The sequence below is a fragment of the Pseudomonas helleri genome (genome assembly GCF_045830615.1).
Lineage (GTDB): Bacteria > Pseudomonadota > Gammaproteobacteria > Pseudomonadales > Pseudomonadaceae > Aquipseudomonas > Aquipseudomonas helleri.
Window position 1 is genome coordinate 4,462,120 of the sequence record NZ_CP174501.1, and the last position, 230,686, is coordinate 4,692,805.

The following is a 230,686-nucleotide window of genomic DNA, read 5'->3' on the forward strand; positions in this document are numbered from 1 at the left end:
GTTCTGGCACTCGTCAATCAAGATCAGGCTTTGCTGGAAACTACGCCCCCGGATGTAGTTCAGCGATTTGAACTGCAAAGGCACTTTGCTGAGGATGTAATCCACGCTGCCGTGGGTGTTTTCGTCATCCATATGCAGGGCTTCGAGGTTGTCGGTGATGGCCCCCAGCCACGGCTCCATCTTCTCGGCCTCGGTGCCCGGCAGGAAGCCGATTTCCTGATCCAGCCCTTGCACGCTGCGGGTACAGATAATCCGCCGGTAGCGCTTGCTGACCATGGTTTGTTCAATCGCCGCCGCCAGCGCCAGAATGGTCTTGCCCGAACCCGCCGCACCCGACAGGTTAACCAGATGAATATCCGGATCGAGCAAGGCAAACAGCGCCAGCCCCTGGTAAATATCCCGCGGCTTCAGGCCCCAGGCTTCCTGATGCAGCAACGGTTCCTGGTGCATGTCGAGAATCAGCAGGTGGTCCTTGCGCACCTCTTTGATCCAGCCCACAAACCCTTGCTCATCAATGATGAATTCGTTGATGTGCACCGCCGGCAGGTTTTCGTTCATTTGCACCTGATGCCAGGTGCGGCCGTGCCCTTGACGGGTTTCGACCTTGCTCACGCGATCCCAGAACGAACCGGTCATGGTGTGATAGCCGCGTGACAGCATCGACACGTCGTCAACCAGTTGGTCAGTGCTGTAGTCCTCGGACTCGACCCCACAAGCGCGCGCCTTGAGCCGCATGTTGATGTCTTTAGTTACCAGCACCACGTGCAGGCCCGGGTCACGAGCGTGCAGGTCAATCAGTTGATTGATGATGATGTTGTCGTTGAGGTTTTCAGGGAGCAGCGCATTAGGCTCTCTGCGCTTGTTCATCAGGATTGACAGAAAGCCCTTGGGGCCACTTTTGCCGCGCTGGATCGGTACGCCCCTTTCAACATCCTCTGGCGAGGCCACGCCCAGGGTCTGATCGATCAAACGAATCGCCTGGCGACACTCCGCTGCCACCAGTAGCTTGCCGGTTTTGAGTTTGTCGAGCTCTTCAAGCACCGTCATCGGGATAGCGACGTGGTGTTCCTCGAAGTTGAGCAAAGCATTTGGATCGTGAATCAGAACATTGGTATCGAGTACATAAAGGATTGGCTGGTTGGAAGAAGGAGTGCGTCCGTGATCATCCATACTCGGTCACCTTTGTGGGAGCCATTCGACGCAATACCGCAACAGTGCTGCGCCTCGAGTGACTGCCGAATTCATCTGTTTTCTGTCAGATGAATGCCCTGCCCGATGGGTCTTGGAAGACGCCACCTGTGTTGCAGGTTTCGGCGGTCTGTCTTGGTAATACTCCAAATCGTGTGACAAAAAAAAGTATTTTTACAGTTTGGCGGATTTATTTTTTTGACTGACGAATAGCCTTGGCGACCTGCAAAATTGCTACTAGGCTCAGTAGTTACCTGACACAACGCTGCGGCATTTAATCCAGTATTGGCCTGCATCAGCGCGCCGAAAACACCACCTCGAAATCTCCCCCCACAAGGCCGGACGGTTCTCACAAAACGCCGGGATGTGCCCTACCCATCTTTCTTTTTGGCAGCACTAAGCTTCGTGACGCACCGGCTCATTACGACCTGCGCTCACTACTGTTTATGCCAAAGGAATCCGTATGACCCCTATTTCCAAAACTCTGGAACAAATGCTGCTCGAGATATACCAGGACGGCAGCGTATCTGTGACTGAATACCGCCAGCTTCGCGACAACGCTGACGAGCGCATGGCGGCGGTCATCAATGAGTTTGGCCAGCACAACAACATCACCGCCTTCCAAAAAGCCATGGACGTCGCCATGCAACTACTACAGCTGTCAGTCATTGATGCAAAAAAAGCTCAACTGACCGATACCGGCGAAGCCATCGTCAAAGATGCCGTGGTCTCGCAAGTGGAATACCTTCGCGCAGGCTCAGAACTGGCCTTGCGCCTTTTGTAAGGGTTACAACAAAGCGCTCGCCCAATCGGGCGGGCGCATTGGTCACTGAGCCCCCAATGCCTCGCATTCCTCCCAGCCCAGCCCGCTCTGCACCGTCGCCTTGAGCAGCCAGGGCAATGCGCTGCGGACTTTGTCCTGAGTGTCGTGGAAGGCAATCAGCCCATGGCGCCACAACAACATCAAGGTCAATACGCGGTGTGCCGACTGCTCGGCCGTGAGGCTGCCGGCCAGGTCTTGCGAGTCAATGTTCCACAGCGCCACCTGCAAGCCCTGGGACTCAAAGAACGCCCCGCTGTCAGCCCGGCGCTGACCGTAAGGCGGCCGGAACAACGGCACGTAGTTTTGCGGCAACACCTGTTTCACCAGCGCGGTGCTACGTAGCACCGAGTCCTGCCAATTTTGCCAATGACTGTGTGCCCGATATTCCCACCCTTGCACGCCTACACATTGACCTTTGTACAGCGCCCTCAGGGCCTGCTCGGAGCTTTTGTCGAGACGAGCTTTCAAGCTGTTGCCCAAGACAAAAAACGTCGCGCTCATGGACTGTTTGCGCAGATAGTCAGTGAGCCAGTCGGTGGTGCCGCCAATGACCGTCGGGCCGCTGTCGAAGGTCAGCATGAACAGCCGGTCGTGCATGTTCTCGCCATTGAACTCCTGATCGCCCAGCAGCGCGATTTCGCTGCTGATTTGTGGCGACAGCGCGGCCAGGCGCAACTGTTCATCCAGGTAGCGGCGGTGAAACCCGGCACTCGGTTCGGCCCACTTCACGTAGAAAGAATCATCGGCCACTTCGAACTTGCCAGCCTGTTCACGCAGGCTGGCCATGTCTTCGACGTAATAACAGAACGAAGCATCCTGATCACAGCTTTGCTGAGCAAAGTTGTAATTGGCCAACAAGCGTTGCCACAGGCGCTGACGGACTTTATCAATCGCGTCCATATTGATGACCTTGAGGCCCAGGCGCTCTTTAAGGCCGTTCTCATCCAGCCCTTCGCTGACCAGCAGGGCGTGGGCGAACGTCAGGATCTCGGCACGCGAGGCGACATCGAACAGGGCCGGGCTGCTCAATGGCTCTGGCCAGGTCGTACGGTCCAGCGTCGCCGGATCATTGGGCGCCGCCACTGCCCCCAGACACAGCAGCCAGGCCGACAAAAAAAGAGCAATGCGCACAGAGCCATCTCCGTATAAAAACTGCCAGCACTATAACCGCTAAGGTGATGTTGGACATTGGACGTAGCCTCGCAAAGCTCGTCAACTGCTACGGCGCAAAACCTGTAGGAGGGGCCGCCCCGTCTTCGACGCCGCGCTGTCGCGCAGCAAACAGGCCGCCGAGTATCTTCAGCATCCCCCAATCGGTTCCCTCTCCTTCGGGAGAGGGCTAGGGTGAGGGGGCTCTTAGATCAAGATCAAAAGATCGCGAGCAAGCTCGCTCCTACAAAGCCTTTAGAATCAATCACTTATTTTATGTTTGATAAGAGCGAGCTTGCCTCGCGATCTTTTGATCTGCCCCCTATCGCAGCCTTCGTGCCTCGTCAGCGACGACAAGCGCCTTGTTTTTCATGGCCTATCACCACCATAGGTGGAGTCAAACCGCTCAACCCCCTAGAATCGTCCGGACGCTAACAGGAGACGACCTCATGCTGATGGTGATTTCACCCGCTAAAACCCTCGACTACGAGACGCCGCCAGCCACTGCGCGTTTCACCTTGCCGCAATACCTGGATCACTCCCAGGAGTTGATCGAACAACTGCGCACACTAAGCCCGCAACAGATTGGCGAGCTGATGCATTTGTCCGACAAACTCTCGGGCCTTAACGCCGCCCGTTTCGGCAGCTGGACCCCGGAGTTCACCCCTGACAACGCTAAACAGGCACTGCTGGCGTTTAAAGGCGATGTGTATACCGGCCTGAATGCGGTGGACTTCAGCGAGGCCGATTTCGACTACGCTCAAACGCATCTGCGCATGCTATCCGGGCTTTACGGCTTGCTGCGCCCGCTGGACTTGATGCAACCGTACCGCCTGGAAATGGGCACCAAACTGGCCAATGCCCGGGGCAAGGATTTGTACGCGTTCTGGGGCACCCGTATCAGCGAATGGCTGAATGAGGCGCTGGCCGAGCAAGGCGATGACGTGTTGCTGAATCTGGCCTCCAACGAGTACTTCTCGGCGGTAAAAAAGTCAGCCCTGAACGCCCGCATCATCAATACTGAATTCAAGGACCTGAAAAACGGTCAGCACAAAATCATCAGCTTCTACGCTAAAAAAGCGCGCGGCATGATGAGCCGTTTTGTGATCAAGGAACGCATTAACAACCCGGCCGATCTCAAGCAGTTTGACGCTCAGGGCTATCGTTACAGCGCTGAACAGTCAAAGCCCGATCTGCTGGTTTTCTTGCGCGACGAAGCTCCCGAGTAGAGGCGTAGCCATGTTTGTCGGCGTTTTACTCATCATTGCCTGGCTCGTACTGTTGCTGCGCTACCCACGCAAGGCGTTTCCGGTGTCGCTGGCAGCGCTGGTCGGGTTGGCAATAGTGGCCGCCTGCGTGGCCTGGCAAGACAGCCGGGAGGCTGATCAATTGGCCCGGCTGGATCTGCGCATTGTCTACGACCCGGCACAATGCCCCGCAGACCGTCCGCTGCAGTTAACCCTGACCAACAGCAATGACGTGCCGTTGAGCGAGTTGTCCTGGCGGATTGCGGCGTACGCGCCGGGTGACACGGTCAACCTCGCTGACAACCAGTACACAGCCCCGCATTATCGTGGCCCCGGTGAGTTGCAAGCGGGCGCCTCGTGGCAAGACTGTTTGCCAATGCCGCCGCTGCGCACCGGGTATCGCGCGCCAAGCCTGGAATTTCGCGCTGAGCGCCTGCAAGGCAGCTTCTCCAATTAAGGATATTTCGATGCGCCGTGTTTTGATTACCGGGTGCTCCAGCGGCATCGGCCGCGCCATGGCCGATGCGTTCAAGGTATCCGGCCATGAAGTGTGGGCCAGCGCCCGCAAACCGCACGATGTCGAGCACTTGGCAGCCGCCGGATTTATCGCTCTGCAACTGGACGTCAATGATCAGACAGCGCTGGCGCAACTGGCTGAGCGTCTGAGCCAGGAGACCGATGGCCTGGACGTGTTGATCAATAACGCCGGCTACGGCGCCATGGGTCCGGTGCTCGACGGTGGTGTTGAAGGCCTGCAGCAGCAATTTGAAACCAATGTGTTTTCAGTGGTTGGCGTCACCCGCGCATTGTTTGCCCAACTGCGTCGCAAGCAAGGGCTGGTGGTGAACATCGGCAGCGTGTCCGGCGTACTCGTCACCCCGTTCGCCGGTGCTTACTGCGCCTCGAAAGCAGCGGTCCATGCACTGAGCGACGCCTTGCGCATGGAGTTGGCGCCGCTCGGTATCCGCGTGCTGGAAGTCCAGCCGGGCGCCATCAACACCCAGTTTGCGAAAAATGCCAGCGATCAGGCTGAACACTTGATCAGCGAGAGCTCCCCATGGTGGCCGATGCGTGAAGGCATTCGTGCACGGGCCAAAGCTTCGCAAGACAACCCCACCCCCGCCACCGCGTTCGCCACAGCCGTACTTAACGCCGTAGACCGCCGAAAACCACCCCACCTGCTGAGGTACGGTAATGGCAGCCGCGCTCTGCCGCTGCTCGCCGCGCTGGTGCCGAGCGGGCTGCTGCAAAAAATACTGATGAAGCGATTTGGCTTGAATCGCTAACAGTCGGCCAACACATCAAAGCACCGGAATTAAAAGGGCTTATATCGAAAGAGCATGAAGCCCTATGACGGCTGGCCCGCGTTTTAAACCCACGTTAAACACCCAATTAAACAGCGCCCTCGCCCCATCACGAGCAGCTGAAAAGTTCTTTATTGACGGCTTATTCAATAAAACAAAATTGTTTGAATCGATACTTCAGAGGTGATATTAAATCGCCAATAGACTATGTTCAGTCTCGATCAGTATTCATATTGCTGCACGCGGCAGTCGATACCGCGTACGACACAAGGAGTCAGAAAATGCCTGATAAAACAACGCGCCTAACCATTCTTATTGACTCTTCGACCAAGCAAAAGCTAGAGATCCTGTCTGAAGAAACAGACCTGACCATCTCGCAAGTCATCAGAAAGCTAATAAGAGACCACCTTCATCAGTATGAGAACAAAACGATTAACACCTCTAACAACCGGGAGAAACTAGATTCGTCAACCCATGCTTAATATATAAATAGGACTAATACTTTAGCATTAACTCATTAATACTCTTTACACGGATTAATAGTATTACTTAGTTAAAAGACTATTTTACCGGTTGAACCAGGAATGCCCCATATCATTGGGGCACCCGTGGTCACAGTACGATTCCCTACCGCTCACGCAGCGCCTCGCGCGCGCGATTCATTGGCTTGATCAAGTAGTCGAGCACGGTTTTGCGCCCGGTCTTGATGTCGACCGAGGCGATCATCCCCGGCACGATCGAGAACGTTTTCCCGGCCTTGTTCTTCAGCACATCGGCATCGGTGCGGATAAACACGCGGTAGTAGAAGACCTCGGGTTTGGCTTCGTCCTGAATCGTGTCCGGGGAGATGGTCACGACTTTGCCGTCCATCCCGCCGTAGATCGAGTAGTCGTAGGCGGTGATTTTGACCTTGGCCACCTGGTCGGGGTGGATAAAGGCGATGTCCCGTGGCGAAATGCGCGCTTCGATGAGTAGCTGTTCATCCATCGGCACAATTTGCATCAGGCGGCCGTTGGGCGGGATGACGCCGCCGATGGTCGTAACCTCGATGTCTTTGACGATGCCGCGGACCGGCGAACGCAAGGTCAGGCGGGTCACGGAGTCGGAGCGCCCGCGCATTACCGAAGACAGGGTCTCGACGTCGGCGTTGGCTTTGGCCATCTCCTCTCCGGCGTGCACCATGTAGTCGGAGCGCGCCTGGGTCAGTTTTAACTCCAGCTCCGCCTTCTGGCGCTTCAGGCGCAACACTTCAACGTTGCTGGCCGCGCCGACCTTGGCCAGGTTCTCGGTAATTTCAAGCTCGCTGCGCACCAGCGCCAACGAAGAGCGCACCCCCGCCAGCGATTCATCCAGGCCTTTGCGCCGCGTGGTGTACAAGTCGGTTTCGGCGCGGATCAGTGCCGGGTAGCCCTGCAATTCATCGGGGAACACAAGCGGCTTGTTGTTCACCTCGGCCTGCAAGCGCACCACGCTGGCCAGGGCTGCCCGGTACTTGGCCGCACTTTCATCGAAGTTGGATTCACTTTTGGTCGGGTCGAGCTTGGCCAGGGTTTGCCCGCTCGCCACAATATCGCCCTCGCTGACGTTCAATTCGGTGACGATCCCGCCTTCGAGTGACTGAATAATTTGCTCGCGGGAGGTCGGAATGACTTTGCCGGTGCCGTTCGACACTTCATCGACTTCAAAAAAGTAAGCCCAGACGCCAAATGCGATCAGCATCAGGCACACGTAGCCGACCACCCGTGTCGCCCGCACCACGGTGCTGTCATCGACGCCATCATGATACGGCCGGGTGCTGTCGTCTTCGCTGGCCAGCAGCGGGATTTTCTTCGGCCCTTGTGGCCCGTGGGACGTTTTATTGTTCATGTGAAGGTCCTTGAGCGCGACGCTGTCCGTGGCTGCGGGTTCATTGCGCGGCTTTCTGTGGTTTGGACAGGCGTGCTATGGCGTTGTCTTTGCTGTCATCAACGACGATGCGCCCGTTGTCCACGACAATGATCCGATTGACCAGGCTCAAGACGCTCATGCGGTGGGTGGCAATGATCAAGGTGCGATGACCGGCCCATTTGTCCAGGTTCTGGATCAGGTTGCGCTCGCTCGCTTCATCCAAAGACGCCGTGGGTTCATCCAGCAGGACGATATGCGGCTGGCGAATAAACAGACGCGACAGCAACAAGGCCTGACGCTGCCCGCCCGAAAGCCCCAAGCCGCCCTCAAGGATCAAGTGGTCCATGCCATCGGCAAACTTGCTGACGAACTCTGCGGCGCCGGTGAGCGCCAGCGCGTTAAGGATTTCGCTGTCGGTGGCGTGGGGCGCGCCGAGGATGAGGTTGTCGCGCAAGGTGCCGTGAAACAGCCGGGAGTTTTGCGTGAGCAGCCCGACGTCGCGACGCACGTCCGCCGGGTCTATGTGCCCGAGGGCAACGCCGTCTAGGCTGATGCTGCCCTCCTTCAGATCGAGCATCCCGGCCAGCGCCTGAAGCAATGTCGATTTGCCCGCACCATTACGCCCCAGGACGGCGATACGCTCACCCGGCTGGATCTTCATATCCGCCACAGTCAACGCGGGCGCAGGAGAATCGCTGGAGTACTGGAACGCCGCCTCATTGAGCACATAATCGCCGCGTACCACGGGCAAATGCACCCGCTTGCTGCCATCGGCATGATCCACCGGCAACTGCATGATCTGGTTGAGGCTTTGCAGGGCGACTTTGGCCTGCTGCCAGCGCGTGAGCACGTGGGTGAGTTGCGCCATCGGCGCCATCATGCGGGACGACAGAATCGACGCGGCCACCAGGCTACCGGTGGTCATGTCGCTGGCCATGACCATCGGCGCGCCGAACACCACGACCACGGCAAACACCGAGCCCTGCACCGTGTTGCTCCAGGACACTAACGAATTGGTCAGCATGCGCAACCGCAGGTTGGCGTCGGCACAACTGGCGTTGTAGTGGTTCCACTGCTGCTGGAAACGCTGTTCGGCTTGCAGCGACTTGATATCGTCCAGTCCCTGAATCGTCTCTACCAGCATGGCGCTGCGCAACGAGCTTTCGCGCATCGACTCGTTGGCCATGCGCGCCAGTTTCTTTTGTGACATCAGGCCCGGCACCACCATCAACACCACCGCGAGGATGGGGATCGCCACCAAAGGCCCGGCGATAAACCAGAAGATCACCAGAAACAGCAAAAAGAACGGTAAATCTGCCAACGCCGTGGCGGTGCTGGAGGTGATCAGGTCGCGCACCTGTTCCAGCTCTTTGATCTGCGAAATAAACGAGCCAGTGGATTTGGGCCGCACGCTGTTGCGAAGGCGGATGGCGTGGCCGAACACCAGATCAGACACGCGCAAGTCGGCGCGTTTGCCGAGCATGTCAGTGATCCGTACGCGGGTCAGGCGCATCATCAAATCGAACACCAGCGCCAGCACCACGCCGCCAAACAGCACGTACAAAGTGGGCATCGACTCGGCCGGAATCACCCGGTCATATACCTGCATCGAGAACAGCACCCCGGCCAGCCCGAGCACGCTGGTGACCAGCGACGCCAGCATTACGTAGCTGTACGGGCGCAAGTCCCTCAGCACGATGTTTCGGAACCAGTCCTTCTCGTAGGTTTTTATATAGTCATCGATCCGCGCATCGCGCACCGCGCGCATGGGCCGCAGCACTACGATTTTGCTGGCATGCTCGATCAGTTCCTGACGCGAGATACGGCTCTGCAGGCCCGCGTCACCGCTGTAGGTGATGCCCAAATCGTCATCGTCGCCCAGGGTTTGCAAGACACCGACCTGACCATCATCAAATTGCAGCACCAACGGCATTTGCCGCTGCATAAGGGTGGTCGCGGTGAAGTCGACAATCACACAATTAAGCCCCGCCTGGCGCGCCATCAGCCGCACCACCTCCTCGACGGTCTTGCCTTCGGTCCATTGCACGGCGAGGCGCACGCTTTGTGCGGAACACTCCAGCCGGTAGTGCCGGGCAACGAGCAGGACCGCGTCCAGCCACACTTCATAATCCAGCGGGGCAGAGTGATCAGGCGCCGTTTCAGCGGGTTGTTCGGCAGCTTGCGTGTCGGCCTCAAGCATCACGGTATCGTTCATGGTCGGATCTCCACGCCTTGGATCGAGCTGTTATCCAGATGGAAGGCTGTGCGCAATCCGCCGGTGTTGTAGAGGCAATCAATCTTCAGGCGGCGCAGGTCGGACGCGGTGTTTTCACGGTCCATGCGCGCCTGGTGGATTTCCTGCTCGGCATTGAGTAAATCAAGCAGCGGCCGGGTCCCCAGCTCCAGGTATTGCTGGCGATACAGGTCGCGGGTTTCAGAGATGCTGCGCTCACGAAAATCCAGGGTCGACAGGCGCTGGGTGAGGCTGGAGATTTGATCCCGCGCTTCCAGCAGCCCTTGGCGCACTGAAAGCCGTGCGGCGTCGTTTGCGTACTGCGCCGTGCGCAGGGCTTGTTCGGCAGAGGCTTTGCGGGCGTTGATCGCACCGCCCTGATAGATCGGCATTTTCACGTTCAGAAACACCCCGTAGCGTGTTCTGTCGCGGCCGTTTTGAACGTTGTTGTCGTTGCTGTCCAGGTACTGGGTCAGCTCCGGGTCCAGAGACAACGTGGGCAGCGCTTCGGCCCGCGCATTGGCGATTTGCGCCACGGCATCGACCTGCTGCGCCTGGGCGATCAACAACGAGGGGGTCACGGCTTCATCGGGCACCACGCCTTGGCAAGAGTGCTCCAGGCTGTCAGGAAAGCCCGGCGTGACGCTGACCGGCGCCTGCGAGCCAAGCAAGCTGCTCAATGCCCCGCGCCAACGGTTCAATTGCGCCGTGAATTGCAATTGCGTTGCCATTGCCGCTTCGACCCGTGAGCGCGCCTGAATCAAGTCAGAACGCGTACTGGCGCCCATGTCGCTGCGTTTTTGCGCCAGATCGGCAATCGCCGCCAGGCCATCCACTTGTTCGCGGGCCAGCCTCTGCAAGGTTTGCGCGCGCTGCAATTCAATCACCGAGAACGAGGTTTCCCGGGTCACCTGATCGACCGCCAACAACACCGCCGCCTGGCTGCCGTTGACGCGGGCAAGGGCGCTGTCGACGGTGCTCGACACCTTGCCGAAGTCATAGAGCATTTGTGACATCGACAAGGTGAACGCCTGGCTTTCGCCGTTGCCGTTCAAGCCACTGTCGTAGCCCGAGCGCAACCCGCCGCTGATTTGCGGGTAGTAACCGGAACGGGCAATGGTCACGTTCTGTTGTTGCTGATACAGCTTGCCGATCGACTCGGCGATAGCCGGGTGCCACGCCACGACCATTTGTACCGCGCGGGTCAGGTCGAGGGTGCCCGGAACTACTCGTTGCGGGGGGATCGGCGCACTGACGCCCATTGGCCCTCCCGGTAAATTCGTGCCCAATTGACTCGGGCTGATGGTGCTGACGCTTTCGGCGTCGTCATACATCGATTTGGCCATGACCCGTTCAAGTAACAGCGGGGTTAACGCAACGGCACAAACCACAACCGACAACTGTTTAACCAGCGTTCTATGCCTCAAATCCAGCCCCCAGATGAGTGTTGGCCTGCAATAAAGGCGCACTCAGCGAAACAGCATTGGGGTATCACATGCACGCCTTGGCTCAGGTGTGCACGCAACAATGGATCGTTACTCGCAGCCCGCAACGATCCATCATTGCAATACCGTTAGTACACAAAACCGGGCCTTTGAAGGCCCGGCGAAAACGTTGTGGGTTAAACCACGCTGATTCCGTTCTGCACCCACAGTTGGTGGGTTTTATCTTCCTCGCTAGTGTAGATCACGTATTCAAGACCGTTCTCAACCTGAGCCACTCCCGATGACCAATTGCCGGTCAAATGCACACTGTCGTTGTCATCGCCCTGAATCACCAACCGGTCCCCTTCAGGCCCGGTGATGGACACCAGGTCTTCGAGGCTAAGCGTCAGATCAACAGCGCTGACGTGGTTGAGGTCGATGGCATCGATGCCGCTGACCTTGCCAATCAGGCTCGCCAGATTGATCGCAGCATCGCCCCCTTCCCACAGCAACCCATCGGTCCCGGCAACGTTGTCGACGTGAGTGAAATCGGTGTCGGCAACCACCGCATGATCCCCGTGTTCACCCGTGGCATGCCCCTCGGTTGCAGCCACGTGGTCGACGGCGGCGACATGCTCCTCCACGGCCAGTGCGGCGAACGACGTGGCGGTCTTGGCCGGTGCACCCGGGTTGGCATCGTCCCAGACCAGCCCGCGGTCTGGAGAGTCGAGACGGATGTACAGCTCAGCCGTGTCGGAATTGCCTGTTGGCGAGGTGAGTTTGTAGGTGAAGTGATCCACCTGCCCCACGTTGCTCGCCGTCAGGCCGGCATTCGGCGTGTAGGTGTATTTACCATCGGCGAACAGGGTCAACGTTCCGTATGCCCCCGCAACCACCTTGCCCTCGCCCCCGGCATTCACGAACACACCCTTGTCCAGCACACTTATTACCGTGAGCACAGAACCCAGCTTGTCGGGACCGGTCAAGGTACTGGACAGCACATTGCCGGTGGCCGGGGTGACCGTACCCACAACAAACTTGTCCAGGTAAGTGGGCGTAAATTTCTGCTCGATGGACACTTTACTGCCCAGTGAAAGCAAGATGCTGGTCGACGCTGTTACCCGATAAGTGCCCTCACCCAGGTCTTTAAAGGTATGGGATGTAGCTGAGAAGCTCTGTTGTGGTACTGCAGCCCACGCCCCGTTGATGAATTTTTCCAGGGTCAAGGTTGTGCCACCCAACCCCTGCGATCCCGACGAGAATTTCGCAGTAACCGCAATATCGCCCTTGGTATTGGCCTCGATGACGATGGCTCCACCGGCACCGGTTCCTGATCCAGTCAAAGAGATGCCTACTGCCTTCAAATCATAGCCAAAGCCCTGCAACGAAACCTGTGGCCCGACTTCAGGCGACAACTGTATCGCTACAGAACCCACGTCATCATTAGCAACCGGAACAATAACGCCGGGGGCCGAAGGATCGGTTGTGCTCCACGTGAAATTGGAGTCTGCACTATCAATGCGCACATACAAGTTGGCTGTTGAGGAGCCCGCCGCATTGACCAGGTGATACTCAAACGAATCCACCTTGCCAAGATTGGCCGCATTGCCATTCGCCACGTACGAGTAATTGCCGTTGGCAAAGATCGTCAGTTGACCATATTGGCCCTGCAACACGGTCCCGACAGTGGTAGTGCTGGCATCGACAAACTTGCCATCGACCTGAACTTGTACCGTTGCTGGCCCAGCCGTACCCGTAACGTCCGCTTTGCCATTAAAGCCCAGGTCCGTGATCACGTTACCCTGGATCACTGGCCCGGCGTCAGCCGTGAAATCGGTCAGGCTTTGCTCGGTGACACTCAGTTTGGTCGTTGAGCTGGCTCCCACGGAGACCAGTGCCGGGTTCAGATCAAACGTGACGCGATAGTTCCCCGCAGCCAGACCTTCGACTTTCCCGCTGCCGCTAGATCCAAACAGCCCCAGCAAATCGAGCAAGCCGCCACTCAGGGAACCTTGCTGCACAGGCGTCCATCCGCCCTTGCCGTCACTCACTTCCAGCTTAACCTTAACCCCGCCGCCCAATAGCGTGAGCAAATCTCCCTGGCTAGCAGACAGATTCAAGGTGCCTGTTGTACCCGCTTTGACCGTGAACGTCTGCACATCCTGAAGTTTGGCGATAATCGAAATCGGGCCAATCGTCACAGCCGAATTGACCTTCATATCAGCCAACGGATTGTTGGTCGTCACCGGTTTGATCACTATCTCAGCAGTTGCCAGGTCGTTGGAGGCTTTAGGGGTCAGTGTTCCCGGCAGGCCAGGGTCAATCGCCAGATAGGTTGCCGGCTGAGAGACGTTCTGCGCGGCATCCTTGAGGGTGACGTTGAGGGTTTCACCGGTGCTGCGTGGCTGATTCAGGATCACCGTGAAGTTACCTTGCCCGTTGACGGTGCCCGTACCGATGGTCTGCCCCAAGTAGTCTTTAACCGTCACCTGGCTACCCGCTTCACCCTTGCCGCTGAACGTCACGCCATCTGCGTTCAACGCAAGGTCGGTCGCAATGGCCGGTGGCGTGGTGTCGCCTGCAAGCACTGGCGCAGGCACCGAAACGTTGCCTGCTTTGTCGGTCAGGGTGACGGTGAGGCTTTCACCGTTTTTATGCGGCCCAACCAACAGCGCTGTAAACGAACCATTAGCCCCGACAAGGCCGGTACCGATTTGCACACCGGCCGCGTTTTTCACGGTAACGATGCTGCCCACTTCGCCTTTACCGGTGAGCGTCAAACCATCGAGGCTGACTTTAAGCTCAGTCGGCGCCTGCGGTGCCGTGGTATCACCCGCCAGCACAGGCGTCGGCAACGAGACGTTGCCAGCCTTGTCGGTCAGGGTGACGTTGAGGCTTTCACCATTCTTTTGTGCAGGGCTGAGGGTCGCGGTAAACGAACCGTCAGCGCCAACAGTGCCGCTGCCCACGGCCACGCCCGCCGCGTTTTTCACGGTGACGGTACTGCCCGCCTCGCCTTTACCCGTCAGGGTCAGGCCATTGACGCTGACGACCAGGTTGGTTGGCGCCACTGGTGCAGTGGTGTCCCCGGCAACCACTGGCGCGGCCACAGAGACGTTGCCTGCCTTGTCCGTCAGGGTGACGTTGAGCGTCTCGCCATTTTTTTGCGGTGTTAACAGGACGGCGGCAAAGTTGCCGTCGATGCCAACCACTACGGTGCTGATTTGCTGGCCTGCGGCGTTTTTCACGATGACCGTGCTGCCCGCCTCGCCTTTACCCGTCAGCAACAAGCCATCGAGGCTGACTTTAAGGTCCGTCGCAGCAGCCGGTGCGGTGGTATCACCCGCCACAACCGGAGTCGGCAGCGAGACGTTGCCTGCCTTGTCCGTCAGGGTGACGTTCAGGCTCTCGCCATTCTTTTGTGCAGGGCTGAGGGTCGCGGTAAACGAGCCATCCGCCCCGACGACGCCGGTACCGACTTGCGTGCCTGCGGCGTTTTTCACGACAACCGTGCTGCCCGCTTCACCTTTACCCGTGAGCGACAGACCATCCGCGCTCACAGCCAGGGTGTTCGGAGCCGCCGGCGCCGTGGTGTCGCCCGCCGTCACAGTACCCGGCAAGGACACGTTGCCCGCCTTGTCAGTCAGGGTAACGTTGAGGCTCTCGCCATTTTTTTGCGGTGTTAACAGGACGGCGGCAAAGTTGCCGTCGATGCCAACCACAACAGTGCCGATTTGCTGGCCCGCCGCGTTTTTCACGATAACCGTACTGCCCGCCTCGCCTTTACCCGTCAGCAACAAGCCATCGAGGCTGACTTTAAGGTCTGTCGGGGCTGCCGGAGCCGTGGTGTCACCCGCCGTCACGGTGCCCGGCAAGGACACGTTGCCCGCCTTGTCGGTCAGGGTAACGTTCAGGCTTTCGCCATTTTTTTGTGCAGGGCTGAGGGTCGCGGTAAACGAGCCATCCGCCCCGACGACGCCGGTGCCGATTTGCGTACCGGCGGCGTTTTTCACGACGACCGTGCTGCCCGCTTCACCTTTGCCTGTGAGCGACAGACCATCGGCGCTCACAGCCAGGGTGTTCGGAGCCGCCGGCGCCGTGGTGTCGCCCGCCGTCACAGTACCCGGCAAGGACACGTTGCCCGCCTTATCGGTGAGGGTGACGTTAAGGGTCTCGCCATTTTTTTGCGGTGTTAACAGGACGGCGGCAAAGTTGCCGTCGATCCCGACCACCACGGTACTGATTTGCTGGCCTGCGGCGTTTTTCACGATGACCGTGCTACCCGCCTCGCCTTTACCCGTCAGCAACAAGCCATCGAGGCTGACTTTAAGCTCAGTCGGAGCCGCCGGTGCCGTGGTATCACCCGCCGTCACATCACCCGCCACCGACACGTTGCCCGCCTTGTCGGTCAGGGTCACGTTGAGGGTTTCGCCATTTTTCTGTGGAGGGTTCAGGACCGCGCTAAACGAGCCATCAACCCCGACAACACCGGTGCCCACTTGCGCACCTGCGGCGTTTTTCACGGTGACAATGCTGCCTGCTTCACCTTTACCCGTCAGCGCCAGGCCATCGAGGCTGACTTTAAGTTCAGTCGGCGCCGCCGGTGCCGTGGTGTCGCCTGCAATCACTGGCGTGGCCACAGACACGTTGCCTGCCTTGTCGGTCAGGGTAACGTTGAGGGTTTCGCCATTTTTTTGTGGCGAGGTGAGCACGGCGCTAAACGAGCCATCCAGCCCGACGATGCCAGTGCCAATCTGCACGCCTGCGGCGTTTTTCACCGTGACGATGCTGCCCGCTTCGCCTTTACCGGTGAGTGCCAGACCATTGAGGCTCACTGCCAGATCGGTCGGCGCGGCCGGTGCGGTGGTATCGCCCGCCACCACCGGTGCCGCCACCGACACGTTGCCCGCCACATCGGTCTGGGTGACGCTGAGGGTTTCGCCATTTTTTTGTGGCAGCGTGAGGACCGCGGCAAACGAGCCATCCAGCCCGACAAGACCGCCACCGATCACCACACCCGCCGCATTTTTGACCGTTACCGTTGAGCCCGGCTCGCCTTTACCGTTAAGCACCAGACCATCGACGCTCACGGACAGGTTGGTTGGCGCCGCCGGCGCCGTGGTATCACCCGCCAGCACAGGGGCTGGCAGCGAGACGTTACCGGCCTTGTCGGTCAGTGTGACGTTAAGCAACTCGCCATTTTTCTGCGGCGTGTTGAGCGTCGCACTGAACGAACCATCCGCCCCGACAACGCCAGTACCAATGGCCACGCCCGCCGCGTTTTTCACGGTGACGGTGCTGCCCGCTTCGCCCTTACCGGTCAGCGCCAGACCATCAGCGCTGACTTTAAGCTCAGTCGGGGCTGCCGGTGCCGTGGTGTCGCCCGCCACAACCGGGGTGACCACCGACACGTTGCCCGCCTTGTCGGTGAGAGTGACGTTGAGGGTCTCGCCATTTTTTTGCGCTGGCGTGAGGACGGCGGCAAACGAGCCATCTATCCCTACCACAACGGTGCTGATTTGCTGGCCTGCGGCATTTTTTACGATGACCGTACTGCCCGCCTCGCCTTTACCCGTCAGCAACAAGCCATCCAGGCTAACTTTAAGCTCGGTCGGTGCCGCCGGTGCCGTGGTGTCGCCCGCCACAACCGGGGTCGGCAGCGAGACGTTGCCCGCCTTGTCGGTGAGGGTGACGTTGAGGCTTTCGCCATTTTTTTGTGCCGGGCTAAGGGTCGCGGTCAGCGAGCCATCAGTTCCCACGGTGCCGGTACCGACTTGCACACCCGCCGCGTTTTTAACCGTGACGGTGCTGCCTGCTTCGCCTTTGCCGGTCAGGGTCAAGCCATCAGCGCTGACGTTAAGCTCCGTTGGCGCCGCCGGAGCCGTGGTGTCGCCCGCAACAACCGGGGTGGCCACCGAGACGTTACCCGCCTTGTCGGTGAGGGTGACGTTGAGGGTTTCGCCATTTTTTTGCGGGGTATCGAGGATGGCGCTAAACGAGCCATCAACGCCCACCACGCCCGTACCAATGGTCACACCGGCCGCGTTTTTCACGGTGACGATGCTGCCCGCTTCACCTTTACCGGTCAGCAACAAGCCATCAAGGCTGACCGCCAGGCCGGTTGGCGCTGCCGGTGCAGTGGTGTCGCCCGCCACCACGCTGATGGACGGAGACGAAAGGTCCAGGCTATTGGTCAAGGTGACGCCAAGGGTTTCACCGTTCTTTTGCGCAGTGTCGAGGGTGACGGCAAAGTTGCCGTCCACGCCCACAGTGCCCGTACCGATCACCGCGCCCGCAGCGTTTTTGATCGTCACTGACAACCCTGCTTCACCCTTGCCACTCAGGGTCAGGCCATCCAGGCTCACCACCAGGTCGGTTGGGGCTTCCGGTGCCAGGGCGCCCCCCACAATCACAGTGCCGACCGGGGATTCGTTACCCGCCGCATCTTTGAGTTGGACTTCCAGGGTTTGGCCATTGCCTTGAGCCGGGACCAGCACAATCGCAAAGCCGCCATCCGCCCCGACAAACCCTGTACCGACGGTTACCCCACCAAGACCTTTAACGGTCACGGCGGCGCCAGGCTCGCCTTTACCCGTCAACACCAGACCTCCAAGGCTGACTGCCAGGTTGGTCGGAGCATCCGGATTGGTGGTGTCACCGGCAGTGACCGGAGCGGCCAGCGACACGTTGCCGGCCTTGTCGGTCAGGGTGACGTTAAGCAGCTCGCCATTTTTTTGCGGCGAGGTCAGCACCGCGTTAAACGAGCCATCTTCACCCACGGTGCCAGCACCCACTTGCACACCCGCAGCGTTTTTAACGATAACCGTGCTGCCCGCCTCACCTTTACCCGTCAGCGACAAGCCATCAACACTGACTTTAAGCTCGGTAGGCGCCGCCGGTGCGGTGGTATCACCCGCTACTACTGCAGTGCTCACGGACACGTTGCCCGCCTTGTCGGTGAGGGTAACGTTGAGGCTCTCGCCATTTTTTTGTGCCGGGGCCAGGACCGCGATAAACGAGCCATCCAGCCCAACGATGCCGGTGCCGACTTGCACACCTGCGGCGTTTTTCACGATGACGGTGCTGCCCGCCTCGCCTTTACCGGTCAGCGCCAGACCATCGAGGCTGACTTTAAGCTCGGTCGGCGCCGCTGGAGCCGTGGTATCACCCGCTGCCACAACGCCCGGCAAGGACACGTTGCCCGCCTTGTCGGTCAAAGTGACGTTGAGGATTTCGCCATTTTTCTGCGGTGTATCGAGCGTTGCGGTTAACACGCCGTTAGCGTCAACGGTGCCGCTACCCACTTGCACGCCCAGTGCGTTTTTCACAATGACCGTGCTGCCAGCCTCACCCTTACCGGTCAGCGCCAAGCCATCAGCGCTCACTTTAAGCTCGGTAGGCGCCGCCGGTGCGGTGGTATCACCCGCCGTCACGACACCCGCCAAGGACACGTTGCCCGCCTTGTCGGTGAGGGTGACGTTAAGGCTTTCGCCATTGTTTTGTGCCGGGGCCAGGATCACGGTAAACGAGCCATCAAGGCCCACGATGCCGGTGCCAACCTGCACACCTGCTGCGTTTTTCACGATAACGGTGCTGCCCACTTCGCCTTTGCCCGTCAGTGCCAGACCATCGACACGCACGTCAAGGTCAGTCGGCGCCGCTGGTGCCGTGGTGTCGCCCGCCACAACCGGGGTCGGCAGCGAGACGTTCCCCGCCTTATCCGTCAGGGTAACGCTAAGCAGCTCACCATTTTTCTGCGGCGTATCGAGCACCGCGCTAAACGAGCCGTCAGCGTCAACGGTGCCGGTGCCGACTTGCACACCCAGGGCGTTTTTCACAATGACAGTGCTGCCCGCTTCACCTTTACCGGTCAGCGCCAGGCCATCAACACTCACTTTAAGCTCAGTCGGCGCCGCTGGTGCGGTGGTGTCGCTCGCAATCACCGGGGTGACTGCCGACACGTTGCCCGACTTATCGGTCAAGGTGACGTCGAGGGTTTCGCCATTTTTCTGCGGGGTATCAAGGACGGCAGTAAACGAGCCGTCCGCGCCAACAATACCGGTGCCGATTTGCACACCGGCGGCGTTTTTCACGATGACGATGCTGCCCGCTTCGCCTTTACCCGTCAGCGCCAAGCCATCGACACTCACTTTGAGCTCGGTCGGCGCCGCTGGTGCGGTGGTGTCACCGGCAATCACTGGCGTAACTGCCGACACGTTGCCCGACTTGTCCGTCAGGGTGACGTTAAGCAGTTCGCCATTTTTCTGCGGCGTATCGAGCACCGCCGTAAACGAGCCATCAGCGCCAACGGTGCCGGTGCCGACCTGCACACCCAGGGCATTTTTCACGATGACGGTGCTACCCGCTTCGCCTTTACCCGTCAGTGCCAGGCCATCGACACTCACTTTAAGGTCCGTCGGCGCCGCCGGTGCGGTGGTGTCACCCGCAATCACTGGCGTGACCGCCGACACGTTGCCCGCCTTGTCGGTCAAGGTGACGTTGAGGGTTTCGCCATTTTTCTGCGGGGTATCGAGGATCGCGGTAAACGAACCGTCAGGCCCAACGATAGCCGTGCCGATTTGCACGCCCGCGGCGTTTTTCACGGTGACGACACTGCCCGCTTCGCCTTTGCCCGTCAGTTCCAGACCATCAACGCTGACCTTAATCTCAGTCGGCGCTGCCGGTGCGGTGGTGTCGCCTGCAATCACTGGCGTGACTGCCGATACGTTGCCGGCCTTGTCAGTCAGGGTGACGTTCAGGGTTTCGCCATTGGTCTGCGCAGCATCGAGGGTAATTTCGAAACTGCCATCAGCGCCCACAGGCCCGCTGCCTATCACTGCGCCCGCAGCGTCTTTGACCGTCACTGTGCTGCCGACTTCGCCTTTACCGCTCAAGGTCAGGCCATCAACGCTCACTTTAAGCTCAGTCGGCGCACCCGGAGCCGTCGTGTCACCGGCTACCACAGGGGCGACCGCCGACACGTTGCCTGCCTTGTCGGTCAGGGTAACGTTGAGGGTCTCGCCATTTTTCTGCGGGGTATCGAGGATCGCGGTGAACGAGCCGTCAGGGCCCACAATGCCGGTGCCGATTTGCACGCCCGCCGCGTTTTTCACGGTGACCACACTGCCCGCCTCACCTTTACCGGTCAGTTCCAGGCCATCGAGACTCACTTTCAGCTCAGTCGGCGCGTCGGGTGCCGTGGTATCACCCGCTATTACCGGGGTCGCCGCCGACACGTTGCCTGCCTTGTCAGTCAGGGTAACGTTGAGGGTCTCGCCATTTTTCTGCGCCGTGTTGAGGGTGACGGCAAAAGTACCGTCAGCGCCTACAACACCCGTGCCGATTTGCACACCCAAGGCGTTTTTAACGATCACCGTGCTGCCCACCTCACCTTTACCGTCCAGGGTCAGGCCATCCGCGCTGACTTTAAGCTCGGTTGGGGCTGCAGGTGCCGTGGTGTCGCTCGCTGTCACCGGGGTAGACGCCGACACGTTACCGGCCTTGTCAGTCAGGGTGACGTTGAGGGTCTCGCCATTTTTCTGCGGGGTATCGAGGATCGCGGTAAACGCGCCGTCAGCGTCAACGATGCCAGTACCGATTTGCGCACCGGCCGCATTTTTCACGATGACAGTGCTGCCTGCTTCACCTTTACCGCTCAGGGTCAGGCCATCCGCGCTGACCGCCAGCTCAGTCGGTGCCACTGGCGCGGTGGTATCGCCGGCGATAACAGGCGTCACCACCGACACGTTGCCGGTTTTGTCTGTCAGCGTGACGTTAAGGGTTTCGCCATTGGTTTGTGCGGTGTTGAGGGTGATGGCAAAGGAGCCATCCAGCGCCACAGATCCGCTGCCGATCACAGCGCCTGCGGCATTTTTAACGGTGACGGTTGATCCCGGCTCACCTTTACCATTCAAGGTCAGGCCATCAACGCTGACGGCCAGTTCTGTCGGGGCATCAGGCGCCGTTGTATCGCCCGCCACCACGCTGACGGAAGGTGAGGTCAACCCACCGACGCTGCTCAGGGTGACGCCCAGGGTTTCGCCGTTGGTTTGAGCGGTGTCCAGCGCCACGCTGAAGTTACCGTCAAGGCCCACGACCCCGCTGCCGATCACCACACCCGCTGCCGTTTTGACGGTGACGATGGCGCCAGGCTCGCCCTTGCCATCCAGTACCAGGCCATCAACGCTCACGCTCAGGTCAGTTGGCGCATCCGGTGCGACGGCATCACCGACAACCACAGGGCTGGCGGTCGAAATGTTGCCGGCCTTGTCGGTCAGGGTGACTTGAAGCGTAGAGCCATTGCTTTGGCCCGGGTCAAGAGCCACCTCAAAATTGCCGCCCGCGCCGACGACGCCCGTACCGACTTGCACGCCCGCAGCGTCTTTGACGATCACGGTGCTGCCGACTTCGCCCTTACCGGTAAGGATCAGACCATTGCCGCTCACTGCCAGGTTGGTCGGGGCATCAGGCGCTGTGGTATCGACCGCAATCACTGGCGTGACCACCGACACATTGCCCGCCTTGTCGGTCAGGGTGACGTTGAGGGCCTCGCCATTCTTTTGCGCACTGTCGAGGACGATTTCAAAGCTACCATCAGCCCCGACAGGTCCGGAACCTATCACGGTGCCATCGGCTGCTTTGACCGTGACGGTGCTGCCCGCTTCGCCTTTACCGGTGAGGGTCAGGCCATCAATGCTCACTTTAAGCTCTGTCGGGGCATCAGGTGCTGTGGTGTCGCCCGCAACCACTGGCGTGATCGCTGAAACGTTGCCCGCCTTGTCGGTCAGGGTAACGTTGAGGGTTTCGCCATTGGCTTGCGCAGTATCTAGGGTGATTTCAAAGCTGCCATCAGCGCCTACTGGCCCGCTGCCAATCACTGCGCCCGCGGCGTCTTTAACCGTCACCGTGCTGCCGACTTCGCCTTTACCGCTCAGGGTCAGGCCATCAACGCTCACTGCAAGTTCTGTCGGGGCATCAGGTGCCGTGGTATCGCCTGCAATCACTGGCGTGACCGCCGAGATGTTGCCCGCCTTGTCGGTCAGGGTGACATTGAGAGTTTCGCCATTAATTTGCGCGGCATCGAGGGCTATTTCGAAACTGCCATCAGCGCCCACAGGTCCGCTGCCAATGACCACGCCCGCGGCGTCTTTGACCGTCACTGTGCTGCCAACTTCGCCTTTACCGGTCAGTGTCAGGCCATCAACGCTCACTGCAAGCTCTGTTGGGGCATCAGGTGCGGTGGTATCGCCCGCTATGACTGGCGTGACTGCCGAGACGTTGCCCGCCTTGTCGGTCAGGGTGACGTTGAGGGTTTCGCCATTGGTTTGTGCAGTGTCGAGGGTAATTTCAAAGCTGCCGTCAGCGCCCACAGGCCCGCTGCCAATGACCGCGCCCGCTGCGTCTTTAACCGTCACCGTGCTGCCGACTTCGCCTTTACCGCTCAGCGTCAGGCCATCAACGCTGACCGCCAAATCAGTTGGCGTCGAAGGTGCTGTGGTGTCCCCCGCAACCACAGGCGTTACCGCAGAAATGTTGCCTGCCTTGTCAGTCAGGGTGACGTTGAGGGTTTCGCCATTTTTTTGCGCACTGTCGAGGGTGATTTCGAAACTGCCATCAGCGCCCACAGCCCCGGAGCCAATCACCGCGCCCGCGGCGTCTTTGACCGTCACTGTGCTGCCAACTTCGCCTTTACCGCTCAGCGTCAGGCCATCAACGCTCACTGCAAGCTCTGTCGGGGCATCAGGTGCCGTGGTATCGCCCGCTATTACTGGCGTGACTGCCGAGACGTTGCCCGCCTTATCGGTCAGGGTGACGTTCAGGGTTTCGCCATTGGTTTGTGCCGTGTCGAGCGCGATGGTGAAGGTGCCGTCAGCCTCTACCGGCCCGGAACCAATCACTGCGCCCGTTGCGTCTTTAACAGTGACCGTGCTGCCGACTTCACCTTTACCGCTCAGCGTCAGGCCATCAACGCTCACCGCAAGCTCTGTCGGGGCATCAGGTGCCGTGGTGTCGTCCGCAATCACTGGCGTGACTGCCGACACGTTGCCCGACTTGTCGGTCAGCGTGACGTTGAGGGTCTCGCCATTTTTTTGCGCCGTGTCGAGTGTGATGGTGAAGCTGCCATCAGCCGCTACCGGCCCGGTGCCGATCACCGCGCCCGTTGCGTCTTTCACAGTCACCGTGCTGCCCGCCTCGCCTTTACCGGTCAGCGCCAGACCATCGGCGCTCACCACCAGGTCAGCCGGGGCATCAGGCGCCGTGGTATCGCCCGCCACCACGCTGATCGATGGCGAAGTCAGGCCACCAGCATTGGCCAAGGTGACGCCCAGGGTTTCGCCGTTGGTTTGCGCTTTGTCGAGAGTTACTTCGAAGCTGCCATCAGCACCGACAACCCCGGTGCCGATTGGCAAGCCAGCCGCATCTTTGACAGTAACGGTGCTGCCAATCTCGCCTTTCCCGGTCACTGTCAGACCATCGACACTCACTGCCAGATCGGTTGGCGCATCAGGCGCTACCGCGATACCGACCACCACTGGGGTAATCGGCGAGATGTTGCCTGCCTTGTCGGTCAAGGTGACATCAAGGATGGCGCCATTGCCCTGCGCGTCTTTAAGGATGACTTCAAAACTGCCATCAGCCCCCACCACACCCGTGCCTACCGACAGACCGGCCGAGTCTTTGACAGTGACTGTGCTGCCGACCTCACCTTTACCGGTGAGCGTCAGACCATCCGCGCTCACGGCAATGTTGGTTGGGGCATCAGGTGCGGTGGTATCGCCCGCAACAACCGGAGCGGAAACCGACACATTGCCAGCTTTGTCGGTCAGGGTAACGTTAAGGGTCTCGCCATTTTTTTGCGCACTGTCTAGGACGATTTCGAAACTGCCATCAGCGCCCACAGGTCCAGAGCCAATCACTGTGCCATCGGCTGCTTTGACCGTGACGGTGCTGCCCGCTTCGCCTTTACCCGTCAGCGTCAGGCCATCAGCGCTCACCGCAAGTTCAGTCGGCGTGTCAGGTGCGGTCGTGTCGCCTGCAATCACAGGCGTGATTTGCGAAACGTTGCCCGCCTTGTCGGTCAGCGTAACGTTGAGGGTCTCGCCATTGGTTTGTGCCGAATCGAGGGTGATTTCGAAACTGCCATCAGCGCCCACAGGCCCGGAGCCAATCACCGCGCCCGCTGCATCTTTGACCGTCACTGTGCTGCCGACTTCACCTTTACCGCTCAGGGTCAGGCCATCAACGCTCACCGCAAGCTCTGTCGGGGCATCAGGTGCCGTGGTGTCGCCCGCAATCACTGGCGTGACCGCCGAGATGTTGCCCGCCTTGTCGGTCAGGGTGACGTTGAGGGTTTCGCCGTTGGTTTGCGCAGCATCGAGGGTGATTTCGAAACTGCCATCAGCCCCAACCGGTCCGGAACCAATCACTGCGCCCGCTGCATCTTTGACCGTAACGGTGCTGCCCGTTTCGCCTTTACCGGTCAGGGTCAGGCCATCAATGCTGACCGCCAAATCAGTTGGCGCCGCAGGTGCTGTGGTGTCGCCAGCAACCACTGGCGTGATCGCTGAGACGTTGCCTGCCTTGTCAGTCAGCGTGACGTTAAGGGTTTCGCCATTGGTTTGCGCAGCATCGAGAGTGATTTCGAAACTGCCATCAGCGCCCACAGGCCCGGAGCCAATCACCGCGCCCGCTGCGTCTTTAACCGTCACCGTGCTGCCGATTTCGCCTTTGCCGCTCAGCGTCAGGCCATCAACGCTCACCGCAAGCTCAGTCGGTGCATCAGGTGCCGTGGTATCGCCTGCAATCACTGGCGTGACCGCCGAGATGTTGCCCGCCTTGTCGGTCAGGGTGACGTTGAGGGTTTCGCCATTGGTTTGTGCGCTGTCGAGAGTAATTGAGAAGTTGCCATCAGCCCCGACAGGCCCGGTACCAATCACTATGCCCGCCGCGTCTTTGATGGTGACCGTGCTACCCGCTTCACCTTTACCAGTCAGCGCCAGACCATCCGCGCTCACCACCAGGTCAGTCGGGGCATCTGGCGCCGTGGTGTCGCCTGCCACCACGCTGATCGATGGCGAGGTCAGGCCACCGGCATTGGTCAACGTCACACCCAGGGATTCGCCGTTGGTTTGCGCGGTGTCCAGAGTGACCGAGAAATTACCGTCAGCATCGACAACCCCGGTACCAATCACGTTACCAGCCGGGCCTTTCACCGTCACGGTGCTGCCAATCTCGCCTTTACCGGTCACTGTCAGACCGTCTGCGCTCACCACCAGACCGGTTGGCGCCTCAGGTGCTACAGCCTCACCGACCAGCACAGGCGTCGGGTCAGAGATGTTGCCAGCCTTGTCAGTCAAGGTGACGTCAAGGACGGTGCCATTACCTTGCGCGGCGTCGAGGGTGACTTCAAAACTGCCGTCAGCCCCCACTACCGCCGTACCCACTGGGTCACCGGCAGCGTTTTTGACGATGACCGTGCTGCCCGCCTCACCTTTACCGGTGAGGGTCAGGCCGTCCGCGCTCACCGCGATATTGGTCGGCGCATCAGGAGCCGTGGTGTCGCCCGCGACCACGCTGCCGACTTGCGAAACGTTGCCCGCCGCGTCGGTCAGAGTAACGTTGAGGGTTTCACCGTTGGTTTGCGCGCTGTCGAGGGTGATAGAGAAATTGCCATCAGCGTCCACAACCCCGACGCCGATTTGCCCACCGGCTGCGTTTTTGACGATGACCGTGCTGTTGATTTCACCTTTACCGGTGAGGGTCAGGCCATCAGCGCTGACCGCCAAACCAGTTGGCGCGGCAGGGGCCGTTGTATCGCCCGCAATCACAGGCGTGGCTGCCGAGACGTTGCCTGCCTTATCGGTCAGGGTGACGTCCAGAGTTTGGCCATTGGTCTGCGCCGCATCCAGAGTGATTTCGAAGCTGCCATCAGCCCCGACAGGCCCGGAACCAATCACCGCGCCCTCCGCGTTTTTGACGGTAACGGTGCTGCCCACTTCACCTTTACCGGTGAGGGTCAGGCCATCGGCGCTGAGAACCAAGCCGGTTGGTGCTTCAGGTGCAGTGGTGTCGCCGGCAACCACGCTGCCAACTTGCGAGATGTTGCCCGCTTTGTCGGTCAAGGTGACGTTAAGGGTTTCGCCGTTGGTTTGAGCAGCATCCAGGATGATTTCGAAGCTGCCATCAGCCCCGACAACCCCAGCACCGATTTGCAAGCCTTCCGCATCTTTGACGATAACGGTGCTGCCGATTTCGCCTTTACCGGTCAAGGTCAGACCATCAGGGCTTACCGCCAGCTCAGTTGGAGCCGCTGGCGCTGTGGTGTCACCTGCAATCACACTGCCACCCGCAGAGACATTGCCAGCCGCATCGGTCTGGGTGACCGCCAGTGTTTCGCCGTTGGTTTGTGCGGGGTCGAGAGTGATTTCGAAGCTGCCGTCAGCGGCGACTGGGCCGGAGCCGATCAAATTGCCTGCCGCATCCTTCACGGTGACGGTGCTGCCAACTTCGCCTTTACCGCTCAGGGTCAGGCCATCTGCGCTAACACCCAAGCCGGTCGGGGCTTCAGGTGCAGTGGTGTCGCCTGCTACCACGCTGCCAACTTGCGAGATGTTGCCCGCTTTGTCGGTCAGGGTGACGTTAAGGGTTTCGCCGTTGGTTTGCGCGCTGTCAAGGGTGATCGAGAAATTACCCTCAGCGTCCACAACGCCTGCGCCGATTTGTAAGCCCGCCGCGTCTTTGACGATAACTGTGCTGCCCGGCTCGCCTTTGCCCGTCAGCGCCAGACCATCGTCGCTAACGGCCAAATTAGTTGGTGCTTCAGGAGCAGTCGTATCGCCTGCAATCACGCTGATCGATGGCGAAGTCAGGCCACCGGCATTGGTCAAAGTGACGCCCAGGGTTTCGCCGTTGGTTTGGGCTTTGTCGAGCTTTATTTCGAAGCTGCCATCAGCACCGACAACCCCGGTGCCGATTGGCAAGCCAGCCGCATCTTTGACGATTACGGTGCTGCCAACCTCGCCTTTGCCGGTCACTGTCAGGCCATCTGCGCTGACAACCAGACCGGTTGGCGCCTCAGGTGCTACAGCTTCACCGACCACCACCGGGGTGGCTGTCGAAATATTTCCGGCTTTGTCAGTCAGCGTCACTTCAAGGGTAGTGCCATTGCCTTGAGCTGCATCCAGAGTGACTTCGAAGCTGCCATCAGCACCCACAACCGCCGTACCGACCTGCTCACCCGCTGCGTTTTTAATAATAACTGTGCTGCCCGCTTCACCTTTACCGGTGAGCGTCAGGCCATCGGCACTCACAGCGATATTGGTTGGCGCATCAGGAGCCGTGGTGTCGCCTGCTACCACGTTGCCAGCTTGAGAAACGTTACCCGCCTTGTCGGTCAGGGTGACGCCCAGGGTTTCGCCGTTGGTTTGTGCTTTGTCGAGAATGATGGAGAAATTGCCATCCGCATCCACAACGCCGTTGCCGATCTCCAAACCTGCCGCGTCTTTAATGATAACCGTGCTGCCGACTTCGCCCTTACCGGTGAGGGTCAAGCCATCAGCGCTTACCGCCAAACCGGTTGGTGCTTCAGGTGCGGTGGTATCGCCTGCAATCACGCTGATCGATGGCGAAGTCAGGCCACCGGCATTGGTCAAAGTGACGCCCAGTGTTTCGCCGTTGGTTTGTGCGGTGCCTAGGGTCACGTCAAAGTTGCCGTCATCACCGACGGTGCCGGTGCCGATCACATTGCCCGCAGAGTCTTTGATCGTCACGGTGGAGCCCGGCTCGCCTTTACCGGTAACCGACAGGCCGTCAGCGCTGACAACCAGACCGGTTGGCGCCTCAGGCGCTACAGCTTCACCCACAACTACTGGCGTGGCTGTCGATACGTTGCCGGCCTTGTCAGTCAAGGTAACTTCAAGGGTGGTGCCATTACCTTGGGCTGCATCGAGGGTGACTTCGAAACTGCCATCAGCCCCCACGACCGCCGTACCGACTTGCTCACCGGCTGCGTTTTTAACGATAACCGTGCTGCCCGCTTCACCTTTACCGGTGAGGGTCAGGCCGTCGGCGCTCACCGCGATATTGGTTGGCGCATCTGGCGCGGTGGTGTCGCCTGCTACCACGCTACCGACTTGCGAGATGTTGCCCGCTTTGTCGGTCAGGGTGACGCCCAGGGTTTCGCCGTTGGTTTGTGCTTTGTCGAGAATGATGGAGAAATTGCCATCCGCATCCACAACGCCGTTGCCGATCTCCAAACCTGCCGCGTCTTTGACGATAACGGTGCTGCCAACTTCGCCCTTACCAGTCAAAGTCAGGCCATCAGCGCTTACCGCCAAACCGGTTGGTGCTTCAGGTGCGGTGGTATCACCCGACACCACACTGCCACCCACCGAGACATTGCCAGCCGCATCGGTCTGGGTAACCGCCAGTGTTTCGCCATTGGTTTGCGCGGGATCGAGAGTGATTTCGAAGCTGCCATCGGCGCCCACAGGGCCAGAGCCAATAACATTACCCGCTGCGTCTTTTACGGTGACGGTGCTGCCAACTTCGCCTTTACCGCTCAAGGTCAGGCCATCTGCGCTAACACCCAAGCCGGTCGGGGCTTCAGGGGCAGTGGTGTCGCCCGCTACCACACTGCCAACTTGCGAGATATTGCCCGCTTTGTCGGTCAGGGTGACGTTAAGGGTTTGGCCGTTGGTTTGCGCGCTATCGAGGATGATCGAGAAATTACCCTCAGCGTCCACAACGCCTGCGCCGATTTGTAAGCCCGCCGCGTCTTTGACGATAACTGTGCTGCCCGCCTCGCCTTTACCCGTCAGCGCCAGACCATCGTCGCTCACAGCCAAATTAGTTGGCGCTTCAGGTGCGGTGGTGTCGCCCGCGATCACGCTGATCGATGGCGAAGTCAGGCCACCAGGATTAGTCAGGGTCACGCCCAGGGTTTCACCGTTGGTTTGTGCGGTGCCCAGGGTCACGTCAAAGTTGCCGTCATCACCGACGGTGCCGGTGCCGATCACATTGCCCGCAGAGTCTTTGATCGTCACGGTGGAGCCCGGCTCGCCTTTACCGGTCACCGACAGGCCGTCAGCGCTGACAACCAGACCGGTTGGCGCCTCAGGCGCTACAGCTTCACCCACAACTACAGGCGTCGCCGTCGAGATGTTGCCGGCCTTGTCAGTCAAGGTCACTTCAAGGGTGGTGCCATTGCCTTGGGCTGCATCGAGGGTGACTTCGAAACTGCCATCAGCCCCCACGACCGCCGTACCGACCTGCTCGACGTCGGCGTTTTTAACGATAACCGTGCTGCCCGCTTCACCCTTACCGGTAAGGGTCAGGCCATCGGCGCTGACAGCAATATTGGTTGGCGCATCTGGCGCCGTGGTGTCGCCTGCTACCACGCTGCCAGCTTGAGAAACGTTACCCGCCTTGTCGGTCAGGGTGACGCCCAAAGTTTCGCCGTTGGTTTGAGCTGTTTCTAGGGTGATCGAGAAGGTGCCATCTGCACCGACTGTCCCAGTGCCAATCACGTTGCCCGTCGGACCTTTAATGGTGATGGTTGAACCCGGCTCACCTTTACCACTCAGCACCAGACCATCGTCGCTCACAGCCAGATTGGTCGGAGCATCTGGAGCAGTAGTGTCGCCCGCGATCACGCTGATCGATGGCGAAGTCAGCCCACCAGGGCTGGTCAGGGTCACGCCCAGGGTTTCACCGTTGTTTTGCGCAGTGCCCAGGGTGACGTCAAAGTTACCGTCATTTCCAACAGTGCCGGTGCCGATCACATTGCCCGCAGAGTCTTTGATCGTCACGGTGGAGCCCGGCTCACCTTTACCGGTCACCGACAGGCCGTCAGCGCTGACAACCAGACCAGTCGGCGCCTCAGGCGCAACCGCTTCACCGACGACCACAGGCGTAGCTGTCGAGATGTTGCCGGCCTTGTCAGTCAAGGTCACTTCAAGGGTGGTGCCATTGCCTTGGGCTGCGTCGAGGGTGACTTCGAAGCTGCCATCAGCCCCCACGACCGACGTACCGACTTGCTCCCCGGCCGCGTTTTTAACGATAACCGTGCTGCCCGCTTCACCTTTACCTGTAAGGGTCAGGCCATCGGCGCTGACAGCAATATTGGTTGGCGCATCTGGCGCGGTGGTGTCGGTGTACACAACGCTGCTGACTGGCGATACCTGGCCTTTGCTGTCAGTCAATGTGACATCCACGCTGGCGCCGCTGATCAGGGCCGTGTCGAAAGACAGGTTGAAATTGCCATCGGCATCCACCGTTCCGCTGCCGATAATATTGCCCGCCGCATCCTTGACCGTAATCTTGTTATTGGCCTGCCCCTTGCCGCTGATCGAAAGGCCGTTCTGGCTGACGACCAAGTCAGTGGCCGCGAGCGGTTGGCCTCCTGAGCCCAAATCGGTGTCAGTCACAATAAATTTGCCTGGCAACGATTCGTTCTGAGCCGCGTCAGTCAGCGTGGTGTTCAACTGCTGACCCACGCTTTGCGGTGAGGTCAGTGTGATCAAGAAATTGCCGTCGGCACCGACAGTGCCACTGCCCACCACATTGTTGGCGGAGTCCTTGACCGTAACGTGGGAACCCGGCTCACCTTTACCGCTGAATGTCACACCGTCTGTGGCCAAAAACAGACTGGTGGGTGCATCAGGAGCGGTGGTGTCAGGCGCCACCACGCTGCCGACCGGCGACTGGTTGCCCGCCGGGTCGGTCAAGGTGACATCAAGGGTTTGACCGTTATTTTGCGGGGTGCCCAGGTTAATGTCGAAATTACCGTCAGCCCCTACGGTGCCCGAACCGATCACATTGCCCGCAGAATCTTTAACCGTCACCGTCGAGCCAGGCTCGCCCTTGCCGCTGATGGTTTGGCCATCCGGGCTGACCGTCAGGCCGGTCGGGGCCTCTGGAGCGGTGGTGTCAGGCGCCACCACGCTACCGACCGGGGACTGGTTACCCGACGGATCGGTCAAGGTTACGTCGAGTTTTTCGCCGTTGGTCTTGGACGAGTCCAGGGGCACCTTGAAATTGCCATCAGCCCCGACCGTGCCGGTGCCGACCACGTTACCGGCCGCATCCTTGATCGTCACTTTGGAACCGGCCTCGCCCTTGCCGATAACGCTCAGGCCATCGCTGCTCACCGAAATACCGGTTGGAGCACCGGGCGCTGCGGTATCGCCATCACCGCCATGATGGCCGCCGCCACCGCCACCACCGCTCAACGCAGCCGCCGCGCCACCTACCGCCAGAAGGCCAAGCCCCCACAAGACCCAGTTAGGAATGTCGGCACTGCCGCCAGCCGCGGCCAGTGTCAGGTCGTCAAGGCTGGAAATCTGGGTGAAGGTAAAGCCGGAGTAAGGTGAAGAATACTGACCCAAGAGCAGCGTTCCATTACTGCCTTCAAGCACCAGTTGGTTAGTGGCTCCGTCGCTGCCCGTCACAAAGAAGTTCTGGATCGTAACGGTCTCACCGGACTTGAGTGTAATAACCAGATTATTGCCGGACTGTTGATAAGACTGAACACTCTCCTGGCCGAAGGGCAGTTTTACAATGCTCGTGCCTTTAAGGCTGAGCGAACCCAACGCCTGTTCCGACTTAGCCCCTGATGCCTTGTCAACAATCACAATATTCTTCATCTCACACCTACTTTATTCATTCGATAAATAAAGGGACTCGCCACTGCACTAAATGCAGGGCGCAAGTATCCCCGGCGGCGCAATTAACAACCGTTATTCGATAATGGGGTCGTGCTATTGAACGACTGTTTGGCGTAAGGTTTCAGCCCACGCCTGTTTCGTCACGTCCGTTCAGACGCCTTGCTCTGCCACTGCCAAACACCGCCAGCGGGCGATGAAGCGCTGAGTCCAAGACTGAAAAGGTCTGTGAAATACGAAGGGAAACTACAGGGCAAACGCGGGCGACCGGGCTTTGTGCCGGGCCGGGCTGGCCACGAGAAGGCAGGTTCTCGATTGACAGCAGCTGGACATACGCTCTACGAATCCATTCGTTAACCATGGTGAACACACCCAGACAACGCGTAATAATTAAAACCGTCAGGTGGACGACTTCCAAGTTCTATGCCAATACAGCTCTGGCAATGCAGGGACAATACTAGCCATACAGCCGACAATTTCAAAACAGGCTAATTCCCTCTTTTGCACCCGATGAGTGCACGCACATTCAACGCGTATTCAATCACCCGCCACTGACAATCCATGTCACATCAACGCACACGGCATGATAATAAAACGCACAGCGCGTGATAACGGAATACGCACTCAATGCGTTATTCAGAACTTTTTATTTTTTTATAAAAAAAAATAAAACAATGGCGTTATAACTTTAGTATTAATTGGGTTAGTTATCCGCGGGTCTTCATAAAATCAATAAACACGCGAACTTTCAGGGGCAAATGACGGGTGTCGGGGTACAGCGCATAGATGCCCTGGCGCGTGAGTTGCCAGCCGGGCAGCAGATGCACCAGCCTGCCGGCCTGCAAATCGTCCTCGATCAGCCAGTCCGGCAAAATCGCCACGCCTTGCCCGGTCAAGGCAAACGCTTGCAGCACCGATGAATTGTCGGCTTTAATCCGCGCATTCGCCGGGTTGGGTTGATAAGGTCGAACGCTGCCGCTGCTCAACTCGGTAATGCTCAACTCACCGACCCGCCCATGTTCCAACCACGGCGCTTGTTCAAGGGCTTGCACACTGTTGATCGGCGCCAGGCTGGCAACAAAGCCCGGCGAGGCCACCGGCAGAATCTCAAAGGTGCGCAACTGCACGGCGCGATGGCTGGAGTCGAGCACGCGGCCCAGCCGCAGGGCCACGTCAAAACGCTCTGAGATCAGGTCTGCATGGGTCGAAGAGGTCGATAGATGCACGTTCAGTTCCGGGTGCCGGGCGCGAAACAGCTCCAGCGCAGGCACCACTTTGGCCAACGCGTACTCCACCGTGGTGGTGATGCGCAGCGTGCCCTTGAGTTCGGTGTGTTCACTGCGCGCCTCGTCAATCGCCAGCCGCGCTTCTTCGAGCATGCTCAGGCAGCGCACATAGAAACGTTCGCCCGCCTCGGTCAACGCCAGCCGCCGGGTGTTGCGGATGAGCAGCGTCACCCCGAGCTCAGCCTCCAGGCGTTTGATGTTGAAGCTGACCACGGCCCGGGTCTGGCCCAGCAAATCAGCGGCTGCGGTCAATGAGCCGGCTTCGACCACGGCTTTGAAGGTGTCGAATCGATCGAGGCTGACCATGTTTAAACCCGCTGACTGTCAAAATATTTTTGACAATCTAGCAGGGCGCAGACCGTTTCTCTAAAGGAAAAAGCGACTTACTGTGCAGGCTCTTTCAAGGAGCCCCACATGGCTTACCGCAACAAACTCGCGCTGATCTATGTGCTCGGCTTTGCACTGGACCTGGTCAACATGTTCGCCGCATCGATTGCCTACCCGCAGATCGGCCAGATGCTGCACGCCTCGGTCAATCAACTGGCCTGGATCGGCAACGCCTACATGCTCGGCCTCACGCTGATCATTTTGCCCAGCGTGTGGCTGGCCTCGGTGTTTGGCGAGAAGCGCCTGATTCTTGCCTCGCTGCTGGTGTTCAGTGTCGCGTCGTGGTGTGTCGCACAAGCCGGTTCAATCGAGGCGCTGATCGGCTGGCGCTTGCTCCAGGGCCTGGGTGGCGGGTTGTTGATCCCGGTCGGCCAGGCCATGGTCTACCGGCACTTTCCGGTGCGTGAGCGGGCGCGCCTGACATCGGTGATTCTATTGGTCGCGCTGCTGGTACCGGCGCTGTCACCGGCATTGGGCGGTTGGATCGTAGAGTACGGGTCATGGCGCGGAGTGTTCTACGCTAACCTGCCGCTGGCATTACTGGCCCTGGTGCTGGCGGGTGTGTGGATCAAAGCCGAACCACGCCCCACCGAGCGCCCGGCACTCAACCTTAACAACCTGGCAACCGGCGCCCGCAGCATGGGCGGCTTGCTGAAAAGCCCGCTGTTGCGCGTCGCCATGCTGATGTACCTGTGTGTGGCGGGAATTTTTATCGGTACCCAACTGGTGAGTATTTTGTATTTGCATCAGTTGGGCTTGAGCCCTGCGCAGACCGGCGCCTTGATGCTGCCGTGGGCGCTGGCGTCGGCGCTGGGCATTATGGTGAGCCGTTATCAATTCAACCAACTGGGGCCCAAACCCTTGATGCTGCTGGGCATGGGTGCACAAGCCTTGGGCATTGGTTTGCTGATTCAAGTGGACAGTTCACACCTGTGGCTGGCGATCCCCCTGTACGCACTGATGGGATTTGGCGGCAGCCTGTGCAGCAGTACCGCGCAAAACACCGCGTTTATCGACGTCAGGCCCGAACGCATGGGGCACGCCAGCGCGCTGTGGAATATCAACCGCCAGTTGAGTTTTTTGCTCGGTCCGGCGCTGATGATGGCGTTGTTCGCCGCCTTGAGCACAATCACCTCGACGCCCCACGCCTTTGCCCTATGCTTTGCCATCGGTTGCGTATTAACCCTGGCGCCGCTTATCCCCGTGTTACGCCTCAATACTCCACACGTGCTGGCCTTGCTGGCGCCCTGATCTGGAAACTGTGATGACTGATTATTCGAGCTACTTCGACCTTGTAACCGAAACCCACGTTGAGATTGAAGGCTGGTTTTCCGGCCTGGAACCGGGCGTGTTGCCGGTGCTGCTTGCCCGTTTCTCTGCACAGTTTTCGATGATCACCCCGACCGGCAAAGTGCTGGATGCCAACGGTGTCGAAACCCTGTTTGAGCAACTGCGCGGGGCCCGCCCGGGGTTAAAAATCACCCTCAGCGAATTCCAGGGCATCGCCTTGCACGCAGAAGGCGCGGTGGTCAGCTACCGGGAGTTGCAAGAAGAACACAACGGCACCCGCACGGACCGCCGGGCCACCGTAGTGTTTGAGCGCGACGCCAGTGGCAAGGTGCTGTGGCGTCATTTGCATGAGACGTTTAGCGCGGATTAAGCGGGTATTTACCCTATTGCCAAAACCTGTAGGAGCGAGCTTGTCTCGCGATCTTTTGATCTATTACTCGCAGATAGTCATTGCGGCGTTTAAAGCCTTTTGGATAAAAATCAAAAGATCGCGAGGCAAGCTCGCTCCTACACAGTTGTGCAGCTTATTTATCGGTTTGATCAACAATCACGGTGCAGGTGGTGCCCGCCGCCAGCAGGAAGCCGTCCGGGATTTCGTCGATGTGGATGCGCACCGGCACACGCTGGGCCAGACGCACCCAGTTGAAGGTCGGGTTGACGTCCGCCACCAGTTCGCGGCTCTCGGGGTTGTCGCGGTCGTAGATACCGCGCGAGATGCTTTCTACGTGGCCTTTCAACACTTCGCCGCTCATCATTTGCAGCTCTGCGGTGTCGCCAACGTGAATGTGCGGCAGTTTGGTTTCTTCGAAGAAGCCGTAGACCCAGAACGAATCTTTGTCGATTACCGCCATTTTCGGATCGCCGACCCGTGCGTAGTCACCCGGGTGCACGTTGAGGTTGGTCACGTAGCCATCAACGGTGGCCACGACTTTGGTGCGTTTAAGGTTGAGCTTGGCCGCGTCCAGTTGCGCCTGTGCGTGCTGGTAATCAGCCAGGGCTGAATCGGCAATGTTACCGGCGTCGTCACGGTTTTCGCGGGAGATCACCAGGTTGTCCATGTCGGCCCGGCGACGGGCGTTCTGTTTTCGCATCTCCCAGGTGGCTTTGCGTGAAGCCACCAGCGACTCGGCCTGTTTGACGGCAATTTCGTAGTGCTCCGGGTCGATTTCCAGCAGTACATCGCCCTTTTTCACCAACTGGTTGTCTTTGACCGGCACGTTGACCACGTAGCCGTTGACGTCTGCGGCCACGTTGATGATATCGGCGCGGACCCGCCCGTCGCGGGTCCACGGGGTGTTCATGTAATGCTCCCAAAGGGTGCGGCCGATCCATATCGCAAGGGCCAGAACCAGCAAGGTGGCAAGCAGGCTGAAGAACTTTTTCATCGGATCAGTCTCAACGGTAAACAGTGAGCGCCATGGCGCCAAAAAGACAAATGAACAGGCTCAGGCGCAGCAGCGCCGGGTGCCAGAAGAAGCGGTACAGGTCGTAGCCGGAAAACAGTCGGTCAAAGCCCCATGCCAACCCCGCCGCGATAAAAAACATCAGGGTCATGGTGGGCATGTAGACGCCGTGGAAGGCGATTTCACGAGGCATGTTCAAGTCCTTGCGGCTGTGCAAAATGAGCCAGCGGCGATTGCGGGTCGAGCAGTGAGGTACGAATAAAGTGCAGGTAGCTTTGCACCCGGACCAACGCCGAGGTGTCGAAATTGCGCGCGAAGGGTTCGTCGGCGGCCTGCACCCGGCTGATGGCGTGATCGACCGCAATCAGCGCGCGCTCAAGGTTGTTTTCGCTGGGGGCGATAAACAAACGCACCAGCGAACGGCCCATCACGCGGATGGCTTGGCGCCAAGGCTGCGATTCGGCATACGCCGGGTGAATCGGCAAAATCGCCTGTTCTTTACGCAGCTCGATGATCGCGTGGCCCACTTCCAGTACCACAAACATCCAGCGCAGCAGTTCGCGTTGCACTTTGGGCTGACCGGCAGCCAGGCCATACGCCTGGTGCATCAGGTCGCGGGTACGGCTTTCGAGGCTGGAGCTCAAGCCGCGCAACTTGGCGCTGATGGCGTACACCACTTGTTCACGCAGGTCTTGCTCCAGACGGCTCCATAACCAGTGGCTGTTGGGCGGCAGAATGATTGCCCCGGCCGCTGCGCACACCAGCATGCCCATGACCATGGCGATGTAGTCGTTGATGAACTGGTACGGGTTGTAGATGGTCAGGTTGTCAGGCACCGAGCCGGTGCTGAAAAAGATCAGCAAGCCAAGCCCGACGCCCACGTAGTTGGCCCGCGAGGTGAGGAACGAGCCGAACACGATCACCGGGGTCAAGACCAGGCACAGCAGCGGGAAACCGTCGATGTGCGGCAGCACAAAGAACATCTCGACAAAACCCACTATCGCGCCGATAAAAGTCCCGCAGGCCATTTGAAAGGCCATGCGCTTGGGGTTGGGCGTGGCCGCTGACAAGCCGACGGTGGCGGCGGCAATCAGGGTCATCATCGCCCCGCTCGGCCAGGCCGTCAGCACCCAGTAAGTGCCCAGCACCACCAGGATAAAGGCCGCGCGGATCCCTGAAGCGGCCGCCGACCACCAGTTGGTTTGGGAGATAAAGGGTTGGTCCCAACGCTCGCGTTCGTGGGTGTGATCGGCCAGCGACGCATGGGTCAGCGCGTAGTTGTGCAAATCGTCGACAAAGCGGAACAGCAGTTCGAAAGCGGTGTTGAAGTCGAGAAACTCGGTGTCGCTGGGCTGGTTTTCGAGAAAGCTCACCCGCAGTGCGCGGACCTGGGCCGGCAGGCGGGTCTTGAACTCGGCCAATTGTTCGGCCAGCACCACGGCGTCTTTGTCGGTCAGGGAGCGGCCCGAATAGGCCTCCAACAACTGCGCGAGCAATTCCATCTCCGGCTCGACCACCGAAATCACCGAGCCCACGCCCCGCGAGCGCAACCGCGCCAGCAGTTGATGCAAGGCGTTGAAGCGCGTGGTCACGGCCATGAATTCACTGTTGAGGCGGCTCAAACGGCCGCTGCGCCGACGCATGTGCGGGTCTTCGAAAACCGTCACGCTGCGCATGCCTTCCAGGCCCACGCTCTCGCCGATAAAGCGCACATTGCTGGCTTCATAGGCTTCTTGGGTCGACTGGCCGCGCAGGCCTTCAGCGACAAATCCGGCAAACACACCAAAGCGCTTGTACAGCGCGTCATGCATCGCTGCCCCGGCGGTTTTCGGCAGGATCGCGGCGCTGACCACGGTTGAGCACAAAATGCCCAGCGAGATTTCCAGCACCCGCCACACGGCGGCCATAAACGCACCGTCCGGATGTGCCAAAGCGGGTAGCCCCACCATCGCGGCGGTGTAACCGGCCAACACGAAGCCATAGGCGCGGAAGTTACGGCAACGTGCCGCACCGGCCGAGCAGATGCCCACCCAAATCGCCAGCGAACCGAGAAACAGCACGGTGTTTTGCGCAAACAAGGCGATCAACGCCACCATCACTGCCGAACCGGTCAGGGTGCCTAGAAACCGGTAAAAGCTTTTGGCGAACACTTGGCCGCTTTGCGGCTGCATCACGATAAACACGGTGATCATCGCGGTGCGCGGTTGTGGCAATTCCAGACGCATGGCCAACCATAGGGTCAGAAATGCGGCAATCAACACTTTGAAAATATGCACCCAGGTCACGCCATCGCTGCGTGCCCAGTCAAAAAAGCCTCGGCGCCATTCCAGCGAATACAGCCAGCGTACCGGGGCGGGCAAGTGGTTCATCTACAGGCTCTCAAAAGTGTGAAACCGGAACTCGTCGTAGGAGCTGCCGAAGGCTGCGATCTTTAAAAGATCGCGAGGCAAGCTCGCTCCTACAGGGTGGGGGCGCTGCGTCATTTATTGAACAAGGCCATGACCGCCCCAGGTTTGTTCGGCGCATAACGGTCGTCTTTGGGGACGTCGCTGCCTGCTTCCAGGCCCCCGCCCAATGCCGTCACCAATTCTGCGTGAGCACTCAAGCGCGCCGCCTCGACTTGCTGCTGGACTTCTTGCTGATGGAACAGCAGGGTCTGCGCGTTGAGCACATTGAGGTAGTCGGTGAGGCCGCGCTGGTAGGCGATCATGGCGATGTCATAGGTTTTCTGCGCCGCAGCCACCGACTCGGCCGCGAACACTTGCTGCTTGTCCATGGACTCGCGTTTGATCAACTGGTCAGAGATGCCTTTGAGCGCGTTGACCAAGGTCTGGTTGTACCGGGCCACCGCCAGGTCATAACCGCCCGATGCCGCGCCCAACTCTGAGCGCAAGCGGCCGCCATCAAAGATCGGCAAGGAGATTGCCGGGCCGACGTTGTAGCTCATTTTTTGTGCCGTCAAAAAACCCAGTGCGGTGCCGCCTGTGGCCATAAAACCAAGGCTGCCGACCAAGTCCACGTTCGGGTAGAAATTGGCATGGGCAACGTCGATGCCACGGGCTTGCGCGGCCACTTCCCAACGGCTGGCAACCACGTCCGGGCGCTGGCCCAACAACTGCGCAGGTAACGTCGATGGCAGTTTGAGCACCGTGTTCAACGCCAGGGTCGGGCGTTTGAGGCGTGCGCCCTCGCCTGGGCCTTTACCGGCCAGCGCGGCCAGTTGGTTACGCGTCAGGGCGATTTCTTCTTCCAGTGCGTCGATCTGGCGATGGGTTTCGGGCAGCGGCGCTTCAGCTTGACTGACTTCAAAATGGGTGCCGATGCCGCCGTCCAGGCGTCGCTGCGCCAGGTCGCGGATCTGTTCTTGCTGGTGCAAGGTCGATTCAACAATGTCGAGTTGCGCGTAGTGCAGCGACAACTGGATGTAGGTGCGGATCACATTGTTCTGCAACTCCAGTTGCGCCTGACGCGCCTCGGCCACGCTCATGTGGGCCATGTCCACCGCTTGCTCGGTGGTATTGCTCTCGCGGCCCCACAAATCCAGCGCATAACTGAAGCCTAACTGGGCGTTGTTGTCCCACGTATTGGCACTGTCCAGACCACCGGGACCATAGAACTGGTCCGACGGCCAGCCATGCCGTTTGAGCGCCGCAGTGCCATTGACTTGCAGGGACTCGGCAGACTCGGCCACACCGGCCATGGCTTTGGCCTGCCGCACACGGGCGGCGGCGATTGCCATGGTCGGGCTACCCTGTACAGCCAGGCTGATCCAACTGTCCAATTGCGGGTCGCCATAAGCGCGCCACCATTGGGCTGTGGGCCAGTTTGCGTCTTGCGCGGCGCTTTTAATCGCCTCGTCAGTGGCCAGGGTATTGGCATTGAGCATTTCGCCCTTGGGGGCAATGCCGCCGAAACCGATACAGCCATTTAATGCCAACGATAAAGCCAGAACACTGAGGGCTTTAAGCTCTCTGCTGATGCGACGCTGCACTGCTGCAAATTCCTGACATGAGGGGAGGTATTTCGAGATAGATAAGTCTATGGCTTGGCAGGGGCAACGATAAGCTGGCATAACTGTGATTCTTTATTACCGTTCACAGAATAATCCGTAAGTCGCATGAGATCCGCTCAGTAAATCCTGAAACTTCATGTCACAATTTGTCGCTGTCTCCTTTGTTGCTGTCCCCTATACCGCCCTGAGAGCACTTCATGGACACTTTGCAAAACATGCGCGCCTTCAGTTGTGTGGCCGAAGCCGGTAGCTTTACCGCCGCGGCCGCCATGCTGGACACCACCACCGCTAACGTCTCGCGCGCGGTCTCCAACCTTGAGGCTCACCTGCAAACCCGCTTGCTCAACCGCACCACCCGGCGCATTGCCCTGACCGAAGCCGGCAAGCGCTATCTGCTGCGTTGCGAGCAAATCCTGGCGTATGTTGAAGAAGCTGAAGCCGAGGCCAGCGATGCGCACTCGCGCCCGGCCGGGCAACTGAAAGTGCACACCATGACCGGCATTGGCCATCACTTCGTGATCGACGCCATTGCCCGCTACCGCAAGACGCACCCGGACGTGACCTTCGACCTGACCTTGGCCAACCGTGTGCCGGATTTGCTCAACGAGGGCTACGACATTTCGATCGTGCTGGCCACCGAACTGCCGGACTCGGGGTTTGTGTCCCAGCGTTTGGGCATCACCTACAGCATCGTCTGCGCCTCTCCCGACTACGTGAAAGCCAACGGCAAAGCGCTCAAACCCAGCGACTTGCTCAACCACGCCTGCCTGCGCCTGGTCAGCCCGGTGATTGCCCTGGACAAGTGGGTGTTTGAAGGCCCCGAAGGCCAGGAAATGGTGTTGATCAATTCTTCGCCGTTTTTGGTCAACTCGGCCGATGCCATGCGCAACGCGATTATCAGCGGCATGGGCGTTGGCGTATTACCGCTGTACTCCGCCATCGAAGGCCTGCGCAATGGCACCCTGGTGCGGATATTGCCGCAGTACCGTTCGCAAGAGCTCAACCTGTACGCCATCTACCCATCGCGCCAATACCTGGATGCGAAGATCAAAACCTGGGTCGAGTTCCTGCGCGGCACGCTGCCCGAAATACTGACCGCGCATCAGGTAGAACTGGCTACGTACAGCTAAGGCGAACGGTGGGAGCGGGCTTGCTCGCGATCTTTTGATCTTGCACATCAAAAGATCGCAGCCTGCGGCACGCCCCACAGGTATCAGGCGCTAAAACCACCATCCGCCGTCAGGCTGGCCCCGGTGATGTAGCCACTTTCCGGACCTGCCAGGTAAGCGACAAAGCTGGCGATTTCATCTGCTTTGCCATATCGCCCAATGGCCATCAGCGGGATCAGGCTGTCAGCAAATTCGCCCGACGCCGGGTTCATGTCAGTGTCCACCGGGCCCGGCTGAACGTTGTTAATAGTGATGCCCCGCGGCCCCAAGTCGCGAGCCAGACCTTTGGTCAAACCCACCAGCGCTGATTTACTCATGGCATAAGGCCCGCCACCGGCGAATGGCATGCGCTCGGCGTTGGTGCTACCGATATTGATGATACGTCCGCCTTCAGTCATGTATTTAGCCGCCGCCTGAGTGGCCACAAATACGCTGCGCACGTTGATGGCCAAGGTGCGATCAAAATCTTCCAGACTGAAATCTTCCAGCGGCCCGACGGCCAGTATGCCCGCGTTGTTTACCAGAATATCCAGACGTCCGAACGCTTTGACAGTGGCATCAACGGCGTCACGAATCGCTTGGGCATCGGCGCTGTCAGCATGAATGGCCAAAGCTTTACTGCCGCTGGCAATCAGGCTGTTTTGCAGTTCTTGGGCCTTGTTGGCCGAACTGACGAAGGTAAACGCAACGCTCGCACCTTGTTCAGCCAGACGTTTGACAATGGCGGCACCGATGCCGCGTGAACCGCCCTGGATCAAAGCGACTTTGCCGTGAAGGTTTGCTGTGCTCATGAGTAGCTCCCAACGTGCAAGGCGAGATTGCCTTGTCGATGGAGCCAGTATCGACCTCGTCTACCCGGCTGAGTAGACCGTGATTGCTATAGTCTGTGTAAACCAAAAGTTGTGAGTTTTGCCCATGGAAAGCTTTAGCAGTATCGAATGTTTCGTTCGTAGCGCCGAAGTCGGAAGTTTTGCTGAAGCTGCCCGGCGACTGGGCCTGACCCCGGCCGCAGTGGGTAAAAGTGTTGCCAAGCTGGAGGCTCGGGCAGGTGTTCGCTTGTTCCAGCGAAGTACCCGCCGTCTGACCCTGACAGAAGCCGGCAAGGTGTTTTTGGCCGAAGTGGGGCCAAGCCTGACGACGATCCAGAACGCGGTAGCCAACTTGGCCAGCGCTGAGGGGCGCCCCGTCGGCACACTCAAGGTCAGCATGGGGGTACTCACTGGGGTGATGTATGTGGTGCCGTTGCTTGGCGAGTTTTTGCGCCGTTACCCGGCGATCACGCCCGACTGGCACTTCGATAACCGCCAGGTTGATCTGATCGGCCAAGGGTTTGATGCCGCCATAGGGGGCGGCTTTGAGCTGCCGCAGGGCGTCGTCGCACGCAGGCTCACGCCCGCCCATCGCGTGTTAGTAGCATCTAGCAATTACCTTTCACAACACCCGAGTATCCTGACGCCCGCTGACTTGGAGCACGGTGATGGCATCTTGATCCGCTCCCCGCAAACCGGTCGTATCCGCACGTGGCAATTAACCAGCCGCATGCATGAGCATGCGCCCCTGAGCCTCAGGGCGCGGATGACCATGAGCGACTCGCAAGCCGCCTGCGTCGCAGCATCCCAGGGCCTTGGTATCGCCCTGGTGAGCATGCCGTTCGCCGTGCCCTACCTGCACAGTGGCGAACTGGTGCGCGTACTGCCTGACTGGTATGTCGATGATGGAATCATTTCGATCTACTACGCCGAGCACAAATTACTGCCCGGCAAGACCCGGGCATTTGTCGATTTCATCATCGAGCAATTTGCCGAATTGGGCTTGGCGCAGCGCTTCAGCGCAATCTGAAAACGCCAAGGCGCTGCAAAAAATGGCAATGAATGTTAGCGTGCTTACATTCCCGACAGCCGACGAGCCTTGTACCGATGAGTCTTTCTAATACCAAGAAAACCGTACTTGCCTTCAGCCGCGTCACGCCAGCAATGGTCGAGCGCCTGCGAGAGGATTTCAACGTCATCGTGCCTGACCCCAAGCTGGGCGATATCAATGCTCAGTTTGAGGAAGCCCTGCCCCACGCCCATGGCTTGATCGGCGTTGGCCGCAAGCTGGGTCGCAAGCAGTTGGAAAACGCCAAGAACCTTGAGGTGGTGTCTAGCGTCTCGGTGGGTTACGACAATTACGACGTCGATTACTTCAACGAACGCGGGCTGATGCTTACCAACACCCCGGACGTGCTGACCGAAAGCACCGCCGACCTGGGTTTTACCTTGATCATGAGCGCCGCTCGCCGCGTGGCAGAGCTGGACGCCTGGACCAAGGCTGGTGAATGGAAAGCCAGCGTAGGGCCAGCCTTGTTCGGCACCGATGTGCACGGCAAAACGCTGGGTATCGTCGGCATGGGCAATATCGGTGCCGCCGTTGCCCGTCGTGGCCGCCTGGGTTTCGGCATGCCGATTCTGTACAGCGGCAACAGCCGCAAGACGGAACTTGAGCAAGAATTGGGCGCACAGTTCCGCACGCTGGATCAGTTGCTGGCCGAGGCTGACTTCGTCTGCCTGGTGGTGCCGCTGAGCGAGAAAACCAAGCACTTGATCAGCGAGCGCGAACTGAACCTTATGAAGAAAAGCGCGATTCTGGTGAACATCTCCCGTGGCCCGGTGGTAGACGAAGCGGCGCTGGTTCACGCCCTGCAAAACAACACCATCCGCGGTGCAGGTTTGGACGTGTACGAGAAAGAGCCTTTGGCCGAGTCACCGTTGTTTTCCCTGAAAAACGCCGTGACCTTGCCTCACATCGGCTCGGCCACAGAAGAAACCCGCGAAGCCATGGCCAACCGTGCGTTGGCGAACCTGCGCAGCGCCTTGCTCGGCGAACGCCCGCAAGATCTGGTCAACCCGCAGGTATTCAAAGGCTAACCTGTATCCACCAATCAGTCCCCTCTCCCTCCGGGAGAGGGCCAGGGTGAGGGGCTTTTGATCTTCAAAGGCAAAAGCCCGCGCCTGAAATTTAACGTTATCAGGCCAGTTTGGCTGTCATCGGCACGAGCTTGGGTTTGCGAAACACCAGCACATTGCCCAGCATCACCAGAACCAGCCCGGCCAGCGCGGGGGCTGTCCACTGGTAGCCTTCGACAAACGCCGACACGTTCAGCGCCACCAGCGGGAACAGCACCGTGCAATACGCCGCGCGCTCCGGGCCCATGCGCCCGACCAGGGTCAGGTACGCGGTAAAGCCAATCACCGAGCCCGGGATCACCAGGTACAACAGCGAGCCGATGTAGCGCGTGTTCCATTCCATGTCGAACGGGATGCCGTTAAACGCGCAGTACACCGCCAGCATGCCCGCGCCATACAACATGCCCCAGGCATTGGTGGTCAGCGGCTTGAGCCCGGCTTTTTGTTGCAGGCTGGAGAGCATATTGCCCGCCGAAAAACACATCGTGCCGATCAGGGCCAGGCCCAGCCCCAGCAAGGTTTGTGGTGTCGCGGTGTGCCCGCTTAGTTCCGGCCAGAACAGCAGCGCCAGACCGAGCAAACCCAATGCTCCGCCGGCAATCACGTTACGGGCGATTTTCTGTTTGAAGAAGACCCGCGCATTCAAGGCGTTCCACAAGGTAGCCGTGGAGAACACCACAGCAATCAACCCCGTCGGCACCCACTGGCTGGCGGTCAAAAAACACATGAAGTTCACGCAAAACAGGCACAAGCCCTGAGCCAGGCAGATCAAGTGCCCGCGCTTGTTCATCACTTGCAGCTTGCGACTGAGCAACAACACGGCAAACAACACCAGCGCCGCCAGCCCAAAGCGATAAACAATCGATACCGGAATGGCGACAACGCCCAATTGCAGTTTGAGGGCGATCCACGTGGTGCCCCAGATCAAAACCGTTAACACATACAAAAACAGATTCATGGCGCACTCCCGTCAATGGCTTGCAGTGTGTGGCCCTGCGTTGTGCGGCACTTGCAGATTCTTGCGCTTTTATTTGCCCGGGGCTGGCAGGCGGCCTGTGACGGAGTAGGATGCAAGGCGTTGGAGAATTGACCATGCACACACTGCACACCCTGCACGTTTTTCAAGCCATGGGCAGCTCGCCCAATGCCCGACTGGAGCACAGCGCCGAACTGGGTGACGGCATGGCTGCGGCGCTGTGGAGCAACCATCACGACGCGCGCAGCTACGAGGCGCCGACGCATCACACCTTGTCGTGCTACATCTCGGGCGGCACGGGCACCTTTCGTCGCGAAAAACCGGGCAGCAAAGGCTCGCCGGGCAAGCTCTGCGTGCTGCCCGCCGAACATCAATCGTCGTGGATCATCAATGGCGAAATTCGCCTGGCGCACGTGTATGTCAGCCAGGAGCAATTCGCCCTGGGTTGCATCACCCTGCTCGACCGCGAACCGCGCAGCCTGCAACTGCGCGAAATCACCTTTCAAGAAGACGAGCAGCAAAGCCTGCGCTTTCATCAGTTGATCAACCTGAACTGGAGCGAGCCGGGCGAACGCCTGCTGACCAGCAGCCTGGCCAGCACTCTGCTCGACCATGCGTTGCTCAATCAGGTGGGCATGCGCGACGGGCTGCAACTTAAAGGCGGATTGGCCGCCCATCAGCGTCGCCACCTGGTTGAGAGCATTGAGCACTCATTGGCCGAGCCGCTCAGCATCGGGCAACTGGCGGCGCAATGCGCGCTGTCGCCCTACCACTTTGCGCGCATGTTCCGTGAAAGCTTCGGTGTGCCGCCGCATCAATACGTGCTGGCCCGACGCATGGCCCGCGCGCGCGAGCTATTGCGCAACAGCTCGCTGGCGCTGGGCGACATCGCCCTGGCCTGCGGCTTTGCCAGTGCCAGCCATTTCACCAACCGGTTCAAGCAAAGCATGGGCGCCACGCCGGGGGAGTACCGGGCGGCTTTTGTAAAGTTGTAGGTGCGAGCTTTTAAAGATCAAAAGATCGAGAGGCAAGCTCGCTCCTACAGCAGGGCGCCCATCCCCGTAGTCGTTGACGAGCACCGCGAGGCTACGTCCGGCCAAAAATCGCAGGGCTTAAAACTCCAGGGTGCTGGACAGCGTGAACTGGCGCGAATCTCCGATCGAGACGAAGGTACGGCTGGCCGCCGAGGTGTAGTAAGTGCGGTCAAAGAGGTTTTTGACGTTGAACTGGAATTTGACCTTTTGCCCTTCAATGCGGGTGTCGTAGGTGGCAAAGGCATCGGCCACGGTGTACGACGGCAGGTCGAAGTCGTTCAGCGCATCGCCCGCCCGTTCGCCCACATAACGGGCACCCGCACCGACCCGCAACCTGTCACCGCCAATGATGTTGCCGAAGTCATACACTGCCGACACCGAGCCGCTGTTTTTGGCCACGTTCTGCAAGCGCATGCCTTGGTAGGTGTTGTCTTTGGTCACTTCAGCATCGGTGTAGGCGTAGCTGCCAATCAGGCTCCAGTTGTCACTCAACTGACCGCTGACGTCCAGTTCCAGGCCACGTGAGCGAACCTGGCCCGCAGTCGAGTAAACGGTGTCTGCGCCCACGGTTGTCGACACCAGTACGTTACGTTTTTTAATGTCGTACAACGCCACCGTGCCGGTAATGCGTCCCGGAATGTCCAGCTTGGCGCCCAGTTCCCACGATTTTGACTGCTCAGGAGCAATGGCCGAGTCGAGTACCACGCCGCCATCCAGCGGGGCGATGCTGGAGTTGGGCTTGAACGATTCGGTGTAGCTGCCGTAGAACGACAACTCATCGGTGTAGCGGTACACCAGCCCTGCACGCGGAATCCATTTAACCCCGTTGGTATCCGTACTGGCCTTGAACGGGATGGCTTTACCCGCCAATTGGTCGTACTTCTGGAAACGCGCACCCGCCACCAGAATCCATTGATCGGTGAGGTGAATGGAGTCTTGTGCAAATAACGAATCGCTGCGCAGCAGGTCAGTCTGGTTGCTGTCCTTGGCGCTGACCGTGGTGCCCGCCACTTCATTGCCGTACACCGGATTGAGGTAGCTGAAGGTGGACTTGCTGTTTTGGCGGATCAATTCAGCCCGGTAGATTTTGCGGTATTCGTCATCCAGGCCAAACACCAGGTCATGCTGCATACCGGCCGCCTGAACTTTGCCTTGCAGGCTGACCGTAGAAAAGCGGTCGGTGGTGAGGGCGCCCTTGGTGCCGTCCATGCTGCGGGTCAAGGTACCGTCCGAGTTGACCTTGGTCACACGCACTTGGCTGGCGTCGTAGGTTTCGCGGTTCCAGCTGTAGCCGAAGTGGGCTTTCCAGTCGTCGTTGAGGTCATGATCGACTTCAAAGCGGTACAGGTCCGAACGTCCTTCCATGTTGTTGAAAGGCTCATCAAGACGGCGCGTGGCCGGGATGTCCAGCGGATGGTTGGTCGCAGGGTTGATCGCCGTGCCACGGTCAAATGGCGAGAGGAATTCGCGGTGTTCGTAGGCCATTAACACTTGAGTGTTGTCGCCGTACCAAGCCAGCGACGGCGCCACGAGGGTTTCGCGGTGCACGCCAAAGTTGCGCCAGTAATCTTCGTCTTCGTGGTCGACGATCATCCGGTAAGCCAGCCCCGAATCACCCAAAGGGCCAGTACTGTCCAGGCTGCCACCGCTGCCGTTTTTACCCGAGCCATAGCTCGAACCGCGCACGGTCACGGCGTTGTACTGCTCCAGCAACGGTTTTTTGCTGACCACGTTGACCACGCCACCCGGGTCTTGAATGCCGTAGAGCAACGAAGCCGGGCCTTTAAGCACCTCGACCCGCTCAGCGGTGGCATTCAGCGCCCGCCCCTGCACGATGGGCATGCCGTCACGCATGATCGAGCCGTCGCGGTTGTCACCAAAACCGCGCTTCATCACCGAGTCCTGGGTGCTGCCCAGCGTATTGCCCTGAGTAATACCGCTGATGTTGTTCAGGGCGTCATCGAGGTTGCGTGGCGCCTGATCGCGAATCACCTGCGCGGGCACCACGTTGATGGTTTGCGGGGTTTCCATGGACGAACCCGTGCCGCGCATCACCGATGACGTGGCGGGAGGCTGATAGGTGGTGTCGTTTTGCATCTGCGAGGTAATGCTGGTCGCCCCCAGATTCAGCGCATCTCCGGTCGGCTGCGGCTCAAGGGCGAAGGTGGTGGCGTCAATGCGGCGGACGTTGAAGCCCGAATGCGCCAGCAGCTGTTGCAAGGCCTGATCTGCACTCAGGCGACCTTTAATGGCCGGTGCTTGCAGACCAAAGGGCGCCTCGTCGGTGTAGACCACACTGAGGCCGGTCAAGCGGCTGAAATCGTTTAATGCTTGGGGCAATGCCTTGGCCGGCAGATTGAAATCAAACAGCGCCACGGGTTGCTGCTGCGCAACCTCTTGCGCCAACGCCACGCTCAACGGGCTGAGTGCCAGACCTGCCATCACCAACGCAGACGCGCCCATCCACTGCTTTACCGAACCGCCTGCCGCCGACCTTGCCCTGGACTTCATGCTCATGACCTGTGTATGACTTGTTACGGAATACGAATTTTTCGCATTTTCAAGCACTACACGGATGGGCTCAGGGTTTACCTCACCTGTTGTTGAAAAATAATTTTAACTACCACGATTAAAAGCCCACATCGGCAGATAATCAGCGCAGAACAATCACCTTCCCGAACAGGTTGTGCTGTTCAAACCCGAGCACGCCTTGCAGGGAGTTAATCACTGTTTGCGGGTCCTGGCTGGGGAAGCTGCCGCTGATACGCCGTTCACCCAACTGCGCATTCAGCAGCACAATTTGCCCGGGGTAATAACGCTTGAGGTCGGCCACGACATCGGCCAGCGGGGTTTTGTAGTACGTCAGCCAGCCCGTGCGCCAGCCCAGTTGTGCAAGGCTGTCGACGCGGTGCACGGTGTCTGCCGTGCCTGCGGCGTAGGCCACTTGTTGATCGGCAGTCAGAATCTGCTGCGGTGCCTGTTTGTCCGCCTTGACCCCGACCCGCCCGGACAACACCGTGACCTGCGCGCCGCCGGGTTGTAAACGAACCTCAAACTCGGTGCCCAGCACCCGCGCTTCGCCGCCGTCGGCATCCACCACAAATGGCTGGCCGGTGTGAGTGACGTGAAAAAACGCCACACCCCGGCGCAATTCGACATGCCGCTCGTTCCCACTGAAGTTCACGGCAATGGCGCTGTCGGCCCCCAGCGTCACTTCGGATCGATCGGCCAGGGTCAGGGTTCGCACTTGCCCCGGCGCACTGACGTAATCGGCACCCAGATCATTTAGCCAGCGCATGGGCTGCCAACCGGCGAACACCCCGACCATCAGCAATAGGCAGGCAGCCACGGCCAGGCCGCTGGACCAGCGTGCCAGGCGATGACGACGGCTAACGTTCATCTGCGACAGGTAGCGTTGCATCACCAGCGCTTCTTCATTGGCCAAGGTGTTGCCCGCCACTTCGCTCAACTCCCACACCACTTGCGCCTGCGCGTAGGCCTCAGCATGGGCCGGGTCTGCTTGCAGCCAGCGGCTGAAGGTGGCCTGGTCGCCGCTGTCGGGCTGATCATGCAGCACGCTCAGCCATTGCAGCGCGGTGCGCTCCTGCTCGGGTGTCACCTGGATCTTCGAATGTTGAGTCACGATGCTGTCCCTGGCGGCTCTCGCAAGCTGGCCTTGCAGGCCTCTAGGGCGCGCATCATATGTTTTTCGACGGCACTTTGGGACACGCCCGTGACCTTGGCGATCTCGGCATAAGTGCGGCCATGAATGCGATTGAGCAAAAAGATGTGCCGGGTGCGCTCTGGCAGGTTGCGCAACGCCGCCTCGACCTGGCGCAAATCATTGCCCGCCTCCAGCGCCGCCTGCGGCTCACAGCCTTGGGCGTCAGGCTCGGCCTGCCAATGCTGGTTGAGCCGGTCGCGGCTGCCTTCGCTGCGCAGATGATCGATGGCAATGTTGCCCGCGCAACGCAGTAAATAAGTGCCCAGTTCCTCGACCTGAACCAATGGCCGTCGCCAGAACCGCAAAAACAAATCCTGAACCAGATCGGCGGCCGTGGCCCGACAGCCCACGCGGCGGCTGACCAGCGCTTCCATTTGTGGGCGCTGGGATAAAAACACCTGCAGAAAATGCGCACGTCCATGGCGCGATTCACTGCCAGGTCCATCCTTGAGTTCGGGAGGGTTCATGGGCGTCGAGGCGGGAAGTCAAAAAGAAGGCGGATATTAATGATAAATATTCTCATAGGCAAAAGCAGATGACGGGCTGTGCTGAATCCTTTGATCAAGGGTGATTGCTCAATCCAATCCCTCGCCACTACAATGCGAACAATTCTTGTTCTCTAAAGCGCCTTCTGCGCAGCTGGAGTGGTCGTTGCCCCCGTCAAACACCGTCGAGGTTCTCTATCAGGACCACCACAGCTGGCTCACCGCCTGGCTGCGGCGCAAGCTGGGTTGCCCGCAAGGCGCTGCCGATCTGGCGCAAGACACCTTTATGCGGCTGCTGACCGCCCGCGAAACACCGACCATTGCCGAACCCCGGGCTTTTTTGACCGTGGTCGCCAAGCGCGTGCTGTTTAACCACTATCGTCGCCAGGAGCTGGAGCGCGCCTATTTGCAGGCGCTGGCAGAGCTGCCCGAGACGCTGGTGCCGTCTGAAGAAGACAAAGCCATCATCCTGCAAACCCTCGCCGAGCTGGATCAATTGCTCGACGGCCTGCCCTCGCCGGTCAAGCGTGCCTTTTTGCTGGCACAGGTCGATGGCCTGAGCTATGCCGAGATCGGCGCGCAACTGGGCATTTCGATTGCCACGGTTAAACGCCACCTGAACAAAGCCGCCCTGCGCTGCTACTTCGCCCTGTGAACGGCGCCTTTAATCATCCGCCAGACATCACCCCGGGGGTCGCCGAGCAAGCGGTGAGCTGGCTGGTGGAAATGCAGGGCGGCGCGCTCAGCCCCCGGCGCCAGCAAGCCTGGGAGCATTGGCTCCAGGCCCACAGCGAACACCAACGCGCCTGGGAGCATATTCAGCGGGTCAACCAACGCTTGCGCGGGTTGTCCTCGCCCCTGGCCCACGCCGCGTTGAACGCGCCGAAAAGCAGCAGCCGTCGTCATGCCCTCAAGCTGTTGCTGTTGTTAGGCGCGGGCTCGGCACTGACCTACGGCCTACGCGACCAATTGACGATCACCCCGCTGCTGGCGGATTACAGCAGCCCGGTCGGCCAGCGTCGCAAAGTGCAGTTACAAGATGGCAGCCTGATCCAGCTCAACACCGCCAGCTCGGTGGATGTGAACTTCAACGCCCAGCAGCGCGTGATTCGTCTGCTGGAGGGCGAGATGCAGCTGATTACCGCTAAAGATCCCCGGCCTTTGCAGGTACTCACCGCAGACGGCCTGTTACAGCCGCAGGCCGCGCGCCTGAACCTGCGTCAATTCAATAACCGCACCGAACTGGCCGTGTTTGACGGCCGGGTTGCGCTGTCACCGGCCGATCACACCGGCGGCCCGTTGTGGGTAAACGCCCATCAGCAAGTGAGCTTTAACCGCTTGGCCTGGAGCACTCCGCAGGCGCTGGACGCTGGCAGCGGCGCCTGGACTGACGGCATGCTGGTGGCCGCACATATGCGCCTGCAAGACTTTCTGGCCGAACTGGGCCGCTACCGCCGCGGCCAACTCAATTGCGACCCCAAAGTCGCTGAGTTGCTGATCTCCGGCACTTACCCGATAGACGACAGCGAGCGGATCCTTAGCCTGCTGGAAATCAGCCTGCCGGTGCGGGTCAGACGCTTTACCCGGTATTGGGTGACAGTCGAGGCGCGTGCGTAACCCCCTGTAGGAGCGAGCTTGCCTCGCGATCTTTTGATCTTTTAAAAGATCGCGAGGCAAGCGATGTGTGCTTATTTCAAAGAACGTGAGCTGTTTTTAAATCTGGCGTGACAGAGAAGGTAAGCCACTTCGATTTATCCCTTCTTCTCAGGACTTTTTCATGCCCGCTCAGCCGTTCCGTCTTACGTCCCTGGCCAGTGTGTTACTGGGTGCCAGCCTCAGCTTCAACGCCGTTGCCGAGCCTGACGCCAAGCACTATCACATCGCGCCCTCCTCTCTGGAAAACGCGCTGAATCAGTTTGGACGTGAAGCCGGGGTGCTGATTTCGTTCAGTTCGGCCGCCGCCAGCGGCCTACAAAGCCACGGCCTGGAAGGTAACTTCAACCCGGAGCAAGGCTTGCAAACGTTACTCGAAGGCACCGGCCTGCAAGCCCGTTCAGAAGGTGAAGGGGCCTTTAGCCTGCAACCGGCACCCGCTGCTGACGCCCCGCACAGTATCGAATTGGGCGCTTCCAGCGTGGTCGGTGACTGGCTGGGCGATGCCGAGCAAATCAACGTGTTCGAGCATCCGGGCGCCCGTGACGTGATCCGCCGCGAAGAGTTCGAACGCCAGGGCGCCACATCTGCCCGCGAGGTACTCAACCGCATCCCCGGCGTCAACGCCCCGGAAAACAACGGCACCGGCAGCCATGACATGGCCCTCAACTTCGGCATACGCGGCCTCAACCCGCGTCTGGCCACGCGCTCGACGGTGTTGATGGACGGCATCCCGGTGCCGTTTGCGCCGTACGGTCAGCCTCAGTTGTCTTTTGCCCCGGTAAGCATGGGCAACATGGACGCGGTGGATGTGGTGCGCGGCGGCGGTGCCGTGCGTTATGGCCCACAAAACGTGGGCGGTATCGTCAACTTTGTGACCCGCGCAATTCCCGTGGAGCCGACGGTCAAAGTGGGCGTTCAGACCGAAACCAGCCCGTCGTCCACCCAGGACGGCTTCAAGAAAACCGCCAACCTGCTGGCAGGCGGCACGGCCGACAATGGCCTGGGCGGCGCCGTGCTCTACTCCGGAACCCGTGGCAGCGACTGGCGCGAACACAGCGACACGCGCATCGATGACCTGATTCTCAAGGGCAACTACCAGCTCGACGAAGCCAACAGTTTCAACGCCATGGCCCAGTACTACGACGGCGAAGCCCAAATGCCGGGCGGCCTGAGCACCGCGGCTTACAAGGCTGATCCGTATCAATCGACCCGCCCGAACGACAAGTTCTGGGGCCGCCGTACGCTGGTCAACTTTGGTTATCGCTACCAGGAAGACCGCCGCGAGTTCACGGTGAACAGCTTCTTCACCAAAACCCTGCGCAGCGGGTATCTGGATCAAGGCACCTTCCTCTCGCTGTCACCCCGCGAGTACTGGGTGCGCGGGGTTGAAACGCGCCTGGCCCAAGGCTTTGACCTGGGCAGCAGCGTGCACGAAGTGGGCGTGGGCTATCGCTATATCAACGAAGCCGGGCACGAGTTGCGCTACCGCACGCCTATCGCTGACAACCAACTACCGACCACCAGCAGCCGCAACGACCGCGACACCCGCGGCGCCACCGAAGCGCACGCCTTTTTCATCGACGACAAAATCGATATCGGCAAGTGGACATTCACGCCCGGCATTCGCTACGAAATGATCGAACAGCAGCAAACCAATCTGCTGACCCACGTGAAATATAAAGGCGATTACAACACGCCGTTGCCTGCACTCAACGTGATGTACCACGTCACCGACAGCTGGAATATTTACGCCAACACCGAAGGCTCATTCGGCAGCGTGCAGTACAGCCAGATGCCGAATCGGGTCACTGGCGGCGAAGTAAAACCTGAAAAAGCCCGTACCTGGGAACTGGGCACACGCTACGACAATGGCAACCTGCGCGCGGAGATCGGCGCATTTCTGATCAACTTCAACAATCAATACGACAGCAACCAGACCACCGACACCGTGATCGCCCGGGGGAAAACCCGCCATCAAGGCATCGAAGCCAGCGTCAACTATGCGCTCGAAGGCTTGAGCCCTGAACTGGCCGGTTTCGACGTGTATGCCACCTACGCCTATGTTGACGCGACCATCCGCGAAGATGGGCCGAACAAAGGCAATCGTGTGCCGTTCTCCTCGAAAAACAAAGGCAGCCTTGGCGTTGCTTACACCCAAGGCCCGTGGAAGGCCAATCTGGACAGCACCTTCCAGAGCAACCAGTTCGCTGACAACGCCAACACCCGCACTGAAAGCGCTGACGGCAGCACCGGCCTGATCCCCGGCTACATGCTCTTCAGCACCCGCGTTGGCTACGATTTCGGCCATCAACTGTCTGACCTGAACGTCGCCGTCGGGGTTAAAAACATCTTCAACCACGAGTACTACACACGCTCATTTGACGACAACAACAAGGGCAAATACGTGGGCGAACCTCGTACCGTGTACGTCCAGACCTCTGTTGCATTTTGATATAAATCGGCCATGGCCCGCACACGCGGGCCTTTGTCCCTGTCAAAGACTGACGCGGATCAGGGCCAATGATTGTTCCTGAAAATAGTGCTTGAAATATTTGCTCATCGGCTCAAACACTGTAGGTGAGCGCTGACGATGAACCTTTGAGTCGCGAGGCCGTCACAACTCACACGAGCACGCTAGATAAGGGAAGCATTATGCAAACTGAAGTCTTTTCCGATAAAAACATCGCTGTTGACGCACGCACCCAGAATTGGGTGACAGCTACAGTTGAAGTTACGCTCGAGCGTTACTTGTTAGACCTGACTCGAGTCATCGTGCATGTCACCGATGAGAATGGCGGCAAGTCCGGTCCAAAAGACAAACGCTGCAAAATGGAGGCTCGTCCAAAAGGTCACCAACCGATTCTGGTATCCCACGACGCTGATGAACTGACACTCGCCGTTGAAGGGGCTGCGACAAAACTGAAGCACGCTCTGGAGCATTTGTTCGGCAAGCAGCGTGGTAAACACGCAGCCAAACTGCCCGTTGAAGGGTTCGGAGAGAAAGAGCACAAAACCAGTGCTGACGCTTTGCTCGAAGAAGAATTCCTGGAAAAAGAACAGGCCGCACTCAACAGCTGATTCAGCGCCAAGGGCGCACTAAAAAAGGGCGGACTTACTTCGGTAAGCCCGCCCTTTTTTGTGGTGCTTGTCGCCAGATTACAACTCGCCCTTCTCCACCTCCGGGTGCTCGCCAGAACCGGCGCCGGTCTTACGATGGGGGTTTTCGATCTTCACTGAGGGGAACTGCGAGGACGCATAGCGCACCACCAGAATCGCAAACGCCAGCAGCAGAATCGCCCCGGTCAGGTACACCACGCCCATGTCCGGCGGGTTGTGGTGCGAAACGTTGGAAATCAGCAAGCGGGTCAGCGCCGTGATCGCCACGTAAATCAGGAAACGCACGGGCATGTGATTGGTCTTGAAATAAATCCCGACCATCGCCCCCAGTTCCAGGTAGATAAACAGCAGCAGAATGTCGTCGATGGTGATATTGCCCTTCTCCACCATCTGCAGAAATTCCATCACCGCCGCCCAAGCAGTGACAGCACCAATGGCGAACAAGGCCAGGTAGTGGAAGGTTTCAACGAACAAATTGCCCATCGATTCGGCCAGCTCATGGACCCGGCGACGTAGCTTCTCAGCTTTGTTTACTCTCACGATGCAGCTCCTTGAGTCGATTAAAACGGATCATCCGCGATGAACGTGACGCTTTCTGCATGCAGAAAAAAGGCCAGTCACCGCCAGTGAGATGATGGCCAGCCGCGATTAGACACGTCCCCTGCCATTTGCAGCTAGAGTCAAAAAGTCGCTAGTCAAAGGGCGGTGATTGGCTTATGCTTTTTGCTGTATAAAAACACAGTATTCGTAAGACAACTTATCGTGAAGGCATATGAGGTGGTAAATGGCCGTCGAAGTGGTATACCGCAGCAGCCGAGATCTGGAGCGTTTGTTCATGGATAAAGCCGAAGCTGACCGTCATGACAAAATGCTCGAGCTGGCCGAGCTGCTGGCTGAAGTGTTGCAAAAAGCTGTGCCGTCGCTGAACGAGCAGCAAGTTGAAGAAGCCGGCATCTACATGGCGAAGAACCGCGACGTGTTCGCCAAGGCCTTCAAGAGCCAGCCCGACGCGCTGTCCGAGCTGCTGGTCGAGAGCGAGTAATCTGTCGCGCCCTCGCTTGGCTCTGGTCTGCGCCATGACCTTGAAAGGCCTTCTTTCAAAGCGGTGCGCCCTGAGCAAGCGAGCGCTGGTGGCGGGTTTAATGGGTGCACAACAGCTCTGTGAGCCGCGATGCGATCCATTTTTCTGCCGGACTCAACTGCCGCCCCTGGCACCAGACCATGCGCACCGACAGCAGCGGCAATGCCAGTGAAGGGCATTCCACAGCCTGCAGTGGCTTGGTGTAGCAGCCGGCTTGAGCGACATGGACCGGCAGAATGGCCCACCCCAGATCGTCGGTGACCATTTCTGCTATTCGGTAAAAACTGTCTGCACGCCAGACCATCGGGCTGTAGGTGAGCATTTCAACATCATCGGCCTGCATCAGAAGCTGGCGATGGCGCGCTAGGTCGCGGCGCTTGATTTCACCCTGTTCAAGCAACGGATGGCCAGCCGCAACGAAGATGCCCTGCTTGACCGAGCCGATATGGCGCTCTTCAAAACAGTTGCGCAAAGGCCCACGGTCAAAGTGGAACGCCAGATCTGCGCGCTCACAATCAACATGCTCCATCACTTCCGTTGCCGTGCCGTTGAGCAGGGTGAGTTCGATTTTGGGAAAACGCGTGCACAGTTCGCGCAACAAAATACTGATAGCTGTGCACGGCAAGGCCTCATCCAGCGCGAGGGACAGTTTGGCGTCATTCCCGCCTGCCAGAAACTGCGCCCGCTGATTCAGCTCTTCAGCCTGGCGTAGCACCTCTCGGGCTTCGAGCAGCAGCAAGTGCCCCGCATCGGTGAGCTGCGCATTGCGGTGCGTGCGATCGAATAAATCAACGCCCAGGTCCACTTCCAGCATCGAAATAGCCGTACTGACGGCTGATTGTGCCTTGGCAAGTTTGCGCGCAGCCGCGCTGAACGAGCCGGTTTCGGCCGTTGCTACAAACTGTCTTAATTGTTCTAAAGACCATTCCATGCGGCCTTTCTATCTGCTTTGCAGATGGATGTCATCTTTTTCTATCTGAAAAGCCATGATCAACTGCCCTTCACCGCCAATTACCGGGTCAATAAAAGGGCAATCATGAAAAACGTACAACTTATCTGGGCTCATCCACGCACTGATTCAGTGACCGCCCGCGTCGTCGATGGCGTGCGCGAAGAACTGATCGCAGCGGGCATGAACGTGTCGGAACTCGATCTCTATCGTTCGGGTTTTGACGCGGCGATGGGCGAAGCTGACGAGCCGGATTGGGGCAATATCGACAAGGCCTATTCCAGCGACGTGCAGAAGCTGGGGCGTGAGCTAAGAGCGCAAGACGCAGTGGTGTTCGTGTTTCCGGTCTGGTGGTTTTCGGTGCCGGCGATTCTCAAGGGCTATATCGACCGCGTGTGGAATTTCGGGATTGCCTATGGCGGTGGCCTGCGCCTGCCGTTCAAAACGGTGCGCTGGATCGCGGTGACGGGCGAGTCCGAAAAAACCTTCACCAAACGCGGCTTGGACAAAAGCATGACGCATCAATTGAACGTAGGTATCGCGGGCCTGTGTGGCGCTGAAGACTCGAAGGTGGAGTACCTCTTTGACGTATTGGGCGAAGAAGTGACCGATCTACCGACACACCACGCGGCACTGATTGAGCAGGCGCGCCAAACCGTGCGCGATATGGTTCAAGAGCACTGATTAAATGCGAGAGTGTGGCTTGCTCAGCGGGCAAGCCACACTCCCACAATCAGTCGTCGGCGTATAACAGCTTCTGCGCCAGCTCGTCCGAAACCCGGGCCGGTGAACGTTTTTCGGCCTGGGCGTGGGCGTAGATGCCGGTCAGACGTTTGCTGATTTGCAGCAAATGCTGATTGATGGTTTCTGGCTGCGCTCCTTGGTGAGTCAACGCCATGTAGATCAGCCCGCCCGAATTAATGACGTAATCGGGTGCATACAAAATGCCGCGGCGCTCCAACTGGTCGGCCACTTGCAAGTTGGTCAGCTGATTGTTGGCGCATCCGGCCACGGCAGAGCAGCGCAATTGGGCGACGCTGTGCCAGTTCAACACGCCGCCCAAGCCGCACGGCGCCAGAATGTCACACGGCGTGCTGAGCAAGGCTTCGCAGGCCACCGGGTGAGCGCCCAACTGCTCCATGGCCAAGCGCACTTTGCCGGGGTCGGTGTCGCACACCAGCAACTCGGCGCCAGCGGCATGCAGTTGCTCGGCCAAGGCGTAGCCAACTTTGCCCAAGCCTTGAATAGCCACTCGCAGGCCTTCGAGGTTGTCACTGCCCAGCCGCGATGAGGCGGTGCTGCGGATGCCGGCAAACACGCCCATGGCCGTGTGCGCCGAAGGATCACCGGCAGCGGTGGTGCTGGTGACGTGGCGGGTGTATTGGGCGATGCAGTCCATATCGGCGGTGGAGGTGCCGCTGTCGATGGCCGTGATGTAACGACCGTCGAGTTGCTCCACGCAGCGACCAAATGCTTCAAACAGCGCTGAACGGCTTTCAACATGAGGCGCGCGCATGATGACCGCTTTTGCCCCACCCACTGCCAGCCCGGCCAGCGCTGCTTTATAGCTCATGTCCTGGGCCAGACGGACCGCATCGCTGACGGCACTTTCGTCGTTGGGGTACGCCAGATAACGGCACCCACCCAACGCTGGCCCCAAGCGACTGCTGTGAATGGCAATCACGGCTTTAAGCCCTGTAACGGGATCAATACTGAGGTGCAGCGACTCCACATGAGCGCTTTGCATGAGAGCAAACATTAACCAGCCCTCGATCGGTGACAGGTAAACGCCAGTATAGGCCGTCGCAAAAAAGGCGTTGAAGTGAGCAGGAATAAGGCTCAGGGATTTGCGCTGGTTGCAGGTATATGGAGAACGTCCGTAGGGGCCGCCTCGTCTTCGACGTCGCGCTGTAGCGCAGCAAGCAGGACGCCGATAATCGACAGCATCCCCCAATTGGTTCCCTCTCCTTCGGGAGAGGGCTAGGGTGAGGGGGTGCTCTTGATTTGAGTACATATCCATTGCTGCGGCAACGGCCTCTTAGATCAAAAGCCGATCAAGATCAAAAGATCGCGAGGCAAGCTCGCTCCTACCGAGATGTGGTTAACCGCCATCTGCGATCTTTTGATTGAGAAAGTTACCCGTTAAGCGGGCGTATCCGGTTGCCGTGCCGGATGCGCCTGGATAAAGGCCGGGTGCTGTTCGGCCAAGGCCGCCACCCTCGCAATGCGTGGACAGGTCGCCAGCGACACGTTGAACCGTTGTGCCGCGTACACCTGCGGGATCAGGTAGACGTCTGCCAGACCCGGCTCCGGGCCAAAGCAATAGCCGCTGTCACCGATCATGTGTTCGATGGCCGCCAAACCCTGGCTGATCCAATGCTCGATCCACTGGCTCACCTGCTCTTCGTTCTGCCCCTGTTGGCGCAGTTGGTTGAGCACGCTGACGTTGTGCAACGGGTGGATATCGCAGGCTACCAAGGCTGCAACGGCACGTTCGTGAGCGCGGGTGATCAGGTCTTCTGACAGTAATGGCCGCACCGGGTAGCGTTCTTCGAGGTATTCGATGATTGCCGGTGACTGGATCAATACGTTGCCGTCATCGGTGCGCAAGGTCGGTACACGGCCCTGCGGGTTGATCGCCTGGTAAATGGGCTGGCGCTGCTCGCCCTTGAGCAGATTGATCGGCACGGCCTGGTAATCCAGGCCTTTAAGCGCCAAAGCGATGCGCACTCGGTACGACGAAGTCGAACGGTAATAAGCAAAGAGTTCCATGGCTCGCTCCTCAGCGTGCAGCGATAACCTTGCCGCGGCATTCGCCAAAACCGATTGAGGCAAAACCTTCGCGCTTGCAACGGGCGCGGAAGATGATTTCGTCGCCATCCTCAAGGAATTTGCGCACTTCACCCGACGCCAGTTCAACCGGATGCTTACCGCCTTCGGTGATTTCCAGCAGGCTGCCCAGTTGCGAATGGTCAGGGCCTGACAAGGTGCCCGAACCGAACAAGTCACCCGGCTGCAACTGGCAACCGTTGACGCTGTGGTGAGCCACCAACTGCGCGGCGGTCCAGTACATGTTCAGGCTGTTGCTCAAACCCAAACGCTGCGCAGGCAGGTTTTGTTCGCGCATCGATGCGGTCAACAGCAGCACTTCCAGCTCGATGTCCAGCGCGCCATGGGCCTGGTCATTGGCATCCAGCAGATACGGCAGCGGCTGCGGATCACCTTGCGGGCGCGCAGGTTGCGCACGGCGGAACGGTTCCAGGGCTTCGGCGGTCACCACCCATGGCGAGATGCTGGTGATAAAGCTTTTGGACAGGAACGGCCCCAGCGGCTGGTATTCCCACGCCTGAATGTCACGTGCCGACCAGTCGTTGAGCAGGCAGAAACCGGCAATGTGTTCGCTCGCCTCGCCGATCGCGATGGCATCACCCATATCGTTGCCCTGGCCGATCCAGATGCCCAACTCCAGTTCATAGTCCAGACGGGCGCAGGGGCCAAATACCGGTTCGGTCTGCCCGGCGGGCAAGGTTTGGCCTTTAGGACGGCGCACGTCGACGCCAGACGGACGAATGGTCGAGGCACGGCCGTGGTAGCCGATCGGTACGTACTTATAGTTAGGCAGCAGCGGATTGTCGGGGCGGAACAGTTTGCCGACGTTTTTCGCGTGCTCGATACCGACGTAGAAGTCGGTGTAGTCACCGATTTTGGCGGGCAGGTGCAGTTCGCAATCAGCCGCCAGCGGCAGCAGTTTGGCGCCCTGGGCTTCGATCTTGCCGCGCAGGGTGCTGCCTTCGCTGAGCAGTTCCAGCAAGCGTTCACGCAAGGCCACGCGAGCGCTTTTGCCCAAGGCAAAGTAGGCGTTCAAGGCGCCGCCCAACGAGGCTTCTACGGCGACTTTGGCAGGCCCCTCGAACAAACCGGCAGCCAGTGCGGCTTCCAGGTCGAAGATGTGCTCGCCGATCGCAACGCCACTGCGCGGAGCTGAACCTTGAACGCTAAACACGCCCAGCGGCAGGTTTTGTAACGGGAAATCGCTGTGACCATTGGCGGAGGCGATCCAGCTACGGGTTAAGGTGGACTGGGTCATGGTTATCTCCGGTTCGGGGTAAAGGTCGAGGGCAATGAAGCCCAGCAGGCGTCGTAATGAGGTTGCAGTTGCGGGCAATCGAGGGCGAATTGGCTCGGACGCAGCACCTGGCTGGTCTCAAACATAAAGGCCATGGTGTTGTCGATTTTGCTCGGTTGCAGATCGGCCGCAATCGCTTTGCTACAGGTTTCGGCATCCGGGCCGTGGGCGCTCATACAACTGTGCAGTGAAGCACCGCCGGGCAAGAAGCCTTCGGCCTTGGCGTCATAACTGCCCTGGATCAGGCCCATGAATTCGTTCATCAAGTTGCGGTGGAACCACGGCGGCCGGAAGGTGTTTTCTGCCACCATCCAGCGCGGCGGGAAGATCACGAAGTCGAGGTTGGCCAGCCCCGGCACGCTGGTCGGCGAGGTCAGCACGGTAAAGATCGAAGGATCGGGATGATCGAAACTGACCGTGCCGATGGTGTTGAAACGGCGCAGGTCATATTTGTACGGCACATTGTTGCCATGCCACGCGACTACGTTCAGCGGCGAGTGATCCAGCTCGCAGGCCCACAGTTCGCCAAGAAACTTTTGCACCAGGGTGACCGGCTGCTGCGAGTCTTCGTAGTGTGCGGTCGGGCTCAGGAAATCACGCGGGTTGGCCAGGCCATTGCTGCCAATCGGCCCCAGATCGGGCAGGCGCAGCGGCGCGCCGTGGTTTTCTGCGATGTAGCCGCGGGCTTGTGCGTCGAGCAGTTCAACGCGGAACTTGAGCCCGCGCGGGATCACGGCAATTTCCAGAGGCTCAAGGTCCAGGCGCCCCAACTCGGTGGCAATGCGCAAACGGCCCTGCTCCGGCACCAGCAGCAACTCGCCATCAGCATTGAAAAACACACGCTGCATCGAGGTGTTGGCGCGGTAGCTGTAGATGCTGATCCCGGCAGGTTTGTCCGGGCCAGCGTTGGCGACCATGCCGACCAGACCGTCGATAAAATCGGTGGGCTGGGCAGGAATCGGCAGCGGGTTCCAGCGCAGGCGGTTAGGCGTCACCGGCCCCAACGGGCCACCGGCCAATTGGCGCTCAAGCCTGGTAAAGGCCGGGTGATTGGCGGACGGCTTGATCCGGTACATCCAGGTGCGCCGCGACTCGCTGCGAGCCATGGTGAATGCCGTGCCGGACAGCAATTCGGCGTACAGGCCATAGGGGACTTTTTGCGGAGAGTTCTGACCGACGGGCAACGCGCCCGGCAATGCTTCACTGCTGAATTCGTTGCCAAACCCGGATTGATACGCGAGGTCAGACAAAGACGAGTCGAGGTTCATGGAGCCTCCAGAGTGGAGAAAACAGTGGACTCACTCAACGCTGAACCGCGTGTGTGTCACTGCGTTATTTTTATCGTAATCGAATTACGCATAACGTAATTTGATTGGTAGTAAGCGTCAAGCTATAAAGACGCCCATTCATCCCGAGACCCGCGCCCCCATGCAAAAGCCTCCAAGCACCGCTGACAGCACCGGCAAACAGAAAGTGCGCTCTGCTGAAGTCGGCACCGACATCCTCAAGGCCTTGGCCGAGCTGTCGCCATCGACCTCGTTATCGCGTCTGGCCGAGCACGTGCAGATGCCGGCGAGCAAAGTCCATCGTTACTTGCAGGCGCTGATTGCCAGCGGGTTTGCCGAGCAAAATACCGCCACCAACCATTACGCCCTGGGCCGCGAAGCATTGCGCGTGGGGTTGGCCGCGCTCAACAGCATGGATGTGCTCAAAGTTGCCGCCCTGCCGATGGCTGAGCTGCGTGATGACTTGAACGAAACCTGCTTTCTGGCCGTGTGGGGCAATCAGGGCGCGACCGTGGTGCACATCGAAGCCGCCGTTCGTGCGGTCACGGTGGTGACCAAGCTGGGTTCGGTGCTGCCGCTGCTCAGTTCATCCACAGGGCTGGTGTTCAACGCCTTTTTGCCAGACCGCGAAACCGCCGAATTGCGCGCGCTGGAACTTGCCACCGACCATGTGCACCCGCTGCAACCTGCCCAGGCCTATACCGCGATCAGCGAACAGATCCGCACCCGTGGTCTGCATTTTGTGCACGGCCTGTTGATGCCTGGCGTCGATGCGCTGTCGGCGCCGGTCTTTGAAGCGACTGGCAAAGTGGCGGGCGTGCTGACCGTGGTCGGCCCCACCTCACTGTTCCATGCCGATGAACATGGCCCGGCCGCGCAGCGCTTGCTAGCGGCGGCCCACGCCGTCAGTTGGCGCATGGGCTACCAGCCCGGTTGATCACCGAACACTGAGGCCAATCAGATGCAGGCCTGCAAACTGTTGCCTAATTTGTAACAGAGCTTGTCGTAAACCGGCCTTACTCCCAGGCCGGCGAGCCCTTATTCTTGTCGCACTTACCGGGCACACCCCGCCCGCCAGAGCATTGAGTCACCGCGATTCTGCTCACTCTGTTTACCCTGACGTTGATTTGCTGCTCCTTGATGAACGTCTTCTTTGGCCGCTGTTTTACAGCGGCCTTTTTTATGCCCGGGATTTAAGCCCTGATGCGGGCTTTAAATCACCAGCATCAACAAGGGCGCGGCCAGCAGGTTGAGGATCCCGGTGAGGACCATGACCAAACCGGCCACCGAGCCTTCTTCGCTGCCCACTTCACGGGCACGGCTAACGCCCGCACCGTGAGCACCGACCGCAAACAGCGCGCCGCGCGCCAGGCTGCTGCGCAACGGCAGCCATTTGAGCAGAATGCCGCCCATCATTGCGCCAAACACGCCCGTGAACATCACGAACACGGCGGTGAGTTCCGGTACGCCGCCCAGGCTTTGCGCAACGGGCATGGCGAACGGCGTGGTAATGGAGCGCGGCACCAGCGACAACGTTAGTGATGTGTCGAGCGCCAGCACTTTGGCCAGCCAGTACGAGCTGCCAATCGAGGCGATACTGCCCGCCAACATGCCGAGCAACAACGCCAGCCAATGCCGCGCCAGCAGCTTGCGTTGCTGCCAAATGGGTACGGCGAACGCGACGGTCACCGGACCGAGCACCAGCATCAGCCAATGGGTATCACGGGAATATTCGGCGTAGGCGGTGTGTAGCGGCGCGGCCACTGCCAGCAACAAAGCAGGCACCAGTATCAGCGGCGACAGCAGATAGCGCCCGGTGCGCCGGTACAACCAGCGGCTCAGGCCGTAAGTCCCCAGCGTGAGCACCAGCCAGAACATCGGCATCAGTTCAGCCCTCATGGCGCAGCTTCCAGCGGCACACGGCTTCTACGGTAAAGGCCGTGACGATCATCACCAGCAGGGTGCTCACACCAATCACCAACAAAATGCGCCAGCCCTCGTCACGCACCAAAGCGCCGTGATCGAGCAGGCTCATCAAGGCGGGAATAAAGAACAACAGCATTTCGGCCATCAATACACCGGCGCCCAGCTGCAAGGTGGCGGGCTTGACCCAGCCCAGGGCGAAGGCCAGCAGTAACAGGATCATGCCCATCACGCCGCCGGGGATCGGCACCTGTAACCACACGGCGATCTGACAGCCGACAAAATAGATGGCCAGCAATACGGCGATTTCACTGATCAGCCGACCCATACGTTTTACATCGAAGCGTTTCATAGTGGTTCCAGTGCAGACAGGCGTTCAGTTTAAAGATGCACCTTCCATACCTAAAACGAATTGTTAGACTGGCCTGCATTCCAGTCTGGAATCACATTATGGAATTCAAACAACTGCGTACCTTCGTTGAGGTGGTACGCCACGGCGGCTTTACCCAGGCTGCCCAGCACCTGCACATCAGCCAATCGGCAGTGAGTAAACAAGTCGCGCAGCTGGAGCACAGCCTCAGCACGACGCTGTTTGACCGGTTCGGCTCGCACGTGCGCCTCACGGCAGCCGGACAGGTGGTGCTGCAACGCGCCGAAGGCATGCTGCGGTTGCACAAAGAGTTATTGAGTGAGCTTGATGACTTGAGCCATCTGGAACGCGGGGAGTTGAAACTGGGTTTGCCGCTGCTGGGCGGTAATGCGCTGTTTGCCAACCTGTTTGCCGAGTACCGGCGTCGCTACCCGAATATTCAGGTGCAACTGCTCGAAGGCGGCAGTTTGAATATTGAACAGGCGGTGTTGAGCGGCGAACTGGAGTTGGGCGGCAGCCTGACGCCCAAAAACAATCAGGCGTTTTCCTGGCAGCCCTTTTGCGACGAGCCGCTGGACGCCTTGCTGCCGGCCAATCATCCGCTGGCAGAAGGCGGCAGCGTGCGCCTGGAGCAATTGGCCGAGACACCGTTTTTGCTCTATCAACGCAGCTTTGTGCTTAACGACCGCGTGGTCCAGGCCTGCCAGCAAATGGGCTTTACCCCCAAGGAAGGCGGGCGCAGCGGCCAGTCGGACTTTTTGGTGGCGCTGGTCGCGGCCGGCCAAGGCGTGGTCTTGTTGCCCAGCGTGGTCGCACGCGAACTGGTGCGCCCCGACGTCATACGTTTAAAGCTGATTGCCCCCGACACCCTGCGCTGGGACATCGCCTTTATCTGGCGCGAAGGCGCGTACTTGTCACGCGCAGCTCAAGCCTGGCTGGAGCTGCTGCGTGAGCGGTCGATTACTGGGTCAGTGCTTTGATGAAGTCTTCTACCCACGGCTCGGAGTCGCCTTCAGGGTTAACGGTTTCGCTGGCATCCAGGCGCAGCATCGGCTGGACTTCACGCAGGCCCAGCTCGGCAAACAGCTCCGTCAGCAGTTGGCCACCGCCGCAGTAGGTATCGCCGTAGCTGGAGTCGCCCAACGCAATCACGGCACCCGGCAGACCGCGCCAGGCGGCGGGCAGCAGGTCACGGATCTCGCTGTACAACGGGGTCAGGTTATCAGGCAGCTCGCCCATGCCGGTGGTGGAGGTCACCGCCAAAAAAGCGTCCGGGGCAAAGGCCTGAATAACGGCCAGGTTGGCACGCGGGTCGTAAAACACCTCAAAACCGGCTTTTTCCAGCAGTGATTTGGCGTGGCGGGCGACTTCTTCTGCGGTGCCGTACACCGAGCCTGAAAGGATGGCGACTTTCATCAATCTGATCCTGTAACTGACTAAAAGGCAGGGATACTAACAGGTGATGCCATGCTTTCGGTGATAGCACGTAGACAGCTTGTCGCGATGTCCTAAAATGGCTCGAACTTAACTGACTTTTGGAGTGCTGCACCATGATCAACGCCCGTTTACTGCAGCGCATGGTAGACGCGTCCCAGGACGGAATTGTGGTGGCCGAGCAGGAAGGTGAAGACAACATCCTTATCTACGTCAATAAAGCGTTTGAGGCACTGACGGGCTACAGCAGCGACGACATCCTGTATCAGGACTGCCGCTTTTTACAGTCAGGCGACCGTGATCAAATTGGTTTGCACTTGATCCGCGAGGCCATCGCCAGCGGAGAGCCGACACGTCAGGTGCTGCGTAATTACCGCAAGGACGGTTCGTATTTCTGGAACGAATTGTCGATCACGCCGGTGTTCAACGACGCTGATCAACTGACCTATTTTATTGGGGTGCAAAAGGATGTCACCCAACAGGTAAAGGCTCAGCAAAAAGCCGCTCAACTGGAGATCGAGTTGGCGGCAGTAAAAGCTGAACTGGAGGCGCTCAAAGCGGCCAAGGGTGTTAGCGCGCCGCCGCCTGCTTAAGCTCAGCGTCCAGACGCTGGTTCATCAAAGCGGTCTCGCTGCCCAGGCAGGCAATCGATGAGCCAGCCAGCGCGTCTTGAGCCACATTGGCGGCCTCACCGGCCAGCGCCACTGAACAGTCCAGCGATTGCGCAAGGCGTACCAAGCGTCGCTGTTGAGCCGCGCCCACTACCTGCCGGGCGAACAGCACCACCGCACGAGGCTGAACCTGCTCACAAATCAGCGACAGCTCATCCAGCGGCTGACCAACGGCTAATACTCTGATCAGCCGGTCATTGCGGCTCAACAGCAAACCGGCCACCAGCAGTTCCAGCTCAGTGCACAACTCGGGCAGCCCCACCAGCAACACGCAATCGTGGGCGTCCATGGGTTGCAGGTGCAGGCGCTGCTGAACGCGGCCGCGCAAAAAGCGATCCAGCAGCAACCATTCGCTGGTGCGGCCAAACTCATCTTGCGCCTTGAGCAGTTGCTCCCAGAGCGGCATCAAGATGCTTTTGAACACGACTTCCAGCGGGTAACTGGAGAAAATCTGCCCGTACAGACGATCCAGTTCAGCTTCGTTAAAGGCGCTGAGCGCAGCTTGAACACGTGCTTGCCACTGTTCGTATTCGTCAGCCAAAGCCTCTTTCGGCACGCTGACAGAGGCGGTCGGTCGTGCCAGCAATTCGGCCACTTTGCTGACCGCAACGCCGCGCTCAAGCCAGCCCATGACCTGACGCACTGCCTCAATATCGCTCATTGTGTACAAGCGATGCCCTGTTTCGGTGCGTGTCGGCTGGATCAAACCATAGCGCCGCTCCCAGGCACGCAAGGTCACCGGGTTAATGCCGGTGAGCCGGGCGACTTCTCTGATCGGGTACAGGCCCGGCAGTTCTGGCTGACCTGCCGCGAGCGCAACGGGCTCAAGTTCAGTGATCACGGGCATGGTTAAGGCCTGTTACAAGAGTGAATTGAGGGATTCTACGCTTCATCTCCCTCGCTGTGGCGATCCCGTTCATCGCGTTCGGGAACAATCCTTGCTTGTTTTTCCAGACACAGCCCACCACCCCGGCGCTGTGTTTTGTGATTGCCCTACCCGGGCAGCATCAGCCTCATGGAGATACACAATGTCTACCTCCCCTGTCACCTTGATGGTCGCGCGCCGTGTCGCGAAAGGCCGTTACCAGGAACTGATCGCCTGGCTGCACGAAGGCGAACAGTTAGCCACCGACTTTCCCGGTTACTTGGGTTCAGGCGTGCTGGCACCGCCCCCGGGCGACGATGAATTCCAGATCATTTTCCGCTTTGCCGACGAAGCCACCCTGCACGCGTGGGAACACTCGGTGTCGCGCAAAGCCTGGTTGCAGCGCGGCAGCCACCTGTTTGCCAACCCTTCAGAACATCGCGTCAGCGGCATCGATGGCTGGTTTGGCGCCGCCGGGCAACGCCCACCGCGCTGGAAACAGGCCGTGGCCATCTGGCTGGCGTTCTTTCCGGTGTCGTTGTTGTTCAACTTTGCGCTGGGCCCATTGCTGGGCGAGTTGAGTGTGTTGCCACGGGTGTTTGTCAGCACCTTGGCCCTGACACCGCTGATGGTGTATCTGTTTATTCCGCTTTCGACCCATTTGCTCGCAGGCTGGCTGCACAGCACGCCCAACAAGCCCTTGCGCACAAACTCCCTCGCGCAACGCAGTTAACCGATCGCCCCGGGCTTGGCAGTCAGGTCGCGGACGCTGGTATAGTTTTGCCATTGCGCCGCGACTGTTTCCGGCTATTTCGCATCGAGCCCGTCATGCCCACGTCTTCTGCCCCGATCCTGATCACTGGTGCTGGCCAGCGCATTGGTTTGCACTGTGCCCGGCAACTGCTGGCTGACGGTTATCCCGTCATCATCAGCTATCGCAGCGAAAAGCCCGGCGTGCAGGCGTTACGCGAGCTGGGCGCGACTACGTTGTATGCCGACTTTTCCAGTGAAGGCGGCATTCTCGACTTTATCGAGCGGCTTAAAGCTCACACCGACACGTTGCGGGCTATCGTCCATAACGCCTCGGCGTGGCTGGCAGAGACGCCTGGCACTGAAACCAGCGCCTTTACCCAGATGTTCAGCGTGCACATGCTCGCCCCGTATCTGATTAACCTGCATTGCAGCGAATTGTTGTTGCGCTCAAGCCCGGCCGACATCGTGCATATCAGCGATGACGTGACCCGCAAAGGCAGTAGCAAGCACATTGCCTATTGCGCCACCAAAGCCGGGCTCGACAGCCTCACGCTGTCATTCGCGGCTAAACTGGCGCCCCATATCAAAGTAAACGGCATCGCCCCAGCCTTGCTGATGTTCAACCCAGACGACGACGCGGCGTACCGCACCAACGCCCTGGCCAAGTCAGCCCTGGGCATTGAGCCCGGCGCCGGGGTGATTTATCAAAGCCTGCGCTACCTGCTGGATAACCCGTACGTGACCGGCACCACCTTGACCGTCAACGGCGGACGACACGTTAAGTAAGACGTCCGCGAGGAAGCATTTTCATGAGCACATCATTGCCTGAGCACTACCGCGAGATCCTGGTCGGCCTCGGTGAAAACCCTGAGCGCGAAGGCCTGCTCGACACCCCGAAACGCGCCGCCAAGGCCATGCAGTATCTGTGTCACGGCTATGCCCAGAGCGTGGAAGACATCGTCAACGGCGCCCTGTTTGCCTCAGACAGCGATGAAATGGTGATCGTCGCTGACATCGAGCTTTACTCGTTGTGCGAGCACCACCTGCTGCCGTTTATTGGCAAGGCCCACGTGGCCTACATTCCGACCGGCAAAGTATTGGGGCTGTCGAAGGTCGCTCGCATCGTCGACATGTTTGCCCGTCGCCTGCAGATCCAGGAAAACCTCACCCGCGAAATCGCCGACGCCATTCAGAACATTACCCAGGCGGCGGGCGTTGCCGTGGTGATCGAAGCCAAGCACATGTGCATGATGATGCGCGGTGTAGAAAAACAGAATTCGACCATGAACACCTCGGTCATGCTTGGCGCGTTCCGCGAGTCGAGCAGCACCCGCATGGAGTTCCTGCAATTGATTGGACGGAGCAAGTCGTAATGCCACAACTTCAGCCAGGAACGGCCCGCATCCGTGTCAAAGACCTGCGTCTGCGCACCTTTATCGGGATTAATGAAGACGAGATCCTCAACAAGCAGGATGTGTTGATCAACCTCACTATCCTGTATGCCGCGCAAGAAGCGGTACGGGATAACGACATCGATCACGCCCTGAATTACCGGACCATCACCAAGGCGGTGATTCAGCACGTCGAAGAGAACCGCTTCGCCCTGCTTGAGCGCCTGACCCAGGAACTGCTCGACCTGGTGATGAGCAACACCGCCGTGCAGTACGCCGAAGTCGAGGTCGACAAGCCCCACGCCCTGCGCTTTGCTGAATCGGTGTCGATTACGCTGGCGGCTTGCCGCTAAGCTACAGCCCACTGAACCCAGGTAAATTTTATGACGCCCCAAGAACAACTTGAACTTGAAGCTGCCGCCTTTCGCCGCCTTGTCGCGCATCTGGACAGCCGCAAAGACGTACAAAATATTGACCTGATGAACCTCTCGGGTTTTTGCCGTAACTGCCTGTCCAAGTGGTACAAGGCCGCGGCAGATGAGCGCCAGATCGAGGTCAGCCTCGATGACGCCCGTGAAGTGGTCTACGGCATGCCGTACGCCGAATGGAAAAACCTTTACCAGAAAGAAGCCAGCGCCGAACAAGTAGCGGCGTTCGCCAAAGGAAAACACGAATGACTGATTTGAACACCCTGCGCGCCAGCCTCAACAGCGGCGAACACGTATTTGCCGACACGCTTGCGTTTGTCGCCGCGCAGTACTATTACCAGCCGCAGGCTTTCAACAACGGCGGCGTCGAGAACGCGGCCGGGCAAAACGAAGGCTCGTGCAAGACCTTGGGCCTGGCCCTGCTTGAAGGGTTCAGCGATCAAGAAACGCTGCTGGCGTTCGGCGAGCATTACCGCTCGGTACTGGCGACGCCAGAAGGCACCGACCACGGCAACATCCGCGCGCTGATCAGCCACGGCCTGGCCGGGGTTACATTCCAGACCCAGCCGCTGACGCGCAAGGCGTAAAAACACCTTGTAGGAGCGAGCTTGCCTCGCGATCTTTTAAAAGATCAAAAGATCGCGAGGCAAGCTCGCTCCTACAGGTTCTTTGCCCACAAAAAAACCGGCCGAAGCCGGTTTTTTAGGCGCTACGGATTACTTGAACTCAGCGTTCTGCAGGCCGTCCAGGTAACGCTCGGTATCCAGTGCTGCCATGCAGCCGGCACCGGCCGAGGTGATGGCTTGACGGTAAACGTGGTCAGCCACGTCGCCCGCCGCAAACACGCCTTCGATGCTGGTCGCAGTGGCGTTGCCTTCACGGCCGCCCTTGACCACCATGTAGCCGTCTTTGAGTTCCAGCTGACCTTCGAACAGCGAGGTGTTCGGGGTGTGGCCGATGGCGATGAACACACCGTCTACTTTGATTTCGTCAAAGCTGCCGTCGTTGTTTTTCAGGCGGGCACCGGTCACGCCCATGTTGTCACCCAGCACTTCGTCCAGGGTGGCGTTCAATTTGAACTCGATCTTGCCTTCAGCTACTCGGGCGTTCAGCTTGTCGATCAGGATTTTCTCGGCGCGGAAGGTTTCGCGGCGGTGAACCAGGGTCACTTTGCTCGCGATGTTGGCCAGGTACAGGGCTTCTTCAACTGCCGTGTTACCGCCACCCACGACTGCCACCGGCTTGTTGCGATAGAAGAAACCGTCGCAGGTTGCACAGGCCGACACGCCCTTGCCCATAAAGGCTTCTTCAGACGGCAGGCCCAGATAACGGGCGCTGGCGCCGGTAGCGATGATCAGCGCATCGCAGGTGTAAGTGCCGCTATCGCCGGTCAGGCTGAACGGTTTGTTTTTCAGATCAACGGCGTTGATGTGATCAAACACGATCTCGGTTTCAAAACGCTCGGCGTGCTCACGCATGCGCTCCATCAGGACCGGGCCGGTCAGGCCGTGTACATCGCCCGGCCAGTTGTCGACTTCAGTAGTGGTGGTCAGTTGACCGCCCGCCTGCATGCCCGTGATCAGCAGTGGTTTGAGGTTAGCCCGGGCAGCGTAAACAGCGGCGCTGTAACCGGCAGGGCCAGAACCCAGAATAATCACACGCGAATGACGTACTTCAGACATGACTCACTCCTATGGCCGCCCGTGTAGAAATAAGGGCGGAACGCCGCTTTACCGGCTGGAATAAAAAGAAACCGCTCACCTGCTCAGGCCAGGTCTGTCACCCGCAGGTCCTGAAAAATGTAGGTGCAGCGTATATAGGCCGCTGAGAGTAAGGAAATACGCATTAACAATCCAGCTCATAGCAGGTCTCTATGTGCTCAAATTCATCTTTGGACGTCTTTGTTACAGTTATTGTCGAATCCGCCTCCAGGCTTTCGCCCCGCGCGCAAAGCCGTTAAGGTCGGCCGATTTTCCATTGCCCGGAGCCCACTATGCCCGCCCCTGTTCTATCTGGCCCGCAGTACCTGCGTGAAGGCCTGAAGCTGGTCCTGAGCCCAGGCCTGCGTTTATTTGTGCTGTTGCCGCTGCTGATCAACCTGGTGCTGTTTGTCGGGCTGATTTACTTCGCCGGGCATCAGTTCAGCCTGTGGGTCGACACGCTGATGCCGACGCTGCCCAACTGGCTGAGTTTTCTCAACTACGTGTTATGGCCGCTGTTTGTGGTGTTGCTCATTCTGATGGTGTTTTTCACCTTCACCATGTTCGCCAACATCATCGCCGCGCCTTTTAACGGGTTTCTCTCGGAGAAAGTCGAAGCCGTGGTGCGCGGGGTCGACAACTCGCCGCCGTTCAGTTGGAGCGAACTGATCGCCATGGTGCCCCGCACACTGGCCCGTGAAATGCGCAAACTTGGCTACTTTCTGCCCCGTGCGATTGCCTTGCTGATTTTGTCGTTTGTGCCCGTGGTCAACCTGATTGCAGCACCGTTATGGCTGATTTTCGGGGTCTGGATGATGGCCATCCAGTACATCGACTACCCGGCCGACAACCACAAACTGGGCTGGAACGAGATGCTCGCCTGGCTGCGCCAGAAACGCTGGCAGAGCCTGAGTTTTGGCGGGGTGGTGTACTTGGTACTGCTGGTGCCCGTGGTCAACCTGCTGATGATGCCTGCCGCTGTGGCCGGGGCAACGCTGTTTTGGGTGCGTGAACGGGGCGAAGAAGCCCTGGCCGTGAAAAAGCCATGAAGGGATAAAAATCACGGCTCTCAGCGCTGCATTAAAAACGCTGAGAGCCGTACAGCACCTAAGCTGTCTCCACGCTGTCTACGGTTCAGTCGCCATAAATTCATCATTTGGCTGACACGTAGCCGACACAGATCACGTTGAGACTGGTGCCATGACAACTGCCCTGCATATTTCCCTGATCACCGAAACGTTTCCACCAGAAATAAATGGCGTGGCCAACACCCTTGGGCGTTTGTTTGATGGCCTGCGCTCTCGCGATCACCATGTGGAGCTGGTTCGCCCTCGCCAGACCTGCGATGGCAATCAACGCAGTAACGATCAGGTGATGCTGTGCCGGGGCTGGTCTATCCCCGGTTATCCGGGACTGCAGTGGGGCATGGCCTCCACTCGTCGCTTGATGAAGCGCTGGCAAGTACAACGCCCGGACGTGGTGTATATCGCCACCGAAGGCCCGTTGGGATTGTGTGCGCTGCGCGTGGCACGCCGACTCGGCATTGCAGTGGTCAGCGGTTTTCATACCAAGTTCCAGCACTACTCCAGCATTTACGGCCTGGGGGTATTTACCCGGCTGCTGACCCAATATTTGCGCTGGTTCCATAACCGCTCGGCGTTGACCCTGGTGCCCAGCGCCAGCCAGCGGCTTGAACTGCAGCGTCGGCACTTTGATCGCCTGGAGCTGCTGGAGCGCGGGGTCGACAGCCGACTGTTCAGCCCGGCGAAACGCCAAAGCGCCTTGCGCCAGAGTTGGGGATTGGGCGAAGACGATATTGCCCTGCTGCATGTCGGTCGCCTGGCTCCCGAGAAGAATCTGGGAGCACTCAAGCACTGCCTGGAAGCCTTGCAGGAGCGCTTCCCGCGGCGCCGCTTCAAGCTGATCATCGTCGGTGACGGGCCCAAACGGGCCGCACTGGAAGCCTCGCTGCCGGATGCGTTTTTTTGTGGCGCTCAATCCGGTGAAGACCTGGCCCGCCACTACGCCTGTGGCGACGTGTTTTTGTTCCCGAGCCTAACCGAAACGTTCGGCAATGTGGTGCTCGAAGCCTTGGCTTCGGGGCTGGGCGTTGTGGCTTATGACGCCGCCGCGGCGGGCCAGCATATTCGTCATGGCTACAACGGCGTGCTGGCCATGCCAGGGGATGAATATGCCTGGATCGACGCTGCCGCCTGGCTCCTTGAAGAGCCGGAAACCCTGCGCACCGTGCGTCTCAATGCACGCCACCATGCCTGTCGCCAGGGCTGGCCGCAAATTATCGAACAGTTCGAAAACCAGTTGCAGCGCGCCTGCCAAAGCCAGGCAGGTCCGTTGCCGCTATCTGAATAAACGCGCCCTGACCTGTGCCGCGCGATCGTGAATCAACAATCATGCAGAGAGCTGATGACATAACTTAAAGGCGCAAAAAAGGCGCCAACAGGCGCCTTTCTTTACTCGCTCACAGGTGAGCGAAGTAGCCGGTATCAGTGCTGATGACCGCCTTCACCGTGCACGTGGCCGTGAGCAACTTCTTCTTCGCTCGCGTCACGTACAGCAACAACCTTTACCTTGAAGTTCAGGCGCTGACCCGCCAACGGGTGGTTGCCATCAACAGTCACGTCGTCGCCGTCCAGATCACGGATGGTCACGATTTGCATTTGGCCGTCCGGCGCGGAAGCGTGGAACTGCATGCCGACTTCCAGTTGGTCAACGCCTTCGAACATGCTGCTGCTCAGGGTGCTGACCAGTTCAGCGGAGTATTCGCCGTAAGCGTCTTCAGGCTCAACGGAAACGTCCAGCTCGTCACCGACGTTTTTGCCTTCAAGGGCTTTTTCCAGACCTGGAATGATGTTGCCCGCGCCTTGCAGGTAAACCAGCGGAGCGCCGCCAGCAGAACTGTCAATGACATCACCAGCGTCGTTGGTCAGGGTATATTCGATGGAGACTGCCTTGTTGGCGGCGATCGTCATGGGGCGAGACCTTTTGCAAAATAATAATGAGTTCGCAAGTTTAACCAAGCATTCGCACGAAAGCGAACACAACCAAGACCAACGGATAACTTTGAAAACCTCAACAATCATTGGCTGGCGCCAAGATGAAGAGCAGCACTGGGTTGCTGTGCTCTCCTGTGGCCATACCCAGCATCAGCGCCATCAACCGCCCTGGCAGTCACGCCCCTGGGTGCTGGACCCTGAGCAGCGGGCAAAAAAAATAGGCCAGCCCTTTCGTTGTGGCTGGTGTGCTCAGGAGGCTGATAGCGTTAACCTTGGCAATTGATTCCAGCACATGGCTCGTTTATCGAGTGTTGCTCTTGCACTGCTACGTCAGGAAGCTCGCATGCAAACTTTCTTTATCGCCCCCACTGATTTTGGTGTGGGCCTGACCTCAATCAGCCTCGGCCTGGTTCGCACCCTGGAGCGTGCAGGCTTGAAAGTCGGCTTTTTCAAGCCCATTGCCCAGCCGCATCCCGGCGACACCGGGCCTGAACGCTCGACCGAGCTGGTGGCGCGTACCCACGGCCTCAAGCCGCCACAGCCCTTGGGCCTGGCCCACGTTGAGCGCATGCTCGGTGACGGCCAGCTTGATGAGTTGCTCGAAGAGATCATCAGCCTTTATCAGCAAGCCGCCGTTGGTAAAGACGTGTTGATCGTTGAAGGCATGGTGCCCACGCGCACCGCCAGTTACGCGGCGCGCGTCAATTTGCACCTGGCCAAGAGCCTGGATGCCGAAGTGATTCTGGTGTCGGCCCCGGAAAACGAAGTCCTGACCGAGCTCTCTGGCCGGGTCGAGCTGCAAGCGCAGCTGTTCGGCGGGCCGAAAGACCCGAAAGTGCTCGGCGTGATCCTTAATAAGGTGAAAACCGACGAAAGCATGGAAGTGTTTTCAGCGCGCCTCAAAGAGCACTCACCGTTACTGCGGACCGGCGACTTCAAGCTATTGGGCTGCATTCCGTACCAGCCCGAACTCAATGCCCCGCGCACCCGTGACGTGGCCGAGCTGCTCGGCGCGCAGGTGCTGAATGCGGGCGATTATGAAACCCGGCGCATGTCCAAGATCATCCTCTGCGCCCGCACCGTGCTGAACACGCTGCAACTGCTCAAACCCGGAGTGTTGGTGGTAACCCCCGGTGACCGCGATGACATCATCCTGGCCGTCAGCCTGGCTGCCATGAACGGCGTACCGCTGGCAGGTCTGCTGTTGACCAGCGACACCAAGCCTGACCCGCGCCTGATGGAGCTGTGCCGTGGGGCCTTGCAAGCCGGGCTGCCCGTGCTGTCGGTGAGCACCGGCTCGTACGACACCGCTAACCAGCTCAATCAGCTCAACAAAGAAATCCCGATCGATGACCGCGAACGCGCAGAAATCATCACTGATTTTGTCGCCAGCCACCTCGACGCGCACTGGCTGCATCAGCGCTGCGGCACGCCACGGGAGATGCGCCTCACGCCTGCAGTGTTCCGCTATCAATTGATCCAGCGCGCCCAGCACGCCAACAAGCGGATCGTCTTGCCCGAAGGCAGCGAGCCCTTGACCGTGCAGGCCGCCGCCATTTGTCAGGCCCGCGGTATCGCCCGTTGCGTGCTGTTGGCCAAGCCTGAAGAAGTTCACGCCGTGGCCAAGGCCCATGGGTTTGAACTGCCGCCGGGGCTGGAAATTCTCGACCCGGATGTGATTCGTGGCCGTTATGTCGAACCGATGGTGGCCCTGCGCAAAACCAAAAGCATCAATGCGCCGATGGCCGAGCAGCAACTGGAAGACCCGGTGGTGATCGGCACCATGATGCTCGCGCTGGACGAGGTCGACGGGCTGGTTTCCGGGGTCATCCACTCCACTGCCAACACCATCCGCCCTGCCCTGCAACTGATCAAAACGGCGCCGGGCTGCACCTTGGTGTCGTCGGTGTTCTTCATGTTGTTCCCGGAACAGGTGCTGGTGTATGGCGACTGCGTGATGAACCCGCACCCGTCAGCCACTGAGCTGGCAGAAATTGCCCTGCAGAGTGCTGACTCGGCCGCAGCGTTCGGCATCACTCCGCGCGTGGCCATGATCAGCTACTCCAGCGGCGACTCGGCCAGCGGCGAAGAAGTCGAAAAAGTCCGTGAAGCCACCCTCCTCGCCCATGAAGCCCAGCGCGCACTGCTCATCGACGGCCCGTTGCAATACGACGCTGCGGCCAACGAAACAGTAGCCCGCCAACTGGCGCCCAACAGCCAGGTGGCCGGCCGTGCGACGGTGTTTGTCTTCCCCGACCTGAACACCGGCAACACCACGCACAAGGCCGTGCAACGCAGCGCTGATTGCGTGAGTTTGGGCCCGATGCTGCAAGGCCTGCGCAAACCGGTGAACGACCTGCCCCGTGGTGCGCAAGTGGACGACATCGTGTACACCATCGCCCTGACGGCGATTCAAGCCGCCAACCGACCTATGGATGTGTAAATGCTGGATTTTCTGCCTGCGCCGATACGCGGCGTCATTGCTTCATTGTTCTTGGCGATCAACACCATCGTGTGTTGCACGCCGTTGTTTGTGGTTGCGATCTTTAAGCTGTGCCTGCCGTTCAAGCCCGCGCAACGGGTGACCGACGAGTTGATGCGGCACATTCACCAAGCCTGGGTTGGCAACAACAAACGCTGGATGGATCTGCTGGGCAAAACCCGCTGGCACATCAAGGGCCTCGACGGGCTGGACTATGAGCACTCGTACCTGGTGACCAGCAACCACCAGAGCTGGGTCGACATCATGGTGCTGCAATACGTGCTCAATAAACGTATCCGCCCGCTGAAGTTCTTCCTCAAGCAAGAGCTTATCTGGGTGCCGGTGATCGGCCTGGCGTGGTGGGCGTTGGGTTTCCCGTTCATGAAACGCTACTCCAAGGCGTACTTGGCAAAACACCCGGAAAAGAAAGGCGCCGACCTGGCGACCACGCGCAGAACCTGCGCCAAGTTCAAAAACCAGCCGGTGGGCATTTTCAACTTCGTCGAAGGCACACGCTTCACCGAAGGCAAACACGCTGAACAGCAATCGCCGTTCCGCTACCTGCTCAAACCTAAAGCCGGCGGCATTGCCTTCGTGCTGGATGCGATGGGCGAACAGTTAAAGTCCATCGTCAACGTAACGATTCATTACCCTGGCGGACGTCCGGGGTATTGGGACTTGCTGTGCGGCAACGTGCGGGACGTGGTGGTGGTATTTGAAGAGCTGGAAATTCCGGCGGAGTTCATCGGTAAAAACTACGACCAGGACCCGGCCTACAAATTGGCGTTTCAGAGCTGGATCAACCAGTTGTGGGAAGACAAGGACCAGTTGTTGGGCGAGTTGCATCGGCAACACCCGGCACAGTGAAGAAGATCAAAAGCCCCTCACCCTAACCCTCTCCCTGTATGGACCGGGGACATAGCGAACACAATGTTCGGAGACATCGCGAACACTTTTAATAGGACACATTGACCCCTTAGGAGGTGTGATGTGTCCTGGAAAGAGGTGTCCGCAGTGGATCTTCGTCTCGAATTCGTCGCCTTGGCTTTGGCTGAGGGCGCTAACATCAAAGCATTGTGCGAGCACTTCAATATCGGCCGCACCACTGCTTATAAATGGCTCAAGCGTTTCCAATGTGAGGGTAAAGACGGGCTGATAAATCGGTCCCGTCGACCCCACAGTTCGCCTAATCGAACTGCTCACGAGTCTGAGAAGCAGATACTGGCGCTTAATATCGAGCACACCGGCTGGGGGGCGCGCAAGATCAAGGGATGCCTTGAGCGGCGCGGCAACAACATGCCTGCAGCCAGTACGGTTCATGCCATTCTCAAGCGTAATGAGCGCATCGACCCTCATGCAGGTCTAGTCAAACCATTCATCAGATTTGAACACGAGCAGCCCAATGATCTGTGGCAAATGGACTTTAAAGGCCATGTGCCCATGCGTACGGGTCGCTGCCATCCATTGACACTTCTGGATGACCACTCGCGTTTCTTTTTAACTATCGCCGCCTGTGGCAACGAGCAGCGCAGTACCGTACAGGCCCATTTGATCAATGCGTTTCGCCATTACGGGCTACCTGAGCGCATGACGATGGACAACGGGGCGCCGTGGGGCGACGAGCCTGATGCGTATACAGGGCTGGAAATCTGGATCATGCGTCAGGGCGTAAGGGTGAGCCACTCACGCCCCTACCACCCTCAAACGCAGGGCAAGCTGGAAAGACAGCATCGCAGCATGATCAGGGAGGTTTTTAAGGGCTTGTGTCTGATTGACCTGCCCAGCGCGCAGTTCACGCTGGATGAATGGCGCAAGATCTACAACTACGAGCGCCCGCACGGTGGCATAGGCATGCAGGTACCAGCGTCTCGCTATACGCCCAGCGCACGGGAGTATCAGGAGGTGCTACCTGCCATCGAGTACGGTGCTGAGCTTCATGTGCGAAAGGTGCAGGCTAAAGGTGAGATCTACTGGCAGGGTCAGCCCTGGAGGCTCGGTAAAGGCTTTAAAGGCGAGCGTGTAGGTGTACAAGAGGGTATTGAAGATGGGCAATACGATGTCTTCTGGGGAAGCCATCGTATTGCGCAAATTGACAGAGTGACCGGGGTTGTAATATCAGGGAAAAAGCTTCGTTAACTGTTCGCTATGTCTCCGAACAAAGTGTTCGCTATGTCCCCGGTCCATACACTCCCAAAGGGAGAGGGGACTAAAAGCAGAAGCAGGCCTGTGCAACACCACAAATCAGCTCCCTCTCCCTCGGGAGAGGGCTGGGGTGAGGGGAAAATACAGCGCCCAATAAAAAGCCCGCCACCGATCTCGCGGTGACGGGCTTTTTAATCGCGGCTTAGATTGCGCCGCGTTGACGCAACAGGTCGAGCACCCGCTTGACGCCTTCTTCGACGGTCAGCGCTTGAGTGTCGACCACCAGGTCGGCATTCAAAGGCACGTCGTACGGGAAGGACTCGCCCGGGATGTTGTCGCCACCCGCTGCATACAGGCCCTGCGGGTCACGTTCGGCGCAGACCGAAGGCGATGCCTGTACATACACCGTGATCAAACGATCATCACCGATCAGGGCTTTGGCCTGTTCACGGCCTTCAGCATCCGGCGCGACGAAAGCCGCCAGGGTCAGCAAGCCCGCTTCGTTGAATTGACGCGCCACGTGGGCAGCACGACGCCAGTTCTCGGTACGGCCCGCACGGTCCTGTGGCAGACCTTTGTTCAGGTCATGGCGCAGGTTTTGACCGTCCAGCACAAACACCGCACGGCCCATGTCGAACAACTTGCGCTCAACTGCGTAAGCCAGGGTGCTTTTACCGGCACCTGACAAGCCGCTGAACAACACGGTCGCCGGTTGTTGGCCGAAGCGCTGGGCGCGCTCTTGGGTGGTGACGTGTGCCAGCTCGCCGTGATGCGTCGCGCTGCCGTGGCTAACCGGCGAGGCGATGATCATGCCCGCGCCCACGGTGCCGTTGGTCAAGCGGTCGATGATGATGAACGAACCGGTGGTGCGGTTGCTTTCATAACCATCCAGGGCAATTGGTGCGTCGAGGCTGATCTTGACCTTGCCGATCTCGTTCAACTGCAACGCGCTGGCCGGGCCTTCTTCGAGGGTGTTCACATCGACTTTGTTGACGATGCTGGCAATCGAACCCGGCACATAGCTGGTCGCACGCTTGATGTCGTACTTCTTGCCCGGCAGCATCGGCTCTTCGGCCATCCACACCAGCATGGCTTCGAAGTTATCGGTCACCTGTGGCACGTTGTCGGCATGCACCAACAAGTCGCCACGGGAGATGTCGATCTCGTCTTCCATGGTCAGCGTGATCGCCTGGCCAGGACCGGCGTGCTCCAGTTCACCTTCAAAGGTGACAATGGATTTCACGCGGCTGCTTTTACCCGACGGCAGCACCACGATCTCGTCGCCCTTGTGCACGACGCCACTGGCCAGCGTACCGGCGAAACCCCGGAAGTTCAGGTTCGGACGGTTCACGTATTGCACCGGGAAGCGCAGGTCGGTGAGGTTGCGGTCGGCCGCGATTTCCACTGTTTCGAGGATTTCCATCAGCGACTGGCCGGTGTACCACGGCGAGCGCTCGGACTTGTTCACCACGTTGTCGCCCTTAAGGGCAGACATCGGCACGAAGTGCAGGCTCGAAGGCTTCATTTTCAAGCCTTCAGCGAACTTCAGGTAATCGGCCTTGATCGACTCGAATACGCCTTCGTCAAAGTTCTTGAGGTCCATCTTGTTGATGGCCACGACGATGTGCTTGATGCCCAGCAACGAGGCAATAAAGCTGTGACGACGGGTTTGGGTCTGCACGCCGTAACGGGCATCCACCAGGATGATCGCCAAGTCACAGGTGGACGCACCGGTGGCCATGTTGCGGGTGTACTGCTCGTGGCCCGGGGTATCGGCAATGATGAACTTGCGCTTGGCCGTGGAGAAGTAGCGGTACGCCACGTCAATGGTGATGCCCTGCTCGCGCTCGGCTTGCAGGCCGTCGACCAGCAGTGCCAGGTCGATGTCATCGCCGGTGGTGCCGCTTTTTTTCGAATCGCGGGTAATGGCTTCCAGATGGTCTTCGTAGATCATCTTGGAGTCGTGCAGCAGGCGCCCGATCAGGGTGCTCTTACCGTCATCGACGTTGCCGCAGGTCAGAAAGCGCAACATCTCTTTGCGCTCGTGCTGGCCAAGGTAGGCGAGGATGTCCTCGCTGATCAAATCAGATACGTGCGACATGACAACCCCTTAGAAATAACCTTGACGTTTTTTATCTTCCATCGAGCCTGCGCCATCGTGATCGATGACTCGGCCCTGGCGCTCGGAAGTTCGCGTCAGGAGCATTTCCTGGATGATGTCGGTCAGGGTTTCTGCCTCGGACTCTACCGCGCCAGTCAGCGGGTAGCAGCCCAGAGTACGGAAGCGGACCTTTTTCTTGACGATGCGCGCCTTGTCTTCGTCAGACAGGTGCTCAAGGATGCGATCGTCGTCGATCATGATCAGTGTGCCGTTCTTCTCGATAACTTCACGCTCAGCCGCGAAGTACAGCGGCACGATCGGGATGCCTTCAAGGTAGATGTATTGCCAGATGTCGAGTTCGGTCCAGTTGGACAACGGGAACACGCGAATCGACTCGCCTTTGTTGACGTTGCCGTTGTAGACGTTCCACAACTCGGGGCGCTGGTTTTTTGGGTCCCAGCGGTGTTTGCTGTCACGGAACGAGTACACGCGCTCTTTGGCACGGGACTTTTCTTCGTCGCGACGGGCACCACCGAAGGCGGCATCAAAACCATGCTTGTCCAGCGCCTGTTTGAGGCCCTCGGTTTTCATGATGTCGGTGTGCTTGGCGCTGCCGTGGGTGAAGGGGTTGATCCCTTGCGCCACGCCGTCCGGGTTTACGTGAGTGATGAGGTCCAGGCCCAGCTCGGCAACCATCTTGTCGCGAAAGCTGTACATCTCCTGGAATTTCCACTGGGTATCAACATGCATTACCGGAAACGGCAGCTTGCCAGGGAAAAATGCCTTGCGGGCAAGGTGCAGCATTACGGCGGAATCTTTACCAATGGAGTACAGCATCACCGGGTTATCGAACTCGGCGGCCACCTCGCGAATGATATGGATGCTCTCCGCCTCCAACTGTTTCAGGTGCGTCAGTTTGTCGACCATGGCTACTCACGAAAGCTATCTTATTAACGGCCTGCGGGCCGTGTTCGAGGGTCGAATGCTAGCACAGCGCCTACTTCTATTGAGGGCGCCAAGTAGACCTAAACGATCTAAGAATAGATCGCCAGGTTTGGCCGCCCGCCTGTAGGAGCGAGCTTGAACTGGTCAAGTAATCCCGGACACCGATTACGGTGTTTATGCCGCTTTTTGCTCCATGGCTATTGGCGACAGGTAGTTGTTGTAGCTGTGGAGCCTGATTCGGTTGTATCGCATGAAGAAGCTAGTTATATCCTGCCTGGCTTCTTCAACTGTCGTGTAGCCCTTATTGGGCACCCACTCTGATTTGAGTGTCCCGAAGAAACGCTCTGTTGGCGCGTTGTCCCAGCACTGCCCTCTGCGGCTCATGCTTTGTGTTATCCCATGCTCCAGCAGCGCGGACTGAAAGAGCTGGCTGGTGTATTGGCAGCCTTGATCCGAATGAAACATCAAGCCTGCATGTTTACCTCGAACCTCCACCGCCATTCTCAGCGCTCTGCTAACCAGGTTGGCGTCATTGATCAGAGAGAACGCCCAGCCAACGATTCGGCGGGCGAACAGATCAATGACTGCTGCCAAGTGATACCAGCGTTTACCAACCATCAGGCTGGTAACGTCGCCGCACCAGACCTGATTGATTGCGGTTGGCTCGAAGTTACGCTTGAGCAGGTTCTTGGCCACAAATGCTTCGACGCCTCTAGAGCGATACTGATGGCGACGGCGCTGTCTGCTGGCCAAATTTGCCTCCGCCATGAGTTTTCCGGCCAGATGCCGCCCCACTTTGATCTGCTGGGCCTTCAAGTGCTGAGAGATCATCCGCGCGCCTGCACTTCCCCGGCTTTCGTCATGCAGTTGCACGACTTTTGCTCTGAGCGCGTCACGCTTGGTATTCGGCGCTGAACGACGCTTAAGCCAGTCATAAAACGCGCTGCGGGAAACGCTCAAAGCACTACAAAGGAGGCGGGTCGGATATGAGGTCGACTCTCTCAGCTCTTCGATCAGGAAAAACGATCGGGATCCGACATCAAGAGAGCCGTAGCTTTTTTTAAGATTTCAGCCTCGGTCTCCAGGCGCTTGACCTTGGCTCGCAGCTGTTGAAGCTCTCGTTGTTCGTCGCTGATTGCCTTGGTACCTGCCACTGGCTGCCCTTTCTGACGCTCTTTGCGAACCTGATCAATCCAGCGGCGCAGAGCGGTAGGCCCAACGTCCATCGATGCACAGACGTCAGGAACTGAGCAGCTATCATCAAGAACCATGCTTGCAGCACGTTGCTTGAACTCGCGGGTGTAGGTCTTTCGCTCTTGCATGGAACCTCCTGATTGGGCGAATCATATCGCCCTTAAGAGGTGTCCGGGAGCATTAGGCCAGTTCAGCTTGCCTCGCGAGCTTTTGCAAGATCAAAAGATCGCGAGACAAGCTCGCTCCTACACGTTGGGGATGTGGGTTAAATCGGGTTGGGGCAGTCGATGAACAGGTGTTCTAGAGCAAAGCGTCGCGCCAGGTAATCGCCCAGCGCCTGTACGCCGTAACGTTCGGTGGCATGGTGGCCGGCAGCGATGAAGCTGATGTCGTTTTCCCGCGCACTGTGGAAGGTTTGTTCGGACGCTTCGCCGCTCAAGTACAGGTCAACGCCCGCCAGCACGGCCTGGTCGATAAACCCTTGGCCGCCTCCGGTGCACCAGCCTACGCGGCGAATCATGTCGCTGCCTTCAATGAGTAACGGTTCACGCCCCAGCGCTTCCTGGACACGGCGGGCAAAGTCGCGGGCAGTCATCGGTTCGGCCAGTGACCCCACCAGGCCCACGACTTTGTTGTTGGCCGGGTCCAGCGGGCCTTCAACGGTGATGTCCAGTTGCCGCGCCAATTGCACGTTATTGCCCACCTCAGGGTGCAGGTCGAGTGGCAAGTGATAGGCCAGCAAGCTGATGTCATGCTTGAGCAAGGTTTTAAGACGGCGCTGCTTCATACCGGTGACGCACGGGTCTTCGCCCTTCCAGAAGTAACCGTGATGCACCAGAATCAGGTCGGCCTCAGCCTCGACAGCGGCATCCAGCAACGCCTGGCTGGCAGTGACCCCGCTCACAATTCGCAATACTTGCGGTCGGCCTTCGACTTGCAGGCCGTTGGGGCAGTAATCGCTGATTGCAGCGCTGTTCAGATAACGATTTGCTTCTTCTACCAGCGTGCTCAGGGCGACAGCCATAAAAGACTCCTAAATATAGCGTTCAGAGGCGCTCAGGCACTCGTATAATGGCCGCCATTATGGGCCGTCATGGTGGCTCTGCAACCTTCAGGATTAAGTTCAATGTTCAAGGCTTTGCGTTTTTTTGGCTGGCCATTGCTGGCCGGCGTGCTTATCGCTTTGCTGATTATTCAACGCTATCCAGAGTGGGTTGGCCTGCCGACGCTGGACGTTAATCTGCAACAAGCCCCGCGCACCAGTTATGTGCAGCAAGGCCCTGTGACCTATGCCGACGCCGTGACCCGCGCCGCCCCGGCAGTCGCCAACCTGTACACCACCAAAGTGGTGAACAAAAACGCCAGCCCGCTGTTTGAAGATCCGCAGTTCCGACGCTTTTTCGGCAACAACGCGCCCAAACAAAAGCGTATGGAATCGAGCCTCGGCTCGGGCGTGATCATGAGCCCGGAAGGCTATTTGCTGACCAACAACCACGTAGTGGCAGGTGCTGACCAGATTGTCGTGGCACTCAAGGACGGTCGCGAAACCCTGGCCCGCATGATCGGCAGCGACCCGGAAACTGACCTGGCCGTGCTCAAGATTGACCTGAAAAACCTGCCCTCGATCACCATTGGTCGCTCTGACGCCTTGCGCATCGGTGACATCGCGCTGGCCATTGGTAACCCGTTTGGCGTGGGGCAAACCACCACCATGGGCATCATCAGCGCCACCGGGCGTAACCAGTTGGGCCTGAACAACTACGAAGACTTTATCCAGACCGATGCCGCGATCAACCCTGGCAACTCGGGCGGCGCGCTGGTGGATGCCAACGGCAACCTGACCGGCATCAACACCGCGATCTTCTCCGAGTCGGGTGGCTCGCAAGGTATTGGCTTTGCGATCCCGATCAACCTGGCGATGGAAGTCATGAAGTCGATAATCGAGCACGGCCAGGTGATCCGTGGCTGGCTGGGGATTGAGGTTCAGTCACTGACGCCGGACTTGGCCGAGTCGTTTGGCATGAATGGACGCCCGGGGATTGTCGTCGCTGGGATCTTCCGTGATGGCCCGGCGCAAAAAGCCGGTATGCAACTGGGTGATGTGATCCTGAGCATTGACGGCGAACCGGCTAACGATGGTCGTCGTTCGATGAACCAGGTGGCCCGCATCAAGCCTTCAGACAAGGTGGCGATTCTGGTCTTGCGCAATGGCAAAGAGCTCAAGCTCACCGCCGAAGTGGGCCTGCGGCCGCAGCAAGAACAGCCGGCGCATACCGAGAAATAAACACCCCTCTGTAGGAGCGAGCTTGCCTCGCGATCTTTTGATCTTTAAATGATCGCGAGGCAAGCTCGCTCCTACAGGTCGTTAGTTAAATATCTGACAACCCTTCAATCAGCGCCGCGTTCTGCTCTGGCGTGCCAATGGTAATGCGCAGGAACTGGGCGATACGCAGTTGCTTGAAGTGGCGCACGATCACGCCCTGCTCGCGCAATTTGGCCGCCAGTGCTGCCGCATCGTGTTCCGGGTGGCGGGCGAAGATAAAGTTCGCCGCCGATGGCAACACTTCAAAACCCAACGCCTTCAACTGACCGACCACGTGCTCGCGGCTGTCGATGACCGCCTGGCAGGTCTGCGCGAAGTAGTCACGGTCGGCAAAAGCAGCTGCCGCGCCGACGATAGCGATGCGGTCCAGCGGGTAGGAGTTGAAGCTATTTTTAATCCGCTCCAGGGCCTCGATCAGATCAGGATGGCCCACCGCCAGGCCCACCCGCAAACCGGCCAGCGAGCGCGATTTGGACAGGGTTTGGGTCACCAGCAGGTTCGGATAGCGGTCCACCAGGCTGATGGCGGTTTCACCACCAAAGTCGATGTACGCTTCGTCCACCACAACCACTGAGTCCGGGCTGGCCTTGAGCATTTGCTCAATGGCGTCCAGCGCCAGCAAGCAGCCCGTCGGCGCGTTGGGGTTCGGGAAGATGATGCCGCCATTGGGCTTGGCATAGTCCGCAGGCTGGATCTGGAACTGCTCATCCAGCGGCACCGCGTCGAACTCGATGCCATACAGGCCGCAGTACACCGGGTAGAAGCTGTAGCTGATGTCCGGGAACAACAGCGGTTTGTCGTGCTGCAACAGGCCATTGAAGATGTGCGCCAGCACTTCGTCAGAACCGTTGCCGAGAAACACCTGGTTGGTTTGTACCCCGTAATACTCGGCCAACGCCTGCTTGAGCAGGTCGCTGTTGGGGTCCGGGTACAGACGCAGGTTGTCGTTAACTTCGGCCTGCATCGCAGCCAGCGCTTTGGGCGATGGCCCGTAAGGGTTCTCGTTGGTGTTGAGTTTGACCAGCTTGGTCAGTTTTGGCTGCTCACCCGGTACGTAGGGCACCAGCTCTTTAACGAACGAACTCCAGAATTTGCTCATGCTTATTGCCCCTGTTCGGTGTCGGCGATGATCCGGTATTCAGCACTGCGGGCGTGGCCGGTCAGCGACTCGCCACGGGCCAGAATCGACGCGGTTTTGCCCAGTTCAGAAGCGCCCTGCTCCGAGCAAAAAATGATCGATGAACGCTTTTGGAAGTCGTAAACACCCAGCGGCGACGAGAAACGTGCAGTGCCCGACGTCGGCAGTACGTGGTTCGGGCCTGCGCAGTAATCGCCCAGAGCTTCGGAGGTGTGGCGGCCCATGAAGATCGCCCCGGCGTGACGGATCTGCGGCAGCCAGGCTTGCGGGTCTGCCACCGACAGCTCCAGGTGTTCCGGGGCAATGCGGTTGGCAACGTCCATGGCTTGCTGCATGTCATTCACCAGAATCAACGCGCCACGGCCATTGATCGAGGTGTTGATGATGTCGGCACGCTCCATGGTCGGCAGCAATTTGGCGATGCTGGCGGCCACCTTATCGAGGAACTCGGCATCCGGGCTGACCAGAATCGCTTGCGCGTCTTCGTCGTGCTCGGCCTGGGAGAACAGGTCCATGGCGATCCAGTCCGGGTCGGTCAGGCCGTCGCAAACAACGAGGATTTCCGAAGGCCCGGCGATCATGTCGATCCCCACCTGGCCAAATACATGGCGCTTGGCGGTGGCCACGTAGATGTTGCCCGGCCCGACCACCTTGTCGACTTGCGGCACGCTTTCAGTGCCATAGGCCAACGCTGCAACGGCCTGGGCACCACCGATTGTGAACACCCGGTCAACCCCGGCAATACAGGCAGCAGCGAGTACCAGCTCGTTGATTTCGCCACGCGGCGTTGGCACGACCATGACCACTTCGCCCACGCCAGCCACTTTGGCCGGGATCGCATTCATCAACACAGAAGACGGATACGACGCTTTGCCGCCCGGCACGTACAGACCGGCGCGATCCAGTGGCGTGACCTTCTGCCCCAGCACGGTGCCGTCGGCTTCAGTGTAGCTCCAGGAGTCTTGCTTCTGTTTTTCGTGGTAGCTGCGCACACGCTGTGCGGCTTTTTCCAGTGCTTCACGCTGGGCGGCGGTGATGCGGGTCAAGGCCAGTTCCAGGCGCTCACGCGGCAGGATCAGGTCGGCCATGGAGTTAACGCTCAAGCCGTCAAAACGCTGGGTGAACTCAACCAGCGCCGCATCGCCACGCTCGCGCACGGCTTTGATGATGTCGAGCACACGCTGGTTAACCGAGTCGTCAGACACACTTTCCCAACTCAGCAGATGATCCAGATGCTGCGCGAAGTCCGGGTCAGCAGCGTTGAGTCGGCGAATTGCAGTGGGAGCGGTCATAGCGAGGGCCTCGGTAATGGGCGTTTGCTTGGAATTAAGTGGTGCAAGTATCAGGCACGGCAAGACTACCAAGCCATCCGCGTGGGTACCTGAAATTTCTGGCTATTACGCGGATGGATGGGCGCGACGTAGGGATGCTGGATCCAGGGTCGCGCAGGTGTGTCAGCCGCGGTGTCGAGACTCGACTGCTTTGCGCAGGGTATCGATCAGGGCTTGAATGCGGGCGTGCTGCATTTTCATCGACGCTTTGTTGACCACCAGACGGGAGCTGATGGCAGCGATGAAATCTTGTGGCTCAAGGCCGTTGGCGCGCAGGGTGTTGCCGGTATCGACGACGTCGATGATCTTGTCGGCCAGACCAATCAGCGGGGCCAGTTCCATCGAGCCATAGAGCTTGATGATGTCGACCTGACGGCCTTGCTCGGCGTAGTAACGCTTGGCGATATTGACGAACTTGGTGGCAACGCGCAGGCGGCCTTTAGGTTCGGTGGCCCCAACAGCACCGGCAGTCATCAGCTTGCATTGGGCAATCTGAAGGTCCAGCGGCTCATAAAGGCCCTGGCCGCCGTATTCCATCAGCACGTCTTTACCGGCGACACCGAGGTCGGCTGCACCATGCTCGACATACGTCGGCACATCGGTGGCACGGACGATCAGCAGACGGACGTCCGGCTGGGAGGTCGGGATGATCAGCTTGCGGCTTTTGTCCGGATTCTCTGTCGGCACAATGCCTGCTTCAGCCAGAAGCGGCAGGGTGTCGTCAAGGATACGGCCCTTGGACAGTGCAATGGTCAACATGGGAAACGTAAGTCCTTATCAGGGTACTTATGCCTGGCGCAATCGGCGCCGGACATGCATCGAGCCTGATATCAGGCTCGACTTGAACGATTCAAGGCCAGGTAAGGTAACGCGTGCGAGCGCTTACGTCACCTGGCGGCTGGACACGATCCCTGTGCCCATGATGCCAAATCCCAAAACTAGCCCGGAACGCGGCGGATTTTGGCACCCAGCATTTGCAGTTTTTCTTCGATGCACTCGTAGCCACGGTCTATGTGGTAGATGCGGTCGATCAGGGTGTCGCCCTCAGCAACCAGTGCCGAAATAACCAGGCTGGCCGAAGCACGCAGGTCGGTGGCCATGACGGGCGCGCCTTTGAGCGTTTCTGTGCCGGTGACGATGGCAGTGTTGCCTTCTACCTGGATCTTGGCGCCCATGCGGTGCAGTTCGTAAACGTGCATGAAGCGGTTTTCGAAGATGGTCTCGATCACTGCGCCGGTGCCTTCAGCAATGGCGTTGAGCGAGATGAACTGCGCTTGCATGTCCGTCGGGAACGCCGGGTATGGAGCCGTACGCACGTTGACCGCCTTCGGGCGCTTGCCGTGCATGTTCAGCTCGATCCAGTCTTCGCCGGTGGTGATCTCGGCGCCCGCTTCCTTGAGCTTCTCAAGGACGGCTTCGAGGATGGTCGGATCGGTGTCCTTGACCTTCACGCGACCGCCAGTCACGGCTGCAGCCACCAGGTAAGTACCGGTTTCGATACGGTCCGGCATCACGCGGTAAGTTGCCGGGTGCAGCTCTTTAACGCCATCAATGGTGATGGTGTCAGTGCCAGCACCGCTTACCTTCGCGCCCATGGCGTTCAGGAAGTTGGCCAGGTCAACCACTTCAGGCTCGCGCGCAGAGTTCTGCAATACGCTACGGCCATTGGCCAGAGCAGCGGCCATCATGATGTTTTCTGTACCGGTTACGCTGACGGTATCAAAGAAGAAGTTGGCACCACGCAAGCCGCCTTCTGGCGCCTTGGCCTTGATGTAGCCACCTTCGACGTCAATCACTGCGCCCATGGCTTCGAGGCCACGGATGTGCAGGTCAACTGGACGCGAGCCGATGGCGCAACCGCCAGGCAGCGCAACTTCTGCTTCACCGAAGCGTGCAACCATCGGGCCCAGCACCAGGATCGACGCACGCATGGTTTTCACCAACTCGTACGGTGCGACCAGGGTCTTGATGGTGTTCGGGTTGATTTCGACGCTGAGCTTCTCGTCGATCACCGGCTCAATGCCCATGCGACCGAACAGCTCGATCATGGTGGTGATGTCATGCAAATGCGGCAAGTTGCCGACCGTGACCGGGCCATTGCACAGCAAGGTCGCTGCCAGAATCGGCAAAGCAGAGTTCTTCGCACCGGAAATACGGATTTCGCCATCAAGACGGGCACCGCCGGTAATAATCAATTTATCCATAACAATCTCGACGCCAAGGGGGCTCAGGTGCGCTCGGCCCAGGCCGCGCGGCTGAAGAATTTCATAGTCACCGCATGGATGCTGCCATCAGCGATCCACGGGTTCAAATGGGTATAGATGCTTTGTTGACGTTTGACCGGGCTCAAGGCCGCCAGCTCGTCACTAATCACGTTCAGCTGAAAGTTGCAGCCTTCGCCCTCAACTTCTACCTGAATTTCAGGCAGCTTCTCTTCAAGAAAGCTCTTAACTTCTACGGCCTGCATGCTCAACCTCAATCGGCGCCTAACGCGCGCGGGTCGGCCATCATACAAAAAAGCCCCGCGCCTGCGAACCCCGTATAACAGGACTCTGACGGGGGGCTTTCTTATAAGTGGCTATTAATGATGTGCCAGCAACTCGGTCAGACCCGAAACTTTAGCGATTTCACGCATGTCTTCGGGCAAACCGGTAATGCTCATTGGCTTGTTCAGGGCTTGCGCGTCACGGATGTAGCACAGCAGCAGGGACAAGCCCACGCTGCTGGACTTGGTGACCGCCGAGCAATCCACCACAAGGGCTTTGGCCAAGGCCTTTTTGATCAGGGCCTGGCCTTCCTTGCGCAAGCGCGGGCCGGTCTGATAGTCGAGCACGCCACTCAGGCGCAGCTCGCTTTCGCCAGCCAGAGTAATGGCGGCGTCAGTCATTGCTCAGCGGCCTTGGGAGCAGCATTGTCGGTTGTTTCTTTGGCCTTGGCGACTTCGCCGGCCCAGTTATCAATGGTCTTGTCCAGATTATTGCCGTTGCGACTCATGGCATCGGCGAACTGATCACGGAACAACTTGCCGATGTTGATGCCGTTGATGACGACGTTACGTACTTTCCACTCGCCATTTATTTTAGTCAGTGTGTAGGAGACAGGGTAAACCGCGCCATTTTCACCTTTCACCTTCATATCGACGCTCGTGCGATCACCACTTTCATCCTTGGCGGGCGCAACTTCGATGCCTTTGTTGTTGAAATCAAGCAAGGCATTGCCGTAGAACTGGAACAGGCTGCGCTTGAAGTTGTCCTGGAAGCGTTGCATTTGCGCAGGCGTGGCATTGCGCGAATACTTGACAGTCATGATGCTTTTGGAAATACCGTCAACGTCAACCACCGGCCCAACGATGTTGTTCAGGGCGTCATAAAACTCGGCCGGACTGGCTTTGTATTTTTCTTTGTTGGCCGACAAGTCAGCCAGCAGTCGATTGGTTGTGTCAGTCACGATGTCATGGGCAGACTGACCCGGCGCAGCGCTGGCCATCATCGGCAAAGCCGCCGCCAACATTACCAGCAGGCCACGGCGCAAGAGAGAAATCATCTTAAGGCTCCTTATTTGGCTTCTTTGCTAACGGTATTCATCAGGAACTTGCCGATCAGGTCTTCGAGAACCAGCGACGATTGCGTGTCGTGAATGGTGCCACCATCTTTGAGCACAACGTCATCCCCGCCCACGCTGATACCGATGTACTTCTCGCCCAACAGCCCGGCTGTGAGGATAGACGCCGTCGAGTCCGTCGGCAGGTTATTCACATCCTTTTCCACTTGCAGGGTGACGCGTGCCGTGAAGTTGTCACGGTCCAGGTCAATTGCCGTGACCTTGCCGATGGTGACGCCGGCCATGGTGACTTTGGCGCGCACCGTCAGACCGGCGATGTTGTCAAAGTAGGCATAGAGTTTGTAGGTGTCCGTGCTGGCAGTCGGCGACAGCCCACTGACTCGCAGGGCAAGTAACAGTAAAGCCAGGATGCCAGCCAGCAGGAACAGGCCGACACCGATTTCCATGGTGCGGTTTTGCATCAGAAATCTCCAAACATCAAGGCAGTCAAAATGAAGTCCAACCCGAGGACTGCCAGAGAGGCATACACCACGGTTTTGGTAGTGGCACGGCTGATCCCCTCTGATGTGGGCTCGCAGTCATAACCTTGAAACACAGCAATCCAGGTCACTACAAAAGCAAACACGATGCTTTTGATGATCCCGTTAATCACGTCACCACTGAAGGTCACACTGTTCTGCATGTTGGCCCAGTAGGAACCGTCGTAGACACCCAGCCAGTCGACTGCCACCCACGAACCGCCCCAGATCCCGACCACGCTGAAAATCATCGCCAGCACCGGCAGGGAAATGAACCCGGCCCACAGGCGTGGCGCAATGATGTATTTGAGCGGGTCAACACCGATCATTTCCAGGCTGGACAACTGTTCGGTTGATTTCATGTTGCCGATTTCGGCGGTCAGTGCCGACCCGGCACGCCCGGCGAACAGCAAGGCAGTCACCACCGGCCCCAGCTCACGCAACAGGGTCAAGGCAACCATTTGCCCTACCGCCTGCTCGGAGCCGTAGCTGGACAAAATACTGAAGCCCTGCAGCGCCAGCACCATGCCGATAAAAATACCGGACACCACGATGATGACCAGCGACATGACGCCCACAGAATGCAGTTGTTTGAGCAACAGCCCAAACCCGCCGCCAATGCCGCCACGCCCCAGCAATGCGTGAAACAGGAAGATGGTCGAACGGCCCAGTACCGAGACCATGTCGATCCCGGCTCTGCCGAATAACCCGATTCGGTCAATCATTGATTTTTTGGGCATTAACGCTTCCCCAGAAGATCGGTTCGGTAGTCCGACGCCGGAAAATGGAACGGAACCGGGCCGTCCGGATCGCCGTTCATGAATTGACGAATGCGCGGGTTATCCGCATTCATCAGCTCTTCTGGCGTGCCCTGCCCTAGTACCTGGCCATCGCCAACGACATAGAGATAGTCAGAAATACTCGCCGTCTCTGCCAGGTCGTGGGACACCACGATACTGGTGATGCCCAACGCGTCGTTGAGCAGACGGATCAGCCGCACCAGAACCCCCATGGCAATCGGGTCCTGGCCAACAAAAGGTTCGTCATACATCAGGATCTGCGGATCCATGGCAATCGCCCGCGCCAGGGCTACCCGACGCTTCATGCCGCCCGACAGCTCATCGGGCATCAGATCGATTGCCCCGCGCAGCCCCACGGCCTGCAATTTAAGCAGCACGATGTCGCGGATCATGTCTTCTGGCAGTTGGGTGTGAACCCGCAGCGGGAATGCTACGTTTTCGAACACGTCCAGGTCGGTGAACAACGCGCCACTCTGGAACAACACGCCCATGTGCTTGCGCGCATCGAACAGGTCGCTGCGTGACAGGGTCGGCAGATTCTGGCCATTGACCCACACTTCGCCGCTGCTGGGACGCAATTGCATGCCCATCAAACGTAACAGGGTAGTCTTGCCGCAGCCGGACGGGCCCATGATTCCCGTGACCTTGCCACGCGGAATTCGAATATCGACATTATTGAAGATGCTGCGCGAACCGCGCTTGAAGGACACTCCCTTCAGCTCGACCGCGTAGGCGTTATCGGCGCTCATCTAAACTCCTTGCGATGCAGCTTCTGCCTCTCACCCGGACACCATGCTTCTTATTAAGAAGCTCGCGCTCCTGAGCGGGCCGAACTGGCGGCGAACTATAGCACTGCTGATACAGACCGCCCAAGACCGAAGGAGTGCCCTCACAGGTTCCAGACAGCTAATAAATGCCAAATTAGCCGCAGTCCTGACACCGACTTGTAACCTGGTGCAACAAAGCATCACGATCAAGCGTGAGGGAATTGCGCATAACCGCTATAATCGTCGCCTTTTCTCAGGCTACCCGACTTCAAACATGAGCCAATCCAGCGACCTGATTCAATCTGCCCACCGTACTATCCGTCTTGAACTGGAAGCCGTCGAAGGCTTGCTGGCTCATATCGACGCTGATTTTGTACGCGCTTGCGAGATGATTCTGGCAAGTAAAGGCCGGGTTGTCGTGGTCGGCATGGGCAAATCCGGGCATGTCGGCAATAAAATTGCCGCCACCCTGGCCAGCACCGGCACCACGGCTTTTTTTGTTCATCCCGCAGAAGCCAGCCATGGCGACATGGGCATGATCACCAGCGATGACATCATTCTGGCCTTGTCGAACTCCGGCACAACCGCCGAAATCGTGACCCTGCTGCCACTGATCAAGCGCCTGGGCATCAAACTGATCAGCGTGACCGGCAATCCGAACTCGACGCTGGCCAAAGCCGCCGAGGTGAACCTTAACGTTCATGTTGCCCACGAAGCCTGCCCACTGAACCTGGCGCCGACCTCCTCGACCACCGCAGCCCTGGTCATGGGCGACGCCCTGGCCGTGGCGTTGCTCGAAGCACGCGGCTTTACCGCAGAAGACTTTGCCTTCTCGCACCCGGGTGGCGCCCTGGGCCGCCGCCTGCTGCTGAAAGTCGACAACGTGATGCACTCCGGCGATGAACTGCCAAACGTGGTCCGCGGCACCTTGCTTAAAGACGCCTTGATGGAAATGACCCGCAAAGGCCTTGGCATGACCGTTATCGTTGAGGAAGACGGGCGACTGGCCGGGATCTTCACTGACGGCGACTTGCGCCGTACCCTGGACCGCGAAATCGATATTCGCAATGCAACCATCGACTCGGTCATGACGCCGCACGGCAAAACGGCCAAGGCCGACATGCTGGCCGCCGAAGCCCTGAAAATCATGGAAGACCACAAGATCAGCGCGCTGGTGGTGGTCGACAAGGATGACCGCCCGGTGGGCGCCTTGAACATGCACGACTTGCTGCGCGCAGGAGTAATGTAATGACCAGCGATCTGCTTGAGCGTGGCAAACACATCAAACTTGCTGTCTTTGACGTCGATGGCGTACTGACCGACGGTCGCCTGTACTTCCTCGAAGACGGCAGCGAATTCAAGACCTTCAATACCCTGGACGGCCAAGGCATCAAGATGTTGATGGCCGGCGGTGTGCAGACCGCAATCATCAGTGGTCGCAAGACCCCGGTCGTTGAACGGCGCGCACAAAACCTGGGCATCCCGCACCTCTATCAGGGGCGCGAAGATAAATTGGTGGTATTGGACGAGCTTCTCGGCCAACTCGGCCTAAGCTATGAACAGGTTGCCTATTTGGGCGACGACCTGCCCGACCTGCCCGTCATACGCCGGGTCGGCCTGGGCATGGCGGTGGCCAACGCTGCCGGTTTTGTTCGCGAGCACGCCCACGGCACTACCCAGGCACGCGGTGGCGAAGGTGCCGCCCGCGAATTTTGCGAGCTGATCCTGCGCGCTCAAGGGCGCCTTGATGCAGCCCTCGCCGCCTACTTATAGAGCGTTTTATGCAGAGTAAAAAGATTCGCAACATTCTGTTATTCGCAGTCATTGCCGCTCTGTTTGCGGCCGTTGGCTACTGGAATATCAGCCCGGAGCGTTTTCTCGACAAGCCTGTTGCGCCTGTCGATGACACCGCTATCGACTATTACGCAATCAATGCTCACAGCCTGCAGTTCTTGCCCGACGGCAAACTGCAATATGAGCTGACATCAGACAAGGTCGAACATTTGCAGGCTTCTGAAGTCACATTAATGACCAAGCCAGACATGCAAATTTTCCGCGGTACACCCTTCCCGTGGCACGTTCAGAGCGAGCGCGGCGAAGTTAACCCGGACGGTACCCAGGTCGAACTCATCGATTCTGTGCGCGTTGCACGCACCGACGATAAAAACCGCACTACGATTATTACCACGACCCGCATGACTGTATTCCCACAGAAGGAATATGCGCAGACCGACCGAGACGTTAGAATCGACGGCGCCGGTGGTGTGACGACTGGTAAGGGAATGAAAGCATATTTGAAAGACGGCAGGATGGACCTGCTGTCCAACGTAAGAGGACAGTATGAGTCTCGTTAAAACCCTCCCTTTATTGCTCAGCCTGAGCGCAGCACTGGGAAGCGCGAGCGCCTGGGCTCTGCCGGATGACAACAAGCAGCCTATCCGTATCCAGGCCGACGAAGCCCAACTGGATGACAAGCAAGGCGTTGCGACTTACAAGGGCGATGTGATCATCACCCAAGGGTCCATGAAAATTACCGGTAACACCGTCACCCTTACCCGCACCGCAGCGGGCGATATTGACGTGGTGACCTCGGTCGGCAATCTGGCGTATTTCGAACAACTGCAAAAAGTCGGTGATCCGAAACCGGTTCAGGCGTACGCCGTGACGATTCAATATCACGCGCCGCAAAACCGCATCGTGCTGATCGACAAGGCTAAAGTCATCAACGAAGGCAACACGACCGAAGGCGAGAAGATCGTCTACGACACCGTGAAGCAAGTCGCCAATGCCGGCCGGGCCAATGGCACGAACGTCACTGCGCCTCGTCCACGCATTGACATGGTGATCCAGCCAAAGAGTAAAACCGACCAGCAGAAGGCCCAGTAATGGCAACCCTGAAAGCCCAGCATCTGGCTAAAAGCTACAAGAGTCGCCAAGTGGTACGCGATGTCAGCCTGTCGATCGACAGCGGGCAGATCGTCGGATTGCTCGGGCCTAACGGCGCGGGTAAAACCACCTGCTTCTACATGATCGTCGGCCTGGTACAAGCCGATCAGGGCCGTGTACTGATTGACGATCTGGACGTCAGCCACCAGCCCATGCACGGTCGCGCACGCGCCGGTATCGGCTACCTGCCGCAAGAAGCGTCGATCTTCCGCAAGTTGTCGGTCGCCGATAACATCATGGCGATTCTTGAGACACGCAAGGAGCTCGACAAGGCTGGCCGCCGTAAAGAGCTGGAAAGCCTGCTGCAGGAGTTCCATATCAATCACATTCGCGACAACCTCGGCATGAGCCTGTCCGGCGGTGAGCGTCGCCGTGTTGAAATCGCCCGCGCCCTGGCGACCAACCCCAAGTTCATCCTGCTCGATGAACCTTTTGCAGGCGTTGACCCCATCTCGGTGGGCGATATCAAGCAAATCATTCACCACCTCAAGGCCAAAGGCATTGGCGTGCTGATCACCGACCACAACGTCCGTGAAACGCTCGACATTTGCGAAACAGCCTACATCGTCAACGACGGTCAATTGATCGCTGAAGGCGATGCTGAAACAATTCTCGCCAACAAGTTGGTGCGAGAAGTGTATCTGGGCCACGAGTTCCGCCTCTAAAGCTGTACCCTGAGCGCCATTTGAAGCATCAGGCAACCGCCCATGCTGCCAAATCCTTCAAGTGGCGCCCTCCCGCAAATACCCGCCCTAGCACAAACTTATTAAAAATGCCCCCTAGGCAAACGCCCCGCTTTCAGGCATATAATTTGCTTAAGTTTGGCGCTCACGCGCCCTGTAGTGGATGGCGCCATGCGCGCCGGCGAATAAGGTGTTAAGCCCCTGCCATGAAACCATCGCTAGTCTTGAGAATGGGCCAGCAGCTGACGATGACGCCTCAGTTGCAACAGGCCATCCGTTTGCTCCAACTGTCGACCCTGGACCTTCAGCAGGAAATCCAGGAGGCCCTGGAATCCAATCCGATGCTCGAACGCCAGGAAGAAGGCGACGACTTCGACAACTCGGACCCTCTGGCTGACAACATCGAGCAAAAACCCAATAGCGATATTCAGGAGCCTTCCTACCAGCAAGAGTCCGCCCCTACCGTGGACAACCTGGAAGACGGCGACTGGAGCGAGCGTATTCCCAACGAACTGCCGGTCGACACAGCCTGGGAAGACATCTACCAGACCAGCGCCAGCAGCCTGCCCAGCAGCGATGATGACGAGTGGGACTTCACCACCCGCACCTCGGCCGGTGAGAGCCTGCAAAGCCATCTGTTGTGGCAATTGAACCTGGCACCGATGTCGGACACCGATCGCCTGATCGCCGTGACACTTATCGACTGCATCAACAACCAGGGCTACCTCGACGAAACACTCGAAGAGATTCTGGAAGCCTTTGACCCGGAACTCGATATCGAACTCGACGAGATCGAAGCCGTCCTGCACCGCATTCAACAATTTGAGCCAGCCGGCATTGGCGCCCGCAACCTGGGCGAGTGCTTGCTGCTGCAACTGCGCCAGTTGCCCGCCAAGACGCCCTGGATCAACGAAGCCAAGCGTCTGGTCACCGACTACATCGACTTGCTGGGCGCGCGTGACTACAGCCAGCTGATGCGGCGCATGAAGCTCAAAGAAGACGAGCTGCGCCAGGTCATTGAACTGGTGCAAAGCCTCAACCCGCGTCCGGGTTCGCAGATCGAGTCCAGCGAAGCGGAATACGTGGTTCCTGACGTCATCGTTCGTAAGGATAACGACCGCTGGCTGGTCGAGCTGAACCAGGAGTCGGTGCCACGCCTGCGGGTCAACCCGCAATACGCAGGCTTCGTGCGCCGTGCCGACACCAGCGCCGACAACACCTTCATGCGCAACCAGTTGCAAGAAGCCCGCTGGTTTATCAAAAGCCTGCAGAGCCGCAATGAAACGCTGATGAAAGTGGCGACCCAAATCGTCGAGCATCAGCGTGGCTTTCTGGAATATGGCGATGAGGCCATGAAGCCGCTGGTACTGCATGACATCGCAGAAGCTGTCGGCATGCACGAATCAACGATTTCGCGCGTCACCACACAAAAATTCATGCATACCCCGCGCGGTATTTATGAATTGAAGTACTTTTTTTCCAGCCACGTCAGCACCTCGGAAGGCGGTGAATGCTCGTCCACCGCGATCCGCGCGATCATCAAAAAACTGGTCGCCGCTGAAAATCAGAAAAAGCCGTTGAGTGACAGCAAGATCGCTGGTTTACTGGAGGCACAAGGTATTCAGGTGGCCCGTCGGACCGTCGCCAAGTACCGCGAATCCCTTGGGATTGCGCCTTCGAGCGAACGCAAGCGTTTGATGTAAGTACGGGTCACAGCGTTTCAGTGGCAGGCGCTTCGGCCTGTCACTTTATGCAATGGCAACAGAAGGAGAAACTGTATGCAAGTCAACATCAGTGGACAACATCTGGAAGTCACCCAAGCGCTGCGCGACTCGATCAATGACAAACTCGCACGTCTGGAACGTCACTACGACAAAATCACCAACGTGCAGGTGATCCTCTCTGTTGAAAAGCTTCAACAGAAAATCGAAGCCACTCTCAATATTCCCGGCGGAGAAGTTGTCGGCAACGCGGTCAATGAAGACATGTACGCCGCCATCGACAGCCTCTACGAGAAGCTTGATCGCCAACTGAAAAAGCATAAGGAAAAGACTCAAAGCCTGCTCCAGGGCGCAACGGGTCGTTAATACTCCATCACCATGATTCGACTTGAAACTATCCTGACCCCCGGCCGTTCCGTTGTGAACGCGCCGGGCGGCAGTAAAAAGCGCGCACTCGAACAAGTTGCCAACCTGATCAGCCGGGAAGTACCTGATCTGGACGCGCAAAAAGTGTTTGAGGCGCTGATCGCCCGTGAAAAACTGGGTTCCACCGGTTTTGGTAACGGCATCGCAATACCTCATTGCCGTCTGGCTGGCTGCGAGTCGCCCATCAGCGCCTTGCTGCACCTGGACGCCCCCATAGATTTCGACGCCATCGATGGCGCACCGGTCGACCTTTTGTTCGTTTTGCTGGTGCCACAAGCGGCTACCGATGCGCACCTGGAACTGCTCCGGCAGATCGCCAGCATGCTCGACCGCAAAGACGTGCGTGATAGATTGCGCAGCGCACCCAGCAACGAAGCGTTGTATCAGGTTGTTCTGGACGTACAGAACGGTCATTAATCATGCGCTTAGTCATTGTCAGCGGACGCTCCGGCTCCGGAAAAAGTACAGCCCTCGCGGTCCTCGAAGACAACGGTTTTTATTGCATCGACAACCTGCCGGCCGGCTTGCTGCCTGAGCTGGCGGAACGCGCACTGATCCACACAGAATTACCGCAACCGCTGGTCGCCGTCTCGATTGATGCGCGTAACCTGCCGAGTCACCTGTCGCGCTTTCCGCAATTGCTTGAGGAAGTGCGCAACCGGCATATCCAGTGCGATGTCCTGTATCTGGATGCCGATGAAGAAACCCTGCTCAAGCGCTTCTCGGAAACCCGTCGTCGGCACCCGCTGAGCAGTGAAAGCCGCTCGCTGGCAGAGGCCATTCGCGATGAAACCCACTTGCTCGGGCCGATTGCCGACCTCGCCGACCTGACCGTCAATACCACCAATCTGAACCTGTATCAGTTGCGCGATACGATCAAGTTGCGCCTGCTGAACAAGCCCGAACCGGGCACAGCGTTCCTGATTGAATCATTTGGTTTCAAGCGCGGCATGCCGGTAGACGCTGACCTGGTGTTTGACGTGCGCTGCCTGCCCAACCCGTACTGGAAGCCGGAGCTGCGCGAGCAATCAGGCCTGGATCAACCTGTGGCGGATTACCTCGCCGCACAGCCGGATGTGGAAGAGATGTTTCAGGACATCTCCAGCTACCTGCTTAAATGGCTACCCCGCTTTGCCGCCAGCAATCGTGCTTATGTGACCATTGCTATCGGCTGCACAGGCGGCCATCACCGCTCGGTGTATCTGACCGAGCGGCTTGGCAAATGCCTGCAAGAAACTCTTAAGAACGTCCAGGTTCGCCACCGCGACCTGACTTGAAAGGACCCACCCCGCGATGCCTGCTCTGGAAATCGAAATCATCAACAAACTGGGCTTGCACGCTCGGGCATCAGCAAAATTCGTCGGCGTCGCCGGGAAGTTTCCGTGTCAGGTAAGAGCGGGTCGCACCCCTGAATCCATGGTCGACGGCAAGAGCATCATGGCCATGATGATGCTCGCTGCCGGCAAAGGCACCAAGATCCATTTGAAGACGGAAGGCGAGCAGGAACAGGAAGCGCTCGACGCACTGGTCAAGCTCATCAACAACTACTTCGATGAGGGTGAGTGAAGAACAGCCCGGCGTACCGTAGGGGCCGCCGCCCCGCGCGCTGTCGCGCAGCAAACAGGCCACCGAATATCTTCAGCATCCCCCAATCGGTTCCCTCTCCTTCGGGAGAGGGCTAGGGTGAGGGGGCTCTTGATTTTTTGTACATATCCATTGCTGCGGCAACGGCCACTTAGGGTTCCGGCCTTACGCCGTGGGCATGCCGCGATCGGCCATCCATGGCCGTGTTGCGGCTCTCAGATCAAAAGCCAAATCAAGATCAAAAGATCGCGAGGCAAGCTCGCTCCTACAGGGCCTTAGGAATCAATTACTTATTTTGTGTTTGATAAGAGGGGCCGCCCCGTTTTCGACGCCGCGCTGTCGCGCAGCAAACAGGCGACTGTAGTCGCTGACGAGGTACGAAGGCTGCGATCGGCTGCGTGCAGCCGTAAAACCATCCACCTCGATATTCTTGGGTACATATCAATTGCTGCGGCAACGGCCACTTAGGGTTCCGCCCTTACGGCGCGTCACTTTGAAAGCGCAAAGTAACCAAACGCTTTTTGCCCCAACCCCTCGGTGCCTCGCTGAGGCTCGGCATGCCCTCACCACAGGCCTTGCTACGTGGGCCCGCCGCGATCGGCCATCCCTGGCCGTGTCGCGGCTAACCCGGCGTCCTGCCGGGTTACCCACTGCGCAAAACCTGCGTTCGGCCAGCGTGGTTTAACGGGGCCTCTCAGATCAAAAGCCAGATCAAGATCAACAGATCGCGAGCAAGCTCGCTCCTACAGAGCTTTTAGAATCAATTACTTATTTTATGTTTGACAGGAGCGAGCTTGCCTCGCGATCTTTTAAGATCAAAAGATCGCGAGGCAAGCTCGCTCCTACGGGTTTTTGGGCATCAATGCGGGCGTTAGCCCAGTGCGGTGTCCATCACCATCATCAGGCAAAAGCCGATGCACAAGCCCAGGCTTGCGAGCTTTTCGTGACCGTTGCGCCGCGATTCGGGGATCACTTCTTGAGTGACCACCAACAACATCGCACCCGCCGCCAACGCCAGTCCAAACGGCAATAACACTTCGGCCAGGTTGACCAGCCAGGCACACAGCAGCGCAAAGACCGGCTCAACCAGGCCGGAGGCCGCACCGATCAAGAATGCCTTGACCCGCGACATGCCTGCACCCGCCAGTACCAGCGCGATCACCAGGCCCTCCGGGACGTCCTGCAAGGCAATGCCCATCGCAAGGCTGTCAGCATCTGGCATGCCGCCACCCGCTGACACCCCGACCGCCATCCCTTCCGGGATGTTGTGCGCAATGATGGCAATCACGAACAGCCAGATACGCGGCGCAATCACGGGCTCGCCGGGCTTGCTGATGATCATTTCAGGGGCAGCCCCGGAGACCTTGAGGTCGACCAGAAACAAAAAAAATGCCCCCAGCAAAATACCCGCACTGACCAGGCCGCTGGCGCCCCATGACGACAGCCCAAGATTTTGCGCCGCCGTAATGCCCGGCACAATCAACGAGAATGCCGTGGCCGCCAACATGACCCCCGCCCCAAAACCCAGCAAGGTGTCGCTCACCGCAACCGGCATTTTGCGGATAACCAATACCGGCACGGCACCCAAGGCGGTGCCCAGCGCACACAGCGCACCGCCTTGCAGAGCCCGCAACAACCTGGGTTCAAGATCCAGCCAGACCAACCCCTTGGCCACCAGCAAGGCCGTGCCCGCCAACAGCAAGAGCGTGCCCAGCGCATAGCGGAACATCCGCACGCCACCCACCGCTAATATTTGCGTGCCCATAATCTGCCTGAATCCTTCTTGGTCGGCTTAGGCAATCGCAGCTGCATAGCGCCGCTCGACTTCGGGCCAGTTAATCACGTTGTAAAACGCATTAATGTATTCCGGACGGCGGTTCTGATAACGCAGGTAGTAAGCGTGCTCCCAAACGTCCAGCCCCAGAATCGGGGTGTTGCCGTTCATCAACGGGCTGTCCTGGTTACCACTGCTTTCGATAACCAGTTTTTTCTCGGGCGTCACGCTGAGCCAGGCCCAGCCGCTGCCGAAACGGGTCAGCGCCGCTTTGGTGAAATTTTCCTTGAACGTCTCCAGCCCACCCAACTGTTCATCAATGGCCTTGGCCAAAGCGCCCTTCGGGGTGCCGCCGCCGGTTGGGCTCATGACTTCCCAGAACAGTGAGTGGTTGGCGTGCCCGCCGCCCTGGTTGATCACCGCTGCACGCAGGTTTTCAGGCAGTTCCTGGACGCTGGCGACCAGTTTTTCAACTGGCCATTTTGCCCACTCCGTGCCGTCAACCGCAGCATTGAGGTTATTGATGTAGGTCTGGTGGTGCTTGGTGTAGTGAATTTCCATGGTTTGCGCATCAATATGCGGCTCAAGCGCGTCGTAGGCGTAAGGCAAGGCAGGCAAGGTGTAAGTCATATCAATGTGCTCCTGAGTGATGGCCGCTGACGGTTGAGAACTCGTGACTTGACTGAGTCACAGGGCTTTTGAGCAACAGTTCGGAGCGCGGGTATTCGCCGTGATCGCTGATAAAGTTCAAAAGCTCAACGTAGGTTTTGCTGCTCTGGCGCAGCGCTGCTTCACGCAGCGCAGGCGCCAGGCGGGGGTTCTGCATGGTTTGCAGTAACCGCTGGTGAATCGCGCACAGGTACTCAACGCTCTCCTCCGGCTGGTTAAGGCGCAAATGCAGATCCGCCAGGTTGTGGTGGGAAATGACACAGGCCGCCACTGCTTCGTCGGCATCACTCCAGCGCTCAAACAGCACTTGTGCCAGTGCCAGCGCCTGCAAGTAATGTTCTCGGGCATCGACCAGCTCGCCCTCAGCGAAACAGCGGTTGGCTCTTTCGATCGTGCGTTTCCAGTGCTCCATATGAACCTCCAAAGCAGTGTGAGGGGCGTGGGGTTAAACGCCGCCGGCGGTCAATTTCTCGGGGTTGAGCAAGACTTCAAGCTGGCTGCGCGGCAGATCGGTGTACTCAAGGGCCACATCAATCACCGGGCGCCCCTGCTGGTAGGCGGCCTTGGCAATTTCGGCCGCCTTTTGATAGCCGATGATCGGGTTCAGCGCCGTGACCAGGATCGGGTTGCGCGACAGCGCTTCCTTGAGCTTGGCTTCGTTGACCTTGAAGGTGGCAATGGCTTTGTCGGCCAGCAAGCGGCTGGAGTTGGCCAACAGCTCGATGCTGCTCAACAGGTTGTGTGCAATCACCGGCAGCATCACGTTGAGCTCAAAGTTGCCTGACTGCCCGGCGATGGTGATCACCGTGTCATTGCCGATCACCTGGGCGGCGACCATGGCGGTGGCTTCCGGGATCACCGGATTGACCTTGCCCGGCATGATCGACGAGCCCGGCTGCAAGCCTTGCAGTTCAATTTCACCCAAGCCTGCCAGCGGGCCCGAGTTCATCCAGCGCAGGTCGTTGGCGATTTTCATCAGCGATACAGCGGTCGCTTTAAGCTGGCCCGAAACAGACACGGCGGTGTCCTGCGAGCCAATCAAGGCAAACAGGTCTTTACCCGGCGTGAATGGCACGTGGGTCAGCGCGCTGAGTTGCTGGCTGAACAGCGCGGCGAATTGCGGGTGCGCGTTGATCCCCGTGCCCACCGCCGTGCCGCCCTGGGCCAGCGACTGCAAGGCCGGTTGCAGAGTGTGCAGGTGCTCGATATTGGCTTTGAGCTGCTGCGCCCAGCCATTGAGCACCTGGCTCATGCGCACCGGCATGGCGTCCATCAGGTGGGTACGCCCGGTTTTTACGTAGACGTGAACCTGCTCGGCTTTATGCTCAATCACCTCGACCAGATGCTTGAGGGCTGGCAGCAGTTCTTCGTGCAAGCCCAGAGCAGCGCTGACGTGAATGGTGGTCGGGATGATGTCGTTGCTGCTTTGCCCGCAGTTGACGTGATCGTTGGGGTTGACCACTTCGCCCAGCACGCGGGTTGCCAGTGTGGCGATGACTTCGTTGGCGTTCATGTTGGAACTGGTGCCCGAACCGGTCTGGAAAATATCCACCGGGAAGTGCTCCATAAAATCGCCGGACAGCAGGATCTGCGTGGCTTCGACAATGGCATTGCCCTGCGCTTCGCTGATTTGCTTGAGTTCAACGTTGGCCTTGGCGGCAGCGGCCTTGGCCAGAATCAGTGCACGAATGAATTGCGCGGGCATGCGTTGATGGCTGATCGGGAAGTTGTCTACCGCACGCTGTGTTTGCGCGCCATACAGCGCGGCCTCTGGCACGTGCAATTCACCCATGCTGTCCCGTTCGATACGCGTATTACTCATCAGGAAATCCTTGCAGCAGTTCTGTTAAAGAAATTGAAGGTTCGAGTTCGCAGGTCGCCAATTGCCAGGCAAAGCTTTGCCAGCGCTTGAGGCGGCAGTTACACAGGGCTTGAGTTTCCATGTCGCGCAGCGGGCGCCATGCATGGTCCAGGCACAGGTTGCGCCAGTGCCACGGCAGGGCCGTATCAGCGGCGGTGTCCAGCAAGAGCCGGAACGCAGTAGCAGAAATCATCCAGGGAGAAGTCGCCGTGCAACCGGCCAGGTATCGGCCTTCGGCCAGATAGTGCTCAATCAGGCGCGGCTCGTCGGGCGCCAGGCCGCAACGGATCTGGCGGCTCATCCAGCGCCAGCTTTCCAGATAAGGGCCTTCATGCAAGGCAGAACTCATGACCTAGGCTCGCTCGATAATGAGATTCATTATTAAGCGATATTGATTATCAAAACAAGCCTGCGTTAGACACACCTTTGTCTCGCGATCTCTTGATCGTTTAAAAGATCGCGAGGCAAGCTCGCTCCTACAAAGGTTGGGTCGAAAAAAAAGGCGTATCACCCGTGAAGGTGATACGCCTTGATTACAACCGGGAAGGTTTAGCTGCCCGCGACGGTCATTCGCGCGATCAGCACCGAGCCGGTGCGGATGTTGCTGCGCAGTTCCAGGTCGTTACCCACGGCAACGATCTGTTTGAACATGTCGCGCATGTTGCCCGCGATGGTCACTTCTTGAACCGGGAACTGGATTTCACCGTTCTCAACCCAGAAACCCGCTGCGCCACGGGAGTAGTCACCCGTGACCATGTTCAGGCCGCTGCCCATCAGTTCAGTCACCAGCAACCCCCGGCCCATGTGACGGATCAGGGCTGCCTGGTCTTTGTCACCGTGGGTCACGAAAAGGTTGTGCACGCCGCCCGCGTTGGCGGTGCTGGGCAGGTTCAGTTTGCGGCCGGAATAGGTGCTGAGGATGTAGGACACCAACTCGCCATCCTTGATAAACGGTTTGGCGTAAGTCGCCAGGCCATCGTTATCGAAGGAGGAACTGCCCATGGCACGGACCAGATGCGGACGCTCGTCCAGGGTCAGCCATTCAGGGAAAATCTTCTGCCCCAATGCATCCAGCAAGAACGACGACTTACGGTACAGGTTGCCCCCCGAAATCGCGCCCAAGAAGCTGCCGAACAAACCACCGGCCAGTTCAGCCGAGAACAAGACCGGGACTTCGCAGGTCGGCACCGGGCGTGAACCCAGGCGGCGGGCGGCGCGCTCTGCAGCGCGCTGGCCGATGCTGACGGCGTCCATCAGCAACTCGCCCTGGCAGTTCACGTCATACCAGTAGTCACGCTGCATTTGCCCGTCGCCTTCGGCGATCATCACGCAGCTCAAGCTGTGGCGGGTAGACGCCGAACCACCGATAAAGCCATTGCTGTTGCCGTACACACGGCAGCCCTGATGAGTGCTGAGGGTGGTGCCGTCGGCGTTTTTGATGCGGCTGTCAGCGTCAAAAGCCGCAGCTTCGCAGGCCAAGGCCTTTTCGATGGCTTGTTCCGGGGTGATGTCCCAAGTGTGGAACACATCAAAATCTTTCAGGTCGCGGGCCATCAGGCTGGCGTCGGCCAGGCCCGAGCTTTCGTCTTCGGAGGTGTGCTTGGCAATTGCCAAGGCGGCCGCGACAGTTTCGCGGATGGCATCCGGGCCGCTGGCCGAGGTGCTGGCCGAGCCTTTGCGCTGTCCCACATAGAGCGTGATGCCAAAACCCTGGTCGCGATTGAACTCAACGGTTTCGACTTCGCGCTGGCGTACAGAGGTCGACAGGCCCTGCTCCAGCGACACCGCGACTTCGCAGGCGCTGGCGCCCTGGCGCTTGGCTTCGGCGATGATTTGCTCGACCTGCTGTTGCAGTGCCGGCAAGGCCTGCGGGCCGACGCTTTGTACTGCACTCATGGTTTTCTCCACTCAAATTCTGTTTTCGGTAGGGCCGCCGAGCGACCAGGCCGGACAAGCGGCCTCCGACTGGTTATCATGGCGGCGTTTCTTTGCGGACTGCCACCATGGTTGATTCTTACGACGACGCCTTCGACGGCGAAAAAAGCAAAACACAGGTCAAAAAAGAGCTGCATGCTCTGGTTGATCTGGGCGAGCGTCTTACAACGCTCAAGCCTGATTTGCTGAACAAAATGCCTTTGACTGACGCTATGCGTAAGGCTCTGGCAGATGCTCCAAAACACACGGCTCATATTGCGCGCAAGCGCCATCTGATGTTCATCGGCAAGCTGATGCGCGATCAACCGATCGACGAAATTCTTGCTTTGATCGATCAAGTCGATGCCTCTTCTCGCCAATACAACGAGCGTTTCCACAACCTTGAGCGCTGGCGTGATCGCCTGCTCGAAGGCGACGACGCTGTACTGGAAAAATTTGTTGTCGAGTTCCCTGAGGCTGACCGCCAGCAAATGCGCTCGGTCATCCGTCAGGCCAAACACGAACTGGCTCATAACAAGGCACCGGCCTCAAGCCGCAAATTGTTCAAGTACATTCGTGGGTTGGACGAGACGCAACGCGGTCTGCGTTAAATCTCGTACGTGGGTGGGTTGCCCTGCAACCCACCCGCTCCCCATCAACCGCCCGTACCGCCTACGGTAATCGCATCAATTTTCAGGGTTGGCTGCCCGACACCGACCGGTACCGACTGCCCATCCTTGCCACAGGTTCCGACGCCGCTGTCCAGCGACAGGTCGTTACCGACCATCGACACCTTGCTCATCGCTTCCGGCCCGTTGCCAATCAGGGTCGCGCCTTTGACTGGGCGAGTGATTTTGCCGTCTTCGATCAGGTAAGCCTCGCTGGTGGAAAACACAAACTTGCCGCTGGTGATGTCGACCTGACCACCGCCCAGATTGGCGCAGTAAATGCCCTTTTTCACCGACGCGATGATTTCGGCCGGATCACTTTCGCCACCCAACATGTAGGTGTTGGTCATGCGCGGCATGGGCAAGTGCGCATAGGATTCGCGACGGCCGTTACCGGTGCGTGCAACGCCCATCAGGCGCGCATTGAGCTTGTCTTGCATGTAGCCCTTGAGTACGCCGTTTTCAATCAGCGTTGTGCACTCGGTCGGGGTGCCTTCGTCATCGACGCTCAATGAGCCACGACGACCGGCCAGGGTGCCGTCATCGACGATGGTGCACAGTTTGGAAGCAACCATTTCGCCCATGCGGCCGCTGTAGGCCGAGCTGCCTTTGCGGTTGAAGTCGCCTTCAAGGCCGTGCCCTACCGCTTCGTGCAGCAGTACGCCCGACCAGCCGGAGCCCAGGACCACCGGCATGGTGCCCGCAGGGGCCGGTACGGCTTCGAGGTTGACCAGCGCCTGGCGCAACGCCTCACGGGCGTAGCCCATGGCGCGGTCGTCGGTCAGGAAGTAGCGGTAGTCGGTACGGCCACCGCCACCATGGCCACCGCGCTCGCGACGGCCATTTTGCTCGACGATGACACTGACATTGAAACGCACCAGCGGGCGCACATCCGCCGCCAGGCCGCCGTCGGTGGAAGCCACCAAAATACGTTCCCACACCCCGGCCATGCTCACGGTCACTTGCTGGATACGCGGGTCCAGAGCACGGGTGGCCGCATCGACGCGCTTGAGCAACTCGACTTTTTCGGCGCGGGTGATGACTTCCAGCGGGTTATCCGGGGCGTACAGTTGCGCCACGTCCTGGGTTGTAAAGGCTTGCACGGTGCCGTTTTGCCCGGCACGGGAGATGGAACGGGCAGCTCGCGCCGCCAGCCCCAGCGCTTCCAGGGTGATGGCATTGCTGTAGGCAAAACCGGTTTTCTCACCTGACTGGGCACGCACACCGACGCCCTGATCGAGGTTGAAGCTGCCTTCTTTGACGATGCCGTCTTCCAGTGCCCAGGATTCGGAAATCTGCCCCTGAAAATACAAATCTGCTGCATCAATGCCCGGCCCGGCCAAATCACCCAATACGCCTTGCAGGCTGTCGAGGGTGACACCGCCCGGTGCCAACAGGTGTTCGCTGACTGAGGTCAACAACTCGCTCATATTCACTCCGTCTTGGCCCCTGTTTCAGCATCATGGATGCACTGAACCCACGGGCCTGAAAATTAGTCCTGCTGTGCAGGTCGCTGTGCGCCCTGCGAAAAAAACCGCCGGTGGTTCACCACCGGCATGCGCGCCCTGATGGCGGCTTGTTCGTCAGCATCGCGCGCGGCCAGCAATACGCCCTCGCCTTGCGCCTGTTCCGCCAACACCCGGCCCCACGGGTCGATGATCGCCGCATGCCCGTAGGTTTCACGCGGGCCCGGGTGAACACCGCCCTGGGCGGCGGCCAGTACATAACATTGGGCTTCGATGGCCCGTGCCCGAATCAGAATGTCCCAATGTGCGGCGCCGGTCACCGCGGTAAAGGCCGAAGGCGCGGTGATCAGCTCAGCCCCGGCAGCCCGCAATTCGCTGTACAGCTCCGCAAAACGCAGGTCGTAGCACACGGTCAGGCCCAATTTGCCTACCGGCGTATCGGCCACCACCACACGTTCACCGGGCGCGTAGTCATCCGACTCGCGGTAACGACCCCGGCTGTCAGACACATCCACATCAAACAAATGCAGCTTGTCGTACCGCGCCGCTTGCTCACCGTCGGCGTTGATCAACAATGAACAGGCATTGACCTTGGCGTCTGGCTGACCCGCTGGCGGCAGCGGTAAAGTGCCCGCCACTATCCATAACTTGAGGTCGCGTGCGGTCTGTTTCAACCATGGCAGGATTGGACCTTCGCCCAATGCCTCGGCGCGCCCCACATCAGCGATATCGCGACGGCCCATGGCAGCGAAGTTTTCCGGCAACACCGCGAGCTGTGCACCGCGTTGCGCCGCGTCTTCTAGCAAGCGCCGGGCCTGAGCCAGGTTGGCCAACACATCGCTCTGGCTGACCATTTGAATCACTGCAAACGACATCACGCCCCCTTGATGGACTGTGTAGACAGAACCTCCACCGGCACTGCCGTTGTCATGCTACTCCTAGTTTTTCTCAAATGGCTTGTCGAAGGTGATTTTCGGGTCGTTCCATGGGCCTTGAATGCTGTATTGCACGCTGGCGAAACGCGACACCTGATCACCAATCAGCTTATTGAGCAGGAACATCGCACCGCCTGCTGCCGGGCCGCCGACCAACAAGGCCGCCAGGGGCAAGTTGTTGGTCACGGGCAAGGTCACCAGCAGTTTCGCATTCACTTGGTCAGAGACCATGTTCAAGGTGCCACTGAGCTCAAGGTTAGTCGACGGACCGGTCATGAGGATCGGCGAGGTGGTGCGGTATACGCCATTGTTGGCGGTCAGGAAGCCTTTGACCCGGTCGTAGCTCAGCCCTTTGCTGAACAGGTCCGAGAAGTCCAGACGCAGACGCCGGCCAATGGCGTTGAAGTTCAGCAGGCCAAAAATGCGCACCACCTGTGTGCTGCCGTCGACCTCAACAAAGCGGCCTTTATTCAAGGTGGCATCGAGGGTGCCAGAGAACCGGTTCAGGCCAATCCAGGCAGGCGAGCCCGGCCAGCGGCCATCGATATCGACTTTGAAATCCTCACTGGTCACGCTTGGGGCAAAACCCCAGCCCTGCAGGACGTTAGCCAGGTTGCCACCGCCAATCCGGCCCCGGTACCAACTGTTGCTGGCCCCGGCCACGCCTTCCCAGCCGCCCGAGCCTTCGAGCAGCAAGCCCTTGAGGCCCAGGCTCAGGTTATTGAGGTTGATCCCGCGTGTGGTCGGCCTGATGTTGAGCGACCAGGCACCGAGCAAATCAGCGCCCTGATAGAGCTGGCGAATGATGATGTCGAGTGCCGGGATCTTGCGCGGGTCAACCGACGCCAAAGGGTCCGGCGCATTGGGGTCGCTGACCGCTTTAGGGTCTGGCGCCGGGAGGCGGATGGTTTGCATCGTCACTTTGATCGGCGCGTTCTTCGCATCCGGCAGCGTGACAGCGCCTGTTGCCTGCTTGCTGTTGATGTTCAGGTCCCAGGCCGCCCCGCTGCGCTTCATTTGCAGCCGCACCTGATCAAGCTGAGTGCCGAAAGCGATGAGCTTGTTCACTTTAAAGTCGGCACTGCTGAGCAGTTGTTTGGCGCTGCCGCCCGGGTCTTTGCCCGCATAGCGCTCGGCCAGCGCCTGCCACGGGGCAACGTCCAGTTCTGACAGCACACCGCGAATGCGCAAGCCCTTGGTCACCGGCAACACCGGGTCGCCATACCCCAGGAACAACTCACCCCGGCCGTCCTCAAACTTGCCGTTGGGGGCGGCAAAGGTCAGGTTCGCCAAATCACCGTAGTCAAACCAGTAACGCCGCTCAGCCCCTTGCAAGGTCATGCGAAACACCGCGTCGCGGCTTTCATTGGCGGCCAGGCCAAACGGTGCCGGCAAGTCGATAGTCGCTCCTTTGAGAGACGAACTGACTCGCAATTGGCTGTCGGCATCGTCCAGGGTCAATTGCAACTGATAAGGCAGCATCCCGGACACCGGGATCGGCTGATTGAACTTGAGCCAGTCGGTCAGTTTTTTAACCCCGACCTGACCGCTTGCCACCACGCGGGTACTCAGCTTGCCCGACTTGCCCTCGGCAAAGATTTGCGCCTTGATCGGCTGGTCGAATGCGCGACCGCTGATAGCTTTGCCGCTCAGGCCCTTGGCGCTGTCGAAGCGGAAGTCGCCCTTGAGTTGGGTCAGTTCAAGTTCTGGATCACTGATTTTCAGGCGGGCCTTGTCGGTGTTGAAATCCACTACGACTTTCGGCTCTTCGCCATGCTCCAGCGGGATGTCGAGATCAACGCGGCCCTTGAGCGAGCCCTCGCCTTGCCAGCCGGCAAAGGTCGATTCAGTGCCAATCGGCGCTTCTTGCAAGATTTTCAGGCCATCGCCCAAACCGCCGTCGAAGTCACCGTCTAAAAACAAGTGAGAGACTTTGCCAGCGTGGACGTGAGGGATATTGACCGCAACGTTGCGCACTTTGGTGTCGAGCAACAGGCCTTTGCTGGCCATGATCCGCACACCGCTGTCTTCGATAAACACGTCACCGGAAACATCGCGTACATGTGGCCAGCCGGGCTGGAACGCCAGTTCAGCGCCATGGACCTTGAAGAACAGGCTGATGTTGCGCGCCGCGTCCACTGCATCGTGGTCCAGTGAGCCTTGGTACTGGAAAAAGCCCTCTTCCACCGAGCCTTTTAATATCGCCGTGCTCAACCACTCGGACAGCGCCGGGCTCAAGACGGCCGGCAGGTATTTGGGGGTGAATCGACCATCGCCATAGGTCAGCCCGACGCGCAGGTCCATGTAGTCTTCCTGAGAGTGATCCATGTGGATGCGGATCAGGAAGTCAGCGGCAATTTTGCCCTCTTCGCCCAGCACCTTGATGTAAGGCGCGATCAAGGTGAAGCTGTTTTTATCCAGCGTCCACTTGAGCAAGGCATTGGCTTGCAGGTACTGCCAGGGCTTGTCGAAAATCGGGTCCAGGTGCAGGACAAAATCTTTGCTGTCGAGGCGCAATTCGCCCTTGCCCAAGTCACCACTGATCAGCCCGCTGACGTTACGCGCCGCCGGTGCACCGTGGGTGGCATTGAAACCCACTTGCTGCAAGTTGGCGGCGAAGCTGATTTTTTGATCGTCGGTCGCATTCGGCCGGTAGTCGGCCAGGACGTTGCGCAAGGTGCCGGTGACGCTCAGTTGGTCAATCACCTTGGCAACGGCTTCTGGCACCGGCGCCAGCGAATCCATTAACGGGGTGATCGGCGTCAGGTCCAGATGATCGGCCTGTAAATGCCAACGTTCCTGCTCACCCTCAGTGGCGGCGAACTGTTGCAGCTGCAGGCGGGTTTCCCAGCGCTTGTCAGCGATGTTCATTGCCAGTGAATCAAGGGTAACCGTGAACCCCTGTTTGCCACGCTCTACCCAGGCATGCAGCGCCAGGTTGTCGAGGGTTTCGGCTTTGCGATCGGCATAGGCACCGCTCAGTTTGGGCGCATTGAGGCGTGCCACAGCGCTTTGCACGGTGCCATGGCCCCAGTTGAACCAGAACTCGCCACCGGCTTTTAATTCAGAGACTTTCCACGGCTGTATCACGCTGGCCGGCATCCATTTGGCCCAGTCACTCTGCGGCAAGCTCAAATAGGCCTGAGCGGCACCGTCGCGCCAGCGGCTGGCCTGGATCTGGGTCTTGAGGCTCAGCGCCAGCGGCTGGCCGTCGGGCAGGGTCAAACGCGCATCCAGACGCTGGTCAGAAGCCCCCACGTCCAGCGTCAGCCCGACATAAGTCAGGGTCATCGGCGCATGATTGAAGGGTTCGAGGGTCACCTGGCTGTCGAGGACCGATACCCGCGCCACCCGCTGCAATTGGTTCAGCAGTTGCTCGGGGTCCAGCGGCTGATCATCCTGCACAGGCAGCCCTTCCAGCGCCCAATGGCCGTCCTTGTCCTGACGGGCACTCAGTTGCAGGCCGCCCAGTTGCACGCTGGCAAGCCGCACATCGCGATTGAGCAGGCTGGCCCAGACATCGGGCACTACCTTCACGTTGTCCAGCCGCAGGGCGCTAGTGCCCTCGCCGACCATCACGTCGTGTGCCAGCAGTACCGGCGCCATGCCCTTCCAGCTGCCTTCAAGGCTGCCAATGGTCAACGGCATGCCCAAAGCATCACGGGCCTTGGTCTGGATTTCTGCGCGGTATTCGGCAATCAGTGGCGTCAGCTCACGACCCAAACTGACGTAGAGTGCCGTAAGTACCAGAACCAGCGCACATAGACCTAATCCCCAGCGGGTCAGCGCGGCAAAAAAGCGTGTCAGACGCTCCATGTCAGGTGGCCCCTTCAGTGATGGTCGAGGGGGCTGCGCCCAACCCCCTGTCATGCGGATACGCGTTCAGATACTTCAGAGCAGTACCACGTCGTATTGTTCCTGGGAGTACTGAGTTTCTACCTGAAAACGGATGGTACGCCCGATAAATCCTTCCAGCTCAGCGACGTTGCCCGACTCTTCGTCCAGCAAACGGTCAACAACACGCTGGTTGGCTAATACACGATAGCCAACGGCTTGGTACGCGCGGGCTTCACGGAGAATTTCGCGGAAGATTTCGTAGCAAATGGTTTCAGGGGTTTTCAGCTTGCCGCGCCCCTGGCAGCACACGCAGGGTTCGCAGAGCACTTGCTCAAGGCTTTCGCGGGTGCGCTTGCGGGTCATCTGCACCAGCCCCAACTCGGTGATACCGATGATGTTGGTCTTGGCGTGATCACGTTCCAGCTGTTTTTCGAGGGTGCGCAACACCTGGCGCTGGTGCTCTTCATCTTCCATGTCGATGAAGTCAATGATGATGATGCCGCCCAGGTTACGCAGGCGCAGTTGCCGGGCGATGGCCGTTGCCGCTTCAAGGTTGGTCTTGAAGATGGTTTCTTCAAGGTTGCGATGGCCCACGAACGCGCCGGTGTTGACGTCGATGGTGGTCATGGCTTCAGCCGGGTCGACTACCAGATAACCACCCGACTTGAGCGGCACCTTGCGGTCCAGCGCCTTCTGGATTTCATCTTCTACGCCATACAGGTCAAAAATCGGCCGCTCGCCAGGGTAATGCTCAAGGCGGTCGGCGATTTCCGGCATCAGTTCAGCCACAAACTGAGTGGTCTTCTGGAAGGTTTCTCGCGAGTCGATGCGAATTTTCTCGATCTTCGGGCTGACCAGGTCACGCAAGGTGCGCAACGCCAGGCCCAAGTCTTCATAGATAACGCTCGGTGCGCCCGCCGTTTTGATTTGCAGACCGATCTGGTCCCACAGACGGCGCAAGTAGCGAATGTCCATGAGGATCTCATCCGCCCCGGCGCCTTCAGCGGCCGTGCGCAAAATAAAACCACCTGCTTCCTTGATGCCTTCTTGCGCCACGCAATCACTGACCACCTGCTTGAGGCGCTCACGTTCGGCTTCGTCTTCGATCTTCAGCGAAATACCGACATGGGCCGTGCGCGGCATGTACACCAGGTAGCGCGACGGGATCGACAACTGAGTGGTCAGGCGTGCGCCTTTTGACGCAATCGGGTCTTTGGTGACTTGCACCACCAAGCTTTGACCTTCGTGCACCAGCGCGCTGATGCTCTCAACGGCCTGGCCTTCACGCAGTGAAATTTCAGATGCGTGAATAAAGGCGGCACGGTCCAGTCCGATGTCGACAAAGGCAGCCTGCATGCCGGGCAACACCCGCACCACCTTGCCCTTATAAATGTTGCCAACAATGCCGCGGCGCTGGGTACGCTCGACATGCACCTCTTGCAGAACACCGTTCTCTACCACGGCCACGCGCGATTCCATCGGCGTGATGTTGATCAGAATCTCTTCACTCATGGCTGGGTCTCGTTCAGGCGTCATAGCATTAGTGCCAAGTCATGTAAGGCGCGTTATTCAGCGCTCGATAAGGTTTGCCAACAGGGTATGCCGAATTGCCCGAGCAGTTCTGCGGTTTCGCACACAGGCAAACCCACAACCCCGGAATAACTGCCATTAAGGCCCGCCACAAAGACCGCGGCCAACCCTTGAATGGCGTAGCCACCGGCTTTGTCCTGAGGCTCTCCGCTGGCCCAATATTGGGCGGCTTCTTGCTGGCTGATGGTTCTGAAGCTGACCCGGCTGCGCACCACACGGGTTTCGCAACGCTCGGCCGCCAAAATGGCAATGGCTGTCAAGACATCATGCTCCCGGCCAGACAACGCCATGAGCATAGACAAGGCATCGGCCTCGTCGACCGGTTTGCCGAGAATCTGATCATCCAGTACTACGGCGGTGTCAGCACCCAATACACAGAATGGAGCGCTTACCGAGGCCCCGAGCAGGTGCTCGCGCCCCGCTCGGGCCTTTGCTCGCGCCAGGCGCTCGACATAGGCCGCAGGGCATTCGTCAGGGAGGGGAGTTTCGTCTATGGGGGCACTGACCACCTGGAACGGCACGCCGATTTGAGTCAGTAACTCGCGGCGGCGCGGTGAGCCAGAGGCCAGAAAAAGCGGAGTCATCAAGACATCTCCCTGTCTACGTGCACAAACCAGGAAATGGCTCGCGATCCAGTCAATTGATTTTGAAACGTCGGCGCAAACCGCGCAGCCCGTAGCTCACCCATGGCCACAACAGCGCACTGACCAGCGCTGGCAAGACCAACGCCAGCGTAGGCTGGCGATTGCCGGTCAAGGCACTAAGCCATAGTTGAGCCAGTTGAGCCAGGCCAAATATGACCAGGATCACCAGGCTTTGCTGCCACATCGGGAACGTGCGCAACCGTTGCGCCAGCGACAATACCAAAAAGGTGATGAGGGTCAGAATCAATGCATTCTGGCCCAGCAAGGTGCCGTACAGCACGTCTTCCATCAAGCCCAGGCACCAGGCGGTGACCATGCCCACCTTGTGCGGCAAGGCCAGAGCCCAGAATGCCAGCAACAGGGCCAGCCACAACGGGCGCAGGATTTCCATGAACTGCGGCAACGGCGAAACGCTGAGCAACAGGCCGATGGCAAACGTCAGCCAGACAATCCAGCCGTTTCGCGAATGAGTGCCCGCCATTATTCCCTCTCCCGAGTAGTGGCCGGCGCAGCGGCTGGCGGCTTGGCTGCGGCGGGTACAGGTTTTTTCACGGTCTTGGGATCAGTTGCAGCCGGAGCTGGCGTCACCGCTGGCGCGGCGGCAGGGGCAGCAGGTGCGGCGGCCGTTGGCGCAGGCTTGGGCACAGTGGCCGGCACAACCGGCGGTGCTTCACCCCGCTGCTCGGCCTCTTGGGCTTGAGCGGCGTCATTGGCGCGTTCTTCAGGGGTTCGGCTGTCGCTGAACACCAGCAGCAAATAGCGGCTGCGGTTCAAGGCGGCAGTCGGCACAGCCCGCACAATGGCAAATGGCTGGCCCGAGTCGTGAATGACTTCTTTGACCGTGGCCACCGGGTAACCGGCCGGGAAGCGTTGCCCCAGGCCCGAACTGACCAGCAGATCGCCTACTTTGATATCCGCCGTGTCGGCCACGTGACGCAGTTCGAGTCGCTCAGGGTTGCCCGTGCCGCTGGCAATGGCGCGCAGGCCATTGCGATTCACCTGTACCGGAATGCTGTGGGTGGTGTCGGTGAGCAACAGGACGCGCGAGGTGTTCGGCATCAACTCGACCACCTGCCCCATCAACCCGCGAGCATCAAGCACCGGCTGCCCCAGCACCACGCCATCGCGCTCACCCTTGTTGATGATAATGCGATGGGTGAACGGGTTCGGGTCCATGCCGATCAGCTCGGCCACTTCTACCTTTTCGTTCACCAGCGCCGAGGAGTTCAACAACTCGCGCAGGCGAACGTTCTGCTCGGTCAAGGCTGCCAGCTTTTGCATGCGGCCTTGCAACAGAAGGTTTTCAGTTTTGAGCTTCTCGTTTTCAGCCACCAGTTCTGTGCGACTGCCAAATTGGCTGGCAACCCCCTGAACCAGGCGTTGCGGCAAATCGGTCACCCAGTAGGTTTGCATCAGCACCAGCGACATCTGGCTGCGCACCGGCTTGAGCAAGGTGAAACGGGCATCTACCACCATCAGCGCGACCGATAGCACGACCAGCACCAATAAGCGCACGCCCAATGAGGGGCCTTTAGAAAAGAGCGGTTTAATAAGCCGCCCCTCCCGGGCAAGTGTTCAATGTATTCATACGGCGTTAAAGCGGCCTGGATGAAGATTGGCAAAAGATAAACGCCAAAAGGCAGCACTGCAAAGTGCTACCTTTTGGTGATAACCATTGGCCTGCACCGGCGATCTTATTCGCTGGAGAGCAGGTCCATTGTGTGTTTATCCATCATTTCCAGCGCACGGCCACCACCACGGGCAACACAGGTCAGCGGGTCTTCGGCAACGATCACCGGCAGACCTGTTTCCTGGGCCAGCAGCTTGTCGAGGTCACGCAGCAAGGCGCCACCACCGGTCAGTACCAGGCCACGCTCGGCGATGTCCGAAGCCAGCTCTGGCGGAGACTGTTCCAGTGCGCTTTTCACAGCCTGAACGATGGTTGCCAGCGACTCTTGCAGAGCCTCGAGCACTTCGTTGGAGTTCAGGGTGAATGCACGTGGAACGCCTTCTGCCAGGTTACGGCCGCGTACGTCGACTTCACGCACTTCACCGCCCGGGTAGGCCGTGCCGATTTCCTGCTTGATGCGCTCAGCCGTCGACTCGCCGATCAGGCTGCCGTAGTTACGACGCACATAAGTGATGATCGCTTCGTCGAAGCGGTCGCCGCCAACCCGTACGGATTCAGCGTAAACCACACCGTTCAGGGAGATCAGCGCGATTTCAGTGGTACCACCACCGATATCGACAACCATCGAACCGCGTGCTTCCTCAACCGGCAAGCCAGCACCGATGGCCGCGGCCATCGGTTCTTCGATCAGGAATACTTCACGGGCACCGGCACCCAGTGCCGATTCACGAATGGCGCGACGCTCTACCTGAGTCGATTTGCACGGTACGCAAATCAAAACCCGAGGGCTTGGCTGCAAAAAGCTGTTTTCATGCACTTTGTTGATGAAGTACTGCAGCATCTTCTCGCAGACGCTGAAGTCGGCAATCACGCCATCCTTCATCGGACGAATGGCAGCAATGTTGCCAGGTGTACGGCCGAGCATGCGCTTGGCCTCGGTGCCGACGGCAACGACACTTTTCTGGTTACCGTGTGTCCGAATAGCCACAACCGATGGCTCATTCAGGACAATACCGCGCTCACGCACGTAAATAAGGGTGTTGGCAGTGCCCAGGTCGATGGAAAGATCGCTGGAAAACATGCCACGCAGTTTCTTGAACATGGGAAAGGGACCCTAGGCAACGCGTGGGTAAAAAAGTGCGGCAAACTCTAACAACGACAGGGATTTTGGGCAAGGCGCCAATATGTTAAATTGACCGCTTTTCCGTGCACCAACCCCCACAATCGCGGCCATATGACCGTAGAAATGCGGTAGTGTTCCGACAATCTAACACACGGACACCATCCGTCCTGTTTTCCACTGGAGAATCCCATGGCGCTTGAACGCTCCGACGTGGAAAAAATCGCACATTTGGCCCGTCTGGGTCTCAATGATGCCGATCTCCCACGCACCACCGAAGCCCTTAATAGCATTCTGGGGCTGATTGATCAGATGCAGGCTGTCGACACCACCGGTATCGAGCCGCTGGCCCACCCACTGGAAGCCAGCCAGCGCCTGCGCGCTGACGTCGTGACTGAAAGCAATCATCGCGAGGCTTACCAGTCCATCGCACCAGCGGTCGAAAACGGCCTCTATCTGGTTCCGAAAGTCATCGAGTAAAGGGAAAGAGCCTGCATGCATCAATTGACTCTGGCCGAGATCGCCCGCGGACTCGCCGATAAAAAGTTTTCTTCTGAAGAGCTGACCAAGACCTTGCTGGCGCGTATCGCCCAGCTCGATCCGCAGCTCAACAGCTTCATCACCCTCACCGAAGACCTCGCCATCGAGCAGGCCAAGGCTGCTGACGCACGTCGCGCCAACGGTGAAAGCGGTGCCCTGCTGGGCGCGCCGATCGCGCACAAAGACCTGTTCTGCACCCTGGGCGTACGCACCAGCTGTGCCTCGAAGATGCTCGACAACTTCAAGGCACCGTACGACGCCACCGTGGTTGCCAAGCTCGCCGAGGCTGGCGCGGTCAGCCTGGGCAAGACCAACATGGACGAGTTCGCGATGGGCTCGGCCAACGAATCGAGCTACTACGGCGCGGTCAAAAACCCGTGGAACCTTGAGCACGTACCTGGCGGTTCATCGGGTGGTTCGGCTGCCGCCGTTGCCGCTCGTCTGTTGCCGGCAGCGACCGGCACCGACACCGGCGGCTCGATCCGCCAGCCCGCTGCGCTGACCAACCTTACCGGCCTCAAGCCGACGTACGGTCGGGTATCGCGCTGGGGCATGATCGCTTACGCCTCCAGCCTTGATCAGGGCGGCCCCTTGGCGCGCACCGCTGAAGACTGCGCGATTTTGTTACAAGGCATGGCTGGCTTCGATCCTAAAGACTCCACCAGCATCGACGAACCGGTGCCGAACTTCAGCGCCGACCTTAATACCTCGCTCAAAGGCCTGCGTATTGGCGTGCCTGCCGAGTTCTTCAGCGAAGGCCTCGACCCGCGCATTGCCGAACTGGTGCACAACAGCATCAAAGAGCTCGAAAAGCTCGGCGCAGTGATCAAGACCATCAGCCTGCCCAACATGCAGCACGCGATTCCTGCGTACTACGTGATCGCGCCCGCTGAGGCGTCTTCCAACCTGTCGCGTTTTGACGGCGTGCGTTTCGGCCACCGCTGTGAAGACCCCAAAGACCTGACCGACCTGTACAAGCGTTCGCGCGCCGAAGGCTTCGGCCCGGAAGTCCAGCGCCGGATTCTGGTCGGTGCCTACGCCCTGTCGGCCGGTTACTACGACGCTTACTACCTGCAAGCGCAAAAAATCCGTCGCCTGATCAAAAACGACTTTGTCGCAGCCTTCAACGAAGTCGACGTCATCCTCGGCCCAACCACGCCTAACCCGGCCTGGAAAATCGGCGCTAAAAACAGCGACCCGGTATCTGCCTATCTGGAAGACGTGTACACCATTACCGCCAACCTCGCGGGCCTGCCGGGTCTGTCGATGCCAGCCGGTTTTGTCGATGGCTTGCCCGTCGGCGTGCAGTTGCTTGCGCCGTACTTCCAGGAAGGCCGCTTGCTCAATGTCGCTCACCAGTATCAGTTGAACACTGACTGGCACACGCGCTCACCTGCCGGCTTCTGAGGAGAAACATATGCAATGGGAAGTTGTGATCGGGCTGGAAATTCACTCCCAGCTCGCCACCCAATCGAAGATTTTCTCCGGCAGCGCCACCACGTTTGGCGCTGAGCCAAACACCCAGGCCAGCCTGGTTGATCTGGGCATGCCGGGCGTTTTGCCGGTGCTGAACCAGGAAGCTGTGCGCATGGCCGTCATGTTCGGCATCGCGGTTGACGCCGAAATCGGCCAGCACAACGTGTTCGCACGTAAAAACTACTTCTACCCTGACCTGCCAAAGGGCTACCAGATCAGCCAGATGGAACTGCCAATTGTCGGCAAAGGCCATTTGGACATCACCCTGGAAGACGGCACCGTCAAGCGCGTTGGCATCACCCGTGCGCACCTGGAAGAAGACGCGGGCAAAAGCCTGCACGAAGACTTCAGCGGCTCGACCGGCATTGACCTCAACCGTGCAGGCACCCCGCTGCTGGAAATCGTTTCCGAGCCGGACATGCGCAGCGCCAAAGAGGCCGTTGCCTACGTCAAGGCCATGCACGCACTGGTGCGCTACCTAGGCATCTGCGACGGCAACATGGCTGAAGGTTCGCTGCGTTGCGACTGCAACGTGTCGGTACGCCCGGTCGGCCAGGCCGAGTTCGGCACCCGCTGCGAGATCAAGAACGTCAACTCGTTCCGCTTCATCGAGAAGGCGATCAACAGCGAAGTCCAGCGCCAGATTGAACTGATCGAAGACGGCGGCAAAGTCATCCAGCAAACGCGCCTGTATGACCCGAACAAAGACGAAACCCGCGCCATGCGCAGCAAAGAGGAAGCTAACGACTACCGTTACTTCCCCGACCCGGACCTGCTGCCGGTGGTGATCGAAGACTCGTTCATCGAAGACGTGCGCGCCACCCTGCCGGAACTGCCACCGCAAAAGCGCGAGCGCTTCCAGTCGCAGTTCGGCCTGTCGGCTTACGATGCCAGCGTTCTGGCCTCTAGCCGTGAACAGGCAGACTACTTCGAAAAAGTCGTGAGCATCAGCGGCGACGCCAAGCTGGCGGCCAACTGGGTGATGGTTGAGTTGGGCAGCCTGCTCAACAAGCAAGGCCTGGACATCGACCAGTCGCCGGTCAGCGCCGAGTTGCTGGGCGGCATGCTGCTGCGCATCAAGGACAACACCATCTCCGGCAAAATCGCCAAAGTGGTGTTTGAAGCGATGGCCAACGGCGAAGGCACGGCTGACGAAGTCATCGACAAGCAAGGCCTCAAGCAAGTCACCGACAGCGGCGCCATTGAAAAGGTGCTGGATGAAGTGTTGGCGGCCAACGCCGAGCAAGTCGAACAGTACCGTGCGGCTGACGAAGCCAAACGCGGCAAAATGTTTGGCTTCTTCGTCGGGCAGGCCATGAAAGCCTCCAAAGGCAAAGCCAACCCGCAACAAGTCAACGAACTGCTCAAGAGCAAGCTCGAAGGCTAAATCGCACACTCACTGCAGGAGCGAGCTTGCTCGCTCCTGCAGATATGAGTGGGCACACAAAGGACTCCCCCCATGAAGCGGCTACTCGGCGCCTGCGCCCTGCTCGGCTTGCTCACCGGCTGCGCCAGCCACGACATAGACCCACGCGGCTATGACGAAACCGGCGTTGCCTCTTATTACGGCGCTCGGCACCACGGTAAACGCACTGCCAGCGGCGAACCCTTCGACCAAAACGCCCTCACCGCCGCCCATCGCAGCCTGGCCTTCGGCTCACGGGTCGTGGTCACCAACCTCAGCAACAACAAAACGGTAGTGGTGCGCATCAATGACCGGGGCCCGCATACCCGCGGCCGTCTGATTGATCTTTCGCGCCAGGCCGCCCAACAGTTGGGTATGCTGAGCAGCGGCACGGCCAAGGTGCGGGTTCAGGGTTTAAGTGACTAAACAATGGAGTGAATCACCATTTTGGGGTTAAGCGCGTTATCACCGTGGAACCTGCTGCAACTGCTCTGCGGTCTCGCCATGCTGATTGCTGGCGCCGAACTGCTGGTGCACTGCGCGGTGCGCATGGCCGCCAACCTGAAGGTTCGCCCCCTGCTGATCGGCTTGACCGTGGTCGCCTTCGGCAGCAGCGCTCCGCAAATGACCGTCAGCCTGCAAGCCGCACTAAACGACACACCGGACATTGCCGTCGGCAGCGTCATTGGCAGCAACATCTTCAACGTCCTCGTCACCCTCGGCCTGTCGGCACTGATTATCCCCCTGCGCGTGTCACGCCAACTGGTGCGTCTCGATATCCCCTTGATGATCATCGCCAGCGCGCTAGTATTCGGCCTGGCCCTGAGCAAACAACTGGATCGCCTTGATGGCGCCATTCTGCTGGTCGGTCTGGTGATTTACCTCGGCTTGCTGCTCCGCCAGTCACGCCACAGCGGGCACCATCATGTCAGCCACGACCGACCGCCAACGTCGTGGCCGGTCAACGTTCTGATGATGCTCATGGCCTTGATCTTGCTGGGCGCAGCCGGGCATCTGTTGCTGGACGCCGCCGTCGGTGTGGCCACCGAATTGGGGCTGTCCGAGCGCATCATCGGCCTGACCATCATTGCCGTCAGCACTTCACTGCCGGAACTCGCCACCTCACTGATTGCAGCCTTTCGCGGGCAACGCGAAATTGCCGTCGGCAATGTGATTGGCAGCAACGTCCTCAACTTGCTTGGCGTGCTCGGCCTCACCGCGCTGATCAGCCCCGAACCGCTGTCGGTATCACCCAACGCCCTGGCTTTTGACCTGCCGGTGATGCTCGGCGTCGCCGTGTTGTGCCTGCCGGTGTTCTATACCGGCTACCGCGTCACCCGCGCCGAAGGCTTGCTGTTTTTGGGGCTGTACCTGGCGTATGCGCTGCACGTGGTGTCGTTCACCACGGGCATGCCGCTGGCGGGCAGGCTCGAACACCTGATGCTGTTTTACATCTTGCCGGCGCTGCTGGTGTTTCTGCTGTTCAGTACCCTGCGCGCCTGGCGACGACAACACTGAGGAGTTTTGCGATGGACAACAAAAAGACCGGACTTGAAATGCGCCGCCAGGTGATGGGCGATGAGTTTGTCGACCGTGCACTGGGCAATGCCACCGACTTCACCCAACCACTGCAAGACTTCGTCAACGAACACGCCTGGGGCGGCGTGTGGAATCGCGAGGGTCTGTCGCTAAAAACCCGCAGTCTGATCACCCTCGCCACCCTCACCGCGCTCAAGTGCCCGCAAGAACTCAAAGGCCACGTACGCGGTGCGCTGAATAATGGCTGCACCGTCGACGAGATCCGCGAAGCACTGCTGCACTGCGCGGTGTACGCTGGCGTACCGGCGGCCATTGATGCGTTTCGGGCAGCTCAGGAAGTGATCGACGCCTATAAAGGCTAAATCCAGCCGCCCCACTGCAATACAAAGATCCCGATATTGGTCGTGATGGCCGCCATCAAGGTGGTGATCACGATAATCGACGCGGCCAGTTCGTGGTTGCCGTTTGCTGCGCGCGCCATGACGTAGCTGGCGGCTGCCGTCGGGCTGGCGAAGTACAGGAACAACGTCCCCAGCTCCGGCCCGCGAAAGCCCAGGAGCCACGCCCCCAGTGTGGCCACCAGCGGCAGGCTGATCATTTTGACCAGGCTGGCACTCAACGCCAGATTGCCGCTTTTGCGCAAGGACGCCAGCGACAAGGTGCCGCCGATACAAATCAGCGCCAGCGGCAAGGTCATGGACGCCAGGTATTCACCGGAAGCCTGCAACCAGCCCGGCAGCGTGATCTTGAACACCGCAAACGGGATCGCCGCCAGCACGCTGATAATCAGCGGGTTTTTCACCACACTTTTGCAGACGCTCCACGGGTCGGACTTGATCACCGGGCTGTACACCGCCAGCACAATCGTCGACAGGGTGTTGTACAACAGGATCACCAACCCTGCGAGCACCGCCCCCAGCGAGATGCCGTAGTCGCCATACATGCTGGCCGCCAGGGCCAGGCCGATCACCGCGTTGTTGCCGCGAAATGCGCCTTGGGTATAGATGCCGCGATCTTCACGCGGGCAACGCCAGATCGCCCAGCCCCAGGCCAGGCCAAAACACACCAGGGTCGCCAAGGTGAAATAGCCCAGCACCTTGGGCTGCATGGCGGTTCTGAGGTCGGCGTGGACAATCCCCAGAAACAACAACGCCGGCATGGTGACGTTAAACACCAGTGCCGACGCCGTGTGGATAAAGTTGTCGTTAATCCAGCCCACCCGCTTGAGCACAATGCCCATAAAGAGCATGGCAAACACCGGGGCGGTGATCGAGAGGGTCAGAAAAAAGATAGCCAGCATGCAAACACGCTCGTGTGAGGTCGTTAAAAAACTAATGCATGTGCCAGAAACTGGCTGAAGCTTCCCTGCAAGGAAGCTTCATCACTCGGGCTTACAGACCTTTAACGGCGTAAATCCCGGCAGCGTTGCGCCAGTAGCCTTTGTAATCCATGCCATAACCGAAAATATAACGGTCAATGCACGGCAGGCCGGCGTAGTCGGCTTTCAGGTTCGGGCTGGCCTTGCGGTCGTGGTCTTTGTCGATCAGCACCGCGGTATGCACCTTAAGGGCACCTGCATGTTTGCAGAAATCAACGATCGCGCTCAGGGTGTGGCCCTCATCGAGGATGTCATCGATGATCAGCACGTGACGGTCCATAAAGGACACTTCTGGCTTGGCTTTCCAGAACAGGTCGCCGCCGCTGGTTTGGTTGCGGTAGCGGGTCGCGTGCAGGTAAGACGATTCAAGCGGGAATTTGAGGTGGGTAAGCAGCTTGCCGGCGAAAATCAGGCCGCCGTTCATCACACAAAAAACCACTGGATTTAATTCAGCCATTTCATCTGTGATCTGCGCGCCAACGCGGGCAATCGCTGCCTCAACCTCGGCTTCGGTGTACAGGCAGTCAGCCTCTCGCATGACTTGACGGATATGCTCGAGATCAGCAGACATGACGCTCTCCAGGGGGTGGTTTGCCAGAAAAGCGGGCAAAGGTACGCACACGCATGGCTCAGATCAAGCATTTATGGACTAACGTGCATTAATGTTTGTAGGACATCACCCCGGATTAGATTAATCTAGGCCGCTTTTTTTGCCTGCCCAACCGGAGCCTTTACTTATGCCCATCCGTGAGATCCGCCATCCGCTGATCCGTCACAAGCTCGGCCTGATGCGCCGTGCAGACATTAGCACGAAGAACTTCCGTGAGCTCGCCCAAGAAGTCGGCGCCTTGCTGACGTACGAAGCCACCAGCGACCTGACCCTCGAAACCTATGAGATTGAAGGCTGGAGCGGCCCTGTCCAAGTTGAAAAAATTGCCGGTAAGAAAATTACCGTCGTGCCTATCCTGCGCGCCGGTATCGGCATGCTGGAAGGCGTACTGACCCTGATTCCAGGTGCCAAAGTCAGCGCTGTCGGCGTTGCCCGTAACGAAGAAACCCTGCAGGCCCATACCTATCTGGAAAAACTGGTTCCAGAAATCGACGAGCGTCTGGCGATGATCATCGACCCGATGCTGGCCACGGGTTCGTCCATGGTTGCCACCATCGACCTGCTGAAAAAAGCCGGCTGCAAAGAGATCCGCGCCATGGTGCTGGTCGCTGCCCCAGAAGGGATTGCCGCCGTTGAAAAGGCTCACCCGGACGTGACCATCTACACCGCGTCCATCGATCACCGTCTGGACGAACACGGCTACATCATTCCGGGCTTGGGCGATGCTGGCGACAAGATCTTCGGCACCAAGCAAAAGGATTAATCACATGCAGGACGAGTTCAACGACCCACTCTGGCGCCAGATCATCTCTGGCGCGCAGATGTTGTTCGTGGCTTTCGGCGCCTTGGTATTGATGCCATTGATTACTGGCCTCGACCCTAACGTAGCGCTGTTCACGGCGGGTCTCGGAACTCTGCTGTTCCAGATTGTGACCCGCCGTCAGGTACCGGTCTTTCTGGCTTCGAGTTTCGCTTTCATTACCCCGATCATTCTCGCCAAGGACCAATTCGGTCTGGCCGCGACCATGGGCGGCGTGATGGCAGCCGGTTTCGTGTACACCTTTCTCGGTTTCGCGGTAAAGCTTAAAGGCACCGGTTTTATTGATCGCCTGCTGCCACCGGTGGTGATTGGCCCGGTGATTATTTCGATCGGTCTGGCGATGGCGCCCATTGCTGCACACATGGCCATGGGCCGTGCTGAAGACGGCACTGAGCTGATCCATTACCAAACAGCCATGATGATCTCGATGCCAGCGCTGCTGACCACCTTGATCGTGGCCGTGTTCGGCAAAGGCATCTTCCGCCTGGTGCCGATCATTGCCGGTGTGCTGGTGGGTTTTGCGATGGCGTTTTACTTTGGCGTGGTCGACACAGCCAAAATCGCCGCTGCGCCCTGGTTTGCCCTGCCGCACTTCACGGCCCCCGAGTTCAACTGGCAGGCGATTCTGTTTATCGTCCCCGTGGCCCTGGCCCCGGCCATTGAACACATTGGCGGCGTGATTGCCGTGGGCAGCGTGACCGGTCGCGACTACCTGAAAAAGCCGGGCCTGCACCGCACCCTGTTCGGTGACGGTCTTGCGACCACCGCCGCAGGTTTGCTGGGTGGCCCACCGAACACCACCTACGCCGAAGTAACGGGCGCGGTGATGCTGACCAAGAACTACAACCCGAAAATCATGACCTGGGCGGCGATCTTCGCCATCAGCCTGGCCTTTATCGGCAAGTTCGGCGCATTGCTGCAAAGCATTCCGATACCGGTGATGGGCGGGATTTTGTGCCTGTTGTTCGGTTCGATTGCTGCGGTCGGGATGAACACCCTGATTCGCCATCAGGTCGACCTGAGCGAAGCGCGCAATCTGGTGATTGTATCGGTGACCCTGGTCTTCGGGATTGGCGGCGTGCTGATCGGCACAGGGATGGGCCCTGAAGACTTCGGCCTTAAAGGCATCGCGTTGTGCGCTATCGTAGCGATTGCACTCAACCTGCTTTTGCCGGGCAATGACAGCTGGAAGAACAAGAAAGGTGATGAGCCGATTATTTAAATCGGCCTGATCTCTGTAGGAGCGAGCTTGCCTCGCGATCTTTTGATCGTTTAAAAGATCGCGAGGCAAGCTCGCTCCTACAGTCTTTGCAGCTTTTATAGCGCCAACGGCGCCCTTTCACAGATAGTATTCAACGCCGCCGCCCACTCCGGGTTGTCATTGAGACACGGCACCAGCACCAACTCCTCGCCCCCCGCCTCAATAAACTGCTCGCGTCCGCGATCACCAATCTCTTCCAGGGTCTCGATGCAATCGGCGACAAACGCCGGGCACATCACCAGAATTTTCTTCACGCCGTCTTTGGCTAACGCATCCAGACGCGCTTCGGTGTAGGGTTCGATCCACTTGGCCCGGCCTAACCGCGACTGAAAGGCCACCGACCACTTGCCCTCAGGCAAGCCCATGCGCTCGGCAAACGATTGTGCGGTGCGCAAGCATTGCGCCCGGTAGCAGGTCGCCAGCACTTGAGTCGATGCATTCTGGCAGCAATCGGCATTTTTGAAGCAGTGATTGCCGGTCGGGTCCAGCTTGTGCAAATGCCGCTCAGGCAAGCCGTGAAAGCTCAGCAACAAGTGATCGTAGTCTTGTTCCAGATGCGGCCGGGCGCTGGCCACCAAGGCGTCAAGGTATTCAGCCTGATCGTAAAACGGCTGCACGATCGAGAACTGCATCGACAGCTTTTTGGCCTTGACCACTCGCTTGGCTTCTTCAATCACCGTGGTCACGGTGCTGTCCGCGAACTGTGGATACAGAGGCGCCAGCGTCACCTGCTTGATGCCTTGCGCAGCCAGACGCGTGAGCACGGTTTCAATTGACGGCTCGCCATAGCGCATGGCCAGCTCGACCGGGCCTTTGCTCCATTCGCGGGTCATGGCTTGCTGCAAACGGCGGCTCAACACCACCAGCGGTGAGCCCTCGTCCCACCAGATCGAGGCATAGGCATGCGCCGACTGTTCGGGCCGCTTGATCAAAATCAAGGACACCAACAGTCGACGCACAGGCCACGGCAAGTCGATGACGTAAGGGTCCATCAAAAACTGGTTCAAGTAGCTGCGTACATCCGCTACCGAAGTAGACGCCGGCGAACCCAGGTTAACCAGCAACAGCGCGTGGTCGGTCATGCAACATCCTATTTCAGAGGCGGGCGGAAAGATCGTCTAGCGCCGCACGCAAATCGGTGAACTGAAAAGTGAAACCGGCAGCCAGCAAGCGGGCGGGCATTGCCCGCTGGCCACCCAACAATAACGTTGCCATCTCGCCCAATCCCACCTGCAAAACAAACGCCGGTGCTGGCATGAACGCCGGACGGTGCAACACGCTGCCCAAGGTTTTGGCGAACTCAGCGTTGCGTACCGGGTGCGGGCCGCAGGCATTATAAGGACCCGAGGCGGTATTCTCATGCACAAGAAAATCAATCAGGGCAATTTGGTCTTTGATGTGAATCCACGACATCCACTGCCGACCGTTGCCCACCGGGCCGCCCAAGCCCATCTTGAACGGCAGCAACAGGCGCGACAAAAAGCCGCCTTCAGCCGCCAACACCAACCCCGTGCGCACCAGCACCACACGAATGCCCAAGGCTTGGGCACGCTGAGCAGTTTCTTCCCAGGCAATGCACAAGTGGGACGCGAAATCGTCGTTGACCGGCGGCGACTCTTCGGTCAGTTCACGCTCACCGCCGTCGCCATACCAGCCAACGGCCGACCCGGAGATCAGCACCGAAGGTTTGTGTTCGAGGCTTTCGAGCCAGACTAAAAGCGTTTCGGTGAGCGTGACCCGGCTGCTCCACAACTGCGCCTTGCGCTTGCGTGTCCAGCGGCCGCCGGCAATCGGCGCCCCGGCCAGATTGACCACGACGTCTACTGGCTCGTGGCTTAACTCAACAAGGTGCTCGATGCCCCGAACGCCCGCCCCGCACAGTGCTTGCACGCGTTCAGGCTGGCGGCTCCACACACTCAGGCGATGACCTTGCGCCAGCCAGTGACGACACAGTTGGCGGCCTATCAAGCCTGTACCGCCGGTCAGCAATATGTGCATGGGGTGAACCTCCCGAGGAGTTTTATGCAGAGCACTGGTCTATTTTTAAAAGAAGGCTCATGAATGGGCCATTGGCCTTATAAAGAATAGGTCAGTCTGACTCGGCAGGCGCACTAAAACCTATACCAAAAAATAAATTTGTACAGGTATTATAGAAAACGAAGTCTGTGCAAACAGGGGAACGAGACCAATATGACTGTACCCATTGCGATCATCGGAGCCGGCATTGCCGGACTCTCAGCCGCCAACGCGCTGCACAAGGCCGGTTACGCGGTTCATCTTTTTGATAAAAGTCGAGGCAGCGGCGGGCGCATGTCGAGCAAGCGCAGCGATGCCGGCTCGCTGGATCTGGGTGCACAGTATTTCACTGCCCGTGACCGTCGATTTGTCGATGAAGTCCAGCAGTGGCAAGCCCATGGCTGGGCCGCAGAATGGTCGCCGCATTTGTACAACCACAAAAACGGCCAACTGACGCCCTCGCCCGACGAGCAAACCCGCTGGGTCGGCGCACCGCGCATGAGCGCCATTACTCGCGGGATGCTCGGGCGCCTGACGGTGAACTTTTCGTGCCGGATTACCGATTTGATCCACGGCGAAAAACACTGGCACTTGCTCGACTCGGACGAATGCACCCATGGCCCCTTTAGCCATGTGATTGTTGCCACCCCTGCCCCGCAGGCAATCGCCCTGCTGGCCGCAGCGCCTAAACTGGCTACCACTGTGGCCGGGGTCAAAATGGACCCTACCTGGGCCGTCGCCCTGGCTTTCGAGACACCGCTCGACACCCCGATGGAGGGCTGCTTTGTACAAGACAGCCCGCTCGACTGGCTGGCCCGTAACCGCAGCAAGCCCGGCCGCGAAGACACCCCGGACACCTGGGTTTTGCACGCGACCAGCGCCTGGAGCAAACAGAACCTCGACCTGCCCAAAGAGGCCGTGATCGAACACTTGCACGGCGCCTTTGCGGAGCTGATCCACTGCACCATTCCCGCGCCGATCTTCACCCTGGCCCACCGCTGGCTCTACGCCCGGCCGTCATCTGCCCATGAGTGGGGCGCGCTGGCCGATGCGGACCTGGGACTCTATGCCTGCGGCGACTGGTGCTTGTCTGGACGGGTCGAAGGGGCCTGGCTCAGTGGCCAGGAAGCCGCCCGCCGACTGATCGAGCACTTGTCGTGAATCGCATTAATCCACGCAAACTGCTGCTGTCCAAATGGACGGCAGCCCAGCCCAAACACCGCGAAAAACACTTTCTGGTCACCCAATTGTTCTGCGACGAAGAAGGCACCGTGCTGGAAGTCGAGCTTCAGGCCGTGCTCACCCAGCGCAACCAGCGCCTGCCATGGCAACATTTGCAAGCGGCGGATGAGTGGAAGCTGGGCTGGCTGTAACTGACCAGCCCAAACCTCAAATACTTGTACAAGATATTTGACTTGTACAAGCCTGCGCTTATGATGAAACCAAGTTGTACATCACTTAAAAGATGTACAAGTATTTCTTGGAGGTTCGTCACATGGGCAGCACTGCTTCTTGCCAGCACAAACCAAAAATTGCCATCAGTGCCTGCTTGCTGGGCGCCGAGGTTCGCTTCAATGGTGGGCACAAGGAATCGCGGCTGTGCAGTCAGACCCTGAGCGAGCATTTTGAATTTGTACCGCTATGCCCCGAGGTTGCCATTGGCCTGGGCACTCCCCGCCAGGCCATACGGCTGGTCGGCGACCCGGCGCAGCCACAGGCTGTCGGCAGTGTCGATAACCAACTGAACGTTACCCGGCCGTTACACGATTACGGCGTCGAAATGGCCGCGGCGCATACCGACATTTGTGGCTACATATTTATGCAAAAGTCGCCATCGTGCGGGCTTGAGCGGGTCAAGGTGTACCAGGACGGCGGTCGCCCTGCCGAATTGAGCGGCCGTGGCATTTATGCCCAGGCGTTTTGCGCGGCGCACCCGGATTTGCCCGTGGAAGAAGACGGTCGCCTGAATGACCCGGTGCTGCGTGAAAACTTCCTGACCCGGGTGTACGCCTACAGCGACTGGCAAGCCTTGCTCAAGCAAGGCATCACGCGCCGCTCGCTCACCGAATACCACGCCCGTTACAAATATCAGCTCATGGCCAACAGCCCGGTGCAATACAAGGCGCTGGGTAACCTGCTGGGCAATCTCGGCAAGCAAGACCCGCGAGACATCGCCCCGCTCTATTTCAGCGAATTGATGAAAGCGCTGAAAAAGTGCGCCACGCGGCGCACGCACACCAACGTGCTGCAACACCTGAGCGGCTACCTCAAGCGCTCCATCAGCCCTGAAGACAAACAGGAAATGCAGCAACTGATCAGCCAGTACCTCAAGGGCATTGTGCCGCTGGTGGTGCCGCTGACCCTGCTCAAGCATCACTTCCGTCAGCACCCGGACCTATACATCTCGCGGCAGGTCTACCTGCAACCGCACCCTGAAAACCTCAGCCTGCGTAATGCTATCTGACAATGAATGATGACCTGATCATGTCCAACACACCCGACTCGGACTACAGCAAAGCCCTGGCTGAAGGCTGGATACCGATCCGCGAAGTCGCCCGCATGACCGGTGTCAACGCCGTCACGCTGCGTGCCTGGGAGCGCCGGTACGGCCTGATCGTGCCCTTTCGTACCGCCAAAGGGCATCGCCTGTTCTCTACCGACCATGTGCTGCGTATTCGGCGCATTCTGACCTGGCTCAACCGCGGGGTTTCGGTCAGCCAGATCAAACCGCTGCTCGACTCGGCCCCCTCTTACCATGAGCCTGCCGACAATGATTGGCAGGCATGGCGCCAAGCGTTGACCCTGGCGATCCGCGAACTGGCGGAACGCCGCCTTGATGACAACTTCAACCAGGTCATGTCGTTGTACCCGGCCCAGCCATTGTGCGAACACCTGTTAATGCCGCTGATCAGCGAGCTGGAACAACACTGGCACGGCCAATTCGGCGCGCAACTGGAACGCGTATTTTTTGAGTCCTGGCTGCGCAGCAAATTGGGCGCGCGGATTTACCACAACAACCGCTCCCTCAGCGGCCCGCCAGTGCTGCTGATCAACCAGTCAGACAGGCCATTCGAGCCCCATCTGTGGCTTACCGCCCTGATGGTCAGCAGCAGCCATTGCCCGGTTGAAGTGTTCGACGCCCAGGTGCCCGGCAGTGAGCTGGCGGTGGCTGTCGAGCGGCTCAACGCGCGCGCGGTGGTGCTGTATTCGAGCAAACCGTTGAACCTGCAACAACTGCCAAAACTGTTAAGCGCGATCACTTGCCCGGTGTTGATTGCCGGGCCCTCGGTGTCCATCCACAACGACGAATTAGCGGTATCCAGCGCTGAAAGCGCGGGTTTGTCTTTGGCAAAGGACCCCATTGAAGCCCATCAACGCCTGAGCCAACTTCGCCTCTTTTAGTGTTTTCAAGGAACAGACATGCAACTTTTGTGGTTACGCAGCGATTTGCGCCAACATGACAACACCGCCCTGAGCGCCAGTGCCGAGCGCGGTCCGACCGTGGCTGTGTACCTGATCAGCCCTGAGCAATGGCTGGCGCACGACGATGCTCCCTGCAAAGTCGATTTCTGGCTGCGCAACCTGCGCACCTTGAGCGACAGCCTGCAACGGTTGAACATCCCGCTGCTTATCCGCACCGCCGACACCTGGAATCAGGCGCCTGCTGTGCTGCTTGAGTTGTGCCAGCAATTGGGCATTGATGACGTGCACGTCAACGAGGAATACGGCATCCACGAAACCCGTCGCGACCAGGCTGTTGCCGACGCACTTAAGGCCCAAGGCATCGGCTTTCACAGCTATCTGGACCAGCTACTGTTTGCGCCCGGCAGCCTACTGACGCAGTCCGGTTCGTATTTTAAGGTGTTCACCCAGTTCCGTCGGCTCTGCTACAACCGCCTGCACATGGCCCTGCCGAAAACCGTCGCGGCGCCCAAAGCGCAAGCGGCCCTGCTGATCAAACGCGATAGCGTGCCGCAGGCCATCTCCGGCTTTGAAACACCGCCCCAGGCTCTGCGTGATCTCTGGCCCGCCGGTGAAGACGAAGCCCATGAGCGTTTGGCGCGCTTTACCAGTGAACAAATTCACTATTACCAGGACGAGCGCGATTTACCCGCCAAGCCGGGCACCAGCCAGCTATCCACTTATTTGGCCGCAGGCGTTCTTTCGCCTCGCCAGTGCTTGCATGCGGCGCTGGGCAGCAACAACGGCGAGTTCGAAAGCGGTAGCCCTGGCGTCTTCACCTGGATCAACGAACTGCTCTGGCGCGAGTTCTACAAACATGTGCTGGTGGGCTTCCCGCGTGTCTCACGGCACCGCGCCTTCAAGCCAGAAACCGAATATTTGCCTTGGCGTAACGCCCCGGCCGAACTGGCCGCCTGGCAAGAAGGCCGTACCGGCGTGCCGATTGTCGACGCGGCGATCCGCCAACTGCTGGCCACCGGCTGGATGCACAACCGCCTGCGCATGGTGGTGGCGATGTTCCTGACCAAAAACCTGTTGATCGACTGGCGCGAAGGCGAGCGTTTTTTCATGCGTCATTTGATTGATGGCGACCTCGCGGCCAACAACGGCGGCTGGCAGTGGAGCGCGTCAACCGGTACAGACTCCGTTCCATATTTCAGAATTTTCAACCCGTTAAGCCAGTCCGAGCGCTTCGATTCTGAAGGGCAATTCATCAAGCACTGGTTGCCCGAGCTCGCTGCACTGAATAAAAAAGAAGTGCACAACCCGGCCTCTGCTGGCGGCCTGTTTGGTGTAGCCAATTACCCTGCGCCCATTGTCGATCTGAAGAAAAGCCGAGAACGCGCCCTCAGCGCCTTCAAAAGCCTGCCTTCACGACAACTTCTCGAGGTGGAACATGATTGAAGGTCGTCGCATCTGGTTAACCGGCGCCAGCAGCGGTATTGGCGCGCACATGGCAAAAGAGCTGCTGCAACGTGGCGCCCGCCTTGCCTTGACCGCCCGTACCCTGGGCCCGCTGGTGGCGTTGTCTGAACGCTTCCCTGGCCAGGTGTTGCTGGTACCCGGCGACCTGACCGACCATCTGCAAGTGCGTGAAATCGGCATGACCATCGCGCAAAGCTGGGGCGCCCTGGACACGGTCATCCTGAGCGCCGGGACCTGTGAATATGTCGATGTCAGTCAATTTGATGCGCGGGTGATCGAGCGCTCGGTGTGCACCAACTTGCTGGCCAGCAGTTATTGCATTGAAAGCGCGCTGCCCTTGCTGCGCGCCGGACGCACACCGCATCTGGTGGGCGTAGTCAGTGCGGTCACGGCCTCGCCGCAGCGCCGGGCACAAGCTTTTGGTGCGGCAAAGTCGGGGCTGCGTTACTTGCTCGAATCACTGCGGGTTGATCTGGCCGACGAAGGCATTGATGTGACCTTGGTCAGCCCAGGCTTTGTCGATACGTCGCGGGCAGAAAACCCTGAGCTGTCGATACAGGGCCGCTGGCCTGCCTCTAAAGCTGCTGCGTACATCTGCCAGCAGTTGCAAAAACGGCCACGGGAGGTCGTGTTCCCGACCCGCTTGCTAAAACTGCTCAACCTGCTGGCCACCCTGCCAAAACGCGTGCAGGTTGCACTGGCCAAGCGCCTGTCACGCCGCCAGGGCGAGACCTCGCTCTAAGCCAGTAGGGCTGCGGGTGATTGATCAGCGGGTTCACACCTGAGCGCAGCTGTGCCTTACACTGCGCGCCTATGACCAACATCGCCCTGACCGACATTACCGAACCCGCCGTTACCTGTTCAACGTGCGCAGCCTGTTGCTGCCAACTGGAAGTGATGCTGATCACCGACACCGGTGTGCCCGAGCGTTTTATCGACAACGATGACTGGGGCGGTGAGGTGATGCTCAGACTGGACGATGGCTGGTGTGCTGCGCTGGATCGCAACACCATGATGTGCACGATCTACGAACAGCGCCCGCTGATTTGTCGAGAATTCGAGATGGGCGACGTTGAATGCCTGAATGAACGCCAGGGGATTTCCACGGCGTACGTGTAGGAGCGAGCGTCTTTTTAAGATCAAAAGATCGCGAGGCGAGCTCGCTCCTACAGGGGTGGTTACAGCGGGAGGGTGTAGTGCAGCGAGTAGCTTTCTACGCCGTCATTGGTGCTGGACAACCCGGCATTGGAGTAGTGCATCGCGCGAATGCCGACTTCATGCCCACCGGCAAAGCGCAGGCCAAAGCCCAAGCGGTCTTCAAACTGGAACGCCGTGCCCAATTTGTTGCTCTCAACCTCGGTGTGGCCAAACACCGCCACGCCGATACCGGCCTCCAGGTAAGGCTTGACCGTTTCGCCAGCAAATTCGTACACAAAGACAGGTGAGAACGACAGGCTGTTGTTCGCCGAAGACTTGTCGCCTTCCCAGTAGGTGTAAGCGCCGCTCCAGTAACCGGTCAAACGACCGACGTCACTTTGCAGCCAGCTTTTGTCCCAATTTGAATTCAAGCCCAGACGATAGGTCATCGTGGACTCACTGGTGTGCCCCACACCGAATTCAATGCCGGCCGCTTGTGCCGTATAGCTATACCCCAGAGCGGCCGTTGCCAGCGCCACCAAGCCAATCAAACGTTTCATATGAAAATCCTATTTTCGTATGCCGATCTTAATTTTTATGTACCTCATCAAACCGATGAGTATGAATCTCCAGCCCCTGAGAAAGTTCAACGACTCAAATGCTCTTCATGTTTTCTTACAGATCGAAGCTTCGCACAAGACCAGATTTATTCCACAACACATGAAGGATATTTCTTAGGGACTCGGGGGACGCGCTGGTCCATAGCTGCGTTTCCCGCGCAGGACCGCTCGCCAACAGGCCGCGCTCGTCCAATAAGCGTTGCAGTTGGCGGGCCACGGCGGCGCCGGTGTCGATCAAGACGATCGACGGTGGGAGCATTTGGCTGAGCAAAGGCTTGAGGAAGGGGTAATGCGTGCAGCCCAGAATAATGGTGTCGCAGCCGGCGACCAGCAGCGGCTCGACATAGCCGCGCAGCATCGTGCGCAAGGCCTCGCTGCTCAGATCGCCGGTTTCGATCAATTCCACCAGGCCGGGGCACGGCTGGGTGATGACCTTTACGGTGCTGGCGAAACGGTCGAGCAAGGCGGCGAACTTGGCACTCTGCAAGGTGCCGGTGGTGGCGAGCACGCCGACCACGCCACTGCGGGTGGCGGCGGCAGCGGGTTTTACCGCGGGTTCCATGCCGACCATGGGCCAGTCGGGGTAGCGCTGACGCAAATCTGCCACAGCCGCCACGGTCGCTGTGTTGCACGCCAGCACCAAGGCCTTGGCCCCTTCACGCTGGAAAAACTCAGCCATGATCGCGCAGCGTTCACGAATGAACTCGGGGCTTTTTTCGCCGTAGGGAATATGCCCGCAGTCGCCGACATAGAGCAGCGATTCGTTGGGCAACAATTGGTTGATCTCACGCAACACCGACAAACCGCCGACGCCGGAATCGAACACACCAATCGGCGCTTCACTCATGGCCAGCCCCACACACGCTACAAGCCGGGTCGCGCTTGACCCGCAACTCGCGAAAACGCGTGGTCACGGCGTCAATCAATAACAGTCGCCCCACCAGTGGCTCGCCAAAACCGGCCAGCAGCTTGAGTGCCTCCAGCGCTTGCAGGCTGCCGACCAGCCCCACCAGCGGGCCGATGACACCGGCTTCGCTGCAGGTCAGCTCTTCGTCGCTGCCGTGCCCATATAAACAGTGGTAACACGGACTCGCGGGCTGGCGCGGGTCAAAAACCGATAACTGCCCCTCAAGGCGAATCGCCGCACCGCTAACCAGTGGCTTGTGCGCCGCGACACAGGCGCGGTTGACGGCCTCGCGGGTGCCAAAGTTGTCACAGCAATCGAGCACCACGTCTACCGCGGACACGGCCTCGGCCAGCGAGTCGGCATCTAGCGCCGAGCGATGGGCAACCAGTTTGATGTGCGGGTTCAGCAGACGAAGACGGCGCATGGCCGAGTCGACCTTGCTTTCGCCGACATTGGCGCTGTCGTGGATGATCTGGCGTTGCAGGTTGGTCACGTCGACGCTGTCGAAATCAGCCACGTGCAACTCACCCACCCCCGCTGCCGCCAGGTACAGCGCCACCGGCGAACCCAGCCCGCCCAGACCGACAATCAGCGCACGGCTGTTTTTCAGCTTGAGCTGGCCGTCGATGTCGACCTGTTGCAACAGGATCTGTCGGCTATAGCGCAACAGCTCCTCATCGGTCAGCACGGCAGGCGGCCCAGGGTAATGCGTTCGTGGGCGCCCAGGTCTTTGCGGCTTTCTACCTGTTCAAAGCCCGCGCCTTGCAGCAGCTCACGAACCGCAGCCGCCTGGTCGTAGCCGTGCTCAAGCATCAACCAGCCACCGGCATTTAAATGCAGCGGGGCTTGGGCAATGATGTGGCGAATGTCATCCAGACCGTCAGCACCGGCCACCAGCGCACTTTCAGGCTCGAAGCGTACGTCGCCTTCGGCCAGGTGCGAGTCACCTGCGGCGATGTAGGGCGGGTTGCTGATGATCAGGTCAAAGCACTGGTCGGCCAGAGCGCTGAACCAGTGGCTTTGCAGCACGCTGACGTTGGCCAGTTGCAAACGCTGGCGGTTGCGTTCGGCCAGCGCCACAGCTTCAGGCACGCGGTCGACCGCGGTCACCTGCCAGGCGCCACGCTCACTGGCCAGCGCGAGGGCAATCGCCCCGCTGCCGGTGCCCAGGTCCAGCACTTTGGCCGGGGTCTGGGGCAGCAACGCCAATGCCGTTTCAACCAGCAGCTCGGTGTCCGGGCGCGGGATCAAGGTGTGCGGCGCGACTTCCAGGTCGAGCTTCCAAAACCCTTGCTGGCCCAAAATATAGGCAACCGGTTCACCTTGGCGACGGCGCTGCAAGAAGTCTGAAAAGGTCGACGCGGCTTCGCTGCTGACGATTTTTTCTGGCCACGTGTGCAGGTAACTGCGCGGTTTGCCCAGCGCGGCCGCCAGCAACAGCTCCGCATCAAGACGGGCGGTGGGCGAGTCGGGCAATTCAGCGGCACGTAACAAACTGGCAATAATGGTCATTTATTCACCCAGGGCTGTCAGTTGGTCAGCCTGATATTCCGCTAACAATGGCTCAATAACGGCATCAACACCGCCGGCCAATACTTCATCCAGTGAATACAAGGTCAAGTTGACGCGATGGTCTGTGACACGGCCTTGCGCGAAGTTGTAGGTGCGAATGCGCTCGGAACGGTCGCCCGAGCCCACCAGCAATTTACGCTCGCTGGCGATCGCGTTGGCCGCGGCGCTGGTTTGCTGGTCATTCAATTTAGCTGAAAGCCAGGACATCGCCCGTGCCCGGTTTTTATGCTGGGAACGCTCTTCCTGACACTCGACCACGATGCCGGTCGGCAAGTGCGTGATACGAATGGCCGAGTCGGTTTTGTTAACGTGCTGACCACCCGCCCCCGAGGAACGGTAGGTGTCGACGCGCAAATCGGCCGGGTTGATCTCGATCGCTTCTTGCTCGTCAGGCTCAGGCAAAACGGCAACGGTACAGGCCGACGTATGGATACGACCCTGGGATTCGGTGGCCGGCACACGCTGTACGCGGTGGGCGCCGGACTCGAACTTCAGCTTGCCGTACACATTGTCGCCTTCGACCCGGGCGATGACTTCTTTATAGCCACCATGTTCGCCGATGCTTTCCGACAAAATCTCGACCCGCCAGCCACGACGCTCGGCGTAACGCGAGTACATGCGAAACAGGTCGCCAGCAAAAATAGCCGCTTCATCACCGCCGGTGCCCGCTCGAATTTCGAGGAAGACGTTACGCCCGTCGTTCGGGTCTTTGGGCAAGAGCATGCGTTGCAGGTCTTTTTCCAGCCCGATGAGCTGTTCTTTGGCTTCGCGGACTTCTTCAACCGCCATTTCGCGCATGTCAGGGTCGTTGTCCTTGAGCAGCGCCTGGGCACCTTCGAGGTCTTCCTGCACCTTGAGCCACTTAACGTAGGCGGCAACAATGGGCTCAACCTCCGCGTACTCCTTGGAGTAGGCGCGGAACTTGGTTTGATCAGAAATGACCTCGCCATCGCCAAGCAAGGCGGTCAATTCTTCAAATCGATCCCGGAGGATGTCCAGCTTATTAAGCAGTGACGCTTTCATTACAGTTTTTTATCCGCAGAGCTATCCGATGAGCCCTCACCGAGGGCAAAAAGTTCTTGGGCCATGGCCAGCGCATCGAGGCGGCCTTCGGCGGAAAGCTTTTTAAGCTGCACGCTGGGGGCGTGAAGCAGTTTATTGGTTAAACCACGCGCCAGTTGCACCAGCACGTCTTGCGGATTGCTGCCATTGGCCATCATCCGCAGAGCTTTTTGCAATTCTTCATCGCGCAGGCGCTCGCCTTGCTGGCGATAGGCTTTAAGCACATCAACCGCCGCCAGCTCACGCAAACGCACCATGAAATCTTCGGCGCCGATGCTCACCAGCTCTTCAGCGGCCTGGGCCGCGCCCTGACGGCTCTTGAGGTTTTCTGCGACCACTTCGTGCAAGTCGTCGACGGTGTAGAGGTAAACGTCGTCCAACTCGCCGACTTCTGGCTCGATATCCCGTGGAACGGCAATGTCGACCATGAAAATAGGCTTGTGCTTGCGCAGCTTCAAGGCACTTTCAACTGCGCCCTTGCCCAGTATCGGCAATTGGCTGGCGGTCGAGCTGATCACGATGTCGCTGTGCACCAGCTCTTGTGGAATGTCCGACAACAACACGGCATGGGCGCCGAACTGCTCGGCCAGGGTACTGGCCCGCTCCAAGGTACGGTTAGCCACCACGATGCGTTTAACCCCCAGATCATGCAGGTGCCGTGCGACCAGGGTGATGGTCTCGCCCGCCCCGATCAGTAGTGCCTGACTGCGCTGCAAGTCGCTGAAAATCTGCTTGGCCAGGCTCACCGCAGCAAAGGCCACCGACACCGGGTTTTCACCAATCGCCGTGTCGGTGCGCACTTGCTTGGCCGAGTTGAACGTGGCCTGGAACAGACGCCCCAATAGCGGCCCGACAGTACCCGCCTCACGCGCCACGGCGTAGGCAGATTTCATCTGGCCGAGAATTTGCGGCTCACCCAACACCAGCGAATCGAGCCCCGAAGCCACACGCATCATGTGACGAACGGCCGCATCATCCTCATGGATGTAGGCACACGCCCGCAGCTCTTCGTAGTTCAAATCGTGATATTCGGCCAGCCATTTCAGCACGGCTTCAGCACCGAGCTGGTCTTGTTCGAGATAAAGCTCACTGCGATTGCAGGTCGAGAGGATCGCAGCTTCGCGACTGTCGGTGAGGCGGCAGAGTTGCTGCAAGGCTTCAACCAACTGCTCTGGAGTAAATGCCACGCGCTCGCGGACGTCTACTGAAGCAGTCTTGTGGTTAATACCGAGTGCGAGGAAGGCCATTCAATATCGCTGATGGTGACGAGAAGCCGACAATTGTCCTACTTCGTCTGATTCAGAACAACCATTGCTGACTATTGTCTCTATAGTTAACGTCTGTTGAACTCATCTTCCCTCGCATCATCAGAGCCTTATATCGCTTCTATCGATAGTCGCACCTGTTATGGTTTGCACCATCGCATGTGTCATGATGCCCAGACCGCAGGTAAGTCGCCTTTCTCTTATATGAATAGATCCTCCGCGTTGCTCCTTGCTCTCGTCGTTCTCAGTGGCTGCCAGTCTCTGGCCCCCACGTCCCCGGATGCTTCGTCCGCGGCAGAAGACGTTACCACCGTCCCGGAAAAGCCCACGGTTTATGGCTCGTTCAGCGAAGACACGCTGTACAGCCTGCTGAGCGCGGAGTTGGCCGGCCAACGCAATCGCCTGGATATCGCCCTCGATAACTACGTGACGCAGGCGATCAACACCCAGGATCCGGGCGTCGCCGAGCGCGCGTTTCGTATCGCTGAATACCTGGGCGCCGATCAGGCTGCCCTCGACACGGTGCTGATCTGGGCCAGAAATGCACCGGACGACCTGGACGCGCAACGCGCGGCGGCCATTCAACTGGCGCGCAGCGGTCGCTACGACGATTCCATGGCCTACATGGAAAAAGTCTTGCAGGCCAAAGGCGACACGCACTTCGACTTTTTAGCCTTGTCGGCCCTCGAAACAGACCCCGAGACCCGGGCCGGGCTGCAAAAAAACTTTGATCGCCTGTTGGTCAGACACCCGGACAACGATCAACTGATCTTCGGCAAAGCCTTGTTGATGCAACAGGACGATGACGCGGCCGGCGCCTTGAAACTGCTGGAGCAACATCCGCCGCAAGACGGTGAAATCGCCCCGATTCTGCTGCGCGCCCGCCTGCTGCAAAGCCTTAACCGTGGCGACGAAGCCTTGCCGCTGCTGCAAAAAACCATGCGTGACAACCCGGACGACAAACGCCTGGGCCTGACTTATGCACGTACGCTGGTCGAGCAAAACCGCATCGATCAGGCAAAAGTGCAATTCGCCAGCCTGGTTCAGCAGTACCCGGAAGACGATGAGCTACGTTTCTCCTTGGCGCTGGTGTGCCTTGAGCTTAAGTCCTGGGACGAAGCCGAAGGCTATCTGCAAGAACTGATCGACCGCGACAGCCATGTCGACTCGGCACATTTGAACCTGGGCCGCATTGCGGAAGAACGTAATGACCCGCAAGGCGCATTGATTCAATACGCGTTGGTAGAGCCAGGTAATGATTATTTGCCTGCACAATTGCGCCAGGCAGACATCCTGATTAACCACGGCCGCGGCGCTGAAGCCTCGCAAAAACTGGCGGCTGCCCGCGACGCCCAGCCGGACTACGCGATTCAGCTGTACCTGATCGAAGCCGAAACCCTGTCGGCGAACAATCAGACCGATCGCGCCTGGGCCGTCTTGCAACAAGCGGTCAAGCAATACCCCGACGACCTGAACCTGCTGTACTCACGCGCCATGCTGGCCGAAAAACGTAACGACCTCCCGCAAATGGAGGCCGATTTGCGCGCCATTATCCAGCGTGAACCTGACAACGCCATGGCCTTGAACGCGCTGGGTTACACCCTTGCGGACCGCACCACCCGCTACGCCGAAGCCAAAACATACATCCAGCAAGCCTACGATTTGAACCCGGAAGACCCGGCCGTGCTCGACAGCCTGGGCTGGGTGAACTTCCGCCTGGGTAATTTGCCTGAAGCAGAACGTTTGCTGCGCCAGGCGCTGGAGCGCTTCCCCGACCAAGAAGTGGCCGCGCATTTAGGCGAAGTGTTGTGGGTGAGCGGCCAGCAGCGTGAAGCCAAAAAACTCTGGGGGCAGTTCCTCAAGGACAACCCAGACAGCCCTATTCTGCGCAAAACCGTCTTGCGCCTGACCGGATCCGAGACTCCTTAAATCATGTTTTTTCGTCATGTACGCCATCTCATCGCCTTTGGCCTGATCGCCCTGCTCGCCGGTTGCGCGGGCTTCGGCGCTCGCGAATCGGTCGAAGGTCACGGCAGCCCTGCCCTGTGGTCGCAGCATAAACAGCAACTGAGCGCACTCGACGGCTGGCAAATCAACGGCAAGGTCGGCATTCGTGCCCCTAAAGATTCGGGCAGCGCGACCTTATTTTGGCTGCAACGCCAGGACTACTACGACATTCGCCTGTCGGGCCCGCTGGGCCGAGGCGCCGCCCGCCTGACTGGCCGCCCGGGCAATGTCAGCCTTGAGGTCGCCAACCAGGGCCGCTATGAAGCCTCCACCCCGGAACAATTGCTCGGCGAGCAGTTGGGCTGGAGCTTGCCGGTGTCGCATTTGGTCTGGTGGGTTCGCGGGCTGCCCGCGCCCGACAGCAAAAGCCGCGTGACCCTGAACGCCGACAGCCGCCTTGCCAGCCTGGAACAGGACGGCTGGCAGATCGAATACCTGAGCTACATCGAACAAAACGGTTTTTGGTTGCCGGAGCGGGTCAAACTGCACGGCACGGATCTGGACGTCACGCTGGTCGTGAAAGATTGGCAACCGCGTCAGTTGGGACAATAAGATGCAAAAAGAGGCACTGGTTTTGCCCTCCCCGGCGAAACTGAACTTGATGCTGCACATTTTGGGTCGTCGCGCAGACGGCTATCACGAACTGCAAACCCTGTTTCAATTCCTCGATTACGGCGATGAAATGACCTTCGCCGTACGCGACGACGGGGTGATTTGCCTGCACACCGAGTTTGCCGGTGTGGCGCACGACGACAACCTGATCGTCAAGGCGGCGAAAAAACTGCAACAACAGTCCAACAGCCCGCTGGGCATCGATATCTGGATCAAAAAGATATTGCCCATGGGCGGCGGCATTGGCGGCGGCAGTTCAAATGCGGCCACCACCTTGCTGGGCCTCAACCATCTCTGGCAATTGAACTGGACTGAAGACCGGTTGGCAGCACTGGGCCTGAGCCTGGGGGCCGATGTTCCGGTTTTCGTCCGTGGACACGCTGCTTTCGCAGAAGGCGTGGGCGAAATTCTTACCCCTGTCGAGCCAGAAGAACCCTGGTACGTCGTACTTGTGCCGCAAGTCTCTGTCAGCACAGCAGAAATATTTTCAGATCCTTTGTTGACACGTGACTCTTTGCCCATTAAAGTGCGCCCCGTTCCCAAGGGAAACAGCCGAAACGACTGCGAAGCAGTGGTGAAGGAGCGTTATCCAGAAGTACGTAACGCTTTGAATTTGTTAGGTAAATATACCGAAGCAAAATTAACTGGAACTGGAAGTTGTATATTTGGGGCCTTCCCAAACGAAGCAAGTGCTGATAAAGTGCTGCACCTTCTTACAGAGACCCTTACAGGGTTTGTAGCAAAAGGAAGCAACGTTTCGATGTTGCATCGAACGCTACAAGATCTGTCAAAGGAAACGGGTACACGGTACTCGTAGCAACAGATACAGGGGCGTCGCCAAGCGGTAAGGCAGCAGGTTTTGATCCTGCCATGCGTTGGTTCGAATCCAGCCGCCCCTGCCATTTCTTATACTCATCCAGGTTACCCTCAGCCTTCAGGTACTGCGCGTGTCCAAGATGATGGTCTTTACGGGGAACGCTAACCCCGATCTGGCTCGGCGTGTCGTACGTCAGCTGCATATCCCTCTCGGTGACATTTCTGTCGGCAAGTTTTCCGACGGCGAGATTACCGCTGAGATCAATGAAAATGTTCGCGGTAAAGACGTTTTCATTATTCAGCCGACTTGTGCTCCGACCAACGATAACCTGATGGAACTCGTCGTGATGGCTGATGCCTTCCGCCGTTCCTCAGCAACTCGTATTACTGCTGTTATTCCTTACTTTGGTTATGCCCGTCAGGATCGCCGTCCGCGTTCCGCACGTGTGGCTATCAGCGCAAAAGTTGTTGCTGACATGCTTACCGTAGTCGGCATCGACCGTGTTCTCACGGTTGATTTGCATGCTGACCAAATTCAGGGTTTCTTCGATATTCCTGTAGATAACATCTACGGCTCCCCAGTATTGGTGGATGACATCGAAGATCAGCGCTTTGAGAACCTCATGATTGTGTCCCCGGATATCGGCGGCGTCGTGCGTGCACGTGCTGTTGCCAAATCCTTGGGCGTGGATCTGGGGATCATCGACAAACGCCGTGAGAAAGCCAATCACTCCGAAGTGATGCATATCATTGGTGATGTCGAAGGGCGTACCTGTATTTTGGTTGACGACATGGTCGATACCGCCGGCACTCTGTGCCACGCGGCTAAAGCCTTGAAAGAGCATGGCGCTGCCAAAGTGTTCGCCTACTGCACACACCCTGTGCTGTCGGGTCGGGCAATCGAGAATATCGAGAACTCTGTGCTGGATGAGCTGGTGGTGACTAACACCATCCCGCTGTCCGCCGCCGCACAAGCCTGTTCGCGTATCCGTCAACTGGATATCGCACCGGTTGTGGCTGAAGCGGTTCGCCGCATCAGCAACGAAGAATCGATCAGCGCGATGTTCAGATAAGGGCCCTGCCCTGCTCTGACATCCGTTGACGAAAAGCGCCCCGCCCCAACAGCCTGTTGGGGCGGGGCTTTTTTGCCCATACCGTCCATAGCGCTGGTCGCAAACGCTAGGGCGGGTGTGGATATTTTGGAGATACAACATGAACGATTTTACTCTGAATGCTGAAGTGCGTTCCGACCTGGGGAAAGGTGCGAGCCGCCGCCTGCGTCGTCTCGCAAGCCTGGTTCCAGCTGTAGTTTACGGTGGCGACAAAGCCCCTGAATCCATCAGCATGCTGGCTAAAGAAGTTGCCAAACTGCTCGAAAACGAAGCTGCTTACAGCCACGTTATCGAACTGACCGTTGGCGGCGTTAAGCAAAACGTGATCATCAAAGCTCTGCAACGTCACCCGGCTAAAGGCCACGTGATGCACGCTGACTTCGTACGCGTTGTTGCTGGTCAAAAGCTGACTGCAATCGTTCCAGTTCACTTTGTTGGTGAAGCTGCTCCGGTTAAGAAAGGCGGCGAGATCTCGCACGTTATCGCGGAAATCGAAGTTTCCTGCCTGCCAAAAGACCTGCCTGAATTCATCGAAGTTGATCTGGCTAACGCCGAAATCGGCTCGATCATTCACCTGTCGGACATCACCGCTCCTAAAGGCGTTGAGTTCGTAGCTCTGGCACACGGTAACGACCTGGCTGTAGCCAACGTTCACGCTCCACGTGTTGCACCAGAAGCAGACGCTGAGTAATTCATTACTCTGTCGTTGGAGTTTTGAGAAACATCGCGAGCTAACACGCAGCGAGTAAAGCGGACAAGATCGCGAAGTTTACTCAGGTAAACCCGTTTTCTTGTCTGTTTTCGCCGCTACCGTTAGCGGCGATGTGATCCATAACTCTATAGAAGGGCCCTTGTCGTGACCGCCATAAAACTGATCGTTGGCCTGGGAAATCCAGGCACCGAATACGAACAGACCCGGCATAACGCAGGGGCCCTTTTTGTTGAGCGCCTCGCGGCGGCAAACGGGGTCAATCTCGTTGCTGATCGTAAATATTTTGGCCTGACCGGACGTTTTAGCCATCAGGGTCAGGATGTTCGTCTGTTGATTCCCACCACCTATATGAACCGAAGCGGCCAGGCCGTTGCGGCACTTGCCGGCTTCTACCGCATTGCGCCAGAAGCCATATTGGTGGCCCACGACGAACTCGATCTCCCACCGGGTGTTGCCAAGCTCAAGCTGGGCGGCGGCCATGGAGGTCATAACGGCTTGCGTGACATCATTGCGCAACTGGGAAACAACAATAATTTCTACCGTCTGCGGCTCGGCATTGGCCACCCAGGCGTCGCGAGCATGGTGTCCAACTTTGTTCTGGGTCGAGCGCCACGCGCCGAGCAGGAAAAACTGGACGCCAGCATCGATTTTGCCCTCGGCGTGCTGCCGGATATCCTCGCCGGTGAATGGAACCGCGCGATGAAAAACCTGCACAGCCAGAAGGCCTGACTCTTTTTCCGAGGGGAAACACCATGGGATTCAACTGCGGCATCGTCGGCCTGCCTAACGTCGGCAAGTCCACCCTGTTCAACGCCCTGACCAAATCCGGCATTGCAGCGGAGAACTTCCCCTTCTGCACGATCGAGCCGAACACCGGCATCGTGCCGATGCCCGACCCGCGTCTGGCAGCACTGGCCGAGATCGTTAAACCGAATCGCATCCTGCCGACCACCATGGAGTTCGTTGACATCGCGGGCCTGGTAGCCGGTGCATCCAAAGGTGAAGGCCTGGGCAACAAGTTCCTGGCCAACATCCGCGAGACTGACGCGATCGCTCACGTGGTGCGCTGCTTTGAAGACGAAAACGTGATCCACGTTTCCAACACCGTCGACCCCAAGCGTGACATCGAGATCATCGACCTTGAGCTGATTTTCGCCGACCTCGACAGCTGCGAAAAGCAACTGCAAAAAGTCGCACGTAACGCCAAAGGCGGCGACAAAGAAGCGGTTGCCCAAAAAGCCCTGCTGGAACAACTGATTGCCCACTTCACCCTGGGCAAGCCAGCACGCAGCCTGATCAAGAACATGGACGCCGATGAGAAACAAATCATCAAGGGCTTCCACCTGCTGACCACCAAGCCGGTGATGTACATCGCCAACGTGGCCGAAGACGGTTTTGAAAACAACCCGCTGCTCGACGTGGTGAAAGCCATTGCCGAAGAAGAAGGCGCGACCGTTGTTCCGGTGTGCAACAAAATCGAAGCTGAAATTGCCGAGCTTGAAGACGGCGAAGAAAAGGACATGTTCCTTGAGGCCCTGGGCCTTGAAGAGCCAGGCCTGAACCGTGTGATCCGTGCCGGTTACGAAATGCTCAACCTGCAAACCTACTTCACCGCAGGCATTCAAGAAGTACGCGCCTGGACTGTCAAAGTAGGCGCTACCGCTCCACAAGCGGCTGGCGTGATCCACACCGACTTCGAGAAAGGCTTTATCCGCGCCGAAGTCGTCGCCTACGAAGACTTCATCCAGTACAAGGGTGAAGCAGGTGCAAAAGAAGCCGGTAAATGGCGTCTGGAAGGCAAGGACTACATCGTTAAAGACGGCGACGTCCTGCACTTCCGCTTCAACGTGTAACCCCACACACGTCTAAAAAAACCGCGCCCAGGCGCGGTTTTTTTTTGGCCCGGGTTTTACCCTGACAAACACTGCGCCAGGCAAACAGTCTATGGTTAGTCCCAAGACCTAAAGGCTGACTGTGTAGGGAGTCGCAATGCTGTCCAAGGTGTTCTTCAACCGTTTCACCACTCCTCTTATTGAGCGAATCCAGTTTCGCTGGACCACGGCCTGGCGCGATGCCTTGGCTTCAGCCATCGCCGCTGCACTGGCGTGGATCCTCGCCAAGCACTTATTCGGCCACGAGCACCCGGTGTTTGCCGCCATCAGCGCGATTGTTTGCCTGGCGCCCGGCCTGCCCAGCCATGGCAAGCAAGCGGTTGGATTGATGGTCGGCGTGGCCACCGGGATTATCATCGGGGAAGCCGCGCTGTGGTTACCGGATGGCTACCCGCTGCTGCGCATCGGCTTCGCCACGTTCTCGGCCATTGCCATCGCCGCACTGTACGGCTTGGGCGCTGTCGTACCGATTCAGGCAGGCGTGTCAGCCGTTTTGATGTTGGCGGTCGGCCCGGAGAGCGCAGGTGTTGTGCGCATGCTTGATGTGGTGGTGGGCGCCGGGGTGGGCTTGATGTTCAGCCAGATCTTGCTGACGCCCAACCCCATCGGGATCATTGATGACTCGGTCAAGGACTTGCTGGAAAAACTCGCCAAAGGCTTCGGCCAAAGCCTGACAGCCCTTGAAAAGAACGACGCTAAAAGCGCGCAGCACGCGGTGTTTATTTTCTCGGGCGCTCACGACAGCCTCATCACCCTTGAGAACGGCATTGCCAGCGCACGCAATACCGCACGCTGGACATTGCGCGGCCGGTTTGCCTCGCGGGAAGTCAAAGACATAGCCAGCCGTTACGAGCGACATGCCGTGCGCTTGTACGCCAGCGCCCTGCTGTTCTCTGAGGCCTTTGCTGACGCCATGCGCAAAGAACAGGGCTCGCCACCCACCGCGCTGCATGAACGGCTGGCCAGCGTCGCCTCAGGCTGTGCAGCGATTGCCGGCGATACGCAGCAGCCGGTGTTGGCCACCTACGACGACCAACAGGTCGAAGCTGTGTCAGCGCCGTGGCAAATCTGCCTGCAGCATTTGAGCACCGTCGAAAGCGCGTTGCAGAGTTTTAGTGCCAGCGCGCAAAGCGATGGGAAATAAGGCGCCAGGGTGACGGCTGCTTCGCAGCCGGACGTAGCCTCGCAAAGCTCGTCAACTGCTACGAGCTTTGCGTGTACCGATCAGACCTTTTTGGTGCGCGGCAAAAAGATCGCCAGCACGCCAAACAGTGGCAGGTACGAGCACAGCTTGTAGACGTATTCGATACCGTGAATGTCGGCCAGATGCCCCAGCAACGCCGCACCAATCCCGCCAAAGCCGAACATCAAGCCAAAGAAGATACCGGCGATCATGCCCACGTTGCCCGGCACCAATTCCTGGGCATACACCACAATCGCCGAGAACGCCGAGGCCAGGATAAAACCGATGACCACACTGAGGACGCTGGTCCAGAACAGATCCGCATACGGCAGCAGCAACGTGAACGGCGCGACACCCAGAATAGAGAACCAGATCACCGCCTTACGCCCGATGCGGTCGCCAATCGGGCCGCCAAAGAATGTCCCCGCTGCTACCGCCCCCAGGAACAAAAACAGGTACATCTGCGAGTTGGCGATGGAGACGTCGAATTTCTGAATCAGGAAGAAGGTGTAATAGCTGGTGAGGCTGGCCATATAGAAATACTTGGAGAACACCAGCAACCCCAACACCACCAGTGCGCTCAGCACACGACGTTTGGACAAACCATGTGTCGCCTTCTGCCCGGCCTTGAGCTTGAACAGGCTCAAGTGCGTGCGGTACCAGCGGCTGATCACATACAGCAGGCCTACCGCAAACAGCGCAAACAACCCGAACCAGGCCACGTTGCCCTGGCCATAGGGGATGATAATGGCGGCGGCCAGCAACGGCCCGAACGCCGACCCGGCGTTACCGCCCACCTGAAACGTCGACTGGGCAAACCCGTAACGCCCGCCCGACGCCAGCCGCGCTACCCGCGAGGCCTCAGGGTGAAAGGTCGACGAGCCCACCCCGACCAACGCGGCAGCCAGCAAAATCAGTGGAAAACTGCCGACCTGAGACAACATCAAAATCCCGATCAACGTACACACCATGCCGCACGGCAATAACAGCGGGTTGGGATGACGGTCTGTGTAATAACCCACCCACGGCTGCAACAGCGACGCGGTAAGTTGAAAAGTCAGGGTAATCAGACCGATCTGCGTGAAGGTCAGATCGTATTTGTCCTTGAGCAACGGATAGATCGACGGCAACACCGCCTGGATCAAGTCATTGATCAAATGCGCCAGCGCCACGGCCCCGATAATGCGCAGGACTAACGGGCTGGCTTGAGGCATTTGAAGGTCTGGCGTTGTTTTTATTGGAGTGTCGCTAATAGCCATAAGGGTTTCCAGGCAACAGATGAATGCACGTGCAAGTGCCCCAATGTGCCATTTTTTAACAAGCCAGTGCCATCCGAACCCCGAGAAACCTTAAGCGTTTGATAGCGCAGAGAAAATTTTCAGATATTTGCTTGACACACCCCCCTTACGAGGGAATAATGCGCGCCATCGGCTACATAGCTCAGTTGGTTAGAGCATAGCATTCATAATGCTGGGGTCCGGGGTTCAAGTCCCTGTGTAGCCACCAAACACCGGTTTCACCACATCGCAAGATGAAATGAAACCAACGAGAAAGCCCGCCTAGTGCGGGCTTTTTTGTGCCTGTCGATAAATAGCCTGTAGTCGCTGACGAGGAACGAAGGCTGCGATGGGTTGCGCAGCGACCCCGCTTTTGAAGGTCCTGCGGCCCTTATCGCAGCCTGCGGCAGCGACTACAGAAGGTTGCGAAAGCCCTCAAAATCAGCCATTTCGTACGACGCTTCCCTTTCAATCCGCTGAAACATCCTAGAAACTTCCGTTCGCTTGTGCCTGATCATTTCGGGGAATAGTCTCGGCCCATCGCTGCAAAACAGCGGTCGGGTTTAGTCGCCCGTGTTCCCTAGGCGCAAGGCGCCACCTCCGCGAGGCGCTTTTTCTTGGCCTGCGTTTTATGGTGGCCGTGCGCAGGGCGTCCATGTGGCGCGCCGGGTTCCTAGGTGACCGGTCGACTAACCTGCGCATGGCTGCCACCCATTCGTTTAGTCGCGACAAGTGACAGCTCCTTAAACACCCTAGGAGTTGTAACAATGAAAAAGCTGGTTCCTGATCCACCCGCCCTACCCCTGCAAACTGCTGCTCAGTGCGATGCATCGTCGTTAGACCGTGCCGCCACCGATCGCGCCCTCGATTATTACCTGCACGACCATAAGCCTCCACGGCACGTGGATCAGGCCACGTATGCCATCCCGGACAGCGTTGACTTAGAAGCGGCTTTGGCCCAAGCGTCAGACTTGTTGCGCTGCGCGGGCGCTTCGGCGAGTGAGGCGGGGAATGGCTTGAGCGGGCATTCGCGCAGTTTGGTGTTGTCCTGCATGCACCTGGTGGAGCTGGCCAAGGCGTATGTGGATAAATCGCTGGATGGTGTGACGACGCACTAAAGCAGCACGCGCCTGAGTGCAAGCAGGCGCGTCATAACAAAAGTCTGGAGCGATACCGCGCTTAGACGGGGCGAAGTGCGCTCAGGTCCAGGCGGCCGTCTTTAAGCGGCGGGCACCAGTAGTAACCACCGTTCAATGGGCGGCTGAAGCTGTAGAGGGCGTCGACGATGCCGTCTTCCATGCCGCTCATGCGCCGCAGTTGAACTTCAAACGCGTTCAAGGTGCGGCTGAACGAGACGAACATCAGCCCCGATTTGCCGTTTTCAATCCAGGGCATGGAGCGGCGCACGGTGAAGGCCTCAGGCGAGAAGCTTTCTTGTGCGGTGCGTTTGACGTGGGCCGATTCCGGCGCGTCGTCCAGTTCTTCGTTGTCGCTTTTACGGCGGCCAATCATGTTGTCCTGTTCGGCCTGCGGGCGGGCGGCAAAGCCATTGAGGTCGTGTTGCCACTGTTGCACGGCAACAAACACGCCGCCGTCCAGCCCCGGACCTGCATTGGTGACGATGGCCGCGTCTACGGCCGCTTCGTCCACCGGGTTCTCGGTGCCGTCTTCATAGCCGGTCAGGTCGCGGTCGGTGTTGTAGAGGAAGCCTTCGGTCACTTGCAGCAGGTTGAGCGCAGGCGCCAGCGCCGTTTCAATGGCCTGGCTGCGGTGCAACAGCTCACCCCGATCATCGCCCCACAACCACAGCCACAGGGCGTGTTGGGTCGACGGGTTTTCCACCACGGCATTGAGTGCGGGGAAGACGCGCAGCCCCGGCACTTTTGCGCCCAAGGCCAGTACCAGCGGTGAACCCAGGCCTGCTACCACGCTTTTGCCGTCTACCCACTGCGACAAGGTGTCGAGTGCAGCCGGCAGTGCTTCTACAGACTTGAGGGCGAAAAACATATAGCGCGCCTGCGGCGGCACGGGTTTGGCGAGGATGCCGGGCTGGTAAAGACTCATAGAAACTCCTTCAGGAAAGCCTGGAGTTTACTACTTCGAGTACTTGGTCCGTCACACGGCGAGCACTTTTCTTATGCACACTTACGCCGCCATGGGATGGCAAGCGCTTGTCAGTAAGAACGCGCAGCGCGTGGCTGCGCGCATGGGCTTTACAGGTTACTTGGCTTTATCGCCGCAGTGGCAGCCGCTTGAGGTGCTGCACGCCTGGCCCTTGGGGTGATGGTCGGCACACGCCTGGCAGCAGTAGTGCTTGCCATCGCGCTCGATGCCGTGGCTACCGACTTTGCAGTTACAACTCGGACAATCACACGTGTGTTCGTTCATTTTCAACTCCATGTTGTCAGGTCGTTATCAAGCGACAGGCGTGCCGCTTACAAGCAATGACTGTAGACGCTGGGGCAGAGTTCAAAGGTCAGCCTATCGGAAAGCCGCCGAAATTCATTTACTGTACCCACCAGCCCAGCTGTAAACCGCGAGCCTGAGGGCTCGCAGTGAGATTGGGCACCCAATAATCATAAGAAAGACGAGGTATCCCCCATGGCCGCTGAGATGACCGACAGTCGCTCTGCCCGCTTTGCCCTGCGCTGCTCAAACTTTGCCGAACGCTGGTTCCCCGATTCCTGGGTGTTTGCCGCCGTTGCGGTGATCGTCGTGGCGCTCGCCACTCTGATGATGGGCGCCAAACCCACCGATGCCGCGATGGCGTTTGGTGACGGGTTCTGGAGCCTGATCCCCTTCACCATGCAAATGGCCTTCGTGGTGATTGGTGGCTACGTGGTCGCCAGCTCGCCACCCGCGGTGAAGCTGATCGACAAACTCGCCAAGGTGCCGAAAAACGGTCGCCAGGCGGTGTGCTGGGTGGCGTTGATTTCAATGGTTGCCTCGTTGCTCAACTGGGGCTTGTCGCTGGTGTTTGGCGGGCTGCTGGTGCGCGCCCTGGCCCGGCGCACCAACTTGCGCATGGACTATCGCGCAGCCGGGGCTGCTGCCTACTTGGGGCTGGGCGCGGTGTGGGCGCTGGGCTTGTCATCGTCGGCGGCGCAGTTGCAGGCCAATCCGGCCAGCTTGCCGCCGTCGATTCTGGCGATCACCGGGGTGATCCCGTTCACGGAGACCATCTTTTTGTGGCAGTCCGGCGTGTTGCTGGCAGCGCTGGTGGTGGTGTCGTTGATCGTGGCCTACGCCACGGCGCCCGGTCCGGATTCGGCCCGCGATGCCGCTGCGTGTGGGGTTGACCCGAGTTTTAACACGCCAAAACTGCCGCCGCGTACGCGGCCTGGCGAGTGGCTGGAATACAGCCCGCTGCTGACGATCTTGCTGGTGCTGTTGGCCGCCGGCTGGTTGTATCACGAGTTTTCGACCAAACCTGCGATCAACGCCATTTCGGGCCTGAACACCTACAACTTTTTATTCCTGATGCTCGGCGCCCTGCTGCACTGGCGCCCGCGCAGCTTTCTGAATGCCGTGGCCAGCGCCGTGCCGACCACCACCGGGGTGATGATCCAGTTCCCGCTGTACGGCTCGATTGCAGCGCTGATGACCGTGGTCAAAGGCGTGGACGGGCAAACCCTGGCGCATCACATCTCGACCTTCTTCGTACAAATTGCCTCCCATGACACCTATGCAGTGCTGATGGGCGTGTACTCGGCGATCTTGGGCTTCTTTATTCCGTCGGGCGGCGGCAAATGGATTATTGAGGCGCCGTACGTGATGCAAGTCGCCAATGACCTGCAATACCACCTGGGCTGGGCTGTGCAGATCTACAACGCGGCCGAAGCCTTGCCGAACCTGATCAACCCGTTCTACATGCTGCCGCTGTTGGGCGTGCTGGGGCTGAAGGCGCGTGACTTGATCGGCTTTTCGTTTGTGCAGTTGCTGGTGCACACGCCGCTGGTGCTGTTTCTGCTGTGGGCGCTGGGCACGACGTTGGTGTATGTCGCGCCCGTGATGCCTTAGCGGTAGGCGCGAGCTTGTCTTGCGGTCTTTTGAGTGGTCAAAAGATCGCGAGGCAGCTCGCTCCTACAGAGGGGGTCAGGTCGGGGTTAGCGGGCGCAGGCGGTATTGCGGTGGCAGTTGGTCCAGACCGCTGATGGTGGTGTCGAGGCTTTTCCAGCGGCCGTCTTTAATGCCGTAGATGCAGCCGTGAACCGAGAGCTTTTGCCCGCGATGCCAGGCGTTTTGCACAATGTTGGTATGCCCGACGTTGGCTACTTGCTGGATGACGTTCAGCTCGCACAGACGGTCAACACGCTCTTCTTCAGTGGGCAGTTTTGCCAGCACTTCGCGGTTTTCGTAGTACAGGTCGCGAATCGAGCGCAACCAGCCGTCAATCAGGCCATATTGCTGGTTCTGCATCGATGCACGCACCCCGCCACAGCCGTAGTGGCCGGTGACCAGAATGTGTTTGACCTTCAATACATCCACTGCGTACTGGATCACTGACAGGCAGTTGAGGTCGGTGTGCAGCACGACGTTGGCCACGTTACGGTGCACAAACAGGTCACCGGGCAGCATGCCGACGATCTCGTTGGCGGGTACGCGGGCATCCGAACAACCAATCCACAGGTATTCCGGCGTTTGCTGGCGGGCCAACTTGGCGAAGAAATCAGGATCCTCCTGCTTGATCGCATCGGCCCAGCGCTCGTTGTTATCAATCAGATCTTGTAGTTCGTTCATGCGGGAAACCCTCGAGAGTTGATGCGCAAACTATGACTGCGGACCGCTGGTCGGGGTCACGTTAATCTGCGCTTTAATCCGCCGGTCCGTTGGGTGGAATCTTAAACCGTGGCTACAGTCCATCGTAGTAAGCAGCCACAGTATGAGGAATGATCATGTCTGATTCACGTCGCCCGTATGGAGCAGAACAACCCGCAGAAATTGATGACCTCGAAGACCGTTCGGGCTCGGTTGAGCCGTTGAACTTTGAGGATGATGATGAGGATCACGAGAGCATCAGCGATCTATTTACCGACGAAGAGCGCGCCCTGCACGTGGCCGGACAACCTGCGCGCAAGGCCGGGCTGAGCGGCGGCGCATTGCCCGATGAAGACCTGGACGCCGGGTTTGACGACGATGATCTGGAGCAGGAGATGCTTATCCGTGAAGACGGCGCCCGCGATGCCAAAGAGGCCGCAGAGGGCAACGATGACGCGGCGGATTGGGAGCTGAGCGTGGTCGATGAGGACGACATCGGCGCAGGCAGAGGGCTGGATGAAGCGGAACTGGCGGATATTGATCCGGTGGGGGGCAAACGTTAAAAGCCCCTCACCCTAACCCTCTCCCGGAGGGAGAGGGGACTGATTGGGGGATGCTGAATAACATCCGCAACCTGAACTCTTGTGCTGAACCTGAGGGTACCTCGGTAAAGCGCCCTCTCTCTCCGGGAGAGGGTTTATTCAGTCAACCAACGTACAGGCCATGACCACTGCGTCTTCACGCCCGCCCACGGCCGGGTAGTAGTCGCGGCGGCGGCCGATTTCGTTGAAGCCGTAGCGCTCGTACAGCTTGAAGGCGGCCGTGTTGCTGTCACGCAGTTCGAGGAAGCATTCGCGGGCTTCATGCTGGTAGGCAATAGACATCAGGTGCTCAAGCAATTTGAGCCCCAGGCCACGACCCTGGTTTTCTGGCTTGACGGTGATGTTGAGCAGGTGCGCTTCATCCAGAATGATTTGCACCACGCCGTGACCCACTTGTTGCTCGCCTTCGAACATCAACCAGATGTGGTATTTGCCCAAACCGTCGAGAAAGATCCCACGGGTCCACGGGTGGGTGAACGCCGCGTATTCAACTTTTAAAACCGCATCAAGGTCCGCTTCGGTCATCGGGCGGAAGGTTACAGCGTCACTCATCGTTTTGTTTCCAGCGCGACATCAGCCTGCGCATGGCTTGCCACACATCCGCTTTGCGGTGTGGCTCTTCCATTAAGAGTTCCAGGCCCGGCAGCGCCCATGCGCTACCCAGCCCTTCGATTTCAAGTTCGGTATTAAAGGCTTCAGCGTTCGCTTCGCTGGCAAAACGCACAGCCGGCAGGCCGATCAGCCACAAGCAAGCGCATTCGGCTTCTTCAAGGCGGGCCATGACAAACCCTTGCACGAACTCACGCGCCGCCTCCGGCCCCTGGTCGACATTGCCGCGCCTGAGCAGCGGCCAACGTACTGGCTCGCCGACGATTTGCGGGCTGTCGGGCAAACCCGCAGCTCGCAACATATCTTTTAACAATAAATAAGCCGGGTCGCGGCTCTGGAATGCACCGCCTGTGGGTAACTCCACCAGCACCAGGCAACGCCCCGCCCGGAGCAACTGCAAGGCAAAACGCGGCGGCGCCACCGCGGCGGCTTTTACCGGCGCGGGAGCCGCTTCGGCTTCCACCACCGGCTTGCTGGCAGGTCGCGGAGTGACCGATGGCCGTGGCACTTCAATTTTTGGCCGTTCAGCGGGCTTGCTCGGCGCAGCCACAGCCTTGACCACAGGCCTGATGACTTCAGGCGCGGCAGGCGGTTCGGGGAGCACCAGCAGTTCGGGCCGCGAAGGGGCGGCAAACGGCAGCTCTGTGCGCGGTACCCAACTGACCACTTGCATGGCAGTCAAATAAGCGCGGCGGCGGGACTCGTTCAACAAGGGTCGGCCATCTGTGGATAACTAAAGAGCAGCGATTCTACCGCCCTTCTGCCCTTCTCGCCCGCCTCTGATCGCCAAGTAATGACTCAAACCCGTGTTGCAGTACAATCGCGACCTTTCATTGGCAATCGACCGGCCCTCCCATGATCGAACCCAAGCGCGTTTTACGTGCCCTCGCCGAACACTGGGCACTCCTTGAGCCTTTGTGTGAACACTTCGACCAAGGCACTTTGAGCCTGAGCGAGTTGCGCCTGCAATTGGCCGCCCAGCAACTGGACAGCACACCGCAAGACATCACCAACGTGCTCGACAGCTGGATCCGCCTGGACATTCTGGTGCCGGTGGCCAAGAGCCCGAACCGCTTTGAGCTGAACGCCCAAATCCACGACTTCCTCGCCTATCTGCGCCGCGAACACCGCCTCGGGCTGTGTCTGGAGATCGAAGCCTACCTGCGCCATCTGGAGCGCCTGGCCGGTTACATTCAGGACGCGTTCGATATTCGTGATGGCAACGATCTGGCGCGCCAGCTGCGTTTGCTCGACATGCGTGTGCGCGATGTCTTGAAGAAGCTCGCCAATGACGAACAGGCCCTGGTGGCCGTGGCCGAACGGGCCAAGACCAGCGACCGGCAGATCCCGCTGCGCCAGCGTTACGCCGAGGTGCTGGCGACGTGGGACGAATACGTCGAACCGATGATCCAGCTGGTGAACGCTGACGGCGCCTTCGAACAAGGCGTACGTAAGGTCGAGAATGTACTGCTGCGCATGCTCAGCGAGCAGCAACGCCTTGGCCACCTGGTGGACGACGACATGCTGCTGCGCACCCACGCGCGGATCCTTGAGATGCAAACCAGCGCCCAGCTCACCTTGCGCCATGCCCGCGAGCTGCTGTTGCCGCTGCGTGAAGAGGCACGACGCCATAACGCGGTTACCCGTGGCGCTGCGCTGGCGCTGGCGGCCATACGCCGTAAAGGGCTGGACGCGGTGCCGCAAGCGGCGATGCCAATGCTCACCCGCCCGCAAAGCACCTTTTTGGGCAGCGCCAGCCAGGTTGAAGCCTATGTGTACGCGCTGGCCCGTTTCGAGCCCAAGCCAGCACGCTTCCCGAAAGCCCACAAAGCCCATCGCGGTGAAACGCCCAAGGCCCCGCGCACGGTCAAGGAAATGCTCGACCGCTGCAGCGACGCGCTGCCGATGCCCGATTTGATGAGCTGGCTGCTGGCCCAAGAGCCCAACGGCGACACCGACGAATTGCTGTACTGGTTCTCGCGCCTGTCGCGCGAAAAACGTTTCGTGCGCGAACGCCTTGAGCGCCGCGATTACCACACCCACGAACATCTGGTCAGCCTGCGCTCCTTCGCCCTGCTTTCACGCAGCGATGACGCGAGCGAGACTTCTGCGAGCCCTCTCCATGCATCTTGATCTGTCTGAACTGTCCCATCTGGCGCCGATTTTTCGTGAGCTGTTCAAGGGTTATCACGTGAGCCGTCGCGACCCGGAGCTGTACGCGCAACTGTCGAATTTTCAGGACCAGTACCGCGCCCTGTTCAAGGCCCTTGGCTTTGAACTGGTGTGCGACACCCGTGGTTTTTATTATTTCGTGCCCGACACCGCCATAGCCTCGGCGCAGGTCAACAAGACCGCGCAACGCCTGGCGCTGTTCACGTTCATCATCGTCGAGCATTTGGCCGATCAGGGCCGCGACCCGATTGCCGTGCTCGATGGCGGCAGCCTGGGCCGTGATGAGTTGCCCGCGCTGCTGGAAAAATACCGCGACCTGTTTGTGCAGGCTGAGGTCACCACCCAGGACGAGCTGGAAGAGAAGATCATGCGCCGCATGACCCAGCTCGGCTTTGCCAGCGAAGACAACGGCGTTTACCGTTTTCTGCCGCCGATGCATCGCTTTCTTGACGTGTGTTTGTCGGTGCAGCAAGACCGCGATCTGGCCGCCAGCCTGCACAGCATTTTGCCGCTGCCGACACCGGCGCTGGTTGATGATGAAGCCGAGGTTGAGGAAGAAGACGAAGACGCGGCACTGGCTCGCGCCATTGCCGATGAGCAACAGGAGTTGGACGCATGAGCCAGGAACGCTACGGAATACGCCGCTTCGCCCTGCTGAATACCGCCGGTTACAGCTTGGGATTGTTCCCGCTGGAGCATCCGCTGTCGGTGTACGGGGCCAACAACCTCGGCAAGTCGGCCTCGATCAACGCCTTGCAGTTCCCGATTCTGGCACGCATGTCAGACATGAGCTTCGGCAAATACAGCCTCGAACAATCGCGGCGCTTTTACTTCGCTTCCGACACCAGCTACATCCTTGTCGAAGTGTCGCTGCCCCACGGCCCCCATGTGATTGGCGTGGTCGGGCGCGGCCCCGGTGGCGGTTTCGGTCACCAGTTTTTCGCCTATGCGGGCAAGCTCGACCTGGCCCATTACCAGAAAGAAGACACCTGCCTGCGGCAAAAAGAGCTGTTCAGCAACCTTGAGCGCAATGGCCTCAAAGCCTACGAACTCAAGCCTGATGAACTGCGCCGTTTGTTGGTTGGCGGGCATACGTCGATCCCGCTGGATCTGACGCTGATCCCGCTGCGCTCCACCAGTGAGCAAAGCCTGAAAACGTTCCGCGCGCTGTTTATCAACCTGCTGCACATGCGGGAAATTACGGCGGCCAAACTCAAGCAATTGTTTCTCGATGCGTTCGAACACAGCCTGCGCTCCGGCAGCGTGGACTACATCGCCGCGTGCGAAGAAGCCTTCCGCGATGTGCGCCGCATGGAGCAGGATTACAACGCGCTGGTCGGTGCCGGGCCATTGGTCGAATCGTTGGCCGCCGGTGTCCGCCAGCGCGATCTGCTGCGCGGCAAGCTGCACCGCCTGTCGCCGCTGCTCGACTCGCTGCTCGGCACCTGGCAGGACTATGCCGGTGCGCGCAAGGAAGAGTTGCTGATTCAGTCCGAGCACTACCGCAACGAACAAGACGCCCTGCAAAACGATCAGCGCAGCAGCACCCAGGAGCTGATGCGTCTGGAGCGTGAGATCACCGGTATTCAGCGCTGGCTGGGCGAGTTGTCGGTGCTCAAGCACCGCTTTGCGCTGGTGGACGATGTGAAGGTGCTGGAGCAGCAATTGCTCGCCGCCAAAGACGCCCACGACGAGTTGGCCGGTGCCTTGGCGCAGTCGCGCCAGTTCAGTGCCGAAGACCTGGACGAACGTCTGCGCGATCTGGAAAAACGCCTCAAGTCGGTCAAGCAGCAACTCGACCACGCCGACAACAACAGCTACGCCCGCCTGCGCGAAGAATTCTCGCAACAGGATGTTGAGCGCCTCATGCGCCTGTTCAACAGCGCCCTGTTCAGCCTGCCGCTGGGCGAGCAAGGGATTGCGCTGGATGACGGCGACGCCTGGGTCAAATCCCTGGAGGCGATCCTCGATGGCTTTAAGGGTGAACGCTTTGAAGCGCCGGGTTTGTCCATCGACCTCAGCCATATTGAGCCACCCGCCCTGCAAGCGCTGGGGGATCGCGCCGCTTTGCGCGACCAGAAAGAGCGGCTGGAAAAAGAACTCAAGCAACTGAAAACCCAGCAGGCGGTCACCTCGGACCGGGCGGCGAGCAAGTCCGAAGCTGAGTCGTTGTACCAGCAGGTGCTGGACGCGCAGAAGGCCCTGGAAGACTTCCGTCGTGCGCAAACCCTGGGCGCCGAAGAAGGCGAAAAACTCGAGCAGTTAGCCCAGGCCGAAGCCGCGCAAGATGAATTGAAGCGCTCCAGCGATGCCTTCACCGAGCGCGTGCAGCACCTGTCGGCCAAGCTGCAATTGGTCGGTCGGCAGATCGGCGACATGGAAGCCAAGCAGCGTACCCTCGATGACAGCCTGCGTCGGCGTCAGCTGTTGCCGGCCGACTTGCCGTTCGGTACGCCGTTCATGGACCCGGTCGATGACTCTATGGACAACCTGCTGCCGTTGCTCAATGACTACCAGGATACGTGGCAAGGCCTGCTGCGCTGCGACGGGCAGATCGAAGCGCTGTACGCGCAGGTACGCTTGAAAGGCGTGGCCAAGTTCGACAGCGAAGACGACATGGAGCGCCGCCTGCAACTGTTGATAAACGCCTATGCGCACCGCAGCGAAGAAGCCCTGACCTTGGGCAAGGCGCGCCGTGCTGCCGTGACGGACATTGCCCGGACCCTGCGCAACATTCGCAGTGACTACGACAGCCTTGAGCACCAACTGGCGCTGTTCAACCGCGAGATCAACAAGCGCCAGGTGTCGAACCTGCAGAGCTTCCGGATTGTGCTGGCACCGAACAAAGAGGCACTCAAGCACATCGACCAGATTATCCACAGCGCCGGGCAGTATGAAGAAGGCGAAACGCTGTCGGTGTTTGACCTCAGCCAAAGCGCAGAGCAAGACAACAAGAACGAAGAAGCCAAGGAATACCTGGCGCGTCTGGTGGCGGCCAACCATAACCAGTTGGGGCTCAAGGATCTGTTTGAGCTGGCGTTCGAGATCACCAAGGTCAACGGCCAGCCGGTGATTCATACCGACATCGACGGCGCCGCGTCCAACGGTACGACCATGACCATCAAGGCGCTGACCAACATGTATTTGTTGCTGCACTTGATGGATCGCGACCTGGCCGGACGTATCCGTTTGCCGTATTACCTCGACGAAGCGGCAGACATTGACGAGAGAAACCAGACCGCGCTGCTGGAAACCAGCTTGCAGCTGGGTTTTGTACCGATTCTGGCGAGCGTAAAGCCGCAGGTCTGCGCCCATGTGGCCATCGACCTGGAAGGCGGCAGCGGGCCTAACGGGATCTATATCGACGAGGATGACTGGAAGTACATCCGCCGCCATGACGACGTGGCCAGCCCTGTGGCTGCCGAGCCGCAACGGGAAGACATCACGGCAATCTGATGCAAGGTGTACCGCTCGCGAGGTGCGTTTAACGTGCTTCGCGAGCCCTCTTGCTCCTGCCCACTTCACACACGCCTGCCGAAAAGAATTTCAACTTTTCAGAAAATTCCTACCTGTTTTTTGCATCCTGAGAAGCACACTCCTCGATACCCCTGTAAGGACAACAGGCAGGACGATTACGAGGAAGGAACACACGATGAACGCAGTCACGCACCGGAATGACTGTTCACTGACGCCCGACGATCGGTCACTGACCGAATTGAATCTTTTAGCCCTCCTGCCGATAACTTTTCTGTCACAGAAAGTTAATAAGTCATTAATAACGGCTTGGACCGTCCTGCCTCAAACGTCTTAAATCACTGCTTATTAGGACAATTCGCACATAGCTTCTGACAATAAGCCTACGGACTAATTAACGATTTGACGCCACTGACAATAGAGTTGTTCATAGGTGTTTATGACCGGCATTTGATTCAGCTCGAACATTGAGCGCTTGCCCCTTATGTCGTAATGACAAAAGCGCCCTCTTAACGTTGTAGGAATTATCATGCGTAAGGCTTTGATAGTAGATGATCATCCTTTTATTCGAAGGATCGTCAGGCTAGTACTGGAAAACGCCAACTTCCAGATTGCGGCTGAAACCGATAACGGCGCCACGGCGCTGGATCTGGCGCGCGAACATCTCCCCCACCTGATTGTGCTGGATCTCTCGATGCCTAAACTTGACGGGCTTGAGGTGCTTAAACGGTTACACATACTGGGGCTTCCGATCAAAGTGTTAGTGCTGACGTCCAAAGACTCCGCTTTTTTTGCAGACCGTTGTATCAGGGCCGGTGCCATTGGTTTTATTGAGAAAACCGAAGACGTCGATGCATTGACCAAAGCCATTAATGTGGTGATGAGCGGCCGGGTTTATTTAAATAACTGTGATGTTGATCTGTCCCCCGAACACACAGACCAACAATTAATCCAGACACTGTCAGATCGCGAATTGCGCACCCTTCAATATTTGGTGTCTGGCTTCTCCAATAAAAAGATTGCACAAATTATGTTACTGAGTGAGAAAACGGTCAGTACTTATAAGACACGTGTCTTACACAAGCTCAATATCAAGTCAGTGGTGTATCTGGCTGAATTTGCCAAACGCAATAACTTAATCGAATGAAGCATGCCGTCTGGTTATTGACGCTAAGCCTGACAACAGCAAGCCATGCTGACCCGATGCCTCTGCAGTTGCTGGCGCGCTCACAGGCTGATGTGCCTGCGCTCAAGCTCAGTGAGGGCGACACACAATGGCTGAGCGCCAAGCAGTCGCTGATTCTGGGCACGTCGGCACCGGACAATGCCCCCTTCGATCTATCCTCAGGCAGCGATTACTTTGAAGGATTGACCGCCGATTATGCCGGGCTGCTCGCCCAGGCACTGAACCTTGAGATCAAGGTCAGGCGGTATGACTCCAGGGCGCAGGCTATCGAGGCGCTGAAAAATGACCAGATCGATCTGCTCGGCACCGCCAATGCCTTTGAAAGTGCCGATGATCAATTGGCACTCTCGTCCGCCTATGCCCTCGACACTCCCGTGCTGGTCTCACGTACCGGCGACAGCAAAGGCAGCATCCCGCTACCGCCCGGTCTGCGCATGGCCATGTTTTATCACTACCAGCCCGTCGCAGCGGTAAAGGCCCAGTATCCGGACGTGCAGTTAGAGCTGTATGCCTCGCCCCTCGCAGCCCTCGGTGCGGTGGCGTTTGGCCAGGCCGACCTGTACCTGGGTGACGCCATCAGCGCCCACTATCTGATTACCAAAAACTATCCCAATAACGTGTACATCCGGGACGTGGCCCTTCTTGAAGAACAGTCTTTTTCATTTGCAGTGCATCACCCTAACCCACGCTTGCTGCGCCTGATTAATTCGGCACTGGCAGCCATTGCTCCTGCCCAAAGCAACGCCATCCTGCAACGCTGGGGCGTCAGCACAATGAGCATCGAGCGGCGTGGACCGTTACAGCTCACCCCGTCGGAACAACGCTGGATCGAGGCTCATCCGCGCTTGAAGGTGGTGGTTTCCGAAGACTTCCTGCCATTTACTTTCTTTAACGACCAAGGGGTGTTCAGTGGCCTGGCGGCCGACCTGCTGGCCAAGATCAGCCTGCGCACCGGGATTCAATTTGACTGGGTGCGCAGCCAGTCCGTGCCGGACCTGATCGAGGATGTAAAGCTGGGGCGAGCCGACCTGATGCCAGCGTTTACCGCCAGCGCCAGCCGTGAACATGTTCTGCGTTTTACCAAGCCGTATATTTCGACGCCCTTTGTGCTGGTGACACGCCTGCTCACGGGCAGCCCGCAAACACTGGACAAACTGGACGGCCAGCGCGTTGCGCTGGTGATCGACAATAACGTCAGCACCTACCTGACGCAGCACTATCCGGGTGTGCAATTGATCGCCGCGCGCAACTCGGCACTCGCCCTGGAAATGGCCAGCAGAGGTGAGGTACAAGGTGCCGTGATCAATCTGGTCAGCGCGCGTTATTTGCTCCAGCAGCACTACACCAGTCAGTTAAAAATCAGCAGCACCGTGGGCATTGTCCCCGCCCAGTTTTCATTGGCTGTGAATGCGCAAGCGACCACACTGCACGCCATTCTCGACAAGGCACTGGCCAGTATTTCGCCCGAAGAGATGAACACCCTGACCGCCCGCTGGCACAGCGCCGTAGTGCTCGATAACCGCTTTTGGGCTCGTCATCACTCGGCGATCATGCGGGTCTCGGCGGTGGCAGCCGGGGTGTTGCTGCTGGGTATCGTGTGGATCTCTTACTTGCGCCGGGTGCTGAGCAAACGCGATCAGGCCGAGCGCGCACTGAGCGATCAACTGGCGTTCATGCGTACGCTGATTGACGGCACGCCCCACCCCATTTACGTGCGCGACCGTCAGGGCCGGCTGCTGATTTGTAACGAAGGTTACCTGGATACGTTTGGCGCCGAACGCGAGTCCATTATGGGCAAAACCCTGCTTGAGCACTCGCTGACATCGATGCGCCAACACAAGGCCTATCACAGCGACTACATGCGCGTAATGAAAGAAGGCCGCCCACTGGTTCGCGATCACCAGTTGGAATTGCCCAACACTCAGGTGCTAACCATTTACCACTGGATCCTGCCTTATCGAGGCAGCGATAACGAGGTGCTTGGCATCATTGGCGGCTGGATTGATATCAGCGAGCGCCAGCAGTTGGTCGAACAGTTGCAGGAAGCCAAACAGCTGGCCGAACAGGCCAATGTGGCCAAGAGTGATTTTCTGACCACCATGAGCCATGAGATCCGTACGCCCATGAACGCGGTGATCGGCATGCTCGAACTGGCGATGAAAAAGGCCGAACAGGGACTTGCCGACAACGACAGCCTGGAGGTCGCCTCGCAAGCCGCACAGGGTTTGCTGGAGCTGATTGGTGACATTCTGGATATCACCCAGATCGAATCGGGGCGCATGCCGCTCAATCAACAGCGCACTCACCTGATGAAGCTGGTGGAGTCTACGGCCCGGGTGTTTGAAGCCCTGGCGGAGAAAAAAGGCTTACTGATGAGTTTTGAGCTCGACCCAAGGATCAACACAGAGGTCCTGATTGACCCCCTGCGCTTTCGGCAGGTGCTGTCCAACCTGCTGAGCAATGCGATCAAGTTCACCGACAGCGGTCATGTTGGCCTGAGCGTGCGCGCCAAAGGCTCGCGCAACAGCGAGCGGCTGAACGTGTGCGTGCAGATCGAGGACACCGGGATCGGTATTTCGGAGCAAGACCAGCAGCGCCTGTTTAGCCCTTTCTCCCAGGTCAGCTCGAAAAACAAGCTGCCGGGTGGCTCAGGCCTGGGGCTGATGATCAGTCGTCAGTTGTGCGAAATGATGGGCGGTACGCTGCAGTTGCACAGCACGTTGGGTAAAGGCACGCGCATTAGCCTGGAGTTCGACATGGTGACTCTGCTTGCGGTCTCGCCCGTGATAGCCACGCACGAACCACCCGCGCCCCCGCAACGCGCCTTGAACGTACTGGTGGTCGATGACTACCCCCCGAATCGAAGGCTGTTGACACAACAACTCGGTTATCTGGGGCACATGGCGCAAGAAGCCGGCGAAGGCGCACAAGCCTTGAAGGCCTGGAGGACCCAGCGTTTTGACCTGATCATGACCGACTGCGCCATGCCGGTGATGGATGGCTATGAACTGGCCCGCACCATCCGTGCCGAAGAAGCCGCCAACGGCACCCCGGCGGTGTTGATTGTCGGTTTTACCGCCAATGCCCAAACCGGCGAAGTCGAGCGTTGCATGGCCGCCGGAATGAATGATTGCCTGTTCAAACCCATCAGCCTGCAACACCTTGAGGCGCGACTGGCCTCGGCCGATCTGGAGCCGATCAACCTGCAAGGCACTGGCGAGGCCATGGGGTCGGAACGTGAGATTGATCTCGATGCGCTGGAGCGTCTGACCCACGGCGATGCCGACGCCCTTAAGCACTTGATCGAACCGCTGATCAACAGCATGGAAGAGGACATGACCGCGCTGCTGCAGGCGTTCACCAAGCATGACTTGCCGGGCATGAGTGCGGTGGCGCACAAGGTCAAAAGCGGCGCCCGAATGATCAAGGCCCGGCATCTGTTGCAATGCTGTGGAGACCTTGAAAAAGCCTGCCTGCTCGCCAACTGGTCACAGGTGGCTGAGCGGGTGGATGATCTGTATGAGGCCATGGCCCAGATACTGGAAATGATTGAGGTGTACCGGGTGTGAGCCGGGTGGCTCACATAAAGCTTTGAATCAGTACCACCGTCTTTGAAAACACGCCAGCCCGGGCACCCCGGTCTGTCAGGGTTGAAGCGATTCGCAAGAACGAAGTTCCGCCGGGCAAGGTGATCAACTGGCCCGCAGCGACACCATTGACGGTGATCGTACTGTTGATGCCGTTGCCAAGATCAACCGGGTTGCCCACGGACACGCGATAACGCACAGAGGCATTGCGGGAGCAGTTGACTTGCCGGGTTAGTTCTTTACGCGAGCCGGTAATTTCTCCGACCTTCAAGACCCCGTGATCAAGGTTGACGTCGCCGCCGTAGACGTCGCAGCGGTTGGGAGGAATGGGCGGCGTGGCGCACGAGTCGGTGCCCGGCACAATCGTGGGCGCACCGGAGGGCCCGGCATTGTAAGACGCCCAGGCTGCGCAGATTTGCGTGGTCCAGCCAGATTCGACGGAATAGGCATAACCAAAGGACCGATAGGTGCTGCTGCCGAACCTGGCTTGCCATGCCGTGATGGCTTGATCCCAGGAGACACCCGACGTAATTGCCACGTTCGTATCGACCGATACCCAGCAGTTAACGTTCCAGGAAGTACAGCCCATAGGGGTAATGGTGCGCAGCCCGTTGAAGAGAAGGCTGTAAGAGACCGGGCCGAACCGGCAATTGGCACTGCTGTTGCACCGGGCGAAACCTGGGTAACGATTGGGATTGCCGTCGTTATAGGCCCCGGCACTGCCCGATGCCACCACCGTTGTGGCCGGAGCGCCCGGCATTTGACGGGCATCGGCATTGATCGAATTGACCAGGTTCCAGGCATTGGCCGCAGGCGCTGTAAAGATCAGCGCTGCCACTGGCAACGCGGCGCGAAGATAGTTGTTCATCACATCACCTGTGCAGTTAAGTTGAGTGGCGCCAGCCATCACCGGCCTTACAAAAGATGTTGAATAAGCACTACCGTTTTGGAGAAAGGGCCGGCCACCGCGCCTTGATCAGTCAAGGTTGAGGTGATTTTAAAGTTGGAGGTACCCCCCGGGAATCGGGTGACCAAACCTACATTGACACCGTTGATCGAGAGCGTGCTCAGGATGCCGTTGCCCAGATTTATCGGGTTGCCCGAGGCTAGGGTGTACATCACGTCGGCTGTACGGGTACAGGTAATCTGACGCGTGACCTCTACTGTTTTACCGGTAATTTCACCAACCTTGAGCGGGCCGTGATCGAGAACAACCGGACCGCCTCCCACGTTGCACTGGTTAGGCGGAATCGGTGGAGGGCCGCAGGAGTCAGCGCCGGGCAATAAGTAAAAACCACCCGGGATGCCATAGGTCGCCCAAGAGGTACACATGCGCCGTGTGTTATCTCTCGAGTAGGTGTAGGCGTTATAGCGGCTTATTGAGTTACCGTGACGCGCCCGCCAAGCACTGATTGCCTGGTCCCAGGTCATGCCATTGTTCACACTCACCGATGTATCAGCTCCGTATTGACAATTGGCTGGAGGGTTCTCGACGCAGTTCATGACGATATTGAAACGAAAGCCACTGGTGAGAAACGGGCTGGCCACCGGCCCAAAGTTGCAGCCATTCCTGCCTATACAAACTACTTTGCCGGGGTACTGGTTAGGAATGCCGTTGTCCGTGGCGGTCGCAGACCCGGAAACCACCACCAATCCGCTGGGCGATGTGATGGGTGAAGGACGGGGGTCGTTGTTGGCTTGGGTGCTTAACAAAAATGCACTGGCCGCAGGCATCACTGCCCAAAGGGCCAGCGCCAGTAACGGGCGAAAAAAAGAGAAGCAGAAGGTCATGTTTGCCTCTGGAGCAATGCATAAGGTTGGATTTGAAATCTTCGTCACGGGTACGCAAGCGTAAACGTCGAGTTCGCCACGAAGCGGCCACTGCGGATGGATTGATTGGCAATGGCTCTTGGCTCCCCGCGCACATAGGCATTGAACACCATGATATTGTCGCCATCGTTCAAGGCCTGTTCGGGGCTGGACACGTTCAGGGGCAAGAGCTGGTTGACGCCTGTTTCCAGGCCGATGGCAATGCCTCGCGCAGTACTGCCTGTGCCCAGCGCCAGCAAACCCGGCAACTCGGCATTTTCAGCACCGCTAAAGGTGGCCGTCACCGATTTCGCTATCTGGGTGTCGCAGTCTTGCAGGTGAATATAAAAAAGCTCACCGGTGGTGCGGGTGTTTTGGTAAAGACTAAACGTGGAGATATCACTGAACTTCACCGGGATGAGTTCGTCACCCGGGCGAATGGTGCACGCCTGGGCAACCAGCACGCCCTTAAAGCTCAAGTTGTCTGCTGCCTGCACTTGGCAGGCCAGCAGGCACGCCGCAATCGTTGAGAACGCGAGGGTTTCAATGACTGATCGCATGGTGCGGCTCCTCATTGGTAGTTCGCCAATAACGTGGCTGTGGCGGTGAAGCCACCGGGAGCCAGTGTCGAGCCTGGGCGTTTGACCGGGACCGCTTCAAGCACTGGGGGCGAACTGGGGGTAATCAGCAGCGGTGTGTTGAGTGCCATGGGCTTGCCGTTTTGCAGCAGCTTGATGCCGAGGTCGGCCACATTCGATTGCACGGCTGACGGCTCGAAAGAAGTGGCCGTGGCACGCACGGTGAGGATCATTTCCCAAGGCAAGGTGTCGGCTGAACAGGTGATGGTGTAACTCACCGGCTGGCGATAATGCTCGCCGTCCACTTTGCTGATACCCACTTCTTTGAAGTCCACTTCGATGGTGCTGCCGCCATTGATGGTGCATGGCGGCGGTTCGATCAGCGTCCCATTGAACGCCACATTGGCCGAGGCACTGCTGCACAGGCCCAAGGCGAGCACGGTCAGCACGACGGGCGATTGCCAGAAGGTCATCAGACGTTCCTTTCTCATTGCAGGACCACCACCAAGGTTGCAACCGCGGTGAATGCGCCGCCGGTCAGGGTGCTACCAAGACGCTTAACGGGGACCGCTTGCACATCGGGCAAGGTCGGGTAGGTGAATTTAACGGCCGTATTGATCGGCCAGTCAGCCCCGTCAACGAACAGCTTGACCCCCAGATCAGCCTTGCTGGTAGCCAGCGATTTAGCATCGAAGGCGGCCCCTGTGCCTTTGAGCTCCAGGGTCATGGCATTGGACGACGGGTTGCTGCACGACACTTCATAGGGCACCCCTCGCTGATAATTGATGCCGTCGATACGGGTGGTCAGCAGGGCATCGCCAAACGGAACGGTAAGCGTTGTTCCGCGGTTGATCTCGCACGGTGGCGGTGCTTGCACTACGCCGCTGATGGTCACATTGATGTCTGCCTGAGCACCCTGGCTGAGCGCCAGTAACAGGCAGCCGCCGATCAGGACAGCAGGTAAGCCGGGGCTGGGCATGGAGGGGTCCTTAGTCATAGTTGAGCCTGAAATCCACGACGGCACGAAAGGCGCCGTTGGTCAGGGGGGCCGGCGTGCGGGTGGCCTGGACATACCAGGTCACGGTGTCGCGCCCGTGCACCAAAAATAAGGGCTGGCCCCATGTGCCCAGACGCACGTCGCGACCCAGGGCATCGGTGAGGCGCAGCCCCATTCCGGTAACGCCCTGTACTTTGACCAGACGCGGGTCATCTGAATCGGCCGGTGCCAGAAAAGCCACCGAGACAATCGGTTCATAAGGGCTCCAGACCAGACGGCCGGTGCGCTCGTTGGGCAGCCCACCGGCGATGCGCCGACAGTCCAGAAAGCGCAACTGGAAAGCCACGGGGTGGCTCATGTCGCCGGGCTTTGACAAGTCGGCGCGTGAGACATTGTTGAGCTCCACGGTTTGGTAGGCCGAGGGCATTTCCAGCAGGCAAGGGGCATGGTTGAGTGAGCCGCTGATGTCCAGCAAGCCCTCGCCGTCCATAATGGGCTCATCTTCGGCACGGCACAGGTTGGCCGACAACGCCAGTATCAGGCTGGTCAGCGCCACCCCTCGGGCCAGGAACATGACGCTATTCATGGCGTGAAGAAGCCTTAGGGTCGACGCTGCATTCATTGCCGGCACAGGTGAAAGCCAGGGTCGGGCGACCGCCGTAGTCATTGATGTAGGTCAGGTACGGCGTGGAGCCCAGCGCAGCCACACTCGGCCCCAGGGTCAGAGCACCTTTTGGCGGGACCATCAGCGGCTCGAAGCCGGTCGCGGTTTTACCGTCCTTGCTGTTGCGCGCATCCACCAGCGTTACGTAATACGGGGTCGGATTATTGACCTGGTAATGATCGCCCTGACGGGTGAGGGTCAGTTTTTCTTGCCAGGGATTGGACTGTTGCTGCTGGGTCGGCATGATCGACGCCGGGCGGTAAAACAGTTTGATGCGCGTCTGCAACGCAATTTGCAAGGTGTTGGTTTTGTCGCTGCGCGGCGGGATTTCACGCAGGTTGAAGTAATAAACACTCTCGCGGTCCTGAGGCAATAACTTGGCCGCCGGCAACCCCTGAACCTTAACCTGGCTGTTTTTGCCCGGTTCGAGGCGTTGCACGGGGGGCAAGACAGTCAGCGGGGTGCTGATTTTTTTTCCGGACTCGTCTTCGATCCAGCCTTGGGCCAGGTACGGCAGCTCGATGTTGTTATTGGTGATGTTCATGCTGACGGCGTCTTTGCTGCCGTCAAAAATCACCCGGGTACGGTCCAGGCCGATAGCGGCCTTGCTGTTGTTGATCAGGCACATCGCCAACAGGGCCAGTGCAAAAGGGGCAAAGCGGGGGTTAAGGTTCATGAGGCTTTTTTCTCCAAAACATCAGGCAGGACTGCCGAGGCGGGTGTGCTGTCAGCCTTGATGGGCTGGCACTGAAGGTTCAGGGTCGAGGCCAACCCGTCAGCCGGGAGCTCCTCGGGCAAGCTCAGGTTGCAGCGCTCGGTGCTGCCCCAACTGACGGTCATTTGGGAGCCAGGCTGAATGCCGCTCAGGTACACGCTGCCTTCGTCGTTGACGATGCCGGTGTCCTGTTGCTTGTCATTTTTGACGCTGGCACCGAACGGCGGGACGCTGCCATCGGGCAGGTACAGGACCGCCATGGCCTTTTCACCAGAGATCACCGCCAGGGTGCGATAACCGATGGCGCCTTCGGTAAGGGTCAGTTCGGTGACCGACTGGGTGGCCTCGATGTTGCTCGGCAGGCTTTCCAGGTCAACGCTGGCTGAGGTGCGGTAGAAGCTGCTGATGTCCGAGATCACCGCTTTGCCGAAGCCGTTGCTGCGGGTCGGCGTGCCATAACCGCGTATCGGCACATCCGCTACGCCGCTGGTGTCGACCATCAGGCGAGTGCCGCCCATGCTGGAGCTGCGGTGCAGTGCAGCGCCGTCTTTGGTCAACGTGCCGCCACCTCGGGCAGAAACGCTGAGGCTTGAACGGCTGTCTTTTTCGATGCCTGCGCTGAGGTCAACATCGGCCCGATCCCCGGCGTGGCTCAGGAAACCGCTGACCGAGGTGTCGCTTGCCGCCAACTGATAGTTATTGCGTTCATTGATGCGATCGCTGTAACGCGTTGAGTAGCTGTTGGTGTTTTGAGTTCTGTTGAAGCTGCTGGACAACGAGCCCGAACGGCCCAAGGGCACGCTGAAGGTGAGGAACATGCCTTTGCTGGTGGGTTCTTGCCGTTGCTGGGTCTGGAATAAGTTAAGCGACATGCTCAGGTTTTTGACCGGGCCTGCATCGAAATAACGCGACAGCGACAGGTTCCAGCGCTCGCTGTCAGGCCGGTCCCAGTAGGATTGATTGCTGTAGTCCAGGTAGACCGACACACCGGCATCGCGAAACTGTTTGTTGAAGGTGGCCGTGTACAGGGATTTGCTCCCACCGACATCGCCTTCGTAGTGACGCACATCGAGGTACTCGCTCATGCTCAGGTAGTTTTCTTGTGAAAACCGATACCCGGCAAACGAGACCTGGCTGTCGTACTCTTCAAACCGTTTGGAGTAGCTCAAACGATAGGACGACCCCGTGAAGGTGTCACCGTACAGCGTGGTGCTCGCTCGGGTCGTGTCCAGTGACACCGCACCGAAAGCCATCAAGTCGCGGCCGACACCTATTGAGAGGGCACGGTAATTGTTGTCGGTGATTGCCCCGCCAAACAGCGACCAGCCGTTGGTCACACCCCAAGAGAATTCGCCGGTACTGAAGACGCTGCCGGCACCGCCCTCTTGCAAGTTCGTCGGCCTGCCCGCTGCTACTTTGAAACGTACGGTGCCAGGACGTGTGAGGTAGGGAATGCTGGCAGACTCGACCTTGAAGGTCTGTACCGAGCCGTCTTGCTCCTCTACCCGTACGTCCATCGAGCCACTGACAGCATCGTTGAGGTCCTGGATGCGAAATGGCCCGGCGGCCACCAGCGCTTCGTAGAGCACGCGCCCTTGCTGGCTGATGACAACTTTGGCATTAGTGCGCGCAACCCCCACGACTTCCGGGGCGTAGCCGCGCAAGTTAGGCGGTAATTGGTTGTCATCAGAATTGAGCGCAACACCGGTAAACCGGAAGCTGTCGAACAGATCTGAATACAAGTAGTTTTCGCCCACCGACAAGCGCGCCTGCAGGGATGGCAATGCGCGGTAGGCATAGAAGCGGTTCCATTCCATGTGCTGGGTGCGGCTGGTATCTTCGGCATCGACACGCCCTTGCCAATCGGCGCGCACCCGCCAGGCACCGACGTTGGCGCCGAGGGTGCCATTGCCGCTGAGGTTATTTTTAACGCCGTCGTTTTTGTTGCGAATGGATTGGGCGGTGAGGTTGTAATCAAACAACAGGCCCGACACGCCTTCATCCCATCGCGAAGGCGGGTCCCAGTTTTGCGCGGTGTATTGCAGGTAGGCCTGGGGCAACGAGATGCGCAGGGTCGAGGTGCTTAGATCGCCCGTGACTTCCATGCCGGGCAAACTGCGAATGTTCAGGCACTCATTGTTTTGCCACCAGGTGAGTTCGGCGCCCTTGCCCTCTTTGAGCCCCAGTAGCGCAACCAGCTCGGGCGACAGGCAGGCTTCGCTGCCTTTGGGGTCATCCTCGGGAGAGATAAACGCGATGCTCTGCTCGCCCAGGCTCTGGGCGTTGATCTGCACGTTCATCGGGTAAACACCGGGCAGGATGAAGCCGCTGCGCGAGAATTGCGACAGGTCGATATTGGAGCGGTCGTTCAGGTCAAGAATGTCGGTATTGAACTGAATATCGCCGGCCGCGATTGCGCTGCCTGCCACGACCATCAGCCCACTCATGACACACGGAGGCCATGCAGCTTTTATCGTTGAGGTTTTGAGCATGGAAAACAGACCAACCATGTCAGTAGTACTCCAACCTGAAGCGCACCGCAGCACGGTGACTGCCTACAGACAGAGGCTGGTTGTTGCCAACCAATTTGAGGGTGTAATGCAGCACTTGGTCCCTCACGCTCGAAAGCGGGATCATCGTCATGGGCACCCCGGGAAAGCTTTCGCGACCTTCGGCATCAGTGATGTGAAAGGCCACACCTTGTGAAGAGCCATTGGCGGCGAAGGAAAGGCCTTGACGGTCTGATACGCCGTCAAAGGTCACGCGTATGTGTTGCCAGTCGGGCAACTTTTCACCGGGACGATCCGGGTCATTACGGGTGAGTGAGCAATTAATTAAACGCAAGGTAAACGAATGCGGGTCGCCCTCACCCAGCCGAATAAGTCGGCCAATAGGCATGGGGTCCATTTCAATTACTTGATAAGCGCTGCTGGTATCCATAGCGCAGGCCGCGTCAAGAATCTCACCGCCGAGTGTAACAACGCCATTTTGTTGGCCAGCCGCTACAACGTTATTAAAGGGCACCATTAACAGTGCGAACGAAGAAGTAATAGTTAACTGCGTTATTACATTCACGAGCAGGTTCTCATTTTCAAGTTACCCTGCCACCTCGCGGTGGCAGGGCAATGACTTACTGGTAAGCCAATGAGAAGTTGGTAATGGCGGTGAATTCACCTGGTACGACAGCACCTGCGGCGGCAGCGCCTTTAAGGAATGCGCCAAATTGCAGATCAGTATTTGGGTTACCGAGTGTAGTTTTGCTAGTCGGAGTGCCTAGCACTACGGTTGCCCCCGCGCCGTCTGTCATCATAATGCCCGCACCATTTGCAGTACCGACAATGCCCAGAGCACCTGGAACCGTTGAGGACTCAGCACCTGTAAAGGTGGTAGTCACACTTGTAAGTGTGGAGTTATCGCAACCCACCAGCTTGATATAAAACGTTTCTGGTGCACTTGTCCCACCTGCTTCAAGTTGGGACTTGGCTACCTGTCCAAGGCCTACAGTTTGATCAACACTTTCCGGACTAATTGAACAGGCGGCCTCAATAATTGAACCTTCAAAAGTAACGGTCCCATGACCCGCACTAGGTGCCGCCTGAACCATCGAAGCAGCCCCCGCCAACATGAACATGGAGACCAACGCAGATTTCATTACGAACTTCATTTTTTTAATTTCCTTTAGATGATTAAGTTTCGGAGCCACCTATTAAATTAAACTTGCTGTCAGGCACGGTACCGCACACCTTCCAATCAAGAAGTTCATCCGTGAGTTATTTAAACAGTGGAACTCCAGTGTTTTGCCGCATTAAAGTTGACCACGCCCCTATTAGTTACCCCCCTAAATAGTGAACCTGGCCCAAACGACGAAACTGGGAAGAAGTTAACGTGCTCAAGGCAAATCCAACGTAGGAATTCTCTGAAGTTTTTGAAATAGCCGGGATAGCGAGAAGCGCGGTTTTGGCTGGGGGAGAATAGGGAGACGAAAAAAAACCGCGATCAATGATCGCGGTTTTTAATGGACATGTTGCCGGTTATTTAGCCAACGGGATCTTCGGTGCCCATTGCAGCCATTCTTCTTCGAATTTGTCGAAGAGCGGGAAGGTTTGTTGTGGCCGGGCCGGGTTGCCCATTTTTTCGCCGTCAGGTGTGGCGAAGGCTATGCCGCCTTGAACCAGGGTTTCAAGGGACTCGGTACGAATCGTCGCGCCTTTGAACAAACCAAAGTCGACACCGAAGCCGCTGGTGTTCCAGAAGCGGCTGCCACTGCGCACCAATGGCGCATAACGCGGCTCGATCAGTATATGCACCAAGACTCGGTCGGCGGTGTTGCCCAACTCGTACCCGGTAACTTTGCCCACGGTGACTTCACGGTAGGTGACGGGGACGCCCTCTTTGAGCGACCCACGACGTGCAGCACTCAAGACCAGGCGCAGCCCTGCTTCAGGTACTGCGGCGTCGGGCGCTTGCTCCAGGGCGACGAAGTCACTTTGTGGCCCGCGGCCTTTGGGTGCTGGTTGTACTTCGAGGTACTGACCTGTCACCAAGGTTTGGAGGTTGGCGGTTTTCATGAGGCCCAGTTCGGGTTTGACCACCCAAAACTGGGTACCTGCCCGCGCAATGCGTTCTGGCACTTCGGTGATGCGCGCTTGCAGCAGCACAGATTGCAGGTCGTCACTAAGGTCGACGCTTTCGATCTTGCCGACTGTCAAACCTTTGAAGCGAATAGGCGAACCGCTGCTCAAGCCGTCGGCACTCGCCACTTTGATGGTGATCGGCACGCCTTGCTCCATCGCCGCGTCACGATCGCTGAAGAGGCGGAAACGCGGAATGCGCTTTTGCAAAGGCGCCATGGCTTTCGGGGTTTCGAACGCGATGCCACCTGCCATCAAGCTTTGCAGGGACTCACTTTTCACCTGGATGCCGCTGGTCAGACCGCCGGTGAGGGTCACGCCGCTGGCGTTCCAAAAGCGGGTTGAAGCGTTGACCAGGCCTTCGTATTCCTTCTCGATGTGCACGCCAATAATCAACTGCTTTTTAGTGCGGGAGAACTGGTAGCTCTGGACCGAACCGACTTTGACCTGTTTGTAGAGTACCGGACTGCCGACATCCAGCGAGCCCAGGTTGTCGGTGAAGAGCACCATGTGCAGGCCCGGTGAGCGCAGGTCCAGAGGCGGCGCTTTAGGGCGGGCCACAAACTCGCGCTCGGGCTTGCTGCCTTTGTCACCCGGGCGAATGGCGATGTAGTTACCTTTAACTAGGGCTTCGAGCCCGGTAATACCGGCCAGTGAGATGGAGGGTTTGACCACCCAGAATTGGGTGCCTTCTACCAGATAGTCTTCGGCCAAGGGATCAAGGGCCAATTCGGCGCTGGCGCTGCTGAGGTCGGGGTCGACTTTCAAGGCTTTGAGACTACCGACCTGAATGCCTTTGTACATGACAGGCGTGCGCCCTGCTTGCAGCCCTTCGAAGTCGCTGAGTTTGACTTTAACCTTGATGCCCGCTTGTGCAGCATCGAAGTCTTCATATAAGCGGAACGGCAGGTTGGGATCGGTTGGCGGGCTGTCTTTGCGATTCTCCGGGGTGGCGAAAGCGATACCGCCGGCGACGATGCTGGCCAGCGATTCGCTGCGCACTTTTACCCCTGACAGGTTAGCGTCGATGCTGATGCCGCTGGCGTTCCAGAAGCGCGTGTGTTTGCGCACCAGATTCGCGTAGGTCGGCTCAATAAAGACTTTGATCTCGACGGTGTTGTGGTCTTCGGACAATACGTAGCTTTTAACCTGACCGACCTGGATTTGTTTGTAGAACACCGGGCTGCCGCGATTCAGCGACCCCAGTCGTTCAGCCTTGAGTGTCAGGTGCAAGCCTGGCTTGGCGTCAGACAGCGGCGGTTCTTGCGACAGCGCTTTGAACTTGCGTGTGGGCTCTCCATCACCCGGGCTGACCGCAATGTAGTTGCCGGAGACCAGGGTTTCGAGACCGGTGATACCTGCCAGAGAAACGCTGGGCTTGACCAACCAGAAGCGGGTGTTGGTTTTGAGGTATTGCTCAACGTCCTTGTCCATCTCGATGGTGGCGATGACCCCTTTGCTCGGGCCACTCTCATCCAGTGCCAAGGTTTTAACCTTGCCTACGGGCATGCCTTTGTAGACCACTTCGGTCTTGTTGGCGACGATGCCTTCACCACTTTCGAAGCGCACCTGAATATCGATGCCCGTCTCGCTGTAGGCTTTCCAGCCCAGCCAGCCACCGATGATCAGGGCAATAAGCGGGAGAATCCAGATGGCCGACCAATTGGATGCCGGACGGGTTTTAGCAGTAGGTAAATCACTCATGGTCGTCATCCGACTCCGTGTTATCCCAAATAAGTCGGGGATCAAAAGTTACAGCTGCAAGCATGGTGAGGATCACGACGCTGGCGAAGGCGACAGCGCCGAGATTAGCCTCAATGCTGGCGATACGTCCAAAGTTCACCACCGCCACCAGAATGGCGATGACGAAAATATCGAGCATCGACCAGCGGCCAATAAACTCGATAAATCGGTACATGATGATACGTTGCCGGGCAGATAAGGGCTGATGGCGCTGTACCGAGAACAGCAGCAAAGCAATGCCGACCAGCTTGAAGGTGGGCACCAAAATACTGGCCACGAACACGACTGCGGCAATGGGTATCATCCCGTGCTGCACCAGTTCGATTACCCCGGACATGATCGTACTGGGGCTGCCTTGGCCCAGCGTATTGATGGTCATGATAGGCAACAAATTCGCCGGGATGTACAGAATGGCGGAGGTCAGCAACAGGGCCCAGGTGCGCAGCAAGCTGTTCGGACGACGAGCGTGCACCAAAGCGCCACAGCGGGTGCAGGTTTGCTCATCGACGTCTTTATCTTGCCGATTTAATTCATGGCACTCGGTGCAAATCAGGATGCCGGCATCAATCGCACGCATGCGTGTCCTCCCCGGAAAGCGCCTGCCAGATCTGGTGAGGTGACATGACGACCTCCAGCCAGACTTGAACCAGCAACAGGCTGACGAAGCAGGTGAGGCCTAACCCCAGACTCAGCTCGGCCAGGTCGACCAACTTCACAATGGCCACCAGCACGCCCATCAGGTACACCTCAAGCATGCCCCAGTCTTTCAAGTGGTGATAAATCCTGTAGATGAGCAAGCCGTAAGAGCGGCCAATGTTCAAGCGGATGCTCAGCAGCACTGCCAGCTGGCACAGCAATTTGAGTAACGGAATCCCCATGCTGCACAAGAACACTACGACGGCGATGCCTTGCATGCCTGTGTCGAAGAGGCCGACAACGCCACTCCAAACGGTATCTTGAGAAGCCTGACCCAACAGGTTGAGTTGCATGATGGGCAAAAAGTTCGCGGGGACATACAGCAGCAAGGCGGCAATGACGAGAGCGAGGCTACGCTCGACCACATTGTGACGATGGGCATAAAGCTCATAACCGCAACGCGGGCATTGGGCTTTTTCACCAAGCGCGAGATGCGGTTTACGCATCAGAAGATCGCACTCATGGCAGGCCACTAACTCGTCCAGCGGTAAATCTGACACCCTGCTGGCGTCAGCTGGATCTGGCATATAAGGCGTCTCTGTCTTAGAAATGACTGCGCCTATTCTAATGTGCGAAGTCCTAAAGAAGTTTGCCTATTTGTAGGACTTTAGATGCAAGGGGGTGAAGTGAGCTGTGAGCTGTGAGCTGTGAGCTGTGAGCTGTGAGCTGTGAGCTGTGAGCTGTGAGCTGTGAGCTGTGAGCTGTGAGCTGCAAGAGCGTGGGGGCCTGGGCGGGGAGTGTCCAGTTTAGTTGGGGTTTCGCTGGGTTTATCGTTTGTTTGTTGCGGGACGATGTTCAGTGCTTTTTCGAGCACAAAAACAAAATCCCTGACTGCGTGAGCAGACAGGGATTTCGGAATTTAATCTTGACGATGACCTACTCTCACATGGGGAAACCCCACACTACCATCGGCGATGCATCGTTTCACTACTGAGTTCGGGATGGGATCAGGTGGTTCCAATGCTCTATGGTCGTCAAGAAATTCGGTAGCCAGGTCGTTACGTGCGTAACGCTCCAGCGAATGGGTATGTAATAGAGTCGGTGTTTTGTGAGTTGCAAACTTTCGGTTTGTATCGTCTTCACACACCGCAATCTGGTCGCTTTGCTTACAAAGCCTACTCAAATTGCTTGGGTGTTATATGGTCAAGCCTCACGGGCAATTAGTATTGGTTAGCTCAACGCCTCACAGCGCTTACACACCCAACCTATCAACGTCGTAGTCTTCGACGGCCCTTTAGGGAACTCAAGGTTCCAGTGAGATCTCATCTTGAGGCAAGTTTCCCGCTTAGATGCTTTCAGCGGTTATCTTTCCCGAACATAGCTACCCGGCAATGCCACTGGCGTGACAACCGGAACACCAGAGGTTCGTCCACTCCGGTCCTCTCGTACTAGGAGCAGCCCCTCTCAAATCTCAAACGTCCACGGCAGATAGGGACCGAACTGTCTCACGACGTTCTAAACCCAGCTCGCGTACCACTTTAAATGGCGAACAGCCATACCCTTGGGACCGGCTTCAGCCCCAGGATGTGATGAGCCGACATCGAGGTGCCAAACACCGCCGTCGATATGAACTCTTGGGCGGTATCAGCCTGTTATCCCCGGAGTACCTTTTATCCGTTGAGCGATGGCCCTTCCATACAGAACCACCGGATCACTAAGACCTACTTTCGTACCTGCTCGACGTGTCTGTCTCGCAGTCAAGCGCGCTTTTGCCTTTATACTCTACGACCGATTTCCGACCGGTCTGAGCGCACCTTCGTACTCCTCCGTTACTCTTTAGGAGGAGACCGCCCCAGTCAAACTACCCACCATACACTGTCCTCGATCCGGATAACGGACCTGAGTTAGAACCTCAAAGTTGCCAGGGTGGTATTTCAAGGATGGCTCCACGCAAACTGGCGTTCACGCTTCAAAGCCTCCCACCTATCCTACACAAGCAAATTCAAAGTCCAGTGCAAAGCTATAGTAAAGGTTCACGGGGTCTTTCCGTCTAGCCGCGGATACACTGCATCTTCACAGCGATTTCAATTTCACTGAGTCTCGGGTGGAGACAGCGCCGCCATCGTTACGCCATTCGTGCAGGTCGGAACTTACCCGACAAGGAATTTCGCTACCTTAGGACCGTTATAGTTACGGCCGCCGTTTACCGGGGCTTCGATCAAGAGCTTCGCGTTAGCTAACCCCATCAATTAACCTTCCGGCACCGGGCAGGCGTCACACCCTATACGTCCACTTTCGTGTTTGCAGAGTGCTGTGTTTTTAATAAACAGTCGCAGCGGCCTGGTATCTTCGACCGACGTGAGCTTACGCAGTAAATGCTTCACCCTCATCGGCGCACCTTCTCCCGAAGTTACGGTGCCATTTTGCCTAGTTCCTTCACCCGAGTTCTCTCAAGCGCCTTGGTATTCTCTACCCAACCACCTGTGTCGGTTTGGGGTACGGTTCCTGGTTATCTGAAGCTTAGAAGCTTTTCTTGGAAGCATGGCATCAACCACTTCGTTGTCTAAAAGACAACTCGTCATCAGCTCTCGGCCTTAGAATCCCGGATTTACCTAAGATTCCAGCCTACCACCTTAAACTTGGACAACCAACGCCAAGCTGGCCTAGCCTTCTCCGTCCCTCCATCGCAATAACCAGAAGTACAGGAATATTAACCTGTTTTCCATCGACTACGCTTTTCAGCCTCGCCTTAGGGACCGACTAACCCTGCGTCGATTAACGTTGCGCAGGAAACCTTGGTCTTTCGGCGTGGGTGTTTTTCACACCCATTGTCGTTACTCATGTCAGCATTCGCACTTCTGATACCTCCAGCAAGCTTCTCAACTCACCTTCACAGGCTTACAGAACGCTCCTCTACCGCATCACCTAAGTGATACCCGTAGCTTCGGTGTATGGTTTGAGCCCCGTTAAATCTTCCGCGCAGGCCGACTCGACTAGTGAGCTATTACGCTTTCTTTAAAGGGTGGCTGCTTCTAAGCCAACCTCCTAGCTGTCTAAGCCTTCCCACATCGTTTCCCACTTAACCATAACTTTGGGACCTTAGCTGACGGTCTGGGTTGTTTCCCTTTTCACGACGGACGTTAGCACCCGCCGTGTGTCTCCCATGCTCGGCACTTGTAGGTATTCGGAGTTTGCATCGGTTTGGTAAGTCGGGATGACCCCCTAGCCGAAACAGTGCTCTACCCCCTACAGTGATACATGAGGCGCTACCTAAATAGCTTTCGAGGAGAACCAGCTATCTCCGAGCTTGATTAGCCTTTCACTCCGATCCACAGGTCATCCGCTAACTTTTCAACGGTAGTCGGTTCGGTCCTCCAGTTAGTGTTACCCAACCTTCAACCTGCCCATGGATAGATCGCCCGGTTTCGGGTCTATTCCCAGCGACTAGACGCCCTATTAAGACTCGCTTTCGCTACGCCTCCCCTATTCGGTTAAGCTTGCCACTGAAAATAAGTCGCTGACCCATTATACAAAAGGTACGCAGTCACCTAACAAAGTAGGCTCCCACTGCTTGTACGCATACGGTTTCAGGATCTATTTCACTCCCCTCTCCGGGGTTCTTTTCGCCTTTCCCTCACGGTACTAGTTCACTATCGGTCAGTCAGTAGTATTTAGCCTTGGAGGATGGTCCCCCCATATTCAGACAAAGTTTCTCGTGCTCCGTCCTACTCGATTTCACTGCAAAGATGTTTTCGCGTACAGGGCTATCACCCACTATGGCCGCACTTTCCAGAGCGTTCCGCTAACATCAATACAGCTTAAGGGCTGGTCCCCGTTCGCTCGCCACTACTAAGGGAATCTCGGTTGATTTCTTTTCCTCAGGGTACTTAGATGTTTCAGTTCCCCTGGTTCGCTTCTTAAGCCTATGTATTCAGCTTAAGATACCTAACTTATGTTAGGTGGGTTCCCCCATTCAGACATCTCCGGATCAAAGTCTGTTTGCCGACTCCCCGAAGCTTTTCGCAGGCTACCACGTCTTTCATCGCCTCTGACTGCCAAGGCATCCACCGTATGCGCTTCTTCACTTGACCATATAACCCCAAGCAATCTGGTTATACTATGAAGACAACATTCGCCGAAAATTCGCACACTCAATTAAGAGAATCACAAATTTTACCTTAGCCTGAATAAACACCAGTGAAAGTGTCATTCAGTCTATCTTTCTATCACATACCCAAATTTTTAAAGAACGATCTAATCAAAAGATCAGAAATCAACATTCACCATCATTTGATGGAATGCTCATTTCTAAGCTTTACGATACAGAAGCAGTTTATGGTGGAGCCAAACGGGATCGAACCGTTGACCTCCTGCGTGCAAGGCAGGCGCTCTCCCAGCTGAGCTATGGCCCCATATTTCTACAGGTACTTTCCACACAAAATTGGTGGGTCTGGGCAGATTCGAACTGCCGACCTCACCCTTATCAGGGGTGCGCTCTAACCAACTGAGCTACAGACCCAATTTCGAGCTTGCAACTGTTAGCGTGAGCTATCAGCTTGTAGCTTAAAGCTGCTTCTATCGTCTTCTTCAATGAATCAAGCAATTCGTGTGGGAACTTATGGAGCAGCTGATGTCGTCGATTAAGGAGGTGATCCAGCCGCAGGTTCCCCTACGGCTACCTTGTTACGACTTCACCCCAGTCATGAATCACACCGTGGTAACCGTCCTCCCGAAGGTTAGACTAGCTACTTCTGGTGCAACCCACTCCCATGGTGTGACGGGCGGTGTGTACAAGGCCCGGGAACGTATTCACCGTGACATTCTGATTCACGATTACTAGCGATTCCGACTTCACGCAGTCGAGTTGCAGACTGCGATCCGGACTACGATCGGTTTTATGGGATTAGCTCCACCTCGCGGCTTGGCAACCCTTTGTACCGACCATTGTAGCACGTGTGTAGCCCAGGCCGTAAGGGCCATGATGACTTGACGTCATCCCCACCTTCCTCCGGTTTGTCACCGGCAGTCTCCTTAGAGTGCCCACCATTACGTGCTGGTAACTAAGGACAAGGGTTGCGCTCGTTACGGGACTTAACCCAACATCTCACGACACGAGCTGACGACAGCCATGCAGCACCTGTCTCAATGTTCCCGAAGGCACCAATCTATCTCTAGAAAGTTCATTGGATGTCAAGGCCTGGTAAGGTTCTTCGCGTTGCTTCGAATTAAACCACATGCTCCACCGCTTGTGCGGGCCCCCGTCAATTCATTTGAGTTTTAACCTTGCGGCCGTACTCCCCAGGCGGTCAACTTAATGCGTTAGCTGCGCCACTAAGAGTTCAAGACTCCCAACGGCTAGTTGACATCGTTTACGGCGTGGACTACCAGGGTATCTAATCCTGTTTGCTCCCCACGCTTTCGCACCTCAGTGTCAGTATCAGTCCAGGTAGTCGCCTTCGCCACTGGTGTTCCTTCCTATATCTACGCATTTCACCGCTACACAGGAAATTCCACTACCCTCTACCATACTCTAGCTTGCCAGTTTTGGATGCAGTTCCCAGGTTGAGCCCGGGGATTTCACATTCAACTTAACAAACCACCTACGCGCGCTTTACGCCCAGTAATTCCGATTAACGCTTGCACCCTCTGTATTACCGCGGCTGCTGGCACAGAGTTAGCCGGTGCTTATTCTGTCGGTAACGTCAAAGCAGCAAAGTATTAATTTACTGCCCTTCCTCCCAACTTAAAGTGCTTTACAATCCGAAGACCTTCTTCACACACGCGGCATGGCTGGATCAGGCTTTCGCCCATTGTCCAATATTCCCCACTGCTGCCTCCCGTAGGAGTCTGGACCGTGTCTCAGTTCCAGTGTGACTGATCATCCTCTCAGACCAGTTACGGATCGTAGCCTTGGTGAGCCATTACCTCACCAACTAGCTAATCCGACCTAGGCTCATCTGATAGCGCAAGGCCCGAAGGTCCCCTGCTTTCTCCCGTAGGACGTATGCGGTATTAGCGTCCGTTTCCGAACGTTATCCCCCACTACCAGGCAGATTCCTAGGTATTACTCACCCGTCCGCCGCTCTCAAGAGAAGCAAGCTTCTCTCTACCGCTCGACTTGCATGTGTTAGGCCTGCCGCCAGCGTTCAATCTGAGCCATGATCAAACTCTTCAGTTCAAACATCTTTGGGTTTTTAAGAAACCCTAAACTTGGCTCAGCAATCGTTGGTTACATCTTTGATTTCTCGCGGAGTAACTTGTGATGCTGATAATCTTTTTGACTATCAGTCTGACTCCACAAGCACCCACACGAATTGCTTGATTCAGTTGTTAAAGAGCGGTTGGTTAAGCTTTCGCTCAACCGAGGCGCGCATTCTACAGCAGCCTCTGTTGCTGTCAAGCGGTTATTTTAAGATGTTTTCAAAGTTTCCTTTGTAACATCAACCACTTGCGCTTTCGATCTCTCGTTAGCGGGAGGCGAATTCTACAGCGTTAAACGCTGCTGTCAACACCTCATTTCCTGCTTCGATGAATTGAAGCTGGCACCGTCAAAATCATCCAACTCATTGATACTCAAGGAGTTTTCCGTTTCTACTGCGCCGGAAGTGGTGCGAATTATAGGCCGTTAGAATTCCGAGTCAAGCCTTAATTTGAATTAAGTGGCCACTACTGGTTTCTTCTTATATAGACGAGGGATCCGACGCATCACCGGCGGGATCCGCAGCAGCAAAAGGCACACCCCTATAAAGGCATAGATCGACCACTCTTTCAGGTCAGCACGCACAATCCACAACATATGCAAAAGACCCAACCCCACAACCACGTACACCAAGCGATGCAACTTCTTCCAGCTCGCCCCCATCCGCCTTTGACTGTAGCGATTGGAGGTCACCGCAAGCGCCAATAAACACAGAGCTCCCAAGCTGCCAACAATAATGTAGGGCCGCTTGCTTAGCTCAACCCCCAACTGCGACCAGTCGAGCCCAAGCACAAAGAACAAGTAAGCGCACAGATGCAGCACCACATAGGCAAAACACCACAACCCGATCTGACGGCGGACCGCAATCCACCCCGGCCAGCCCGTCAGTTTTTGCATGGGCGTCATGCATAAGGTCACCAGCAACAGAACCAGAGTCCCAAGCCCCAGCCGATCAACCAACACCTTTCCAGGATCCGGCCCCAAGGCAAAGCTCCACGCCTCATAGAGCCAGTACAAAGGCCAGATGGCAGCCGCTATAAATACGCCGATTCGCCACAGTGCAAACTTCATCAGTAATTCTTCCGCAGATCCAGGCCGGTATATAAAGAAGCGACTTCATCCGCATAGCCATTGAACATCTGCGTATCCCGCACATTAGGGCTAAACAAACTGCTTGGCAGACGTCGCTCCCTCGCTTGCGTCCAGCGAGGGTGATCGACTTGCGGGTTCACATTGGCATAGAAGCCATATTCATTGGCCGCAATACTCTGCCAGGTGGTTTTCGGCTGCTCCTCAACCAGGCTGATTCGCACAATCGACTTCACACTCTTGAAGCCATACTTCCATGGCACAACCAAACGAAGTGGCGCGCCGTTCTGATTAGGCAACTCGCGGCCATACATCCCCACCGCCAATATGGCCAACGGGTTCATCGCCTCATCCATTCGCAAGCCTTCTACATAGGGCCAATCAATCAACGCAAAGTCAGAGCGCTGGCCCGGCATGACTTTCGGGTCCTTCAAGGTTTCAAAGCGTATGAACTTAGCTTTCGAAGTGGGCTCAACCTGCTTAAGTAACGCTGACAGGGGGAATCCCATCCAGGGAATGACCATTGACCACGCCTCTACACAGCGCAACCGATAGATCCGCTCCTCCAACTGGTAAGGCTTCATGAAGTCTTCAAGGGCATAACGCCCAGGCTTACCCACCTCGCCATCCACGACCACCGTCCATGGCTCGGTTTTCAAAGCACCCGCGTATTGCGCCGGATCGCCTTTGTCAGTACCAAACTCATAGAAGTTGTTGTAGTGAGTAGCGTCTTTGAAAGGCGTAATGGCCTCCCCTTTGACTGTCACTGCCTGCCACTGGGTCTGCGGGAGTTTCTCGGCAAACCAGCCCGGCGCCTTGCCCGGTTCAACATCTGCGTAGCGCGAAGCATCAGTGGCATTTGCCCAACGCGGCAGTGCGCTCACTGCTAATCCTGCAAGCGAGCTGCCCAGCAATGCACGGCGAGATAAATAGAAGGACTCAGGGGTGACGTCCGACTCTTTGCAGTCGGACGCTTTAGGCAACTTGATGAGCATGACAACTCCGCAGTATTGGAGGGCTGATGCACCAATAGACTACGGAGTTTGGGGGAAATTACATCACTCGCCGGTTTTGTTACGGCGCAGATGCAATAAATATTGAATCGGGCCCGAAGCGGCATACACCAGGAAAGCCAGCAGCAGAATACGCGGCGGATCGCTGAACACCACAGCGAACACCAACACCACCGCCAGGATCGCCACAAACGGCACGCGCCCTTTCAAATCCAGCTGCTTGAAGCTGTTGTATTTGATGTTGCTGACCATCAGCATGCCCGCCGCAGCCACCAATAAGGCCACCAGGAAGGACATTTTCGATCCCTGGATCCCGTAATCGCTGAACGCCCAAACAATACCGGCTACGACACCCGCCGCAGCCGGGCTGGCCAGACCGATGAAATAGCGCTTGTCTGCTGTACCGACCTGCGTATTGAAGCGAGCCAGACGCAACGCCGCGCCTGCTACATAAATGAAGGCCACCATCCAGCCGACCTTGCCCATGTCGCCCAGCGCCCAACCAAACGCCAGCAGCGCCGGCGCCACGCCAAAAGCAACCATGTCAGACAAGGAATCATACTCGGCGCCAAAGGCGCTTTCGGTATGAGTCATACGGGCAACCCGGCCATCAAGGCCGTCCAGCACCATGGCGACAAAAATCGCGATGGCGGCAAATGCAAAATACTTGCTTGCGCCCGCAGCATCACCAGCGCTCATTGCGCTTTGCGCACTCATTGAACTGATGATGGAGTAGAAACCGGCAAACAGGTTTGCCGTTGTAAAAAGATTGGGCAGCAGATAGATACCACGATGCCGGACCTTACGGCCTTCAGCGTCATGCCCTTCTTCGACATGCTCATCGATAGGCAGCAGGCTATCGGCGTCAGAAGCCTGTTTTGGCTCTTCGGGACGTTCGCTCATGGACATTACCTTGCAACGATATGGAAAGTTTCAATAGAAGCTTGCAGACCAACTTTCACCCGCAAACGTTCCTGCTTTATACCAGAAGCTGCCGCTTAAACGAAAAAACGCGGCCAGGGCCGCGTTTTTTCAAGATCGTACTGACTTAGTTTTTAGCTTTGTCGACGATTTTGTTAGCACCGATCCAAGGCATCATCGAGCGCAGTTGCTCGCCGATCACTTCGATACCGTGTGCAGCGTTGTTACGACGCTTGGCAGTCATCGAAGGGTAGCCAGTAGCGCCTTCGCTGATGAACATCTTCGCGTATTCACCGTCTTGAATGCGCTTCAGAGCGTTACGCATTGCTTGACGGGATTCAGCGTTGATCACTTCTGGGCCGGTCACGTACTCGCCGTATTCAGCGTTGTTGGAGATCGAGTAGTTCATGTTGGCGATACCGCCTTCGTACATGAGGTCAACGATCAACTTCAGCTCGTGCAAGCACTCGAAGTAAGCCATTTCTGGCGCGTAGCCTGCTTCAACCAGTGTTTCGAAGCCAGCTTTAACCAGCTCAACAGTACCGCCACACAGAACGGCTTGCTCGCCGAACAGGTCAGTTTCGGTTTCGTCTTTGAACGTGGTTTCGATGATACCGGTACGACCACCGCCCACGCCCGAAGCGTAAGACAGTGCAACGTTTTTGGCGTTGCCCGACGCGTCCTGATAGATCGCGATCAGGTCAGGAATACCGCCGCCACGAACGAATTCGGAACGTACAGTGTGGCCCGGCGCTTTTGGCGCGATCATGATGACGTCGAGGTCAGCACGCGGAACAACCTGGTTGTAGTGAATCGCAAAGCCGTGGGAGAAGGCCAGGGTAGCGCCCTTCTTGATGTTCGGCTCGATTTCGTTCTTGTACAGAGACGACTGGAACTCGTCCGGGGTCAGAATCATGACCAGGTCAGCAGCGGCAACAGCGCTGGCAACGTCAGTTACTTTCAGACCATGAGCTTCAGCTTTAGCGACAGTGGCCGAACCTTTGCGCAGACCAACAGTAACGTCTACACCGGAGTCTTTCAGGTTGCACGCTTGAGCGTGACCCTGGGAGCCGTAACCGATAATGGCTACTTTTTTGCCCTGGATGATCGAAAGGTCGCAGTCTTTGTCGTAATAAACTTTCATGATTTTCCTTTATGTATCCAGGCCATTCAGGCCGTTAGCACTTGTAAGTTTTAGATGCTGAGTACTTTGTCGCCACGGGCAATACCCGTCACGCCACTGCGAACTGTTTCCAGGATCGAGGCGGTACCAATCGACTGGATGAAACTGTCGAGCTTATCGCTAGTGCCCGTCAACTGTACGGTATAAACGCTGCTACTGACGTCGACAATTTGCCCACGAAATATGTCTGTAGTGCGTTTGATTTCTGCCCGCTGGGCACCGGTTGCCTTGACTTTGACCAGCATCAGCTCACGCTCGATGTGAGCGCTCTCTGACAGATCCACCAGCTTGACCACTTCGATCAGCTTGTTCAGGTTCTTGGTGATCTGCTCAATCACTTCGTCGTGGCCCACCGTGGTCAGCGTCAGACGCGACAAAGTCGGGTCTTCCGTTGGTGCCACCGTCAGGCTTTCGATGTTGTAGTTACGTTGCGAGAAAAGCCCAACAACGCGAGACAGAGCACCGGGTTCGTTTTCAAGAAGCAAAGAAATAATGTGCCGCATGATTAAGTACGCTCCGTCTTGCTCAGCCACATGTCGCGCATGGAGCCATCTTTGATCTGCATCGGATAAACGTGCTCACTGGTATCCACCTGAATATCCAGGAATACCAAGCGATCTTTCATGGCAAAGGCTTCTTCCATTTTCGGTTTCAGGTCTTTGAGATCGGTAATCCGGATACCCACATGCCCATAGGCCTCAGCCAGCTTGACGAAGTCAGGCAGCGATTCCATATAAGAGTGCGAGTGACGGCTGCCGTAGTTCATGTCCTGCCACTGACGAACCATCCCCAGAACACCGTTGTTCAAGTTGATGATTTTGACCGGCAGACCGTACTGCAAGCACGTCGACAATTCCTGAATGTTCATCTGGATGCTGCCCTCGCCTGTTACACACGCGACGTCATCATCAGGGAAACTCAGTTTCACACCCATTGCCGCCGGGAAACCGAAGCCCATCGTGCCCAGACCGCCAGAGTTGATCCAGCGATTAGGCTTGTTGAAGCGATAGTACTGAGCCGCAAACATCTGATGCTGGCCCACGTCGGACGTGACATACGCATCGCCCTTGGTCACTTCGCAGAGCATTTCGATCACAGCTTGTGGCTTGATCTTGCTGCCGTCGCCCTTGTCGTAAGGGAACAATCCGCGATCGCCGCGCCACTCATCAATCTGCTTCCACCAGGTGGCAACCGCTTCAGGGTTTGGCTTCTCGCCAATGTCCTTGAGGATCGCAACCATTTCGGTCAGCACGCTGTCGACCGGGCCGACAATTGGCACGTCTGCCTTGATGGTTTTGGAGATGGACGCCGGGTCGATATCAACATGGATGATCTTGGCGTTAGGGCAGAACTTGGAGGCACCGTTAATAACACGGTCATCAAAGCGCGCACCCACCGCCAGAATCACGTCCGCGTTGTGCATGGTCATGTTGGCAGTGAAGCTGCCGTGCATGCCGAGCATGCCAATGAACTGACGGTCTGTGCCAGGGTAGGCACCCAAGCCCATCAGCGTATTGGTCACGGGGACGTTGAGCATTTTCGCCAGTTCGGTCAACGGTGCAGCACCGCCACCCAAAATAACGCCGCCACCTGCGTAAAGGACCGGACGTTTGGCCGCCAAGAGCATTTCTACTGCTTTGCGGATTTGCCCCGAGTGCCCACGTACAGCCGGGCTGTAAGAACGCAGTTTGGCTTTTTTAGGGAAAACGTATTCGAACTTTTCAGCCGGGTTGGTCATGTCTTTCGGGATATCGACCACGACCGGACCAGGACGACCGGATTGCGCGAGGTAGAACGCCTTTTTCATGACTTCCGGGATTTCCGACGCGTGCTTGATCATGAAGCTGTGCTTCACGATTGGACGCGAGATACCGATCATGTCGGTTTCCTGGAAGGCATCGGTCCCGACCATAGTGCTAGGCACCTGGCCAGAAATGATCACCATCGGAATGGAGTCCATGTAGGCAGTAGCAATACCGGTGATAGCGTTGGTAGCACCCGGCCCGGAAGTCACCAGTACCACACCGGCTTTACCGGTGGCACGGGCGTAACCGTCAGCCATATGGGTAGCAGCTTGTTCGTGACGAACCAGGATGTGGGTAACTTCCGGTTCTTTGAACAGTGCATCGTAGACATGCAGGAGAGCACCACCAGGGTACCCGTAGATATAGTTGACACCTTCGTCGCGCAAAAAGCGGACGAGCATCTCACCGCCAGATAAAAGCTCCACGTTGTTCACCTCTAAAACGCCAGAATTCCGCTCACAAAATACGAACGGGTCTTAATAGGTTTACTTCTCAGCAGAGCATGAGCGACGGTGGTCGCCGACTACGTCAGCACTGACTGAGCAAGTATTGGGAGCGCCCCAAATATTGCGGGGTTTTCCCACCCAGCGCGAGGTAACGCGTTGCGGGTGTAACAGGTCGGCGCGGGTATGCGCCTCATGATCTGCTGAGAGGGTCTGCTTCTGGCAGTCCCTGTACAGCGGTGTCTGGATTCTTGTGTTTCAGCCCCTCCAAGTCAAGCAGTAATTGCGCTTTTTTCCAACTAAGCGCATGAGAACGTAGAAGAAAGGGGCTTGAGAAGGGATAAAACTCGCCTAGATGGCGCAAAGCGGTAGAAATATGCGCAAGACTGCCGGAAAAACCGGCAGCCAGGCAATTAACCAGCGTCAGTGATCAGTTGGTCGAACTTTTTCAGCTCAGCCCGCAACCCAAGGCTCTCTTGAGGGCGCTCGGCATACACCATCTCGGCCATCTCCAGAATGCCCGAGACCTTGGGCAGAGGAAGATCCTGTTCAAGGATCTGCTTCATCCGCACCAGGAAAATCCATTGCAGCCACTGGTGAAAGTCCAGCGTGTCGACCGAAAAAGGCTCAACACTGCTCAGCGCCTCAGCACTGGGAGACACATCGTCCCACCAGCCCTGCACGCGCAACTCACGTTCAATCAGCAATAATTGTTCGGCAATCGCCGCAAAACGAGCATCCATCAGAAACTTACCTGGCTTTTTGACGGGCCAATGCAGCGCCAGCCGCATCACCTTGTTTATCACGCGCTTGAGCAATCAAGCCCCACAAGCTCGCCTGCAAGTCCGGACGACCGCTCGCGAAGGTCAAACCACGGCGGGCAAACTGCTCAGCCTGAGCCGCATCCCCTTGCGCCATACGCACTTCTGCCAGACGGTAGAGCACTTGCGGCTCGCGTGGTGCCACGCGCTGTGCCCGCTCAAGGCTCGACGAGGCGCCATTCAGGTCGCCACTCGCCTGCTGCTGTTGAGCAGTGGTCAGCAGCGCCAACACCGGCCCATCCAGTTGCTCATCTGCTGCCAAGCCGCCACTGCTGGACGGAATGCCACTCGGCGTAATCGGCGCCGGCGCGGTGTAAGTCGTTGTCGGCGCATAGCTGCCGGTGCTGATCGGCGCAGCCGCCGGGCCAGGGGTAATCGGCCCCGGCGTGATCGGCTGGGTCTGAATCGGCGTCGAAACCGCCGCTCCACCACCCGGCACCATCACCACCACACCTGAATCCTGAGGGATTGCCTGAGTCTGAGCAGCACGCGGCGCAGTGGCCTGTGGATAATTACGGGTCGTACGCTGCGCCGAAACACGCTCGCTGTTCGACACCCGAACACCGGAGTCGACCACAGGGATCGAGCCCTGCGGTACGCTCGCGCAACCATTGAGCAAAGCCAGGGCTGAAACAGCCGGAATCCACCACTTGTTCACGTCACACCCTCTTTGCTTAATTCAACCAGCCCTTGACCCAATCCATCACCGCTTCACCTGTCGCGGGTGCTTGCGCACCACAACCGGCTCCAGCAGGCGGTTCACTGCCGCGAATATACGGCATCTGCACAGCGCCCGGGCAGCTCGCATCAGACCCTTGCCCGGTATGGGGATCAATCCAGGCTTTAACAATGTTGTCCGGCTGCGGCATATCCAGCGGCAATGGATCGGCTTTACTCATAAAGCTGGTCCAAACCTGCAAGGCGCCGCTCGCACCGGTAAACGGGGTTTTACCGTTGTCATCACGCCCCAGCCACACCACCGCCAGCAGATCCTGGCTGAAGCCTGCGAACCAGCTGTCACGCGAGTCGTTACTGGTGCCGGTTTTACCCGCCAGCGTCAGGCTTTTCGGCAATACGTTATAGACCGAACGCCCGGTGCCTTCACGCATCACATGCTGCATTGCCGTCTGGATCAGGTAAATGGAGGCCGGATCGAAGCGCTGCTGGATCTGGAACGGGTAACGTTTCAGCGGCTCGCCTTCAGCCGTCAGCACACTGCGAATACCGCGCATCGGTGTATTGAAGCCGCCATTGGCCAGCGTCTGATACATCGTTGCCACTTCCATAGGGCTCAGCGCACCAGCGCCCAGCAACATGGACGGGAAAGCCGGAAATTCACGCTCTACCCCCAACCGTGCCAGCGTTTTGAGCACGTTAGGCACGCCGACCTGCTGCCCGAGCCGCACAGTCCCCAGGTTGAAAGAGTTCATCATCGACTGATAAAGGAAAATCGTGCCGTGAGAGCGACGGTCATAGTTCTGCGGCGTCCAGACCTGGCCATCTGCCCCTTTGATCGAAATCGGCTCATCCGACAACCAACTGGTCAGCGTGAACTGGCTTGGTCTCTCAAGTGCGGTCAAATACACCGCAGGCTTGACCAGCGAACCAATCGGGCGCACCGCATCCAGCGCACGGTTAAAGCCTGCATAGCCCGGCAGACGGCTGCCAATCAACGCCTGAACCTCACCGGTTTCAGGGTTGGTAACCACCATCGCCGCTTCAACTTCGTCTGCGCCTTTGCGTCCAGCCAGACGCTTAAAGGTGTCACCCACCGCCGATTCAGACTTCATCTGCAAGATTGGGTCGAAGCTGGTGAAGATCCGCAGCCCCTCTTCGGTCAAGTCTTCGTCGCGATAGTCTTCGCGCAATTGACGTTTAACCAGGTCCAAGAAGCCCGGAAATGAACTGTCCGCCAAGCTGCCTCGCTTGGTCACGCCCAGCGGCATCTTTTTAGCCGCAGCGACTTGCTCGGCCGTCGCCACGCCTTGCTGCTCCAGCAAATCGAGCACCAGGTTACGCCGCTCAAGCGCACGCTCAGGGTAACGACGCGGGTTATACGCCGATGGCCCTTTAACCATGCCCACCAGCAACGCCACCTGATGCAGCTTGAGCTCGGACAACGGCTGGCTGAAGAAGAACTGGCTGGCCAGACCAAATCCGTGCACCGCACGCTGGCCGTCTTGCCCCACAAACACTTCGTTGAGGTAAGCCTCAAGGATCTCGCGCTTGTCGTAGTGCATTTCAAGCAGCAGCGCCATCATTGCTTCGGTCAGCTTGCGGCTGAGGCTTCGCTCGTTGGTCAGGAAGAAGTTCTTGACCAATTGTTGAGTCAGCGTACTGCCGCCCTGGCGCATTTGCCCGGACGAGGTGTTGACCCACAGGGCACGGACGATCGACTTGGGCGACACGCCGAAGTGATGATAAAAATCACGGTCTTCTACCGTTACCAGCGTATCGAGCAGATACGGTGGCACCTGATCAATGTTGATCAGAATCCGGTCTTCAAGGTTTTTCGGATAAAGGCCGCCAATCAGCAAAGGCTCAAGCCGTACCACGGGCAACTTGGCGCCATTGGTCGAGGTCAATTCCGACACATAATCGCCAGAAAAGCGCACCCGTACCGGCTGCGCTTTCTCAGCACCTTCATAAAACTGGAAACCACGGGTGTTCAGGTCAACCGTGTTGCCATTTACCGAGGCCGCACCGGGGCCATTGGCCACACTTTCGCGGCGATAGCCGAGTGCATCGAGTTCAGTCAAAAAGTCGTTCTTGCTGAGTTTCTGGCCGACGAACAGCTCCAGCGGCCGGGCATACACCTTGGCCGGGATAGTCCAGCGCTTGCCAGAGAACTTCTCTTGCACGATGGCATCGAGGTAAACAGCAAAACCTGCCAGCACCACCAGGCCGACGAGGCTGAGCTTAAGGGCCCAACCCAGCCAAGGCCGGAGGCCACCAGAAGGACGTTTGGAACGGGAGCGGGGGGATCGAGTTCGAGTCATGGCGCGGGATTATACGCACTTTGCTCATGTTCAACATGCGCGTCCGGCGGTTTGCACGACCGCTGTCAACAGCCATAATGGCGCATTGAATTTTCCCGCCTTTAGAAGGACCGACCGTGAGCCAGAACCTGATTACCGCGCTACAAAATCCGAGCTTATACCCGCATGAAGTCGACGGGTTTCAGGTTATCGAGACCCACATTTCCTGGGTTATCCTCACCGGGCCCTACGCCTACAAAATCAAAAAACCGGTTAACTTCGGCTTTCTTGATTTCACCGAACTCAGTGGCCGCGAATTCTTCTGCAATGAAGAACTGCGCCTCAACCAGCGCCTGACCGAAGGCCTGTACCTGGACGTACTGCCGATAACCGGCAGTGCAGACGCGCCTCAACTCGGCGGCGAAGGCCCGGCTATCGAGTACGCGCTGAAAATGCGCCAATTCCCGCAAAGCCAGCTGCTGAGCACGCTGCAGGCCAATGGCGAACTGACTGCTGCGCACATCGACGAAATGGCCCAGCAAATTGCCCATTTCCACACACACGCCCCGCATGTCCCGCTGGAACATCACCAAGGCACCCCTGAAGCTGTCATGGAGCCCGTGCGTCAGAACTTCGAGCAGATCCGCCCTTTCCTGTCCGATAAAGCTGACCTACTGCAACTCGATGCCCTTCAAGCGTGGGCCGAAGCCAGCTTCACTCGTCTAAAGCCACTGCTGGAGCAACGCAAGGCCCAAGGGTTTATCCGCGAATGCCATGGTGACATCCACCTGGGCAACGCCACCATGATCGACGGCAAAGTGGTGATTTTCGACTGCATCGAATTCAACGAACCGTTCCGTTTTACCGACGTGTACGCCGACACCGCCTTTCTGGCCATGGACCTTGAAGACCGCGGCCTCAAGTGCCTGGCGCGCCGCTTTGTCAGCCAATACCTGGAGTTGACCGGCGACTACCAAGGGCTTGAGCTGCTGAACTTCTACAAAGCCTATCGCGCTCTGGTGCGTGCCAAGGTCAGCCTGTTCAGCATGCCGGCAGAAGCCAGCGCAGTGCAGCGCGCGGCCACCCTGCGCCAGTATCGCAACTACGCCAACCTGGCCGAAAGCTACAGCACCATCCCTTCACGCTTCCTGACCATCACCCACGGCGTTTCAGCCGTCGGTAAAAGCTCTGTTGCGATGCGTTTGGTTGAGTCCCTGGGCGCCATTCGTTTGCGTTCCGATGTCGTTCGCAAGCAATTGTTTGGCGAGCAAACCGGCGACAACTCCGTTGGCCATGGCATTTATAGCGCTGACGCCAGTGCCGCGACCTACGACAAACTGCATGAACTGGCCGGCATCGTGCTGCGCGCGGGCTTCCCGGTGGTCATTGATGCCACTTACCTCAAACGCAAGCAACGCGACGCTGCCGCCAAAGTCGCCGAAGCCACGGGCGTGCCGTGCCTGATCCTCGACTGCACCGCACCCGACGCGGTGATCGAAGGCTGGCTGACTCATCGCAATAGCCTTGGCAACGACCCGTCTGACGCGACCATGGACGTTGTCCGAGCTCAAAAAGCCAGCCGTGAGCCACTCGAGGCAGAAGAAGTCCTGCGCAGCAAACCAGTTGAAACCAACAACAGCAAAAGCCTGGACACCCTGATCAGCGACATCCGTCAACGCCTGCCAGGGCTGTAAGTGCTTGCCCGTGCTGCGAAACTGCAAGGGTTTCGCGGCACGCCAATAGTGGCACTATAATACTGGTGTACATCCATCAGGAGACGCCCCATGAGCCGCCCTGCCTTGCTTCAATCGGCGCTCTACACGTTACTGCATGAAGACAACATCAGCGGGTTTAACCAACAGCGTCCATCCGGACACATTGATATGCGTGGCGGCGACTTTCGCGGGCTGGATTTGCGCGAGCTAAATGCGGACAGCGTGGACTTCACCGACGCCTATTTCCGTTCTGCCGACCTGCGTGGCCTGGACTTGCGTAACGCCTGTATCGAAGGCGCCAGCCTGGCCCATGCGCAAATTTCAGGCGCCTACTTTCCGGTCGAACTGACCGCGGATGAAATCCTGATGTCGGTCAACTTCGGCACACGCTTGCGCTACCGCACCAAATAAACCAAATACGACATTCGGCCCAACGCCCGCCCGGCGTTGGCGACTGTTCCCTGCACTTTGAGGCAAGCGCTCTAGTTCGGGCCTTTGCATCAATACCTCTAACAGCCCTAACGCCATCTCCTGCACTTTTTGCGTCTGCTTGTTCCAAAAACGACTAACGGACGGCGGCTTTCTTATCAGCCGCTACACTTCAACTCACCTGTCTTGACTCATAAGCGCTGAGCTCACGCCGTCGCAAGGAGAGCTGATGCAAGATGAACTCCAGCATCTAAAAAACCTTGGGAAAACCTCGGCGCAATGGTTACACGCTGTCGGTATCCACAGCGCTTCGGATTTAAGGCGCCGCGGGGCGGTCGAGGCTTACCGGGCCGTCAAGGCCAGAGGCTTTCGGGCCTCCAAAGTGCTGCTTTATGCCATTGAGGGCGCACTGCTGGACGTTCACTGGAACGACATCCCCCCGCAAAGAAAGGCGTTTTTGAATGAGCAAGTAGAAGATTTGTTCAAGCTGAAAAAAGGCTAGCCCGCACCGTTTATCGGTCGTGCAAAAAAAGCTGAAAAACAGCTGTTGACATGAAAATGAGAATTGTTATTATTACGCCATCTGGTCGCGAGGCCAGTCGATCTTCTGGAAGGCCCTTGGTTCGGACTCTCAGAAAATCTCCTCATCAGGCTAATCACGGTTATTTGACCCGGCTCTTGCCGGGTCTTTTTTTGCCTGAAAAACACCCGATAACCCCGCCCCACCCTCCTTCGGCAACTCCTATCAAACACAAAATAAGTGATTGATTCTAAAGGCCCTGTAGGAGCGAGCTTGCCTCGCGATCGATCTTTTAATCTTGATCTAAGAGCCCCCTCACCCTAGCCCTCTCCCGAAGGAGAGGGAACCGATTGGGGGATGCTGAAAATATTCGGTGGCCTATTTGCTGCGCGACAGCGCGACGTCGAAGACGGGGCGGCCACTCCTACTCGGCTATATCTCGCAGCCTTCTTGAGTTGTTAGCGCGCAATAATCACCGGGTGTCCTAATTCCGGGTGCGGCTGCACCAACACATCCAGCCCGAACACGTCTTTGAGCGACTGCGGCTGCAACACCACTTGCGGGCTGTCCAAGGCACGCGGGTAGCCGTCTTCAAGCAACAGCAAGCGATCGCAGTAACGCGCAGCGAGGTTCAGGTCGTGCAGGATGATCAACACCGCAGCGCCCCGATCGGCAAAGGCACGAATGGCTTTCAAGGTTGTGTGCTGATGCAAAGGGTCAAGCATCGAGGTCGGTTCATCGAGCAGCAACGTCTGCCCATTTTGCCCCGGCCACAACTGCGCCAGCACCCGTGCCAGATGAACCCGCTGTCGCTCGCCGCCGGACAACGCCAGGTAACTGCGCCCCGCCAAATGCCCGACATCAGCCGCCTCCAGCGCCGCGCAGATAATCTCGGCATCGCGCACGGTGCCGGTCTGATGGGGCAAACGCCCCATACCGACCACCTCTTCAACACGAAAGGCAAAATCGAGGGTCGATGTCTGTGGCAACACGGCAAGACGCTGCGCCCGCTCAGCGCCCTTCCACTGGTTCAAGGCATCCTCATCCAGCAAGACTTGCCCTTCGGTTGGCGCCAACTCCCCGCACAGCGCTGCCAGCAAGGTGCTTTTACCGGCACCGTTGGGCCCCAGGACTCCCAGCACTTCACCCGGCCGCACCTCGAGGGTAATGTCAGTCAGCACGCATTTAGGGCCGCGACGAATCTGCAGGTTTTCTGTACGCAGCATCAGTGGCGGCCTCGCAACAGCAAGTAAAGGAAGAATGGCGCGCCCAAAAATGCGGTCACGATACCAATCGGCATTTCAGCAGGGGCCAACGCCAGGCGCGCTATCAGATCAGCAAACAGCAGCAAAGCAGCGCCCGCCAGTACCGACGCGGGTAACAACACCCGATGATCCGGCCCGGCCAGCAGCCGCACCAAATGCGGCACCACCAAACCGACGAAGCCGATCATGCCCGCCGCAGCCACTGCCGCCCCCACGCCCAACGCGGTGCAGAACACCAACTCGCGCTTGAGCCCTTCTACATTGATGCCCAGGTGATTAGCTTCGGACTCGCCCAGCAACAAGGCGTTAAGCGCACTGGCCCGGCGTGGCAACCACAGAGATACCGCCACGGTCACAAACAGCAGAGGCCACAATCGGGCATAACTGGCGCCGTTCAAGCTGCCCAGGTTCCAGAACGTCAGGGTGCGCAACGTCGCGTCATCGGCCAGGTACGTGAACAACCCCACCGTCGAGCCGGCCAGCGCCGTGAGGGCGATACCCGCCAGCAGCATCACTGCCACGCTGGTTTGCCCGTTACGGCGGCCAAGCCGGTAAACCAATGCAGTCACCCCCAACCCACCGAGAAACGCACAGATCGACAGTAAATAAGGGCCAAACGCGTCGGGCAAACCGCCAAAGGACGAGCCGCCGACAATCGCAATCGCCGCGCCCAGTGACGCACCACTGGACACCCCCACCAGGCCGGGGTCAGCCAGAGGGTTACGAAACAAGCCCTGCATGGCCACACCGGACAACGCCAGCACACCGCCCACGGCCAAACCGAGCAACGTGCGGGGCAAGCGAATCTGCCCCAAGATCAACTCAGCCTGTTCCAGCCCGTCGCCATTTATCGGCACGCCGATCAAGCGCAAGGCCGCACGCAAGGTGTCGAGCAACGGCAAACTCACCGGCCCCAACGCCAACGACAACCAGATGGCTATCAGACACAGCGCACTCAGCCCGATAAACAACGGGCGAGGCTTAACCAATGTCCTCATGGGTGAGCCGGAGCCGCAGGGTAAAACTCAGCCGTCAGTTGCTTCAAACTATCCGGCAAGCGCGGGCCCAGGCCGCCTACCAGTAGCGTTGGGTCCAGCTCGTAAATGCGCCCGTCTTTGGCCGCCTTGAGCGAGGCCAGAATCGGGTTTTCCTTCATCAGTGCTTTGCGTGCCTCGTCGCCTGTCAGGCTACGATCTGCAAACACCAGCACGTCAGGGTTCAAACCTGCCAGCGCTTCTACGGAAAAGGTTTTATAGCCCGTGTGCGTGGCCAGGTTGTGACCACCGGCCTGTGTCAGCAACCAGTCTGCCGCCGTGTCCTTGCCCGCAACCAGCGGTTTGCCGCCCGCATGCCCCAGCAACAGCAGCACGCCCGGCGATGTGTGCTGGGCTTGTGCCTGTTTGACCTGCTGTTGCAACGCTTCCAGTTGCTGCTGATACGCCTTGAACACTTGCGCCGCTTTAGCCTCATCCCCCAGCAGGCGCCCCAAGTGCGCGAGAGTACCCTCAAGGGTGGGCAGATCAGCTTCGGCCGAGAACATTTCAACCGGCACACCGGCGTTACGAATCTGCGCCAGCACCGGTGGTGGCCCCATTTCCTCGGTGCCGATCAAGACATCTGGCTTGAGGCTCAAAATCCCCTCAGCCGACAGTTGCCGCTGATACCCGATGCTGGGCAGCGACTTAAGTGATTCAGGATGTTGGCTGGTGGTATCGACCCCAACCAATTTAGACTCCGCGCCTAAAGCGCTGACCCACTCCGAAAGCGCGCCCCCGGCACTGACCCAGCGTTGGGGCAACTCGTCAGCCAGGCTGACATGACTGATCATAAAGCCTGCACAAAGCATTATCAGGCGGGTACTCAGGCGCATACGGGGGCGTTCCTTGATAAGTGGGCTCAACGGAGCAACGGCAGTGCCGCCAGTCAAAACAGCACATCACAGAGCAGCCCGCCATTTGATAATTGTTTGCATTTGCACGTCAACCTCTTAACGTGCGCCATCACGCGGATCGATTCATACATCAGGGTAGGTTAAGGATTGTAATGAAATATGTGTGCCCCTCAGCGTCGCTGACCGAAGGTGCGAGCCTGGGCTTTGAACAGCACGGTATCCGCCTGTTTGTCGTGCGCCGGGCCGGTCAGGTCTACGCCTATAAAAATCGCTGCCCGCATCGCGGTGTGCCGCTGGAATGGCAGCCCAATCAATTCCTCGACCCCAGCGCCAGTCTGATCCAGTGCGCGACCCATGCTGCGTTGTTTTTGATTGAGAGCGGGGAATGCGTTGCCGGGCCTTGCGCCGGGCAATTCTTGACCGCCCTTGGCTGCCATGAAGACAACCAAGGGATCTGGCTGACACACGATGAGTCAGAGGATGACGTCTAACCGGCGGTCAACCACCACCGCGTCAGACGTCAGGCTGACACCATAGGCCAGTACCTGCACACCTGCCGCCACCGCTTCACGCAAAGCCGCCGCATAGCCCGGGTCGATTTCTTGCGCCGGGCGTACTGCGTCGATCCCGGTCAGGTTGACGCAATACAACTGCACCGCCCGCACGCCTTCACGGGCCAGGCTGGCCAGTTCACGCAAATGCTTGGCGCCGCGCTGAGTGACCGCATCCGGAAACGCCGCCACACGGGTGTCGTCAAAACCCAAGGTGACACTTTTGACTTCGACAAAGGCAAAGCCCTCCGGGTACTCCAGGCGGAAATCAATCCGGCTGTTTTCCTGCCCGTAAGCCACTTCACGCTTGAGCGCGGTAAAACCATTGAGCTCGGTGATCACCCCAGCCAGCAGCGCTTCTTCGACCAAGGGATTGGCACGCCCGGTGTTCACACACGCCAAACGGCCTTGTGGGGTTTCACTGATTTCCCAGGTGCCCGGCAGTTTGCGCTTGGGGTCATTGGAGCGGCTGAACCAGACTTGCCCGCCTTCGACCATGCAATTAAGCATCGAACCGGTATTGGGACAGTGAATGGTTAGCAGCTCGCCGGTGACGGTTTCGATGTCGGCCAAAAAACGCTTGTAACGCTTTATCAGGCGCCCTTCTTCTAAGGCTGGAGAGAACTGCATCAGTTTTTCCAGCTCTGCAGGCCACGGGCAATTCGCTCAACCGCTTCCTGTAGGCGCGGCAAACTCTGGGTATAGGCAAAGCGCACGTGATGCCCGGCCTGATAACGCCCGAAATCCAGGCCCGGGGTGAAGGCAACGTGCTCGGTTTCGAGGAAGTGACGGCAAAAAGCGAAGGCATCATCGCCGAACGCGCTGATATCGGCGTACAAATAAAACGCACCTTCAGGCTCCACGGCAATGCCGAATCCCAACGCTCGCAACGCGGGCAACAAAAAGTCGCGACGGCGTCCAAACTCGGCGCGACGCTCTTCCAAAATGGCCAGCGTTTGCGGCTCAAAACACGCCAGCGCCGCATATTGCGCCATGCTCGGAGCGCTGATGTAGAGATTCTGCGCGAGCTTTTCCAGGTCTGCGACGGCCTCCGGCGGCGCCACCAGCCAACCCAGGCGCCAGCCGGTCATGCCGAAATACTTGGAGAAGCTGTTGAGCACAAAGGCGCTGTCGTCCACCTCAAGCACGCTGGCGGCCTCGCAGCCGTAGGTCAGGCCGTGATAGATCTCGTCCACCACCAAATGCCCACCACGCTTCTTGACCGCAGCCGACAAGGCAGCCAATTCATCACGGCTCAAGAGTGTCCCGGTCGGGTTCGCCGGGGACGCGACCAGCGCGCCCACACTGTCTTGATCCCAGTGGCGCTCAACCAGATCAGCCGTCAACTGGTAGCGAACATCAGGGCCGACAGGTACCAGCTGCGCGGCCCCTTCAACCAAGCGTAAGAAATGCCGGTTACAGGGGTAGCCCGGATCTGCAAGCAACCAGTGTTTTCCCGGATCAACCAGCAGGCTGCTGGCTAAAAGCAAAGCACCAGAGCCGCCTGGGGTGATCAGAATGCGCGAAGGGTCGATGTTCAAGCCGTAACGCTGTTGATAAAACCCGGAAATTGCTTCGCGCAACTCAGGCAAGCCGCGTGCTGCGGTGTAACGGGTTTTACCCGCGGCCAGGGCCGCCTGGCCCACCGCAATAATCGGCTCGGCCGTGGTGAAATCGGGCTCGCCAATCTCCAGGTGAATCACATCGTGCCCCGCCGCCTGCAACTCGTTGGCACGCGCCAACAACGCCATGACGTGGAATGGTTCGATCGCGCGGCTGCGCGCACTGTAAGACTGAGCCATGAGCCTGCCTTCCTGGGTAAGCAAAAGTCCGATTCTACCCAAGCACTGTCACAAGGGAGAGCGAAATAGAGTCTTAGACTGCCCGTGCGTAGAACCAAACGGCGCAAGCCCCGGTCATAGCTCGGCTAAAATATTAATTTGCCACTAATCTTAAGTACGACAGGCTTTGTACACGATCGCTGACAACAGGCTAGACAACCGGGAGTAGCGCGGCCCGAATTGATCTGGTAAGTTCGCCCGCTTGCAGCCGCAGGGCCGGCAGGTGTCGGTGATGTTGCAATCCTGCGCAATGGATTAGAAGAACAGAGGCGGTCCATTTCATGCCCACACAAGCACAGCAACAGAATACTCAATCGCTTAGCGGCTTCGAGCCCTACGTTGAAAAGCCGGGTGAAGAGTACATGGGCGAGCCTATGCGCAAGCACTTCACCAAGATTCTGCAAAAGTGGAAGCAGGACTTGATGCAGGAAGTCGACCGCACCGTTGATCATATGAAAGACGAAGCGGCCAACTTTCCTGACCCAGCTGATCGCGCCAGCCAGGAAGAAGAATTCAGCCTGGAACTGCGAGCCCGCGACCGTGAGCGCAAGCTCATCAAGAAAATCGACAAGACCCTGCAACTGATCGAAGACGAAGAGTACGGTTGGTGCGAGTCTTGCGGCGTCGAAATCGGCATTCGCCGACTCGAAGCCCGCCCGACGGCGGACATGTGCGTAGACTGCAAAACCTTGGCTGAAATCAAGGAAAAACAAGTCGGCAAGTAATCGCCGGCCTGACCAAATGGGGCGTGCGAACGCCCCATTTTTGTTTCTGGATTTACACATTGACGTGGCCCCCCTGTGGGAGCGGGCTTGCTCGCGATGCAGACGCCATGACAAGCATGAATGGCCGCGCCGAAACCCTCGCGAGCAAGCCCGCTCCCACAAAAAATGCATGCCCCCATGACAGCCTCTCCAAACCCCTCCTACATCGGGCGCTTCGCCCCGACGCCCAGCGGTCATTTGCACTTCGGCTCGCTGGTGGCCGCCCTCGCCTCGTACCTTGACGCACGCTCCGTAGGCGGGCGCTGGCTGTTGCGTATGGAAGATCTCGACCCACCACGTGAAATGCCCGGCGCTCAAGCCGCCATACTCGACGCTCTGCAACGCTATGGGTTTGAGTGGGACGGCGAACTGGTCCGCCAAAGCGAGCGCCATGACGCCTACGCGCAAGTTGTGGACCGCTTGTTTAGCCAGGGCCTGGCCTATGCCTGTACCTGCTCGCGCAAACAACTCGAAGGTTATAACGGGATTTACCCTGGGCTGTGCCGCAACGCCGGCCACCCCATGGAAAATGCCGCCATTCGCCTGCGCGTACCTGAACTTGAGTACGCCGTTGAAGACCGCGTACAAGGCACCTTCCGCCAGCATTTGGGCCGTGACGCAGGTGACTTTATCATCCGCCGCCGCGATGGCCTGTACGCCTACCAGCTGGCGGTGGTGCTCGATGATGCCTGGCAAGGGGTCACTGATATTGTGCGCGGCGCCGACCTGCTTGACTCCACACCGCGTCAGCTATACCTACAAGAGCTGCTCGGGTTATCACAGCCTCGCTACCTGCACGTGCCGCTGATCGTTCAACCCGACGGCCACAAGCTGGGCAAATCGTACCGCTCGCCGCCGCTGACACCCGAACATGCCTCGCCCCTGCTGCTTCGCGCCCTGCGTGCACTGGGCCAGGCCCCGGACGAAAGCCTTGATGGCGCCAGCCCGCGTGAGATCCTCGATTGGGGCATTGCGCACTGGAATGCCGGGCTGATCCCGCGCACGCTCACCCTGGCCGAGGCGCAATTACGCTGACAGCCCTTGCAGGTTGCCAGCCATCCGTTACCATCGCCGCACGTTTTTAGGGCATGCGGCCAGCAAAAGTGAGGGCAGGATGTATATCTATCGATTGGTCCTGTTGCTGGTTGTCGGGATCTACCTGTTTTCCCCCGCCATCATGGATTGGTGGATTGACGCGACGGGCGCCTGGTACAGGCCGTATCTGCTTTGGCTGATTCTGATCGTTGTGACCTTTATTCTTCAGAGCCAAAAAGATGCCGATGAGCTTTAGCCTGACCCAGATGGTGCTGGTCAGCGCCGCGTATTTGCTGGTGCTGTTTGCGGTGGCGTGGATCAGTGAGCGCGGCATGATCCCGCGCGCGATCATCCGCCACCCGCTGACTTACACCTTGTCACTGGGTGTTTACGCCAGCGCCTGGGCGTTCTACGGCACCGTGGGCCTGGCGTACGAATACGGTTACGGCTTTTTATCCAGCTACCTCGGGGTGTCCGGCGCGTTCTTGCTGGCGCCCGTGTTGCTCTACCCCATCTTAAAAATCACCCGCACCTACCAGTTATCTTCACTGGCAGACCTTTTTGCGTTTCGCTTTCGCAGTTCATGGGCGGGCGCGCTGACCACGATTTTCATGCTGATCGGCGTGTTACCGCTGCTGGCCCTGCAAATTCAGGCCGTGGCCGACTCCATCAGCATCCTGACCCGAGAACCGGTGCAACACCGCGTAGCCCTGAGCTTCTGCGCGATGATCACCCTGTTCACGATTTTCTTCGGTTCACGGCACATCGCCACGCGTGAAAAGCACGAAGGGCTGGTGTTCGCCATTGCCTTTGAATCGGTGATCAAGCTGGTCGCCATCGGCGGCGTTGGCCTGTACGCGCTGTACGGCGTATTCGGTGGCCCGCAGCAACTGGAAGTCTGGCTGCTGCAAAATCAGACCGCTCTCGCCGCCCTGCACACCCCGCTGCAAGAAGGCCCTTGGCGCACCTTGCTGCTGGTGTTTTTTGCCTCGGCCATTGTGATGCCGCACATGTATCACATGACCTTCACCGAAAACCTCAACCCGCGCGGGCTGGTCAGCGCCAGCTGGGGCCTGCCCCTGTTCCTGCTGCTGATGAGCCTGGCCGTGCCGCTGATTCTCTGGGCCGGGCTCAAGCTGGGCGTCACCACCAACCCCGAATACTTCACCCTGGGGATTGGCATCACAGCCAACAGCAAAGCCCTGGCGTTACTGGCCTATGTCGGCGGGCTTTCGGCGTCCAGCGGATTGATCATCGTCACCACCCTGGCGCTGTCGGGCATGGCGCTCAACCACCTGGTGCTGCCGCTGTATCAACCGCCCGCAGAAGGCAATATCTACCGCTGGCTGAAGTGGACCCGCCGCGCGCTGATTGTGGCCATCATCATGGCCGGCTACGGGTTTTACCTGCTGCTGGGCGCCGAGCAAGACCTCGCCAACCTGGGCATCGTCGCCTTTGTCGCCACCTTGCAGTTCCTGCCGGGCGTACTCTCGGTCCTGTACTGGCCAACGGCAAACCGCCGCGGCTTTATCGCCGGGTTGCTGGCCGGGATCGTGGTGTGGATGGGCAGTATGCTGTTCCCGCTAATCGGTAACTTCCAGGGCTTCTACATCCCGTGGCTCGACATGATCTACGTGCTGGACGATACCAGCTGGCACATGGCGGCCATCGCCTCGCTCGCCGCCAACGTTCTGATGTTCACCCTGATCTCCTTGTTCACCAACGCCAGCCCCGAAGAAGCCAGCGCCGCCGAAGCCTGTGCGGTAGACAACGTGCGTCGCCCGCAACGTCGCGAACTGCATGCCGCCTCCCCGCAAGAATTTGCCACCCAACTGGCCAAACCTCTGGGCGCCAAGGCCGCGCAAAAGGAAGTCGAGCAAGCCTTGCGCGACCTGTACCTGCCCTTCGACGAGCGGCGGCCGTACGCCTTGCGGCGCTTGCGTGACCGGATCGAAGCCAACCTGTCCGGCCTGATGGGTCCCAGCGTTGCCCAAGACATGGTTGAAACCTTTTTGCCTTACAAATCAGGCGGCGAAAACTACGTCACCGAAGACATCCACTTCATCGAAAGCCGGCTTGAGGACTACCACTCGCGCCTGACCGGTCTGGCCGCCGAGCTCGATGCCTTGCGCCGCTATCACCGCCAAACGCTGCAAGAGCTGCCGATGGGCGTGTGCTCGCTGGCCAAGGACCAAGAGATCCTGATGTGGAACAAAGCCATGGAAGAACTGACCAGCATTCCCGCCCAGCGGGTGGTCGGTTCACGCCTGAACACCCTGGGCAACCCGTGGCGCGAATTGTTGCAGGGCTTTATCGACCTGCCCGACGAGCACTTGCACAAACAGCATCTGGCCCTCGACGGCCAAACTCGCTGGTTGAACCTGCACAAAGCGGCCATTGATGAACCGCTGGCACCGGGCAACAGTGGCCTGGTGTTACTGGTCGAAGACTTGACCGAAACACAGATGCTCGAAGACAAACTGGTGCACTCCGAGCGGCTGGCCAGCATTGGGCGACTGGCCGCGGGCGTGGCCCATGAAATCGGCAACCCGGTGACCGGCATCGCTTGCCTGGCGCAGAACCTGCGCGAAGAGCGCGAGGACGACGGCGAACTGACCGAGATCAGCAGCCAGATCCTTGAGCAGACCAAGCGCATCTCACGCATTGTGCAGTCGCTGATGAGTTTCGCCCACGCGGGCAGCCATCAGCACAATGACGAGCCCGTCTGTCTGGCCGAAGTGGCGCAGGATGCCATTGGTCTGCTGGCCTTGAACCGGCGCAACTTTGAGGTGCAGTTTTACAACCTGTGCGACCCCGATCACTGGGTCGACGGCGACCCGCAGCGCTTGGCGCAAGTATTGATCAACCTGCTCTCAAACGCCCGCGACGCCTCGCCTGCCGGCAGCGCCGTGCGGGTCAAAAGCGAAGCCAGCGAACACACAGTCGACCTGATCGTTGAAGACGAGGGCAGCGGAATTCCGAAGAACATCATGGACCGATTATTCGAACCCTTCTTCACCACCAAGGACCCTGGCGAAGGCACCGGCTTGGGCCTTGCACTGGTCTATTCCATCGTTGAAGAGCATTATGGACAAATCACCATCGACAGCCCGGCTGACATTCAGAGCCAACGCGGGACCCGTATTCGGGTGACACTACCGCGTCATGTCGAAGCGACGTCCGCTGTGAACTGAGACCGTCGAGAGAACTGAATCAATGCCGCATATTTTGATCGTCGAAGACGAAACAATCATCCGCTCCGCGTTGCGCCGCCTGTTGGAGCGTAATCAGTACCAGGTCAGCGAAGCCGGCTCGGTACAGGAAGCGCAAGAGCGTTTCAGCATTCCCTCGTTCGACTTGATAGTCAGCGACTTGCGTCTGCCCGGTGCGCCCGGCACCGAGCTGATCAAGCTGGGCCAAGGCAAGCCGGTGCTGATCATGACCAGCTACGCGAGCCTGCGCTCAGCCGTCGACTCAATGAAAATGGGCGCGGTCGACTACATCGCCAAGCCGTTTGATCACGACGAAATGCTCCAGGCTGTGGCGCGCATCCTGCGCGATCGGCAAAACAGCCAGACGGTGACCGCCGCTGACCGCCCGGCCGCCAAGCCCGGTAACACCGACAAAAACACGGTGGACAACAGCAACGGTGAAATCGGCATCATTGGCTCATGCCCACCGATGCTCGACATGTACAGCAAGATCCGCAAAGTCGCGCCCACCGATTCCAATGTGCTGATTCAAGGTGAGTCGGGCACGGGTAAAGAGCTGGTTGCCCGCGCCCTGCACAACCTGTCCAAACGCGCCAAGGCCCCGATGATCTCGGTCAACTGTGCGGCCATTCCTGAATCCCTGATCGAATCCGAACTGTTCGGCCACGAAAAAGGCGCGTTTACCGGCGCCAGCGCCGGGCGTGCCGGGCTGGTCGAAGCCGCCGACGGCGGCACACTGTTCCTCGACGAAATCGGTGAGCTGCCCCTGGAAGCCCAGGCGCGCTTGCTGCGCGTGCTGCAAGAAGGCGAGATCCGCCGCGTGGGCTCGGTGCAGTCGCAAAAAGTCGATGTGCGCCTGATCGCCGCGACCCACAGAGACCTCAAGAACCTGGCCAAGGTTGGCCAGTTCCGTGAAGACTTGTACTACCGCTTGCACGTTATCGCGCTCAAATTGCCGCCTTTACGCGAACGCGGCGCTGACGTTATCGAAATCGCCCGCGCTTTCCTCGCCCGTCAAAGCGCCCGTATTGGCCGTACCGACCTCAAGTTCGCCCCTGACGCAGAGCGCGCCATCAGCCATTACTCATGGCCGGGTAACGTTCGTGAGCTGGAGAACGCCGTAGAGCGCGCCGTGATCCTGTGCGAAAGCCCGGAAATCTCGGCCGACCTGCTGGGTATCGACATTGAACTGAGCGACTTGCAGGACGACGACTTTATCGGCCTGGCGCCGCAACAGAGCATCAGCAGCGGTAACACCAGCCTGGACCCGACCGAAGACCTGTCACTGGAAGACTACTTCCAGCACTTCGTTCTGGAGCATCAAGACCACATGACCGAGACCGAACTGGCCCGCAAGCTTGGCGTGAGTCGTAAATGCTTGTGGGAACGTCGCCAACGTCTAGGCATTCCGCGCAGAAAAACCGGTGTCGCCAGCGAAAACTGAAACGGGTTACGCCGTAGGTAACACCTCACACCGAGAGAAAACTGTTACCGCTGATTAATCACGTAACAAAAGCCGGGGTTTACGGTAACGAAACCCCGGCTTTTTTTGGCCTGCCAAAAAGTGAAAAGCCAGAAAACCCCCTATTTTGCTGGGCCGCGCAAAAGTTGGCACGACCCCTGCTATATGTATTCGTACAAGAACAATAAGAATCACAGCAACACACAATAAAAATAAGACGTATCGGCTCACGCATAACAAAAACAACACGGCGGAGGCGCAGCTAACTGATTGTTTTGGAGAGGCGTTGTACATGGGGCTTGCCCCACGGCTAGGCAGAGAACAACAAAAACTGCACTTAAAGCAGAGCCTGAACTAGTTGGATCATTGATCACATCAACACAGCGACCAAAGCAATCCGTTTGCTCTTATCTCTCAATTTGAGAGGGTTACACAGGCTAAAACCTGGTAACCAGGGCACTTAACAAAAACAAAAAGCCCGAAACTCATAATAAAAATAGAGCATGCAACTAATTCTGGGGGAGCTTCGGCTCCCCTTGTGCTTGCTGCGATTCAGAAAAAATCCCTTACCGGCTCTAACTCAAGCCTCTGGTAGCTATTTATAGCGTTCCGTTTGTAGCTTCGCGCGCAAGAGCGGCTCAGCTTCCTACACCATCCCCTGACTAAATGCTAGAATCCCCGCCCATCATGCGGTCATTCTTCGTTTTGGCCGAACATTCCTTCAAACAGTGCATCCCATGCTGAAGAAGCTGTTCCAGTCACTCCGTACTCCCAAGCGTCGCACGCAACAACTGCGTAGCACCCCAGAAGTGCTCAACAGCGGCCAACACTCGCTGCAACGCGCTCAATTCAGCCGTTACGCCGTCAACATCGTCGAACGTCTGCAGAACGCCGGTTATGAGGCCTATCTGGTCGGCGGTTGTGTGCGCGACATGCTGCTCAACATCACGCCCAAAGACTTCGACGTTGCCACCAGCGCCACCCCTGAACAGGTGCGTGCAGAGTTTCGCAATGCGCGGATCATTGGCCGCCGGTTCAAGTTGGTTCACATCCACTTTGGCCGTGAAATCATCGAAGTCGCGACCTTCCGCGCCAACCACCCGCAAAACGACGAAGAGGAAGACAGCAACCAGTCCTCGCGTAACGAAAGCGGGCGCATTTTGCGTGACAACGTTTACGGCACCCTTGAAGAAGACGCCCAGCGTCGTGACTTCACGATCAACGCCCTGTATTACGACCCGGTCAGCGAGCGCATTCTTGATTACGCCAACGGCGTGCACGACATCCGCAATCACCTGATTCGCCTCATCGGCGACCCTCAGCAGCGCTACCAGGAAGACCCGGTGCGCATGCTGCGTGCGGTGCGCTTCGCAGCCAAGCTCGACTTCGGTATCGAAAAACACACCGCCGCACCGATCCAGGCCCTGGCGCCGATGCTGCGCGAGATCCCGTCTGCGCGGTTGTTCGAAGAAGTCCTCAAGCTGTTCCTGTCGGGCAACGCGGCAGACACCTTCGAGATGCTGGTTGACCTGCAGTTGTTCGACCAACTGTTCCCGGCCAGTGCCGAAGCACTTGAGCACAACCCGACGTACACCCACACCCTGATCAGCGAAGCCTTGCGCAACACTGACCTGCGGATCAAACAAGGCAAACCGGTCACCCCGGCGTTCCTCTTTGCCGCCTTGTTGTGGCCAGCCCTGCCGACACGCGTCATGCAATTGCAAGACCGTGGCATGCCCGCCATCCCGGCCATGCAGGAAGCAGCGCATGACCTGATCGCAGAACAATGCACGCGCATTGCCATCCCCAAGCGTTTCACGCTGCCGATCCGCGAGATCTGGGACATGCAAGAACGCCTGCCGCGCCGCAGTGGCAAACGCGCCGATGCATTACTGGATAACCCGCGCTTCCGTGCCGGCTATGACTTTTTGCTGTTGCGTGAAAGCGCTGGTGAACAGACCCACGGTCTGGGCGAGTGGTGGACCGACTACCAGGACGCCAACGACAGCGGTCGCCGCGAGATGATCCGCGAACTGAGCAATGCCAAGGATGACGGCACCGGCCCTGCCCCGCGCAAACGTCGCCGTACCAGCAGTAGCAAGCGTAAACGTGCAGGCGCAGACGAGTAAGTGATGGAACGTATCTACATCGGCATGGGCAGCAATCTGGCTGAGCCCACAGAGCAATTGCGCAGCGCTGTCCAGGCGCTGGCGCAACTGCCGCAGTCAACTCTGGCCGGTGTTTCGGCGTTCTATCAAAGCGACTCGTTACTGCCCGGCCAGCCGCGCTACACCAATGCCGTGGCGGCCATCGACAGCGCCTTGGCACCGCTGGAACTGCTGGATGCCCTGCAAGCCATCGAGCTTGATCAGGGCCGCGAACGTCACGAACGCTGGGGTCCGCGCACGCTGGATCTGGACATCCTGCTCTTTGGCGATCGCCTGATCGACGAACCTCGCCTTAAAGTCCCGCACTACCATATGCACGCCCGCCCTTTCGTGCTGTACCCGCTGGCCGAACTCGCGCCCGCAGCGCTGGTACTCGCTGACGGCCGCCGTCTTGAGCAATTGCTTGCAGACTGCCCATTCGTCGGCCTTGAGCGTATGGCGCCATTCGCTGAAACGAATCAATAACCGCGGTAACACCCACGCGGTAACACCTCTAATTGACTTCCAGTGTCCCCGTCACGACTATAGGCATCCCGCTGCCGTCCATTCGACGGCGCAATGTGAAAAGCAGGCGTTATAAGCACCGTTACTAAAAGGTGTGCCTGCTTCTACGATGAATCACATGCGTGACACGCAGTGGTTATCACACTGCCTGACGAGGATCCTTTTTCATGCCGGCTATTACCCTGACCACCCTGCAAAGCCTTAAGCAAAAAGGTGAAAAAATCACCATGCTGACGTGCTATGACGCCACCTTTTCCCACGTCTGTAATCAGGCGGGTGTGGAAGTGTTACTGGTGGGCGACTCCCTGGGCATGGTTCTGCAAGGGCATGACAGCACTCTGCCAGTCACGACCCGCGACATGGCGTACCACGTGGCCAGCGTCAAACGCGGCAACCAGGACGCACTGATCCTCGCCGACCTGCCCTTCATGGCCAACGCGACCACTGAGCAAACCCTGAACAACAGTGCCCAACTGATGCAGGCGGGTGCGCACATGGTCAAAGTGGAAGGCGCGGTGTGGCTTGCCGAGTCGATCCGCTTGCTGACCGAGCGCGGTATTCCCGTGTGCGCGCACATGGGCCTGACGCCACAAACCGTCAACGTCCTGGGCGGCTATAAAGTCCAGGGCCGTAACGAAAACCAGGCCCGCCAAATGCGCGCCGATGCCATTGCCCTGGAACAAGCCGGTGCGGCCATGTTGCTGCTCGAATGCGTCCCCAGTGAATTGGCCAAGGAAATCACCCACGCGGTGAAAATCCCGGTGATCGGTATTGGCGCTGGCAGTGACACCGACGGCCAGGTGCTGGTCCTGCACGACATGCTCGGCCTGTCACTGACCGGGCGCGTTCCCAAGTTCGTGAAGAACTTCATGACGGGTCAACCCGACATCCAGTCAGCAATCAGCGCTTACGTGGCTGAAGTTAAAGCCGTCAGCTTTCCTGGCACCGAACACGGGTTCTCTGCATGAACACAGTCAAAACCGTTCGCGAATTGCGCGCAGCCGTCGCACGCGCTCGCAGCGAAGGCAAACAAATCGGCCTGGTGCCCACCATGGGCAACCTGCACAGCGGCCATGCGGCTTTGGTCACCACCGCTGCTCAGCAAGCCGATTTCGTGGTGGCGAGCATTTTCGTCAACCCGCTGCAGTTCGGTGCCAATGAAGACCTCGACACCTACCCGCGTACGCTCGCGGCCGACCAGGAAACGCTCCTGCAAGCAGGCTGCAACCTGCTGTTCGCGCCGACTGTAGAAGAAATGTACCCAAACGGCATGACGGGCCTGACCCGCGTGACCGCCGCGCAACTGAGCAATGAACTGTGCGGCAGCCGCCGTCCGGGGCATTTCGACGGCGTCACCACTGTCGTCAGCAAGCTGTTCAATATGGTTCAGCCCGACTTGGCCATCTTTGGCCAAAAGGACTTCCAGCAACTGGCCGTTATCCGCGCCATGGTCCTTGACCTGAACATCCCGGTGCAGATTATTGGCGAGCCGACTGTACGTGCTGAAGACGGCCTGGCGTTGTCTTCGCGCAATGGCTATTTGACCGAAGAACAGCGCCAGCTCGCGCCAGCGCTGTATCGCCATCTGAACGAAATCGCCCAGGCCATCAAGGCCGGTGAGCGCGATTACGCCGGTCTGGTTCGCCACCACCTGGCGCTGATCGAAGCCAAAGGTTTTCGCCCCGACTACCTGGAGATCCGCCAGGCACAAACTCTGCTGCCAGCCACTGCCGATGACCGCGATCTGGTGATTCTGGTTGCGGCGTTCCTCGGGGCAACACGCCTGATCGACAACATTCACCTGAACCTTGAAGGTTCTTTTTAACAAGCAGACTGCACGGAACAGCAGATCCGCCGCCTAACCCTTCACCTATCACTGAAAACTGTGTAGTACCCGAGTAACATGCTCGTGACAAAAGTTACGCAGCAGTGTCAGACAAAGCCGAGACAGAAGCAGGCGCGAGGTTTACTGTAATCGCCCTGCTTCTGAATGAAGCGCAGAATCAGACCAGCCGAAATCTTGACCTCAGATCGAAGGTTTCGGTGTTTTCAGTGTCCAAAAGGCAGTTCAAGCAAAAGGATATTCGCAGCGATGGCGTACTACCGCACTCCTCACGACGTTACCGCTCTGCCCGCCTGGCAAGCGCTCAAACTTCACCGCGCCGACATGCAACATTTCAGCATGCGCGATGCGTTCAACAGCAACCCCAAGCGCTTTGAGGATTTCACCCTCAGCAGCTGCGGGTTGTTTCTGGATTACTCGAAAAACCTGATCACCGACCAGACCCGCAGCTTGCTGGTCAATCTGGCCAACGAAGCCGATCTTAAAAACGCGATCAAGTCGCTGTTTGAAGGCGACATCGTCAACGCCTCCGAGGGTCGCCCGGCCCTGCACACGGCACTGCGTCGCCCTGTGGCCGACAAACTGTCGGTGAACGGCGTCAACATCATGCCGCAGGTGCATAAAGTCCTGAACCAAATGACCGAGCTGGTCGGCCGGATTCACGACGGTCTGTGGCGTGGTTATACCGAAAAGCCAATCACTGACGTGGTCAACATCGGCATTGGCGGCTCGTTCCTCGGCCCTGAGCTGGTGTCTGAAGCACTGCTGTCCTACGCGCAAAAAGGCGTTCGCTGCCACTATCTGGCGAACATCGACGGCAGCGAGTTCCACGAACTGACCGCAAAACTGCGCGCCGAAACCACGCTGTTTATCGTCTCGTCGAAATCCTTCAATACCCTCGAAACCCTCAAGAACGCTCAAGCAGCGCGGGCCTGGTACTTGGCTCAGGGTGGTTCGGAGGCTGAACTGCATCGCCACTTTATCGCCGTGTCGAGCAATAACGCGGCGGCCGTAGCGTTCGGTATTCGCGAAGAAAACATCTTCCCGATGTGGGACTGGGTAGGCGGTCGTTACTCGCTGTGGTCGGCCATCGGTTTGCCGATTGCACTGGCCATCGGCATGTCCAACTTCAAAGAACTGCTGTCCGGTGCTTACAGCATGGACCAGCACTTCCAGAACGCCCCGTTCGAACAGAACATGCCGGTGCTGATGGCCGCGCTGGGTGTGTGGTACGGCAACTTCTGGGGCGCGCAAAGCCACGCGATCCTGCCGTACGACCACTACCTGCGTAACATCACCAAGCACTTGCAACAGCTGGACATGGAATCCAACGGCAAGAGCGTACGCCAGGACGGCACACCGGTCTCGACCGACACCGGCCCGGTGATCTGGGGCGGCGTAGGCTGCAACGGTCAGCACGCTTATCACCAGTTGTTGCATCAAGGCACCCTGCTGATTCCGGCCGACTTTATCGTGCCGATTGTCAGCTTCAACCCGGTGTCCGATCACCATCAGTGGTTGTACGCCAACTGCTTGTCGCAAAGCCAGGCGCTGATGCTGGGTAAAACCCGCGCAGAAGCCGAAGCCGAGTTGCGCGACAAGGGCATGAGCGAAGACGAAGTGCAAAAGCTCGCGCCGCACAAGGTCATCCCGGGCAACCGTCCGAGCAATACCTTGGTGGTTGAACGCATCAGCCCGCGCCGTCTGGGTGCGCTGGTGGCGCTGTACGAGCACAAAGTCTTCGTACAAAGCGTTATCTGGGGCATCAACGCGTTCGACCAGTGGGGCGTTGAGCTGGGCAAAGAACTCGGCAAAGGCGTTTACAACCGCCTGACCGGCAACCTCGAAGAGCCAGCTGAAGACGCATCGACCCAAGGTCTGATCAACTACTTCCGCGGCCGTCATCGCGGTTGATTGATAGCCAGCCAGTCTTCCCGACTGGCTGGCTCAACCGAGGCCCCATGGAACTTATCCGCCGCCCCATCGAACGCCAGATCATGAGCCTGACCGGGCTTTCGCTCGGACGTCTCGACCTCGAAAACCCTAAAGGCGACCCTGGCCTGTTTGGCCCGGACTCGATCAGTTGGCGTGTGCACGGTGACTTCACCAGCATGCTGATTGGCGGCATCAGCGCCTTGATGCTGCAAGCCTTGCACCCACTGGCCCTGGCCGGGGTGTGGGACCACTCCAATTTCCGCCAGGACATGCTGGGCCGGTTGCGTCGCACCGGGCAGTTTATTTCCGGCACCACCTTTGGCTCCACCGCGGACGCCAACTGGTTGATCGACAAGGTACGCACCATTCACCTGCAAGTGACCGGTACCGGGCTTGATGGCCGGCCTTATGCCGCCAGCGACCCTGAACTGCTGACCTGGGTGCATGTGGCCGAAGTCAGCAACTTTCTTGCGGCCCATCTTCGCTACCGTAATCCGCATTTGTCTGGCGAAGATCAAGACCGTTACTACGACGAAATAGCCTTGGTCGCTGAACGCCTGGGCGCTACGCAGGTGCCGCGCTCACGCCAGCAAATCGCCGAGTACCTCGACCGTGTTCGCCCGCAGTTGCTATGTGACGAACGCAGCCATGAAGTGATTCGCCTGCTGCTCAATGCGCCCGCCCCCAGCTTGCTGGCCAAACCATTTGGAGCATTGATGATGCAGGCCGGGATTGATTTGCTGCCCGATTGGGCCAGTGATCAACTTGGGCTTGAACAACGTCCTGTCACGCGCCAGCTCGTGCGCACGTGCGTGAATAGCACCGCGCCGATCTTGCGCTGGGCCGTGCGCAATGGCTCGGTGCAACGCGCACGACGGCGTATGAGGCTTGAATGACGGGTGCCAGGCAGCGGTGACAGCGTCTGTTCTGTTAAACTGCCGCGCCTTATCTGTCCCCCAAGGCGCAACGCATGTCTTCCTTGAATCAGGCGCTGCGCGCCGCCCTCGATAATCGTCACGATCTGCTGGCCGAGCTGCACAGCCAGGGCACTGATTGCTATCGCCTGTTCCACGGCAGCCAGGAAGGCGCTGGCGGTTTGACCATCGACCGCTACGGCCCGCAGTTGCTGGTGCAAAGCTTCCATCAGCGCCTTGAGCGCGATGATCTGCTGCAACTGCATAACACCATCAACCAGCACCTGGGCCTCGAATTGCTGCTGGTCTACAACGACCGCTCCCAGGGCAACTCGCGCATCGATCGCGAAGACACGGTGTACCGAGCTGAAGAGGCTGCGCTGGCTGACATGGTCGGTCACGAATGGGGGCTCAACTACCGCGTTCGCGGTCGCCATGCTGGGCAGGACCCGCTGTTGTTTCTCGATCTGCGCAATGCACGCGGCTGGGTCAAACAACACAGCGCAGGTAAAAGCGTCCTCAACCTCTTTGCTTACACCTGCGGTGTGGGCCTGAGCGCAGCCGCGGGCGGGGCCAGTGAAGTCTGCAACCTGGACTTTGCCGAGGGCAACCTGGCGGTAGGCCGTGAAAATGGCCTGCTGAACTCGGAACTGAAAAAAATGAAGTTTGTGCAGTCCGACTACTTCGCCGCAATCCGCCAACTGGCCGGGCTGCCCATCGTACAACGCCGTCACAAACTGCCGGCCTACCCGCGCCTCGATCAGCGTGAATACGACCTGGTGCTGCTCGACCCGCCAGCCTGGGCCAAAAGTGCGTTCGGCACCGTCGACCTGCTGCGCGACTATCAAAGCCTGCTCAAGCCTGCGGTACTCACCACCGCCAAAGACGGGGTGCTGATCTGTTGTAACAACCTGGCAAAAGTCAGCATGGACGATTGGCGTGAGCAAGTCTTGCGCTGCGCCGAGAAGGCTGGCCGCCCCGTGCGCGACTGGCAGGTCCTGACACCCGCTGCAGACTTCCCGTCCATGGATAACCAGCCGCCGCTGAAAACGCTGATTTTGCAGTTCTAAAACGCAGCATATAAAGGGAAAAGTCCTACCCGAAATAAGGCGCTCATATCGGAACCGGAAACGCGTGCCATACTCAAAGGCACTCCTGAACGTAAAGATGACGCCTCACATGCTCAAAGGATTGTTACGCGCCATTGGCGCAGTGTTAACGGCTATCGCGATTTATAGCGTGCTGGGCTTCTTTATCGTGCCCGGCGTCGGCTTGCGCATCATCAATCAGCAGCTAGCCAACTACGCCACTGTTCCTGCCAAACTCGACCGGTTGGAGTTCAACCCCTTCAGCCTCGAGCTGACGCTGTGGGGCTTTAGAGTGGGCGAACCCGGCAAGGAACAAGTCGGGTTCGACCGCCTTTACACCAACCTGCAAGTCGACAGCCTGTGGACCAAAGCCCTGCACCTGACCGACGTGCAACTGGACAAGCCCAAGACCGAACTGCTGTTCAACAAGGACGGCACGTTCAATCTAGCCCAGCTGTTCAAGTTGCCAGCCAGCGAGCCAACGCCTGACAACCCCGACAGCAAACCTTTCCCGGTACGCATCGACACTATCAAGCTCGCTGACGGCTACCTGCATTTTATTGATCAGCGGCCCAGCGAGCCGATCGAGTTTCTGTATGACTCGATGAACCTTGAACTGAAAAACCTCAGCACCCTGCCCGAAGACAACGCCAACATGACCCTGGTAGCGAACGGTCCAGCCGGTGGGCGCATCGACTGGACCGGTACGCTGAGCCTGGTGCCGATTGCCTCCAGCGGCAAGCTCAGCGTCACCGACAGCCAAATGAAAGCCTGGTGGCCGTATGTGCGCGATGCGCTGCCCTTGGTACTTGAAAATGGCGTGTTGAACTTCAGCACGGACTACACGCTGAACCTGGCCAAAGACACCGAACTGGTCCTGAACAACCTCACGGCCAGCATTGCGCCGTTCAAGGTCAATGCCCCGGATGGTCGTCCGCTGGCGCGTCTGGAACGTTTGACGGTCAGCGACACTACTGTCGATTTGGCCAAACAGCAGGTGGTGGTCGGTAAAATCCAGAGCAACAACCTGGAGACCTGGGCCGCCCGCGAAAAAGATGGTCAGCTCGACTGGCAAAAGCTGTTTGCCAGCCAACCGGCCAAACCGGCACACAAAACCGATGAAGTCGTCACCGTTGAGGCTCCCAAACCGGCCCCGGTAGCACCCAGCAAGCCCTGGCAAGTGCTGCTCAAGGACGTTGAGTTGCGCGACTACCGGGTACACCTGGCCGACAAAGAGCCCAAAACACCCGTCGCACTGGATGTTGGCCCGCTCAACCTCAACCTGAAGAATTTTGACAGCCTTAACCGCTCGCCCTTCACGGTCACACTCGACACCGGAGTGGGTAAACAAGGCAAGCTGACGGCCAGCGGCGACGTCAACCTGAGCCCGATCAGCGCGAAACTCAAAGTCACCACCAAAGACATCGACCTGCGCGTCGCCCAAGCCTACATCGACCCGTTTCTGCGCCTGGAACTGCGCAGCGGCATGCTCGGCAGTGATCTGGCAGTGGACCTCAAAGGCACCGAACCGCTGGCCTTTACCGTAGAAGGCCGTGCCCAGGTCGATCAGTTGCACACGCTGGACACGATGAAAAACCGTGATTTCCTGAAGTGGCAGCGCCTGGTACTCGAAAACCTCAAGTACCAGCACGACGACAGCCTGTCGATTGCCAAGGTCAACCTGACACAGCCCTACGTGCGCTTCATGATCAACGATGACCGCACCACCAACATTGATGACTTGTTAATCCCGCAAGCCCCCACCAAGGACGCGAAAAACGCGACCAAACCGGCAGCAAGCGCGAGCAAGCCTTTGGCCATTCATGTGGGCGGCATTGCGATCAATGACGGCTCGGCCAACTTTGCCGACTTCACCCTGACACCGTTTTTTGCCACGGCCATTCAACAGCTCAACGGTGAGATTGGCACCATTGACAGCCGTCAGGCCAAACCGGCCAGTGTGAATGTGGCGGGCAAGGTTGACCGCTACGCGCCGGTCACGATCAAGGGTAACGTCAATCCTTTTGACCCGATGGCCAGCCTCGATATCGCCACCAGCTTCAAACGCGTCGAACTGACCACGCTGACGCCCTATTCAGGCAAATTCGCCGGTTATCGCATTCGCAAGGGCCGACTGAGCCTGGACCTTCACTACCTGATTACCAAAGGCCAGCTTAAGGCTGAGAACAAGGTGGTGATTGAGCAGTTGCAGCTGGGTGAGAAGGTCGATAGCCCCGACGCCGTCAACCTGCCGCTGAAACTGGCGGTGGCCTTGCTCAAAGATACCGACGGCACGATTTCGATCGAATTGCCGGTAACTGGCGACCTGAACAACCCGCAGTTCAGTGTGATGCCGATTGTTTGGCAAACCTTGCGCAACTTGGTCCTGCGTGCCGCCCAAGCGCCGTTCAAGTTTATTGGCGGGCTGATCACAGGTGGTGGCTCTGAAGACCTTGGCACAGTGTCATTCGCGCCAGGCTCCAGCGAGCTGAGCCCTGAAGCGCAAAAGGCCCTGAACACACTGGCGCAAGCCTTGAAACAACGCCCGGCTTTGCGTTTGGAGATTGAAGGCACGGCTGCTCGTAGCAGCGACGGCCCGCTGATTGCCCAAGAGCGTCTGGAGCGTGAGTACCAGTACAACTACTACAAGATCCTCCAGCGCCGTGGCGACAAAGTGCCAGCCCAAGCATCGTTGCTGAAGGTCCCGGAGGATGAAAAAGGCCCCTTGCTGGAAGGCATCTACCGGGCACGTCTCAAGCAGCAACCCCCTGCGGAGTGGGCCAAGCTGAGTCGCGATGAACGCGCCGCCAAAATGAGTGCTGCGTTGATCGACTTCTGGAGCAAAAGCGACGTGCTGCTGCGCCAACTGGGCCAGGAGCGGGCGAGCAGTATCAAGGACTACCTTGTCGACAAAGGCGGTTTGGCTGATGAGCGCGTGTATTTCATCGACGCCACCTTGGGCGAAGCCGAAAGCGATGGCCGAGTGATTTCACCGCTGCACTTGGACAGTGAGTAAAGGCCTGAAACCTTCGGACCTCGACAGTCATCACACAAAAAATAAGCGATTGATTCTGAGCGCTCTGTAGGAGCGAGCTTGTCTCGCGATCTATCTGGCTTTTGATCTAAAAGCCCCCTCACCCTAGCCCTCTCCCGCAGGAGAGGGAACCGATTGGGGGATGCTGACGATTATCGGTGTCCTGTTTGCTGCGCGACAGCTCGGCTAACCACCCGGCCTGTAGGAGCTGCCGCAGGCTGCGATCTTTTAATCTTGGAGCTTGGCCCTACACAATAGAACAGCCCCCGGCGCAGTACGCCGGGGGCTGTAATGACCACATCCGTGTGGCCGTCGCATGAACCTATTCTGAAAGCTGCAGGCGTAACGCTTAAATCACCTGCTCCTGCTTTCCCCCGGCTCTACGAATTAGCGGTATTACTCTGCTTTCAGGCCGTCAGCCGAAACAGCTTGAACGCCTTTGATTTTCTTGGTGATATCGACCGCGATCTTTTTCTGGGCATCGGTGATCGCAACTGTCGAGGACAGGGACACTACACCTTTGTTGGTTTCAACTTTGATGTCCGAACCTGGAATGCCCTTTTCGGTCAGCAGGTCAGATTTAACTTTGGTCGTGATCCAAGTATCAGAAGTAGCTTCCTTGGCTTTGGTGACTTCACCCGCGGCAACAACCATCGGCGCTTGAGTCGTTGCTTGAGCTGCGAACGCAGCGTTGGCCAGAGTCATGGTCAGAGCGGTGGCAGTTGCGGCAGCAATAGCGAACTTCTTCATACAAGTAACTCCTGTCTTCTTAAAAATCTGCGCCGTCTCACAGCAGCAGGGTTACCAGTACTATTGCAGGGCCTGTGCCAACTTTTTAAAACAATAAAATCCTTTATTATCAATGACTTACGTAGCATTCATTTTTAGCCTGTCGTGCAGATTGCATGACGCCATTCAAATCAGCATGCAAGTTGCGGCTTTTCAATCATGGCCTTTTGCACTGTTTTTTGTGCAGGCATAAAAAAAGGATCCCGAAGGATCCTTTTTCAAAGCAGGCGTTCGCAGCGATTAAGCTTGCGACGCCTTGGCAGCAGCTACGTCTTTGATCGACAGCTTGATACGGCCGCGGTTGTCCACGTCCAGTACCAGTACTTCAACTTCCTGACCTTCTTTCAGAATGTCAGTCACTTTCTCAACACGAGCATCGCTCAGCATCGAGATGTGAACCAGGCCGTCTTTGCCTGGCAGGATGTTGACGAATGCGCCGAAGTCGACGATGCGCTCAACCTTACCGATGTAGATTTTGCCGATTTCAGCTTCAGCGGTGATGCTCAGAACGCGCTGACGAGCCGCTTCTGCTGCTTCTTTGGACTCGCCGAAGATCTTGATCGAACCGTCGTCTTCGATGTCGATCGAAGCCTTGGTTTCTTCACAGATTGCACGGATAGTCGCGCCGCCTTTACCGATAACATCACGGATTTTGTCGGTGTCGATTTTCATCGCGATCATGGTCGGCGCGTTCGCCGACAGTTCGTTACGCGACTGACCGATGATCTGGTTCATCTGGCCCAAGATGTTCAGGCGAGCTTCCAGGGCTTGGCCCAGGGCGATCTCCATGATTTCTTCGGTGATGCCTTTGATCTTGATGTCCATCTGCAGCGCGGTAACACCTTTGGAGGTACCGGCTACTTTGAAGTCCATGTCGCCCAGGTGGTCTTCGTCACCCAGGATGTCGGTCAGAACTGCGAACTTCTCGCCTTCCTTAACCAGGCCCATGGCGATACCGGCAACCGGTGCCTTCATCGGAACACCAGCGTCCATCAGTGCCAGGGATGCACCACAGACCGAAGCCATAGAGCTGGAACCGTTGGATTCAGTGATTTCCGATACCACACGGATGGTGTACGGGAACACGTCAGCAGCAGGCAGCATGGCCTGAACCGAACGGCGCGCCAGACGGCCGTGACCGATTTCGCGACGACCTGCACCACCCATACGACCACACTCGCCTACCGAGAACGGAGGGAAGTTGTAGTGCAGCATGAACGGGTCTTTTTTCTCGCCTTCCAGGGTATCCAGCAGTTGTGCATCACGCGCAGTACCCAGCGTTGCAACCACCAGCGCCTGAGTTTCACCACGGGTGAACAGTGCCGAACCGTGAGTTTTTGGCAGAACGCCAACTTCGATGTTCAGAGGACGAACAGTCTTGGTGTCACGGCCATCGATACGCGGTTTGCCGTTTACGATGTTTTCGCGAACGGTACGGTATTCGATTTCGCCGAATGCAGCTTTAACTTCGCTGGCAGAAGGCTGGCCTTCTTCACCGGACAGCTTGGCAACCACTTGGTCTTTCAGTTCGCCCAGACGAGCGTAACGGTCGGCCTTGATGGTGATGGTGTAAGCCTGGGAGATCGCCTCGCCGAACTCGGCACGGATCGCGCCCAGCAGTGCGGTGGCTTCTGGGGCAGCAGCCCAGTCCCACGTTGGCTTGGCAGCTTCAGCAGCCAGCTCTTTAACGGCCTGGATAACAACCTGGAACTCGTCGTGAGCGAACAGTACCGCGCCCAGCATCTGGTCTTCGGTCAGCTCTTTGGCTTCCGATTCAACCATCAACACGGCTTCCGACGTACCGGCAACAACCATGTCCAGGCTCGAAGCGGCCAGTTGCTCGTAAGTCGGGTTCAGCAGGTAGCCAGTGCTTTCGTGGTAAGCAACGCGGGCTGCGCCGATTGGGCCATCAAAAGGAATACCGGAGATGGCCAGGGCAGCCGAGGTACCGATCATCGCAGCGACGTCCGGATCGGTCTTCTTGCTGGTGGACAGAACGGTGCAGACAACCTGCACTTCGTTCATGAAGCCTTCCGGGAACAGCGGGCGGATCGGACGGTCGATCAGACGCGAGGTCAGGGTTTCTTTCTCGGAAGGGCGACCTTCACGCTTGAAGAAACCGCCCGGGATTTTACCCGCGGCGTAGGTTTTTTCTTGGTAGTGAACAGACAGAGGGAAGAAGCCCTTGCCTGCATCAGCTTGTTTGGCACCGACAACGGTCACCAACACGCTGACGTCGTCGTCAACGGTGACCAATACTGCGCCGGAAGCCTGACGGGCGATACGGCCAGTCTCGAGGGTGACGGTCGACTGACCGAACTGGAATTTTTTGATAACCGGGTTCACGGTGTCCTACCTTCTCTTTGTGACTCTTGGGGAACGGGTTTCTTGCGAAAAACGTGTGCACCGCCGGGGCGTGCCCGACTCAAGATGCTTACGAAAGCAGCCGCTAGGGTGAGCTTTCGTAAGAATCCGTCTGGTCCAGATAAAACTTGAGGCTGGAAGCCTGCCGCACGCCCGTGGGAACCCCACAGGCGCACAACAAACAACCAGCCTCTAGCAACATCGCTATTAGCGACGCAGACCCAGGCGAGCGATCAGCGCAGCGTAACGGCTGATGTCCTTGCCTTTCAGGTAGTCCAGCAGCTTACGACGCTGGTTTACCATGCGGATCAGACCACGACGGGAGTGGTGATCTTTATCGTTGGCCTTGAAGTGACCTTGCAGCGTGTTGATGTTAAAGGTCAGCAGTGCAACTTGCACTTCTGGAGAACCAGTATCACCTGGAGCTTGCTGGTAGTCTTTTACGATTTCTGCTTTGTGTTCAACTGTCAGTGCCATGAGGCATTTCCTTTCTTTAGGGTTCTGCTTGCAAGCAAGACAGATCCAATAGGCCGAGGACAAATCCTCGTATTAAAAAAGTGAGATGTGACCGTGCCTAATAACAGCCACCCTCTTTCAGTTCGGCCCGCGACCGTTAAGCCTCGAACCGAGCTGCTCCGGTCATTCTGACCGAATCAGTCGACGCGGCGCGATACGCCCGTCTTCGCTCACTTCACCGATACCGATAAAGCGACCGTTGTGATCTTGTACCCGCACCATACCGAACTTGGGTGCATCGGGAGCACGTACCGGCTGGCCATTGAGCCAATAGAACGCGCTGGCCTCCGAAAAGTGCAGCAGCGGCCAGTCGAGCAAGCCACTGTCCGATGGCATCAGGAAGCGATCAACCGCTTCGTTACCGCCCTCGGCGTGTACAGCTTCCAGCTCTTCCAGCGTCACGGTCTGCGCGAGGCTGAAAGGCCCGGCTTGTGAGCGTCGCAACTCTGCAACATATGCACCACAGCCCAGTTCTTCACCGATATCTTCCACGAGGGTACGGATATAGGTGCCTTTGGTGCAGTCAACCGACAAGCGCGCGGTGTCGCCTTCGCTGGCCAGTAATTCGAGGCGGGTAATAGTAACAGAACGCGGTTCACGCTCCACCACTTCACCCGCACGCGCCAACTTGTAAAGTGGCTGACCATCGCGCTTGAGCGCCGAGTACATCGGCGGTATCTGACTGATTTGCCCACGAAATTTAGGCAAAACGGCTTCGATATCGGCGCGACCAACGGTCACTGGGCGCGTTTGCAAAACTTCACCTTCCGCATCGGCGGTGGTGGTGGTCTTGCCCAATTGCATCAGGGTTTCATAACCCTTGTCGGAATCGAGCAAGTATTGCGAAAACTTGGTGGCTTCGCCAAAGCACAACGGCAATACGCCGCTGGCCAATGGATCGAGGCTACCGGTGTGCCCTGCCTTCTCGGCATTAAGCAGCCAGCGAACTTTCTGCAAGGCCGCGTTGGAGGTGAATCCAAGCGGCTTGTCGAGCAGGATGATGCCGCTGACGTTACGACGGATACGCTTGACCTGAGCCACCGCTTACTCCTTGGTGTCTTCAGGAGCAGAGGCGTCGTGCTGGTTGTCCTCAGCCACTGCGCGCTCGATCAAAGCGGACAGGTGCGCACCACGTGCGACGCTTTCGTCGTAGTGGAAGTGCAATTGAGGAACGCTGCGCAGCTTCATTTCACGTGCCAGTTGCATACGCAGGAAGCCCGCAGCAGCGTTCAGCACCTTGATGGTCTGAGCGATGTCTTGCGAGTTGTCCTGGCCCATGACGGTGATGAAGATTTTGGCGTGACCGACGTCACGGCTCACTTCCACCGCCGTAATGGTGACCAGACCTACGCGCGGGTCTTTGACTTCGCGACGGATCAGCTGGGCCAGCTCGCGCTGCATCTGATCGCCGATACGTTGGGTACGGCTGTATTCTTTTGCCATGTCTTGTTACCTGTTACTCACCCATGGGAAACCCATGCGTTCTGAAAGCGGCAAACGCCCGGCCAGACAGAAGCCGGACCGGGCGTTGCGTTTAGAGTCCGGACCGAGCACAGCGCATGGGCATGCGATGGTTCGTCCTTGCTCTTGAAGCTCGCGATTTAGAGGCTGCGAGCAACCTGGACCTTCTCGAACACTTCGATCTTGTCACCGACTTTGACGTCATTGTAGCTCTTGACGCCGATACCGCATTCCATGCCGGCACGTACTTCAGACGCGTCATCCTTGAAGCGGCGCAGGGATTCCAGCTCGCCTTCGAAGATAACGATGTCGTCGCGCAGTACACGGATTGGACGGTTACGGTGAACAACACCTTCCACAACCATACAACCTGCGATTGCACCGAACTTAGGCGAACGGAACACGTCGCGGACTTCAGCAATACCCAGGATGTTCTCCCGAACGTCGCTGCCAAGCATGCCGGTAAGGGCTTTCTTGACGTCTTCGATGATGTCGTAGATGACGTTGTAGTAACGCATGTCCAGGCCTTCTTGCTCGACGATCTTGCGAGCGCCGGCATCGGCACGCACGTTGAAGCCGAACAATACAGCGTTGGAGGCCAGTGCCAGGTTAGCGTCGCTCTCAGTGATACCACCGACACCGCCGCCCACTACGCGCACTTGCACTTCATCGTTACCCAGGCCGCTCAGAGCGCCCTGCAGAGCTTCCAACGAACCACGGACGTCAGATTTGAGGACGATGTTAAGCGTCTTCTTCTCTTCCTGGCCCATGTTCTCGAAGATGTTTTCAAGCTTGCCTGCGTGAGCACGCGCCAGTTTCACTTCGCGGAACTTGCCTTGACGGAACAGGGCCACTTCACGTGCCTTCTTCTCGTCAGTCATTACGCTCATCTCGTCGCCAGCGTCTGGCGTACCGTCCAGGCCGAGGATCTCGACAGGGATGGATGGACCGGCTTCCTTGATGGCCTTGCCGTTCTCATCGAGCATGGCGCGGATGCGGCCGTAGTTGGAACCGACCAGTACCATGTCGCCTTGGCGCAGGGTGCCGTCTTGAACCAGAACAGTTGCAACAGGACCACGGCCTTTGTCCAGACGGGACTCAACTACTACGCCACGGCCAGGAGCCGATGGAGTGGCCTTGAGTTCCAGAACTTCAGCTTGCAGCAAGACAGCTTCAAGCAGTTCGTCAACGCCGGTACCCATTTTCGCCGAGACCGGAACAAACGGAGTGTCACCACCCCACTCTTCCGAGGTCACGCCGTGAACGGACAGTTCGCTACGGATGCGATCGAGGTCAGAACCTGGCTTGTCGATTTTGTTCACTGCAACCACCAGCGGAACGCCAGCCGCTTTCGCGTGCTGAACAGCTTCGATGGTTTGCGGCATCACGCCGTCGTCTGCAGCCACAACCAGAATCACGATGTCAGTGGCCTTGGCACCACGTGCACGCATTGCGGTAAACGCGGCGTGACCCGGGGTGTCGAGGAACGTGACCATGCCGCGTTCGGTTTCAACGTGGTATGCACCGATGTGCTGAGTAATACCACCGGCTTCGCCAGCAGCAACCTTGGCACGACGGATGTAGTCGAGCAGGGACGTTTTACCGTGGTCAACGTGACCCATTACGGTCACAACCGGAGCACGGGAGAACGACTCGCCTTCAAACTTCAGGGACTCGGCCAGGGAATCTTCCAGGGCGTTGTCGCTGACCAGAGTGACTTTGTGGCCCAGTTCTTCAGCAACCAGTTGGGCAGTTTCCTGATCCAGTACCTGGTTGATGGTGGCTGGAGTACCCAGCTTGAACATGAACTTGATCACTTCGGCAGCTTTGACCGACATCTGTGCAGCCAAATCGCCGACAGTGATGGTTTCGCCAATCTGTACGTCACGAACCACAGGGCCGGTTGGGCTCTGGAAACCGTGAGCGTTGCGCTTCTTCAGCTTGCTCTTGCCACGACCACCGCGACGGAAGCCATCGCTTTCTTCTTCGGAAGTGCGAGGAGCAACGCGTGGAGTAGGCGCTTTTTCTTTAACAGAAGCACGATGCGGAGCGTTTTTGCGCTCGCCATCACCGCCGCCACCGCGACGATTGTTGTCGTCAGCACGTGGTTTGTCCGGACGGCGCTGTTCATCACGCTTGCGTGCATCGGCTGCAGGAGCTGGCGCAGGCGCTGCTGCCGGTGCAGCTTGCACAGGTGCAGGGGCGGCAGCAGGAGCAGGTGCAGGAGCCGAAACAGCCGCAGGCTGACGACGCGCTTCTTCTTCGGCGCGACGCTTGGACTCTTCTTCAGCCTTTTGACGTGCAGCATTTTCTACTGCGCGGCGTTCATCCAGCTCGCGCTTGCGCTCGGCTTCGATTTCTTCCGGGCTTTGCTGTACGAAGACTTTCTTCTTGCGTACTTCAACGCTGATGCTTTTGCTTCCAGCAACACGCAGGGTACTGGTGGTTTTACGCTGCAAAGTGATTTTGCGCGGTTCTTCCACTTTCGCCTTGTGGCTGCTTT

The 230,686-nt window shown here is 58.3% G+C and carries 198 protein-coding genes, 4 tRNA genes and 3 rRNA genes (2 of these 205 running past the window's edge); 94 read left to right on the plus strand and 111 right to left on the minus strand.

The window, feature by feature from the left end:
- Positions 1 to 1,170 carry the 5' portion of a PhoH family protein gene (locus ACJJU9_RS20165; protein WP_407729378.1) on the minus strand. 225 nt of this gene lie to the left of the window's left edge, so the window shows 1,170 of its 1,395 coding nt (coding positions 1–1,170); its start codon is at positions 1,168 to 1,170; its stop codon lies off the left edge, out of view.
- A 481-nt stretch (positions 1,171 to 1,651) separates the two neighbouring features.
- Between ACJJU9_RS20165 and ACJJU9_RS20170 the strand changes: the two genes are divergently transcribed.
- Positions 1,652 to 1,972, plus strand: a complete 321-nt coding sequence (locus ACJJU9_RS20170) for a hypothetical protein (protein WP_123749661.1) — start codon at positions 1,652 to 1,654, stop codon at positions 1,970 to 1,972.
- Between the two features lie 42 nt (positions 1,973 to 2,014).
- Here the strand turns inward: ACJJU9_RS20170 and ACJJU9_RS20175 are convergent, their stop codons facing one another.
- Positions 2,015 to 3,142 (minus strand): polysaccharide deacetylase family protein, encoded by a 1,128-nt coding sequence (locus ACJJU9_RS20175; protein WP_407729379.1) that lies wholly within the window; start codon positions 3,140 to 3,142, stop codon positions 2,015 to 2,017.
- A 467-nt stretch (positions 3,143 to 3,609) separates the two neighbouring features.
- Here ACJJU9_RS20175 and yaaA point away from each other — a divergent pair, with 467 nt between their 5' ends.
- The 4 genes from yaaA to ACJJU9_RS20195 all read left to right on the plus strand — a co-directional run bounded on the left by yaaA (position 3,610) and on the right by ACJJU9_RS20195 (position 6,193).
- On the plus strand, positions 3,610 to 4,389 hold the full coding sequence (gene yaaA, locus ACJJU9_RS20180; RefSeq protein WP_048389799.1) for a peroxide stress protein YaaA: 780 nt from the start codon (positions 3,610 to 3,612) through the stop codon (positions 4,387 to 4,389).
- Positions 4,390 to 4,399: 10 nt separating this feature from the next.
- Complete coding sequence (locus tag ACJJU9_RS20185) at positions 4,400 to 4,864, plus strand: hypothetical protein (protein WP_048389804.1); 465 nt, start codon at positions 4,400 to 4,402, stop codon at positions 4,862 to 4,864.
- A gap of 10 nt (positions 4,865 to 4,874) precedes the next feature.
- Positions 4,875 to 5,693 carry an SDR family oxidoreductase gene (locus tag ACJJU9_RS20190; RefSeq protein WP_407729380.1) on the plus strand — a complete coding sequence of 273 codons (819 nt, stop codon included), beginning with the start codon at positions 4,875 to 4,877 and terminating at the stop codon, positions 5,691 to 5,693.
- Between the two features lie 299 nt (positions 5,694 to 5,992).
- The gene (locus tag ACJJU9_RS20195; RefSeq protein WP_048389807.1) at positions 5,993 to 6,193 is read left to right on the plus strand and encodes a hypothetical protein; all 201 of its coding nucleotides are present in this window, start codon (positions 5,993 to 5,995) and stop codon (positions 6,191 to 6,193) included.
- Positions 6,194 to 6,338: 145 nt separating this feature from the next.
- Here ACJJU9_RS20195 and ACJJU9_RS20200 read toward each other — a convergent pair whose 3' ends face one another.
- The 5 genes from ACJJU9_RS20200 to ACJJU9_RS20220 all read right to left on the minus strand — a co-directional run bounded on the left by ACJJU9_RS20200 (position 6,339) and on the right by ACJJU9_RS20220 (position 33,510).
- On the minus strand, positions 6,339 to 7,577 hold the full coding sequence (locus tag ACJJU9_RS20200; protein WP_153373946.1) for an HlyD family efflux transporter periplasmic adaptor subunit: 1,239 nt from the start codon (positions 7,575 to 7,577) through the stop codon (positions 6,339 to 6,341).
- A 40-nt stretch (positions 7,578 to 7,617) separates the two neighbouring features.
- Positions 7,618 to 9,813, minus strand: coding sequence for a type I secretion system permease/ATPase (locus tag ACJJU9_RS20205; RefSeq protein WP_153434824.1), 2,196 nt, complete (start codon positions 9,811 to 9,813; stop codon positions 7,618 to 7,620).
- Positions 9,810 to 11,177 carry a TolC family outer membrane protein gene (locus ACJJU9_RS20210; protein WP_153328769.1) on the minus strand — a complete coding sequence of 456 codons (1,368 nt, stop codon included), beginning with the start codon at positions 11,175 to 11,177 and terminating at the stop codon, positions 9,810 to 9,812. The genes ACJJU9_RS20205 and ACJJU9_RS20210 overlap by 4 nt, the downstream gene beginning before the upstream one ends.
- Before the next feature lie 275 nt (positions 11,178 to 11,452).
- Positions 11,453 to 31,900 carry a BapA/Bap/LapF family large adhesin gene (locus ACJJU9_RS20215; protein ID WP_407729381.1) on the minus strand — a complete coding sequence of 6,816 codons (20,448 nt, stop codon included), beginning with the start codon at positions 31,898 to 31,900 and terminating at the stop codon, positions 11,453 to 11,455.
- A gap of 725 nt (positions 31,901 to 32,625) precedes the next feature.
- Positions 32,626 to 33,510, minus strand: coding sequence for a LysR family transcriptional regulator (locus ACJJU9_RS20220; protein WP_407729382.1), 885 nt, complete (start codon positions 33,508 to 33,510; stop codon positions 32,626 to 32,628).
- 108 nt (positions 33,511 to 33,618) lie between these two features.
- Between ACJJU9_RS20220 and ACJJU9_RS20225 the strand changes: the two genes are divergently transcribed.
- Together ACJJU9_RS20225 and ACJJU9_RS20230 are read left to right on the plus strand one after the other, a co-directional pair.
- The gene (locus ACJJU9_RS20225; protein WP_407729383.1) at positions 33,619 to 34,842 is read left to right on the plus strand and encodes an MFS transporter; all 1,224 of its coding nucleotides are present in this window, start codon (positions 33,619 to 33,621) and stop codon (positions 34,840 to 34,842) included.
- 13 nt (positions 34,843 to 34,855) lie between these two features.
- On the plus strand, positions 34,856 to 35,251 hold the full coding sequence (locus tag ACJJU9_RS20230) for a DUF4440 domain-containing protein (RefSeq protein WP_407729384.1): 396 nt from the start codon (positions 34,856 to 34,858) through the stop codon (positions 35,249 to 35,251).
- A 154-nt stretch (positions 35,252 to 35,405) separates the two neighbouring features.
- Here the strand turns inward: ACJJU9_RS20230 and ACJJU9_RS20235 are convergent, their stop codons facing one another.
- From ACJJU9_RS20235 to ACJJU9_RS20250, 4 genes are all read right to left on the minus strand, one after another.
- Positions 35,406 to 36,266, minus strand: a complete 861-nt coding sequence (locus ACJJU9_RS20235; protein WP_407729385.1) for an efflux RND transporter periplasmic adaptor subunit — start codon at positions 36,264 to 36,266, stop codon at positions 35,406 to 35,408.
- Positions 36,267 to 36,276: 10 nt separating this feature from the next.
- Positions 36,277 to 36,477, minus strand: coding sequence for a DUF1656 domain-containing protein (locus ACJJU9_RS20240; protein ID WP_048368258.1), 201 nt, complete (start codon positions 36,475 to 36,477; stop codon positions 36,277 to 36,279).
- Positions 36,467 to 38,653 (minus strand): FUSC family protein, encoded by a 2,187-nt coding sequence (locus ACJJU9_RS20245; protein WP_048368259.1) that lies wholly within the window; start codon positions 38,651 to 38,653, stop codon positions 36,467 to 36,469. The genes ACJJU9_RS20240 and ACJJU9_RS20245 overlap by 11 nt, the downstream gene beginning before the upstream one ends.
- Positions 38,654 to 38,763: 110 nt before the next feature.
- Positions 38,764 to 40,275 (minus strand): efflux transporter outer membrane subunit, encoded by a 1,512-nt coding sequence (locus ACJJU9_RS20250; protein WP_048368261.1) that lies wholly within the window; start codon positions 40,273 to 40,275, stop codon positions 38,764 to 38,766.
- 218 nt (positions 40,276 to 40,493) lie between these two features.
- Between ACJJU9_RS20250 and ACJJU9_RS20255 the strand changes: the two genes are divergently transcribed.
- Complete coding sequence (locus ACJJU9_RS20255; RefSeq protein ID WP_048368263.1) at positions 40,494 to 41,426, plus strand: LysR family transcriptional regulator; 933 nt, start codon at positions 40,494 to 40,496, stop codon at positions 41,424 to 41,426.
- Between the two features lie 83 nt (positions 41,427 to 41,509).
- On the opposite strand, the gene ACJJU9_RS20260 is transcribed toward ACJJU9_RS20255, so the two are convergent.
- On the minus strand, positions 41,510 to 42,256 hold the full coding sequence (locus ACJJU9_RS20260) for a 3-oxoacyl-ACP reductase family protein (RefSeq protein ID WP_273220319.1): 747 nt from the start codon (positions 42,254 to 42,256) through the stop codon (positions 41,510 to 41,512).
- A 124-nt stretch (positions 42,257 to 42,380) separates the two neighbouring features.
- Between ACJJU9_RS20260 and ACJJU9_RS20265 the strand changes: the two genes are divergently transcribed.
- Together ACJJU9_RS20265 and ACJJU9_RS20270 are read left to right on the plus strand one after the other, a co-directional pair.
- Positions 42,381 to 43,304 (plus strand): LysR family transcriptional regulator, encoded by a 924-nt coding sequence (locus tag ACJJU9_RS20265; RefSeq protein ID WP_407729386.1) that lies wholly within the window; start codon positions 42,381 to 42,383, stop codon positions 43,302 to 43,304.
- Between the two features lie 77 nt (positions 43,305 to 43,381).
- Positions 43,382 to 44,371: a 2-hydroxyacid dehydrogenase gene (locus ACJJU9_RS20270; RefSeq protein WP_407729387.1), complete on the plus strand. Its 990-nt coding sequence runs from the start codon at positions 43,382 to 43,384 to the stop codon at positions 44,369 to 44,371.
- A gap of 100 nt (positions 44,372 to 44,471) precedes the next feature.
- Here the strand turns inward: ACJJU9_RS20270 and ACJJU9_RS20275 are convergent, their stop codons facing one another.
- Complete coding sequence (locus tag ACJJU9_RS20275) at positions 44,472 to 45,368, minus strand: DMT family transporter (RefSeq protein WP_407729388.1); 897 nt, start codon at positions 45,366 to 45,368, stop codon at positions 44,472 to 44,474.
- A gap of 134 nt (positions 45,369 to 45,502) precedes the next feature.
- Between ACJJU9_RS20275 and ACJJU9_RS20280 the strand changes: the two genes are divergently transcribed.
- Positions 45,503 to 46,381, plus strand: coding sequence for a helix-turn-helix domain-containing protein (locus ACJJU9_RS20280; protein WP_153331685.1), 879 nt, complete (start codon positions 45,503 to 45,505; stop codon positions 46,379 to 46,381).
- A gap of 117 nt (positions 46,382 to 46,498) precedes the next feature.
- Here ACJJU9_RS20280 and ACJJU9_RS20285 read toward each other — a convergent pair whose 3' ends face one another.
- The 3 genes from ACJJU9_RS20285 to ACJJU9_RS20295 form a co-directional block, all read right to left on the minus strand.
- Positions 46,499 to 48,931: a TonB-dependent siderophore receptor gene (locus tag ACJJU9_RS20285; RefSeq protein ID WP_407729389.1), complete on the minus strand. Its 2,433-nt coding sequence runs from the start codon at positions 48,929 to 48,931 to the stop codon at positions 46,499 to 46,501.
- A gap of 142 nt (positions 48,932 to 49,073) precedes the next feature.
- Positions 49,074 to 50,063, minus strand: coding sequence for a FecR family protein (locus ACJJU9_RS20290; protein ID WP_407729390.1), 990 nt, complete (start codon positions 50,061 to 50,063; stop codon positions 49,074 to 49,076).
- Entirely contained in the window at positions 50,060 to 50,611 is a 552-nt protein-coding gene (locus ACJJU9_RS20295; protein ID WP_407729391.1) for an RNA polymerase sigma factor, read from the minus strand. The genes ACJJU9_RS20290 and ACJJU9_RS20295 overlap by 4 nt, the downstream gene beginning before the upstream one ends.
- Positions 50,612 to 50,795: 184 nt before the next feature.
- Between ACJJU9_RS20295 and ACJJU9_RS20300 the strand changes: the two genes are divergently transcribed.
- The 4 genes from ACJJU9_RS20300 (at position 50,796) to ACJJU9_RS20315 (ending at position 55,363) form a co-directional block, all read left to right on the plus strand.
- The gene (locus ACJJU9_RS20300; protein WP_048368275.1) at positions 50,796 to 51,284 is read left to right on the plus strand and encodes a sigma-70 family RNA polymerase sigma factor; all 489 of its coding nucleotides are present in this window, start codon (positions 50,796 to 50,798) and stop codon (positions 51,282 to 51,284) included.
- Entirely contained in the window at positions 51,281 to 52,246 is a 966-nt protein-coding gene (locus ACJJU9_RS20305) for a FecR domain-containing protein (protein WP_407729392.1), read from the plus strand. The genes ACJJU9_RS20300 and ACJJU9_RS20305 overlap by 4 nt, the downstream gene beginning before the upstream one ends.
- 160 nt (positions 52,247 to 52,406) lie before the next feature.
- Positions 52,407 to 54,737 carry a TonB-dependent Fe(3+) dicitrate receptor FecA gene (gene fecA, locus ACJJU9_RS20310; RefSeq protein ID WP_407729393.1) on the plus strand — a complete coding sequence of 777 codons (2,331 nt, stop codon included), beginning with the start codon at positions 52,407 to 52,409 and terminating at the stop codon, positions 54,735 to 54,737.
- A 200-nt stretch (positions 54,738 to 54,937) separates the two neighbouring features.
- Positions 54,938 to 55,363, plus strand: a complete 426-nt coding sequence (locus ACJJU9_RS20315; RefSeq protein ID WP_273220306.1) for an HPF/RaiA family ribosome-associated protein — start codon at positions 54,938 to 54,940, stop codon at positions 55,361 to 55,363.
- 78 nt (positions 55,364 to 55,441) lie between these two features.
- Here the strand turns inward: ACJJU9_RS20315 and ACJJU9_RS20320 are convergent, their stop codons facing one another.
- Positions 55,442 to 55,942 (minus strand): phosphate-starvation-inducible protein PsiE, encoded by a 501-nt coding sequence (locus ACJJU9_RS20320; RefSeq protein ID WP_048390220.1) that lies wholly within the window; start codon positions 55,940 to 55,942, stop codon positions 55,442 to 55,444.
- A gap of 244 nt (positions 55,943 to 56,186) precedes the next feature.
- Here ACJJU9_RS20320 and ACJJU9_RS20325 point away from each other — a divergent pair, with 244 nt between their 5' ends.
- Positions 56,187 to 56,444 carry a YebG family protein gene (locus ACJJU9_RS20325; protein WP_048368282.1) on the plus strand — a complete coding sequence of 86 codons (258 nt, stop codon included), beginning with the start codon at positions 56,187 to 56,189 and terminating at the stop codon, positions 56,442 to 56,444.
- Between the two features lie 97 nt (positions 56,445 to 56,541).
- Here the strand turns inward: ACJJU9_RS20325 and ACJJU9_RS20330 are convergent, their stop codons facing one another.
- Entirely contained in the window at positions 56,542 to 57,414 is an 873-nt protein-coding gene (locus ACJJU9_RS20330; protein ID WP_401095185.1) for a LysR family transcriptional regulator, read from the minus strand.
- Between the two features lie 105 nt (positions 57,415 to 57,519).
- On the opposite strand from ACJJU9_RS20330, the gene ACJJU9_RS20335 reads away from it, so the two are divergent.
- Positions 57,520 to 58,116 carry an NAD(P)H oxidoreductase gene (locus ACJJU9_RS20335; protein WP_407729394.1) on the plus strand — a complete coding sequence of 199 codons (597 nt, stop codon included), beginning with the start codon at positions 57,520 to 57,522 and terminating at the stop codon, positions 58,114 to 58,116.
- A gap of 49 nt (positions 58,117 to 58,165) precedes the next feature.
- Here ACJJU9_RS20335 and ACJJU9_RS20340 read toward each other — a convergent pair whose 3' ends face one another.
- From ACJJU9_RS20340 to hmgA, 4 genes are all read right to left on the minus strand, one after another.
- The gene (locus tag ACJJU9_RS20340) at positions 58,166 to 59,191 is read right to left on the minus strand and encodes a Leu/Phe/Val dehydrogenase (RefSeq protein WP_401095183.1); all 1,026 of its coding nucleotides are present in this window, start codon (positions 59,189 to 59,191) and stop codon (positions 58,166 to 58,168) included.
- Positions 59,192 to 59,574: 383 nt separating this feature from the next.
- Positions 59,575 to 60,204: a maleylacetoacetate isomerase gene (maiA, locus tag ACJJU9_RS20345; RefSeq protein ID WP_407729395.1), complete on the minus strand. Its 630-nt coding sequence runs from the start codon at positions 60,202 to 60,204 to the stop codon at positions 59,575 to 59,577.
- Positions 60,205 to 60,214: 10 nt separating this feature from the next.
- The gene (gene fahA, locus ACJJU9_RS20350) at positions 60,215 to 61,519 is read right to left on the minus strand and encodes a fumarylacetoacetase (RefSeq protein WP_407729396.1); all 1,305 of its coding nucleotides are present in this window, start codon (positions 61,517 to 61,519) and stop codon (positions 60,215 to 60,217) included.
- A 2-nt stretch (positions 61,520 to 61,521) separates the two neighbouring features.
- A complete protein-coding gene (hmgA, locus tag ACJJU9_RS20355; protein WP_407729397.1) occupies positions 61,522 to 62,826 on the minus strand; it encodes a homogentisate 1,2-dioxygenase in 1,305 nt (434 codons plus the stop codon).
- Between the two features lie 160 nt (positions 62,827 to 62,986).
- Here hmgA and ACJJU9_RS20360 point away from each other — a divergent pair, with 160 nt between their 5' ends.
- The gene (locus ACJJU9_RS20360) at positions 62,987 to 63,781 is read left to right on the plus strand and encodes an IclR family transcriptional regulator (RefSeq protein WP_153373696.1); all 795 of its coding nucleotides are present in this window, start codon (positions 62,987 to 62,989) and stop codon (positions 63,779 to 63,781) included.
- A 275-nt stretch (positions 63,782 to 64,056) separates the two neighbouring features.
- Here the strand turns inward: ACJJU9_RS20360 and ACJJU9_RS20365 are convergent, their stop codons facing one another.
- Together ACJJU9_RS20365 and ACJJU9_RS20370 are read right to left on the minus strand one after the other, a co-directional pair.
- Positions 64,057 to 64,743, minus strand: coding sequence for an LrgB family protein (locus ACJJU9_RS20365; protein ID WP_048390241.1), 687 nt, complete (start codon positions 64,741 to 64,743; stop codon positions 64,057 to 64,059).
- Positions 64,733 to 65,119, minus strand: coding sequence for a CidA/LrgA family protein (locus ACJJU9_RS20370; protein ID WP_123749634.1), 387 nt, complete (start codon positions 65,117 to 65,119; stop codon positions 64,733 to 64,735). The genes ACJJU9_RS20365 and ACJJU9_RS20370 overlap by 11 nt, the downstream gene beginning before the upstream one ends.
- Positions 65,120 to 65,217: 98 nt before the next feature.
- Here ACJJU9_RS20370 and ACJJU9_RS20375 point away from each other — a divergent pair, with 98 nt between their 5' ends.
- Positions 65,218 to 66,117, plus strand: a complete 900-nt coding sequence (locus ACJJU9_RS20375) for a LysR family transcriptional regulator (protein ID WP_048390245.1) — start codon at positions 65,218 to 65,220, stop codon at positions 66,115 to 66,117.
- On the opposite strand, the gene ACJJU9_RS20380 is transcribed toward ACJJU9_RS20375, so the two are convergent.
- Entirely contained in the window at positions 66,098 to 66,553 is a 456-nt protein-coding gene (locus ACJJU9_RS20380) for a flavodoxin (RefSeq protein ID WP_407729398.1), read from the minus strand. The genes ACJJU9_RS20375 and ACJJU9_RS20380 overlap by 20 nt on opposite strands.
- 134 nt (positions 66,554 to 66,687) lie before the next feature.
- On the opposite strand from ACJJU9_RS20380, the gene ACJJU9_RS20385 reads away from it, so the two are divergent.
- Positions 66,688 to 67,164: a PAS domain S-box protein gene (locus ACJJU9_RS20385; protein ID WP_407729399.1), complete on the plus strand. Its 477-nt coding sequence runs from the start codon at positions 66,688 to 66,690 to the stop codon at positions 67,162 to 67,164.
- Here ACJJU9_RS20385 and ACJJU9_RS20390 read toward each other — a convergent pair.
- Positions 67,142 to 68,089 carry a MerR family transcriptional regulator gene (locus tag ACJJU9_RS20390; protein ID WP_407729400.1) on the minus strand — a complete coding sequence of 316 codons (948 nt, stop codon included), beginning with the start codon at positions 68,087 to 68,089 and terminating at the stop codon, positions 67,142 to 67,144. The two genes, ACJJU9_RS20385 and ACJJU9_RS20390, sit on opposite strands and share 23 nt — an antisense overlap.
- A gap of 181 nt (positions 68,090 to 68,270) precedes the next feature.
- On the opposite strand from ACJJU9_RS20390, the gene ACJJU9_RS20395 reads away from it, so the two are divergent.
- From ACJJU9_RS20395 to ACJJU9_RS20420, 6 genes are all read left to right on the plus strand, one after another.
- On the plus strand, positions 68,271 to 68,840 hold the full coding sequence (locus ACJJU9_RS20395; protein ID WP_153331661.1) for an antibiotic biosynthesis monooxygenase: 570 nt from the start codon (positions 68,271 to 68,273) through the stop codon (positions 68,838 to 68,840).
- 95 nt (positions 68,841 to 68,935) lie between these two features.
- Positions 68,936 to 69,646, plus strand: a complete 711-nt coding sequence (gene folM / locus ACJJU9_RS20400; protein ID WP_048390255.1) for a dihydromonapterin reductase — start codon at positions 68,936 to 68,938, stop codon at positions 69,644 to 69,646.
- Positions 69,647 to 69,669: 23 nt separating this feature from the next.
- Positions 69,670 to 70,233: a GTP cyclohydrolase I FolE gene (folE, locus tag ACJJU9_RS20405; protein ID WP_153331660.1), complete on the plus strand. Its 564-nt coding sequence runs from the start codon at positions 69,670 to 69,672 to the stop codon at positions 70,231 to 70,233.
- Positions 70,233 to 70,604 (plus strand): dihydroneopterin triphosphate 2'-epimerase, encoded by a 372-nt coding sequence (gene folX, locus ACJJU9_RS20410; protein ID WP_048368312.1) that lies wholly within the window; start codon positions 70,233 to 70,235, stop codon positions 70,602 to 70,604. Before folE ends, folX begins: the two co-directional genes overlap by 1 nt.
- Positions 70,605 to 70,634: 30 nt before the next feature.
- Entirely contained in the window at positions 70,635 to 70,928 is a 294-nt protein-coding gene (locus ACJJU9_RS20415) for a DUF1244 domain-containing protein (RefSeq protein WP_048368313.1), read from the plus strand.
- Entirely contained in the window at positions 70,925 to 71,266 is a 342-nt protein-coding gene (locus ACJJU9_RS20420) for a HopJ type III effector protein (protein WP_407729401.1), read from the plus strand. Before ACJJU9_RS20415 ends, ACJJU9_RS20420 begins: the two co-directional genes overlap by 4 nt.
- A gap of 129 nt (positions 71,267 to 71,395) precedes the next feature.
- On the opposite strand, the gene trxB is transcribed toward ACJJU9_RS20420, so the two are convergent.
- Positions 71,396 to 72,361, minus strand: coding sequence for a thioredoxin-disulfide reductase (gene trxB / locus ACJJU9_RS20425; RefSeq protein WP_048368315.1), 966 nt, complete (start codon positions 72,359 to 72,361; stop codon positions 71,396 to 71,398).
- Positions 72,362 to 72,672: 311 nt separating this feature from the next.
- Here trxB and cysZ point away from each other — a divergent pair, with 311 nt between their 5' ends.
- Positions 72,673 to 73,428, plus strand: coding sequence for a sulfate transporter CysZ (gene cysZ, locus ACJJU9_RS20430; RefSeq protein WP_273222768.1), 756 nt, complete (start codon positions 72,673 to 72,675; stop codon positions 73,426 to 73,428).
- Positions 73,429 to 73,579: 151 nt separating this feature from the next.
- Entirely contained in the window at positions 73,580 to 74,749 is a 1,170-nt protein-coding gene (locus ACJJU9_RS20435) for a glycosyltransferase family 4 protein (protein WP_407729402.1), read from the plus strand.
- Positions 74,750 to 74,883: 134 nt separating this feature from the next.
- On the opposite strand, the gene ACJJU9_RS20440 is transcribed toward ACJJU9_RS20435, so the two are convergent.
- On the minus strand, positions 74,884 to 75,369 hold the full coding sequence (locus ACJJU9_RS20440; protein ID WP_048368319.1) for a peptidylprolyl isomerase: 486 nt from the start codon (positions 75,367 to 75,369) through the stop codon (positions 74,884 to 74,886).
- On the opposite strand from ACJJU9_RS20440, the gene ACJJU9_RS20445 reads away from it, so the two are divergent.
- The 4 genes from ACJJU9_RS20445 (at position 75,338) to ACJJU9_RS20460 (ending at position 80,011) form a co-directional block, all read left to right on the plus strand.
- Entirely contained in the window at positions 75,338 to 75,676 is a 339-nt protein-coding gene (locus ACJJU9_RS20445) for a DUF3565 domain-containing protein (protein ID WP_048368474.1), read from the plus strand. The two genes, ACJJU9_RS20440 and ACJJU9_RS20445, sit on opposite strands and share 32 nt — an antisense overlap.
- 60 nt (positions 75,677 to 75,736) lie before the next feature.
- Positions 75,737 to 77,836 carry a phosphate acetyltransferase gene (gene pta, locus ACJJU9_RS20450; protein WP_048368321.1) on the plus strand — a complete coding sequence of 700 codons (2,100 nt, stop codon included), beginning with the start codon at positions 75,737 to 75,739 and terminating at the stop codon, positions 77,834 to 77,836.
- A complete protein-coding gene (locus ACJJU9_RS20455; RefSeq protein ID WP_407729403.1) occupies positions 77,837 to 78,742 on the plus strand; it encodes an acyltransferase in 906 nt (301 codons plus the stop codon).
- A 123-nt stretch (positions 78,743 to 78,865) separates the two neighbouring features.
- The gene (locus tag ACJJU9_RS20460) at positions 78,866 to 80,011 is read left to right on the plus strand and encodes an IS481 family transposase (protein ID WP_407728679.1); all 1,146 of its coding nucleotides are present in this window, start codon (positions 78,866 to 78,868) and stop codon (positions 80,009 to 80,011) included.
- A gap of 208 nt (positions 80,012 to 80,219) precedes the next feature.
- Here ACJJU9_RS20460 and cysN read toward each other — a convergent pair whose 3' ends face one another.
- The 5 genes from cysN to ACJJU9_RS20485 all read right to left on the minus strand — a co-directional run bounded on the left by cysN (position 80,220) and on the right by ACJJU9_RS20485 (position 85,281).
- Complete coding sequence (cysN, locus tag ACJJU9_RS20465; protein ID WP_407729404.1) at positions 80,220 to 82,118, minus strand: sulfate adenylyltransferase subunit CysN; 1,899 nt, start codon at positions 82,116 to 82,118, stop codon at positions 80,220 to 80,222.
- A 9-nt stretch (positions 82,119 to 82,127) separates the two neighbouring features.
- Positions 82,128 to 83,045, minus strand: coding sequence for a sulfate adenylyltransferase subunit CysD (gene cysD, locus ACJJU9_RS20470; RefSeq protein WP_048368327.1), 918 nt, complete (start codon positions 83,043 to 83,045; stop codon positions 82,128 to 82,130).
- A gap of 192 nt (positions 83,046 to 83,237) precedes the next feature.
- A complete protein-coding gene (locus ACJJU9_RS20475) occupies positions 83,238 to 84,080 on the minus strand; it encodes an IS3 family transposase (protein WP_407730956.1) in 843 nt (280 codons plus the stop codon).
- Positions 84,077 to 84,385 (minus strand): transposase, encoded by a 309-nt coding sequence (locus ACJJU9_RS20480; protein ID WP_076965378.1) that lies wholly within the window; start codon positions 84,383 to 84,385, stop codon positions 84,077 to 84,079. Before ACJJU9_RS20480 ends, ACJJU9_RS20475 begins: the two co-directional genes overlap by 4 nt.
- A 137-nt stretch (positions 84,386 to 84,522) precedes the next feature.
- Complete coding sequence (locus ACJJU9_RS20485) at positions 84,523 to 85,281, minus strand: Nif3-like dinuclear metal center hexameric protein (protein WP_153327090.1); 759 nt, start codon at positions 85,279 to 85,281, stop codon at positions 84,523 to 84,525.
- A gap of 102 nt (positions 85,282 to 85,383) precedes the next feature.
- Here ACJJU9_RS20485 and algW point away from each other — a divergent pair, with 102 nt between their 5' ends.
- Positions 85,384 to 86,541, plus strand: coding sequence for a Do family serine endopeptidase AlgW (gene algW / locus ACJJU9_RS20490; protein ID WP_048368331.1), 1,158 nt, complete (start codon positions 85,384 to 85,386; stop codon positions 86,539 to 86,541).
- 85 nt (positions 86,542 to 86,626) lie between these two features.
- Here the strand turns inward: algW and hisC are convergent, their stop codons facing one another.
- From hisC to ACJJU9_RS20540, 10 genes are all read right to left on the minus strand, one after another.
- On the minus strand, positions 86,627 to 87,679 hold the full coding sequence (gene hisC, locus ACJJU9_RS20495; protein WP_407729405.1) for a histidinol-phosphate transaminase: 1,053 nt from the start codon (positions 87,677 to 87,679) through the stop codon (positions 86,627 to 86,629).
- A gap of 2 nt (positions 87,680 to 87,681) precedes the next feature.
- Positions 87,682 to 89,010: a histidinol dehydrogenase gene (hisD, locus tag ACJJU9_RS20500; protein WP_153373685.1), complete on the minus strand. Its 1,329-nt coding sequence runs from the start codon at positions 89,008 to 89,010 to the stop codon at positions 87,682 to 87,684.
- Positions 89,011 to 89,172: 162 nt separating this feature from the next.
- Positions 89,173 to 89,808 carry an ATP phosphoribosyltransferase gene (gene hisG, locus ACJJU9_RS20505; RefSeq protein ID WP_407729406.1) on the minus strand — a complete coding sequence of 212 codons (636 nt, stop codon included), beginning with the start codon at positions 89,806 to 89,808 and terminating at the stop codon, positions 89,173 to 89,175.
- Between the two features lie 179 nt (positions 89,809 to 89,987).
- Positions 89,988 to 91,253 carry a UDP-N-acetylglucosamine 1-carboxyvinyltransferase gene (murA, locus tag ACJJU9_RS20510; RefSeq protein ID WP_048368338.1) on the minus strand — a complete coding sequence of 422 codons (1,266 nt, stop codon included), beginning with the start codon at positions 91,251 to 91,253 and terminating at the stop codon, positions 89,988 to 89,990.
- Positions 91,254 to 91,276: 23 nt separating this feature from the next.
- Positions 91,277 to 91,516, minus strand: a complete 240-nt coding sequence (locus ACJJU9_RS20515) for a BolA family protein (RefSeq protein WP_048368340.1) — start codon at positions 91,514 to 91,516, stop codon at positions 91,277 to 91,279.
- Positions 91,517 to 91,630: 114 nt separating this feature from the next.
- Positions 91,631 to 91,936, minus strand: a complete 306-nt coding sequence (locus tag ACJJU9_RS20520; RefSeq protein WP_048390273.1) for a lipid asymmetry maintenance protein MlaB — start codon at positions 91,934 to 91,936, stop codon at positions 91,631 to 91,633.
- Positions 91,933 to 92,592 (minus strand): phospholipid-binding protein MlaC, encoded by a 660-nt coding sequence (locus ACJJU9_RS20525; protein WP_407729407.1) that lies wholly within the window; start codon positions 92,590 to 92,592, stop codon positions 91,933 to 91,935. The genes ACJJU9_RS20520 and ACJJU9_RS20525 overlap by 4 nt, the downstream gene beginning before the upstream one ends.
- Before the next feature lie 11 nt (positions 92,593 to 92,603).
- Positions 92,604 to 93,071 (minus strand): outer membrane lipid asymmetry maintenance protein MlaD, encoded by a 468-nt coding sequence (mlaD, locus tag ACJJU9_RS20530; protein WP_048368345.1) that lies wholly within the window; start codon positions 93,069 to 93,071, stop codon positions 92,604 to 92,606.
- A complete protein-coding gene (mlaE, locus tag ACJJU9_RS20535; RefSeq protein ID WP_048368347.1) occupies positions 93,071 to 93,868 on the minus strand; it encodes a lipid asymmetry maintenance ABC transporter permease subunit MlaE in 798 nt (265 codons plus the stop codon). The genes mlaD and mlaE overlap by 1 nt, the downstream gene beginning before the upstream one ends.
- Positions 93,868 to 94,677, minus strand: coding sequence for an ATP-binding cassette domain-containing protein (locus ACJJU9_RS20540; RefSeq protein WP_048368349.1), 810 nt, complete (start codon positions 94,675 to 94,677; stop codon positions 93,868 to 93,870). The genes mlaE and ACJJU9_RS20540 overlap by 1 nt, the downstream gene beginning before the upstream one ends.
- Positions 94,678 to 94,969: 292 nt before the next feature.
- Between ACJJU9_RS20540 and ACJJU9_RS20545 the strand changes: the two genes are divergently transcribed.
- The 10 genes from ACJJU9_RS20545 (at position 94,970) to ACJJU9_RS20590 (ending at position 102,037) form a co-directional block, all read left to right on the plus strand.
- Positions 94,970 to 95,944: a KpsF/GutQ family sugar-phosphate isomerase gene (locus ACJJU9_RS20545; protein WP_048368351.1), complete on the plus strand. Its 975-nt coding sequence runs from the start codon at positions 94,970 to 94,972 to the stop codon at positions 95,942 to 95,944.
- Complete coding sequence (locus tag ACJJU9_RS20550) at positions 95,944 to 96,468, plus strand: HAD family hydrolase (RefSeq protein ID WP_048390280.1); 525 nt, start codon at positions 95,944 to 95,946, stop codon at positions 96,466 to 96,468. Before ACJJU9_RS20545 ends, ACJJU9_RS20550 begins: the two co-directional genes overlap by 1 nt.
- Before the next feature lie 8 nt (positions 96,469 to 96,476).
- On the plus strand, positions 96,477 to 97,049 hold the full coding sequence (gene lptC, locus ACJJU9_RS20555) for an LPS export ABC transporter periplasmic protein LptC (RefSeq protein ID WP_048390282.1): 573 nt from the start codon (positions 96,477 to 96,479) through the stop codon (positions 97,047 to 97,049).
- Positions 97,036 to 97,581 carry a lipopolysaccharide transport periplasmic protein LptA gene (lptA, locus tag ACJJU9_RS20560; RefSeq protein WP_048368358.1) on the plus strand — a complete coding sequence of 182 codons (546 nt, stop codon included), beginning with the start codon at positions 97,036 to 97,038 and terminating at the stop codon, positions 97,579 to 97,581. The genes lptC and lptA overlap by 14 nt, the downstream gene beginning before the upstream one ends.
- On the plus strand, positions 97,581 to 98,306 hold the full coding sequence (lptB, locus tag ACJJU9_RS20565) for an LPS export ABC transporter ATP-binding protein (protein WP_048368360.1): 726 nt from the start codon (positions 97,581 to 97,583) through the stop codon (positions 98,304 to 98,306). Before lptA ends, lptB begins: the two co-directional genes overlap by 1 nt.
- A 224-nt stretch (positions 98,307 to 98,530) precedes the next feature.
- Positions 98,531 to 100,027: an RNA polymerase factor sigma-54 gene (locus ACJJU9_RS20570; RefSeq protein WP_048390283.1), complete on the plus strand. Its 1,497-nt coding sequence runs from the start codon at positions 98,531 to 98,533 to the stop codon at positions 100,025 to 100,027.
- Between the two features lie 75 nt (positions 100,028 to 100,102).
- Positions 100,103 to 100,411 carry a ribosome hibernation-promoting factor, HPF/YfiA family gene (gene hpf / locus ACJJU9_RS20575; protein ID WP_123749612.1) on the plus strand — a complete coding sequence of 103 codons (309 nt, stop codon included), beginning with the start codon at positions 100,103 to 100,105 and terminating at the stop codon, positions 100,409 to 100,411.
- Positions 100,412 to 100,423: 12 nt separating this feature from the next.
- Positions 100,424 to 100,888 (plus strand): PTS IIA-like nitrogen regulatory protein PtsN, encoded by a 465-nt coding sequence (ptsN, locus tag ACJJU9_RS20580; protein ID WP_273222796.1) that lies wholly within the window; start codon positions 100,424 to 100,426, stop codon positions 100,886 to 100,888.
- Between the two features lie 2 nt (positions 100,889 to 100,890).
- Complete coding sequence (gene rapZ / locus ACJJU9_RS20585; RefSeq protein ID WP_048368367.1) at positions 100,891 to 101,748, plus strand: RNase adapter RapZ; 858 nt, start codon at positions 100,891 to 100,893, stop codon at positions 101,746 to 101,748.
- 16 nt (positions 101,749 to 101,764) lie between these two features.
- Positions 101,765 to 102,037: an HPr family phosphocarrier protein gene (locus ACJJU9_RS20590; RefSeq protein WP_048368368.1), complete on the plus strand. Its 273-nt coding sequence runs from the start codon at positions 101,765 to 101,767 to the stop codon at positions 102,035 to 102,037.
- An 889-nt stretch (positions 102,038 to 102,926) separates the two neighbouring features.
- Here the strand turns inward: ACJJU9_RS20590 and ACJJU9_RS20595 are convergent.
- From ACJJU9_RS20595 to pmbA, 6 genes are all read right to left on the minus strand, one after another.
- On the minus strand, positions 102,927 to 103,820 hold the full coding sequence (locus ACJJU9_RS20595; protein WP_153331367.1) for a ZIP family metal transporter: 894 nt from the start codon (positions 103,818 to 103,820) through the stop codon (positions 102,927 to 102,929).
- A gap of 27 nt (positions 103,821 to 103,847) precedes the next feature.
- The gene (locus ACJJU9_RS20600; RefSeq protein ID WP_153391942.1) at positions 103,848 to 104,459 is read right to left on the minus strand and encodes a superoxide dismutase; all 612 of its coding nucleotides are present in this window, start codon (positions 104,457 to 104,459) and stop codon (positions 103,848 to 103,850) included.
- Position 104,460: 1 nt separating this feature from the next.
- Positions 104,461 to 104,910, minus strand: a complete 450-nt coding sequence (locus tag ACJJU9_RS20605; protein WP_048390292.1) for a hypothetical protein — start codon at positions 104,908 to 104,910, stop codon at positions 104,461 to 104,463.
- 33 nt (positions 104,911 to 104,943) lie between these two features.
- Positions 104,944 to 106,320: a class II fumarate hydratase gene (locus tag ACJJU9_RS20610; RefSeq protein WP_407729408.1), complete on the minus strand. Its 1,377-nt coding sequence runs from the start codon at positions 106,318 to 106,320 to the stop codon at positions 104,944 to 104,946.
- Positions 106,313 to 106,708, minus strand: a complete 396-nt coding sequence (locus ACJJU9_RS20615; RefSeq protein ID WP_048368376.1) for a hypothetical protein — start codon at positions 106,706 to 106,708, stop codon at positions 106,313 to 106,315. The genes ACJJU9_RS20610 and ACJJU9_RS20615 overlap by 8 nt, the downstream gene beginning before the upstream one ends.
- A 200-nt stretch (positions 106,709 to 106,908) precedes the next feature.
- Positions 106,909 to 108,255 (minus strand): metalloprotease PmbA, encoded by a 1,347-nt coding sequence (gene pmbA / locus ACJJU9_RS20620; protein WP_407729409.1) that lies wholly within the window; start codon positions 108,253 to 108,255, stop codon positions 106,909 to 106,911.
- A gap of 107 nt (positions 108,256 to 108,362) precedes the next feature.
- Between pmbA and yjgA the strand changes: the two genes are divergently transcribed.
- Positions 108,363 to 108,884 carry a ribosome biogenesis factor YjgA gene (gene yjgA, locus ACJJU9_RS20625; RefSeq protein WP_048368378.1) on the plus strand — a complete coding sequence of 174 codons (522 nt, stop codon included), beginning with the start codon at positions 108,363 to 108,365 and terminating at the stop codon, positions 108,882 to 108,884.
- 44 nt (positions 108,885 to 108,928) lie between these two features.
- On the opposite strand, the gene tldD is transcribed toward yjgA, so the two are convergent.
- From tldD to mreB, 8 genes are all read right to left on the minus strand, one after another.
- The gene (gene tldD, locus ACJJU9_RS20630) at positions 108,929 to 110,371 is read right to left on the minus strand and encodes a metalloprotease TldD (RefSeq protein WP_048368379.1); all 1,443 of its coding nucleotides are present in this window, start codon (positions 110,369 to 110,371) and stop codon (positions 108,929 to 108,931) included.
- 62 nt (positions 110,372 to 110,433) lie between these two features.
- The gene (locus tag ACJJU9_RS20635) at positions 110,434 to 111,282 is read right to left on the minus strand and encodes a carbon-nitrogen hydrolase family protein (protein WP_407729410.1); all 849 of its coding nucleotides are present in this window, start codon (positions 111,280 to 111,282) and stop codon (positions 110,434 to 110,436) included.
- Positions 111,283 to 111,345: 63 nt separating this feature from the next.
- Positions 111,346 to 115,158, minus strand: coding sequence for a YhdP family protein (locus tag ACJJU9_RS20640; protein WP_407729411.1), 3,813 nt, complete (start codon positions 115,156 to 115,158; stop codon positions 111,346 to 111,348).
- Between the two features lie 75 nt (positions 115,159 to 115,233).
- Positions 115,234 to 116,691, minus strand: coding sequence for a ribonuclease G (gene rng, locus ACJJU9_RS20645; RefSeq protein WP_048368382.1), 1,458 nt, complete (start codon positions 116,689 to 116,691; stop codon positions 115,234 to 115,236).
- Between the two features lie 53 nt (positions 116,692 to 116,744).
- Positions 116,745 to 117,353 carry a Maf family protein gene (locus tag ACJJU9_RS20650; RefSeq protein ID WP_407729412.1) on the minus strand — a complete coding sequence of 203 codons (609 nt, stop codon included), beginning with the start codon at positions 117,351 to 117,353 and terminating at the stop codon, positions 116,745 to 116,747.
- Between the two features lie 52 nt (positions 117,354 to 117,405).
- The gene (mreD, locus tag ACJJU9_RS20655) at positions 117,406 to 117,894 is read right to left on the minus strand and encodes a rod shape-determining protein MreD (RefSeq protein ID WP_048368384.1); all 489 of its coding nucleotides are present in this window, start codon (positions 117,892 to 117,894) and stop codon (positions 117,406 to 117,408) included.
- On the minus strand, positions 117,894 to 118,964 hold the full coding sequence (gene mreC, locus ACJJU9_RS20660; protein WP_082148638.1) for a rod shape-determining protein MreC: 1,071 nt from the start codon (positions 118,962 to 118,964) through the stop codon (positions 117,894 to 117,896). The genes mreD and mreC overlap by 1 nt, the downstream gene beginning before the upstream one ends.
- 143 nt (positions 118,965 to 119,107) lie before the next feature.
- A complete protein-coding gene (gene mreB, locus ACJJU9_RS20665; RefSeq protein ID WP_002555108.1) occupies positions 119,108 to 120,145 on the minus strand; it encodes a rod shape-determining protein MreB in 1,038 nt (345 codons plus the stop codon).
- Between the two features lie 210 nt (positions 120,146 to 120,355).
- Here mreB and gatC point away from each other — a divergent pair, with 210 nt between their 5' ends.
- The 6 genes from gatC to ACJJU9_RS20695 all read left to right on the plus strand — a co-directional run bounded on the left by gatC (position 120,356) and on the right by ACJJU9_RS20695 (position 125,485).
- Positions 120,356 to 120,643 (plus strand): Asp-tRNA(Asn)/Glu-tRNA(Gln) amidotransferase subunit GatC, encoded by a 288-nt coding sequence (gene gatC, locus ACJJU9_RS20670; protein WP_048368386.1) that lies wholly within the window; start codon positions 120,356 to 120,358, stop codon positions 120,641 to 120,643.
- 15 nt (positions 120,644 to 120,658) lie between these two features.
- Positions 120,659 to 122,110, plus strand: a complete 1,452-nt coding sequence (gatA, locus tag ACJJU9_RS20675; protein ID WP_407729413.1) for an Asp-tRNA(Asn)/Glu-tRNA(Gln) amidotransferase subunit GatA — start codon at positions 120,659 to 120,661, stop codon at positions 122,108 to 122,110.
- Positions 122,111 to 122,120: 10 nt separating this feature from the next.
- The gene (gatB, locus tag ACJJU9_RS20680; protein WP_048368388.1) at positions 122,121 to 123,566 is read left to right on the plus strand and encodes an Asp-tRNA(Asn)/Glu-tRNA(Gln) amidotransferase subunit GatB; all 1,446 of its coding nucleotides are present in this window, start codon (positions 122,121 to 122,123) and stop codon (positions 123,564 to 123,566) included.
- A 72-nt stretch (positions 123,567 to 123,638) separates the two neighbouring features.
- Positions 123,639 to 124,010 carry a septal ring lytic transglycosylase RlpA family protein gene (locus ACJJU9_RS20685; protein ID WP_048368389.1) on the plus strand — a complete coding sequence of 124 codons (372 nt, stop codon included), beginning with the start codon at positions 123,639 to 123,641 and terminating at the stop codon, positions 124,008 to 124,010.
- Between the two features lie 51 nt (positions 124,011 to 124,061).
- Positions 124,062 to 125,102 (plus strand): calcium/sodium antiporter, encoded by a 1,041-nt coding sequence (locus ACJJU9_RS20690; RefSeq protein ID WP_153331370.1) that lies wholly within the window; start codon positions 124,062 to 124,064, stop codon positions 125,100 to 125,102.
- Positions 125,103 to 125,113: 11 nt separating this feature from the next.
- Positions 125,114 to 125,485: a carboxymuconolactone decarboxylase family protein gene (locus ACJJU9_RS20695; protein WP_048368390.1), complete on the plus strand. Its 372-nt coding sequence runs from the start codon at positions 125,114 to 125,116 to the stop codon at positions 125,483 to 125,485.
- Here ACJJU9_RS20695 and ACJJU9_RS20700 read toward each other — a convergent pair.
- Both ACJJU9_RS20700 and ACJJU9_RS20705 read right to left on the minus strand, forming a co-directional pair.
- The gene (locus ACJJU9_RS20700) at positions 125,482 to 126,423 is read right to left on the minus strand and encodes an AEC family transporter (protein WP_048368391.1); all 942 of its coding nucleotides are present in this window, start codon (positions 126,421 to 126,423) and stop codon (positions 125,482 to 125,484) included. The genes ACJJU9_RS20695 and ACJJU9_RS20700 overlap by 4 nt on opposite strands.
- 91 nt (positions 126,424 to 126,514) lie before the next feature.
- Positions 126,515 to 127,072 carry a hypoxanthine-guanine phosphoribosyltransferase gene (locus ACJJU9_RS20705; protein WP_407729414.1) on the minus strand — a complete coding sequence of 186 codons (558 nt, stop codon included), beginning with the start codon at positions 127,070 to 127,072 and terminating at the stop codon, positions 126,515 to 126,517.
- Positions 127,073 to 127,238: 166 nt separating this feature from the next.
- Between ACJJU9_RS20705 and upp the strand changes: the two genes are divergently transcribed.
- Both upp and ACJJU9_RS20715 read left to right on the plus strand, forming a co-directional pair.
- Positions 127,239 to 127,874 carry a uracil phosphoribosyltransferase gene (gene upp, locus ACJJU9_RS20710; protein WP_048368393.1) on the plus strand — a complete coding sequence of 212 codons (636 nt, stop codon included), beginning with the start codon at positions 127,239 to 127,241 and terminating at the stop codon, positions 127,872 to 127,874.
- A gap of 4 nt (positions 127,875 to 127,878) precedes the next feature.
- Positions 127,879 to 129,153, plus strand: coding sequence for a uracil-xanthine permease family protein (locus ACJJU9_RS20715; protein ID WP_048390537.1), 1,275 nt, complete (start codon positions 127,879 to 127,881; stop codon positions 129,151 to 129,153).
- A 95-nt stretch (positions 129,154 to 129,248) separates the two neighbouring features.
- Here the strand turns inward: ACJJU9_RS20715 and hemH are convergent, their stop codons facing one another.
- Both hemH and ACJJU9_RS20725 read right to left on the minus strand, forming a co-directional pair.
- Positions 129,249 to 130,274: a ferrochelatase gene (gene hemH / locus ACJJU9_RS20720; RefSeq protein WP_407729415.1), complete on the minus strand. Its 1,026-nt coding sequence runs from the start codon at positions 130,272 to 130,274 to the stop codon at positions 129,249 to 129,251.
- 13 nt (positions 130,275 to 130,287) lie between these two features.
- Positions 130,288 to 131,190, minus strand: a complete 903-nt coding sequence (locus ACJJU9_RS20725; protein ID WP_407729416.1) for a TIGR01777 family oxidoreductase — start codon at positions 131,188 to 131,190, stop codon at positions 130,288 to 130,290.
- A 192-nt stretch (positions 131,191 to 131,382) separates the two neighbouring features.
- On the opposite strand from ACJJU9_RS20725, the gene ACJJU9_RS20730 reads away from it, so the two are divergent.
- From ACJJU9_RS20730 to ACJJU9_RS20760, 7 genes are all read left to right on the plus strand, one after another.
- Positions 131,383 to 132,369 carry an NAD(P)/FAD-dependent oxidoreductase gene (locus tag ACJJU9_RS20730; protein ID WP_407729417.1) on the plus strand — a complete coding sequence of 329 codons (987 nt, stop codon included), beginning with the start codon at positions 131,383 to 131,385 and terminating at the stop codon, positions 132,367 to 132,369.
- The gene (locus tag ACJJU9_RS20735) at positions 132,366 to 132,581 is read left to right on the plus strand and encodes a TIGR02450 family Trp-rich protein (protein WP_048368398.1); all 216 of its coding nucleotides are present in this window, start codon (positions 132,366 to 132,368) and stop codon (positions 132,579 to 132,581) included. The genes ACJJU9_RS20730 and ACJJU9_RS20735 overlap by 4 nt, the downstream gene beginning before the upstream one ends.
- 122 nt (positions 132,582 to 132,703) lie before the next feature.
- Positions 132,704 to 133,672 carry a DUF523 and DUF1722 domain-containing protein gene (locus ACJJU9_RS20740; RefSeq protein WP_153350726.1) on the plus strand — a complete coding sequence of 323 codons (969 nt, stop codon included), beginning with the start codon at positions 132,704 to 132,706 and terminating at the stop codon, positions 133,670 to 133,672.
- Between the two features lie 2 nt (positions 133,673 to 133,674).
- On the plus strand, positions 133,675 to 134,610 hold the full coding sequence (locus ACJJU9_RS20745) for a MerR family transcriptional regulator (protein WP_407729418.1): 936 nt from the start codon (positions 133,675 to 133,677) through the stop codon (positions 134,608 to 134,610).
- Positions 134,611 to 134,628: 18 nt separating this feature from the next.
- On the plus strand, positions 134,629 to 136,074 hold the full coding sequence (gene phrB, locus ACJJU9_RS20750) for a deoxyribodipyrimidine photo-lyase (RefSeq protein WP_407729419.1): 1,446 nt from the start codon (positions 134,629 to 134,631) through the stop codon (positions 136,072 to 136,074).
- Positions 136,067 to 136,837, plus strand: coding sequence for an SDR family oxidoreductase (locus tag ACJJU9_RS20755; RefSeq protein WP_314919096.1), 771 nt, complete (start codon positions 136,067 to 136,069; stop codon positions 136,835 to 136,837). The genes phrB and ACJJU9_RS20755 overlap by 8 nt, the downstream gene beginning before the upstream one ends.
- Before the next feature lie 71 nt (positions 136,838 to 136,908).
- Positions 136,909 to 137,214, plus strand: a complete 306-nt coding sequence (locus ACJJU9_RS20760; protein WP_123749594.1) for a YkgJ family cysteine cluster protein — start codon at positions 136,909 to 136,911, stop codon at positions 137,212 to 137,214.
- Positions 137,215 to 137,273: 59 nt separating this feature from the next.
- On the opposite strand, the gene ACJJU9_RS20765 is transcribed toward ACJJU9_RS20760, so the two are convergent.
- From ACJJU9_RS20765 to hemA, 6 genes are all read right to left on the minus strand, one after another.
- Positions 137,274 to 137,792 (minus strand): acyloxyacyl hydrolase, encoded by a 519-nt coding sequence (locus ACJJU9_RS20765; protein WP_048390552.1) that lies wholly within the window; start codon positions 137,790 to 137,792, stop codon positions 137,274 to 137,276.
- Between the two features lie 115 nt (positions 137,793 to 137,907).
- Entirely contained in the window at positions 137,908 to 138,699 is a 792-nt protein-coding gene (murI, locus tag ACJJU9_RS20770) for a glutamate racemase (protein ID WP_407729420.1), read from the minus strand.
- Positions 138,692 to 139,447: a molybdopterin-synthase adenylyltransferase MoeB gene (locus tag ACJJU9_RS20775; RefSeq protein ID WP_407729421.1), complete on the minus strand. Its 756-nt coding sequence runs from the start codon at positions 139,445 to 139,447 to the stop codon at positions 138,692 to 138,694. The genes murI and ACJJU9_RS20775 overlap by 8 nt, the downstream gene beginning before the upstream one ends.
- Entirely contained in the window at positions 139,441 to 140,271 is an 831-nt protein-coding gene (gene prmC / locus ACJJU9_RS20780; protein ID WP_331368364.1) for a peptide chain release factor N(5)-glutamine methyltransferase, read from the minus strand. Before prmC ends, ACJJU9_RS20775 begins: the two co-directional genes overlap by 7 nt.
- The gene (gene prfA, locus ACJJU9_RS20785; RefSeq protein ID WP_048390557.1) at positions 140,272 to 141,354 is read right to left on the minus strand and encodes a peptide chain release factor 1; all 1,083 of its coding nucleotides are present in this window, start codon (positions 141,352 to 141,354) and stop codon (positions 140,272 to 140,274) included.
- A complete protein-coding gene (gene hemA, locus ACJJU9_RS20790; protein ID WP_048368409.1) occupies positions 141,354 to 142,640 on the minus strand; it encodes a glutamyl-tRNA reductase in 1,287 nt (428 codons plus the stop codon). Before hemA ends, prfA begins: the two co-directional genes overlap by 1 nt.
- 222 nt (positions 142,641 to 142,862) lie before the next feature.
- On the opposite strand from hemA, the gene ACJJU9_RS20795 reads away from it, so the two are divergent.
- From ACJJU9_RS20795 to ACJJU9_RS20835, 9 genes are all read left to right on the plus strand, one after another.
- Positions 142,863 to 144,587 (plus strand): tetratricopeptide repeat protein, encoded by a 1,725-nt coding sequence (locus ACJJU9_RS20795; protein ID WP_048368410.1) that lies wholly within the window; start codon positions 142,863 to 142,865, stop codon positions 144,585 to 144,587.
- Positions 144,588 to 144,590: 3 nt separating this feature from the next.
- Positions 144,591 to 145,217, plus strand: coding sequence for a lipoprotein insertase outer membrane protein LolB (lolB, locus tag ACJJU9_RS20800; RefSeq protein ID WP_048390560.1), 627 nt, complete (start codon positions 144,591 to 144,593; stop codon positions 145,215 to 145,217).
- A gap of 1 nt (position 145,218) precedes the next feature.
- On the plus strand, positions 145,219 to 146,094 hold the full coding sequence (gene ispE / locus ACJJU9_RS20805; RefSeq protein WP_407729422.1) for a 4-(cytidine 5'-diphospho)-2-C-methyl-D-erythritol kinase: 876 nt from the start codon (positions 145,219 to 145,221) through the stop codon (positions 146,092 to 146,094).
- Positions 146,095 to 146,104: 10 nt separating this feature from the next.
- Positions 146,105 to 146,179 (plus strand) — tRNA-Gln (locus ACJJU9_RS20810).
- 45 nt (positions 146,180 to 146,224) lie between these two features.
- On the plus strand, positions 146,225 to 147,166 hold the full coding sequence (locus ACJJU9_RS20815) for a ribose-phosphate pyrophosphokinase (protein WP_016971225.1): 942 nt from the start codon (positions 146,225 to 146,227) through the stop codon (positions 147,164 to 147,166).
- 139 nt (positions 147,167 to 147,305) lie between these two features.
- On the plus strand, positions 147,306 to 147,896 hold the full coding sequence (locus ACJJU9_RS20820) for a 50S ribosomal protein L25/general stress protein Ctc (protein ID WP_048368413.1): 591 nt from the start codon (positions 147,306 to 147,308) through the stop codon (positions 147,894 to 147,896).
- Between the two features lie 165 nt (positions 147,897 to 148,061).
- Positions 148,062 to 148,646, plus strand: a complete 585-nt coding sequence (pth, locus tag ACJJU9_RS20825; protein WP_048368414.1) for an aminoacyl-tRNA hydrolase — start codon at positions 148,062 to 148,064, stop codon at positions 148,644 to 148,646.
- A 23-nt stretch (positions 148,647 to 148,669) separates the two neighbouring features.
- Positions 148,670 to 149,770 carry a redox-regulated ATPase YchF gene (gene ychF / locus ACJJU9_RS20830; protein WP_407729423.1) on the plus strand — a complete coding sequence of 367 codons (1,101 nt, stop codon included), beginning with the start codon at positions 148,670 to 148,672 and terminating at the stop codon, positions 149,768 to 149,770.
- A gap of 136 nt (positions 149,771 to 149,906) precedes the next feature.
- On the plus strand, positions 149,907 to 150,953 hold the full coding sequence (locus ACJJU9_RS20835) for an FUSC family protein (protein WP_407729424.1): 1,047 nt from the start codon (positions 149,907 to 149,909) through the stop codon (positions 150,951 to 150,953).
- Between the two features lie 80 nt (positions 150,954 to 151,033).
- Here ACJJU9_RS20835 and ACJJU9_RS20840 read toward each other — a convergent pair whose 3' ends face one another.
- Positions 151,034 to 152,206 (minus strand): MFS transporter, encoded by a 1,173-nt coding sequence (locus tag ACJJU9_RS20840; RefSeq protein ID WP_088500373.1) that lies wholly within the window; start codon positions 152,204 to 152,206, stop codon positions 151,034 to 151,036.
- A gap of 215 nt (positions 152,207 to 152,421) precedes the next feature.
- On the opposite strand from ACJJU9_RS20840, the gene ACJJU9_RS20845 reads away from it, so the two are divergent.
- Positions 152,422 to 152,498: transfer RNA gene (locus ACJJU9_RS20845), tRNA-Met, on the plus strand.
- Between the two features lie 538 nt (positions 152,499 to 153,036).
- Positions 153,037 to 153,387, plus strand: a complete 351-nt coding sequence (locus ACJJU9_RS20850; RefSeq protein ID WP_048391526.1) for a DUF6124 family protein — start codon at positions 153,037 to 153,039, stop codon at positions 153,385 to 153,387.
- A 61-nt stretch (positions 153,388 to 153,448) separates the two neighbouring features.
- Here ACJJU9_RS20850 and ACJJU9_RS20855 read toward each other — a convergent pair whose 3' ends face one another.
- A complete protein-coding gene (locus ACJJU9_RS20855; RefSeq protein ID WP_407729425.1) occupies positions 153,449 to 154,333 on the minus strand; it encodes a Dyp-type peroxidase in 885 nt (294 codons plus the stop codon).
- 156 nt (positions 154,334 to 154,489) lie between these two features.
- Positions 154,490 to 154,657 carry a metallothionein gene (locus tag ACJJU9_RS20860; RefSeq protein ID WP_123749577.1) on the minus strand — a complete coding sequence of 56 codons (168 nt, stop codon included), beginning with the start codon at positions 154,655 to 154,657 and terminating at the stop codon, positions 154,490 to 154,492.
- A gap of 213 nt (positions 154,658 to 154,870) precedes the next feature.
- Here ACJJU9_RS20860 and ACJJU9_RS20865 point away from each other — a divergent pair, with 213 nt between their 5' ends.
- On the plus strand, positions 154,871 to 156,289 hold the full coding sequence (locus ACJJU9_RS20865) for a short-chain fatty acid transporter (protein WP_153333391.1): 1,419 nt from the start codon (positions 154,871 to 154,873) through the stop codon (positions 156,287 to 156,289).
- Between the two features lie 75 nt (positions 156,290 to 156,364).
- On the opposite strand, the gene can is transcribed toward ACJJU9_RS20865, so the two are convergent.
- Positions 156,365 to 157,009 carry a carbonate dehydratase gene (gene can / locus ACJJU9_RS20870; RefSeq protein ID WP_048391532.1) on the minus strand — a complete coding sequence of 215 codons (645 nt, stop codon included), beginning with the start codon at positions 157,007 to 157,009 and terminating at the stop codon, positions 156,365 to 156,367.
- A 155-nt stretch (positions 157,010 to 157,164) separates the two neighbouring features.
- On the opposite strand from can, the gene ACJJU9_RS20875 reads away from it, so the two are divergent.
- Positions 157,165 to 157,590 carry a serine kinase/phosphatase gene (locus tag ACJJU9_RS20875; RefSeq protein WP_407729426.1) on the plus strand — a complete coding sequence of 142 codons (426 nt, stop codon included), beginning with the start codon at positions 157,165 to 157,167 and terminating at the stop codon, positions 157,588 to 157,590.
- A gap of 138 nt (positions 157,591 to 157,728) precedes the next feature.
- On the opposite strand, the gene rimI is transcribed toward ACJJU9_RS20875, so the two are convergent.
- Entirely contained in the window at positions 157,729 to 158,181 is a 453-nt protein-coding gene (rimI, locus tag ACJJU9_RS20880) for a ribosomal protein S18-alanine N-acetyltransferase (RefSeq protein WP_048368438.1), read from the minus strand.
- Entirely contained in the window at positions 158,174 to 158,950 is a 777-nt protein-coding gene (locus ACJJU9_RS20885; RefSeq protein WP_407729427.1) for an SPOR domain-containing protein, read from the minus strand. The genes rimI and ACJJU9_RS20885 overlap by 8 nt, the downstream gene beginning before the upstream one ends.
- 143 nt (positions 158,951 to 159,093) lie before the next feature.
- On the opposite strand from ACJJU9_RS20885, the gene mksB reads away from it, so the two are divergent.
- From mksB to ACJJU9_RS20910, 5 genes are all read left to right on the plus strand, one after another.
- Positions 159,094 to 160,371 carry an Mks condensin complex protein MksB gene (gene mksB / locus ACJJU9_RS20890; protein ID WP_407729428.1) on the plus strand — a complete coding sequence of 426 codons (1,278 nt, stop codon included), beginning with the start codon at positions 159,094 to 159,096 and terminating at the stop codon, positions 160,369 to 160,371.
- On the plus strand, positions 160,361 to 161,029 hold the full coding sequence (gene mksE / locus ACJJU9_RS20895) for an Mks condensin complex protein MksE (RefSeq protein ID WP_407729429.1): 669 nt from the start codon (positions 160,361 to 160,363) through the stop codon (positions 161,027 to 161,029). The genes mksB and mksE overlap by 11 nt, the downstream gene beginning before the upstream one ends.
- Positions 161,026 to 163,866 (plus strand): Mks condensin complex protein MksF, encoded by a 2,841-nt coding sequence (mksF, locus tag ACJJU9_RS20900; RefSeq protein ID WP_407729430.1) that lies wholly within the window; start codon positions 161,026 to 161,028, stop codon positions 163,864 to 163,866. Before mksE ends, mksF begins: the two co-directional genes overlap by 4 nt.
- A gap of 547 nt (positions 163,867 to 164,413) precedes the next feature.
- The gene (locus ACJJU9_RS20905) at positions 164,414 to 165,031 is read left to right on the plus strand and encodes a response regulator (RefSeq protein WP_407729431.1); all 618 of its coding nucleotides are present in this window, start codon (positions 164,414 to 164,416) and stop codon (positions 165,029 to 165,031) included.
- A gap of 56 nt (positions 165,032 to 165,087) precedes the next feature.
- Positions 165,088 to 168,639, plus strand: a complete 3,552-nt coding sequence (locus tag ACJJU9_RS20910; RefSeq protein WP_407729432.1) for a transporter substrate-binding domain-containing protein — start codon at positions 165,088 to 165,090, stop codon at positions 168,637 to 168,639.
- Between the two features lie 10 nt (positions 168,640 to 168,649).
- Here the strand turns inward: ACJJU9_RS20910 and ACJJU9_RS20915 are convergent, their stop codons facing one another.
- The 27 genes from ACJJU9_RS20915 to mrcB form a co-directional block, all read right to left on the minus strand.
- Complete coding sequence (locus ACJJU9_RS20915) at positions 168,650 to 169,525, minus strand: hypothetical protein (protein WP_407729433.1); 876 nt, start codon at positions 169,523 to 169,525, stop codon at positions 168,650 to 168,652.
- Positions 169,526 to 169,572: 47 nt separating this feature from the next.
- Complete coding sequence (locus tag ACJJU9_RS20920; protein WP_407729434.1) at positions 169,573 to 170,448, minus strand: hypothetical protein; 876 nt, start codon at positions 170,446 to 170,448, stop codon at positions 169,573 to 169,575.
- Between the two features lie 44 nt (positions 170,449 to 170,492).
- Positions 170,493 to 171,026, minus strand: coding sequence for a fimbrial protein (locus ACJJU9_RS20925; protein WP_407729435.1), 534 nt, complete (start codon positions 171,024 to 171,026; stop codon positions 170,493 to 170,495).
- 11 nt (positions 171,027 to 171,037) lie between these two features.
- Complete coding sequence (locus ACJJU9_RS20930) at positions 171,038 to 171,517, minus strand: fimbrial protein (RefSeq protein WP_407729436.1); 480 nt, start codon at positions 171,515 to 171,517, stop codon at positions 171,038 to 171,040.
- A gap of 14 nt (positions 171,518 to 171,531) precedes the next feature.
- Positions 171,532 to 172,041, minus strand: coding sequence for a fimbrial protein (locus ACJJU9_RS20935; RefSeq protein ID WP_407729437.1), 510 nt, complete (start codon positions 172,039 to 172,041; stop codon positions 171,532 to 171,534).
- Entirely contained in the window at positions 172,034 to 172,627 is a 594-nt protein-coding gene (locus ACJJU9_RS20940) for a fimbrial protein (protein ID WP_407729438.1), read from the minus strand. The genes ACJJU9_RS20935 and ACJJU9_RS20940 overlap by 8 nt, the downstream gene beginning before the upstream one ends.
- Positions 172,620 to 173,381, minus strand: a complete 762-nt coding sequence (locus tag ACJJU9_RS20945) for a fimbria/pilus periplasmic chaperone (protein ID WP_407729439.1) — start codon at positions 173,379 to 173,381, stop codon at positions 172,620 to 172,622. The genes ACJJU9_RS20940 and ACJJU9_RS20945 overlap by 8 nt, the downstream gene beginning before the upstream one ends.
- Complete coding sequence (locus ACJJU9_RS20950) at positions 173,378 to 175,912, minus strand: outer membrane usher protein (protein WP_407731019.1); 2,535 nt, start codon at positions 175,910 to 175,912, stop codon at positions 173,378 to 173,380. The genes ACJJU9_RS20945 and ACJJU9_RS20950 overlap by 4 nt, the downstream gene beginning before the upstream one ends.
- 19 nt (positions 175,913 to 175,931) lie before the next feature.
- The gene (locus ACJJU9_RS20955) at positions 175,932 to 176,495 is read right to left on the minus strand and encodes a fimbrial protein (RefSeq protein ID WP_372240964.1); all 564 of its coding nucleotides are present in this window, start codon (positions 176,493 to 176,495) and stop codon (positions 175,932 to 175,934) included.
- Positions 176,496 to 176,550: 55 nt separating this feature from the next.
- A complete protein-coding gene (locus ACJJU9_RS20960; protein ID WP_407729440.1) occupies positions 176,551 to 177,084 on the minus strand; it encodes a fimbrial protein in 534 nt (177 codons plus the stop codon).
- Positions 177,085 to 177,451: 367 nt separating this feature from the next.
- Positions 177,452 to 179,755: an MlaD family protein gene (locus tag ACJJU9_RS20965; protein ID WP_407729441.1), complete on the minus strand. Its 2,304-nt coding sequence runs from the start codon at positions 179,753 to 179,755 to the stop codon at positions 177,452 to 177,454.
- Positions 179,748 to 180,371 (minus strand): paraquat-inducible protein A, encoded by a 624-nt coding sequence (locus tag ACJJU9_RS20970; RefSeq protein WP_048391768.1) that lies wholly within the window; start codon positions 180,369 to 180,371, stop codon positions 179,748 to 179,750. Before ACJJU9_RS20970 ends, ACJJU9_RS20965 begins: the two co-directional genes overlap by 8 nt.
- Positions 180,358 to 181,017, minus strand: a complete 660-nt coding sequence (locus ACJJU9_RS20975; RefSeq protein WP_407729442.1) for a paraquat-inducible protein A — start codon at positions 181,015 to 181,017, stop codon at positions 180,358 to 180,360. Before ACJJU9_RS20975 ends, ACJJU9_RS20970 begins: the two co-directional genes overlap by 14 nt.
- A 336-nt stretch (positions 181,018 to 181,353) precedes the next feature.
- Positions 181,354 to 181,469 (minus strand): 5S ribosomal RNA (gene rrf, locus ACJJU9_RS20980).
- A gap of 160 nt (positions 181,470 to 181,629) precedes the next feature.
- A 23S ribosomal RNA gene (locus tag ACJJU9_RS20985) occupies positions 181,630 to 184,521 on the minus strand.
- Positions 184,522 to 184,766: 245 nt separating this feature from the next.
- A tRNA-Ala gene (locus ACJJU9_RS20990) sits at positions 184,767 to 184,842 on the minus strand.
- A 30-nt stretch (positions 184,843 to 184,872) separates the two neighbouring features.
- Positions 184,873 to 184,949 (minus strand) — tRNA-Ile (locus ACJJU9_RS20995).
- Between the two features lie 122 nt (positions 184,950 to 185,071).
- Positions 185,072 to 186,608: ribosomal RNA gene (locus ACJJU9_RS21000) — 16S ribosomal RNA — on the minus strand.
- Together the 16S, 23S and 5S rRNA genes with 2 tRNA genes alongside form the textbook arrangement of a ribosomal RNA operon.
- 477 nt (positions 186,609 to 187,085) lie before the next feature.
- Positions 187,086 to 187,700, minus strand: coding sequence for a protein-methionine-sulfoxide reductase heme-binding subunit MsrQ (msrQ, locus tag ACJJU9_RS21005; RefSeq protein ID WP_048391512.1), 615 nt, complete (start codon positions 187,698 to 187,700; stop codon positions 187,086 to 187,088).
- Positions 187,700 to 188,713, minus strand: coding sequence for a protein-methionine-sulfoxide reductase catalytic subunit MsrP (gene msrP, locus ACJJU9_RS21010; protein WP_407729443.1), 1,014 nt, complete (start codon positions 188,711 to 188,713; stop codon positions 187,700 to 187,702). Before msrP ends, msrQ begins: the two co-directional genes overlap by 1 nt.
- 63 nt (positions 188,714 to 188,776) lie before the next feature.
- Entirely contained in the window at positions 188,777 to 189,634 is an 858-nt protein-coding gene (gene pssA / locus ACJJU9_RS21015) for a CDP-diacylglycerol--serine O-phosphatidyltransferase (protein WP_048373337.1), read from the minus strand.
- A 145-nt stretch (positions 189,635 to 189,779) separates the two neighbouring features.
- Complete coding sequence (gene ilvC / locus ACJJU9_RS21020) at positions 189,780 to 190,796, minus strand: ketol-acid reductoisomerase (protein WP_048373335.1); 1,017 nt, start codon at positions 190,794 to 190,796, stop codon at positions 189,780 to 189,782.
- A 50-nt stretch (positions 190,797 to 190,846) separates the two neighbouring features.
- Entirely contained in the window at positions 190,847 to 191,338 is a 492-nt protein-coding gene (ilvN, locus tag ACJJU9_RS21025) for an acetolactate synthase small subunit (protein ID WP_048373333.1), read from the minus strand.
- Positions 191,339 to 191,340: 2 nt separating this feature from the next.
- Positions 191,341 to 193,065 carry an acetolactate synthase 3 large subunit gene (locus tag ACJJU9_RS21030; RefSeq protein ID WP_048373343.1) on the minus strand — a complete coding sequence of 575 codons (1,725 nt, stop codon included), beginning with the start codon at positions 193,063 to 193,065 and terminating at the stop codon, positions 191,341 to 191,343.
- A gap of 431 nt (positions 193,066 to 193,496) precedes the next feature.
- Positions 193,497 to 193,826: a YqcC family protein gene (locus tag ACJJU9_RS21035; protein WP_048373331.1), complete on the minus strand. Its 330-nt coding sequence runs from the start codon at positions 193,824 to 193,826 to the stop codon at positions 193,497 to 193,499.
- 7 nt (positions 193,827 to 193,833) lie between these two features.
- Positions 193,834 to 194,562, minus strand: coding sequence for a M48 family metallopeptidase (locus ACJJU9_RS21040; RefSeq protein WP_123751729.1), 729 nt, complete (start codon positions 194,560 to 194,562; stop codon positions 193,834 to 193,836).
- 16 nt (positions 194,563 to 194,578) lie between these two features.
- Positions 194,579 to 196,903: a penicillin-binding protein 1B gene (gene mrcB / locus ACJJU9_RS21045; RefSeq protein ID WP_407729444.1), complete on the minus strand. Its 2,325-nt coding sequence runs from the start codon at positions 196,901 to 196,903 to the stop codon at positions 194,579 to 194,581.
- Positions 196,904 to 197,019: 116 nt separating this feature from the next.
- Here mrcB and ACJJU9_RS21050 point away from each other — a divergent pair, with 116 nt between their 5' ends.
- The 3 genes from ACJJU9_RS21050 (at position 197,020) to ACJJU9_RS21060 (ending at position 199,528) form a co-directional block, all read left to right on the plus strand.
- On the plus strand, positions 197,020 to 198,576 hold the full coding sequence (locus ACJJU9_RS21050; RefSeq protein WP_407729445.1) for an AAA family ATPase: 1,557 nt from the start codon (positions 197,020 to 197,022) through the stop codon (positions 198,574 to 198,576).
- Between the two features lie 90 nt (positions 198,577 to 198,666).
- Positions 198,667 to 199,008, plus strand: coding sequence for a pentapeptide repeat-containing protein (locus tag ACJJU9_RS21055; RefSeq protein WP_048373322.1), 342 nt, complete (start codon positions 198,667 to 198,669; stop codon positions 199,006 to 199,008).
- 247 nt (positions 199,009 to 199,255) lie between these two features.
- On the plus strand, positions 199,256 to 199,528 hold the full coding sequence (locus ACJJU9_RS21060) for a TfoX/Sxy family protein (RefSeq protein WP_048391524.1): 273 nt from the start codon (positions 199,256 to 199,258) through the stop codon (positions 199,526 to 199,528).
- Between the two features lie 476 nt (positions 199,529 to 200,004).
- On the opposite strand, the gene ACJJU9_RS21065 is transcribed toward ACJJU9_RS21060, so the two are convergent.
- Genes ACJJU9_RS21065 through ACJJU9_RS21075 form a run of 3 tightly spaced genes read right to left on the minus strand, consistent with a single transcriptional unit; the run spans position 200,005 to position 202,681 of the window.
- Complete coding sequence (locus ACJJU9_RS21065; protein WP_407731020.1) at positions 200,005 to 200,823, minus strand: heme ABC transporter ATP-binding protein; 819 nt, start codon at positions 200,821 to 200,823, stop codon at positions 200,005 to 200,007.
- Entirely contained in the window at positions 200,772 to 201,755 is a 984-nt protein-coding gene (locus ACJJU9_RS21070) for an iron ABC transporter permease (RefSeq protein WP_194289351.1), read from the minus strand. The genes ACJJU9_RS21065 and ACJJU9_RS21070 overlap by 52 nt, the downstream gene beginning before the upstream one ends.
- Positions 201,756 to 201,805: 50 nt before the next feature.
- Positions 201,806 to 202,681, minus strand: a complete 876-nt coding sequence (locus tag ACJJU9_RS21075; RefSeq protein ID WP_048373314.1) for a hemin ABC transporter substrate-binding protein — start codon at positions 202,679 to 202,681, stop codon at positions 201,806 to 201,808.
- A 173-nt stretch (positions 202,682 to 202,854) separates the two neighbouring features.
- Between ACJJU9_RS21075 and ACJJU9_RS21080 the strand changes: the two genes are divergently transcribed.
- Positions 202,855 to 203,193: a Rieske 2Fe-2S domain-containing protein gene (locus ACJJU9_RS21080; RefSeq protein WP_048385631.1), complete on the plus strand. Its 339-nt coding sequence runs from the start codon at positions 202,855 to 202,857 to the stop codon at positions 203,191 to 203,193.
- Here the strand turns inward: ACJJU9_RS21080 and sfsA are convergent.
- Both sfsA and ACJJU9_RS21090 read right to left on the minus strand, forming a co-directional pair.
- Positions 203,176 to 203,883, minus strand: a complete 708-nt coding sequence (sfsA, locus tag ACJJU9_RS21085; protein WP_407729446.1) for a DNA/RNA nuclease SfsA — start codon at positions 203,881 to 203,883, stop codon at positions 203,176 to 203,178. The two genes, ACJJU9_RS21080 and sfsA, sit on opposite strands and share 18 nt — an antisense overlap.
- Positions 203,883 to 205,055, minus strand: coding sequence for a pyridoxal phosphate-dependent aminotransferase (locus tag ACJJU9_RS21090; RefSeq protein ID WP_407729447.1), 1,173 nt, complete (start codon positions 205,053 to 205,055; stop codon positions 203,883 to 203,885). The genes sfsA and ACJJU9_RS21090 overlap by 1 nt, the downstream gene beginning before the upstream one ends.
- Before the next feature lie 320 nt (positions 205,056 to 205,375).
- Here ACJJU9_RS21090 and dksA point away from each other — a divergent pair, with 320 nt between their 5' ends.
- The 13 genes from dksA (at position 205,376) to ACJJU9_RS21155 (ending at position 223,035) form a co-directional block, all read left to right on the plus strand.
- Positions 205,376 to 205,819, plus strand: coding sequence for an RNA polymerase-binding protein DksA (gene dksA, locus ACJJU9_RS21095; RefSeq protein ID WP_048373305.1), 444 nt, complete (start codon positions 205,376 to 205,378; stop codon positions 205,817 to 205,819).
- A 177-nt stretch (positions 205,820 to 205,996) separates the two neighbouring features.
- Entirely contained in the window at positions 205,997 to 206,893 is an 897-nt protein-coding gene (gene gluQRS / locus ACJJU9_RS21100; protein WP_353232246.1) for a tRNA glutamyl-Q(34) synthetase GluQRS, read from the plus strand.
- A 79-nt stretch (positions 206,894 to 206,972) separates the two neighbouring features.
- The gene (locus tag ACJJU9_RS21105; RefSeq protein ID WP_003176118.1) at positions 206,973 to 207,149 is read left to right on the plus strand and encodes a hypothetical protein; all 177 of its coding nucleotides are present in this window, start codon (positions 206,973 to 206,975) and stop codon (positions 207,147 to 207,149) included.
- Positions 207,133 to 210,087, plus strand: coding sequence for a sensor histidine kinase (locus tag ACJJU9_RS21110; RefSeq protein ID WP_162208453.1), 2,955 nt, complete (start codon positions 207,133 to 207,135; stop codon positions 210,085 to 210,087). The genes ACJJU9_RS21105 and ACJJU9_RS21110 overlap by 17 nt, the downstream gene beginning before the upstream one ends.
- A 22-nt stretch (positions 210,088 to 210,109) precedes the next feature.
- Positions 210,110 to 211,549 (plus strand): sigma-54-dependent transcriptional regulator, encoded by a 1,440-nt coding sequence (locus ACJJU9_RS21115; protein ID WP_407729448.1) that lies wholly within the window; start codon positions 210,110 to 210,112, stop codon positions 211,547 to 211,549.
- Between the two features lie 755 nt (positions 211,550 to 212,304).
- Complete coding sequence (locus ACJJU9_RS21120) at positions 212,305 to 213,696, plus strand: polynucleotide adenylyltransferase PcnB (protein ID WP_048385644.1); 1,392 nt, start codon at positions 212,305 to 212,307, stop codon at positions 213,694 to 213,696.
- A gap of 3 nt (positions 213,697 to 213,699) precedes the next feature.
- Positions 213,700 to 214,200, plus strand: a complete 501-nt coding sequence (gene folK, locus ACJJU9_RS21125) for a 2-amino-4-hydroxy-6-hydroxymethyldihydropteridine diphosphokinase (protein WP_278940825.1) — start codon at positions 213,700 to 213,702, stop codon at positions 214,198 to 214,200.
- Positions 214,201 to 214,406: 206 nt separating this feature from the next.
- Positions 214,407 to 215,207, plus strand: a complete 801-nt coding sequence (panB, locus tag ACJJU9_RS21130; RefSeq protein WP_123751740.1) for a 3-methyl-2-oxobutanoate hydroxymethyltransferase — start codon at positions 214,407 to 214,409, stop codon at positions 215,205 to 215,207.
- Complete coding sequence (gene panC, locus ACJJU9_RS21135) at positions 215,204 to 216,064, plus strand: pantoate--beta-alanine ligase (RefSeq protein WP_048385648.1); 861 nt, start codon at positions 215,204 to 215,206, stop codon at positions 216,062 to 216,064. The genes panB and panC overlap by 4 nt, the downstream gene beginning before the upstream one ends.
- Positions 216,065 to 216,331: 267 nt before the next feature.
- Entirely contained in the window at positions 216,332 to 217,996 is a 1,665-nt protein-coding gene (gene pgi / locus ACJJU9_RS21140; RefSeq protein ID WP_048373288.1) for a glucose-6-phosphate isomerase, read from the plus strand.
- Positions 217,997 to 218,043: 47 nt separating this feature from the next.
- Positions 218,044 to 218,913 (plus strand): oxygenase MpaB family protein, encoded by an 870-nt coding sequence (locus ACJJU9_RS21145; RefSeq protein WP_407729449.1) that lies wholly within the window; start codon positions 218,044 to 218,046, stop codon positions 218,911 to 218,913.
- 74 nt (positions 218,914 to 218,987) lie between these two features.
- Positions 218,988 to 220,001, plus strand: a complete 1,014-nt coding sequence (locus ACJJU9_RS21150; RefSeq protein WP_407729450.1) for a class I SAM-dependent rRNA methyltransferase — start codon at positions 218,988 to 218,990, stop codon at positions 219,999 to 220,001.
- 109 nt (positions 220,002 to 220,110) lie between these two features.
- Positions 220,111 to 223,035, plus strand: a complete 2,925-nt coding sequence (locus ACJJU9_RS21155) for a DUF748 domain-containing protein (RefSeq protein ID WP_407729451.1) — start codon at positions 220,111 to 220,113, stop codon at positions 223,033 to 223,035.
- 414 nt (positions 223,036 to 223,449) lie between these two features.
- Here the strand turns inward: ACJJU9_RS21155 and ACJJU9_RS21160 are convergent, their stop codons facing one another.
- The 6 genes from ACJJU9_RS21160 to infB all read right to left on the minus strand — a co-directional run.
- Positions 223,450 to 223,803: a BON domain-containing protein gene (locus ACJJU9_RS21160; RefSeq protein WP_048385656.1), complete on the minus strand. Its 354-nt coding sequence runs from the start codon at positions 223,801 to 223,803 to the stop codon at positions 223,450 to 223,452.
- A 279-nt stretch (positions 223,804 to 224,082) separates the two neighbouring features.
- The gene (gene pnp, locus ACJJU9_RS21165) at positions 224,083 to 226,188 is read right to left on the minus strand and encodes a polyribonucleotide nucleotidyltransferase (RefSeq protein ID WP_178110033.1); all 2,106 of its coding nucleotides are present in this window, start codon (positions 226,186 to 226,188) and stop codon (positions 224,083 to 224,085) included.
- A 225-nt stretch (positions 226,189 to 226,413) separates the two neighbouring features.
- A complete protein-coding gene (rpsO, locus tag ACJJU9_RS21170) occupies positions 226,414 to 226,683 on the minus strand; it encodes a 30S ribosomal protein S15 (protein ID WP_407729452.1) in 270 nt (89 codons plus the stop codon).
- A gap of 162 nt (positions 226,684 to 226,845) precedes the next feature.
- The gene (truB, locus tag ACJJU9_RS21175) at positions 226,846 to 227,763 is read right to left on the minus strand and encodes a tRNA pseudouridine(55) synthase TruB (protein ID WP_407729453.1); all 918 of its coding nucleotides are present in this window, start codon (positions 227,761 to 227,763) and stop codon (positions 226,846 to 226,848) included.
- Between the two features lie 3 nt (positions 227,764 to 227,766).
- The gene (rbfA, locus tag ACJJU9_RS21180) at positions 227,767 to 228,165 is read right to left on the minus strand and encodes a 30S ribosome-binding factor RbfA (RefSeq protein ID WP_048373275.1); all 399 of its coding nucleotides are present in this window, start codon (positions 228,163 to 228,165) and stop codon (positions 227,767 to 227,769) included.
- A gap of 158 nt (positions 228,166 to 228,323) precedes the next feature.
- Positions 228,324 to 230,686, minus strand: the 3' portion of a protein-coding gene (gene infB / locus ACJJU9_RS21185) for a translation initiation factor IF-2 (protein WP_048385662.1). 151 nt of this gene lie beyond the right edge of the window; only the last 2,363 of its 2,514 coding nucleotides appear in the window; its start codon lies off the right edge, out of view — the gene reads right to left on this strand; the stop codon is at positions 228,324 to 228,326.

Bases quoted from the DNA above. Each gene is read 5' to 3' on its own strand.
- ACJJU9_RS20170 (WP_123749661.1), top strand. From the start codon at position 1,652: ATGACCCCTATTTCCAAAACTCTGGAACAAATGCTGCTCGAGATATAC.
- yaaA (WP_048389799.1), top strand. From the start codon at position 3,610: ATGCTGATGGTGATTTCACCCGCTAAAACCCTCGACTACGAGACGCCG.
- ACJJU9_RS20185 (WP_048389804.1), top strand. From the start codon at position 4,400: ATGTTTGTCGGCGTTTTACTCATCATTGCCTGGCTCGTACTGTTGCTG.
- ACJJU9_RS20190 (WP_407729380.1), top strand. From the start codon at position 4,875: ATGCGCCGTGTTTTGATTACCGGGTGCTCCAGCGGCATCGGCCGCGCC.
- ACJJU9_RS20195 (WP_048389807.1), top strand. From the start codon at position 5,993: ATGCCTGATAAAACAACGCGCCTAACCATTCTTATTGACTCTTCGACC.
- ACJJU9_RS20200 (WP_153373946.1), bottom strand. From the start codon at position 7,577: ATGAACAATAAAACGTCCCACGGGCCACAAGGGCCGAAGAAAATCCCG.
- ACJJU9_RS20205 (WP_153434824.1), bottom strand. From the start codon at position 9,813: ATGAACGATACCGTGATGCTTGAGGCCGACACGCAAGCTGCCGAACAA.
- ACJJU9_RS20210 (WP_153328769.1), bottom strand. From the start codon at position 11,177: ATGGCCAAATCGATGTATGACGACGCCGAAAGCGTCAGCACCATCAGC.
- ACJJU9_RS20215 (WP_407729381.1), bottom strand. From the start codon at position 31,900: ATGAAGAATATTGTGATTGTTGACAAGGCATCAGGGGCTAAGTCGGAA.
- ACJJU9_RS20220 (WP_407729382.1), bottom strand. From the start codon at position 33,510: ATGGTCAGCCTCGATCGATTCGACACCTTCAAAGCCGTGGTCGAAGCC.
- ACJJU9_RS20225 (WP_407729383.1), top strand. From the start codon at position 33,619: ATGGCTTACCGCAACAAACTCGCGCTGATCTATGTGCTCGGCTTTGCA.
- ACJJU9_RS20230 (WP_407729384.1), top strand. From the start codon at position 34,856: ATGACTGATTATTCGAGCTACTTCGACCTTGTAACCGAAACCCACGTT.
- ACJJU9_RS20235 (WP_407729385.1), bottom strand. From the start codon at position 36,266: ATGAAAAAGTTCTTCAGCCTGCTTGCCACCTTGCTGGTTCTGGCCCTT.
- ACJJU9_RS20240 (WP_048368258.1), bottom strand. From the start codon at position 36,477: ATGCCTCGTGAAATCGCCTTCCACGGCGTCTACATGCCCACCATGACC.
- ACJJU9_RS20245 (WP_048368259.1), bottom strand. From the start codon at position 38,653: ATGAACCACTTGCCCGCCCCGGTACGCTGGCTGTATTCGCTGGAATGG.
- ACJJU9_RS20255 (WP_048368263.1), top strand. From the start codon at position 40,494: ATGGACACTTTGCAAAACATGCGCGCCTTCAGTTGTGTGGCCGAAGCC.
- ACJJU9_RS20260 (WP_273220319.1), bottom strand. From the start codon at position 42,256: ATGAGCACAGCAAACCTTCACGGCAAAGTCGCTTTGATCCAGGGCGGT.
- ACJJU9_RS20265 (WP_407729386.1), top strand. From the start codon at position 42,381: ATGGAAAGCTTTAGCAGTATCGAATGTTTCGTTCGTAGCGCCGAAGTC.
- ACJJU9_RS20270 (WP_407729387.1), top strand. From the start codon at position 43,382: ATGAGTCTTTCTAATACCAAGAAAACCGTACTTGCCTTCAGCCGCGTC.
- ACJJU9_RS20275 (WP_407729388.1), bottom strand. From the start codon at position 45,368: ATGAATCTGTTTTTGTATGTGTTAACGGTTTTGATCTGGGGCACCACG.
- ACJJU9_RS20280 (WP_153331685.1), top strand. From the start codon at position 45,503: ATGCACACACTGCACACCCTGCACGTTTTTCAAGCCATGGGCAGCTCG.
- ACJJU9_RS20285 (WP_407729389.1), bottom strand. From the start codon at position 48,931: ATGAAGTCCAGGGCAAGGTCGGCGGCAGGCGGTTCGGTAAAGCAGTGG.
- ACJJU9_RS20295 (WP_407729391.1), bottom strand. From the start codon at position 50,611: ATGAACCCTCCCGAACTCAAGGATGGACCTGGCAGTGAATCGCGCCAT.
- fecA (WP_407729393.1), top strand. From the start codon at position 52,407: ATGCCCGCTCAGCCGTTCCGTCTTACGTCCCTGGCCAGTGTGTTACTG.
- ACJJU9_RS20315 (WP_273220306.1), top strand. From the start codon at position 54,938: ATGCAAACTGAAGTCTTTTCCGATAAAAACATCGCTGTTGACGCACGC.
- ACJJU9_RS20325 (WP_048368282.1), top strand. From the start codon at position 56,187: ATGGCCGTCGAAGTGGTATACCGCAGCAGCCGAGATCTGGAGCGTTTG.
- ACJJU9_RS20330 (WP_401095185.1), bottom strand. From the start codon at position 57,414: ATGGAATGGTCTTTAGAACAATTAAGACAGTTTGTAGCAACGGCCGAA.
- ACJJU9_RS20335 (WP_407729394.1), top strand. From the start codon at position 57,520: ATGAAAAACGTACAACTTATCTGGGCTCATCCACGCACTGATTCAGTG.
- ACJJU9_RS20340 (WP_401095183.1), bottom strand. From the start codon at position 59,191: ATGTTTGCTCTCATGCAAAGCGCTCATGTGGAGTCGCTGCACCTCAGT.
- maiA (WP_407729395.1), bottom strand. From the start codon at position 60,204: ATGGAACTCTTTGCTTATTACCGTTCGACTTCGTCGTACCGAGTGCGC.
- fahA (WP_407729396.1), bottom strand. From the start codon at position 61,519: ATGACCCAGTCCACCTTAACCCGTAGCTGGATCGCCTCCGCCAATGGT.
- hmgA (WP_407729397.1), bottom strand. From the start codon at position 62,826: ATGAACCTCGACTCGTCTTTGTCTGACCTCGCGTATCAATCCGGGTTT.
- ACJJU9_RS20360 (WP_153373696.1), top strand. From the start codon at position 62,987: ATGCAAAAGCCTCCAAGCACCGCTGACAGCACCGGCAAACAGAAAGTG.
- ACJJU9_RS20365 (WP_048390241.1), bottom strand. From the start codon at position 64,743: ATGAGGGCTGAACTGATGCCGATGTTCTGGCTGGTGCTCACGCTGGGG.
- ACJJU9_RS20370 (WP_123749634.1), bottom strand. From the start codon at position 65,119: ATGAAACGCTTCGATGTAAAACGTATGGGTCGGCTGATCAGTGAAATC.
- ACJJU9_RS20375 (WP_048390245.1), top strand. From the start codon at position 65,218: ATGGAATTCAAACAACTGCGTACCTTCGTTGAGGTGGTACGCCACGGC.
- ACJJU9_RS20380 (WP_407729398.1), bottom strand. From the start codon at position 66,553: ATGAAAGTCGCCATCCTTTCAGGCTCGGTGTACGGCACCGCAGAAGAA.
- ACJJU9_RS20385 (WP_407729399.1), top strand. From the start codon at position 66,688: ATGATCAACGCCCGTTTACTGCAGCGCATGGTAGACGCGTCCCAGGAC.
- ACJJU9_RS20390 (WP_407729400.1), bottom strand. From the start codon at position 68,089: ATGCCCGTGATCACTGAACTTGAGCCCGTTGCGCTCGCGGCAGGTCAG.
- ACJJU9_RS20395 (WP_153331661.1), top strand. From the start codon at position 68,271: ATGTCTACCTCCCCTGTCACCTTGATGGTCGCGCGCCGTGTCGCGAAA.
- folM (WP_048390255.1), top strand. From the start codon at position 68,936: ATGCCCACGTCTTCTGCCCCGATCCTGATCACTGGTGCTGGCCAGCGC.
- folE (WP_153331660.1), top strand. From the start codon at position 69,670: ATGAGCACATCATTGCCTGAGCACTACCGCGAGATCCTGGTCGGCCTC.
- folX (WP_048368312.1), top strand. From the start codon at position 70,233: ATGCCACAACTTCAGCCAGGAACGGCCCGCATCCGTGTCAAAGACCTG.
- ACJJU9_RS20415 (WP_048368313.1), top strand. From the start codon at position 70,635: ATGACGCCCCAAGAACAACTTGAACTTGAAGCTGCCGCCTTTCGCCGC.
- ACJJU9_RS20420 (WP_407729401.1), top strand. From the start codon at position 70,925: ATGACTGATTTGAACACCCTGCGCGCCAGCCTCAACAGCGGCGAACAC.
- trxB (WP_048368315.1), bottom strand. From the start codon at position 72,361: ATGTCTGAAGTACGTCATTCGCGTGTGATTATTCTGGGTTCTGGCCCT.
- cysZ (WP_273222768.1), top strand. From the start codon at position 72,673: ATGCCCGCCCCTGTTCTATCTGGCCCGCAGTACCTGCGTGAAGGCCTG.
- ACJJU9_RS20435 (WP_407729402.1), top strand. From the start codon at position 73,580: ATGACAACTGCCCTGCATATTTCCCTGATCACCGAAACGTTTCCACCA.
- ACJJU9_RS20445 (WP_048368474.1), top strand. From the start codon at position 75,338: ATGGAGACTGCCTTGTTGGCGGCGATCGTCATGGGGCGAGACCTTTTG.
- ACJJU9_RS20440 (WP_048368319.1), bottom strand. From the start codon at position 75,369: ATGACGATCGCCGCCAACAAGGCAGTCTCCATCGAATATACCCTGACC.
- pta (WP_048368321.1), top strand. From the start codon at position 75,737: ATGCAAACTTTCTTTATCGCCCCCACTGATTTTGGTGTGGGCCTGACC.
- ACJJU9_RS20455 (WP_407729403.1), top strand. From the start codon at position 77,837: ATGCTGGATTTTCTGCCTGCGCCGATACGCGGCGTCATTGCTTCATTG.
- cysN (WP_407729404.1), bottom strand. From the start codon at position 82,118: ATGTCGCACGTATCTGATTTGATCAGCGAGGACATCCTCGCCTACCTT.
- cysD (WP_048368327.1), bottom strand. From the start codon at position 83,045: ATGGTCGACAAACTGACGCACCTGAAACAGTTGGAGGCGGAGAGCATC.
- ACJJU9_RS20480 (WP_076965378.1), bottom strand. From the start codon at position 84,385: ATGCAAGAGCGAAAGACCTACACCCGCGAGTTCAAGCAACGTGCTGCA.
- ACJJU9_RS20485 (WP_153327090.1), bottom strand. From the start codon at position 85,281: ATGGCTGTCGCCCTGAGCACGCTGGTAGAAGAAGCAAATCGTTATCTG.
- algW (WP_048368331.1), top strand. From the start codon at position 85,384: ATGTTCAAGGCTTTGCGTTTTTTTGGCTGGCCATTGCTGGCCGGCGTG.
- hisC (WP_407729405.1), bottom strand. From the start codon at position 87,679: ATGAGCAAATTCTGGAGTTCGTTCGTTAAAGAGCTGGTGCCCTACGTA.
- hisD (WP_153373685.1), bottom strand. From the start codon at position 89,010: ATGACCGCTCCCACTGCAATTCGCCGACTCAACGCTGCTGACCCGGAC.
- hisG (WP_407729406.1), bottom strand. From the start codon at position 89,808: ATGTTGACCATTGCACTGTCCAAGGGCCGTATCCTTGACGACACCCTG.
- murA (WP_048368338.1), bottom strand. From the start codon at position 91,253: ATGGATAAATTGATTATTACCGGCGGTGCCCGTCTTGATGGCGAAATC.
- ACJJU9_RS20515 (WP_048368340.1), bottom strand. From the start codon at position 91,516: ATGCAGGCCGTAGAAGTTAAGAGCTTTCTTGAAGAGAAGCTGCCTGAA.
- ACJJU9_RS20520 (WP_048390273.1), bottom strand. From the start codon at position 91,936: ATGACTGACGCCGCCATTACTCTGGCTGGCGAAAGCGAGCTGCGCCTG.
- ACJJU9_RS20525 (WP_407729407.1), bottom strand. From the start codon at position 92,592: ATGATTTCTCTCTTGCGCCGTGGCCTGCTGGTAATGTTGGCGGCGGCT.
- mlaD (WP_048368345.1), bottom strand. From the start codon at position 93,071: ATGCAAAACCGCACCATGGAAATCGGTGTCGGCCTGTTCCTGCTGGCT.
- mlaE (WP_048368347.1), bottom strand. From the start codon at position 93,868: ATGCCCAAAAAATCAATGATTGACCGAATCGGGTTATTCGGCAGAGCC.
- ACJJU9_RS20540 (WP_048368349.1), bottom strand. From the start codon at position 94,677: ATGAGCGCCGATAACGCCTACGCGGTCGAGCTGAAGGGAGTGTCCTTC.
- ACJJU9_RS20545 (WP_048368351.1), top strand. From the start codon at position 94,970: ATGAGCCAATCCAGCGACCTGATTCAATCTGCCCACCGTACTATCCGT.
- ACJJU9_RS20550 (WP_048390280.1), top strand. From the start codon at position 95,944: ATGACCAGCGATCTGCTTGAGCGTGGCAAACACATCAAACTTGCTGTC.
- lptC (WP_048390282.1), top strand. From the start codon at position 96,477: ATGCAGAGTAAAAAGATTCGCAACATTCTGTTATTCGCAGTCATTGCC.
- lptA (WP_048368358.1), top strand. From the start codon at position 97,036: ATGAGTCTCGTTAAAACCCTCCCTTTATTGCTCAGCCTGAGCGCAGCA.
- lptB (WP_048368360.1), top strand. From the start codon at position 97,581: ATGGCAACCCTGAAAGCCCAGCATCTGGCTAAAAGCTACAAGAGTCGC.
- ACJJU9_RS20570 (WP_048390283.1), top strand. From the start codon at position 98,531: ATGAAACCATCGCTAGTCTTGAGAATGGGCCAGCAGCTGACGATGACG.
- hpf (WP_123749612.1), top strand. From the start codon at position 100,103: ATGCAAGTCAACATCAGTGGACAACATCTGGAAGTCACCCAAGCGCTG.
- ptsN (WP_273222796.1), top strand. From the start codon at position 100,424: ATGATTCGACTTGAAACTATCCTGACCCCCGGCCGTTCCGTTGTGAAC.
- rapZ (WP_048368367.1), top strand. From the start codon at position 100,891: ATGCGCTTAGTCATTGTCAGCGGACGCTCCGGCTCCGGAAAAAGTACA.
- ACJJU9_RS20590 (WP_048368368.1), top strand. From the start codon at position 101,765: ATGCCTGCTCTGGAAATCGAAATCATCAACAAACTGGGCTTGCACGCT.
- ACJJU9_RS20595 (WP_153331367.1), bottom strand. From the start codon at position 103,820: ATGGGCACGCAAATATTAGCGGTGGGTGGCGTGCGGATGTTCCGCTAT.
- ACJJU9_RS20600 (WP_153391942.1), bottom strand. From the start codon at position 104,459: ATGACTTACACCTTGCCTGCCTTGCCTTACGCCTACGACGCGCTTGAG.
- ACJJU9_RS20605 (WP_048390292.1), bottom strand. From the start codon at position 104,910: ATGGAGCACTGGAAACGCACGATCGAAAGAGCCAACCGCTGTTTCGCT.
- ACJJU9_RS20610 (WP_407729408.1), bottom strand. From the start codon at position 106,320: ATGAGTAATACGCGTATCGAACGGGACAGCATGGGTGAATTGCACGTG.
- ACJJU9_RS20615 (WP_048368376.1), bottom strand. From the start codon at position 106,708: ATGAGTTCTGCCTTGCATGAAGGCCCTTATCTGGAAAGCTGGCGCTGG.
- pmbA (WP_407729409.1), bottom strand. From the start codon at position 108,255: ATGAGTGCAGTACAAAGCGTCGGCCCGCAGGCCTTGCCGGCACTGCAA.
- yjgA (WP_048368378.1), top strand. From the start codon at position 108,363: ATGGTTGATTCTTACGACGACGCCTTCGACGGCGAAAAAAGCAAAACA.
- tldD (WP_048368379.1), bottom strand. From the start codon at position 110,371: ATGAGCGAGTTGTTGACCTCAGTCAGCGAACACCTGTTGGCACCGGGC.
- ACJJU9_RS20635 (WP_407729410.1), bottom strand. From the start codon at position 111,282: ATGTCGTTTGCAGTGATTCAAATGGTCAGCCAGAGCGATGTGTTGGCC.
- ACJJU9_RS20640 (WP_407729411.1), bottom strand. From the start codon at position 115,158: ATGGAGCGTCTGACACGCTTTTTTGCCGCGCTGACCCGCTGGGGATTA.
- rng (WP_048368382.1), bottom strand. From the start codon at position 116,691: ATGAGTGAAGAGATTCTGATCAACATCACGCCGATGGAATCGCGCGTG.
- ACJJU9_RS20650 (WP_407729412.1), bottom strand. From the start codon at position 117,353: ATGACTCCGCTTTTTCTGGCCTCTGGCTCACCGCGCCGCCGCGAGTTA.
- mreD (WP_048368384.1), bottom strand. From the start codon at position 117,894: ATGGCGGGCACTCATTCGCGAAACGGCTGGATTGTCTGGCTGACGTTT.
- mreB (WP_002555108.1), bottom strand. From the start codon at position 120,145: ATGTTCAAGAAACTGCGTGGCATGTTTTCCAGCGATCTTTCCATCGAC.
- gatC (WP_048368386.1), top strand. From the start codon at position 120,356: ATGGCGCTTGAACGCTCCGACGTGGAAAAAATCGCACATTTGGCCCGT.
- gatA (WP_407729413.1), top strand. From the start codon at position 120,659: ATGCATCAATTGACTCTGGCCGAGATCGCCCGCGGACTCGCCGATAAA.
- gatB (WP_048368388.1), top strand. From the start codon at position 122,121: ATGCAATGGGAAGTTGTGATCGGGCTGGAAATTCACTCCCAGCTCGCC.
- ACJJU9_RS20685 (WP_048368389.1), top strand. From the start codon at position 123,639: ATGAAGCGGCTACTCGGCGCCTGCGCCCTGCTCGGCTTGCTCACCGGC.
- ACJJU9_RS20695 (WP_048368390.1), top strand. From the start codon at position 125,114: ATGGACAACAAAAAGACCGGACTTGAAATGCGCCGCCAGGTGATGGGC.
- ACJJU9_RS20700 (WP_048368391.1), bottom strand. From the start codon at position 126,423: ATGCTGGCTATCTTTTTTCTGACCCTCTCGATCACCGCCCCGGTGTTT.
- ACJJU9_RS20705 (WP_407729414.1), bottom strand. From the start codon at position 127,072: ATGTCTGCTGATCTCGAGCATATCCGTCAAGTCATGCGAGAGGCTGAC.
- upp (WP_048368393.1), top strand. From the start codon at position 127,239: ATGCCCATCCGTGAGATCCGCCATCCGCTGATCCGTCACAAGCTCGGC.
- ACJJU9_RS20715 (WP_048390537.1), top strand. From the start codon at position 127,879: ATGCAGGACGAGTTCAACGACCCACTCTGGCGCCAGATCATCTCTGGC.
- hemH (WP_407729415.1), bottom strand. From the start codon at position 130,274: ATGACCGACCACGCGCTGTTGCTGGTTAACCTGGGTTCGCCGGCGTCT.
- ACJJU9_RS20725 (WP_407729416.1), bottom strand. From the start codon at position 131,190: ATGCACATATTGCTGACCGGCGGTACAGGCTTGATAGGCCGCCAACTG.
- ACJJU9_RS20730 (WP_407729417.1), top strand. From the start codon at position 131,383: ATGACTGTACCCATTGCGATCATCGGAGCCGGCATTGCCGGACTCTCA.
- ACJJU9_RS20740 (WP_153350726.1), top strand. From the start codon at position 132,704: ATGGGCAGCACTGCTTCTTGCCAGCACAAACCAAAAATTGCCATCAGT.
- ACJJU9_RS20745 (WP_407729418.1), top strand. From the start codon at position 133,675: ATGAATGATGACCTGATCATGTCCAACACACCCGACTCGGACTACAGC.
- phrB (WP_407729419.1), top strand. From the start codon at position 134,629: ATGCAACTTTTGTGGTTACGCAGCGATTTGCGCCAACATGACAACACC.
- ACJJU9_RS20755 (WP_314919096.1), top strand. From the start codon at position 136,067: ATGATTGAAGGTCGTCGCATCTGGTTAACCGGCGCCAGCAGCGGTATT.
- ACJJU9_RS20760 (WP_123749594.1), top strand. From the start codon at position 136,909: ATGACCAACATCGCCCTGACCGACATTACCGAACCCGCCGTTACCTGT.
- ACJJU9_RS20765 (WP_048390552.1), bottom strand. From the start codon at position 137,792: ATGAAACGTTTGATTGGCTTGGTGGCGCTGGCAACGGCCGCTCTGGGG.
- murI (WP_407729420.1), bottom strand. From the start codon at position 138,699: ATGAGTGAAGCGCCGATTGGTGTGTTCGATTCCGGCGTCGGCGGTTTG.
- prmC (WP_331368364.1), bottom strand. From the start codon at position 140,271: ATGACCATTATTGCCAGTTTGTTACGTGCCGCTGAATTGCCCGACTCG.
- prfA (WP_048390557.1), bottom strand. From the start codon at position 141,354: ATGAAAGCGTCACTGCTTAATAAGCTGGACATCCTCCGGGATCGATTT.
- hemA (WP_048368409.1), bottom strand. From the start codon at position 142,640: ATGGCCTTCCTCGCACTCGGTATTAACCACAAGACTGCTTCAGTAGAC.
- ACJJU9_RS20795 (WP_048368410.1), top strand. From the start codon at position 142,863: ATGAATAGATCCTCCGCGTTGCTCCTTGCTCTCGTCGTTCTCAGTGGC.
- lolB (WP_048390560.1), top strand. From the start codon at position 144,591: ATGTTTTTTCGTCATGTACGCCATCTCATCGCCTTTGGCCTGATCGCC.
- ispE (WP_407729422.1), top strand. From the start codon at position 145,219: ATGCAAAAAGAGGCACTGGTTTTGCCCTCCCCGGCGAAACTGAACTTG.
- ACJJU9_RS20820 (WP_048368413.1), top strand. From the start codon at position 147,306: ATGAACGATTTTACTCTGAATGCTGAAGTGCGTTCCGACCTGGGGAAA.
- ychF (WP_407729423.1), top strand. From the start codon at position 148,670: ATGGGATTCAACTGCGGCATCGTCGGCCTGCCTAACGTCGGCAAGTCC.
- ACJJU9_RS20835 (WP_407729424.1), top strand. From the start codon at position 149,907: ATGCTGTCCAAGGTGTTCTTCAACCGTTTCACCACTCCTCTTATTGAG.
- ACJJU9_RS20840 (WP_088500373.1), bottom strand. From the start codon at position 152,206: ATGCCTCAAGCCAGCCCGTTAGTCCTGCGCATTATCGGGGCCGTGGCG.
- ACJJU9_RS20850 (WP_048391526.1), top strand. From the start codon at position 153,037: ATGAAAAAGCTGGTTCCTGATCCACCCGCCCTACCCCTGCAAACTGCT.
- ACJJU9_RS20855 (WP_407729425.1), bottom strand. From the start codon at position 154,333: ATGAGTCTTTACCAGCCCGGCATCCTCGCCAAACCCGTGCCGCCGCAG.
- ACJJU9_RS20860 (WP_123749577.1), bottom strand. From the start codon at position 154,657: ATGAACGAACACACGTGTGATTGTCCGAGTTGTAACTGCAAAGTCGGT.
- ACJJU9_RS20865 (WP_153333391.1), top strand. From the start codon at position 154,871: ATGGCCGCTGAGATGACCGACAGTCGCTCTGCCCGCTTTGCCCTGCGC.
- can (WP_048391532.1), bottom strand. From the start codon at position 157,009: ATGAACGAACTACAAGATCTGATTGATAACAACGAGCGCTGGGCCGAT.
- ACJJU9_RS20875 (WP_407729426.1), top strand. From the start codon at position 157,165: ATGTCTGATTCACGTCGCCCGTATGGAGCAGAACAACCCGCAGAAATT.
- rimI (WP_048368438.1), bottom strand. From the start codon at position 158,181: ATGAGTGACGCTGTAACCTTCCGCCCGATGACCGAAGCGGACCTTGAT.
- mksB (WP_407729428.1), top strand. From the start codon at position 159,094: ATGATCGAACCCAAGCGCGTTTTACGTGCCCTCGCCGAACACTGGGCA.
- mksE (WP_407729429.1), top strand. From the start codon at position 160,361: ATGCATCTTGATCTGTCTGAACTGTCCCATCTGGCGCCGATTTTTCGT.
- mksF (WP_407729430.1), top strand. From the start codon at position 161,026: ATGAGCCAGGAACGCTACGGAATACGCCGCTTCGCCCTGCTGAATACC.
- ACJJU9_RS20905 (WP_407729431.1), top strand. From the start codon at position 164,414: ATGCGTAAGGCTTTGATAGTAGATGATCATCCTTTTATTCGAAGGATC.
- ACJJU9_RS20910 (WP_407729432.1), top strand. From the start codon at position 165,088: ATGCCTCTGCAGTTGCTGGCGCGCTCACAGGCTGATGTGCCTGCGCTC.
- ACJJU9_RS20915 (WP_407729433.1), bottom strand. From the start codon at position 169,525: ATGAACAACTATCTTCGCGCCGCGTTGCCAGTGGCAGCGCTGATCTTT.
- ACJJU9_RS20920 (WP_407729434.1), bottom strand. From the start codon at position 170,448: ATGACCTTCTGCTTCTCTTTTTTTCGCCCGTTACTGGCGCTGGCCCTT.
- ACJJU9_RS20925 (WP_407729435.1), bottom strand. From the start codon at position 171,026: ATGCGATCAGTCATTGAAACCCTCGCGTTCTCAACGATTGCGGCGTGC.
- ACJJU9_RS20930 (WP_407729436.1), bottom strand. From the start codon at position 171,517: ATGACCTTCTGGCAATCGCCCGTCGTGCTGACCGTGCTCGCCTTGGGC.
- ACJJU9_RS20935 (WP_407729437.1), bottom strand. From the start codon at position 172,041: ATGACTAAGGACCCCTCCATGCCCAGCCCCGGCTTACCTGCTGTCCTG.
- ACJJU9_RS20940 (WP_407729438.1), bottom strand. From the start codon at position 172,627: ATGAATAGCGTCATGTTCCTGGCCCGAGGGGTGGCGCTGACCAGCCTG.
- ACJJU9_RS20945 (WP_407729439.1), bottom strand. From the start codon at position 173,381: ATGAACCTTAACCCCCGCTTTGCCCCTTTTGCACTGGCCCTGTTGGCG.
- ACJJU9_RS20950 (WP_407731019.1), bottom strand. From the start codon at position 175,912: ATGCTCAAAACCTCAACGATAAAAGCTGCATGGCCTCCGTGTGTCATG.
- ACJJU9_RS20960 (WP_407729440.1), bottom strand. From the start codon at position 177,084: ATGAAGTTCGTAATGAAATCTGCGTTGGTCTCCATGTTCATGTTGGCG.
- ACJJU9_RS20965 (WP_407729441.1), bottom strand. From the start codon at position 179,755: ATGAGTGATTTACCTACTGCTAAAACCCGTCCGGCATCCAATTGGTCG.
- ACJJU9_RS20970 (WP_048391768.1), bottom strand. From the start codon at position 180,371: ATGCGTGCGATTGATGCCGGCATCCTGATTTGCACCGAGTGCCATGAA.
- ACJJU9_RS20975 (WP_407729442.1), bottom strand. From the start codon at position 181,017: ATGCCAGATCCAGCTGACGCCAGCAGGGTGTCAGATTTACCGCTGGAC.
- msrQ (WP_048391512.1), bottom strand. From the start codon at position 187,700: ATGAAGTTTGCACTGTGGCGAATCGGCGTATTTATAGCGGCTGCCATC.
- msrP (WP_407729443.1), bottom strand. From the start codon at position 188,713: ATGCTCATCAAGTTGCCTAAAGCGTCCGACTGCAAAGAGTCGGACGTC.
- pssA (WP_048373337.1), bottom strand. From the start codon at position 189,634: ATGAGCGAACGTCCCGAAGAGCCAAAACAGGCTTCTGACGCCGATAGC.
- ilvC (WP_048373335.1), bottom strand. From the start codon at position 190,796: ATGAAAGTTTATTACGACAAAGACTGCGACCTTTCGATCATCCAGGGC.
- ilvN (WP_048373333.1), bottom strand. From the start codon at position 191,338: ATGCGGCACATTATTTCTTTGCTTCTTGAAAACGAACCCGGTGCTCTG.
- ACJJU9_RS21035 (WP_048373331.1), bottom strand. From the start codon at position 193,826: ATGGATGCTCGTTTTGCGGCGATTGCCGAACAATTATTGCTGATTGAA.
- mrcB (WP_407729444.1), bottom strand. From the start codon at position 196,903: ATGACTCGAACTCGATCCCCCCGCTCCCGTTCCAAACGTCCTTCTGGT.
- ACJJU9_RS21055 (WP_048373322.1), top strand. From the start codon at position 198,667: ATGAGCCGCCCTGCCTTGCTTCAATCGGCGCTCTACACGTTACTGCAT.
- ACJJU9_RS21060 (WP_048391524.1), top strand. From the start codon at position 199,256: ATGCAAGATGAACTCCAGCATCTAAAAAACCTTGGGAAAACCTCGGCG.
- ACJJU9_RS21075 (WP_048373314.1), bottom strand. From the start codon at position 202,681: ATGCGCCTGAGTACCCGCCTGATAATGCTTTGTGCAGGCTTTATGATC.
- ACJJU9_RS21080 (WP_048385631.1), top strand. From the start codon at position 202,855: ATGAAATATGTGTGCCCCTCAGCGTCGCTGACCGAAGGTGCGAGCCTG.
- sfsA (WP_407729446.1), bottom strand. From the start codon at position 203,883: ATGCAGTTCTCTCCAGCCTTAGAAGAAGGGCGCCTGATAAAGCGTTAC.
- ACJJU9_RS21090 (WP_407729447.1), bottom strand. From the start codon at position 205,055: ATGGCTCAGTCTTACAGTGCGCGCAGCCGCGCGATCGAACCATTCCAC.
- dksA (WP_048373305.1), top strand. From the start codon at position 205,376: ATGCCCACACAAGCACAGCAACAGAATACTCAATCGCTTAGCGGCTTC.
- gluQRS (WP_353232246.1), top strand. From the start codon at position 205,997: ATGACAGCCTCTCCAAACCCCTCCTACATCGGGCGCTTCGCCCCGACG.
- ACJJU9_RS21105 (WP_003176118.1), top strand. From the start codon at position 206,973: ATGTATATCTATCGATTGGTCCTGTTGCTGGTTGTCGGGATCTACCTG.
- ACJJU9_RS21110 (WP_162208453.1), top strand. From the start codon at position 207,133: ATGCCGATGAGCTTTAGCCTGACCCAGATGGTGCTGGTCAGCGCCGCG.
- ACJJU9_RS21115 (WP_407729448.1), top strand. From the start codon at position 210,110: ATGCCGCATATTTTGATCGTCGAAGACGAAACAATCATCCGCTCCGCG.
- ACJJU9_RS21120 (WP_048385644.1), top strand. From the start codon at position 212,305: ATGCTGAAGAAGCTGTTCCAGTCACTCCGTACTCCCAAGCGTCGCACG.
- folK (WP_278940825.1), top strand. From the start codon at position 213,700: ATGGAACGTATCTACATCGGCATGGGCAGCAATCTGGCTGAGCCCACA.
- panB (WP_123751740.1), top strand. From the start codon at position 214,407: ATGCCGGCTATTACCCTGACCACCCTGCAAAGCCTTAAGCAAAAAGGT.
- panC (WP_048385648.1), top strand. From the start codon at position 215,204: ATGAACACAGTCAAAACCGTTCGCGAATTGCGCGCAGCCGTCGCACGC.
- pgi (WP_048373288.1), top strand. From the start codon at position 216,332: ATGGCGTACTACCGCACTCCTCACGACGTTACCGCTCTGCCCGCCTGG.
- ACJJU9_RS21145 (WP_407729449.1), top strand. From the start codon at position 218,044: ATGGAACTTATCCGCCGCCCCATCGAACGCCAGATCATGAGCCTGACC.
- ACJJU9_RS21150 (WP_407729450.1), top strand. From the start codon at position 218,988: ATGTCTTCCTTGAATCAGGCGCTGCGCGCCGCCCTCGATAATCGTCAC.
- ACJJU9_RS21155 (WP_407729451.1), top strand. From the start codon at position 220,111: ATGCTCAAAGGATTGTTACGCGCCATTGGCGCAGTGTTAACGGCTATC.
- ACJJU9_RS21160 (WP_048385656.1), bottom strand. From the start codon at position 223,803: ATGAAGAAGTTCGCTATTGCTGCCGCAACTGCCACCGCTCTGACCATG.
- rpsO (WP_407729452.1), bottom strand. From the start codon at position 226,683: ATGGCACTGACAGTTGAACACAAAGCAGAAATCGTAAAAGACTACCAG.
- rbfA (WP_048373275.1), bottom strand. From the start codon at position 228,165: ATGGCAAAAGAATACAGCCGTACCCAACGTATCGGCGATCAGATGCAG.